The sequence below is a fragment of the Methylococcus capsulatus genome (assembly GCF_036864975.1).
GTDB lineage: Bacteria > Pseudomonadota > Gammaproteobacteria > Methylococcales > Methylococcaceae > Methylococcus.
This window is the reverse complement of record NZ_CP104311.1, coordinates 2,870,855-3,101,540: the sequence shown is the minus strand read 5'-3', so window position 1 is coordinate 3,101,540 and position 230,686 is coordinate 2,870,855. Positions and strand designations below refer to the sequence as shown.

At 62.5% G+C, this 230,686-nt stretch carries 199 protein-coding genes, 2 tRNA genes and 3 pseudogenes (2 of these 204 cut by a window edge); 112 read left to right on the top strand and 92 right to left on the bottom strand.

Annotated features, from left to right (window positions below; translation table 11 throughout):
* The 7 genes from alsS to N4J17_RS15015 all read right to left on the bottom strand — a co-directional run.
* Positions 1-1,574, bottom strand: the 5' portion of a protein-coding gene (gene alsS / locus N4J17_RS15045; RefSeq protein ID WP_198324002.1) for an acetolactate synthase AlsS. The gene continues 88 nt to the left of window position 1, outside the view; 1,574 of the gene's 1,662 nt are visible here — the first part of the coding sequence; it begins with the start codon at positions 1,572-1,574; its stop codon lies off the left edge, out of view.
* Between the two features lie 21 nt (positions 1,575-1,595).
* Positions 1,596-3,308 carry an NAD-dependent malic enzyme gene (locus N4J17_RS15040; RefSeq protein WP_277458508.1) on the bottom strand — a complete coding sequence of 571 codons (1,713 nt, stop codon included), beginning with the start codon at positions 3,306-3,308 and terminating at the stop codon, positions 1,596-1,598.
* A 10-nt stretch (positions 3,309-3,318) separates the two neighbouring features.
* On the bottom strand, positions 3,319-3,651 hold the full coding sequence (locus tag N4J17_RS15035; RefSeq protein WP_232470774.1) for a DUF2721 domain-containing protein: 333 nt from the start codon (positions 3,649-3,651) through the stop codon (positions 3,319-3,321).
* A 12-nt stretch (positions 3,652-3,663) separates the two neighbouring features.
* On the bottom strand, positions 3,664-4,608 hold the full coding sequence (locus N4J17_RS15030) for an IS110 family transposase (protein WP_198324346.1): 945 nt from the start codon (positions 4,606-4,608) through the stop codon (positions 3,664-3,666).
* Between the two features lie 130 nt (positions 4,609-4,738).
* Positions 4,739-4,906 (bottom strand): hypothetical protein, encoded by a 168-nt coding sequence (locus N4J17_RS15025; RefSeq protein WP_232470386.1) that lies wholly within the window; start codon positions 4,904-4,906, stop codon positions 4,739-4,741.
* Between the two features lie 10 nt (positions 4,907-4,916).
* Entirely contained in the window at positions 4,917-5,987 is a 1,071-nt protein-coding gene (locus N4J17_RS15020) for a dipeptide epimerase (protein ID WP_198322543.1), read from the bottom strand.
* On the bottom strand, positions 5,984-7,057 hold the full coding sequence (locus tag N4J17_RS15015; RefSeq protein WP_198322544.1) for a DUF1611 domain-containing protein: 1,074 nt from the start codon (positions 7,055-7,057) through the stop codon (positions 5,984-5,986). Before N4J17_RS15015 ends, N4J17_RS15020 begins: the two co-directional genes overlap by 4 nt.
* 444 nt (positions 7,058-7,501) lie before the next feature.
* On the opposite strand from N4J17_RS15015, the gene cysE reads away from it, so the two are divergent.
* The 7 genes from cysE (at position 7,502) to N4J17_RS14980 (ending at position 14,125) form a co-directional block, all read left to right on the top strand.
* Positions 7,502-8,248 (top strand): serine O-acetyltransferase, encoded by a 747-nt coding sequence (gene cysE / locus N4J17_RS15010; RefSeq protein WP_198322545.1) that lies wholly within the window; start codon positions 7,502-7,504, stop codon positions 8,246-8,248.
* A gap of 26 nt (positions 8,249-8,274) precedes the next feature.
* A complete protein-coding gene (clpX, locus tag N4J17_RS15005; RefSeq protein ID WP_198322546.1) occupies positions 8,275-9,582 on the top strand; it encodes an ATP-dependent Clp protease ATP-binding subunit ClpX in 1,308 nt (435 codons plus the stop codon).
* A gap of 59 nt (positions 9,583-9,641) precedes the next feature.
* The gene (locus N4J17_RS15000; protein ID WP_198322547.1) at positions 9,642-10,487 is read left to right on the top strand and encodes an NAD(+)--dinitrogen-reductase ADP-D-ribosyltransferase; all 846 of its coding nucleotides are present in this window, start codon (positions 9,642-9,644) and stop codon (positions 10,485-10,487) included.
* A 107-nt stretch (positions 10,488-10,594) separates the two neighbouring features.
* Complete coding sequence (locus N4J17_RS14995; RefSeq protein ID WP_232470387.1) at positions 10,595-11,074, top strand: hypothetical protein; 480 nt, start codon at positions 10,595-10,597, stop codon at positions 11,072-11,074.
* A gap of 342 nt (positions 11,075-11,416) precedes the next feature.
* Positions 11,417-12,562 carry a lytic transglycosylase domain-containing protein gene (locus tag N4J17_RS14990; protein ID WP_232470388.1) on the top strand — a complete coding sequence of 382 codons (1,146 nt, stop codon included), beginning with the start codon at positions 11,417-11,419 and terminating at the stop codon, positions 12,560-12,562.
* A 99-nt stretch (positions 12,563-12,661) separates the two neighbouring features.
* Entirely contained in the window at positions 12,662-13,321 is a 660-nt protein-coding gene (locus N4J17_RS14985) for a DUF2231 domain-containing protein (RefSeq protein ID WP_198322550.1), read from the top strand.
* A 294-nt stretch (positions 13,322-13,615) separates the two neighbouring features.
* On the top strand, positions 13,616-14,125 hold the full coding sequence (locus tag N4J17_RS14980) for a coiled-coil domain-containing protein (protein ID WP_198322551.1): 510 nt from the start codon (positions 13,616-13,618) through the stop codon (positions 14,123-14,125).
* A 144-nt stretch (positions 14,126-14,269) separates the two neighbouring features.
* Here the strand turns inward: N4J17_RS14980 and N4J17_RS14975 are convergent, their stop codons facing one another.
* The gene (locus N4J17_RS14975) at positions 14,270-15,238 is read right to left on the bottom strand and encodes a DMT family transporter (RefSeq protein WP_198322552.1); all 969 of its coding nucleotides are present in this window, start codon (positions 15,236-15,238) and stop codon (positions 14,270-14,272) included.
* A 135-nt stretch (positions 15,239-15,373) separates the two neighbouring features.
* On the opposite strand from N4J17_RS14975, the gene N4J17_RS14970 reads away from it, so the two are divergent.
* Complete coding sequence (locus N4J17_RS14970; RefSeq protein WP_198322553.1) at positions 15,374-15,787, top strand: hypothetical protein; 414 nt, start codon at positions 15,374-15,376, stop codon at positions 15,785-15,787.
* A 7-nt stretch (positions 15,788-15,794) separates the two neighbouring features.
* On the opposite strand, the gene N4J17_RS14965 is transcribed toward N4J17_RS14970, so the two are convergent.
* The 11 genes from N4J17_RS14965 to yegQ all read right to left on the bottom strand — a co-directional run bounded on the left by N4J17_RS14965 (position 15,795) and on the right by yegQ (position 24,071).
* Positions 15,795-16,664, bottom strand: a complete 870-nt coding sequence (locus tag N4J17_RS14965) for a carbon-nitrogen hydrolase family protein (RefSeq protein WP_198322554.1) — start codon at positions 16,662-16,664, stop codon at positions 15,795-15,797.
* The gene (locus tag N4J17_RS14960; protein WP_198322555.1) at positions 16,661-17,272 is read right to left on the bottom strand and encodes a GNAT family N-acetyltransferase; all 612 of its coding nucleotides are present in this window, start codon (positions 17,270-17,272) and stop codon (positions 16,661-16,663) included. Before N4J17_RS14960 ends, N4J17_RS14965 begins: the two co-directional genes overlap by 4 nt.
* A gap of 5 nt (positions 17,273-17,277) precedes the next feature.
* The gene (locus N4J17_RS14955; protein WP_198322556.1) at positions 17,278-17,688 is read right to left on the bottom strand and encodes a ketosteroid isomerase-related protein; all 411 of its coding nucleotides are present in this window, start codon (positions 17,686-17,688) and stop codon (positions 17,278-17,280) included.
* Between the two features lie 135 nt (positions 17,689-17,823).
* Positions 17,824-18,363, bottom strand: a complete 540-nt coding sequence (locus N4J17_RS14950; RefSeq protein ID WP_198322557.1) for an OmpA/MotB family protein — start codon at positions 18,361-18,363, stop codon at positions 17,824-17,826.
* A 40-nt stretch (positions 18,364-18,403) separates the two neighbouring features.
* On the bottom strand, positions 18,404-19,807 hold the full coding sequence (xseA, locus tag N4J17_RS14945) for an exodeoxyribonuclease VII large subunit (RefSeq protein WP_198322558.1): 1,404 nt from the start codon (positions 19,805-19,807) through the stop codon (positions 18,404-18,406).
* Between the two features lie 8 nt (positions 19,808-19,815).
* The gene (locus tag N4J17_RS14940) at positions 19,816-20,241 is read right to left on the bottom strand and encodes an RNA-binding S4 domain-containing protein (RefSeq protein ID WP_198322559.1); all 426 of its coding nucleotides are present in this window, start codon (positions 20,239-20,241) and stop codon (positions 19,816-19,818) included.
* 5 nt (positions 20,242-20,246) lie between these two features.
* Positions 20,247-20,609 (bottom strand): rhodanese-like domain-containing protein, encoded by a 363-nt coding sequence (locus N4J17_RS14935; protein WP_198322560.1) that lies wholly within the window; start codon positions 20,607-20,609, stop codon positions 20,247-20,249.
* Positions 20,610-20,648: 39 nt separating this feature from the next.
* Positions 20,649-21,590 carry a 4-hydroxy-3-methylbut-2-enyl diphosphate reductase gene (gene ispH / locus N4J17_RS14930; protein ID WP_198322561.1) on the bottom strand — a complete coding sequence of 314 codons (942 nt, stop codon included), beginning with the start codon at positions 21,588-21,590 and terminating at the stop codon, positions 20,649-20,651.
* A 23-nt stretch (positions 21,591-21,613) separates the two neighbouring features.
* Complete coding sequence (locus N4J17_RS14925) at positions 21,614-22,222, bottom strand: cob(I)yrinic acid a,c-diamide adenosyltransferase (RefSeq protein WP_198322562.1); 609 nt, start codon at positions 22,220-22,222, stop codon at positions 21,614-21,616.
* Positions 22,222-22,707 (bottom strand): ribonuclease E activity regulator RraA, encoded by a 486-nt coding sequence (gene rraA / locus N4J17_RS14920; protein WP_198322563.1) that lies wholly within the window; start codon positions 22,705-22,707, stop codon positions 22,222-22,224. The genes N4J17_RS14925 and rraA overlap by 1 nt, the downstream gene beginning before the upstream one ends.
* Positions 22,708-22,730: 23 nt before the next feature.
* Positions 22,731-24,071, bottom strand: coding sequence for a tRNA 5-hydroxyuridine modification protein YegQ (gene yegQ / locus N4J17_RS14915; protein ID WP_198322564.1), 1,341 nt, complete (start codon positions 24,069-24,071; stop codon positions 22,731-22,733).
* A 124-nt stretch (positions 24,072-24,195) separates the two neighbouring features.
* Between yegQ and N4J17_RS14910 the strand changes: the two genes are divergently transcribed.
* The 7 genes from N4J17_RS14910 (at position 24,196) to N4J17_RS14880 (ending at position 31,127) form a co-directional block, all read left to right on the top strand.
* Positions 24,196-24,858, top strand: coding sequence for a response regulator (locus tag N4J17_RS14910; RefSeq protein WP_198322565.1), 663 nt, complete (start codon positions 24,196-24,198; stop codon positions 24,856-24,858).
* Positions 24,855-26,177: an ATP-binding protein gene (locus N4J17_RS14905; protein ID WP_198322566.1), complete on the top strand. Its 1,323-nt coding sequence runs from the start codon at positions 24,855-24,857 to the stop codon at positions 26,175-26,177. Before N4J17_RS14910 ends, N4J17_RS14905 begins: the two co-directional genes overlap by 4 nt.
* 73 nt (positions 26,178-26,250) lie before the next feature.
* Positions 26,251-26,907, top strand: coding sequence for a CerR family C-terminal domain-containing protein (locus N4J17_RS14900; RefSeq protein ID WP_198322567.1), 657 nt, complete (start codon positions 26,251-26,253; stop codon positions 26,905-26,907).
* A complete protein-coding gene (locus N4J17_RS14895) occupies positions 26,904-28,064 on the top strand; it encodes an ABC transporter permease (RefSeq protein ID WP_198322568.1) in 1,161 nt (386 codons plus the stop codon). Before N4J17_RS14900 ends, N4J17_RS14895 begins: the two co-directional genes overlap by 4 nt.
* A gap of 7 nt (positions 28,065-28,071) precedes the next feature.
* The gene (locus N4J17_RS14890; RefSeq protein WP_198322569.1) at positions 28,072-28,779 is read left to right on the top strand and encodes an ABC transporter ATP-binding protein; all 708 of its coding nucleotides are present in this window, start codon (positions 28,072-28,074) and stop codon (positions 28,777-28,779) included.
* 22 nt (positions 28,780-28,801) lie between these two features.
* Positions 28,802-29,794: an efflux RND transporter periplasmic adaptor subunit gene (locus tag N4J17_RS14885; RefSeq protein WP_198322570.1), complete on the top strand. Its 993-nt coding sequence runs from the start codon at positions 28,802-28,804 to the stop codon at positions 29,792-29,794.
* 172 nt (positions 29,795-29,966) lie between these two features.
* Positions 29,967-31,127 (top strand): hypothetical protein, encoded by a 1,161-nt coding sequence (locus N4J17_RS14880; RefSeq protein WP_198322571.1) that lies wholly within the window; start codon positions 29,967-29,969, stop codon positions 31,125-31,127.
* 6 nt (positions 31,128-31,133) lie between these two features.
* Here the strand turns inward: N4J17_RS14880 and N4J17_RS14875 are convergent, their stop codons facing one another.
* Both N4J17_RS14875 and N4J17_RS14870 read right to left on the bottom strand, forming a co-directional pair.
* Complete coding sequence (locus N4J17_RS14875; protein WP_277458289.1) at positions 31,134-32,030, bottom strand: haloalkane dehalogenase; 897 nt, start codon at positions 32,028-32,030, stop codon at positions 31,134-31,136.
* Between the two features lie 61 nt (positions 32,031-32,091).
* Positions 32,092-32,547: a cupin domain-containing protein gene (locus tag N4J17_RS14870; RefSeq protein ID WP_198322573.1), complete on the bottom strand. Its 456-nt coding sequence runs from the start codon at positions 32,545-32,547 to the stop codon at positions 32,092-32,094.
* A 77-nt stretch (positions 32,548-32,624) separates the two neighbouring features.
* Between N4J17_RS14870 and N4J17_RS14865 the strand changes: the two genes are divergently transcribed.
* Positions 32,625-34,085 (top strand): PLP-dependent aminotransferase family protein, encoded by a 1,461-nt coding sequence (locus tag N4J17_RS14865; RefSeq protein WP_277458290.1) that lies wholly within the window; start codon positions 32,625-32,627, stop codon positions 34,083-34,085.
* Positions 34,086-34,188: 103 nt separating this feature from the next.
* On the opposite strand, the gene N4J17_RS14860 is transcribed toward N4J17_RS14865, so the two are convergent.
* The 3 genes from N4J17_RS14860 to N4J17_RS14850 all read right to left on the bottom strand — a co-directional run bounded on the left by N4J17_RS14860 (position 34,189) and on the right by N4J17_RS14850 (position 37,125).
* Positions 34,189-35,058: a universal stress protein gene (locus tag N4J17_RS14860; protein WP_198322574.1), complete on the bottom strand. Its 870-nt coding sequence runs from the start codon at positions 35,056-35,058 to the stop codon at positions 34,189-34,191.
* Positions 35,058-36,551 (bottom strand): SulP family inorganic anion transporter, encoded by a 1,494-nt coding sequence (locus tag N4J17_RS14855; protein ID WP_198322575.1) that lies wholly within the window; start codon positions 36,549-36,551, stop codon positions 35,058-35,060. The genes N4J17_RS14860 and N4J17_RS14855 overlap by 1 nt, the downstream gene beginning before the upstream one ends.
* A 127-nt stretch (positions 36,552-36,678) precedes the next feature.
* Positions 36,679-37,125, bottom strand: a complete 447-nt coding sequence (locus tag N4J17_RS14850; RefSeq protein WP_232470390.1) for a MarR family winged helix-turn-helix transcriptional regulator — start codon at positions 37,123-37,125, stop codon at positions 36,679-36,681.
* Positions 37,126-37,535: 410 nt separating this feature from the next.
* Here N4J17_RS14850 and N4J17_RS14845 point away from each other — a divergent pair.
* Both N4J17_RS14845 and N4J17_RS14840 read left to right on the top strand, forming a co-directional pair.
* Positions 37,536-38,600, top strand: a pseudogene (locus tag N4J17_RS14845) (cation:proton antiporter).
* Positions 38,601-39,144: 544 nt separating this feature from the next.
* Complete coding sequence (locus N4J17_RS14840; RefSeq protein WP_277458291.1) at positions 39,145-40,491, top strand: cytochrome-c peroxidase; 1,347 nt, start codon at positions 39,145-39,147, stop codon at positions 40,489-40,491.
* A 76-nt stretch (positions 40,492-40,567) separates the two neighbouring features.
* On the opposite strand, the gene N4J17_RS14835 is transcribed toward N4J17_RS14840, so the two are convergent.
* Genes N4J17_RS14835 through N4J17_RS14815 form a run of 5 tightly spaced genes read right to left on the bottom strand, consistent with a single transcriptional unit; the run spans position 40,568 to position 48,239 of the window.
* On the bottom strand, positions 40,568-41,872 hold the full coding sequence (locus N4J17_RS14835) for a TolC family protein (RefSeq protein ID WP_198322578.1): 1,305 nt from the start codon (positions 41,870-41,872) through the stop codon (positions 40,568-40,570).
* On the bottom strand, positions 41,869-44,970 hold the full coding sequence (locus tag N4J17_RS14830) for an efflux RND transporter permease subunit (RefSeq protein ID WP_198322579.1): 3,102 nt from the start codon (positions 44,968-44,970) through the stop codon (positions 41,869-41,871). The genes N4J17_RS14835 and N4J17_RS14830 overlap by 4 nt, the downstream gene beginning before the upstream one ends.
* A gap of 10 nt (positions 44,971-44,980) precedes the next feature.
* The gene (locus tag N4J17_RS14825) at positions 44,981-46,111 is read right to left on the bottom strand and encodes an efflux RND transporter periplasmic adaptor subunit (RefSeq protein WP_198322580.1); all 1,131 of its coding nucleotides are present in this window, start codon (positions 46,109-46,111) and stop codon (positions 44,981-44,983) included.
* A gap of 60 nt (positions 46,112-46,171) precedes the next feature.
* A complete protein-coding gene (locus tag N4J17_RS14820) occupies positions 46,172-47,572 on the bottom strand; it encodes a sensor histidine kinase (RefSeq protein WP_198322581.1) in 1,401 nt (466 codons plus the stop codon).
* On the bottom strand, positions 47,565-48,239 hold the full coding sequence (locus tag N4J17_RS14815) for a response regulator (RefSeq protein WP_198322582.1): 675 nt from the start codon (positions 48,237-48,239) through the stop codon (positions 47,565-47,567). Before N4J17_RS14815 ends, N4J17_RS14820 begins: the two co-directional genes overlap by 8 nt.
* A gap of 188 nt (positions 48,240-48,427) precedes the next feature.
* Between N4J17_RS14815 and N4J17_RS14810 the strand changes: the two genes are divergently transcribed.
* The 5 genes from N4J17_RS14810 (at position 48,428) to N4J17_RS14790 (ending at position 56,027) form a co-directional block, all read left to right on the top strand.
* Positions 48,428-49,774, top strand: coding sequence for an OpgC family protein (locus tag N4J17_RS14810; RefSeq protein ID WP_198322583.1), 1,347 nt, complete (start codon positions 48,428-48,430; stop codon positions 49,772-49,774).
* A 72-nt stretch (positions 49,775-49,846) separates the two neighbouring features.
* A complete protein-coding gene (locus N4J17_RS14805) occupies positions 49,847-50,287 on the top strand; it encodes a glucan biosynthesis protein (RefSeq protein ID WP_198322584.1) in 441 nt (146 codons plus the stop codon).
* A gap of 204 nt (positions 50,288-50,491) precedes the next feature.
* On the top strand, positions 50,492-51,706 hold the full coding sequence (locus tag N4J17_RS14800) for a cation:proton antiporter (RefSeq protein WP_198322585.1): 1,215 nt from the start codon (positions 50,492-50,494) through the stop codon (positions 51,704-51,706).
* Between the two features lie 48 nt (positions 51,707-51,754).
* Positions 51,755-53,200 carry a sodium:proton antiporter NhaD gene (gene nhaD / locus N4J17_RS14795; RefSeq protein WP_198322586.1) on the top strand — a complete coding sequence of 482 codons (1,446 nt, stop codon included), beginning with the start codon at positions 51,755-51,757 and terminating at the stop codon, positions 53,198-53,200.
* Positions 53,201-53,267: 67 nt separating this feature from the next.
* Positions 53,268-56,027 carry a cation-transporting P-type ATPase gene (locus N4J17_RS14790; protein ID WP_198322587.1) on the top strand — a complete coding sequence of 920 codons (2,760 nt, stop codon included), beginning with the start codon at positions 53,268-53,270 and terminating at the stop codon, positions 56,025-56,027.
* Between the two features lie 44 nt (positions 56,028-56,071).
* On the opposite strand, the gene N4J17_RS14785 is transcribed toward N4J17_RS14790, so the two are convergent.
* The 5 genes from N4J17_RS14785 to N4J17_RS14765 form a co-directional block, all read right to left on the bottom strand.
* On the bottom strand, positions 56,072-56,734 hold the full coding sequence (locus N4J17_RS14785) for a DUF2459 domain-containing protein (protein ID WP_198322588.1): 663 nt from the start codon (positions 56,732-56,734) through the stop codon (positions 56,072-56,074).
* Entirely contained in the window at positions 56,731-57,501 is a 771-nt protein-coding gene (locus N4J17_RS14780; RefSeq protein WP_198322589.1) for an alpha/beta hydrolase, read from the bottom strand. The genes N4J17_RS14785 and N4J17_RS14780 overlap by 4 nt, the downstream gene beginning before the upstream one ends.
* 241 nt (positions 57,502-57,742) lie before the next feature.
* Positions 57,743-58,768, bottom strand: coding sequence for a hypothetical protein (locus N4J17_RS14775; protein ID WP_198322590.1), 1,026 nt, complete (start codon positions 58,766-58,768; stop codon positions 57,743-57,745).
* A 565-nt stretch (positions 58,769-59,333) separates the two neighbouring features.
* Complete coding sequence (locus N4J17_RS14770; RefSeq protein ID WP_198322591.1) at positions 59,334-63,263, bottom strand: DUF3683 domain-containing protein; 3,930 nt, start codon at positions 63,261-63,263, stop codon at positions 59,334-59,336.
* A 102-nt stretch (positions 63,264-63,365) separates the two neighbouring features.
* Positions 63,366-64,841 carry an NAD-dependent succinate-semialdehyde dehydrogenase gene (locus N4J17_RS14765; protein ID WP_198322592.1) on the bottom strand — a complete coding sequence of 492 codons (1,476 nt, stop codon included), beginning with the start codon at positions 64,839-64,841 and terminating at the stop codon, positions 63,366-63,368.
* A gap of 145 nt (positions 64,842-64,986) precedes the next feature.
* On the opposite strand from N4J17_RS14765, the gene N4J17_RS14760 reads away from it, so the two are divergent.
* The 4 genes from N4J17_RS14760 to N4J17_RS14745 all read left to right on the top strand — a co-directional run bounded on the left by N4J17_RS14760 (position 64,987) and on the right by N4J17_RS14745 (position 68,334).
* Positions 64,987-65,685 carry a hypothetical protein gene (locus N4J17_RS14760; protein WP_232470392.1) on the top strand — a complete coding sequence of 233 codons (699 nt, stop codon included), beginning with the start codon at positions 64,987-64,989 and terminating at the stop codon, positions 65,683-65,685.
* Positions 65,686-65,718: 33 nt separating this feature from the next.
* A complete protein-coding gene (locus tag N4J17_RS14755) occupies positions 65,719-66,936 on the top strand; it encodes a UbiH/UbiF/VisC/COQ6 family ubiquinone biosynthesis hydroxylase (RefSeq protein ID WP_198322593.1) in 1,218 nt (405 codons plus the stop codon).
* 233 nt (positions 66,937-67,169) lie between these two features.
* Positions 67,170-67,733 carry a DUF2269 domain-containing protein gene (locus N4J17_RS14750; protein ID WP_198322594.1) on the top strand — a complete coding sequence of 188 codons (564 nt, stop codon included), beginning with the start codon at positions 67,170-67,172 and terminating at the stop codon, positions 67,731-67,733.
* A gap of 175 nt (positions 67,734-67,908) precedes the next feature.
* Positions 67,909-68,334, top strand: a complete 426-nt coding sequence (locus N4J17_RS14745; RefSeq protein ID WP_198322595.1) for a hypothetical protein — start codon at positions 67,909-67,911, stop codon at positions 68,332-68,334.
* Positions 68,335-68,488: 154 nt separating this feature from the next.
* Here N4J17_RS14745 and N4J17_RS14740 read toward each other — a convergent pair whose 3' ends face one another.
* The 3 genes from N4J17_RS14740 to N4J17_RS14730 all read right to left on the bottom strand — a co-directional run bounded on the left by N4J17_RS14740 (position 68,489) and on the right by N4J17_RS14730 (position 75,395).
* Positions 68,489-68,647, bottom strand: coding sequence for a hypothetical protein (locus N4J17_RS14740; RefSeq protein ID WP_277458295.1), 159 nt, complete (start codon positions 68,645-68,647; stop codon positions 68,489-68,491).
* 239 nt (positions 68,648-68,886) lie between these two features.
* Positions 68,887-74,655: an alpha-2-macroglobulin family protein gene (locus N4J17_RS14735; protein ID WP_198322597.1), complete on the bottom strand. Its 5,769-nt coding sequence runs from the start codon at positions 74,653-74,655 to the stop codon at positions 68,887-68,889.
* A gap of 77 nt (positions 74,656-74,732) precedes the next feature.
* The gene (locus N4J17_RS14730) at positions 74,733-75,395 is read right to left on the bottom strand and encodes a hypothetical protein (RefSeq protein WP_277458296.1); all 663 of its coding nucleotides are present in this window, start codon (positions 75,393-75,395) and stop codon (positions 74,733-74,735) included.
* Between the two features lie 106 nt (positions 75,396-75,501).
* On the opposite strand from N4J17_RS14730, the gene N4J17_RS14725 reads away from it, so the two are divergent.
* The 3 genes from N4J17_RS14725 to speD all read left to right on the top strand — a co-directional run bounded on the left by N4J17_RS14725 (position 75,502) and on the right by speD (position 77,234).
* Positions 75,502-75,861 carry a hypothetical protein gene (locus N4J17_RS14725; protein WP_198322599.1) on the top strand — a complete coding sequence of 120 codons (360 nt, stop codon included), beginning with the start codon at positions 75,502-75,504 and terminating at the stop codon, positions 75,859-75,861.
* Positions 75,862-75,923: 62 nt separating this feature from the next.
* Positions 75,924-76,340 (top strand): OsmC family protein, encoded by a 417-nt coding sequence (locus tag N4J17_RS14720; protein ID WP_198322600.1) that lies wholly within the window; start codon positions 75,924-75,926, stop codon positions 76,338-76,340.
* Positions 76,341-76,433: 93 nt separating this feature from the next.
* A complete protein-coding gene (gene speD / locus N4J17_RS14715) occupies positions 76,434-77,234 on the top strand; it encodes an adenosylmethionine decarboxylase (protein WP_198322601.1) in 801 nt (266 codons plus the stop codon).
* A 67-nt stretch (positions 77,235-77,301) separates the two neighbouring features.
* Here the strand turns inward: speD and N4J17_RS14710 are convergent, their stop codons facing one another.
* From N4J17_RS14710 to N4J17_RS14665, 10 genes are all read right to left on the bottom strand, one after another.
* Positions 77,302-78,501 (bottom strand): (Fe-S)-binding protein, encoded by a 1,200-nt coding sequence (locus N4J17_RS14710; protein WP_198322602.1) that lies wholly within the window; start codon positions 78,499-78,501, stop codon positions 77,302-77,304.
* Between the two features lie 5 nt (positions 78,502-78,506).
* Entirely contained in the window at positions 78,507-80,069 is a 1,563-nt protein-coding gene (gene purH, locus N4J17_RS14705; protein ID WP_198322603.1) for a bifunctional phosphoribosylaminoimidazolecarboxamide formyltransferase/IMP cyclohydrolase, read from the bottom strand.
* Positions 80,070-80,104: 35 nt separating this feature from the next.
* Positions 80,105-80,377: a helix-turn-helix domain-containing protein gene (locus N4J17_RS14700; RefSeq protein ID WP_232470393.1), complete on the bottom strand. Its 273-nt coding sequence runs from the start codon at positions 80,375-80,377 to the stop codon at positions 80,105-80,107.
* Positions 80,378-80,391: 14 nt separating this feature from the next.
* Positions 80,392-81,375: a tRNA dihydrouridine synthase DusB gene (gene dusB / locus N4J17_RS14695; protein ID WP_198322605.1), complete on the bottom strand. Its 984-nt coding sequence runs from the start codon at positions 81,373-81,375 to the stop codon at positions 80,392-80,394.
* A gap of 253 nt (positions 81,376-81,628) precedes the next feature.
* Complete coding sequence (locus N4J17_RS14690; protein WP_198322606.1) at positions 81,629-82,477, bottom strand: GNAT family N-acetyltransferase; 849 nt, start codon at positions 82,475-82,477, stop codon at positions 81,629-81,631.
* A gap of 70 nt (positions 82,478-82,547) precedes the next feature.
* Entirely contained in the window at positions 82,548-82,994 is a 447-nt protein-coding gene (dtd, locus tag N4J17_RS14685) for a D-aminoacyl-tRNA deacylase (protein ID WP_198322666.1), read from the bottom strand.
* A 1-nt stretch (position 82,995) separates the two neighbouring features.
* Complete coding sequence (locus tag N4J17_RS14680) at positions 82,996-83,316, bottom strand: rhodanese-like domain-containing protein (protein ID WP_198322607.1); 321 nt, start codon at positions 83,314-83,316, stop codon at positions 82,996-82,998.
* Between the two features lie 72 nt (positions 83,317-83,388).
* Positions 83,389-84,291, bottom strand: a complete 903-nt coding sequence (gene sucD, locus N4J17_RS14675) for a succinate--CoA ligase subunit alpha (protein ID WP_198322608.1) — start codon at positions 84,289-84,291, stop codon at positions 83,389-83,391.
* A gap of 5 nt (positions 84,292-84,296) precedes the next feature.
* Positions 84,297-85,466, bottom strand: coding sequence for an ADP-forming succinate--CoA ligase subunit beta (sucC, locus tag N4J17_RS14670; protein WP_198322609.1), 1,170 nt, complete (start codon positions 85,464-85,466; stop codon positions 84,297-84,299).
* Between the two features lie 52 nt (positions 85,467-85,518).
* A complete protein-coding gene (locus N4J17_RS14665; protein WP_198322610.1) occupies positions 85,519-86,481 on the bottom strand; it encodes an HpcH/HpaI aldolase/citrate lyase family protein in 963 nt (320 codons plus the stop codon).
* A 441-nt stretch (positions 86,482-86,922) separates the two neighbouring features.
* On the opposite strand from N4J17_RS14665, the gene N4J17_RS14660 reads away from it, so the two are divergent.
* The 5 genes from N4J17_RS14660 to alr all read left to right on the top strand — a co-directional run bounded on the left by N4J17_RS14660 (position 86,923) and on the right by alr (position 92,862).
* The gene (locus tag N4J17_RS14660; RefSeq protein WP_198322611.1) at positions 86,923-87,846 is read left to right on the top strand and encodes a hypothetical protein; all 924 of its coding nucleotides are present in this window, start codon (positions 86,923-86,925) and stop codon (positions 87,844-87,846) included.
* 90 nt (positions 87,847-87,936) lie between these two features.
* Complete coding sequence (gene pip / locus N4J17_RS14655) at positions 87,937-88,887, top strand: prolyl aminopeptidase (RefSeq protein ID WP_198322612.1); 951 nt, start codon at positions 87,937-87,939, stop codon at positions 88,885-88,887.
* Positions 88,888-88,960: 73 nt separating this feature from the next.
* Positions 88,961-90,382, top strand: coding sequence for a bifunctional D-glycero-beta-D-manno-heptose-7-phosphate kinase/D-glycero-beta-D-manno-heptose 1-phosphate adenylyltransferase HldE (gene hldE, locus N4J17_RS14650; RefSeq protein WP_198322613.1), 1,422 nt, complete (start codon positions 88,961-88,963; stop codon positions 90,380-90,382).
* 11 nt (positions 90,383-90,393) lie between these two features.
* Positions 90,394-91,779, top strand: a complete 1,386-nt coding sequence (dnaB, locus tag N4J17_RS14645; protein WP_198322614.1) for a replicative DNA helicase — start codon at positions 90,394-90,396, stop codon at positions 91,777-91,779.
* 3 nt (positions 91,780-91,782) lie between these two features.
* On the top strand, positions 91,783-92,862 hold the full coding sequence (gene alr / locus N4J17_RS14640; RefSeq protein ID WP_198322615.1) for an alanine racemase: 1,080 nt from the start codon (positions 91,783-91,785) through the stop codon (positions 92,860-92,862).
* A 13-nt stretch (positions 92,863-92,875) separates the two neighbouring features.
* Here the strand turns inward: alr and N4J17_RS14635 are convergent, their stop codons facing one another.
* The 4 genes from N4J17_RS14635 to N4J17_RS14620 all read right to left on the bottom strand — a co-directional run bounded on the left by N4J17_RS14635 (position 92,876) and on the right by N4J17_RS14620 (position 95,122).
* Entirely contained in the window at positions 92,876-93,400 is a 525-nt protein-coding gene (locus N4J17_RS14635) for a hypothetical protein (protein WP_198322616.1), read from the bottom strand.
* Between the two features lie 294 nt (positions 93,401-93,694).
* Positions 93,695-94,198: an Hsp20/alpha crystallin family protein gene (locus N4J17_RS14630; RefSeq protein ID WP_198322617.1), complete on the bottom strand. Its 504-nt coding sequence runs from the start codon at positions 94,196-94,198 to the stop codon at positions 93,695-93,697.
* Positions 94,199-94,278: 80 nt separating this feature from the next.
* A complete protein-coding gene (locus tag N4J17_RS14625) occupies positions 94,279-94,653 on the bottom strand; it encodes an Hsp20/alpha crystallin family protein (protein ID WP_198322618.1) in 375 nt (124 codons plus the stop codon).
* A 19-nt stretch (positions 94,654-94,672) separates the two neighbouring features.
* The gene (locus tag N4J17_RS14620) at positions 94,673-95,122 is read right to left on the bottom strand and encodes an Hsp20/alpha crystallin family protein (RefSeq protein WP_198322619.1); all 450 of its coding nucleotides are present in this window, start codon (positions 95,120-95,122) and stop codon (positions 94,673-94,675) included.
* 179 nt (positions 95,123-95,301) lie between these two features.
* Between N4J17_RS14620 and N4J17_RS16630 the strand changes: the two genes are divergently transcribed.
* From N4J17_RS16630 to N4J17_RS14580, 9 genes are all read left to right on the top strand, one after another.
* On the top strand, positions 95,302-95,685 hold the full coding sequence (locus tag N4J17_RS16630) for a YkvA family protein (protein ID WP_198322620.1): 384 nt from the start codon (positions 95,302-95,304) through the stop codon (positions 95,683-95,685).
* Entirely contained in the window at positions 95,682-96,515 is an 834-nt protein-coding gene (locus N4J17_RS14610) for a ZIP family metal transporter (protein WP_198322621.1), read from the top strand. The genes N4J17_RS16630 and N4J17_RS14610 overlap by 4 nt, the downstream gene beginning before the upstream one ends.
* 38 nt (positions 96,516-96,553) lie before the next feature.
* Positions 96,554-97,480, top strand: coding sequence for a DnaJ C-terminal domain-containing protein (locus N4J17_RS14605; protein ID WP_198322622.1), 927 nt, complete (start codon positions 96,554-96,556; stop codon positions 97,478-97,480).
* A 3-nt stretch (positions 97,481-97,483) separates the two neighbouring features.
* Positions 97,484-97,807, top strand: coding sequence for a chaperone modulator CbpM (locus N4J17_RS14600; RefSeq protein ID WP_198322623.1), 324 nt, complete (start codon positions 97,484-97,486; stop codon positions 97,805-97,807).
* Between the two features lie 10 nt (positions 97,808-97,817).
* The gene (locus N4J17_RS14595; protein WP_198322624.1) at positions 97,818-98,771 is read left to right on the top strand and encodes a zinc metalloprotease HtpX; all 954 of its coding nucleotides are present in this window, start codon (positions 97,818-97,820) and stop codon (positions 98,769-98,771) included.
* A 230-nt stretch (positions 98,772-99,001) separates the two neighbouring features.
* Positions 99,002-99,220 carry a hypothetical protein gene (locus N4J17_RS16625; protein ID WP_425326311.1) on the top strand — a complete coding sequence of 73 codons (219 nt, stop codon included), beginning with the start codon at positions 99,002-99,004 and terminating at the stop codon, positions 99,218-99,220.
* A 123-nt stretch (positions 99,221-99,343) separates the two neighbouring features.
* Positions 99,344-99,748: a phosphate-starvation-inducible PsiE family protein gene (locus N4J17_RS14590; RefSeq protein ID WP_425326310.1), complete on the top strand. Its 405-nt coding sequence runs from the start codon at positions 99,344-99,346 to the stop codon at positions 99,746-99,748.
* A gap of 32 nt (positions 99,749-99,780) precedes the next feature.
* Positions 99,781-100,908 carry a S1C family serine protease gene (locus N4J17_RS14585; protein ID WP_198322626.1) on the top strand — a complete coding sequence of 376 codons (1,128 nt, stop codon included), beginning with the start codon at positions 99,781-99,783 and terminating at the stop codon, positions 100,906-100,908.
* 49 nt (positions 100,909-100,957) lie between these two features.
* Positions 100,958-101,542 carry a MarC family protein gene (locus N4J17_RS14580; protein WP_198322627.1) on the top strand — a complete coding sequence of 195 codons (585 nt, stop codon included), beginning with the start codon at positions 100,958-100,960 and terminating at the stop codon, positions 101,540-101,542.
* A 21-nt stretch (positions 101,543-101,563) separates the two neighbouring features.
* Here the strand turns inward: N4J17_RS14580 and N4J17_RS14575 are convergent, their stop codons facing one another.
* From N4J17_RS14575 to N4J17_RS14560, 4 genes are all read right to left on the bottom strand, one after another.
* Positions 101,564-102,874 carry a TolC family protein gene (locus N4J17_RS14575; RefSeq protein WP_198322628.1) on the bottom strand — a complete coding sequence of 437 codons (1,311 nt, stop codon included), beginning with the start codon at positions 102,872-102,874 and terminating at the stop codon, positions 101,564-101,566.
* Positions 102,871-106,026, bottom strand: coding sequence for an efflux RND transporter permease subunit (locus N4J17_RS14570; RefSeq protein ID WP_198322629.1), 3,156 nt, complete (start codon positions 106,024-106,026; stop codon positions 102,871-102,873). Before N4J17_RS14570 ends, N4J17_RS14575 begins: the two co-directional genes overlap by 4 nt.
* A gap of 23 nt (positions 106,027-106,049) precedes the next feature.
* Positions 106,050-107,168 (bottom strand): efflux RND transporter periplasmic adaptor subunit, encoded by a 1,119-nt coding sequence (locus N4J17_RS14565; RefSeq protein ID WP_277458299.1) that lies wholly within the window; start codon positions 107,166-107,168, stop codon positions 106,050-106,052.
* A 498-nt stretch (positions 107,169-107,666) separates the two neighbouring features.
* A complete protein-coding gene (locus N4J17_RS14560; RefSeq protein ID WP_198322630.1) occupies positions 107,667-108,302 on the bottom strand; it encodes a DUF2076 domain-containing protein in 636 nt (211 codons plus the stop codon).
* A gap of 884 nt (positions 108,303-109,186) precedes the next feature.
* Here N4J17_RS14560 and N4J17_RS14555 point away from each other — a divergent pair.
* The 6 genes from N4J17_RS14555 to cysZ are packed head-to-tail and all read left to right on the top strand — an operon-like array spanning position 109,187 to position 115,963.
* Positions 109,187-110,737, top strand: a complete 1,551-nt coding sequence (locus N4J17_RS14555) for a thymidine phosphorylase family protein (protein ID WP_198322631.1) — start codon at positions 109,187-109,189, stop codon at positions 110,735-110,737.
* Between the two features lie 2 nt (positions 110,738-110,739).
* Positions 110,740-111,618 (top strand): ribose-phosphate pyrophosphokinase, encoded by an 879-nt coding sequence (locus N4J17_RS14550; RefSeq protein ID WP_277458300.1) that lies wholly within the window; start codon positions 110,740-110,742, stop codon positions 111,616-111,618.
* A gap of 28 nt (positions 111,619-111,646) precedes the next feature.
* A complete protein-coding gene (locus N4J17_RS14545) occupies positions 111,647-113,200 on the top strand; it encodes a sensor histidine kinase (RefSeq protein WP_198322632.1) in 1,554 nt (517 codons plus the stop codon).
* Complete coding sequence (locus N4J17_RS14540; RefSeq protein WP_277458301.1) at positions 113,130-113,762, top strand: surface-like protein; 633 nt, start codon at positions 113,130-113,132, stop codon at positions 113,760-113,762. The genes N4J17_RS14545 and N4J17_RS14540 overlap by 71 nt, the downstream gene beginning before the upstream one ends.
* Before the next feature lie 20 nt (positions 113,763-113,782).
* On the top strand, positions 113,783-115,153 hold the full coding sequence (locus N4J17_RS14535; protein ID WP_198322633.1) for a sigma 54-interacting transcriptional regulator: 1,371 nt from the start codon (positions 113,783-113,785) through the stop codon (positions 115,151-115,153).
* A gap of 48 nt (positions 115,154-115,201) precedes the next feature.
* Entirely contained in the window at positions 115,202-115,963 is a 762-nt protein-coding gene (cysZ, locus tag N4J17_RS14530; protein WP_198322634.1) for a sulfate transporter CysZ, read from the top strand.
* Here cysZ and mtaB read toward each other — a convergent pair.
* Positions 115,926-117,227, bottom strand: coding sequence for a tRNA (N(6)-L-threonylcarbamoyladenosine(37)-C(2))-methylthiotransferase MtaB (gene mtaB / locus N4J17_RS14525; RefSeq protein WP_198322635.1), 1,302 nt, complete (start codon positions 117,225-117,227; stop codon positions 115,926-115,928). The two genes, cysZ and mtaB, sit on opposite strands and share 38 nt — an antisense overlap.
* A 28-nt stretch (positions 117,228-117,255) precedes the next feature.
* Entirely contained in the window at positions 117,256-118,029 is a 774-nt protein-coding gene (locus N4J17_RS14520; protein ID WP_232470396.1) for a hypothetical protein, read from the bottom strand.
* A 565-nt stretch (positions 118,030-118,594) separates the two neighbouring features.
* Between N4J17_RS14520 and N4J17_RS14515 the strand changes: the two genes are divergently transcribed.
* The 5 genes from N4J17_RS14515 (at position 118,595) to N4J17_RS14495 (ending at position 120,429) form a co-directional block, all read left to right on the top strand.
* A complete protein-coding gene (locus N4J17_RS14515) occupies positions 118,595-118,756 on the top strand; it encodes a hypothetical protein (RefSeq protein ID WP_198322637.1) in 162 nt (53 codons plus the stop codon).
* A 112-nt stretch (positions 118,757-118,868) separates the two neighbouring features.
* Complete coding sequence (locus N4J17_RS14510) at positions 118,869-119,228, top strand: integrase core domain-containing protein (protein ID WP_198322638.1); 360 nt, start codon at positions 118,869-118,871, stop codon at positions 119,226-119,228.
* A 14-nt stretch (positions 119,229-119,242) separates the two neighbouring features.
* A tRNA-Lys gene (locus tag N4J17_RS14505) sits at positions 119,243-119,315 on the top strand.
* A 301-nt stretch (positions 119,316-119,616) separates the two neighbouring features.
* Positions 119,617-119,691, top strand: a tRNA-Val gene (locus tag N4J17_RS14500).
* A gap of 204 nt (positions 119,692-119,895) precedes the next feature.
* A complete protein-coding gene (locus N4J17_RS14495) occupies positions 119,896-120,429 on the top strand; it encodes a winged helix-turn-helix domain-containing protein (protein WP_232470397.1) in 534 nt (177 codons plus the stop codon).
* Positions 120,430-120,448: 19 nt separating this feature from the next.
* On the opposite strand, the gene N4J17_RS14490 is transcribed toward N4J17_RS14495, so the two are convergent.
* From N4J17_RS14490 to N4J17_RS14480, 3 genes are all read right to left on the bottom strand, one after another.
* Positions 120,449-121,942: a PKD domain-containing protein gene (locus tag N4J17_RS14490; RefSeq protein ID WP_198322639.1), complete on the bottom strand. Its 1,494-nt coding sequence runs from the start codon at positions 121,940-121,942 to the stop codon at positions 120,449-120,451.
* Between the two features lie 34 nt (positions 121,943-121,976).
* A complete protein-coding gene (locus N4J17_RS14485; RefSeq protein WP_198322640.1) occupies positions 121,977-123,515 on the bottom strand; it encodes a hypothetical protein in 1,539 nt (512 codons plus the stop codon).
* Between the two features lie 441 nt (positions 123,516-123,956).
* Positions 123,957-125,687 carry a porin gene (locus N4J17_RS14480; RefSeq protein ID WP_232470398.1) on the bottom strand — a complete coding sequence of 577 codons (1,731 nt, stop codon included), beginning with the start codon at positions 125,685-125,687 and terminating at the stop codon, positions 123,957-123,959.
* Between the two features lie 352 nt (positions 125,688-126,039).
* Here N4J17_RS14480 and modA (N4J17_RS14475) point away from each other — a divergent pair, with 352 nt between their 5' ends.
* From modA (N4J17_RS14475) to N4J17_RS14450, 6 genes are all read left to right on the top strand, one after another.
* Positions 126,040-126,789, top strand: a complete 750-nt coding sequence (gene modA, locus N4J17_RS14475; RefSeq protein ID WP_198322641.1) for a molybdate ABC transporter substrate-binding protein — start codon at positions 126,040-126,042, stop codon at positions 126,787-126,789.
* Positions 126,790-126,819: 30 nt separating this feature from the next.
* The gene (gene modA / locus N4J17_RS14470; protein WP_198322642.1) at positions 126,820-127,590 is read left to right on the top strand and encodes a molybdate ABC transporter substrate-binding protein; all 771 of its coding nucleotides are present in this window, start codon (positions 126,820-126,822) and stop codon (positions 127,588-127,590) included.
* 13 nt (positions 127,591-127,603) lie between these two features.
* Entirely contained in the window at positions 127,604-128,281 is a 678-nt protein-coding gene (gene modB, locus N4J17_RS14465) for a molybdate ABC transporter permease subunit (protein ID WP_198322643.1), read from the top strand.
* Between the two features lie 2 nt (positions 128,282-128,283).
* Positions 128,284-129,354 carry a molybdenum ABC transporter ATP-binding protein gene (gene modC, locus N4J17_RS14460; RefSeq protein ID WP_198322673.1) on the top strand — a complete coding sequence of 357 codons (1,071 nt, stop codon included), beginning with the start codon at positions 128,284-128,286 and terminating at the stop codon, positions 129,352-129,354.
* Positions 129,355-129,482: 128 nt separating this feature from the next.
* A complete protein-coding gene (locus N4J17_RS14455) occupies positions 129,483-129,911 on the top strand; it encodes a TOBE domain-containing protein (RefSeq protein ID WP_198322644.1) in 429 nt (142 codons plus the stop codon).
* Positions 129,912-130,008: 97 nt separating this feature from the next.
* Entirely contained in the window at positions 130,009-130,812 is an 804-nt protein-coding gene (locus tag N4J17_RS14450; RefSeq protein ID WP_198322645.1) for a sulfite exporter TauE/SafE family protein, read from the top strand.
* Between the two features lie 44 nt (positions 130,813-130,856).
* Here the strand turns inward: N4J17_RS14450 and htpX are convergent, their stop codons facing one another.
* The gene (gene htpX, locus N4J17_RS14445) at positions 130,857-131,741 is read right to left on the bottom strand and encodes a protease HtpX (RefSeq protein WP_198322646.1); all 885 of its coding nucleotides are present in this window, start codon (positions 131,739-131,741) and stop codon (positions 130,857-130,859) included.
* A gap of 107 nt (positions 131,742-131,848) precedes the next feature.
* Here htpX and N4J17_RS14440 point away from each other — a divergent pair, with 107 nt between their 5' ends.
* The 3 genes from N4J17_RS14440 to N4J17_RS14430 all read left to right on the top strand — a co-directional run bounded on the left by N4J17_RS14440 (position 131,849) and on the right by N4J17_RS14430 (position 135,165).
* Positions 131,849-132,592: a class I SAM-dependent methyltransferase gene (locus tag N4J17_RS14440; RefSeq protein WP_198322647.1), complete on the top strand. Its 744-nt coding sequence runs from the start codon at positions 131,849-131,851 to the stop codon at positions 132,590-132,592.
* A 29-nt stretch (positions 132,593-132,621) separates the two neighbouring features.
* The gene (radA, locus tag N4J17_RS14435) at positions 132,622-133,965 is read left to right on the top strand and encodes a DNA repair protein RadA (RefSeq protein WP_198322648.1); all 1,344 of its coding nucleotides are present in this window, start codon (positions 132,622-132,624) and stop codon (positions 133,963-133,965) included.
* Between the two features lie 147 nt (positions 133,966-134,112).
* A complete protein-coding gene (locus N4J17_RS14430) occupies positions 134,113-135,165 on the top strand; it encodes an integrase (RefSeq protein WP_232470399.1) in 1,053 nt (350 codons plus the stop codon).
* A gap of 47 nt (positions 135,166-135,212) precedes the next feature.
* Here N4J17_RS14430 and N4J17_RS14425 read toward each other — a convergent pair whose 3' ends face one another.
* From N4J17_RS14425 to N4J17_RS14415, 3 genes are all read right to left on the bottom strand, one after another.
* On the bottom strand, positions 135,213-136,085 hold the full coding sequence (locus tag N4J17_RS14425) for a c-type cytochrome (RefSeq protein WP_232470400.1): 873 nt from the start codon (positions 136,083-136,085) through the stop codon (positions 135,213-135,215).
* Positions 136,082-136,510: a universal stress protein gene (locus N4J17_RS14420; RefSeq protein WP_198322649.1), complete on the bottom strand. Its 429-nt coding sequence runs from the start codon at positions 136,508-136,510 to the stop codon at positions 136,082-136,084. Before N4J17_RS14420 ends, N4J17_RS14425 begins: the two co-directional genes overlap by 4 nt.
* 316 nt (positions 136,511-136,826) lie before the next feature.
* On the bottom strand, positions 136,827-138,317 hold the full coding sequence (locus N4J17_RS14415; RefSeq protein WP_198322650.1) for a polysaccharide biosynthesis C-terminal domain-containing protein: 1,491 nt from the start codon (positions 138,315-138,317) through the stop codon (positions 136,827-136,829).
* Positions 138,318-138,770: 453 nt separating this feature from the next.
* Between N4J17_RS14415 and N4J17_RS14410 the strand changes: the two genes are divergently transcribed.
* From N4J17_RS14410 to N4J17_RS14370, 9 genes and pseudogenes are all read left to right on the top strand, one after another.
* Positions 138,771-140,159, top strand: a complete 1,389-nt coding sequence (locus tag N4J17_RS14410) for a type I restriction-modification system subunit M (RefSeq protein ID WP_232470401.1) — start codon at positions 138,771-138,773, stop codon at positions 140,157-140,159.
* A 2-nt stretch (positions 140,160-140,161) separates the two neighbouring features.
* A pseudogene (locus N4J17_RS14405) lies at positions 140,162-140,455 on the top strand (endonuclease domain-containing protein); the annotation flags it as partial.
* A gap of 128 nt (positions 140,456-140,583) precedes the next feature.
* A pseudogene (locus tag N4J17_RS14400) lies at positions 140,584-140,634 on the top strand (hypothetical protein); the annotation flags it as partial.
* Between the two features lie 3 nt (positions 140,635-140,637).
* The gene (locus N4J17_RS14395) at positions 140,638-140,802 is read left to right on the top strand and encodes a hypothetical protein (RefSeq protein ID WP_232470402.1); all 165 of its coding nucleotides are present in this window, start codon (positions 140,638-140,640) and stop codon (positions 140,800-140,802) included.
* Between the two features lie 399 nt (positions 140,803-141,201).
* Complete coding sequence (locus N4J17_RS14390; protein ID WP_198322652.1) at positions 141,202-142,530, top strand: restriction endonuclease subunit S; 1,329 nt, start codon at positions 141,202-141,204, stop codon at positions 142,528-142,530.
* Entirely contained in the window at positions 142,527-143,003 is a 477-nt protein-coding gene (locus N4J17_RS14385; protein ID WP_198322653.1) for a virulence RhuM family protein, read from the top strand. Before N4J17_RS14390 ends, N4J17_RS14385 begins: the two co-directional genes overlap by 4 nt.
* Positions 143,000-143,563 (top strand): transposase, encoded by a 564-nt coding sequence (locus N4J17_RS14380; RefSeq protein ID WP_198322654.1) that lies wholly within the window; start codon positions 143,000-143,002, stop codon positions 143,561-143,563. The genes N4J17_RS14385 and N4J17_RS14380 overlap by 4 nt, the downstream gene beginning before the upstream one ends.
* Complete coding sequence (locus tag N4J17_RS14375; protein WP_198322655.1) at positions 143,563-144,930, top strand: type I restriction endonuclease subunit R; 1,368 nt, start codon at positions 143,563-143,565, stop codon at positions 144,928-144,930. Before N4J17_RS14380 ends, N4J17_RS14375 begins: the two co-directional genes overlap by 1 nt.
* The gene (locus N4J17_RS14370) at positions 144,849-146,822 is read left to right on the top strand and encodes a type I restriction endonuclease subunit R (RefSeq protein ID WP_277458303.1); all 1,974 of its coding nucleotides are present in this window, start codon (positions 144,849-144,851) and stop codon (positions 146,820-146,822) included. Before N4J17_RS14375 ends, N4J17_RS14370 begins: the two co-directional genes overlap by 82 nt.
* Positions 146,823-147,070: 248 nt before the next feature.
* On the opposite strand, the gene tilS is transcribed toward N4J17_RS14370, so the two are convergent.
* Genes tilS through N4J17_RS14355 form a run of 3 tightly spaced genes read right to left on the bottom strand, consistent with a single transcriptional unit; the run spans position 147,071 to position 150,190 of the window.
* The gene (tilS, locus tag N4J17_RS14365) at positions 147,071-148,438 is read right to left on the bottom strand and encodes a tRNA lysidine(34) synthetase TilS (protein WP_198322656.1); all 1,368 of its coding nucleotides are present in this window, start codon (positions 148,436-148,438) and stop codon (positions 147,071-147,073) included.
* Positions 148,439-148,467: 29 nt separating this feature from the next.
* Positions 148,468-149,433 (bottom strand): acetyl-CoA carboxylase carboxyltransferase subunit alpha, encoded by a 966-nt coding sequence (locus N4J17_RS14360; protein WP_198322657.1) that lies wholly within the window; start codon positions 149,431-149,433, stop codon positions 148,468-148,470.
* A gap of 37 nt (positions 149,434-149,470) precedes the next feature.
* Positions 149,471-150,190 carry a dienelactone hydrolase family protein gene (locus tag N4J17_RS14355; protein ID WP_198322658.1) on the bottom strand — a complete coding sequence of 240 codons (720 nt, stop codon included), beginning with the start codon at positions 150,188-150,190 and terminating at the stop codon, positions 149,471-149,473.
* Between the two features lie 122 nt (positions 150,191-150,312).
* Here N4J17_RS14355 and N4J17_RS14350 point away from each other — a divergent pair, with 122 nt between their 5' ends.
* Together N4J17_RS14350 and N4J17_RS14345 are read left to right on the top strand one after the other, a co-directional pair.
* A complete protein-coding gene (locus N4J17_RS14350; RefSeq protein WP_198322659.1) occupies positions 150,313-150,909 on the top strand; it encodes a DUF4202 domain-containing protein in 597 nt (198 codons plus the stop codon).
* 25 nt (positions 150,910-150,934) lie between these two features.
* Positions 150,935-152,089, top strand: coding sequence for a cation diffusion facilitator family transporter (locus tag N4J17_RS14345; RefSeq protein ID WP_198322660.1), 1,155 nt, complete (start codon positions 150,935-150,937; stop codon positions 152,087-152,089).
* Here the strand turns inward: N4J17_RS14345 and N4J17_RS14340 are convergent.
* Positions 152,064-153,344, bottom strand: coding sequence for an NAD(P)/FAD-dependent oxidoreductase (locus N4J17_RS14340; RefSeq protein WP_198322661.1), 1,281 nt, complete (start codon positions 153,342-153,344; stop codon positions 152,064-152,066). The two genes, N4J17_RS14345 and N4J17_RS14340, sit on opposite strands and share 26 nt — an antisense overlap.
* Entirely contained in the window at positions 153,341-153,673 is a 333-nt protein-coding gene (locus tag N4J17_RS14335) for a c-type cytochrome (protein WP_277458304.1), read from the bottom strand. The genes N4J17_RS14340 and N4J17_RS14335 overlap by 4 nt, the downstream gene beginning before the upstream one ends.
* A 325-nt stretch (positions 153,674-153,998) precedes the next feature.
* Here N4J17_RS14335 and amoC point away from each other — a divergent pair, with 325 nt between their 5' ends.
* The 3 genes from amoC to amoB all read left to right on the top strand — a co-directional run bounded on the left by amoC (position 153,999) and on the right by amoB (position 157,015).
* Positions 153,999-154,781: a bacterial ammonia monooxygenase, subunit AmoC gene (gene amoC, locus N4J17_RS14330; RefSeq protein ID WP_338457609.1), complete on the top strand. Its 783-nt coding sequence runs from the start codon at positions 153,999-154,001 to the stop codon at positions 154,779-154,781.
* Between the two features lie 148 nt (positions 154,782-154,929).
* On the top strand, positions 154,930-155,673 hold the full coding sequence (gene amoA / locus N4J17_RS14325; protein ID WP_198324339.1) for a bacterial ammonia monooxygenase, subunit AmoA: 744 nt from the start codon (positions 154,930-154,932) through the stop codon (positions 155,671-155,673).
* 97 nt (positions 155,674-155,770) lie between these two features.
* The gene (gene amoB, locus N4J17_RS14320; protein WP_338457608.1) at positions 155,771-157,015 is read left to right on the top strand and encodes a bacterial ammonia monooxygenase, subunit AmoB; all 1,245 of its coding nucleotides are present in this window, start codon (positions 155,771-155,773) and stop codon (positions 157,013-157,015) included.
* Positions 157,016-157,117: 102 nt separating this feature from the next.
* Here the strand turns inward: amoB and N4J17_RS14315 are convergent, their stop codons facing one another.
* Together N4J17_RS14315 and ettA are read right to left on the bottom strand one after the other, a co-directional pair.
* Entirely contained in the window at positions 157,118-158,017 is a 900-nt protein-coding gene (locus tag N4J17_RS14315; protein ID WP_232470664.1) for an ATP-binding protein, read from the bottom strand.
* A 10-nt stretch (positions 158,018-158,027) separates the two neighbouring features.
* Positions 158,028-159,695 carry an energy-dependent translational throttle protein EttA gene (gene ettA, locus N4J17_RS14310; protein ID WP_198323809.1) on the bottom strand — a complete coding sequence of 556 codons (1,668 nt, stop codon included), beginning with the start codon at positions 159,693-159,695 and terminating at the stop codon, positions 158,028-158,030.
* Positions 159,696-159,784: 89 nt separating this feature from the next.
* Here ettA and N4J17_RS14305 point away from each other — a divergent pair, with 89 nt between their 5' ends.
* The 4 genes from N4J17_RS14305 to infA are packed head-to-tail and all read left to right on the top strand — an operon-like array spanning position 159,785 to position 162,606.
* Positions 159,785-160,933: a GNAT family N-acetyltransferase gene (locus N4J17_RS14305; protein WP_198323810.1), complete on the top strand. Its 1,149-nt coding sequence runs from the start codon at positions 159,785-159,787 to the stop codon at positions 160,931-160,933.
* A complete protein-coding gene (gene aat, locus N4J17_RS14300) occupies positions 160,927-161,634 on the top strand; it encodes a leucyl/phenylalanyl-tRNA--protein transferase (RefSeq protein WP_198323811.1) in 708 nt (235 codons plus the stop codon). The genes N4J17_RS14305 and aat overlap by 7 nt, the downstream gene beginning before the upstream one ends.
* Positions 161,634-162,359: an arginyltransferase gene (locus N4J17_RS14295; protein WP_198323812.1), complete on the top strand. Its 726-nt coding sequence runs from the start codon at positions 161,634-161,636 to the stop codon at positions 162,357-162,359. The genes aat and N4J17_RS14295 overlap by 1 nt, the downstream gene beginning before the upstream one ends.
* Before the next feature lie 28 nt (positions 162,360-162,387).
* Positions 162,388-162,606, top strand: a complete 219-nt coding sequence (infA, locus tag N4J17_RS14290; protein WP_010961043.1) for a translation initiation factor IF-1 — start codon at positions 162,388-162,390, stop codon at positions 162,604-162,606.
* Positions 162,607-162,619: 13 nt separating this feature from the next.
* On the opposite strand, the gene clpA is transcribed toward infA, so the two are convergent.
* The 3 genes from clpA to N4J17_RS14275 form a co-directional block, all read right to left on the bottom strand.
* Positions 162,620-164,890 carry an ATP-dependent Clp protease ATP-binding subunit ClpA gene (gene clpA / locus N4J17_RS14285; protein ID WP_198323813.1) on the bottom strand — a complete coding sequence of 757 codons (2,271 nt, stop codon included), beginning with the start codon at positions 164,888-164,890 and terminating at the stop codon, positions 162,620-162,622.
* A 28-nt stretch (positions 164,891-164,918) separates the two neighbouring features.
* Positions 164,919-165,239 carry an ATP-dependent Clp protease adapter ClpS gene (gene clpS / locus N4J17_RS14280; protein ID WP_010961041.1) on the bottom strand — a complete coding sequence of 107 codons (321 nt, stop codon included), beginning with the start codon at positions 165,237-165,239 and terminating at the stop codon, positions 164,919-164,921.
* Between the two features lie 83 nt (positions 165,240-165,322).
* Positions 165,323-166,072: an elongation factor-1 alpha gene (locus N4J17_RS14275; RefSeq protein WP_198323814.1), complete on the bottom strand. Its 750-nt coding sequence runs from the start codon at positions 166,070-166,072 to the stop codon at positions 165,323-165,325.
* Between the two features lie 109 nt (positions 166,073-166,181).
* On the opposite strand from N4J17_RS14275, the gene N4J17_RS14270 reads away from it, so the two are divergent.
* The 8 genes from N4J17_RS14270 to N4J17_RS14235 are packed head-to-tail and all read left to right on the top strand — an operon-like array spanning position 166,182 to position 173,545.
* Positions 166,182-166,658, top strand: a complete 477-nt coding sequence (locus N4J17_RS14270) for an NUDIX hydrolase (protein ID WP_198323815.1) — start codon at positions 166,182-166,184, stop codon at positions 166,656-166,658.
* Positions 166,659-166,665: 7 nt separating this feature from the next.
* Positions 166,666-167,781, top strand: coding sequence for a tRNA 2-thiouridine(34) synthase MnmA (gene mnmA / locus N4J17_RS14265; protein WP_198323816.1), 1,116 nt, complete (start codon positions 166,666-166,668; stop codon positions 167,779-167,781).
* A 21-nt stretch (positions 167,782-167,802) separates the two neighbouring features.
* Entirely contained in the window at positions 167,803-169,164 is a 1,362-nt protein-coding gene (purB, locus tag N4J17_RS14260; RefSeq protein WP_198323817.1) for an adenylosuccinate lyase, read from the top strand.
* A gap of 4 nt (positions 169,165-169,168) precedes the next feature.
* Entirely contained in the window at positions 169,169-169,792 is a 624-nt protein-coding gene (gene lolA / locus N4J17_RS14255; RefSeq protein WP_198323818.1) for an outer membrane lipoprotein chaperone LolA, read from the top strand.
* Positions 169,793-169,798: 6 nt separating this feature from the next.
* Positions 169,799-171,106, top strand: coding sequence for a replication-associated recombination protein A (locus N4J17_RS14250; protein ID WP_198323819.1), 1,308 nt, complete (start codon positions 169,799-169,801; stop codon positions 171,104-171,106).
* A complete protein-coding gene (locus N4J17_RS14245; RefSeq protein WP_198323820.1) occupies positions 171,103-172,098 on the top strand; it encodes a biotin--[acetyl-CoA-carboxylase] ligase in 996 nt (331 codons plus the stop codon). Before N4J17_RS14250 ends, N4J17_RS14245 begins: the two co-directional genes overlap by 4 nt.
* Positions 172,095-172,835: a type III pantothenate kinase gene (locus tag N4J17_RS14240; RefSeq protein WP_198323821.1), complete on the top strand. Its 741-nt coding sequence runs from the start codon at positions 172,095-172,097 to the stop codon at positions 172,833-172,835. Before N4J17_RS14245 ends, N4J17_RS14240 begins: the two co-directional genes overlap by 4 nt.
* Positions 172,832-173,545 (top strand): hypothetical protein, encoded by a 714-nt coding sequence (locus N4J17_RS14235; RefSeq protein WP_198323822.1) that lies wholly within the window; start codon positions 172,832-172,834, stop codon positions 173,543-173,545. Before N4J17_RS14240 ends, N4J17_RS14235 begins: the two co-directional genes overlap by 4 nt.
* Here N4J17_RS14235 and N4J17_RS14230 read toward each other — a convergent pair.
* Positions 173,530-174,501 (bottom strand): COX15/CtaA family protein, encoded by a 972-nt coding sequence (locus tag N4J17_RS14230; RefSeq protein ID WP_198323823.1) that lies wholly within the window; start codon positions 174,499-174,501, stop codon positions 173,530-173,532. The genes N4J17_RS14235 and N4J17_RS14230 overlap by 16 nt on opposite strands.
* A gap of 208 nt (positions 174,502-174,709) precedes the next feature.
* Here N4J17_RS14230 and N4J17_RS14225 point away from each other — a divergent pair, with 208 nt between their 5' ends.
* Both N4J17_RS14225 and aspS read left to right on the top strand, forming a co-directional pair.
* Complete coding sequence (locus N4J17_RS14225; protein WP_198323824.1) at positions 174,710-174,988, top strand: FmdB family zinc ribbon protein; 279 nt, start codon at positions 174,710-174,712, stop codon at positions 174,986-174,988.
* A gap of 72 nt (positions 174,989-175,060) precedes the next feature.
* A complete protein-coding gene (gene aspS / locus N4J17_RS14220; protein WP_198323825.1) occupies positions 175,061-176,860 on the top strand; it encodes an aspartate--tRNA ligase in 1,800 nt (599 codons plus the stop codon).
* Between the two features lie 243 nt (positions 176,861-177,103).
* Here aspS and N4J17_RS14215 read toward each other — a convergent pair whose 3' ends face one another.
* Positions 177,104-178,297: an ammonium transporter gene (locus N4J17_RS14215; protein ID WP_198323826.1), complete on the bottom strand. Its 1,194-nt coding sequence runs from the start codon at positions 178,295-178,297 to the stop codon at positions 177,104-177,106.
* A gap of 177 nt (positions 178,298-178,474) precedes the next feature.
* Here N4J17_RS14215 and N4J17_RS14210 point away from each other — a divergent pair, with 177 nt between their 5' ends.
* From N4J17_RS14210 to N4J17_RS14200, 3 genes are read left to right on the top strand one after another with little or no spacing between them, the layout of a single operon-like run.
* Positions 178,475-182,713 carry a DEAD/DEAH box helicase gene (locus tag N4J17_RS14210; RefSeq protein WP_198323827.1) on the top strand — a complete coding sequence of 1,413 codons (4,239 nt, stop codon included), beginning with the start codon at positions 178,475-178,477 and terminating at the stop codon, positions 182,711-182,713.
* Positions 182,714-182,740: 27 nt separating this feature from the next.
* The gene (locus tag N4J17_RS14205; protein WP_198323828.1) at positions 182,741-184,093 is read left to right on the top strand and encodes a GH1 family beta-glucosidase; all 1,353 of its coding nucleotides are present in this window, start codon (positions 182,741-182,743) and stop codon (positions 184,091-184,093) included.
* A gap of 14 nt (positions 184,094-184,107) precedes the next feature.
* Positions 184,108-184,686: a DUF4136 domain-containing protein gene (locus N4J17_RS14200; protein WP_198323829.1), complete on the top strand. Its 579-nt coding sequence runs from the start codon at positions 184,108-184,110 to the stop codon at positions 184,684-184,686.
* A 6-nt stretch (positions 184,687-184,692) separates the two neighbouring features.
* On the opposite strand, the gene pbpC is transcribed toward N4J17_RS14200, so the two are convergent.
* On the bottom strand, positions 184,693-186,834 hold the full coding sequence (gene pbpC, locus N4J17_RS14195; protein ID WP_198323830.1) for a penicillin-binding protein 1C: 2,142 nt from the start codon (positions 186,832-186,834) through the stop codon (positions 184,693-184,695).
* A gap of 131 nt (positions 186,835-186,965) precedes the next feature.
* Between pbpC and N4J17_RS14190 the strand changes: the two genes are divergently transcribed.
* On the top strand, positions 186,966-188,033 hold the full coding sequence (locus N4J17_RS14190; protein ID WP_198323831.1) for an NAD(P)-dependent alcohol dehydrogenase: 1,068 nt from the start codon (positions 186,966-186,968) through the stop codon (positions 188,031-188,033).
* A gap of 14 nt (positions 188,034-188,047) precedes the next feature.
* Here N4J17_RS14190 and N4J17_RS14185 read toward each other — a convergent pair whose 3' ends face one another.
* A complete protein-coding gene (locus N4J17_RS14185; protein ID WP_198323832.1) occupies positions 188,048-189,775 on the bottom strand; it encodes a DEAD/DEAH box helicase in 1,728 nt (575 codons plus the stop codon).
* 271 nt (positions 189,776-190,046) lie between these two features.
* Between N4J17_RS14185 and N4J17_RS14180 the strand changes: the two genes are divergently transcribed.
* From N4J17_RS14180 to N4J17_RS14130, 11 genes are all read left to right on the top strand, one after another.
* The gene (locus tag N4J17_RS14180) at positions 190,047-190,436 is read left to right on the top strand and encodes a glycine zipper family protein (RefSeq protein ID WP_198323833.1); all 390 of its coding nucleotides are present in this window, start codon (positions 190,047-190,049) and stop codon (positions 190,434-190,436) included.
* Between the two features lie 94 nt (positions 190,437-190,530).
* Positions 190,531-192,063, top strand: a complete 1,533-nt coding sequence (locus tag N4J17_RS14175; RefSeq protein WP_198323834.1) for a long-chain-fatty-acid--CoA ligase — start codon at positions 190,531-190,533, stop codon at positions 192,061-192,063.
* A gap of 329 nt (positions 192,064-192,392) precedes the next feature.
* The gene (locus N4J17_RS14170; RefSeq protein WP_198323835.1) at positions 192,393-192,590 is read left to right on the top strand and encodes a hypothetical protein; all 198 of its coding nucleotides are present in this window, start codon (positions 192,393-192,395) and stop codon (positions 192,588-192,590) included.
* Positions 192,587-195,712 carry an anti-phage-associated DUF499 domain-containing protein gene (locus N4J17_RS14165; RefSeq protein ID WP_198323836.1) on the top strand — a complete coding sequence of 1,042 codons (3,126 nt, stop codon included), beginning with the start codon at positions 192,587-192,589 and terminating at the stop codon, positions 195,710-195,712. The genes N4J17_RS14170 and N4J17_RS14165 overlap by 4 nt, the downstream gene beginning before the upstream one ends.
* A gap of 2 nt (positions 195,713-195,714) precedes the next feature.
* Complete coding sequence (locus tag N4J17_RS14160; protein ID WP_198323837.1) at positions 195,715-196,341, top strand: anti-phage-associated DUF3780 domain-containing protein; 627 nt, start codon at positions 195,715-195,717, stop codon at positions 196,339-196,341.
* Complete coding sequence (locus tag N4J17_RS14155) at positions 196,338-196,565, top strand: hypothetical protein (RefSeq protein WP_198323838.1); 228 nt, start codon at positions 196,338-196,340, stop codon at positions 196,563-196,565. Before N4J17_RS14160 ends, N4J17_RS14155 begins: the two co-directional genes overlap by 4 nt.
* Positions 196,566-196,578: 13 nt before the next feature.
* Entirely contained in the window at positions 196,579-199,587 is a 3,009-nt protein-coding gene (locus N4J17_RS14150; protein WP_198323839.1) for an anti-phage-associated DUF1156 domain-containing protein, read from the top strand.
* 9 nt (positions 199,588-199,596) lie between these two features.
* Positions 199,597-200,013, top strand: a complete 417-nt coding sequence (locus tag N4J17_RS14145) for a hypothetical protein (RefSeq protein ID WP_198323840.1) — start codon at positions 199,597-199,599, stop codon at positions 200,011-200,013.
* Positions 200,010-201,329 carry a ParA family protein gene (locus tag N4J17_RS14140; RefSeq protein WP_198323841.1) on the top strand — a complete coding sequence of 440 codons (1,320 nt, stop codon included), beginning with the start codon at positions 200,010-200,012 and terminating at the stop codon, positions 201,327-201,329. The genes N4J17_RS14145 and N4J17_RS14140 overlap by 4 nt, the downstream gene beginning before the upstream one ends.
* Positions 201,326-202,738, top strand: coding sequence for a hypothetical protein (locus N4J17_RS14135; RefSeq protein ID WP_198323842.1), 1,413 nt, complete (start codon positions 201,326-201,328; stop codon positions 202,736-202,738). Before N4J17_RS14140 ends, N4J17_RS14135 begins: the two co-directional genes overlap by 4 nt.
* A gap of 11 nt (positions 202,739-202,749) precedes the next feature.
* Positions 202,750-205,497 carry a phospholipase D-like domain-containing anti-phage protein gene (locus tag N4J17_RS14130; RefSeq protein ID WP_198323843.1) on the top strand — a complete coding sequence of 916 codons (2,748 nt, stop codon included), beginning with the start codon at positions 202,750-202,752 and terminating at the stop codon, positions 205,495-205,497.
* A gap of 94 nt (positions 205,498-205,591) precedes the next feature.
* On the opposite strand, the gene N4J17_RS14125 is transcribed toward N4J17_RS14130, so the two are convergent.
* Together N4J17_RS14125 and N4J17_RS14120 are read right to left on the bottom strand one after the other, a co-directional pair.
* Positions 205,592-207,568: an iron-containing redox enzyme family protein gene (locus N4J17_RS14125; RefSeq protein ID WP_232470667.1), complete on the bottom strand. Its 1,977-nt coding sequence runs from the start codon at positions 207,566-207,568 to the stop codon at positions 205,592-205,594.
* Entirely contained in the window at positions 207,565-209,328 is a 1,764-nt protein-coding gene (locus tag N4J17_RS14120) for a carbamoyltransferase family protein (protein ID WP_232470669.1), read from the bottom strand. Before N4J17_RS14120 ends, N4J17_RS14125 begins: the two co-directional genes overlap by 4 nt.
* 20 nt (positions 209,329-209,348) lie before the next feature.
* On the opposite strand from N4J17_RS14120, the gene N4J17_RS14115 reads away from it, so the two are divergent.
* Entirely contained in the window at positions 209,349-210,500 is a 1,152-nt protein-coding gene (locus N4J17_RS14115) for a fatty acid desaturase (protein ID WP_232470670.1), read from the top strand.
* Here the strand turns inward: N4J17_RS14115 and N4J17_RS14110 are convergent.
* The 5 genes from N4J17_RS14110 to N4J17_RS14090 form a co-directional block, all read right to left on the bottom strand.
* On the bottom strand, positions 210,427-210,837 hold the full coding sequence (locus tag N4J17_RS14110) for a VanZ family protein (protein ID WP_198323845.1): 411 nt from the start codon (positions 210,835-210,837) through the stop codon (positions 210,427-210,429). The two genes, N4J17_RS14115 and N4J17_RS14110, sit on opposite strands and share 74 nt — an antisense overlap.
* A gap of 121 nt (positions 210,838-210,958) precedes the next feature.
* Positions 210,959-212,170, bottom strand: a complete 1,212-nt coding sequence (locus N4J17_RS14105) for a ribonucleotide-diphosphate reductase subunit beta (RefSeq protein ID WP_198323846.1) — start codon at positions 212,168-212,170, stop codon at positions 210,959-210,961.
* A gap of 54 nt (positions 212,171-212,224) precedes the next feature.
* On the bottom strand, positions 212,225-212,779 hold the full coding sequence (locus N4J17_RS14100; RefSeq protein WP_277458503.1) for a cytochrome b: 555 nt from the start codon (positions 212,777-212,779) through the stop codon (positions 212,225-212,227).
* A 35-nt stretch (positions 212,780-212,814) separates the two neighbouring features.
* Positions 212,815-213,234 (bottom strand): hypothetical protein, encoded by a 420-nt coding sequence (locus N4J17_RS14095; RefSeq protein WP_198323847.1) that lies wholly within the window; start codon positions 213,232-213,234, stop codon positions 212,815-212,817.
* A 113-nt stretch (positions 213,235-213,347) separates the two neighbouring features.
* Complete coding sequence (locus N4J17_RS14090) at positions 213,348-216,257, bottom strand: ribonucleoside-diphosphate reductase subunit alpha (RefSeq protein ID WP_198323848.1); 2,910 nt, start codon at positions 216,255-216,257, stop codon at positions 213,348-213,350.
* 206 nt (positions 216,258-216,463) lie between these two features.
* Here N4J17_RS14090 and N4J17_RS14085 point away from each other — a divergent pair, with 206 nt between their 5' ends.
* Positions 216,464-217,684 carry a toxic anion resistance protein gene (locus N4J17_RS14085; protein WP_198323849.1) on the top strand — a complete coding sequence of 407 codons (1,221 nt, stop codon included), beginning with the start codon at positions 216,464-216,466 and terminating at the stop codon, positions 217,682-217,684.
* Here the strand turns inward: N4J17_RS14085 and N4J17_RS14080 are convergent, their stop codons facing one another.
* The 6 genes from N4J17_RS14080 to N4J17_RS14055 form a co-directional block, all read right to left on the bottom strand.
* Positions 217,685-220,021, bottom strand: coding sequence for a mechanosensitive ion channel domain-containing protein (locus N4J17_RS14080; protein WP_232470673.1), 2,337 nt, complete (start codon positions 220,019-220,021; stop codon positions 217,685-217,687). It lies immediately after the preceding gene.
* Entirely contained in the window at positions 220,021-221,070 is a 1,050-nt protein-coding gene (locus N4J17_RS14075; RefSeq protein WP_198323851.1) for a PspC domain-containing protein, read from the bottom strand. Before N4J17_RS14075 ends, N4J17_RS14080 begins: the two co-directional genes overlap by 1 nt.
* 113 nt (positions 221,071-221,183) lie before the next feature.
* Positions 221,184-221,744 carry a helix-turn-helix domain-containing protein gene (locus tag N4J17_RS14070; RefSeq protein ID WP_198323852.1) on the bottom strand — a complete coding sequence of 187 codons (561 nt, stop codon included), beginning with the start codon at positions 221,742-221,744 and terminating at the stop codon, positions 221,184-221,186.
* A 28-nt stretch (positions 221,745-221,772) separates the two neighbouring features.
* The gene (locus tag N4J17_RS14065) at positions 221,773-222,717 is read right to left on the bottom strand and encodes an IS110 family transposase (RefSeq protein ID WP_198324346.1); all 945 of its coding nucleotides are present in this window, start codon (positions 222,715-222,717) and stop codon (positions 221,773-221,775) included.
* 255 nt (positions 222,718-222,972) lie between these two features.
* Positions 222,973-224,025 carry a helix-turn-helix transcriptional regulator gene (locus N4J17_RS14060; protein WP_198322039.1) on the bottom strand — a complete coding sequence of 351 codons (1,053 nt, stop codon included), beginning with the start codon at positions 224,023-224,025 and terminating at the stop codon, positions 222,973-222,975.
* A 121-nt stretch (positions 224,026-224,146) separates the two neighbouring features.
* A complete protein-coding gene (locus tag N4J17_RS14055) occupies positions 224,147-225,649 on the bottom strand; it encodes a DUF2779 domain-containing protein (protein WP_277458239.1) in 1,503 nt (500 codons plus the stop codon).
* Positions 225,650-225,858: 209 nt separating this feature from the next.
* Here N4J17_RS14055 and N4J17_RS14050 point away from each other — a divergent pair, with 209 nt between their 5' ends.
* Genes N4J17_RS14050 through N4J17_RS14040 form a run of 3 tightly spaced genes read left to right on the top strand, consistent with a single transcriptional unit; the run spans position 225,859 to position 228,454 of the window.
* The gene (locus N4J17_RS14050; RefSeq protein ID WP_198322037.1) at positions 225,859-226,284 is read left to right on the top strand and encodes a hypothetical protein; all 426 of its coding nucleotides are present in this window, start codon (positions 225,859-225,861) and stop codon (positions 226,282-226,284) included.
* Positions 226,281-227,486, top strand: a complete 1,206-nt coding sequence (locus N4J17_RS14045) for an ATP-binding protein (protein ID WP_198322036.1) — start codon at positions 226,281-226,283, stop codon at positions 227,484-227,486. Before N4J17_RS14050 ends, N4J17_RS14045 begins: the two co-directional genes overlap by 4 nt.
* Entirely contained in the window at positions 227,420-228,454 is a 1,035-nt protein-coding gene (locus N4J17_RS14040; RefSeq protein WP_232470280.1) for an AAA family ATPase, read from the top strand. Before N4J17_RS14045 ends, N4J17_RS14040 begins: the two co-directional genes overlap by 67 nt.
* A gap of 96 nt (positions 228,455-228,550) precedes the next feature.
* Here N4J17_RS14040 and hypF read toward each other — a convergent pair whose 3' ends face one another.
* Positions 228,551-230,686, bottom strand: partial view of a carbamoyltransferase HypF gene (hypF, locus tag N4J17_RS14035; protein WP_198322034.1) — the 3' portion only. 129 nt of this gene lie beyond the right edge of the window; the window shows 2,136 of its 2,265 coding nt (coding positions 130-2,265); its start codon lies off the right edge, out of view; the stop codon is at positions 228,551-228,553.

Here is a 230,686-nt window from a genome sequence, read left to right as displayed (position 1 = left end):
GCCGCGAGTGCCTGTTTCAGCACCGGGACGATATCGTCCGCGGACTCGATGCGGTAGCCGGTCGCGCCGAAGGCTTCCGCTAGCTTGACGAAATCGGTGGGGCCGAATTCTGCGCCGAAACTGCGGCCGTAGTCGCGCATCTGCAGGCTTTGGATCAGGCTGTAGCCGCCGTCTTTCCAGACGATGTGGACGATCGGCAGCTTCAGGCGCACGGCGGTTTCCAGTTCCATGCAGGTCATCAGGAAGGAGCCGTCGCCGGACATCGAAACGACCTTCTTCCCCGGCCGGGCCAACGCGGCGCCGATGGCCCAAGGCAGGGCGACGCCCATGGTCTGGTGGCCCATGCTGAACAGGAGATGGCGCGGGGCATAGCAGAAGAAATAGCGGGCCATCCAGATTTCATGGGCGCCGACATCGCAGGTCACCGTCGCCTCGTCGTCCAGCGTGGCTCTAAGGTCGTGGATGAAACGCAGGGGATGGATCGGCATGCCGGCCAGCGCGGCGCCCCGGCCTTGCTCTTCCAGCAGACGCCGCCGTGCTACGGCGACGGCGGCGCGATCGGCAGGAGGCCGGCTCCGGAGGCGGCTGCCGAGCGCGTCCAGATTGTCGGCGATGTCGCCGAGCAGTTCGGCTTCGGGGCAATAAGCCCGGTCGAGAGTGGCGGGCAGGGCGTCTACGTGGATCACCCGCGTTTGGGGGGAAATCCAGGCGGAAGGTTCATATTCGATCGGGTCGTAGCCGATGGCGAGCACCCGGTCTGCCTGGCGCAGCACTTCGTCGCCCGGCTGGTTGAGCACGTAGCCGACCCGGCCGATGAAGTGTTCCACCAAGTCGCGGGAGAGAGTCCCGGCGGCCTCGAAGGTCATGGCCACAGGCAGTGGATGCCGCTCTAGGAAACGCCGCACTGCTGCCGCCGCTACAGGCGTGCCTGCCCGCACGCCGAGCAGGATGGCCGGCGCGTCGGCTGTGTCGAGCAGGGCCGCGGCGCGTTCGATGAGGTTGTCTGGAGCTGCACCCCAGCAAGCCGATTCGGGCGGAACCAGGACTTGGCCGGAAACTGGCGCCGTGAGCACGTCGACAGGCACCGAGACGTGGACGGCACCGCTGCGCGGCATCTCGGCGACCCGGAAGGCATTGACCAAAATTTCCGATACCGTGTTCGAGTCCTCAACCTCGATGCTCCATCGGGTGATCGGTGCAAACAATCCGACTGAGTCCAGGTTCATGTGGCTCTGCTTGAATTGCGCGGACCGCGACACCTGGCCGGTGATGATGATCAGCGGATCGCGGTCCTCGGTGGCGGTCGCCACCCCGCAGACCGCGTTGATGAGTCCGGGGCCGGAGGTGGTGAGCACTATGCCGGCTTTCCCCGTGATCCGGCCCCATGCCTGGGCCATGAAGGCAGCACCGGTTTCGTCCCGGCAAAGGATGAAGCGAGGGCCGCGTTCGGCCAGCACATCCAGGATGGGCAGCACTGCGCCGCCGGGTACGCCGAAGACGTATTCGACGCCATGCGCTTGCAGCGAGTCGACCAGGAGGTCGGCGCCAGTGCGGGGAGATATGGTTTCACTCATGAGAAAGCCCTTTTTTGAAGTTCAGCAACCGGTCAGCCGCGCATAAGCCGGAGTCCACATCCGTTCGTGCACCAAACGTTCCACCTCGGTATCGCTGGCGGGCGCCGCGACGCCGGCGGCGATGGCCTCCTTTGCGACAGCCAGCGCAATGCAGTGTGATACGCTGCGGCTGGCGGTGAGGGGCGGGAGCAGGGGAGCATCCGGGAGGGTGGGCGCAGGGGAGGTGTCGGCCAGCGCCCGGGCGGCGGCCATGAACATGCCCTGGGTGACCCGGCGTGCGCCGACGGCCAGAATGCCGAGGCCCAGTCCTGGAAAAACATAGCTGTTGTTGCATTGCGAAACGGGGAAACGGCGTCCGCTCCAGACCACATCCGCGAATGGACTGCCGGTGGCGACCAGCGCCCTGCCTTCGGTCCAGGCCAGGATTTGCGCGGGCAGCGCTTCGCAGCGGGAGGTGGGGTTCGACAGCGGCAGGATGATGGGGCGGGGCGTCAGATCAGCCATCGTTTTGACGATGGTTTCGGTGAAGGCGCCGGCCACGCCGGACACGCCGATCAGGATCGTGGGTTTGGCATGGCTCACCACGTCGGCCAGGCCGATGTGGTCGGGCCGGTCCAGCCGCCAGCTGGCGAGGGCGGAAGACGGCTGGACGAACGCCCGCTGAAACGGCGGCAGCCCCGAAAAACCTTCACGCAGCAGGCCGGTCCGGTCGATCAGGAAGAAGCGCGAGCGTGCCTCGGTCTCGGACAAGCCTTCCCCGACCATGGCCGCGCAGAGCTGTTCGGCGATGCCACAGCCGGCGGAGCCGGCGCCGAATACGGCGACGACCTGGTCCCGCAGCCGCGTTCCCACAGCCTCGACCGCGGCCAGCACCGTGCCGGTGGCCACCGCCGCCGTGCCCTGGATGTCGTCGTTGAAGGTGCACAGCCGGTCGCGGTAGCGCTCCAGCAACGGTCCGGCATGAGCCTGGGCGAAATCCTCCCATTGCAGCAGTAAGTTCGGGTAGCGCCGCATCACCGCCTGCACGAAGCGTTCGACGAAAGCGTCATACTCGGCGCCCCTGACTCGTGGGTGGCGCCAGCCCATATACAGCGGGTCGTTCAGCAGGTCAGGGTTATCGGTGCCGACGTCCAGCAGCACCGGCAGCGTGCGGGCCGGGTGGATGCCACCGCAGAGGGTGTAGAGCGCCAGCTTGCCGATGGGGATACCCATGCCGCCTGCGCCCTGATCGCCCAGACCGAGGATGCGCTCGCCGTCGGTCACCACGATCACGTCCACGTGGCGCTGCGGGGTATTGGCCAGCAGCTCGTCGATGTGCTCGCGTTCCGGGTAGGCGACGAACAGTCCGCGCGGATGCCGGTAGATGTGGCTGAATAGCTGGCAGGCTTCGCCCACCGTCGGTGTATAGACGACAGGCATCGTTTCTTCGATGTAATCCTGAATCAACCGGTAGAACAATACTTCGTTTTCGTCCTGCAGGGCGCGCAGATAGATATGGCGCTCCAGGTCGGTGGGTTTGCTGCGGAACGCCTCATAGGCCCGTTCGACCTGGATCTCGAGGGTATCGACATGTGGCGGCAGTAGGCCGAGCAGGCCCAGTTCCCGGCGTTCCTGTTCAGGGAAGGCGGTGCCTTTGTTGAACAATGGATGATTCAACAGCAGAGGGCCTCTCAAGGGAACCGCCCAGATTTCTTCGCCGGTTTGCGGATCGCGGGTGATTTTGAAGTCGATCATCGAAGAGTCCTTAGCGTGGGCGAATCCGGAGGCTTGCGATCCCGAGATAGATTTCCACCAGGAAGACCAGCAAGGCCACCATCAGCACCCCCATGGCCGCGATGAACAGCAGTGCGATCGCCGTGCCCAGCTGTGCCTCGGATATGCCGCCGACGAACAGGATGCCGACGACAGTGCAAATCAGGAGTGCGCTGATCGTGCAAAGCGTGAGTGCGGCACCGATCAGCCGGGCGCGCCGCCATAGGATCCTGAGTTCCACTAGGGCGTGCGGGTGCATCTTCTGATCGAGATTTTCCAGGTTGTCCTCGAGCTGGCGTGCCCGGTCGATGCAACGGGAGAGCAACTGTGTTGGAGGTCAAGCGATTTGTGGGCATGACCAAGGTTTATTTTGTTTCAGCATGGCATTCAGGCTGGTGAGGAGCTTACGCATGGCCGCCGTTAAAGCGACCTTGGCCGGTTTGCCTTTTTCGACCAATCGACGATGGAAGGTGGCGATGGGATTATCGCCTCGGGTAGCGGCCAAGGTCGCCATGTACAGCACCGAGCGCACTTCCGCTCGTCCGCCCCAAATCCTCCGCCGTCCTCGCTGGAAGCCACTGTCCCGATTAAACGGCGCCAATCCCACCCGGGCAGCGATCTCGCGCCGGTTGAGTTTGCCGAGTTCTGGCAGATACGACAGCAACGTGAGCATCGTCACGGGGCCTACGCCCGGTGCACTTTGGAGCAGGTCGACTCGGGTTTTCCAAATGTCCGATTCGCGCAGCCGGTTTTTCAAATCCCCGTCGAGTCGAGCGATATGCTCGTCCAGCCAGGCAATGTGCTCCTTTAAGCCCTGTTTTTGCCGTGAGCCGGCCATCGCCAAGCGGGTTCTCTCTTGGGCGCGCATCTCCACTAATTGCCGTCGCCGGGCGACCAGTTCCACCAAGGCTTGCTCTGCCTCGGTCCGGCCGGCGCGAACTTCGGGGCGCACGGCCTTGGCGAAATGGGCCAATACCAGGGCATCCAGCTTATCGGTTTTCGCGAGCCGGCCGGTGGCCTTGGCGAAGTCACGCACTTGGCGAGCATTGACGACGGCCAACGGCAGTCCGGCCACTCGACCGGAAGCCGCGAGCAAGGTTTCGAGTCCCCCGGTCGCCTCCAAGACGACTAACGCCGGTTGGAGCGTGAGGAGTCGCTGGATCAGTGCCGTGACCCCTGCCTCATCATTGCTAAAACGCTCGACCCCGCCCTCGGGACTGACTCCCAAATCCAAATACGCCTTCGATACATCCACCCCGGCAAATCGCTCTTCGTTATTCATGTCGTACACACCCCACCTTGTAAAAATTCGGACTTCCGTCCCAGCCACTGTTCGGGCTCTGCCAACAAAAGAAGAAAGACGATCCACGCTCTCCCACAAGCTCAATTTCTCGGCTTCGAGGGTCAACGATCTATCTTCCTCCGAACCTCTTATTCATACCTCCGTGGCTCAGGGAAGAACATACAAGGCGGATCGTCATCACCGACAGCACCGCGCCAATGCTGGTCAGCAGAAACACCGGGGCCACTGCGAGCTGGATCACGTGGGCCACGTTCTCGATGTTGATCAGGAATTGCATCGGCTTTTCCCTAGTCCATGTAGGTGAGTCCAAGGCCGGGCCGTTCTGTGACCCGGAGCCGGCCATCCTCGAGAATGAAGCCGCCTTCGGCGACATCGCGGGCCAGGTCGAAGCTGCCGTCCAGGTCGAGGTAGCGGGTGGCCGGGCAGGCGAGGGCGGCGTGCAGGGCCGCAGCGATGCTGATGCGGCTTTCGTCCATGCAGCCCCACATCAGCTCGATCCCGGCGGCTTCGGCGATCGTGGCGATGCACTGTGCCGGGGCCAGCCCACCACACTTCATGAGCTTGATATTGAAGATGCCGCAGGCGGCGGGCGGTGCGGCCAAAGCGAAGGCGTCGGCGGGGCTCAGCAGCGACTCGTCGGCGGCGATCCGGCGCCGTATCGCTTTCGGGAGCGCCCGTAACCAGTTGGTCCGCTGTGCCGGAAACGGTTGTTCGATGAACTCGATGCCGAGCGCCTGCCCCCGCTGCTCCAGACGGAGGAGGCCATCGATATCGTAGCTCTGGTTGGGATCGACCCGCAGGATGGCCCGCTTGGCCAGTGTTTCGTGCAACCGGTGCAGGCGTTCGAGATCTTCCGTCTCTTCGCCGCAAAGCTTCACCTTGAGCACCCGGAAGCCGAGGGCCAGATACTCACATGCCTCGGCCAGCGTTTCCTCGACCGGCTTGATGCCGATGGTTACCGAGGTTGGCAGGCTGTCGTGGGCGCGTCCCAGGACTTCGACCAGAGGCAGATCCAGCGCTTGGGCGAACAGGTCGTGCAGCGCCATATCGAGGGCGGCGCGGGCGGCCGGCACGGCAGGCAGCCGTTCGGCCAGCTCCCGGCACAGCCGCGGCAGGGTCCGGATGTCCCGTCCGAGCAGCCAGCCAAGACGCTCCGGTTCCAGGGCGGTCCGGCAGGCTTCCAGGGTTTCTCCGGTGACGTGGTGTTCGGGGGAAGCCGCGCCTAATCCAAGGAGGCCATCCCCAGTCCTGATTTCGATGATGACATTATCGACTTCCTCGACCGACCGGAAGACGATACGGTAGGGGCGCGTCAGTGGGAAATGTTCGGTCCGCGTCCGGATTTCGGCAATCTTCATGCGACTTCCTTGCGGTCCAGCAAGGCCCGCAGCGGCGGCAGCAGCTCGGTTACACCATCTTCCAGCGGGCAGACGACCGGCATCTCCAGAGTCTTCGCCAGTCTGCACTGCGCTTCCCGCAAGGCGTCTGGGCCCGAATCCCGTCCGTTCAGGGCGACGCCCAGCACCGGCACGCCGTAGTGTTCTATCAGTCGGATTTCATCTTCCACCGAGGGAATCCGAAACCGGGGTCCTTCGAAGCCGTCGTAATGACGCCTTCCCGGCGCATGCTGCAGGATGACACCCGCCGCTGCTCCGGACAGCAGCAGTTCCGTTCCGCACGGTCCGCTGGGGTTGCGCAGGGCGGACTGTCCTTCAAGGAGAATGAGGTCCGGCCTGACTTCGCGGTAGCAGCTCAGGATGGCGTGTTCCAGCTCGCCGCTAACGAAATCGTTGGGGAGGGCATCCAATATGAGCCCATACCGTCCGCCCTGCATCCAGCCAGTCTGGCCGGTATAGATCATCTCGGCCCTGATGCCGCCCGCATTCAAAGCCTGGGTCAAGAGGCGTGCGGTGGTGCGTTTCCCCAGGGCGCAATCGGTGCCGAGCACGGCGATCCGTGGGGCGGCGACATCATGGATCTGGCCGGTCCAGAAATGCAGTTCGGCAACCGCTTTGGGCCGGCGCAAGTCGAGGATACTGGCGCCATGGCGGGCCGTTTCCGCGGCGATTTCCGGATCGTCGCCGACGAGGTCGTGCAGGCCATTGACCAACGACAGGCCGGCTGCCGCAGCTTCCAGCAGGGCTGCGCGCAGGGTTTCGGTGAAGCGGCCGCCGTGGGTTGCCACCCCGACGATGGCGACGGCAGGGCGTCTTCGCCCCTGAGCCAGGGCGGCTTCGATCGATGCAAACACCGGGATGTTCCGCGGCCGTCCGTCGAGCAGGGTACCGGCGTCGTGGCCGGCGCAGTCCGGGTCGATCACGGCGACGATGTCGAAGCGATCCGTGCCACGGACCAGGCCATGAGCCACTTTGCCGTGGACGTCTTCGAAACAGCCGTGTGCCAAGATGAGGGCAGGTGACCTGTCCAAACGTGAACTCCTCCGATAAGGACGATGACCTGTGTCCATCATATACCGGGACATAGCAGGAATCGGTGAAATGTCGACCGAGGACCGCGTCCGGAACGCATGTCATGAATCCTACAAATCCCCGACCGGTACCGCAGGGATGTGCGCTGCCGGCACCAAGGTGCGGGGCGCAATGCATTGAATTCAATGGGGATCTCTATGCTTCGTGATGATGGCACATCGGTTGCTTGAGGCCTCTACGAGAGTTTTTTATGTGTTCTCAGGAAAAAAAAAGAGGTGTTCCATGATCGGTTACGGATCCATCGACCAGGACGATTGCAAGTCGGTCATTCCCAGCGTTCCTACGAAGGAGCAGGAGACAGCACCGAAAGACCAGGAGGAATACCCTTTCTACATCATTCCGGCGCCGCCGGTTCCGGGGCGAACCTCGTGGAGTGTGGTTCCGTGGTAGGGAACGAAGCCGCTAAGCTGTCCCTCGCAGAGCTCCTGCGCGAGGACGTCGGCTGCGTCTTCGAGCGCGATCCGGCGGCGCGCAGCCGGCTGGAGGTCATGCTGACTTATCCCGGCGTCCACGCGGTGCTGCTGCACCGCATCGCCCACCGCCTGTGGCGCGCCGGTCATCGGCTGAGCGCGCGGCTGCTGGCGGCGTTTGCCCGCTGGCTGACCAACGTCGACATTCACCCCGGCGCGACCATCGGCCGGCGCTTCTTCATTGACCACGGCGCCGGCGTGGTGATCGGCGAGACCGCCGAGATCGGCGACGACGTGACGCTGTATCACGGTGTCACCCTCGGCGGTACCTCGTGGAACAAGGTCAAGCGTCATCCCACTCTGGGTAACGGGGTGCTGATCGGCGCAGGCGCCAAGATTCTGGGACCCATTGTCCTCGGCGACCAGGTTCGCGTTGGCGCGAATTCGGTCGTCATCAAGGACGTGCCGGCCTATTGCACGGTCGTCGGCATCCCTGGCAGGGTCGTCCAGCCCAAGAGTTCGCGCAATGCGGCCCCGCACGGCATCGATCTGGACCACCATCTGATTCCCGACCCAGTCGGCAAGGCGGTGCAATGCCTGCTGGACCGAATCGAGATCCTGGAAGACCAACTGGTGAAGTGGCGTGTCGAAGCAGCCCATCAATGCCGGCAGTGCGACGGCGAGGCGGTATGCAGGGAGCCTGCGGAAGCCGAATCTTGAATCACGAACTCTTTGAGGAGGACGGCATGAGCAGCGACGCGCCGGCGAAGATCCAGCACTGTTCCTTTTGCGGCATCGAGCAAGGCCGGGACACCCCGCTCATCGCGGGCATCGAGGGCCAGATCTGCGAAGCCTGTGTACGGCTGGCCGAACAGGTCGTGACCAACTGGGGACGCAAGCGCTCGATGGCAGAGCTGCACGGTAATGTCCCCAAGCCGGAGGACATCAAACGTCACCTCGACCAGTATGTGATCGGCCAGGAACTGTCCAAGGAAATCCTCTCCGTTGCGGTCTACAATCACTACAAGCGCCTCCGCCACGAGAGCCGGGAGATTCTCGGGCTGGCCGGGGACGAAGCCGAGGTCCAGGTCGGCAAATCCAACATTCTGATGATCGGGCCGACCGGCACCGGCAAGACCTTGCTTGCCAGCACCCTGGCGCGCATCGTCGGCGTGCCTTTCGTCGTGGCCGATGCGACCACACTCACCCAGGCCGGTTATGTCGGCGACGATGTCGAGAACATCCTGGTCCGTCTGCTGGAGGCCGCCGACAGTAGCGTCGAACGGGCCGAGTGGGGCATCGTCTACATCGACGAAGTCGACAAGCTGGCGAAGAGTCCGGAAATGGCGATCAACACCCGCGACATTTCCGGCGAAGGCGTACAACAGGCGCTGCTGCGCTTCGTCGAGGGCAGTCAGGTCAAGGTGGCGGCCCGCGGCCGGCGCCGGGAAGGGAGCGGAGGCGGGGAAGAGGTCACGATCGACACCCGCAACATCCTCTTCATCGCGGGCGGCGCCTTCCCAGGGCTGGAAAAACACGTGGAAAAGCGCATCGGTCCCCCGCGTGGCGAGATCGGTTTCCACGCGCCCATGCAGGAGGCCAAAAGGCCGCCTCTGGAGGAGTTGCTGGCAGAAATCCAGCCCGAAGACCTGCGGCGCTTCGGCCTGATCCCCGAGTTCATCGGCCGTTTCCCCGTCATCGCGCCCCTGGAGCCGCTGGACGAAGCGGCCTTCGTCCGCATTCTCACCGAGCCCCGCGACGCCCTGGTGCGGCAATACCAGAAACTGTTCGCCTACGAAGGCGTCGAGTTGGTGTTCACCGAGACTGCGATCCGCCGCATCGCCGCACGTACCATCGAGCGCGACACTGGCGCGCGCGGTCTGCGCAGCATCATCGAGCACATCCTCCGTCGTCCGATGTTCGAGATTCCTTCCCAGCCCGACGTGCGCCAATGCGTCGTCGATGCCGATACGGTGGATGGAAAGGCGCCCGTGACACTGGTCAGGGCCGAAGAGGAGCCGGGAGGAACGCGGTTGGCGCCCGGCGAAGTTTGATCCTATGGCGGACACCAGGGAACACTCGGACGCGCCTTCCGGTGATACCCTAAGGTGCCATGGCCAGCTCGCTTTCCACTTTTAAAAGTCATCGTTCCCCTAACGTTGCCCTCGCCGGGCATAGCACCAATCTCGTCGGCATTCCCACGGGTCTTCTCACAAGCCCTGATTTCAACCAGGATCCTTTGCCTTTGCGTATCCACGGTACTCGTGAGGCCAACAGCGGTTTGTTCGCCAGGCTGGGCCGCTGCGAGAACCTCCAGGAGGCGGGCGATGTTTTCCAGGATTACCTGAGCGTCGTGTTCGGTTTCGAGGAGGAGCAGCGTCTCGGCGAAGACCGGCAGGGGCGGTGGCGGGTCCGGGGCAGTTACCTACGCTTGCTGCAGGATTGGGGCTTCGATTCCAACAATCCACAAGGAGCGGTCTTGAAGGGCTGGGTCGAGAGCCGCTTCGGTCTGTTTCCCACTTTCCATAAGCAGCCGCTGACCGGTTTTGGCACCCCGGCCTGGATGGACTATGTCGAAGAGAAAATGGCGAGCCGCTTCCACAACAACTGCATCTATCTGCAACTCGACCTGCTCTTCGAGTTTTGCCAATGGGCGATCGCAAAGTTCAAGACGCCGGCGCGCCGTCATGTCAAGCTCTATCGCGGGGTCGACAGTCTCGGTGAGTTCTGTCCCCTGGGGGCCGGCAACGGACGGGAAATCCTCGTGCGCCTCAACAACATCGTTTCTTTCTCCGCTGACCGGACGCAGGCGGGGCAATTCGGTGCCTATATCCTCGAAACCGAAGTGCCGGTCGTGAAACTCCTGTTCTTCAACGATCTGCTGCCGCGCCATCCTTTGCGCGGGGAGGCCGAGTATCTGGTGATCGGCGGGAACTATCGGGTAATGCTCACCGTTTGACGCAGATAACCCGGTGCATTTGGACAGCGGCTGGCCTATGATATGGTGAAACCTCATGATGTCTGGAGCGGCCCCTTTCCATGACAAAGACCTTCCCTGCGGCCGCAATGGCGGTTTCCCTGCTGCTTGCCGGCATCGATGTCCATGCCGTGAAACAACCTCTGCCAGTGATGAAACCTGTCGAACAGGACGAGCTGGCGCTGTTTCGTGCCACCATCCGCATGGAAAAACGCGAATTCCTTGCCGATGCGATGGACTTGGACGAGGTCCATAGCAAGAAATTCTGGTCGATCTACCATCAATATGAAGCAGATCTGATGAAATTGAATGACGCCCGCTACGCCTTGATCAACGACTACGCGGCCAATTTCGACACCATCAGCGAAACCAAGGCCGACGAGCTGGTCAGGGCAGCCCTGGAATTCCGTAAATCGCGCACGGCTTTACTGGAAAAGTATTACGGTAAGCTGGCGAAAGCTCTTTCGAAAAAAATCGGTGCGCGCTTTCTCCAGGTGGAAAACGTTCTGCAGGGGGCAGAAGATGTGGAAATCGGCGCATCTTTACCATTGATGCCCAAATCGCAGTAGGAAATAAAGGCGGCCGGCGAGCCATTGCCGCTATGGTTGTCGTCTCCCGGCAACGGACTACAATACCATAGCGTCACCGACGCCCGACGACGATTCCGTCATGCCGGCTGAGGTATTGAGCTAAAAGGGAGGGCGCCGGCGCATGTCAAGGGGGATACGCTTATGTTCAAGCCATTTGCTCGAGGGTTGGTGTGCATCGCTCCGGTGTTGCTGCTCGTCGCGTGTTCTTCGCGCACCGTGGCGCCTAAAAAGGATTCACCGGTTCAGGCAGTCCCTTCCACCGGATCGGCCTCGCCCCGGGATTTTGATTTCATGCCGAGGAGCCGGCCACGGGCGGAGTACATGACCCGTTATCTGGGGGTGTTTCCCCGCTACCCCACGCTCGAACCTCAGGTCGCCTTCTGGCGCAAAGTCTATGCAGAATGGAGTCGATCCCAGGTCGCGCTGCACGATGACCGCTACCTCGGCCTGGTCTATGAGGTCGTCGACCTGCCTGGGGAGGCCGGCGGCGGTTTCACGCCCAGCCAGAAAGTCCGGCTGCAGGAGCGGTTCGATTACTGGAAATACCGCTTGCGAACCCTGGAGGACAAGCTGGCATCACGGGTGCCGCTGGACGCCGCCGACCAGCAGCTGGCCCGGCGGATCGCCGAGCAGGCCGACGTCCGGACGGCTATACGAGGTGCTGCCGAGCGTCTTCGCTATCAGCGTGGATTGCGGGAGCGGTTCAAGCGTGGGTTGGAAATCAGCGGGCGTTATGACGAGCATTTCCGCCGCATTTTCCGCAATGCCGGTTTGCCGGAGGAATTGGCGTTTCTGCCCCACGTGGAGTCTTCCTTCCAAGCCAATGCGAGGTCTTCCGCAGGTGCGGTCGGCATTTGGCAGTTCACTGCCGGAGCCGCCAAAATCTTCATGAACGGCCAGGACAGCGTTGCCGCGCGTCTGGACCCCATCGCCTCCGCCCACGGTGCAGCACGCTATCTCAGTCACGCCTACGGTAAGTTGGGAAGCTGGCCGCTGGCCGTGACTTCCTATAATCACGGCATCGGCGGCATGCAGAAAGCGAAGAGCACCTACGGACACAACTTCGAACGCATCGTCCAGGATTACGACCATCCGCTGTTTGGCTTTGCTTCCCGCAACTACTATGCGGAGTTTCTGGCCGCGGTGGAGATCGCCAGCGATCCGGACCGATTCTTTCCCGAAGGAGTGAATTACGAAAGTCCGCTGGATCACGCGCCCAGTCCCTTCAGAGTAGCGGGCGATCCGCCCGTACCGCTTCCTCGCCTGAGGTCGCACAAGGCACCGGCCAAACCACTGAAGGCGGGCCAGACTCCTTATGTCCGGTTCTCCAAACCCCTGCATGGCAAGGCAGGCCATACCCATTTGGCCGCAAGTCCCCGTCAGGCCGCCAAAGCCAGGACTACCCGTCCTGCCATCGCCGCTGCGGGCAGGAGCGGAGAAAAACTGCGTCTTGCCCGCTCACGCTGAGCGTTGCCGGCAGTCTTGGATGACTTGGCCGACACGGGGATGGCAAGTCCAGCTCTGATCCTTTAGGATGCTGCGTCTGGATAAGACGCGGAGTGCATCATGGCATTTTTGGGCGGCTGGCCGGTTTTGGACGGCAGCGGATCTCTCATCCCCGCGGTACACGGCGCGGGCGATGGGGGGAGCGCGGGTTGGGTCGGGTTGCTGGACAGCTTGCTCGATTCGACGACCCGGTTTTTCGATGGCGGCAGTCCGTTCGAATTCCTGCCGGGGCTTGTAGCCCTCGCTCCCAACATCCATCCCCTCCTGGTGCATTTCCCGATTGCTTTCTTGAACGCGTTTTTTCTGCTCGACCTGATTGCCGTGGCCATGGGCAAACGGGAACTGCGAATGGTCGCGAGCTGGATGCTGTACTTGGGAACATTGGGAGCCGCATCGGCGGCTGCGGCGGGACTGTACGCTGCGAGCTTCGTTCCACACGGCGAAGCGGTGCACGAGATCCTGGAATGGCACGAACGGCTGGGTCTCACGGTCACCAGTCTCGCCCTCGGTCTTTCCCTCTGGAGGTTGATCGCCCGATACCGCTTCTCCGGTATGGCCAACGTGTTTCACCTGTTTCTGGCGGGCATCATGGTGACGGCGATGTTCTTCGGTGCCGACCTGGGTGGATTGATGGTCTACCAGCACGGCGTGGGCGTGAAAAATCTCCAATCCGAGGATGCCGCACACCACCACGAACACGGCGGCGCCGAGTCCTGGTGATTTCATCCACTACGCTTCGGTCGCCGACGTCAGGATGTCGCGAAGTGCCGTAGGCCGCAGAGGCTTTCGCGACCGCCGGGCGGTTTTTCTTTGAATGACGTTGTCTTGCTGTCCTTACGCTCGGTTCGTAAGGGCGGCTCTCTGACGAAACGCCCGCCGGCCATCTCGGACGGGAATTTCGTTTTCCTCCCCTTCCCCCGTAACGGACCGGCGAGCCTCGTCCGGGCGCTGGGGCCGTTCGGCGGGTCAGCGGGCCCATGCTAAACTGCGACGCAAGGCGTTTCCGGGACGACCATGAGCGTAGCGTTACGACTGTACGAACAACTGACCGAGGCGGGCGAGGACAAGACGCGCGCCAAACTGATCGCGGAAGCCTTCGAGCATCTGGAGGACCGCTATCCCCAGTTGAAGGACGTGGCGACCGCCGGCCAGGTGCGCGAGACCGAATTGCGGCTGCAGAAGGAGATCAAGGAAGTCGAAGCGAGACTGCAGAAGGAAATCAAGGAAGTCGAAGCCGGATTGCGGACGGAGATCGAGTCGATCCGGCTGGACATGAAAGAGATCGACGCCAGGCTGCAAAAGCAGATCAAGGAAATTGAGGCGACGCTTCGTCTGGAGATCGAAAAAACCCGCCTGGAAATCCGCGAGGTGGAGGCCAGGCTGCAAAAGGAAATCAAGGAGGTGGAAGTGCGTCTGACGCAGGCCATCCATCGCCAGACCCTCTGGGTGGTCGGTTCCGTCGGTGCGGTGGTGGGAATGATCCGGCTGCTGGAATGGTTCCTCGCCCATCTGCCCAACCCGTAGACCAGGCTCCCCGACAAAACCCGTCGTGCCCGGCGGAGTCGCGGCAGCCGGGTGGCCTTTCTGCAGCAAGCCCTTCGGGTGGGCGACCCGAATGACACGACCCCCGGAGGTTTTTGGGGTACCTGCCTTCGGGGAGAACCTGATTCATATCCATCGTCGCGGTCGTGATTCTTTGTCCATGTGCTTGCGCCTTCCACCGCTCGGAAGGGATGGTTGGGAGCAGTGGTTGCTCAGAAACGGCAACAGTACGCCGCAAAACAAGATCATGGCACAGCCGGCGAGTGCCGTCCCGACCGGAACCTTGGCAAACAATAGCCAGCCGAAGGCCAGATTGAATACGGGGGTGGCGTAGCTCACTGCGCTTACCAGAGCCGCAGGGGATTCCTGGTACGCTCGTGTCATCAGGACCTGTGCACCGCTCGCGGCCAGACCGCAAAGGAGGAGCAATGCCCATGCGTCCCCTTCCTGCGGTAGCTTGAATCCCCTCACTCCGAACCAGGCCAGGTGCATTGGAATGGCCACAGCGCAGAAATAGAACACAACGGTGCCGGGTGGATTGCTGCGGCCGGCGCGGGCGACCATCAGATAGGCGAGCGCGCTGAGCAGTCCCGAGCTCAAGGCCATCAGTCTGCCCAGTTCGTCGGAAACATCCGCGCGTGGCATCAGCAGCAGGTACAGTCCGGCCAAGGAGCCGGCCAGCGCGGCCCAGATTCGGCCGCTGTTCCTCTGGGCCAGTACTTTCGGGCCGAGCAAAGCCACGAATACGCCGCTGCTGGCGCCGAGAAACGACGCTTCTCCCGGGCCGATTCGCTGGATCGAGATGAAGGACAGGATCAGCGCCAACGAGCCGAACAGGCCGCGCAGCCACAGGGACGGGCGCATGTCGCCGAGCAGGGAAGGCACCCGTGAGCGGATCAGTGCGGGAAGTAAGAGAATGGCGAGGTTAATGATGATCCGGAAAAAACTCACAGTCATCGTCGGCAGCTCGGGATGCCTGACGCCGAGCGCGTAAACCGAGACGCTCATCAAGGAAAACAGCAGCGAGGCGGACAGCATGGCCAACAGCCCCCGCAGGGTCCGGGGTTTCGAAGAAAGTATCCGCAGGTTCAACATGGGCGACACGAATCCTCGCTGGCCGCGGATTGAATCCCTTGCGAATTAACACTATATTTCCGCGGGTTTTGCAATCGGGCCGATCCGGCGGCTACAGCGCGTTTTCGACGACAGGACTCGACACGAACAACAAACATGACGATCGACAAGAGAAAATTGATCCGTTACGGACTTCCCGCCATTCTTCTGATATCGGTTGCTTTTGCCGGTGAACTGATGCTCGAGGGTCTCATCGAATTCGCCGATCTGCTGCTCGAGCTGTCCCAGCAGGTCCTAACCAGTTTCTATTCGAAGGCGTTCGAGCTCGATCATCTGGATGCCCAGCACAAAGCAGCCTGGACCAGCATGATCACTTTCGTCGTCGTACTGATCCTGAGCATCCGGAAACTGGCGCCGAAAGTTGCCCGGAAAATCGAGGCAGCAAAAGTCTGGTACAAGAGCAGCCGCGAAGCCGTTCGCGTGTGGTGGCGCGGCCTGGGCTGGCTCAGGAAGACCGCATACCTGGGTGGCGGCGTGGCGGTATTGGCCGGTCTCGCGATGATCCTTTGATGTTCGCCTATCCGACCAGCTTGAACTGGGCCGGCCAGTCGCGGTAATTGAAGACCTGGCCGGTTTCGCGCACGCGGGCGACGGAGCTGAGGTCGATTTCGGCGTAGACCCATTGCGGCCGGTTCAGTTCACCGATCGCCAGGATGCCGTCGTCGGGATAGCCGTAATCCACCGGCGTATAGATGGCCGCCGCGCCGACGTTGACGTCCACGGCCTCGGACCAGGGGGCCGATCCCACGGTTGGCGACTGTACGACGTAGCATTGGTTTTCCAGTGCCCGCGCCTGGCAGCCGATCCGCACCCGGTGATAACCGGCCGGGGTATCGGTGCAGCTCGGTACCAGGATGAGGTTTGCGCCCATCTCCACCTGCCTGCGGGCGATCAAGGGGAATTCGCTGTCATAGCAGATGTTGATGCCGATCCGGCCGAATTCGGTGTCGAAGGTGCGGATTTCCTTGCCCGGTGAGATCAGCCACTGTTCGTTCTCGAACCGGGTCATCTGCAGTTTGTCCTGGAATTCCGGCGTACCGTCCGGACGGAACAGGAAGGCGCGGTTGCGGTAGCTGCCGTCCGGCTGGCGTACCGGGAAGGTGCCAGCCAGGATGTAGATGCCATGCTGCTCCGCCAGATCGGCATAGAGCATCATGAAATCCGGCAGAACCGACTGCATTTCCGCCAACTGGCCCGACAGGCTGCGGTACACTGCTTCCGGGAACAGCGACGCCAGCTCCATGCTGAAGTATTCCGGGAATACCAGCATTCGGGCGCCGTTGCCGGCCGCCTCTGCCACCCAGCGTCCGGCCTTTTCCTGGTAGGTCGCCCAGTCGCCCAGGAACCCGATGTCGTATTGGGCGGCGGCGAGAAACAACGGCTTCATGGGGAGGATTCCTTCAGCGGCTTGAGCCAGAACACCATGGGCTTCTCTGTCTCCTCGATCTGGTCGACATCCTTCCAGGCATAGCTGGTGACGAGTTCGGGGTGCTTGACGTAGCCGAACCGTGTCCAGATGGCATCGAGCGGTACATAGTCGGCGGGACGCAAGGGATGAGCGTCCGGTCTTTGCACGCAGCAAAAGCTGCAATAATCGAACCGCCCCAGGCGGCGGGCATGGCCTTCGCGGCCTTCGAAGAACCGCTTATAGATGCCGCGGCCGCGGTATTCCTTCAAGAGCACCGATTCCGCGCAGTAAAAGATCCCTGCAGGATCGTAGCCGTGCTCGAGGAAGGGCTGTTTGAATTCCGGCGTTTCGTCCTCCATCGGCAGCCCCGTGGAGGCCCCGATGACGCGTTCGCCATCCAGGGCCAGCACCACCACGCTCTCCGGCGAGTTCACATAAGTCTGCAGATAGCGTTCCTCGTATTCGGTGGTGCCGTCGTACAGGTAGGGGAAATCGCGGAATACTTCGATGCGCAGCCGGGCCAGATCCGGGATGTATTTCCCGATTTCGGGTCCCGACATGATCTTGACGCTGATCGCCTCGCTCATAGCACCTAAGCCTTTTCGACATGGTCGATCCAGTCCTGAAGATTGTAATAATTGGTGATACGGGCAACCTTGCCGTCGCGGATCTCGAAGAATGCTCCGGCCGGCAGACGATATTTCTGGCCCTTGGCGGGGGGCAGACCTTCGTCGGTCACCCGGTATTCGCCGAGGACCACGAATTCGGCGGCCGCGCGGGTGCCGTCCTCGTTGGTCATGATGGTCATGTCGACGAGCTGTTCCTTGTAATTGCGGTTCATCCGGTCCATGAAGGCGCGGAAAGCGTCCTTGCCGATCTCGCGGGGGCCCTGATTGATGTCGTGGATCACGTCGTCGGTGAGGAGGTTCAAAAAGGTCTCCATATCACCTGCGTTGAAGGCGGCGTAATAATTTTCGATGAGAGCTTTGGCGTTCTGAGGCATGGCGCTGAAATCCAGGCTGTTGGGTAAGGAACTTCCGGAGCCGTCACGGTTTCCGGAATTCAAAAAGGGCGTAATTTTATGAGGCGAGCCCTGGCCTGTCGAGACGGGTCGACAGGCCAGGGGCGGAGCGCCGGCTTATTCCGTATAGATCGGCACGAGATCGATGTCGATGCGGCGGTTCTGGGCCTTGCCTTCGGCAGTCGCGTTCGACGCCACCGGCTGATATTCGCCGTGTCCTGCGGCGCTCATGCGGGTTGGGTCGATGCCCTTGGACTGCAGATATTTGACCACTTCGCAGGCGCGGCCGGCGGACAGCTCCCAATTGCTGGAGAAACGGTGGGCCAGATGTTTGCCGATCGGCACATTGTCGGTATGGCCTTCGACTTCGATGCGGTGATTGGTGGCGCTCTGCAGGGTTGGAACGATCTTGTCGATGGATGCCTTGCCTTCTTTACTTATCTGGTATCCGCCTTCGGGGAAGAGCAATTCATCCTCCATGGTGACCCGGAGGCGGTCCCGCAACTGCTGAATCTTGACCTCGTCGGCGTCCACCTCCGTGCGCAACTGTTCGTTGAGCTGCCTTTCGTAGCCTACATCACGGTCGTAAGTGCTTTGCATCACGCATCCGCTCAGTACCCCAGCGGCGAGCACGCTCGTCGCGAATTTTCTTACCATGGTTTTGCTCCTTCCGATTGGCGGTTGGTTGATGAGGGCCTCAGGGGCCTCGCGGCGATTGTGCGGGAAAAGCCCCCGGATCGCCAGGTTCGGCCTTTTCCACGCGACTAAGGAGCGAACCCTCGGCCAGGCGGGTATAGAGCATCTCCCCCGGCTGGATGTCCTGCCAGGCTCGGACGATGGCGCCGTCCGCGGCGCGCAGGGCGATCGAATAGCCGCGGGCCAGCGTGGCGAGCGGGCTGACGGTATTCAGCCGCTGGCCTAGGGCCGCGAGCCATTCGCTTCGGCGTTCCAAGCTGAGTAATGCCGAGTGCCGCAGGCGGGATTCGAGCGTATCGAGCTTCCCGGCAAGGTGCATCACCCGCTGGGCGGGATCGTGGCGGACCAGCCTCAGCTCCAGGCCTTGCAGCCGCTGACGCTGAAGATTCAAACGGATGGCGGTGTTTCGCCCCAGCCGGTGTCGCAGCTCCACCAGGCGCTGGGTCTGGCGTTCCAGCCTTTGCCTGGGATGGCACTGCTGCAGCCGTCGCTCGACGAAGTCCAGCCGCTGTTGGACTCGCTCCAGTCGTCCCAGGAAGTTCCGTCGGAGTTGAGATTCGAGACGCTGCAGGCGATTGCCGAGGTCGATCCGGTCGGGTGTCACCGTTTCGGCGGCGGCGGAGGGTGTCGGCGCCCGCAGGTCGGCGGCGAAGTCGGCAATGGTGAAATCCACCTCGTGGCCGATGCCGGTGACCACCGGCGTCCGGCAGGCGGCGATGGCGCGCGCCAGGCTTTCGTCGTTGAAGGCCCAGAGATCTTCCAGCGAACCGCCGCCGCGCGCCAAAAGCAAGACGTCGCACCAGCCGCTCGCATCGGCCTGCTGCAAGGCGCGGATGAGTTCCGCCGGCGCTTCGCTGCCCTGGACCTTGGCGGGAAAAACGATCACGGAAGCCGCCGGGTAGCGCCGTGCCAGCACGGTTAGGATGTCGCGGATCGCAGCACCGGTGGGCGATGTGACCACACCGATGCAGGTGGGGAAGCGGGGGATGGGTTTCTTGCGAGCAGGATCGAACAGCCCTTCGGCATCCAGGCGTTTTTTCAGCAACTCGAAGGCGCGCTGGAGCGCCCCGTCGCCAGCTTGTTCCAGCAGATCCACGATCAACTGGTAGTCGCCGCGGGGTTCGTACAGCCCCACCTGGACGCGGGCCAGGACATGATCGCCGTTGGCCGGCTTGAAGCCGAGCACGCGTCCCGAGCTGCGGAACATGGCGCAGCGGACCTGGGCCTCGGCGTCCTTCAGGGTGAAATAAAGATGGCCCGAGGCCGGCGTGGCCAGGTTGGAAATCTCGCCCTCCACCCAGATCGTGCCGAAATGGCTGGACAGCGTAATGCGGGCTTCGCGGTTGAGGCGCGATACCGTGTAGACGAATTCCGGCCGGGTATCCGGAAATGAACGCTGATTCACGCCGGCTTTCAATCCAGGGATTGCTTGAAACGGTGGATCAGGCGGCGGTCTTTCTTGGATGGGCGGTGTGCGGGTTCGTCGGCGAATTGCCGCTCATCTCGTCTGCGGGCGGCTTCTGCTTCGCGTCGTGCCTGACTCTCCGGGGTTTCGCGATAGAGCAAGACCGCTTCCTTGGCGGGCCGGCGTTGGGTGTTCAAAGTTTCGACGACGACCTCCCAGACTTCCCGCTCCCGGGTGATCTCCAGCCGGGCACCGATGCCTATTTCCTTGCCGGGCTTGGCGCGCTGGCCGTTCAGATGGACCTTGCCGCCATGGATGGCCTCGATGGCGAGCTGCCGGGTCTTGAAGAAACGGGCCGCCCAGAGCCATTTGTCCAGCCGGACCTTTTCTCCGGCCGCTTCAGCAGAGGAGGGAGGTGCACCCGGACCCGCCATGGCAGTCAGTTCGCAACCGGCAGGCCGCCCTCGCTCCAGGCCTTGAAGCCGCCCGCCATGCTGACGGTACCGCTCCAGCCGAGCTGCTGCAGGATATCGGTGGTCAGGGCCGAACGGAGGCCACTCTGGCAGTAGACCACTATGGCTGCGTCCTTTCTCCCCTGAAATGCGGGATGGGTTTCGATGCGGAACTCCACCACACCACGCGGGATGTTGATGGCGCCGGGCAGGTGGCCGGCCGCGTACTCTTCCGGCTCACGGACGTCGAGTATCAAGGTATCGCCGGGCATTGCCCGAACCTCGGCGGGGCCGATTTCACGAATCCGCTGCTTGGCGGCGGCCACCAGATCCATGGGGGTGAGGGCCATGGTCACTCCTTGCTTGGTTAAACGTCGAAATCTACCGGTTCAGGCGCTGAGCCGGCGTAGTTCCTTGGGCAGGGAAAACACGACTTTTTCCTCGATGCCCTGGGTTTCGGTGGCGGTATGCCCGCCCCATTCCTTGAGCTGGGCGATGACCTGCTGCACCAGGATCTCGGGGGCCGAGGCACCGGCGGTGACGCCGATGCGTTCGGCACCGGCGACCATGTCGCGGGTCAGCTGGGCGGCATTATCGATCAGGAAGGCTTTGCGACCAAGCTTGTCGGCAATTTCGCGCAGGCGGTTCGAGTTGGAACTGTTGGGCGATCCTACCACCAGGATGGTGTCGCATTGGGCTGCCAGTTTCTTGACGGCATCCTGGCGGTTTTGGGTCGCATAGCAGATGTCGTCTTTACGCGGCCCCAGTATCTTGGGAAAACGCGTTTTCAGTGCTTCCACCACGGCGGCGGTGTCGTCGATGGAAAGCGTGGTTTGGGTGACGTAGGCGAGATTGTCCGGATTCTTTACTTGAAGCTTTTCGACGTCTTCCGGCGATTCCACCAGATAGATGCCCCCAGCCGGGTTGTCGTACTGCCCCATCGTGCCTTCCACTTCCGGGTGCCCGGCATGGCCGATGAAGACGATTTCGCGGCCTTCGCTGGCATGCTGGTGTACTTCGATATGAACCTTGGTGACCAGCGGACAGGTGGCGTCGAAGACCTGTAGGCCGCGTTCCTTGGCTTCTTCCTGAATCTGTTTGGAGACCCCGTGGGCGCTGAAGATCACTGTCGAATTTTCCGGCACTTCCGACAGCTCCTCGACGAACACCGCGCCGCGATCCCGGAGGCCGTCGACCACGTAGCGGTTGTGAACGACTTCATGGCGCACATAGATCGGCGCGCCGAAAACTTCAATGGCGCGGTCGACGATCTCGATCGCGCGGTCGACACCAGCGCAGAAGCCGCGAGGATTGGCGAGAATGATTTCCATGGGTCTGTTACGAGGCTAATTTCTTACCTAAGAGGTGGGGCATTGTGGCATGGCGGTACGGCGGAATCAACGCGGGGCAAGGGCGGTTCGCGGTCGCGTTGCCAGATCGGTTCGTGATGGCCGCCCATGCGGGCCAGCATCCGGCCGATCACGAACAGGAAGTCCGACAGCCGGTTCAGATAGGCCAGCGATTCCGGGTTGACGGCTTCGGTGCGCGCCAGTGTCACCAGGCGCCGTTCCGCCCGCCGGCAGACCGTCCGGGCGACGTGGCAATAGGCCGCCGGCAGGCTGCCGCCGGGCAGCACGAAGTCCTTGAGCGGTGGCAACTGTCCATTGAAATGATTCAGCCAGAGTTCCAGCCATTCGGTCTGCGGACGCTGAATCAAGGTCTGGGCGGGCAGGCTCAGTTCACCGCCCAGATCGAAAAGGGTCTGCTGAACCTCGACCAGACAGGCGCGCAATTCCTCCGATGTGGCCTGGGTCAGTACCAGTCCGATCATGCTGTTGAGTTCGTCGACGGTACCACAGGCCTCGATGCGCAGGCTGTCCTTGTCGATGCGACTTCCGTCGCCGAGGGCAGTGGTGCCGTCGTCGCCGGTCCGGGTATAGATTCGGGTCAGGCGGTTTCCCATCAGATCAGTTTCTCCTCGGCTACGACGATGCCGTCTTCGTCCGCATAGAGATAATGGTCGCTACGGAAGTTTACGCTGGCGAAGGTGATCAAACAGTCCTTGTCGCCGCCGCCCCGTTGGTGGCTCTTGAGGGGGTGGGTATGAAGCGCGCGGATGCCGATAGGGACCGTCCCGAGTTCCACGGAGTCCCGCACACAGCCGTACACGATGATACCCTGCCAGCCGTTGTCGGCGGCGAGCCGCGCCAGGTTTCCGCCCAGCAGCGCGCAGCGATGGGAAGCGCCGCCATCGATGACCAGGACACGGCCATCTGCCTTCTGTGCCACAGTTTCCCGGATCAGGACGTTGTCTTCGAATACTTTGAGGGTCGTGATCCGGCCGTGAAACCGCGACACTGCCCCGAAGGTGCGGAACAGCGGCTCGGCGATCTGGAGCGGATGAGTGCCGTGAAACCGGTCGCAGAGGTCGGCGGTAGTGAACTCCATGGTCGGAAACTCCGGTGGTGACATCAGAGGTAGCGTGACAGCAAGGCGGTATCGCCGCAGGGTGCGGGCAGCGGGATCCTGACCTGCCATCCGCTACCGGGGGCTTCCTGCAAGGCGTTGCCCTGGGTATCCTCCATGCCGGCCAGGATGAAGTCGAGGTTGCCTTCGGGCCGGATCAGCTCCAGCCGGTCGCCCACGCCGAATTTGTTTTTGACGGCGACGGCGGCCATGCCGCCAGCGAAGGCGGTGACTTCGGCGACGAATTGCTGGCGGTGGCTTTCGGAGCACCCCCGCAGATAGTTTTGGTAATCCTGGGTATGGTGGCGCTGGTAGAATCCGTCCGTGTAGCCGCGCTGAGCCAGATTTTCCAGCACACCGAGCAGGTTCCAGTCGAATTCCCGCCCGGCGAGCGCATCGTCGATGGCCCGGCGATAGACTTGGGCGGTACGAGCCACATAGTAATGGGATTTGGTGCGGCCCTCGATCTTCAGGCTGTCGACGCCGATATCCACCAGCCGCTGCACGTGCTCGACTGCTCGTAGGTCCTTGGAATTCATGATGTAGGTGCCGTGCTCGTCCTCCATCACCGGCATCAGTTCGCCCGGGCGGTTTTCCTCTTCCAGAAAATACACCTCGTCGGCCAGCGGGTGGCGCTCCGCGGCGCCGCAGTCCGCCAGGCTGCCGTTCAACTCCGCGAGGTTCAGCCGTAACGCTCCTGGAACATAATCGCCTTCGGCGTTCTCGTGTGCCGGGGCGACGTCGTATTTCCAGCGGCAGGCGTTGGTGCAGGTGCCCTGGTTGGGATCGCGGTGATTGAAATAGCCGGACAGGAGGCAGCGGCCGGAGTAGGCGATGCACAGCGCGCCGTGGACGAAGACCTCGAGTTCCATGTCGGGGCACTGCTGGCGGATTTCGGCGATCTCATCGAGCGAAAGCTCGCGGGAGAGGATGATCCGGGCGATGCCGACGGATTGCCAGAATTTCACCGCCGCGAAATTCACGGTGTTGGCCTGCACCGACAAATGGATCGGCATTTCCGGCCAGGTTTCGCGTGCCAGCAGGATGAGGCCGGGATCGGCCATGATCAGCGCATCCGGCCCCATCGCGACCACAGGCGCCATGTCCTTGATGAAAGTTTTGATCTTCGCGTTGTGGGGCAGCACGTTGGCGGCGAGATAGAACCTTTTGCCGAGGCGATGGGCCTCGGCGATGCCCAATGCCAGGTTTTTCTGCTGGAAGTCGTTGTTGCGGACCCGCAGCGAGTACCGTGGCTGGCCGGCGTAGATGGCATCGGCGCCGTAGGCGAAGGCATAACGCAGGTTTTTCAGGGTACCGGCAGGGGAGAGCAGTTCGACAGGACGCATCCGGAGCAGTATCAGTATGTAGATGGTGCAGCTTGGCGGCACTATACCAGAACCCGGTGCCGCTTGACGCCGCCGCTGTCAGGGCCTATTCATGGCGCCAACATCCACCGTCACGATCCCCCGCATGCGTATACTGCTGGTTGAAGACGACGCCATGATCGGCAAGAGCGTCCAGCTCGGGTTGAAGCGGGACGGTTACGCAGTCGACTGGGTGAGGGATGGCGTGGCCGCGGACCTGGCACTCGGCAACAGCGTGCACGAACTGCTGATCCTGGATTTGGGTGTTCCCCGCCAATCGGGGCTGGAAATACTCAAGGCGCTCCGGGCGGCGGGGAATCCCATGCCGGTTTTGATCATCACGGCGCGCGATTCGATCGCGGACCGGGTCGCTGGGTTGGACGCGGGGGCCGATGATTACCTGGTCAAACCATTCGATCTGGCAGAGCTGTCCGCCCGCATACGCGCCTTAGCGCGGCGCCGGGCAGGGCGGTCGACGCCGTTGATCGAGCTGGAGGGACTCAAGGTGAATCCGATGAGCCGGGAGGTGTGGCTGAACGAGGTGCCGGTCCGGCTTTCGGCGCGCGAGTATGCCCTGCTCATCGCCCTGCTCGAACGCCCGGGCATGCCGTTGTCACGGACCCGGCTGGAAGAGCGCATCTACGGCTGGGGTGAAGAGGTGGAGAGCAACACGATCGAAGTCTATGTCCATGCGCTCCGCCGCAAGCTCGGCGCTGACCGGATCGTCACCGTACGCGGGGTCGGCTATCTCATGCCGAGGCAGTCATGAGGTCCATCCGGCGACGGCTGATCGCGGCGTTGCTGGCGACCATCGCCGGAGCTATCGGCGCCGGAGCCTACGCGACGTACTCGGCGGCAAGGTCCGAGGTGGACGCACTGCTGGATTACCAATTGCGCCAGTTGGCGCTGTCCCTGGGGGATCAAGCCTATCCACCCCCGGCACGCCAAGGCCACGACGATCTGGACTTCGTGATTCAGGTCTGGAGCCCTGAGGGCTTTCAGCTCTATTACTCCCATCCGCACCGTTCCTTGCCGGGCCTCGTCGGTAACGGCTATGCCACCGTCGAGACCCGGGAGGGCGCCTGGCGGGTGTACGCCTTGCCGATGGGCCGGCAAGTGATCCAGGTCGCACAGCCCATGTGGGTACGCAACAAGCTGGCACTGGAAGCCGCATCGAGAGTGCTGACACCGGTCGTCGTGCTACTGCCGGTCTTGAGTCTGGCGATCTGGTTCATCGTCGGCCGTGGGCTGGCACCGTTACGGCGGCTGGCGCAGGCGGTGGCGGCGCGCACGCCGCAATCCCTGACGCCGTTACCCGAAGCCCGCATCCCCGAGGAAGCTCTGCCGCTGGTCCGTTCCTTGAACGACCTGCTTTCTCGCCTGTCGGAAGCTTTGGCTGCGCAAAGGGCTTTCATCGCCGATGCAGCGCACGAATTGCGCACTCCGATTGCCGCCATGCAGCTTCAGGCGGACCTTGCTGAGCACGCGGCAACGGCGGATGAGCGTGCTGCGGCGATGGAAGACCTCAAGGCCGGTGTGCGGCGTGCGGCCCGGGCGGTGCAGCAGCTCCTGACGCTGGCTCGCCAGGAGCCCGACGCCGTTTCGGTCCCGTTGACACGCGTGGTCCTGGCGGACGTCGCTCAGCAGGTGGTGGCGGAACACGCGGGCTTGGCGGCACAGAAAGGGATCGATTTCGGCTTCGCCGAGATCGATCCCGAGCTGAGCATCACCGGCGACCCCGGCGCTTTGCATACTCTGCTGGCGAACCTGGTCGACAATGCGGTGCGTTACACCCCGCCAGGCGGGGTGGTAGACGTCTCGGTGCGGCGGAGCGAGGACGGGCAGCCTTGTCTCGAAGTCGTGGACACCGGCCCCGGCATTCCCGCCGCCGAGCGCGGCCGGGTCTTCGATCGTTTCTACCGTGGCGCGGAAACCACGGAAGCCGGGACCGGGCTGGGCCTTACGATCGTCCGCGCGATCGCCGACCGTCATGGCGCCATCGTTACGCTGGCCGACGGCGTCGATAAGGGCCTTTGCGTGCGGGTCCTTTTTCCGGAGCCGGACAGGGTGAAGTCCGGCCGGATTTGAACTCTGAGGACGCCCTTGACTTCGGCAGGACCGTCCGGTAATTTTGTCTCAAACAAACGTTTAAATCAGTTGAATGAATCGGTTCGATCCCCCTCTTTCCCAGGATGCCACCCGCGAGCGGCTGTTGCAGGCAGCCCTGGACGTGTTTGCCGAAAAGGGATTTCACGAGGCCACGGTAAGGGACATCTGCGCCAGGGCGGAAGTGAATGCGGCTTCCGTCAACTACTATTTCCGCAGCAAGGAGGCGCTGTACTCGGAAGTGCTCGCGGCGGCCTTCCGCGAAACGCACGAACGCTACCCCGATACCCTGGCGCGTGATCCGACTCTCCCGCCGGAAGTACGGCTGCGCCAGTTTATCTCCAATTTCCTGGCTCGCCTGCTGGACGAGACCCATCTCGGTCGTCATGGAAAGCTGATCGCCCGCGAGATCACCGATCCCACTGCCGCGCTCGACCAGGTCATTGAGTCCACCATGAAACCCCGCTGTGCGCTTCTGCAAAGCATCATCGCCGAACTGGTCGGCCCCGGTCTGAGCGAGGCGGACATGCATCGGCTGGGTTTGAGCATCGTCGGTCAGTGCCTGATGTACCGGCACTCGCGCTCGCTGATCGACCGGCTTTGTCCGGAAATCATCGCCACACCCGAAGAGATCGAGAAAACCGCCGAGCACATCGTCTGCTTTTCGCTGGCCGCGCTCAGGCATCTGTCCGCCGGCGAGGCCGGCCCGTGAGCTACATCGCTTTGAAGATGCTCATGGGGGACCGTGGCAAGTACCTCGGCATCGTCATGGGTCTGACCTTCGCTTCGCTGATCATGACGCAGCAGCCGGCCATCTTCGTGGGGCTGATGATGCGTTCGTACAGTTTCGTCACGGACGTCGGTCTGCCCGACGTCTGGGTGATGGATCCCAAGGTACAGTTCGTCGACGATATCAAGCCGCTGCAGGATACCAAGCTGTTCCGGGTGCGTGGCGTCAGTGGGGTGGACTGGGCGATGCCCATGTACAAAGGGATGATCAAGGCGCGCCTGGCGGACGGGACGTTCCAGACCTGCAACGTGATCGGTCTGGATGATGCGACCCTCATCGGCGGACCGCCGGTCATGCTGGAAGGGCGGCTGGAAGACCTTCGGCGGGCCGATTCGGTCATCGTCGACATCGATGGCGCCCGCGAGAAGCTGGCCAAGCCGCCGAAGGAGCCGGGCGGCAAGCCCGTACCGCTGAAGGTGGGCGACACGCTGGAACTCAACGACCGCCGTGCGGTGGTGGTTGGCATCGCCAAGACCACCCGGACCTTCCAGTCCCAGCCGGTGGTGTATACGACCTATTCGCGGGCCACGCTGTACGCACCGAGGGAGCGCAAGCTCCTGTCCTTTGTGCTGGTCAAGGCCAGGCCGGGTCAGGACGTCCACGCCCTGACCCGCCGCATTCGGGAAACCACCGGGCTGGCGGCGTATACCCAGGCCGAGTTCGAAGAGCTTACCGTCAACTATTTTCTCAAGAACACCGGCATTCCGATCAACTTCGGCATGTCGGTCACCCTCGGATTCATCGTCGGCGCCGCCATTGCCGGCCAGACCTTCTACAACTTCACCCTGGAAAACATCCGCCAGTTCGGGGTGCTCAAAGCCATGGGCGCTGGCAACGGGACGCTGCTGGGCATGATTCTGCTGCAGGCGACGCTGGTGGGTATGGTCGGCTACGGGCTGGGGGTCGGGCTGACCTCATTGTTCGGCTGGTCCATGCGCAACACCATTCTGGCTTTCAAGTTTCCCTGGCAGTTGCTGGTGTTCAGCGGACTGGGGGTGACACTGATTTGCATGTTCGCGGCCCTCTTGAGCATCCGCAAGGTGATCAGGCTGGAGCCGGCCATCGTGTTCAAGGGCTAAAGAAACCATGGGCGCATCGACGTTGGCGGTGCAATGCCGGGGAGTCCGGAAAACCTACGATGGCAGCGGGCAGCAGGTGGTTGCCTTGCGCGGCGTCGATCTCGACATCCGCGCCGGCGAGCTGATGATGCTGGTCGGTCCCTCCGGTTGCGGCAAGACTACCCTGATATCGGTGATTGCCGGCATCCTCGACCAGGACGAAGGGCTTTGCGAGGTATTCGGCCACGATCTGCTGCGCATGAAGGACAAGGATAAGCTCAGGTTCCGTGCCGCCAACATCGGCTTCGTATTCCAGACCTACAACCTCCTGCCCAGCCTGACGGCGGCGGAAAACGTGTCGATCCCGATGATCCTCAACGGCATCAGCCGTCAAAAGGCGCAGCGCCGTGCTGTGGATGTCCTGGAGCGGGTGGGGCTGGCCGATCGTTCCGAGTCTCTACCTTCACAGCTCTCCGGCGGCCAGCAGCAGCGTGTGGCGATCGCCCGGGCCCTGGTGCACGGACCGAAGCTGATCGTCTGTGACGAGCCTACGAGCGCGTTGGATCACGAAACCGGGCATCGGGTGATGGAGTTGTTGAAGCAGGTTGCGCTGGACCAGGACCGGGCGCTGGTGATCGTCACTCACGACGCCCGCATTTTCGAATTCGCGGACTGCATTGCGCAGATGGACGACGGGCTGGTGGTGAAAGTCACCCGCTCGTCCGGCCCGTCATGAGCTCACCCATCGCAGAGAGAGAATGTTACCCAAAGCCACCTTGCCGGTGCTGGCCGTAGCCGGCTTCCTGTTCGGGGTATATTCGGTGGTCACCGGCAACCAGCCGCTGCCGGTCGCGCCGGCGGTGGTCGAGCCGGCCCGTCCGCCGTTCGAGTCGTACATCGCGGGCGCCGGGATCGTCGAAGCCAGGAGCCGGAACATCGGAATCGGCACGCCTTTACCAGGGCTGGTCAAAAGTGTCGAGGTCAAGGTCGGCGACCGGGTCGAGGCCGGTGCCGTCCTGTTCCGGCTGGACGACCGCGAGCCGCTGGCGGAGCTGGAAGTGCGCTGGGCGGATCTGCTCAAGGCTCGGGCGGGGGTGGCAGAAGCCGAAGCTTCGCTGACCGATGCGAACACGCTGTTGGCACTGGCGGAGGCCGTGACCGATGAACGGGCCATCAGTGCCGAGGAAGTCAAGCGCCGGCGCAATGCCGTGCTGATTGCGAAAGCCCGGCTGGAAACGGCCCATGCCCAGGTCAGGCAGGCCGAGGCGCAAGTCGCTGCGGTCCAGACTACCCTCGACCGGATGGTGGTGCGGGCGCCGATCCAGGGTGAAATCCTCCAGGTGAACGTCCGCATCGGCGAATATGCCACTACCGGATTCCTGAGCATGCCGTTGGTGATCATGGGTGACCTGGAACGGCTCCACGTCCGCGTCGACATCGACGAAAACGATGCCTGGCGCTTTCACAAGGGCGGCAAGGCCTACGGTTATCTGCGCGGCAACAGCCAGCTCGGCACCGAACTGAAGCTGGCTTATGTCGAACCCTACATCGTGCCCAAACGCTCCCTGACCGGCGACAGCACCGAGCGGGTGGATACCCGCGTGCTGCAGGTGGTTTACAGCTTCGACCCGGCAGCCTTGCCGGTATTCGTCGGTCAGCAGCTGGACGTGTTCATCGAAGCGCCGGAATACACGGGCTCGACGCCAAGTCCGGAAGCGGGGGCGCCGGAGTATCCGGCGGCTTTCCACTGAGCCTGGCCGCGGCGGTTGCGGGCCGACGGAGCTGTAGCGGTTCCGCTGTCCTTCGGTTTTGTGTATAAGACGACATCGCTCCAGCGCCCCCATGACCACGCCTGAACGTTCTCTCACCCGGTCTCTCGTCATCTCCTCTGCGATCGCCATGTCCACGCTCACAGGATGTGCCATGGATTCCTCCCCGCCGGAGCCGCCCGCTCCCGAGGAGGCCAGGTCGAAGATCGAAGAGTTCGAAGCCCAGGGAGGTTACGCGCCGGAACACGGCTACGCTACTACCGAGGTCCGCGAATCCTGGAAGCGCGGGCATACCGAGCTGGACATCACTTTCATGGCGCCTGCCGCGGGCGGGCGTTTCCCGGTCGTCGTCTATCTGCCTGGTCTGGGGGAAGATGCCACCGCGGGGCCATTCTGGCGCCGCAGCTGGGCGGCAGCAGGCTACGCCGTGTTCGCCATGCAGCCGGCGGCGCTGGGCAAGGTGTTTTGGGCCTCGGACACGCTCGACGCCGGCGAACTGCGGGCTACGGGGCGGAGCTACTTCTCCGCGGCTTCTCTGGAAAGCCGGCTGAGCCACCTGGCCTGGGCCTTGGGCGAACTGCGCCAGCGCGCCGCGATACCGGGCAGTCCGTATTCCGTCGCGGATCCGGCCATAGCGGCGGTGGCGGGGTTCGACCTCGGTGCTCAGGCCGCTTCTGCCCTCGCGGGCGAGGCGGTCAAGGTGGCGTTCCGGGCCCATACCGAATTCAACTTCGCCGGCGCCATCGTCCTCAGTCCCCATGTCACGCTGGCCGAAGGCAGGCTGGACGAGCGTGCCGCGGGGATGGCGATGCCCCTCCTCGCCGTGACTGGCACCGACGACGAAGACCCCTATGGGCTCAGCGCAACCTCCCTGCGCTCGGCTCTGTGGCAGTCCATGCCGCCCGGCGGCAAGTACCTGCTGGTGTTGCAGGACGGTACCCACGACGTTCTCGCCGGCGTGGAGCCTGGGCAGAAATGGAAAGGACCGCCCTTGCGGCCCGCCGTGGGCGAAGGTTCGGAAGGGGGCGGATGGCTGCCCTGGTCCCGCGAAGATCTTACATTGCAGGTCGGTCAGCGTTCCGCTACCGGGAATTCTCGCAACGGTTCCGCCGGCGGTCCGTCGGGAGTGGCTATGGGGCTTGCCGGTCGGCCGATGCGAAAGCGTGCGTCCGACGTCCGCCATTGGGCCGAGGTAGCCGGCGTCAGCACGGCATTCCTCGATTTCGTCCTGAAAGGGCGCGAACGCGCCAGGGCGTGGTTGGACCGCGATGCGGGCCGGTGGATGGGGGCGTCGGCCGAGCTCCGGCGTAAATAGCGCGGTTCACCGGACCTCCGGCGCGCGGAGCCCGGCGACGAACCGTGCCAGCGCCTCTCCGATTTCGTGGGGCGAATCTTCCTGCAGGTAATGGATGCCCGGCACGGTGATTTCGGTCTGGTTCGGCCATTGCCGGCAGAATCGGCGTGCGCGTGGTCCCAGCAATGCGCCCGGCTCGGCGTTGACGAACAGCTTGGGAATCTCGCAGGCCGCAAGCCAGGCGCCGTAGGCTTCGACCGCTTCGGCGACGTCCCGCGGTTCACCATCGATGGGCAGCTCGCGGGCCCAGGCCAGCGTCGGCAGCCGGGATTCGGGTGTGCGGAACGGCCTTCGGTAGGCGTCCATTTCTTCTTCCGTCAAACTCCTCAGGATGCTTTTCGGGAGGACGGTCTCGACGAAGGAGTTGTCCTCCGCGATCATCCTGACGCCTTCTTCCGCGCGCAGGCGCCGGAAGATCTGCTCCCGCGGCGGCGGGAAATCGGTCCAAAGTCTCGGCTGCACGAGCGCCTCCATGTAGGCGATGCCCTGTACCCGTTCCGGGTGGCGGCGGGCCCAGTGGAAGCCCAGGGCAGAACCCCAGTCGTGGACTACCAGTACCAGGTCACCGCCGATGCCCACCGCCTCGAACCAGGCGTCGAGATAGCTGGCGTGATCGAAGAACCGATAAGCCGATGCAGACGCAGCGCAGGACTGGCCCATCCCCACCAGATCGGGGGCCAGGCAGCGGCCTAGGGTCTGGACGTAGGGGATGATGTTGCGCCACAGGTAGGACCAGGTGGGATTGCCATGCAGGAACACGATGGGCGGGCCTTCGCCGACATCGACAAAGCTCATCTCGGCATCCAGGATAGGCACGCGCTTCCTGGGGTGGCGATCGACAGCGGAGATTTTGGATCGAAACACGATGGGTACTCCTGGTCTCGTATGAGCCGGATCCCCGGCTTCCGGCGCCGGGATCACTTGATCAGCGACGCAGATCGAGCGGCGCGACACCCTGCTCCGCGCAGGCACGGCGGTATTCCTCGGCGTTGCTGTCGGCCGTTTCCCGCCGTAGGAGGGTACCATCCGCAGCCAAATACTCCACGCTACCGCCCACCAAGAACAGGCTCACCAAGGGCGCATCGTCCCCGGCAGTCCAGGTGTCGACATGGCCGGCCGGCTCGTACTGGTAAGCTCCGGGACCCAGCAGCCGTCCTTCCGGCTCGAGGCGCCGGAATCCGCTGAGAATATAGCCGTGAACTTCGCCCTGGTGCCGATGCAGGGGGACGCATGCGCCCGGCTCCAGCCGCAGCAGCGTGACCCATTCCCCGCGTTCGGGAAACAAGGCCAACAGCTTCTTGGAAAGGCCGGGGCCCATGGAAATCCATGGCAGCTGAGGGTCGCCCGCATCTGCGGGGATGAACGGTTCGGTAGCCAACATGAGATGCTCCTTTGCCGGATAGTGAGGGAAGGTGCTGGCACAATAGGGCGGCGATCGACCGCAAAAAAGGACCACACATGGCAAAAATCATGGGGCCACTTCTCGAACTGCCCATTACCCTGCCGCCCAAAGGTTCCCGGCAGTTGCTGCGGTCCGTGTACGGGCAGTTGCGGGATGGGATTCTCGAGGGACGGCTCCAGCCCGGTACGCGACTGCCTTCGACTCGGGCCTTCGCCGCTGCAGTCGGTGTGTCCCGCAACACCGTGGTGGCCGCATACGAGCTGTTGATGAGCGAGGGCTATCTGGCCATTCGGGCGGGTTCTGGAGCCTACGTGGCCGCCATTTCGCCGCGCCTGGCGCGTCGTCCGCCCTGCGAACCCGGCATGGACGACCGGTTGAATGCGGTTTGGCGCCGGCTGCCGATACTTCCGGAGGTGGAGGCCGAGTTTTTTCCCTTCGACTTCAGACTCGGACTACCCGACAAATCGGCGTTTCCTTTTCCGGTCTGGCGGCGCCTCGCCGCGAGGGTTCTGCGAGCCTGGTCGAAAACACCGGCGGTCTATGACCAGCCACAGGGGCGGCCAGCGCTGCGGGTGGCGATCGCCAAGCACGTCTCCTACGCCCGGGCGGTCTCCTGTTCGCCGGATCACATCGTGGTCACGGCGGGCGCCCAGCAGGCTTTCGACCTGCTGGCCCGCATCCTGGTCACCCCAGGCCGGACGGTGGTTGCGGTCGAAGACCCCGGCTATCCACCGCTATGGGATGCTTTCAATGCCGCCGGCGCGAGACTCGCCGCCATTCCGGTCGATGAGGAAGGGCTGAGGGTGGATTGCCTGCCCGCCGAGGCCCGGGTGATCTGCGTCACTCCTTCCCACCAGTTTCCCCTCGGCGTCACCCTGTCCGCGAAGCGCCGGGTCGCCCTGCTCGAATTCGCACAGGACCGGGGGGCTGTGGTGATTGAGGACGATTACGACGGCGAATTCCGCTTTGGCGGCCGTCCCTTGGATGCGCTGCAGACGTTGGATCGGACCGGCTCGGTCTGCTATGTCGGGACTTTCTCCAAGAGCCTGTGCCCGGAGTTGCGCCTGGGCTTCGTCGTCGCACCGCCGTGGGCGCTGGATGCGCTCGTTGCCGCCAAGGCGTGCGCCGACTGGCATTGCCAGACGCCGTCTCAAGACACCCTGGCCGCCTTCATCGGTGAAGGCCATCTCGCCCGCCACGTGCGCAAGATGGGCAGGGTGTATGCCGAGCGGCGTGCGGCCTTGCTGCGGGCCTTGTCACGGCATGGCGGCGCTTGGATGCACCCCGTGGGGGACGCGGTGGGCCTGCATCTGGCGGCGATACTGAGCCTGGAGATTCCGGCCGACGAGCTGGTGTCGGCGGCAGCGGCAGCTGGCATTCGGCTTCATGCCCTCGAGCGCTACTGTTCCAAAAAGCCGGCTCCCAACGGCGTGGTTCTGGGTTACGGAATGATCCGATCGGACCGGATCGATACCGCCATTGAGCGACTGGCAAAGACCGTGATTGGTCTCGGATGACGGCTTCCGGCCAATGCGCAAACCAGGATCATTTGCGCCAACCGCCGCGATCGGCCGATCGGATCTCCCTTGTGACGAGTCAGTCCAGGGTAGTGACGGCGGATCAGCGCAGCAGTAGCAGCGGTTTGTGCGCGTGGGCCAGCATCTTGGCGGTAAAGCTGCCCAGCAGCAGGTCGTGAATCCGGGTGTGGCTGAAGGCCCCCATCACCGTCAGGTCGATCGCCTGCCGTTCCTGGTAGTCGCAGAGAACCTGTTCGGGCTTGCCCGGCAATTGCCGTGCAGTCAGCTCTGCAAAGCCAGAGTTTGCCAGCTTGTGAGTCGCCGCCTCGAACCGTTGCTCCGCTACGGCATCGTCTTTGCCGGCACAGACCAGATGGCAACTGAGTCCTTTGAAGGCTGGACTGGTGGACACCATCTCGACGACCTTTTCCGCCGCATCGCTCCCGTCATAGGCGATCATGATGCGTTGTGGCGCCTTGAATTCGGCGTTGACCACCAGAATCGGTTTGTGCAGCGAGCGGATGATGGACTCCAGCTTGGCGCCGATCTGGTCGGGCCGGTTTTCGTGCATCTTCCCGCGCACGCCGACCACCAGCACACGAATGCCCTCTTCCAGTTCGATCAAGGCCTTGACCAGGCTGCCGTGGCGCTGGCAGGTTATCGGGGAGGCGATGCCTGCCTGGATGACGCGCTCCCGGGCGGACTGCAGCAGCGACTTGCCTTGCTGCAAGCGGAGCTTGCTGCGCTGCTGCTCGATCTGGCTCAGTTCTTCGAGCAGATGATCTCGGCTATCCAGCCCGATGTTGCCGGATAAGTCGGTCGTGACCGCGGTCTCGGGGTGGTGATCGATGGCGTGGAGCAGTTTCAGGGGGGCGGATACCCGTTGAGCGATCCAGGCGGCATAGTCGCATACCGCCGGGGTCAAGGCTGAGCCGTCGATGCAGGCGATTACGCAGTGGGTGTTTGCGTTCATCAGTGTCCCCCCATGATTTTTTCGATTTCTTCGGGTTTATCGTGGATGCCGAAGCGGTCGACGATGGTGGCCGTCGCTTCATTCATGCCGATCAGTTCGACCTCGGCGCCTTCGCGGCGGAACTTGATGACCACCTTGTCCAGCGCGGACACCGAGGTGATGTCCCAGAAATGGGCGCGGTGCAGGTCGATGACGACCTTCTCCACGGCTTCCTTGAAGTCGAAAGCGGCGACGAAACGGTCCGCCGAGTTGAAGAACACCTGGCCGACCACCTTGTAGGAGCGGGTGCCGCGTTCTTCGTCCTGGCTCGACTCCACATACATGAAATGGCTGATTTTGTTGGCGAAGAACAACGAGGCCAGCAGCACGCCGACGAACACGCCCAAGGCCAGGTTATGGGTCCAGACCACCACCGCCACCGTGGACAGCATGACGGCGTTGGTCGACAGCGGATGCTGCTTTAGATTGAGGATGGAGCGCCAGCTGAAAGTACCGATGGACACCATGATCATCACCGCCACCAGCGCCGCCATGGGGATCTTGGAGATCCATTCGTCCAGAAACACCACCATGATCAGCAACAGGGTGCCGGCGGTAAAGGTCGACAAGCGCCCGCGGCCGCCGGATTTGATGTTGATCACCGACTGCCCGATCATCGCGCAGCCGGCCATGCCGCCGAGCAAGCCGGCACCGATGTTGGCCAGCCCCTGGCCCTTGCATTCGCGGTTCTTGTCGCTGCCGGTATCGGTCAAATCGTCGATGATGGTCGCAGTCATCAGCGACTCCAGCAGTCCCACCACCGCCAGCGGCACCGAATACGGTAGGATGATTTTCAGGGTCTCCAGGTTCGAAGGCACATCCGGCCACAGAAATACCGGCAGGGTGTCCGGCAGTTCGCCCATGTCACCGACCCGATGGATGTCCAGGTCGAGATAAACCGCCACCACGGTCAAGACGAGGATGCAGACCAGGGGCGATGGAACGGACTTGCCGATCCAGGGCAGATGGGGAAACAAATAGATGATCGCCAAGCCCGCCGCGGTCATCGCATAGACTTGCCAGGACACGCCGGTCAACTCGGGCCATTGCGCCATGAAGATCAGGATGGCCAGGGCATTGACGAAGCCGGTCACCACCGATCGCGACACGAAACTCATCAAGCTGCCGAGTTTCAGATAGCCGGCGATGATCTGCAGGACACCCGTCAGCAGCGTGGCCGCCAGGAGGTATTGCAGGCCGTGGTCCTTGACCAGGGTCACCATCAGCAAGGCCATCGCGCCGGTGGCCGCCGAGATCATGCCGGGGCGGCCACCGGTGAAGGCGGTGACGACGGCGATGCAGAATGAGGCATACAGCCCGACCTTGGGATCGACGCCGGCGATGATGGAAAAGGCGATGGCCTCAGGGATCAGAGCCAAGGCGACGACAGCGCCGGCCAATACGTCGCCGCGGACATTGCCGAGCCAATCCTGTTTTTTCGATGAGAAGAGCATGAATGTCCTGATGGTTACGAAGGTGCGATTATCATGGCTGCTGCACTGGAGTGATGGGCAATGAACGGAGGAAAACCCCGGCCAAAACCGAGTTGCCAGCGCATCGGCCGAGGCTATGATGGACCAATCAGCTGTCCGGCCGCTTTTGCGAAGGCAAAGTCTTATGGAGGCCATCTCTGACGCGTTCCAGCAGCGTGGTAAGTTTTTCTTGTTCCTCGGCTGTCAGCGCGCTGAGCACCTGTGCTTCCACTGCGTCGGCGATTTCCCCTGCAGCTTGCATGAAGGCATGCGCCTTGGGTGTAAGTTCCAGCCGGTAAGCGCGCCGATCCTCGGTATCTTTGTTGCGCCGAACCAGTCCTGCCTGCTTCAGCAGGTCGATCTGTCTGACCAGGGTGATCGGCTTGATTTCGAGGATTTCCGCCAGCTCGATCTGCCGGCAGTTCTCGTGACCGGAGAGATGCACCAGGGCACGCCATTGGGCATGGGTCAAGCCAATGCTTTCGGCAGCCTTGTTGAAGCGCTGACGGATGCAATGGCTGATTTCGTAGCTCAAAAAGCCAATGTAATGCATCATCAATTATATCGTAAGTGACGGGTATAATAATTCGACCGTCGCAAACCCGATCGAAGTCGGGGGGCTGCGGTCTATGGGGCATCGGTGCTCCTCTGACTCGGCTGGGTCGAAAGGCACCGGCCCGATCAGAGGGGCATCCTCTTCTCCACCTCTGTCTCGCAGGCGGCGCTAGCATCCTTTTGGGGGGCTGCAAGCGTGAGGGCAGCGGATTTCCCATCAGACGTTCGGTAGAGCAGGCTGGCATACCATTTGCCCCTGGCGTGGTTTGATCGATCCGGGATAGTGACATGCCCATCAGGAAGAAATCCCCTTGAATCACGAAACCGAACTCTTTTTCGGATTGCTGACCGTGTTCGCGGCGGCTCAGATCGGCGCGGAAATTGCCCAGCAGTCTCAGACTGCCGGCCCTGGTGGGCGAGATCGTGGCGGGTTGTCTCATCGGTCCTTCGGTATTGGATTGGGTCCGCGTCGATGCACCTTTGGCCATGTTGTCAGACCTCGGGGCGGTATTGCTGCTGTTCTCGGTGGGACTGGAAACCCGCATCGGCGATTTGCGCAAAGTGGGCGTCGCCGCCACCTCGGTCGGCGTGGGAGGTGTGATCGTGCCGTTCCTGCTGGCGGCGGTTTGGGCCATCGGGAGCGGGTTCGGCACGTCCAAGGCCTTGTTCATTGCTGCCGCGTTTGTCGCCACGTCGACCGAGGTGACCGCTAGAGTATTGCAGGAACTGGGGGTGCTGGATCGAACCTTCAGCCGGGTGATCCTGGGGGCTGCCGTCATCGACGACATCCTGGCCATGTTGCTGCTCGGCGTGGTGTCCGCCATCCAGAGCGGCGGCGACGTCGATATCGCCCATCTGCTCGTCGTATTGGCACAGGCAATCGGCTTCGTTCTCCTCGTCGCCTGGGCTGGTACTCACATCATGCGGCACAGTTCGCCGATTCTGGATGTGCCCATCAATCCATTTTCCGCGCTGACTTTGTCCCTCGCCCTGTGCCTGGCCCTAGCCGATGCGGCGTCTTATCTCGGACTGGCGGCGATCATCGGGGCCTTTCTGGCCGGCAAGACCGCGGCAGAGACGCAGCAGCGAGAAACTCTGCAGCACTAGCTGCAGCCGATTTTGGCCTTTCTGGTGCCGTTCTTCTTCGTAGTCAACGGGGCGCAGGTCGATCTGGGCGAGTTGAGCAACGTCACGGCATTGGGCACGCTCGGCCTCATCACGTTTCTGGCTGTGGTGGGTAAGGTGCTGGGTTGCAGCCTGGGCGCACTCTCACTGGGCCGGAAGTCCGCCTTGATCGTTGGGATCGGCATGGTCCCACGAGGCGATGTCGGCATCATCGTGGCAAGCCTGGGCCGGCAGGCCGAGGTGATCAACCAGGAAACCTATACCCTGGTCATCCTCATGGTCCTATTGACCTCCCTTATCGCACCTCCGCTACTGGCGGCAATGCTTTCCCGGGAATACCGGAAATCCTGAACGGCCGATTCCGGCGCCTGCTGGACGGCCGATCTGCCAGCGCTATTTCCGAGGCCCAGCATGCGGCGGCGGTGGCCGGCATCCGCTTTCATGCCCTCTGGCGGTACTGTGCCGAAACACCTGTGTTTAACGTCGTGGCTCTGGACTACGGACTGATCCGCTCGGGCCGGATCGATACCGTTATCGAGCGACGGACAAAGACCGTGATTGGTCTCGGATGACGGCGACAGGTCGATCATATCGGGTCATTTCTTTCATCGGGCGCCGGAGTAAATGTTATCGATAATATGAGCAATTATATTAACATTATCGTTTCCATGTTTCGCACAATTTTTAAGTATCTTCTGTATCAATGAGTTTTGAGAATGATAATGTCGTCGGCTCACTCTTGAGCCGCGATATGGAATAACGGAATCAGCGTTCCGTATTGGGTTATTTGCGGTGTTATGACAACTGCTTGTTGCCAAAGGGAGACATACTGTACGATATTTAGGAACCCACAGGCTGATAAATTTTCGTGTCGTTCGGTTGAAATCGGTTCGATGTGGGCTATTCTTCAGACTGCCATTCAAAGAATCGATGGATATCTCTGATAGTGTGTTGTCATATTGGAGTCAGCGACATGAGATTAATGAAAATATCGAGTCACTTCGTGGTTTTCATACTGGTTGCGGTTGCCGGTACTCTGGAAGGACATGCGGATGCGGTACTCACGCCCAGAGAACTGCTCGGCAAGGCGCTCTTTTTCGATCCCGGCCTTTCGACGCCGCCGGGACAGTCCTGTGCCGACTGTCATGACCCAAAGGTCGGATGGACCGGTTCGGACCAGGACATCAATCTGCACGGCGGTGTTTACGAAGGTGCGGTTGCAACCCGCTTCGGTAACCGCAAACCACCGGCCGCCGCTTACGCTTCGTTCAGCCCGAAATTTCACCGCGATGGTAACGGTGAGTTCGTGGGAGGAAACTTCTGGGACGGCAGAGCGACGGGGGAAAAGCTCGGAAATCCCGCGGCGGATCAAGCCCAGGGACCACTCCTCAACCCTTTGGAGCAGAATAACGCCAGTCCGGCGGACGTTTGCCAGAAGGTTGCGGCTTCTGGCTTCGCCGCCCAGCTCACGGGTTCAAGCTATTCTGATCTGTTTACTCGCGCCTTCGGGCCGGGCACCTTGGCCTGCGATAATCCATCCGATACTTATGATCGCATCGCTCTGGCCATTGCTGCCTATGAGGCTTCCAGGGAGGTCAGTTCATTCAGTTCCAAGTACGATGCGTATCTGAGAGGGAAGGCGGCGTTGACGAAACAGGAAAAGAAGGGATTGGCATTGTTTGAGGGAAAAGCGAAGTGCGCGAATTGCCATTCCACGAAGGGCGTGAGCTACGCGAGCAAATTTCCCCTTTTCACCGATTTTACCTATGTCAACATCGGTGTTCCCAGAAACCCGGAAAACCCTTTCTACCAGATGCCCTCTGAGTTCAATCCGCAAGGCGCGGACTGGGTGGATCCGGGATTGGGCGGATTCTTGGCTGGCCGGGCGGATTACGCACAGTACGCGGCCGAAAACAAGGGTAAGCAGAAGGTTCCCACCTTGCGGAATGTCGATAAGCGCCCGTCGTTGGCGTACCTGAAGGCATACATGCACAACGGCGCATTCAAGAGCCTGAAGGAAGTGGTTCACTTCTATAACACGCGCGACGTGTTGGCCGATTGTGAGCACCTTTCCCATCCGGAGCCCGGTATCAACTGCTGGCCGGCCGCGGAGGAGGCGGCCAATGTCAATCGGACGGAAACGGGCGATCTGAAGCTGTCGGATGAGGAGGAGGACGCCATCGTCGCGTTTCTGAGGACGCTGTCCGACGGCTTCCAGCTTTCAGGACCAATGGGCGACTGAGCCGGACTGCGCACGGCGTGTTCCACTCAAGAGCACGCCGTCGCCTGACCCGAGTTCGGCGATCCCGGAGGGAGCATCAACCGGCTTCAGCCCGGCTGACCAGCAGTCCCGACGCTTTCAGCGCTTCGAGCTCCGCTTCCAGCTCGAGCTGGATGAGTTCCAGATGGGTGATGCGTATTTCCGTTCTGGAGCGCGTGGAATCCAGAAGTTCCAGCAAACTGCCTTTGCCGAGCCGGTAAGCCGCTTCGCCCATCTCCTTGAGGGCGGGCAGCTTGGCGACGACGTCCCGCTCGAATTTGACCCGTGTTTCGCGCCTGCGCGCGAGGAGGCCGGTGGCGCGATCGAGCGCGACGTGGATTTGGGAGGTCACCAGTTCGCGTTCGAGGATGGCGGCCTGTTTTTCCGCCGCCGCCCTGGCCATGCCGCCCTGATTGCGGTCGAACAGGGGAATCTCGACGGAGAGGCCGCCGAAGAAGGCGTGCCCGTACGGTTGTTCCGTGAACGCCGAACCGAACTGGATCGAGGGAACCGGCCAGCGCTCGGCCTTGGCTTTTTCCAGGCGGGCATCGGCCGCGATCTCTCCCCGGCGGACGGCCTCGATTTCGGGGTTGATCCGCTCGGCATCCGCCCACAACTTTTTCGGATCGGCCGGGACTCCCAGCGGCGCGAGGTTTCCCAATGCCTGGGGTTTCCAGTCCGGCAGGCCGAGTATCAACCCCAGTTCCTCCACGGTTCCCTGCAGGTCGTTGCGGGCCGTTTCCAGCTTCGCCCGGACGTCCTTGGCTTCGATTTCCATGCGCAGGGTGTCGTAGCGACTGGCGCTGCCGGACTCCTCCCGCCCGGCGACGAGCGCGGCCAGATGCTCCATGTTCGCGCTGGTTTCTTCCAATACGGCGACGCGCTGCTGGCCGGCCAGCAGTTTGATGAACGTGCGCCACAGGTCGTGCACCAGCCGGGCGAATTCGGCCTGGACGGCGGCTTCCGTGGTTTGCATCTGTTTTTCCGCGGCCTCGACCCTGGCGCCGTGCTGGCCGGTGATGAGCACGGGGACTTCCAGTACGACTTCGCGTTGCACCTTGCCGTCGTACATCGTGTTGTTGGCGCTTAGGAGGCTGTAGTTCCCGAAATTGACTCTTGGATTCGGCAGCACGTCCGCCGCCGCGATTTCGGCCTTGGAAAGCTCGACCGCTTGCCGCAAAGCCGCATAACGCGGGCTGTGTCGCCTTGCGATTTCCAGCAGTTGCTTGATGGTCACGGCCTGCGGCAGAGATTCGGTTTGGGCATTGGCGAGAGCGGTGCCATCGAGGTTGAGTGTCAAGAACAACGGGAGCACGTATTGGAGTGCCCGGAAAACGCGGGCGTGACGGTTTTCCTGAATCATCGTTCGAGCAATTCGTCGGCCGTTTCGGGCGACAGCAGCAGTTTGGGCGTGATGAAGGAGTAGATCGCCGGCAGGACGAACATCGCCACGAAAAACGTCGTGAACATGCCGCCGACGATGACCATGGCGAAGGGGCGCTGGGTTTCACTGCCGATGCCGGTGGACAGCGCCATGGGAAGCAGGCCGAGCAGCGCCAGCATCGAGGCCATCAGCACCGGACGAAGCCGCTCCACCGCTCCCTCCCGGATGGCGTCGAACAGACGCATGCCTTGGCGCCGGCGCTGTTCGGCGGCGCTCAGGACCAGGAGTCCCATCAGCGAAACTTGGCCCAGCAAGGCGATGAAGCCGATGGCGGCGCTCACCGACAGGGGTATTCCGCTCCACAGCAGGATGAATACGCCGCCGACCAAGGCGAAAGGCACGCATGCCAGGATGGCGAGGGCGCTACGGGCGGATTGCAATGCGCCGTAGAGAAGCGCGAAGACGACCAGAACCGCCACGGGGACGGCGACGGCCAAGCGCGTCATCGCCCGTTGCTGATTCTCGAATTCGCCGCCCCAGACCAGGAAGTGGCCTTCCGGCACTTCGACGGCGGTTTCGACCGCGAGCGACGCGTCGCGCACGACCGATCCGAGGTCGCGACCTTCGATATTGAATTTGAGCGCGAGGAACCGCCGGTTCGCCTCCCTTTCGATGGAGGTCCGGCCGCGCTCGATGCGCAGGTCGGCGACCTCCCGCAGCGGAATCCGAGCGCCTCCGGGGGTGGGCAGCATCAGGTTCGCAATGCGCTCCATGTCGCCGCGTTCGGTGCCGGGGAGGATCACCCGCACCGGCACGGGGCGTTCACCCTCCCAGAGTTCGGTGACGATCTTGCCCGCCAGGCCGGTTTCGATGGCGTTCTGGGCCGCATCGACGTCGATTCCATGCCGGGCCAGAGCCGGCCGGTCCAGCTTCAACTGGAGCTGCGGCACCACCGACTCCCGGTAAAGGTCCAGGTCGATGACCCCGGGGATGTCTTTCAGCACCGCCCTCGCATGTTCCAGGGTGACGCGCATCTTTTCCAGGTCGGCGCCGTAGATCTTGAGCACGACCTTCCCGCGGACGCCGCTGACGGCCTCCTCGACGTTGTCCTTGATGGGTTGGGAGAAATTGAAGCGGACGCTGGGGATCGCGGCGAGGGAGTCTCGCATCTCATCGATTAGCCGGGCTTTCTCCAGCCCTGGGCGCCATTGCGCCCGAGGCTTCAGGTGGACGAAGGTTTCGCTCATGTTCACGCCCTCGTTGTCGGTGCCATCCTCGGAACGGCCCTGCTGGCTGAGAATGCTCTTGACCTCGGGAAACCCGAGCAGGCGCTCGCGCATGTCGAGCAAGACCTCCTGTCCCTTGGCCAGCGCGATGCTCGCCGGCATCTCGACGAACAAGTGAACGTCGCCTTCGTCCAGCTCGGGCAGGAATTCGCTTCCGAGCCGGGTTCCCGCGACTCCGCCGGCGAACAGGAGCAGGAACGCCACGACCAGGGTTCCGCCACGCCGCTCCAATGCCAGCTTCAAGACGTGTCCGTAAACCCAGCGCAGGGATGCCAGGAACGCCGGTTCCTCGATCACGGCGTGCCGGGGCCGGATGAAGGCGGCGCACAGCGCCGGCACCAGGGTCAGCGCGAACACCAGGCCGCCGGCGAGAGCGAAGCTGTACGTGAAGGCCAGCGGGCGGAAGATGCGGCCTTCCACACGCTCCAGGGTATATACGGGGATGAGCGCGGCGATGATGATCAGCATCGCGAAGAATGTCGGTTTGGCCACTTCGAGCGCCGCGGCGATGATCAGGCGCAGCATCTCGCGCCGGCTTTCCGGACGGCGGCAGGTGGCAAGGTGAATCACGTTTTCCACCAGGACCACTGCGCCGTCGAGGATGATTCCGAAATCGATCGCCCCCATGGAAATGAGATTGGCCGGGAGGCCGAGCTGATAGAGCCCGGAAAACGCCGCGAGGAGGGACAGCGGGATGACCAGGGCGACGATCAGAGAGCCGCGGATGCTGCGCAGAAACAGCCAGACCACAGCCACCACCAGCAGAAACCCGTGCAGCAGGTTGTCGTAGACCGTGTGCAGGGTGTTGTCGACCAGTTCGGTCCGGTCGAGGAAGGGTTCTATCCTCATTCCGGCGGGGAGGATCCGGCTGTTCAGCTCCTCCACCTTGCTGTGGACGGCTTCCAGCACTTTCGAGGGGTTCTGTCCCCGCCGCAGCAGCACGATGCCCTCCACGGCCTCTTTCCGGTGGTCCAGGCCCACGGCGCCTTGGCGGGGCGTGTAGGCCTGGACCAGGCGTGCTACGTCGCCCACGGTTACCGGCGTACCGCCTGCGCTTTTCAGGACGACCTGCTTGACGTCCTCGGGCGATGCGAGGTAACCAACGCCCCGGATCACCATCTGCTGGTCTCCGTGGCGGAGGAACCCGGCGCCCACGTTACGGTTGGACCGGGCGATCGCCTGGTTGACGTCCTCCAGGGTCAGGCCGAAGGATTCGAGCCGCACCGGATCGATTTCGACGTGGATTTCCTTGTAGTAGCCGCCAAAGGTCAGCACGTCGGCGACGCCTTGGACCTGGCGCAGCACGCGGGAGACGTTCCACTCCATTTCGGACCGCAGGTCGTAAAGCGTATGGCGGTCGCTCACCATCACGAACTTGTAGATTTCCCCCAGAGGCGTGTAGTCCGGGGCGAGCACGGGGGTGACGCCTTCCGGCATCTCGGCGCCGGCCATCCGCTCGGAAATCAGCGTTCTCGACCGGAAACTGTCGATGCCATCCTGGAAGGTGATGGTGATCAGGGAGAGGCCGAACAGGGCCTGGCTGCGCATTTGCAGCATGTCCGGCGTGCCGTTGAGAACACGTTCCAGGGGGATGGTGACCTGCCGCTCCACTTCTTCCGGTGCATAACCGGGCATGAGGCTGATGACGGTCACCTGGGTATTGGTGACATCCGGATAGGCTTCGATGGGCGTTTCCAGATAGGCGTGAATACCGTAAAGGGCGATGACGGCGATAACTACGATGGTGGCTACGCGCCGGTGCACGCAATGCTCGATCAGCAGCTTCAGCATAATCGCATCCTTACAAGAGCATGGCGGCTTCGCCATCCAGGAGCAGGGCACCTTTCACCACCACGCGTTCACCCCCGGAGAGCCCCTCGAGGATGGGCGTCATGCCGGCCCGCGACTGCCCCGCCCGCACCGGGCGGGCTTCGAAGATCCCCGGTTCCTTCTCCACGTAGACAAAGGTTTCCCGCCCGTCTTTTATCAGCACGGCCGAGGTGGGCAGGACGATCCGGCCGGGCTCCGATACGGTGATCGATACTCTCGCGTACATGCCGGGCCGCAGCGGAACCGTGGGGTCGTCCGGTTCGACGAACACCGAGGCGCGCCGGAGTTCGTTCTGGATGGCCGCGCTCTCGCCCACCACATGGCCGGAAATGGCGTTCGGCAGCGAAGCGAGTTCGATCGAAGCCTTGGCGCCGACCTCCACCAGCAGCAGGTCGTTTTCGAACACGTCGGCCACGATCCAGGCGGCGGAAGGCTCGCCAAGGTCGAACAGGGGCGACCCCGGCCCCACCGCGGCGCCCACGGAGACATGGGCCTTCAGAACTACGCTGTCTATCGGCGCCCGGACGACGACCTCGCCCCCGCGGCCATCCCCGATGAGTTGGAGGAGGTCGCGGCTGCGCTCGTATTCGGTGCGGGCCTGGCGGTACTCCGTCTCGGCTTCCATCCGTTCGACCTCCAGGCCGACGCCGCGGCGAGCCATTTCCTCCTGGCGCCGGCGCCTGTCTTCGGCACGGCTCAACTCGGCCTCGGCGCGGGAGAAATCCGAGCGCATCTGGGCCGCGTCGGCGCTGACTAGCGTAGCCAGCGGCGCGCCGGCTCTGATACGCTCGCCAATCTGCGCATGCACCTGGGTGACACGTCCGGGGACGATCGTGCCCGCGGCCGAAACGGCTTTGGTGCGGAAGTCGACTTTGGCGGGCGCCGAAATCGAAGCGTCGAATGCTTCCGGATGGATTTCCTGGATGACGAGATAGGGCAGGGATTCCGGTCTCAGCGAAACCGTGGCCGGCCCGCGGATTTCCCGGATGTCCGCCGACGATGACGGACCCGGCCGAGGACGATCGATTCGCCCGATATCATTTTGTTCACAGGCGGAAAAGCACAGGAAACCGAACAATGCGAGCCGGGATGGAAAAGACATGGGACGACAGGGGAAGCGCTGGGGTTGCCCATGCTATGCGTGGAAGCTTTCAGATACCTTTCAGCGGCGGTCCAGACCTTCCACCGGTTGCCGCCCGAAAGCGACTTCGATGCGTGTGCCGCTGTCGAAACACGAGTGGGAAACGTGCAGTCGGGCACCGTGCAGGTCGGCGATTTCCTTGACGATCGCCAGACCCAGGCCACATCCGTCGCCGGGGCTGCCGGGGACGCGGTAAAACCGTTCGAAGACCTTGCCTGCTTCAGCCGGTTCGATACCGGGACCATCGTCGTCGACGATCAAAGCCGTCCGGGGCGGGCCGTCGAGTTTCACGGCGATCTGACCGCCGGCCCTGCCGTAGCGGAGGGCATTGTCCAGCAGGTTGTTGAGGAGTTCGCGTAGCAAATCCGCGTTGCCGCCGATGAAGATGGGCTCCTCCGGCGCTCGGAGTTCCAGTTCCATGTCCCGCTCCAGCGCCTTGGGTGCCCAGTCCATGCAGCAGTCCCGTACCAGCGTGCCCAGGTTCACCGCGGCGAAGTTTTGGCGATCCTGCGCCGTGGCCTCGGAACGGGCCAGTACCAGCAGTTGATCGCTCAGATGGGCGACCCGGTCGGCGGAGTTTTTGATGTGGCTCAGTGCTGGCCTCATCGTTTCCGGGTCTTGCGCGCGCAATGCCCGCTCTGCCTGGATCTTGAGGCCGGCCAAAGGGGTGCGAAGCTGGTGCGCGGCGTTTTCGATGAAACGCCGCTGGGTCGCCATCGACGCTGCCAGGCGTTGCAGGAGTTCGTTGATGGTGTGAGTGAGGGAGCGCACCTCGAGTGGAACATCGGTATCCGGGATGGGGTCGAGGTCCCGGGCGGACCGGCCGGCGATGATGCGTGCCAGGTTGCGCAGCGGCTGGAGCCCTCGGTTGACGCCAGTCCAGATGTGAAGGCCGGTGACCAGCACCAGCAGGATTTGGGGCAGCACCACCGCGAAGAGAATCTCGCTCATCATGCCGCGGCGTTTGTTCAGCGTCTCCGCCACGGAAACCAGCACTTCCCCGGATGCCGCCGTGGGAGCTGTCAGCACCGACACGATCCGGATCGGTTTGCCCCCGATTTCGCCGTTGGAAAAATAGGGACGGTCCCGCTCCTCCGGCGGTATCGAGGGGCTGGATAGGGCTTTGTCACCCGCCATGAATCCTCCGCCGAGCGACTCGACCTTGAAAAAGGTCTTGTCCATGTCGTCCCAGCGGAACATTTCGACTGCGATGGGAGGAAGCTCGAAAGTGATTTTGTCCTTCTGTCCCTTGACCTGCTGGGCGAGCGATCGGGCGGAATCCAGCAGCCAGCGGTCGTAGGCTCTGTCCGCGTAGTGCAGGGCGACGAAATAGGACACCGCCGCGTCGAGCATCACGACGAAAGCCAGTGGCAAGGTCAGCCGCAGCAGCAGCTGGGTCCGCAGGCTGCGCGGCTTATTCATCGGCAGGCCGCTCCAGCAGGTAGCCGAGGCCGCGCACCGTCCTGATGCGAATGCCGAGATCGTCGAGGCGGCGGCGCAGGCGGTGCACATAGACTTCGATGGCGTTGTCTGCCAGCTCGTCGCCGCCGCTCGCCAGACGCAGGGCGATCCGGTCCTTGCTGACCACCCGGCCCGCCTGCAGCAGCAGAGCCTCCAGCACGCCATATTCGCGGGAAGGCAGCAGCAGCGGTTCACCATTCACATGGACCTGGCGGTCGAGCGTTCTGAGAACGAGGGGGCCGCACACGACGTCGTGACCGAAGCCGCCATGGCTGCGCCGGATCAGGGCCCGCACCCGCGCTTCGAGCTCCCGCAGATCGAAAGGCTTGGTCATGTAATCGTCGGCGCCCAGCTCCAGACCGCCGATCCGGTCGTCCAGTCTGTCCCGGGCTGTCAGGATGAGGACCGGCACCGGCGACTTCCTGGCCCGCAGCAGTCTGAGGACTTCTGTTCCGTCGATGTCCGGGAGGCCGAGGTCCAGAATGATCAGATCGTAATCGTGGGTACGCAGGGCGCTGTCGGCATAGGTTCCCGTCGCGGCAACGGTGAGGTCGAAACCGTCCTCGGCCAGGCTGCGCGAGAGGCCGTCGGCCAGGGTTTCATCGTCCTCGACGAGCAGAATCCTCATCGGTCGTCCCCACGGCATGAAAGGTTCATGAAAGCTTTCTTCTCTAAACTTCAACAGTTAACGACGAGCTTGGCGCCGCGTAGGGCGATGCGTCAGAAGCGCCAAAGTCTGCACGATATCGGTTCGAGCCGGCAATCCGCGCCATCACAAGCCGCGGCCCGGCGGGGTGACGCCAGATGGGATCAATCATGGAAACGTCGAATTCCACCGCGCCTTCGCGCAACGTCCGGCTCGATTTTTTCCGGGGCGTGGCGCTGATGATCATTTTCGTCAACCACATTCCGTTCAACCCCCTGTATTTTTATACCCCGTCCCGGTTCGGATTCAGCGACGCCGCGGAAATCTTTGTCTTTCTCTCCGGATTCGCCGCCGCCCTGGCCTACGGGCGATGTTTCGAGCGGGCGGGAATGTGGCTCGGAACGCTGCGCATCCTTCACCGCTGCGGTCAGATTTACCTCTCACATCTCGCGCTGTTTTTCGCCCTGGCCGCGATCTGTGTATTCGGCAATCGGTGGTTGGGCGGGGAGGATTACATCCATCGCCTGTACCTGCGGTATTTTTTCGAGAGCACGCCCGACGCGATCGCCGCACTGTTCAGTCTCCGCTACGTTCCCAATTTCTTCGACATCCTGCCGATGTACTTCGTGATCCTGCTCTGGGTACCTCTGGTCTGGAGTCTGTCGAGGATCCATGCCGCCGTGGCGCTGGGTGTTTCCCTGCTCGTGTACCTGGGCGCCTGGCACTTCGGGTGGGAGCTGCCGGCAGAGCCTGCCGGCGACCGCCCCTGGTTCTTCAATCCTTTTACCTGGCAATTGCTGTTTTTCACTGGCTTCGGGCTCGGCGCCGGATGGCTTCCGGTGCCGCGCGCCGGCCGCCGACTGACCACGCTGTGCCTGGCCTTCGTGCTGGTTTCCATTCCGCTCGGCCATGAGCCGACCTATCAAAGCGTCGCCTTCCTGGGCGCCGTGCGCGCCCACCTGGAGCCCTGGGTGGACAAGAGCCATCTGGGATTGCTGCGTGTTATGCATTTCCTGGCGCTGGCCTATTTGATGAACCGCTTTGTGTCCTGGAGACCCCATTGGCTGGAATGGTCCCTGCCGCGCTGGATCGCGCGAATGGGCCGGCAGTCGCTGCCGGTGTTCCTATTTTCCATGGCGCTCTCCTACCTCGCGGGGATGGCGCTCGACTGGAGGGGGCGGGAAGCGTTCGATATCGCCTGGGTGAACCTCGCCGGCTTGGGATTGATGCTCGGCGTGGCCGGCGTACTGGAGTGGCTGGATTCCAAACCCTGGAAGGCCGTGGCCGCCGGGCCGGCCCCGGTCCGGTTCCAGCCGCGCCCGAGGGGGTCCGCCTGGCGGAACGTCTGGGCCGGTCAGGTGGCTTTGGTTTTCCTGGCGGCATCGCCTTTGCTGATTTCCTTTACCAATAGTGAGGATTCGACGAGGGTACCGCTGGTTGCCAGCGCAGGGCAGCCCGGCGAGCTCGTTTACCAGTCGAACGGAGAAGAACGGATCGTGTGGCAGGACGGAATCTGAGGGGGAGTTCGCATGGTTTGCCGGCCGCTTGCGGCCGGGACCTATCGGGAGGCACGCGATGACGAGAAGGGAATGGCTGGAACACTTGCTCGCCGCAGGGGGACGTTGGGCATCCTCGGTTCTGGCTGGCTGAGGCCGGCGAGCGGCGCGTCGATGACCCTGCCGTTCAGCAAGGCTTGGCTCAGGGAGGAGGCCAGGCGTCTGTCGCGAGGGCCCTATCAAGGTCGCGCAGACGACATGCCGGATTGGCTGGCCGGGCTGGATTGGGACGCGTATCAATCGATCCGATTCAGGAAAGAGCACTCGCTCTGGGGACCGAAGGGCCGGCCGTTTCAGGTGCAGATATTTCACCTTGGGCTGTTCTTCACGCATCCGGTGCAAATCCACGAAGTCGTCCACGGTGTCGCCGTACCCGTGGCGTACAGCCGCGATTTTTTCAAATACGGTGCGTCCGTCGATTCGCTCGGCATTCCTTCCTCTCCATGCGTTCGATTTGCGCTGTTTCCTGCGTGACGGTTTCGGCGCTTTGACGGAGACCTGGCTTTATCAGTGGACGCCCCTGCCCGAAGGCTTCCAACGCCGCCCCGGTTCCGCCATCCCGGCCAGATCCGGCCGTCGCGGTTTGCAGGTTGGCCGATTCCCTGTAATGTCGGGGCGGCACGCTTCGCCGGCGCCGCGAGAGCCGTGGGTGCCGGGAGCGAATATGAGGAGGCGTTCATGGCGAACGAAGCGGTACATCAGTTCTTTTTCCAATTGATGGTCATCCTCCTGACCGCTCGCCTGTTTGCCGAGCTGTTCGCGCGCCTGAACAGTCCGCCGGTGGTGGGTGAACTCCTGGCCGGGGTGCTGCTTGGCCCCAGTCTCCTCGGGTGGCTGGAACCCAGTGAGGTGATCAGGCTTCTGGCGGAGATCGGCATCATCCTGCTGCTGTTCGAAGTCGGGCTGGAAACCGACATCCGGCAGCTCGCCAGGACTGGAGGGCGTGCCTTGTTCGTCGCGGTCAGCGGCTTCGTCCTTCCTTTCGCCTTCGGCACCGCCGTGGGCTACCTCGCGTTCGGTTTCAGCCCGTTGGAGGCGCTTTTCGTCGGCGGTACGTTGACGGCGACCAGCATCGGCATCACCGTCCGGGTGCTGACCGACCTGCAGCGCCGGCATGGCAGGGAGGCCCAGGTGGTACTGGGCGCGGCCGTGATCGACGACATTCTGGGCGTGATCCTGCTGGCGCTGCTCTACGAGTTCTCGCTTACAGGCACTGTCGATCCGGCCAACGCGCTGCGGGTCATGGGATTCATCGGCGTGTTCTTTCTGCTGGCGCCCCTGTTCGCCAGGCTGATTTCGCTGGCGATCCGCCAGTTCGCCCGGGTCAGCCGGACCGACGGTCTGATCCCGACGCTGATCGTGTCACTGGTCCTGTTCTTCGCCAGGCTGGCGCATGCCATGGGAGCTCCGGAGCTCCTGGGCGGTTTCGCCGCGGGGCTGGCCCTGTCGCGGCGCTTCTTCCTTCCCTTCGGCCTGGTCTTGCATCGCGATCCGGATTTCGCCGGCCGGATCGAGAATCAGATGCGGCCTGTCATCCATCTGTTCGTGCCGATCTTCTTCGTCATGGTCGGCCTGTCGCTGAACCTTCGCGCGGTGGATTGGAGGTCGCCGTTCATCTGGTCGCTGTCCCTCAGCTTGTTCGCCGCGGCGATATCGGGGAAGCTTCTGGGCGCCCTGCTGCTCAAGGGACCATGGAGGGAGCGCTTCGCCATAGGCATCGCCATGATTCCTCGCGGCGAGGTCGGCCTGATCTTCGCGGAACTCGGGCGCACCTCGGGCATCCTGGACAACCAAACCTATGCCGCTTTGATCATCGTCATCACGTGCACGACACTGCTCGCACCGATCTTGCTCAAAGATATCTACCGCCGGTATTTTCTGCTTGAAAATTGACTAACATACGTGGTTTTTGCGCGGTATGTCGCCGCGAGTGGAGACTGCATGAATTCATCGAGGATGCTTCCGTTTCAAGCCCTGGCCGCGGCGGGGCTGGGCGTGATGCCGCTGGCGGCATCGGCTGCGCCCGGCCTGTCCCGCCAGCTGGACCTGAGCGGCCATTTCGTCGGCTATCTGGCGTTGGCGCTGTTCGGCGTCGCCTATGTCTTCGTAGTGCTCGAGGAGGTATTGGAATTACGCAAGTCCAAGCCCATGATGCTGGCCGCGGCGCTGATCTGGGTGGCCATCGCTGTCGTTTACAAAGACGAGGGCATGTCCGAGGTGGCCGAAGCGGCCATACGCCACGACGTGCTGGATTACGGCGAACTGCTGTTGTTCCTGATCGTTTCCATCGCCTATATCAATGCCATGGAAGAGCGGCGGGTGTTCGATAGCCTCAGGTCCTGGTTGGTCAACCGGGGCTTTAGCTACCGTCAGCTGTTTTGGGTGACGGGCATACTGGCCTTCTTGATTTCCTCCGTCTCCAACAACATGACCACGGCCATGCTGATGTGCGCAGTGGTCATGGCGGTGGGCAAAGAAAATCCGAGGTTCGTGGGTCTTTCCTGTGTCAACACGGTCGTGGCGGCGAATGCCGGTGGCGCTTTCTGTCCGTTCGGCGACATCACCACTCTGATGGTGTGGCAGAAAGGCATCGTCGAGTTTTGGACCTTCTTCAAGCTGTTCATCCCGTCGGTGGTGAATTTCGTCATTCCTGCCGGGTTGATGTGTCTCGCCGTGCCGAAAGGGCGTCCCGCCCCGATCCTGTCCAAGATCACCCTGCGCCGCGGCGCCAAGCGGATCGTCCTGCTGTTCCTGCTGACCGTGTTGACCGCCGTCGGATTTCAGAATGGACTGCAACTGCCGGCGGCGGTTGGCATGATGGCAGGGCTGACCTACCTGCAGTTGTTCGGTTATTTCCTCCACCTGACCCATCGCGACGAACCGGCAGTCGGGATCGATCCGATGGCGGGCGAGGCGGTGACGGAGGAGGAGCCGGAAAGCACGTTCCGCTTCGACGTCTTCCATCACCTCGCCCGCATGGAGTGGGATACCTTGCTGTTTTTCTACGGCGTGGTTCTGTGTGTGGGGGGGCTGAATTTCATCGGTTATCTCCATCACCTGTCCGATTTCCTGTACGGAGAGCTCGGCGCGACTTCGGCGAATACGCTCGTCGGCGTCATTTCCGCGCTGGTCGACAATATCCCGGTGATGTTCGCGATCCTCTCGATGCATCCGGAGATGTCCACGGGCCAGTGGCTATTGGTGACACTCACCGCGGGTGTCGGCGGCAGCCTGCTTTCCGTGGGCTCCGCGGCGGGCGTGGCCCTGATGGGGCAGGCGAAGGGTGTCTATACCTTCGTCACTCATCTGAAATGGGCGCCGGCCATCGTTCTGGGTTATCTGGCGGGCATCGGGGCGCACTTCCTGCTCAATGCCGCCATGTTCTGACAGCGGCCGGGGCTCGCCAGTTTCTGCATTCGGGCCCTGATCCGCGACCGTCCGGGAGGATCGCAGCATGAAGTCAGCCAAGGTTCCCACCTCTTCGGACCGGATTCTCTCCGCTAATTGGCACGCCATGGAGACGGCGCAAGCTCTGGAGCGGCTCGAGACCCATCTGGTGCACGGTCTGACCGAAGAAGAGGCCGCAAGGCGGCTCGAACGTTACGGCCCTAACCGTCTGGCCCCGAAGAAAGGCAAGCCGGCCTGGCTGCTTTTCCTGTCGCAGTTCCACCAGCCCTTGGTTTATATCCTCCTGGCGGCCGGGGCGGTGACGGCATCGTTGCAGGAATGGGTGGATTCCGGCGTCATCTTCGGTGTCGTCGCAGTCAACGCGGTGATGGGCTTCCTCCAGGAAGCCAATGCCCTGAAAGCCATCGACGCCCTCGCGCGCAATCTGAGCGTCGACGCCACCGTCATCCGCGGCGGGATGAAGCGCATCGTTCCGGCGACGGAACTGGTGCCGGGGGATATCGTCACCTTGCATTCAGGGGACAAGGTGCCCGCCGATGTCCGCCTGATGCGTGTGCGAGAGCTGCAAATCGACGAGTCCGCCCTGACCGGGGAATCCGTCCCGGTCGAGAAGCGGACTGCGGTCCTTCCGGCGGCCACCGTCCTGGCAGACCGCGCCAACATGGCCTATTCCACCACCCTGGTGACCTACGGCAGCGGTCTCGCCGTGGTGGTGGAAACCGGCGACCGCACGGAAATTGGCCGGATCAACCAGATGATCGCAACGGCTCAGACCCTCGAAACGCCGTTGATGCAAAAGATTTCCCATTTCAGCGAACGCTTGATGTGGGTCATTCTCGGCTTCGCGTCGGCCACATTCCTGGTCGGTTGGCTGCGGGGCAAATCGGCGCTCGATATGTTCATGGCCTCGGTGGCTCTGGCCGTGGGCGCGATTCCCGAGGGCTTGCCGGCCGCTCTGACCATCACCCTGGCTATCGGCGTGTCCCGAATGGCGAAGCGCAACGCCATCATTCGCAAACTGCCCGCCGTGGAAACCTTAGGCAGTACCACAGTGATCTGTTCGGACAAGACCGGAACTCTGACCCAGAACCAGATGACAGTCGTAGCGGTATACGCCGGTGGCGAGCGTTTCGAAGTCACCGGCAGCGGATATGTGCCGGAGGGCGGGTTCCGGCAGGCGGGGACGGCGATCGACCCATGCCGCCATGGGGCTTTGATGGAATGTCTTAGGGCCGGGCTGCTGTGCAACGATGCCCACCTGATCGAAAGTGCCGAAGGGTGGAATGTCGAGGGTGACCCCACCGAAGGGGCGCTGTTGGTTTCAGCGCGCAAGGCCGGATTGCATGAGCTTCATGCCAGCGAATCCCACCCGAGGCTGGATACCCTGCCTTTCGAGTCTGAGCGCCAGTTCATGGCGACCCTGCATCACAACCGGGCGGAAGACGCCCGTCACGTCTATCTGAAGGGTTCGGCGGAAAGCATCCTGAGACGTTGCGACGCCGCATTCGACCGCAACCTGGGGACCATCCCCCTGGACACGGCCGCCATTCATACCCAAGTGGAAGCAATGGCCGCGCAAGGGCTGCGCGTCCTGGCCTTCGCCCGGGGAGACCGGTTCGTGGACGAAGACAGGGTGGTGCACCATAAGCTGCAGGGCGGTCTGACCTTCCTCGGCCTGCAAGGCATGATCGACCCGCCCCGGCCGGAAGCGGTGGAGGCGATCGCTGCCTGTCAGCGGGCGGGGATTCGGGTCAAAATGATCACCGGCGACCACCCGGCTACGGCAAGCGCCATTGCGCGCCAGCTCGGTCTGGTGAGGGCGGAAAGATTGCACCGTCTGTTTGGCATCGTCCCGCGGGGGCGGGTGCTCACAGGGGCGGAACTGAGGGAGCTCGACGACGAGTCTTACCGGCGCATGGTAGAACACTGCGACATCTACGCCCGCGTCGCGCCGGAACAGAAACTCAAGCTGGTGCGGGCTCTGCAGGAAAGGGGAAATGTGGTGGCCATGACCGGCGATGGCGTCAACGACGCTCCGGCCTTGCGGCAGGCGGACATCGGTGTGGCCATGGGCAGGGCCGGCACTGAGGTCGCTAAGGAGGCCGCTGCGATGGTGCTGACCGATGACAACTTCGCCACCATCGAGGCAGCGGTGGAGGAGGGGCGCGGGGTTTTCGACAATCTGATGAAGTTCATCATTTGGACCTTGCCTACCAATGTCGGCGAGGGTCTGGTGATCACGGTGGCGGTGTTCGGCGGGGTCGAATTGCCCGTTCTGCCGGTGCAGATACTTTGGATCAACATGAGCACGGCGGTGCTGCTCGGCCTGATGCTGGCCTTCGAACCCAAGGAGCCCGGCATCATGCAGCGCCATCCGCGCGACCCGCGACAGCCGATTCTGACGCGTGCCTTGATTTTTAGAATATTCCTGGTGGGATTTTCGCTGCTGGCGGGGGCATTCGGCCTGTTCGAATGGGCGCTGGAACGGGGAGAAAGCCTGGAGAATGCGCGCACCACCGCCACCGCCGTATTCGTGTTCGGCGAGATGTTTTACCTGTTCAACTGCCGGTCGCTGGAATACTCGATGTTCCACGTGGGGGTGTTTTCCAATCCGCGGCTGCTTTTCGGCGTGCTCGCGATGACGGCTTTGCAGCTTCTCTTCACCTACTGGCCGCCGATGAACCTGGCGTTTGCCAGCGCGCCCATCGGAGCTGTCGCGTGGAGCCGGGTGCTGGCCGTGAGTTTTACGATCTATGCCGTGGTCGGAATGGAAAAATGGTCAGGCCGCCGCTGGCGCAAGCGGTGAATCCCTGTTGTGTCGTGCGCGGCGGCTAGCAGCGGAATGCCGTCTCAAGGTAGTGACGCTCCCGGAGGAGATGCCGCGAATGGCCTGATCGTAGCCATCAACTGGTCCGCCGTGATCGGTTCGAACCAGCTCATCGGATAACCCCCCGCGGCCAGCGCGCCGGCCAGCCAGCCATTGCAGGTGTGGAAAATGTGGAATTTGCCGTTCGCCGGGTAGAACCGGCTGCCACCGTAATGTCCCGGCCCGACGGGCGGCGCTCTCGCCGCTCCGTGCCTGGCGAAGCTGCGGTCGACATAGCCGGCCAATCCGGCAAACGGCTGCGGCGCCAGGTCCAGCCGTATCCATTCGTAACCGGCGTAACGCGCCGCGATGTCCCCCTCGATGCTGGCCACGTGCAGCACGCTGGCCGTAGGCCAGAAGGCCGCTTTCAGGGTCAGCCACAGGCCGGGATCGCCGGACTGGTAATAGTCCCAGTCGCCCCAGCCCAGCTCCAGGTAGTCGGCCTCGGGGAAATCAGAGCTTTCAGGGATGAATCCGGGTGGAATGTCGGCTCTGCGCAGGATGAGGCCGGCATGCTTGCCCTGGTTGACTACGTAGACCGAGGCGTAGGGCTCGCCTTGCGCGGGAACCGGGTTTGCCGGGCTGGGTCCCATGCAGGCGGAGCACAGCGACAACAGGCAAAGCAGCAGCCGGGCGAGCGGATTCATCGCGCCAGAAAATCGGCGACCGTTTGAAAGCGGCGCCGGCGAATCGCCGGATCGATATCCTGCAATGGATGGGAGAATTCGGGGGACTTTACGACGAGGCCGCCGCGCTCTTGCACCAGTCTGGCCAGTTCATCGATTTCCCAGGGCATCATGACGCGATCGCGCAGGCCGACGATGAGCATGAGCTTCGATCCGTCCTGCGGGAGCTTGCGCACCGGATCGTAATCCTCCGGGCAGCCCAGGCGGGAAATCCGGCTTGGAGAGGAGTCCACCACCAGCGCATCGTATTCCCCGCCCGCGCCGACGGCATTGGCCAGGACCACCCCGCCTATGGATATGCCGTACAGGTAGCGGTGGGCATAGCCCTTGGCATTCAGCGCCGCGACGATCTCGCGGTAATCGGACACGATGGCCTTGAGCCGACTCTTTCCTTCGGAAAGGCAGTACCCGCGGTAATCGTAAACGTAAACATGGAGTCTCAAGTCGCGGAAAAACGCAAGCGCGCCCATGATCTGATCGGCCCGCATGGCATTGCCCTGCGCCACCAGCAGATAGGCTCTGGGATGGCTGGCGCTCAGACGGTAGCCGCCCAGCACGCGGCCGTCGCCTGTGCTGAACGACAGCCGGTCGATGCCGCGGATCGACCGGACGCGGCTGGCGTCCGGCGCTCCGGCCGCCCGCCGGAACTGCCAGAACGCCAGGGGTTCCCGCACGAAGCCGCAAACGGCGGTTTCCAGATCGGAGATTGAATTCTTGCCAGGGGCCATGGGGAAAGCTCCGATTGCAAGCATACTCGCAGCGAGCCAAAACAGCGCAAACTTGTGAGGCAAAACCATGTCGTTTTGTCCTCAATGTAATATCATTCGATCGAACGGCAAACCGGTTGAGTTTACAGCGAGTTTATAAAATGGGTATGTACTATCATGCGACCAGAAAGTTGAGACCCGTTTATGAGGGGCCGAGCTACTTATATGTCAAGCGCCGAACTACGGCCAATGTATCACCAAGTTACCAATTTGGTGGTGGAGAATATTCCTTGACGGAGCCGCTCACGTTAAGGCCCGCCATCAGGAATCCGTCCTCCGTCACACCATAGAAACAATATAGTCCGTCGCCGCATCGAGTGTTTTCTTCATGCCTCCGTCTCACATCAATGCAATAGTCAGATTTTACATCATTGCATATGATAACTTTCTCAAAGCCGGCTTCGAATGCTACAGGTTTCCAACTTTTCGAACGATTAAGGCGCTCAAACCCCATGCCTTGCTGCACGCCATAACGGGTAGAAATCATATCTACAGAAGCTCCGACTTCCTCGTCATTACTAAAAAATACTAAGCCGTTATACTGGTGCGGAGGTAAAGGTGTTGATTCTAATAGCGCTGTCTTCCAATAATTTGTTATCGTCGCGTACCAAGCCAACGCGGACTCGTTCTGTTTGGCGAACGAAAATATCAGAAGTACGGCAAGTGGAGATAGCCATAGCCACTTTGTTCCTTCCGGGCTGGATGTCATGAAAGCCAAGCAAATTATTCCTGACCATGTCGCCATCGCAGTCCTTGTGGAGTATACTATCCCAGCTGGCAAAATTATGACGTAATGTGCTGCGATGATGGCGAGTGAAATGATAGCTATAATATTGTGGCGCTTGTTTTTGTTCCGCAAAAACTGAATGGCTATGGCGGCAAGTAGAATGTAGGTTCGTATATCGTCAGAGAATATAATTCTGATATGTGATAAGAAATAGGCGGCTGATCTGTCTATGTTTGCAGCGATATCTTTGGCGCTATGTACAAAATGCGGCTGTCGCCATTCTGCTAGTTCCAGCCCCAATTGGCCAGTCGCCAAATAAAGTATCGCCAGCATGGATAAATAGCCTAATGCAAAGCCGCAACCCCATGCCGATACTATTCTAAATAAGATGGTCTTTACGTCGTCCTTTGACTCTCCTCCGTTAGCAAGGTTCAAGTGAAGAAGTGGCAGAATATAGTAAATATTGCTGAGGGTGCCAAAGCATAACACGCCGAACAGCATATAGAACTTCCATATGCCGAGACGGCTGGCGATTAGCGCAGCGAGAACCAGAACCAAATATGCCGGTAGCGATGTCGCAGGCCATAAGATTTGCAAATAAAGCGGATATATTTGGAGACATAATAACGATAGCAGAAGTGAGTACGACGGAACACGACTCTGTTGGTATGCGGCAACAACCCAGAAAACACCAAATGAGCAACATATTGCCAGGGTCGCCATCCAGCCTGGAACTATTTTTAGCCAATCAAAAAATAGGTAATTAAGCCACCGCCCGTCCGACCTGAGCTGGTATGTGTAGTTGTCTAGATAGTAAAGGTCGTCGTGGCGGTAGGCGGTTATCGTAGACAGCTCGCTAAAGGTGCCGATCGAAAAATATGCAGATATTATTACCAACAGGCAGCCGTACAACCACTCGAGCCTTGTCTTCCGTTCTGTTGGGAGTGCAGATATAGGATTTAAATTCATCGGAATAAATAGTATTCCTGCAAACGATAGCCAATGTTGGCACGTTATGGTGATTAATTCTGGTCTGGTTGGCAGGATGATTGTTATCTTGGACGATTCATACTAGTACGCGCTCAACTCCCCCATTGACCGCCCGCTCGACATAATCCTTCATCCAATTCTGTCCCAATACATGCCTTGCGATCTCGACCACGATGTAATCGGCGTCGAGCTTGTCGACATCATCCCGGTAGCGTTGCAGACCTTGCAGGCAGGAAGGGCAAGAGGTCAGCACCTTCACCGGGCCGTCGAAGCCGTCTGCTCTTACCCTGGCCGCATCGGCCTTCAATTCGGCCTCCTTGCGGAAGCGGACCTGGGTGGAGATGTCGGGGCGGGCGATGGCGAGGGTGCCGGACTCGCCGCAGCAGCGCTCGGATTTGGCGATCCGGCTGCCGTCGGCAGTGGCGATCAGGGCGTTGACGGTCTTGAGCGGGTCCTGCTGCTTCATCGGGCTGTGGCAGGGGTCGTGGTACAGGTAGCGGGCGCCGTTCACGCCCTCGAGTTTCACGCCTTTCTCCAGCAGGTATTCATGGATGTCGAGCACCCGGCTGCCGGGGAAGATGCGGTCGAATTCGTAGGAGGCGAGCTGGTCCAGGCAGGTGCCGCAGCTCACGACCACGGTCTTGATGTCGAGGTAGTTGAGGGTGTTGGCGACCCGGTGGAACAGCACCCGGTTGTCGGTGGTGATCTTCTCGGCCTTGTCGAACTGGCCGGCGGCGCGCTGGGGGAAGCCGCAGCACAGGTAGCCGGGCGGCAGCACGGTCTGTACGCCGATCTCATACAGCATCGCCTGGGTGGCGAGCCCCACCTGCGAGAACAGCCGTTCCGAGCCGCAGCCGGGGAAATAGAACACGGCTTCGGAATCCACTGCGGTCTTGCGCGGGTCGCGGATCACCGGTACGACCTGGTTGTCCTCGATGTCGAGCAGGGCGCGCGCGGTCTTGCTGGGCAACTGGCCCGGCATTTTCTTGTTGATAAAGTGGATCACCTGTTCGGTGACCTTCGGTTTGCCTAGCGAGGCCGGCGGCCGGCGGGTCTGGGCCTGTCCCCAGGGTCTGAGCAGGAAATGACCCAAGCGCTGGCCGCGGTAGCCCCATTCGATCATGCTGGTGCGCAAGGCCTTGATCGCATTGGGGCGGGTGACGTTGAGGAAGGCCAGGGCCGCGGTCTTGGCCGGGTTGAAGCTCTGCTTGCCCATCTTGCGCAGCAGGTTGCGCATGTTCATCGACACCTGGCCGAAATCGATGTCGACCGGGCAGGGGTTGTAGCACTTGTGGCAGACGGTGCAGTGGTCGGCCACGTCCTCGAATTCCTTCCAATGGGTGATGGAAATGCCGCGGCGGGTCTGCTCCTCGTACAGAAAGGCCTCGATCAGGAGCGAAGTCGCGAGAATCTTGTTGCGCGGCGAATACGGCAGGTTCGCTTGCGGCACATGGGTGGAGCAGACTGGCTTGCATTTGCCGCAGCGTAGGCAATCCTTCACGGAATCGGCGATGGCGCCGATGTCGCTCTGCTGCATGATGAGCGATTCGAAGCCCATGAGGCTGAAAGACGGCGTGTACGCAGCGCGGAGATCGGCCCCGGGCATCAGCTTGCCCTGGTTGAAGCGGCCCTCGGGATCGATCCGGGCCTTGTAGGCATGGAACGGTGCCACTTCCTCGGGCGTCAGGAACTCGTACTTGGTGATGCCGATGCCGTGCTCGCCGGAGATCACCCCACCCAGCGAACGTGCCAGCGCCATGATGCGGACGACGGCGGCATTGGCCTCCTGCAGCATCTCGTAGTGGTCGGAGTTGACCGGCAGGTTGGTGTGGACGTTGCCATCGCCGGCGTGCATGTGCAGGGCGACGAAGACCCGGCCGCGCAGGACGGCCTTGTGTACCGCCTCGATCCGCTCGACGACCGGCCGGAAGCTGTCGCCTTCGAAGATGCTCTTGAGGCGAGGCAACAGTTCCTTTTTCCACGAGACGCGCACCGAATGGTCCTGGAGCCGGTGGAACAGGGTAGGCCGTTCGGCGCAGTTGGTCAGCGCGCTGGCCTCGATGCCGAGATCGGCAAACCGGCCTTCGGCCTGCTCCAATGGCAGGTCCAGGTGATCCAGCAGCCATTGCCAACGTTCGCGCACCGCTGCTATGGCATCCAGCGCCAGCGCCCTGCGGTCGCCGATCAGTTCTGTTTTGTTGATTCCGTCCTCGTAGGCACGCAGCGGCAGTTCGCCGCCGAGGCATTCTGCCAGCGCATCGCACAGCTTGAGCTTGTTGCGCAGCGACAGCTCGATGTTGATACGCTCGATGCCGTCGCAGTAGTCGCCCATGCGCGGCAGGGGGATCACCACGTCCTCGTTGATCTTGAAGGCGTTGGTGTGCTTGGAGATCGCCGCGGTACGGGCGCGGTCCAGCCAGAACTTGCGGCGGGCTTCCGGGCTGACGGCGACGAAGCCTTCCGCCCCCCGCGCATTGCATAACCGCACCACCTGCGAGGCGGCCTGGGCCACCGCGTCATCGTCATCGCCGACGATGTCTCCAAGCAGTACCATTTTCGGACGGCCGTGGCGGCGGGCCTTGGTGGCGTAGCCCACGGCCTTGACGTAGCGCTCGTCCAGATGCTCCAGTCCGGCTAGCATGACCCGGGCGCCGCTGGTCTTGGGCAGGCTTCCGAGATAGTCCTGGATTTCGACGATGGCCGGTACGGCTTCACGTACCTGGCCGAAGAATTCGAGGCAGAAGGTGCGGGTGTACGGCGGCATCTCGTGCAGGATCCAGCGCGCCGAGGTGATGATGCCATCGCATCCCTCTTTCTGGACGCCGGGCAGGCCGCCGAGGAACTTGTCAGTCACGTCCTTGCCTAGGCCGGTCTTGCGGAAGCGGTGGCCGGGAAGGGTGAGGATTTCCACCTCGAGGAGCATGTGGCCGTCGGCGTCATAGCGTCTGAGCCGGAATTTCACCTCGTCCTGGTCATGGATCCTGCCGAGGTTATGGTTCAGCCGCTCGACCTCCAGCCAATTGCCGTCCGGCGTGACCATGCGCCAGGAAGCCAGGTTGTCCAGCGCCGTGCCCCACAGCACCGCCTTCTTGCCGCCGGCGTTCATGGCGATGTTACCCCCGATGCAGGAGGCGTCCGCCGAAGTCGGGTCACAGGCGAACACCAGTCCGGCCTGTTCCGCCGCCTCCATCACCCGCCGCGTCACCACGCCGGCGCCGGTGAAAACCGTGGCACAGGGCCGATCCACGCCGGGCAGGTGGGTATCGCGCTCCACCGCTCCCAGCTCCACCAGCTTTTCGGTGTTGATGACGGCGGACCGCGGCGTCAGAGGGACCGCGCCGCCGGTGTAGCCGGTGCCGCCGCCGCGGGGGATGATGGTGAGGCCCAGTTCGATGCAGTCGCGCACCAGATGACCGACTTCCTGTTCGCTGCAAGGATAGAGCACGACGAACGGATATTCCACGCGCCAGTCGGTGGCGTCGGTGACATGGGTGACGCGGGCATAGCCGTCGAAGCAGATGTTGTCCTTGCGGGTGTGGCGAGACAGCAGGGTCAGCGCCCGGCGACGCAGTTCCCGGGTGTGCTCGAAGCGGGCCTCGAAGGCATCCACCGCTTGGCGCGCCGCCTGGATCAGCAGCGTGACCCTGGCGGCTCGTTCCGACCGGCCGGCTTCGATCTCGGCACAGCGTTGCTCCATCTGGCGCAGGCGATGGCGCAGCGCTTCCAGCAGCGCCCGGCGGCGGCCTTTGTTGTCGAGCAGGTCGTCTTCCAGGTAGGGATTACGCTGCACCGCCCAGATGTCGCCGAGCACTTCATACAGCATGCGCGCCGAGCGGCCGGTCACGCGTTCGGTGCGCAGGTCTTCCAGCACCTGCCACATGTCCTCGCCGAGCAGACGGATTACGATCTCGCGGTCGGAAAACGAGGTATAGTTGTAAGGAATCTCGCGCAGGCGGAGGGGGCCTGGGTCTGTGTTCGAAGGAAAGGAGTCCGGGGCCGCAGCCATGCCTTGGTTCTCGTGAAAGCGGTGAAACCCCGATTCTATCGCGCCGGCCAGGCCGGAAATACGGCGTGGCGTGCAACAATGAGGATCGGTTTGCGAACCTGGTCAGGCGGACGGTGCCATCCCGCCCAGACAGAGGTATTTGAGTTCCAGGTATTCGTCCATGCCATGGTGCGAACCTTCCCGGCCGATGCCGGACTGCTTGAGGCCGCCGAAGGGTGCGACCTCGTAGGAGAGCATGCCGGTGTTGACGCCGACCATGCCGTATTCCAGTGCTTCGCCGATGCGGAAGGCGCGGGCCAGGTCGCGGGTGTAGAAATAGGCGGCGAGTCCATACTCGGTGGCGTTGGCGATCGCGAGGGCCTCTTCCTCGGAACCGAAGCGCAGCAATGGCGCCACTGGCCCAAAGGTTTCCTCGCGAGTGCACAGCATCTCCGGCGTGACCTCTACGAGCACCGTGGGCTGGAAAAACCACCCGCCCAGGGGGTGCCGTTCGCCGCCGGCCAGCACACGGGCGCCTTTGTCCAAGGCATCGGCGATATGTCGCTCCACCTTGGCCAGGGCCAGCCCGTCGATGAGCGGTCCTTGCACGACGCCCTCGTCCAGGCCGTTGCCCACCTTGAGTGTACGCACCTTGGCCGCCAGCCTTTCTGCGAAGACGTCATAGATCGACTCCTGGATCAGGAAGCGGTTGGCACAGACGCAGGTCTGGCCGGTATTGCGGTATTTCGATAGCAAAGCGCCCTCGACTGCCGCTTCCAGATCGGCATCCTCGAACACGATGAAGGGGGCGTTGCCGCCCAGTTCCAGCGAGACCTTCTTCACTGTCGCCGCGCACCGTGCCATCAACAGGCGTCCGACTTCGGTCGAACCTGTAAAGGACAGCTTGCGGACCAGGGGATTGGCGGTCAATTCGTCGCCGATCGCTGCCGGCTCGCCGGTCACGACATTGACCACGCCGGGCGGAAAGTTTGCCTGAACCGCCAGCTCAGCCAGGGCGAGGGCGGTCAGCGGCGTCTGCTCGGCGGGTTTGACCACCACGGTGCAGCCAGCGGCCAGAGCCGGCGCGATCTTGCGGGTAACCATAGCCGCCGGGAAATTCCATGGCGTGATGGCCGCGCATACGCCGATGGGCTGACGGATGACCAGCAGCCGTTTGTCCGGCACCGGCGAGGGAATGGTTTCGCCGTAGGCCCGCCGGGCTTCCTCCGCGAACCATTCGACGAATCCGGCGGCGTAGACGATCTCGTTACGGGCTTCGGCCAGCGGCTTACCCTGCTCGGCGGTCAGGATACGGGCGAGGTCTTCGCTCTGGTTCAGGATCAGCTCGTACCAGCGGCGCAGGACCATTGCCCTTTTCCGGGCAGTGGCGCTGCGCCAACCGGTCCAGGCACGTCCTGCCGCGGCGATTGCCCGTGCGGTTTCGGCAGCGCCCAGCGCGGGGACCTCGGCCAGAATCTCGCCCGTGGCCGGGTTGGTCACGGGCAAAGTCCTTGAACTGTCGGCACCAACCCATTGGCCGTCGATCAGGCACTGGGTATGCAGCAGGTCGGGCTGGGCGAGGCAGAGTTTATGGCTCATCGGCGGACTCCAACGAATAGACCGGAATATGCTCGCGCCGTGCATGGCATTTCGTACATTTTCGGCGCGGTAGTACCATGATGCACCATGAAGCCGCAGGAATCTTGATCGCATCACAACGAAAGTCGAAAGAGGAGAATCGTGCATGAACGTACAAAAGAACGGACCGGAAGGGATCGCATCCCGACTTAAACTCGCCGCGGCGATGCTATTGATGTTCGGATGGGGCAGTGGCCAGGCGGAACCCGAACCGGCGCAGCCGCAGACCTTTTCACCGGACACGGCCTCGATTTCGCCGGCGGTGAAACAAAAGGTTCTCGAGCACATGAAACAGACCAACCTGGAGCGTTTGAAGGGCTGGCCGGGAATCATCTTCTACTGTCCGGTGGAAGAAGCGGAAAATCCGGCGGTCAAGGCCATCTGTACCGCCGTGAATGCAGATGTCGGCAACCTGATGGCCGAATACAAGGTGCCGTTTCAGATCGCCAAGAGTTCGTTCGATCGGCATTTTCTGCCGCACATGTCGGGCCGGCTGCTGCTCGTCGTCGATCTGGCGGCGACGCCGGTCGGCGCCCAGCCCGCGGCGATTTCGGGCGAAGTCCAGGGGTTGGCCCACTACGCCCACGCGGTGAACTGGTCGTCCGAGCTCTATCCCGATGCCGGCGGCAAGGACAAGAGTCCTCTGGAAGTGCCTCAGCACGTCGACGCGCTGTTGTGGGAGAGCAACTTCATTTTCGCCACCCCGGCTGATCAGTCTACCTTGGTGGAACAATCAAAGGCTGCGATCGAAGAAAGGATCAGGAATTTTCTCGCCGAGTTCGACCGGATCAACCATAAGCGCTGAATCGGGACTCCGCCAGCGGGAGAGCAAAATCAAATGTCAGAACGATACGATATCGCCATCGTGGGCGGTGGAATGGTGGGCGCGACGCTGGCCTGTGCGCTGGAAGGGACCGGGCTGCGCGTCGCCTTGATCGAAGTGGCGCCTCCGCCTCCTTTTTCGCCCGGGCAGTCGCATGACCTGCGGGTTTCCGCGGTCAGCATCGCCTCGGTCAGCATCCTGAACACGGTCGGCGCCTGGGCCGGTGTCGTTTCCCGCCGCTGCTGCCCGTTCCGGCGGATGCGGGTGTGGGAAGACCGTGGCGATGTGCTGTTCTCGAGCGAGGACATTCACGAGGAGGTGCTCGGTTACATCGTCGAAAACCGGGTACTCCAGCTCGCGCTGATCGACCGGCTCCCGGCGTTGTCCGGCGTCGATTTCCTCTGTCCGGCCAAAACCCGCAAGATCGACTATGGCTCGCAAGGCTCGCGCATCGAGCTGGAGGACGGCCGTGTTATCGAAGCGCGGCTGCTGGTCGCGGCGGACGGGGGCCAGTCCCAGGCGCGGCAGGCCGCCGGCATGGGCGTCAGCAGTTGGGACTACGAGCATCATGCCCTGGTGCTCACCGTCGAAACGGCCTATCCGCAGCAGGACATCACCTGGCAGCGCTTCACCCCGCACGGGCCCCAAGCCTTCCTGCCCCTCGACGGACGCAACGCCTCCCTGGTGTGGTACGAGGCGCCGGAGCGGGTGAAATGGCTGCTCTCCCTGCCCGACGAAGCCCTGCTGGGCGAGTTGGGCCGGGAATTTCCCGCGGAACTGGGAGAAATCAAGGGCATCGTCAGCCGCGGCTTTTTTCCGCTCCGCCGCCAGCACGCTCTTCGCTACTATAAGGAAGGTGCGGTGCTGGTGGGCGACGCCGCCCACATGATCCATCCCCTGGCCGGCCAGGGCGTCAACATCGGCCTGCTCGATGCCGCCGCCCTGGCCGAAGTGCTCGCCAAGGCCAAGCGCGCCGGCCGCGACATCGGCTCCAGCGCCGTGTTGCGCGAATACGAAGGCATGCGCCGCAACAGCAACCTGCTGATGATGACCGCCATGGACTTCTTCTACCGCGCCTTCGGCAATGCCAACGTCCCGCTGCGCTTCGTCCGCAATCTCGGCCTCGGCTTGGCCGAACGTATCACTCCCGCCAAGAAGCTGGTGATGCGGTATGCGATGGGATTGGATGGGAGGTTGCCGAAGCTGGCGAGAGGGGAGGGGTTGGGAGGCTGAAAAAGCGCTGAAGAAAAAATTGGCTGTTGCATTTATCGCGGTATTTAGGATGCGCTGAACGAAGGGAAGCGCATCGTTCGCGATTGATGCGCTTCGTACCCTCAGCGCATCCTACGGCCCCGCCTTGCGTGGAAGCGCGTGCAACCGAGGAACCGGATGCGGAAAAAACGCACGTCCGGGTCTGTGCGGGGGGGCCGGGTAACCGGCATTCCTACCGCGGAGGGCTCAAAACCATGACTTACGATTTACTCAAGCTTGCACACATCATTGGTGCTGTTTTGATCGGTGGAGGACTGATCGGCGTATGGTTGACTGATTTGCGGTCCCGTCAGTCGCATGAACTTGTGCGCTTCTCCGAATCAGTGCGCAATATTGCAGTGTTTTACGACGGCGTTGTGGTTCCGGGTGCAATTGTTCTCCTCATCTCCGGCACTTGGTTGATTGTTGAGTTCTTCGGTGGCTGGAATTTTGTTTCCACGCCATGGCTTGCGGGCATGGTCTTCCTGTTTGCTTTCGAATTCATCGAGGGCAATACCATTACCCGCCTCTACTTCATGCGCCTGCGCCGCTTGACCCAAGAGGCTTTGCGGGTTGGCGCATTTACGCCCGAGTTGGAGAAAACGCGCGCCGAAAACGTGCCAACTTTCACTCACTTCCTCGATTTGCCGATACTGTTACTGATTGTCACATTGGGCGCACTTAAGCCCAACGATTGGGGGTTGTTTATTGTTGGCTCCTTGGTCGCCATAGCTATTGCTACAGCTCTGACAATATTCATTCCTCGCCTTTATCCATAGGCGGCTAACCAATGAGCCAATATGCCGCCCTAATTGGGTAACCAGGGGTTCTAGCTCCCAGCTAGCGATCGGGTCGAGGTAACGGGATTGCGCATGTTACCTCGACCCGATCGTGCGCCATGGACTATAGGCTCGCTACGGGTTTGCAATCGCAGCAATCGACTGGAGGGTCCTAATGGACGGACGATGCGGTTTCGCGGGCAATGTCAAGAACGGGATGGCGGTCTTAGGGTTTTCGCTATTGCTCGGTTGTGCGGAACAGCCCCGGAAATCCGCACTGGACATACGGGCGGCCAACGCTTTGAGCGAGCGCGAAACCCAAGCCTTTCTAAACTCACACCCTTGCCCGGCTACGGGCAAAATATCGGTCAACGGAGTATGTGACGGCTTTACCATCGGCATGGTCGTGCCGGAGCGGTGTGGTGGGAAAATGAAGGCTTCCAACCTGTATTGGCAAAACAAGGAGCTTGCGAAAGAGGCGGAACTGGGAGAAAAAGCGAACTGCGGAAAACCCACCCAGGACGAAGAAGAGGACGCATTGATAAGGACTCAAATGCGCCGAACTCTCGATCAGAGCATCTATAACGCGATGCCCCGTTGAGGCTGGCGGTGTAAGCCAGCCTGCGTCCCATTCGGCTGAACGCTACGCAGGTCCGATTACGCTTCGCCATAGTCGGACCTGCGTGGTATATGGTCGAAGCAAGAACCCGCCTGGCGGGTAAGGCGGGTTCTGCTTATGCGGAATAGGGTGCCGATCAATTGCGGCAGGTCTTGACCTTGCCGTCAGGGCTATACGCCACCGAAGCGCCGCTGGCGAACTGCACATATTCGACGCCATCGATACATTGCGTGGTGTGTCCGGTGACCGCGGTGTTGATTCTTTCTCCGACGGCGCACGCCGATAAAACACTCATTGCCGCTATAAGTATCATCCGCATCATTAGGGTCCTCTTCTGAAGTAAATAAACAATGGAAAATAGTATCACGGTCTCTGCGTGCTGGTGTCAACTCCTCGATATCGTCTTACGCCAATAGTCACCGTGATGCGGGGATAAGCGTTCACCGGAAATATGCTGACTAAGCCGATACCCGTGCCAGGAGACCGGCAGATTTCGATCCATAAGTCCGTCTGACGTTTCCCTGCCTTAACGGCTCAAGGTGTTCCACCGATTTCCAGCGCCTTATTCGGCAGCTCCCCGAACATCTCCGGCGCATACATGGCCTCGACTCGCGTCGGCGGCAGTTCAAAGCTGCCGGGGTTGTTGTAGCGCACGGTATATTCGACGCTCCAGCGCCCTTTCGGCACATAGTCGTAATAGGTGCGGTAGGCGTCGAAACGGCGCTCCTCGTAGATGGGCCAGGCCCAGCCGGTCTGCTGTTCGCTCTGGGTCAGCAGGGCGGAGTCGCGTCCCAGGCCGCCGCCTAGGATACTGGCGCCGGCGGGGATGGGGTCGTCGACGACCACCCAGCTCATGTCGGACTGGGCGTCGAGCTCCAGGGTGATGCGCGCTACGTCGCCGCGGTTCCAGGCGCCAGCCTGCTTCTGTTCGATCGGGGTTACCGTACGCTTGATCGAGAAGCCGGTGAACAACGGCTCTTTCAGCGGGATCGCGGCGCGGCTCTGGACGATTGCCCAGGGTTTGCCTGTGCCCTGATGGCGCACTTCCAGTGTGCTTGGGCCTTCGGGCCAGGGCAGGTTCAAGGCGCTGCGCCGGGTTTCCTCGGTCCACTGCATTCCCTTTTTGACAGCGCCGAGACTCGCCTCGGCGTAGCCGGTGACTGGCGCCGATTCGTAGGTCTCGCTGAACTTTTCCATCGCCAGCCGGCCCCAGGCGTTCGCCGTGGTGGTGTTCCAGCGGCCCCTGGTCTGCCGGCCCAGGGCGCCGGTGACCAGCCGCGGAACGTCTTCGCGCCAGCCCGGCAGCTCCATGACATCCAGCAACGCTCGCACGGCGTTGAGGTCGGGCGAGATCATTAGCCACCAGAGGGCATCGTTCTTCTCGCTGGAGAAGTTCAGAGTGGTGCCCTGGAAGTTCAGCCGGGTACGGAGCGTCTGTTCGGCGTCCTTGAGCTTGGCGCTGCGATCGGGGATGGCTTCGACCCGCTGCAATACCGACAGCCAGTCCAATACCGCCGAGGTGGGCCAGAGCCTGGGCTCGATGCGGATGCTGTCCAGCAGCTCCGGCGCCGCTTCGTCATAGCGGGCCAGGGCCTCGACGGCCGCCAGCTTGCGAATCGACAGATCGGCGGTGGGCAGGGCGGAGTCGCGCAGCACGCGCCCGCCGACGAAGCCTTTCAACGCCTCCTTCGCCCGGCCCAGGGCATTCTCGGGCAGCTCCCAGCCGGCTTCCTGCGCGATCGCCAGGACATAGGCGGTCAGGACGTCGCTACCGTGAATGCTGTCGCTCGGGAAATAGCGGAACAGGCCGTCGCTGTCCTGGTAGGCGGGCAGGTCGGCGACGATCTTGTTCCATAGGCCCTCGTCGCGCAGCGCGATGGCCTTGGAAACCTTCTGTTCCAGGCAGGAATAGGGGTAGCGCGTCATGTATTCGATCACCCCGCCGAGTCCGTCGCCCAGTTTCGCTCGCAGCGAGACGCGCACGCCGCCGCGGCCCGGCACGGCGTCCTCGGGCCGTTGCACCGCGAGCGAGAGCGGTTTGTCGATGCGGGTCAGCGTCGCCTGGAACACCCGGACCGGCACCGCCGGCTGGACCTGCTGCGAGGTTTTCAGCCGGTCGGTGGCGGCTCCGCCGTTTTCCGCGGCGGCGATTTCCCAATCCAGCCCGGCGATGTCGACCGGGACGTCGACTTCCCAGGAGAAATCGCCCGCCGTGCCGGCTTCGAGTTCGAAGGGCTGGGGCGGAAGGTCCTGGCCTGCGGCTGCGCCTTTCGGCGTCAATCGGGCGCTGAGCTGGCCCGCGATCTTGCGGTCCGTGGCATTGCGCACGTTGAAGATGGCGCGGAAATGGTCGCCTTCGCGCACCATCGGCGGCAGCCCGGAATAGAGCATCAGGTCCTGGGTCGTGCGGATCGAGGTCTTCCCCGTGCCGAAGAGGCCGCTGCCCGCGTTGGCGACAGCCACCAGCCGGAAGGCAGTGAGCGAGTCGTTGAGCGGTACCCCGACCTCGGCTTCGCCCTTGGTGTCCAGTGGTACCCGGCCTTTCCACAGCAACAGGGTGTCGAATAGTTCGCGTGCCGCCTGGCGCCCGCCGCCGCCGCCGTGCGGCACGGCCTTGCGGCCATAGTGGCGCTTGCCGATGACCTGCATCTGCGCGGTGGAGGTGAGCACCTCGATGCCGCGCCGGCCCATCATGGCGTCCAGCAGGTTCCAGCTGTCGTTGGGTTTGAGTTCGAGCAGACCCTCGTCCACGGCCGCCAAGGCGATCTCGGCCTCGTCCGGGACGCCGCCGCTGGCACGCTGCACCGTCACCTTGACCTTGGCGGTTTCCCGCACCTTGTAGGTGTCACGGTCGGCCTTCACCTTCACATCGAGGCGGTTGGGCGCCCAGCCCACGTCGATCTCGGCCAGCCCCAGGCGGTAAGCCGGCTTGCTCAAGTCGACCATCGCCGTGGCCTTGCCGCCGTCAGCTTGCCAGGGCAGCTTGAAATTTCGGGCCATATCGGCGACCCAGGTTTGCACCACCCCCACCCGGCCGCGCACGGCCAGCACCGAGACGAATACATTGGGCGCGTACGCCTCCTTGATCGGCACTTCGATCACCGGCGCGCGGCCGGACAGGGGGGCGATGAAGCTGTCGACGATGCCCTCGCGTTCGACCGTGACCAGAGCCATGGATTCGCGGAAGGGCATGCGCACCTGAAAGCGGGCCTTGTCGCCCAGCTCGTAGGCGCGCTTTTCGGGGATCACGTCCATCCGGTCGCTGGGGCCGTTTTCGAACCACCATTCGTCTTCGCTGGCGATCCAGATCGAGCCCGTGCCCAGTGCCTGATTGCCGGCGCCGTCGTCGGCCGTGGCCTGGAGCAGGATTTCGCCGGATACGCCGGGGGCGAGGACGCAGAGAAGGATGCCCTGGCCGTTGGTCCTGCCGTTGCAGGCGATGCCGAGGTGTTTGACTTCGGTCTTGTCCTCGTAGGCATAGAAACCGCCGATGAGGCGCTTGCGGTGCGAGTAAGTGGTGCGCGCGTACAGGTCGACCCGGATGTCCCGGCCGGCCGCCGGCTTCCCGGCCAGATCCAGCGCCAGCACCTGGAACCGCACTCGGTCTCTGGTTGCTACCCAGCCATCGGTTTTGATTCCCAGGCTGAGCTTCGCGGGCCACAGTGGAATCCGGCGGGCCACGGTCAGAAGTTCGCCGTTGGGGTCCTGGTATTCGAGTTCGGCCACCAGGTCCTGTGGTGTGTTCCGCCGAGGTAGATTGGGAACCATGATCCGTGCCGCGCCGCCCTTGTCCAGGCGCAGCGGCAGCACCTGGGCCGGGCTACTCGCTCCGGGGGGTTCCTCGGCCTTCTCGCTATAACTGCTGTCGCGCAGCCCTTCTTCGATAGGCTGCGCCCGGAAGTCGAAATCCGGATAGCCGGGGAAGGACACCAGGCGGGGCTCGACCAGAGTGCGGACTTTGACCGGCGCATTGGCCGCACCACCGCCGGAGAGATAGCTGACATGGAGGTCGAGCATGGCTTCCTTGGCGTTGATCAGGGGGTCGGACTGCGGCTGGATGTCCGCACGCATGGTCGGCACCCGGAACTGTTCGATGCGGAATTTGGCCGAGGCGGCGGATTCCCTGCCGTCGGCATGGACGAATACGACTTCGTACCCGCCGAGCCTGGCGTCGGCCGGGATTGCCCAGCTGTTTTCGGCGATCCCGCGTGCGTCAAATCTGGCCGGCAGTTCGTATTCCTGGCCGCTGCCGGTGTGGCGGACCTTGATCTTCTCGGGGAGGTTTTCCGGCAGGCCGAAGCCATGGGCTGTGCGCTGGCGCAGGAAATGTTTCATCGAGACGGTCTCCCCGGCCCGGAACAGGCTGCGGTCCAGCACTGTATGGGCGACTTCCGGGTTGTCATAGAGGCCGACCGGCAGGCTGAAGTTCTGCGGCGAAATGCCGTTGGCCCAGCTGCTGAGGGTGAAACTCATGTCGCCCTCGCTGCGGGCGCTCACCATGAGGGGGCCATCTCCCCCGTCGCAGCTTTCGCCGGAGTCCGAAGGTGTGGGCAGGGCAGGGCCCTGGACCAGTGCCACGCCGTTGGCATCCGTCCGCCCTTGCCACAAGGTTTCGTTCTTGCAGTAGCGGCTGATGTGGATATCGGCGTTCGCTACCGGTTGGGCCGAATCCAGGTGCGTCACCCAGACCAGGGAGGATTCCCGGCCCCATTTGAAATGGACCGACAGATTGGTGACCAGCGCGGTAGTCGCGACGTAGCGCGGCCTGTCCTGGCCCAATAAGGCGGCACCGAGCCGCGGACTGGCCAGCTCGACGATGTAGAACCCGGCGCTTTCCAGGGGAATGCCGAGCACTTCGAACTCTTTCTGGACCTCGGCGCGCGGCAGTTCGAAAGCTTCCGCCCGCGGGGTATCGGCGAACACCGATTCGGTGCCGGTGAGTTCCTTCCATTCGGTCTTGCCATTGGGCAAGGGGACCGATTCGCCGCGGCGTTCAGCGGCTTTCTTCACCTTGCGTATCCAGGCGGCGATGTCCTGGTCTCCGAGCGCCACCCGTTTCATCTTGCCGGAAATGGCCGGATCGCCGGAGGCCAGCCGCTGGCCGGTCACGGGGTTCTCGATATGGCGCACGGTGACGGGCAGGATGCCGCCTTCCTTCAACTCCAGGAGACCGAACTCGCCGGGGAACTTCACCAGCGGCGGATATTCGTCGGTCTTGACTTCCAGCGGATAACGGCTGGCGTTCTCCAGCGGGCGCCCCGAGTCGTCGGCGAACTCCGGGGGCAGCTCGATGCGGAACGTGGTCTTCTCCGGGAACGGCCCTTTCCAGGTCAGTTCCTCGACGAAAGGCTTTAGGCCCGGGTCTGGCACCGCCGCCGGATAGATCTTGCCGGCGGTATCGACCAGGTGCACGGCGGCAGCCTTGTCGGTAGGCACGGGCGAGCCGAAGCGTAGGGACATCGGGAGGAGCGGAATGCAGTCCGCCTCGGCGTTGATGCGCTCGCAACCGAAGCGGGCGGTGAAGCTCGGGCGGGACTTGAAGCTCAGCTCCTGGTCATCGGTCGTCGCGAGACCGCTGGTCGTGGCGATGCCTTTGCCCCAGAGGATCCGGACCTCGGTTTCCGGCGGGATGGCGCGCCGGCATTGCACCAGGACCAGTCGCGCTTCGCCGGCTTTGATGTCCTCCGGCTTGAGCGACTCGAAATCGCCTTCCGGCCACAACAGGTCGGTATAACCCCACCCCAATTGCCGGCGCTGCGCCAATACCGCATCGCGCCGTTCGCCGGCCAGGACATCGACGCCGATCTCCTCCTCTATGCCTTTGATCCGGCAGCGGGCATGGGCGGCGATGCTTTCCGGCGTGGCCGGCGCGGCGGCGGCCAGCAGGAACACCTGATTTTCGTCGACGTTCCCGCTGCCTTCGCCGGGGTAGGAACCCGTCACCACCGGTCCGCCGGTATCGAAGCCGTATTCCTTGGCGAGCTCGACGACGGTTCCGCTCAATGCTCTCAACTTCGGCTTCGGCAGGAATCGGCAGGAAAGACCTGCGGGCAGCTCGGCGTCGAAGTCATAGATCCAGGTGCGGGATTCCGCCCAGCGGCCGCGTCCCTTGGCCGGGCAATCCACCGTGAACGGATCGGACAGACGGGGGTCGCCGAATGCGACCATGGGTTCGGAGAACCGCGCCGTCACCTGGCGCACCTCCCTGGTCGTCCCCTCCGGCGAAAACAACTCCAGATGGGCTGCGCCGGCTGCCTGAACCCAGAACAATGTCACTACCTGGAACACTGCGCGCATGCTCATCACGTTTCCTCGTCGCGGATCGGCCCGGCCGGACCCGGTCAGCGGATGTATCGTTCGTGCCAAAGGCTGCAATGGTCTCATCCCTGCAGGATGAGTTGAAGTTCCCCATTGTCCCGCAGATGCTTGACCAAATTATGGCCGCCCAGCGCACGTTCGGTGATGTGGACGTTGCCGAACGGCTCGATATTCCGGGCGTGGATGACATCCAGCCGGTCCAGTGACGAGACGAAGATGTCGATACGATGATCGGCGCCGGATGTTTCCAACAGCCGCCGGAGGTCGAAGAATTTGGGCTTGAACAGTGCCGCGCCGTAGGTCCGGAGTATTTTGGACCGCCACCGCCTGTCTCCCCATGCCCGCCTCTTGGACGGGGAGATGAATGTCTGCGGCGAAAAGCCGACGGCCCGGCCTTGGCCGATCAGCGTGGAAAACAGAATCGCGGCATATCCGCCCATGGAGTTGCCGATGAATACGACTTCCTCCGCCGCAGCTTTATCGATGATTCGCTCGATGTACCGGGCGGTTTCGGGAATATTCGAGCTGATGCCGGGCAGACCCGCATGGTACCAGGTCTGTGACAGATCGCGGAAAAACACCCGGCTTTCCTTGAGAATGCGGGAACTCTTGTAGAACTCGAAGGGGGGTATCCCGAGGGCGCCCTGCATCCCGCCAAAAATCAGGTACAGCTTGCGCGAGGCTGGAATCAGTTCTTCTAAAACGGGTAAGACTTCGGAATCCATGGATCGGTCGGAAGAGGAAGGCTGGAAGATTCTTTCCATTGCGTGTGATTGAATGCAACAATGCGGGCGGAAACTCCACCGGTGTGCCATTATCCTGGAGAGGGCCTTGAAAAATAAACGAGAACCGGCAAAGGCGGCCTACGTTCCGGCGCCTGGAAATGCCGGCAAAGAATCCCATGCGGACGCCACCCGCCTGGCGCCGTGCCGGAGCCACACTTTGAACCGTATCCGGAAGCTTCCGCGGGATGTCGGCTGGATGCTGCTCGCGGGCGGGCTCATGAGCGAAGTCGTCATGGGGCTGCCGCCGTTCTGGGTGCTCGGCATCCTGATTCTCTTTCCGCAAATCGGCGCGCCTCTCGCCGGTTTCCTCGAGCGCAAGGCGCCACATGCCCTCGCTGGCAGCCTGGACTTCGTAGACCGATATCTCGAGGATCTGGAACGTCGTTATCCGCGTCGGCCGCCGTGAGGTCTATTTCCTCTACGGTTTGTGATAATCTATGAAAATTTATATGATGCTTCACTTCGACGATGAAAGCGCGAATCAAGTGGGTCGAAAACATGGCGTTTCTGGGTGAGTCCGGCAGCGGCCATGCCGTGCTGATGGACGGACCGCCCGAGAGCGGAGGACGGAACCTAGGGGTGCGCCCGATGGAGATGCTGCTGCTGGGCCTGGGCGGATGCACGGCTTTCGACGTGGTCCATATCCTGAAGAAAGGGCGGCACGATGTGCGTGACTGCGAGGTTCATCTCGAAGCCGAGCGGGCAGAGACCGATCCAAAGGTCTTCACGCGGATTCATGTCCATTTCGTGGTCACGGGAAAGGGGTTGCGGGAAGAGGTGGTAAAGCGGGCGATCGAGCTTTCGGCGGAAAAATACTGCTCGGCATCGATCATGCTGGGCAAGACGGCGGAAATCACCCACGATTACGAAATCACAGAAGTATAGGCCGGCAAGGGCATAGCAGAATATTTTCGGCGGGCGCGAGCGCCCGTTAATTTTTTGTGGCAAATATTCCTGGCGGGGTCATATCGAACATTGATGGACAACAAGCTGCAATTACACGGGTTCAACAACCTGACCAAATCGCTGAGCTTCAACATCTACGACATTTGTTATGCTAAGTCGGAATCCGGCCAGCGCCGCTACATCGAATACATCGACGAAGCCTACAGCGCCAAGCGCCTGACTCAGATACTTACTGACGTCAATGCGATCATCGGTGCGGAGATCCTGAATATCGCGCGCCAGGATTACGAGCCACAGGGTGCGAGCGTAACGATGCTGATATCGGAAGGGCACGATGCCCCCGCCGCAATCACCAATTCCGAGTCGCCGGGGCCGATGCCTGAGGCCGTCGTGGCGCATCTGAACAAAAGCCATATCACGGTGCACACTTATCCGGAGAGCCATCCGCATGCCGGCATCAGCACGTTCCGCGCCGACATCGACGTTTCTACGTGCGGCCGCATTTCGCCACTGAAGGCTCTGAACTATCTGATCCACAGCTTCGAGTCGGACATCGTGATCATGGATTACCGGGTGCGCGGCTTCACCCGCGACATCAGCGGCCAGAAGCATTATATCGACCATGACATCACCTCGATCCAGAACTACATCTCCGACGCCACGGCCGACCGCTATCAGATGATCGATGTGAATGTTTATCAGGAAAAGATCTTCCACACCAAGATGATTCTGAAAGACTTCAATCTCGACAACTATCTGTTCGAGACCGACAAGGAGCAACTGGTACCGGAAGAGCGCGTACAGGTGCAAAAGCAGCTCCAGCGGGAGATGGCGGAAATCTTCTACGGCCGCAACTACAAGCTGCGGCGCTGAGATCGGGCTTGGAAGTTGTGTAACAAACGGGCGCCATTGTTCGGTGCCCGTTTCGTTTTCGCAGGGATCAAATGCGCTGGAGCCGCGCCAGCAACTGGAGGGGGTGGATCACGGGGATGTTGGCCCGGCCCTGCAAGCCGGCGCGCAGATGCAGGGCGCAGCCAATGTTGGAAGTCACCAAGTAATCCGGAGACTGCGCCAGGATGGCGTCCACGGTTTCCGTGCGGATGGCTTCGGCCATGCGGCGGTGTTCGATCATGTAGCTGCCGGCGGCGCCGCAGCAGTGACCTTTTGCGGGCAGGGTCTTCACTTCCGCACCGGGAATCCTGCGCATCAGGGCTTCCACGCTGCTTTCCGTCTTGCAGACGTTGCGCAGCGAGCAGGGCTGATGTACCAAAATTCGGGCCTCCAGCGGCGCAAGATCCCAGCGGTCCTCGGGAATGCGATCGGCCAGGAAGCGGCTGACGTCTTGAACCTTCGAAGAAAGGGTTTCCGCCGCCCGGGCTTCGGAATGGCAGCGGTATTCCAACAGGGTGGCGGTGCAGCCGCTGGCGAATCCGATCACCGCATCCAGCGGCCGTTCCCCGAAGACTTCAATGTTGCGGGACATCAGCGCATGCGCGGTCGCCGCATCGCCGGCATGAAGGTCCATGGCTCCGCAACAGACCTGGTGGCCCGGTACGCTGAGGCTGACACCCAGTCGCGGCAACAGTCCGAGTATCGCCGTCACCGTAGCCGCATCGACCACGGCTGCCGTGCAGCCCAGGAACAGTCCGGCATGGGCGAGAGGTTCAGCCGTGGCGGGGTGGTCGCCGTACCAGTTCTCCGCCTTCCCAAGGGGAGGGAGAGCCTTCCAGGCGGCGCCGGCCGGCAGGTGGCCCGCCACATCCAGCATCCGCCGTCCCAGCTTCGCCAACAAAGGATGGCGCAGCCCTTTCCTCACCGCAGACGACAAGGCGCGGGCGGCCAATGGTTTGCGCTCTTGCCCCGTCTCGGCGCGGAACTGGTCTACGAGCCGGCCATAGGGAACCTTGGCCGGGCAGACGGCTTCGCAATTCCGGCACAGCAGACAGTCGTCCAGAGGTCTGCGCAAGACAGGTGTCAAAGGCAGCCGGCCCGTGGCCCAGCCTTGGATCAGGGCGATACGGCCGCGGGGGGATTCGTTCTCGTCGGCCGTCTGCCGGTAGGTAGGACAGTGTGGCGAGCAAAGGCCGCATTTGACGCACAGATCGGCGTCAGCCAGCAGCGATTCCAGTGCCGGGTTCACGGCTGCTAGTGGCGGAAGTGGCGAATGCCGGTGAAGACCATGGCCATGCCGTGTTCGTCCGCAGCGGCGATCACTTCGGGGTCCCTGACCGAACCGCCCGGTTGGATTACCGCCGTGACGCCGGCTTCGGCGGCGGCGTCGATACCGTCCCGGAACGGAAAGTACGCGTCGGAGGCGACGACCGAGCCCGCCACGCTCAAGCCTTCGTCCTGCGCCTTGAGGGCAGCGATGCGGGCGGAGTACACCCGGCTCATCTGGCCGGCGCCGATACCGATCGTGCGGCGGTCTTTGCAGTAGACGATGGCATTGGATTTCACGAACTTGGCTACCCGCCAGGCGAACTGGAGGTCGATCAGCTCCTGTTCGGTCGGCGCGCGCCGGCTCACGACTCGCAAGCGCTCGCCAGTCACCCGTTCGATATCCTTATCCTGCACCAGCAGGCCGCCCCCGACACGGCGGAAATCCAGCTCGGCTACCGGCTCGGCAGGCCAGGTGCCGGTGCTCAGCACGCGGACGTTGGGTTTGGTGGCCAGGATGGGCAGGGCATCGTCGGCGATCGCGGGTGCGACGATGACCTCGACGAACTGGCGCTCGACGATGGTACGGGCGGTTTCGGCGTCCAGCATCCGGTTGAACGCAATGATGCCGCCGAAGGCAGAGGTGGGATCGGTGGCATAGGCCAGGTCGTAGGCTTGTGACAGGGTGATGCCTTCGGCTACGCCACATGGATTGGCGTGTTTGACGATCACGCAGGCAGGAAGCTCTGCGAAGCCTTTGACGCATTCGAGCGCGGCATCGGCATCCGCGATGTTGTTGTAAGACAGATCCTTACCCTGCAACTGGCGGGCCAATGCGATGCAGCCGGCGGGAGCGCCTGGTTCGACGTAGAATGCCGCGCGCTGGTGTGGATTTTCGCCGTAGCGCATCGATTGGACACGGCGGAAGCGCAGCAGGAACGGATCGGCGAAGCCGTCACCCCCTTTGCGGCGGTCAAGGTAGTCGGCGATTGCTGCATCATACCACGCCGTATGGCGGAAGGCTTTGGTCGCCAGGGCGAAGCGGGTGGCGTAGGACAGGCCGCCGCCGGAGGTTTCCAGCTCCGCCAGTACCGCGGAATAGTCTGCAGGATCGACCACGACCGCAACCGATGCGTGATTCTTCGATGCCGCACGAATCAGTGCCGGGCCGCCGATGTCGATGTTCTCGATGGCGGTTTCCAGATCGCAAGCGGATTCGGCGACGGTCTGTTCGAACGGATAGAGGTTGACCACGACCAGATCGATCGGGCGGATGCCGTGTTCGGCCATGACTGCTTCGTCGATGCCGCGCCGGCCGAGGATGCCGCCATGCACCTTAGGATGCAGGGTCTTGACCCGGCCATCCATCATTTCCGGAAAGCCGGTGTAGTCACTGACTTCGATGGCCGGGATAGCGTGCTCGGCAAGCAGCCGGGCGGTGCCACCGGAGGATATGATTTCCACACCTACGGCGGCGAGGCGCCGGCAAAACTCCACGCAGCCGGTCTTGTCGGAAACGCTGACCAAAGCGCGGGCGATAGGGTTCTTCATGGAAGACTCTCGGGTTGGAAAAGCTGACATATGGCTCATTCGATGCCGTGCTGCAGCATCTTCTTGCGCAGGGTGCTGCGGCTCAGGCCCAGCAACTGGGCCGCGCGGGTCTGGTTGTGACAGCAATGCTCGAGTACGGTACGGATGAGTGGCCGTTCGACTTCGCTCATTACGAGGGTATATATGTCGGTCACGCTGATGCCGTCCAGCTGTGACAGATAATTAACCAAGGCCGCACGTACCTGCTCGCTGAGCACCACCGGCGCGGGGGAGGGATCCTTGGGCGGAGATTCGAAAGATTCAAGCAATCGATTGTCCTGTCTCATGCAGCGGTCTTCTCGAACTGAAACTTCAACAGGGCGTCCACAGCGGAGAGCTGCTGGGGGGCGTTGGCGAGGGATAAAATCCCTGATACCGGCCGGTCGTCCAGACCCGGAATGCGGGCGGCGTACCAGCCAATATGTTTGCGTGCGATGCGTACCCCCTCCACCTCCCCATAGAAGGAATACAGCGCCTCGAGGTGGCCGAGCACGGTGCGGCGGATCTCATCGAGCGTAGGGGGCAAGGGCTGGCGGCCGTCCTTGAGTCGCGCTGCGATTTCTCGTAGCAGCCAGGGCTGTCCCCAGGCGCCACGGCCGATCATCACGGCGTCCGCGCCAGTCGATCGGAGCACCGCCTCGGCTTTTCCGGGGGAATCGATATCGCCGTTGGCTATGACCGGAATGCCGATAGCTTTCTTAACCTTGGCAATTGTAGAGTATTCGGCTGCCCCCGCAAACCCGCAGGCGCGCGTGCGGCCATGAACCGTGAGCGCCCGGATTCCGGCGCTTTCGGCGATTTTGCCGATGTTGACTGCATTGCGGGACGCCGAATCCCAGCCGGTTCTGATTTTCACAGTGACGGGGACCGGTACGGCTCGGACCACCGCTTCGAGGATGTTCGCCACCAGCCTTTCGTCGCGCAGCAGGGCCGAACCAGCAGCGACGTTGCAGACCTTTTTCGCGGGGCAGCCCATGTTGATGTCGATGATGTCGGCGCCGAGATCGACGCTGCGGCGCGCCGCCTCGGCCATCTCACTCGGATCGGCGCCGACGATCTGGACGCTGATCGGGTCGGGTTCACCGCGATGATCTTGCCGCAGCCTGGACCTGCGTGTGGTCTGCAACGCCGGGCTGGCGGATATCATCTCCGAGACTGCGAGCCCTGCGCCGAATTGCCGGCAGAGTTTGCGAAAAGGGAGATCGGTGACGCCTGCCATGGGCGCGAGGATGACCTGGCTGCTGAGGCGGTAGGGTCCGATTTGCATAGCGGCGGAAAAAAGCGGGCGAGTTTACCGGGAAGCGCCGTCGCTGCCAACACCTAGGCTCATCTTCGCCGTGCTTTCCGCATGGCCTCCAACATCGCCTGGCGAGGGGATTTGACGGCAGGTCACGACGGAATGTCGAATGGGTTCGGTCGTTTCGAACGGGGGCGACCGGCTTCGACCATGGTTGAAGTATACCCTGCTCATCGACCGAATCCGGGCCAGCGAGGTCGCGGCTGACCGTGAGCTCAGGCTGCTAGCCCAGCTCGTAAGTGGTGATGCCGAACGTGCGTTCCAACGGCAGGGAGGGTGGCCGGGGGGCGTACATGCGCGCGGTTTCGAATACTCGCCGCATGCTGTAGCGCGCGGCCAGCTGCAGGGCGGCAGTATTGGGTTCCGGCATGTCGATAAAGATGGGGGCCGTTCCCACGTGAAGACGGAAAGTCTGCAGCAGGCTCGCCGCGATACGGGGTGTATCGGCGAACAGCGGACCGAGCTTGTAGCCCATACGGCAAGGGCGAAGCAGCCCGTATCCTGCGATGCTGCCATCGGCGGCGCGGTAGAGCAGGCCGGTACACTCCGGCTGTCGGGTCCAGACGCGCAGGAATTCGTCCCGGTTTCCCGGGAACAATGCGGCATCATAGGCCAGAATCTCTTCGAAATCGGACGGTTCCAGCCGACCTACGGCCGTATCCGTTTCCATGGCGGCAGGACCGCTCCATTCGAAACGGATGTTGCGGTGGGCGGTCACGAACCCGGAGCGGGCATAGCTGGACTGCCGTTCAATCACGCCGTCCAGGCCGACCGTCCGCTCCCCCAGATGCTCCACCGCCGTATGCCAGAGCTTGAGGCCGAAACCTTTGCCGCGGTGTTCCGGCCGCACGATATAGAGCCCGATGAAGCCGAAATCGCCGGGATAGGATACTGCGCTGATGCTTCCCACCGGTTCATCGCCCAGAAAGCCCATGAAAAATCCGGAAGGGTCCGCGGCGAAAAAACTCGCCGCATCGTGCAGGCCAGGGTTCCACCCTTCTGCCGCCGCCCAGTCCAGGGCCAGCTCCAGCCGCTCCCGGTCCATGCGTTCGATATGAAATTTTTGCTGCATTGGAATACCTCCGCATACTCACGAGATGATGATAGCGGACGCAGACGAAGGGGCCTATCCCCAGGAGCTGTCAGCCGGGCGGACAGCGCAGCAGAAAGGTCACAGGGCCGTCATTGACGAGAAAGACCTGCATGTCGGCGCCGAAGTGCCCGGTTGCGACGGGGGAATGCCGGCGCCGGGCGGCATCCACCAGTGCGTCAAACAGCCGGCGGCCGGTTTCGGGATCGGCCGCGGGGGTAAAGCTCGGACGCATGCCCTTCGCGGTGTCGGCGGCCAGGGTGAACTGCGAGACCAGCAGCAGGCCGCCGCCCGTCTCGGACAGGCTCAGGTTCATGCGGTTTTCACTGTCTGGGAACATCCGGTAGCCGAGCAGGCGCTCGGCCATGCGTAACACCTGGGTCTCACCGTCGCCCCGCTCGATGGCGACCAGGGCCAGAGTGCCTCGGCCAATGGCGCCGACCGTAGCACCGTCGACACGGACACTGGCCTGGGTGACCCGCTGGATCAGGGCGATCATTTCAATAACGAGGTATGCCTGGATCCGCTTCCCGCGCCCAGGCATCGATGCCACCGGCAAGATTGATGACCTGCCCGAAGCCCTGAGTCTCCAGAAACCGGCCAACCTGAAAGCTGCGCATGCCGTGGTGACAGACCACGACGGTCGTGCGGTCGGGATCGAGTTCGCTCAGCCTCGACACGATCTCTCCCATGGGGATGTGCACACTGCCCTCGATGTGGCAAAAGGCGAACTCGTCGGGTTCACGCACGTCCAGCAGCAATGGGGCAGCCTCGGGCTCGTCGAGGAGTGCTTTGACTTGATAGGGGGCCAGGTGTCGCATGGTGGGAGCGAGTAGGGGGGGCCACGGCGCACCGCCGAGAGCCCCGGTTCGTTGATCTCGGGCACCCGGCAATCAGAATTTGATCCCGTGTTCCTGTGCGGCGCGTAGCACGGTTTGGCCGATCTGCGCCGGGTTGCGGGCGACATACAGCCCCAAGGCTTCCATGGCATCCATTTTGGCACCGGCTGTGTCGGCCTCGCTGGAAATGATGGCGCCGGCATGGCCCATGCGTCGCCCGGTCGGCGCGGCGAGGCCGGCGACGAAGCCGATGACGGGTTTCGTCATGTTTTCCTTGGCCCAGTGGGCGGCGGCGACTTCCTGAGGGCCACCGATTTCGCCGATCATGACGACGATCTCGGTTTCCGGGTCGGCCTCGAAGGCGCGCAGTACGGTGACGAAATCGGTGCCATTGATCGGGTCGCCGCCGATACCGACCGAAGTGGTGATGCCCAGCCCCAGCGCGGCCATCTGTTCGGTCGCCTCGTAATTGAGGGTGCCGGAGCGCGAGATGATGCCGACGTTGCCCCTCTTATAGATGTGCGAAGGCATGATACCCACCTTGCACTCGCCCGGCGTAATGATGCCAGGGGTGTTTGGTCCGATCACGATGGTGTCCTTGCCCACCCGGTAGCGCTGCAGTCGGATCATGTCGTGTACCGGGATGCCGTCGGCGATGGTCACGGCGACCCGGATACCGGCGTCTATGGCTTCCATCAGCGCATCGGCGTTGAACGGCGGTGGTACGAATATGGCGGAAACGTCGGCACCAGTGGCGGCTACGGCTTCGGCCACAGTATCGAATACCGGCAGATGAGCGAGTTCGGGGTCGGGATGGCGGGTGCCGCCTTTACCGGGGGTGACGCCACCGACTACCTGCGTGCCCATCCGCATGGCGTCCTTGGCGTGGAAGGTGGCATGCTCGCCGGTGAAGCCCTGGAAGATGACCTTGGAGTGCTTGTTAACGAATACGCTCATGGCTGTTATCCCTTGACGATGGCGACGGCCTTGGCAGCTGCGTCATCCAGATTTTCCGCGGTGATGAAGGAAAGGCCCGATTCGGCCAGGATCTTGCGGCCCTCATCGACGTTGGTGCCGGCCAGGCGCACGATCAGCGGCACCTTGATCTGCAGGCTGTCGCAGGCCTGGATCAGGCCCTTGGCGATCCAGTCGCAGCGGTTGATGCCAGCAAAGATATTGACCAGGATGCAGCGGACGTTGGGGTCTTCCAGTACGATGCGGCAGGCATTGGTGACCTTCTCGGGGGAGGCGCCGCCGCCCACGTCGAGGAAGTTGGCCGGACGGCCGCCGTGCAGGGTGATGGCGTCGAGCGAAGCCATGGCGAGGCCGGCGCCGTTGACGATGCAGCCGATGTTGCCGTCGAGGGCGATGTAGTTGAGGCCGTGGCCGGAAGCTTCGACTTCTTTCGGATCTTCCTCGGCCAGATCGCGCATTTCGGTGATGACGCGCTGCCGGTACAGGGCGTTGTCGTCGAAGTTGAACTTGGCATCCAGGACCATGAGCGATTCGTCGCTTTCACCCACGATGGCCAGAGGATTGATCTCGGCCTGCAGGGCATCCTTGTCGCGCATACAGCGGTAGATGGCCTTCATCAGTCTGACCGCCTGAGGCATCAGTTTGCCTTTCAGGCCGATCGCGGTGGCGACCTTGCGGCATTGAAAATCCAGCAGACCGATGGCCGGATCCACAACTTCCTTGACGATTTTTTCCGGCGTTTCCCTGGCAACCTCCTCGATCTCCATACCGCCCTCGCTGGAGGCGATCAGGGTAATGCGTTGACTGCCACGATCGATCACGAAGCCCAGGTAATATTCCTTCTTGATATGGCTGGCTTGTTCCACCCACAGGCGATGAACCAGCGAGCCTCCCGGCCCGGTCTGATGGGTGACGAGGTGGCTGCCGAGCATGGCGTCGGCGTACTGGCGGACTTCCTCGATGGAGTGGGCGACCTTGACGCCCCCGGCCTTGCCGCGGCCGCCGGCATGGATCTGTGCCTTGACCACCCAGCGGCTGCCGCCGATCTCTTCGGCGACGCTGGCGGCCTGGGCGTCGGAATAGGCTACGGCGCCGTTGGGCACGGGCACGCCATAGGTCTTGAGCAGCTCCTTGGCCTGGTACTCATGGATATTCACGGACGATCTCCTCGTTCAACTCAAAATATGCATCGCGCGGGACAGGGGAGTTTTAACGGCGCGACTCGATCTGCTTCATCTGGCGAACCACGTTCTCCGCCATCCGGATCGAGGCGGCATCGATCAATCGCCCATCCAGGGACACGGCGCCTTTGCCCTCCTTTGCCGCCTGCTCCATGGCTTCCAGGATACGGTAAGCCCGCGTGACCTCTTTTTCCGTGGGTGTGAAAATTTCATTGCACAGCGGAATCTGGGAAGGATGGATCGCCCACTTTCCTTCGCAGCCCAGAGCCGCGGCACGGCGGGCTGCGGCGCGGAATCCCGCGGGATCGCTGAAATCGCCGAAGGGGCCGTCAATAGGCCGAAGCCCATAGGCGCGGCAGGCCGCGACCATGCGGGAAATGCCGAAATGCCACTGGTCGCCCCAGTGATAGGCGCGGGTACCGGTTTCGTCGGGATCGGTGAGCATGCCGTAATCCGGATTGGCGCCGCCAATGTTGGTCGTGCGGGCGCGCACCGACGCCGCGTAGTCGGCTACACCGAACACCATGGCCTCCATCCGCTCGGGACAGGTGCGGGCGATCTCCTCCACGTTGGCCATGCCCATGGCCGTTTCGATCAGGACGTGGATATTGATCGGCTTGAAGCCTTTATATGCCTCGATCTGGGAAAGCAGGGTCGCGACGAACAAGACGTCCGAAGCGCTGCCCACTTTCGGGATCAGAATGGTATCGAGCTTGTCGCCGCAGGATTCGACGATTTCAACGAGGTCGCGGTAGGCGTAATGGGTGTCGAGGCCGTTGATGCGGATGGAGACCGCGCATTTGGACCAGTCGTAGGTGTTGAGCGCAAAGATGATGTTTCGGCGTGCTTGTTCCTTGTCATCCGGCGCAACCGCGTCTTCCAAATCCAGAAAGACGAGGTCGGCGCCGGCTTCCGGAGCTTTCTCGAGCATACGCGGATTGCTGCCCGGCACCGCGAGTTCGCTGCGGTGGAGACGGTTTTTGACAGCCATGTGACCTCTTGAGTTCTCGAATGTATTCCAGGGGGTTGTATCTTGTACGTAGTTCGTGGGCGTCGCCGTTGAAGGAGCCCCGTAACAGCTGCAGAAGTCACGGGCTGGGCCACCTCCCGGCGTTCGTTCGACTTGTTATAAATTCGTACACGGCGAACTTTGCATTATAAACCAGGCCATTGTGATTCACTAATGGCCTTGCGGTAGCGATGTTCTATACTGTCCGCTGCATCAGTCACGCCGATCGGGGACAGGGCTGTGATTTATTGGCTATGCCGGCGTCGGGATGGAAGAAGCAATGCTGACCTGTGTCAACAAAACTCCACAAGGAGAATTGTTACCGCTGTGGTTTTTTGCTAGCATCCTTCTGGCAAGCAACTAACTGTTGCTCCAAAGCAACGCTTTATCCAACTAACAATATTTTTTGTCGAGGGGATTTTCATGAATCAGATCAAGAAATCGGGCGGTCTCACCACGCTGCTCACCGCGTCGATCGCCGCTGCTCTCGCGCCTTCGGTTTCCATGGCTGCTTCGAAGGCTCATGCTTCCTCGGCCCAGGCTTCGCTGGAGCGGAGACTGCAGGTGATGGAACAGGAAATGCAGGCATTGCGTGCCGAACTCGAAGCGTCGCGCTCAAAGGCCGAAGCGGAAGCGGCGGAAGCCAAAGCGGAGGCAAAGGACACCGCTCAGCAGGTACAGGCCCAGCAGGCGAAGGTCGATCAGGGGCTTTCCAAATTGGCTGAACATGAAGAGAAGAAGGATGACATGGTCTTCTTCCGCGGCGGCTGGGCGGCTATGAGCCATGCCCGTACCAGCGAACTGTTGGTCAACAATAATGCCCTTTCGTCGAACAACTTCGGTTCCGACAAGGCCGGCTGGTATGTCGGTGCAGGCTTCGATCACCGTCTGAGCGACGACACCTTCGGCATTTCCGACGACCTGGCGCTCGATGCTGAACTGATGTTCGATTACAAGAACTACGGCAGCGTCAATAACTCGTTCGTCAGCAGCGTGACGGGCACCCGGATGCAGGCGCAGGTCACCATGTTCTCCCTGTATGCGTCTCCCAAGCTGAAATACACCGGCATTGATGGCTTCCGTCCCTGGATCGTTCCGTTCGGCCTCAGCGTCAACGTCATCAGCCCGCCCTCCAGCGGCGTGACCGTGTTGAATCCCGGTCTGATGCTCGGTACCGGTCTGGAGTACAACATTTTCAAGAACCTGTGGGTGGGTGCCGACTTCCGGTACAACTTCACTGGGGGCGACCTGAACTACAGCGTCAGGACCAACAGCGGCAAGACCATCCTGAACAGCACCAATACGGACAACTACACCGCTGGTGCTTACGTCGGTATCGGCTTCTGAGGGGTTTGACAGCCCGTCGGACCTTGAGTCCGGCGCGCGCAAGGGGGATCTTTAAGATCCCCCTTTTTTGCGACCTGTTTGCAAACAGTCATGAAACCGCTCTATCCACCGATCGAGCCCTATGCTTCCCATCGTTTCGACCTCGGCGACGGGCATCAGGTTTACGTCGAGGAATGCGGCAACCCCGACGGTATTCCCGCAGTGTTTCTGCATGGGGGACCGGGGTCCGGTTGCAGGCACCATCATCGGTCGTTTTTCGACCCGGAACGTTATCGCGCGATACTCTTCGATCAACGGGGCTGTGGGAGGTCGACCCCGCACGGCGCAGTCAAGAACAACACCACCCGGCATCTGCTCGGCGACCTCGAAGCGATCCGGGAGCGCTTGAGTGTTCCAAGATGGCTGCTTTTCGGTGGTTCCTGGGGGGCGGCTCTGGCCTTGCTTTATGCGCAGGCTTTCCCGGAGCAGGCCAGCGGGCTGGTGCTGCGGGGCTGTTTTCTGGCCCGCAAGCGCGATGTGGACTGGTTCGTGCGCGATGGCGCCAGCCGGTTCCATCCAGAGTCCTGGCAGCGGTTCATCGACAATTTTGATTCCAAGGAAAAGGCCCATCTGGTACGGGCCATCCACTGCCGCCTCAATGGCGCCGATGAGCTCGAACAGCGGCGAATGGCGAGAGAATGGTGGCTTTGGAGCAGCCGCGTCACGCTGGGTCAGGCATTCACTCCGACGGATGATGAGCCGCTTCCTGCTGGAGCACTGGCGCAGTGTCGTATCGAGCTCCATTACGCGGCGGCGCGTTATTTCATCAAGGAGGGTCAGATCCTTGAAGACTGCTCGAAGATTTCCCATCTTCCCGCGACCATCGTCCACGGTCGGAAGGACTTGGTCTGTCCGCCGGAGGCGGCCTGGCTGCTGCATCGGGCATTGCCGCGATCCGAGCTGATGATCCTGCCGAACTCGGGTCATCTGGCCCAGGGCGAGGAAATGACCGATGCGCTGGTGAGAGCGCTGGACAGCATGGCGGAAAAGCTGGGGAGCTGATCGTCCTCCAGGCGGGCGCCATCCCGGTGTACCGCTATGGTATTCTAGATAAATTTTTCCGTTCTCGCCTCTCATGATCCTCCCCGACTTCAGCCTCGCCCGCGTATTGGTTGTCGGAGACCTCATGCTCGACCGCTATTGGTTCGGCGGTGCTTCCCGCATTTCGCCGGAAGCACCGGTGCCGGTCGTGCGGGTGGAAAACTCGGAGGAGCGCATAGGCGGCGCCGGGAACGTGGCGCTCAATCTTGCGGCGTTGGGAGGGGCGGTCGACCTGTTGGGTTATGCCGGCGAGGATGAGGCGGCCGACGCCTTGGAGAGGCTCTTGGCCGCGGCAGGCATCCGCAGCCACATCGAGCGTTGTCCTACGGTCGCCACGGTTACCAAGCTGCGGGTTGTAAGCCGGCAGCAGCAGCTCATTCGGCTGGATTTCGAGGACGGCTTTCATCATCTCGACCCTGCCCCTCTGGTCACGCGGTTCCTTGCACTGCTGGCAGAGGCAGGTGTGGTGGTGCTTTCCGACTATGCCAAGGGGACTCTGGCTTGCGTCGGGGAATTCATCGCGGCCTCGCGAAGGGCCGGGAAGCCGGTTCTGGTCGACCCCAAGGGAATGGATTTCGAGCGCTATCGGGGCGCGACGCTGTTGACCCCCAACCTTTCCGAATTCGAAGCCGTGGTCGGTGCTTGCTGCGGCGATGCGGAAATCGAACGCAAAGGACTGGCTTTGATGGCGCGGCTGGATCTCGAAGCCTTGCTTGTGACCCGGGGCGAGCACGGCATGAGCCTCCTGAGACCGGCGCTGGGAGCACTCCACCTTCCAGCGCATGGCAAGGAGGTGTACGACGTGACCGGTGCGGGCGACACCGTCATCTCGGTGCTCGCCGCTGCCCTCGCCGTCGGGCGGCCGCTGGCCGAAGCGGTGGCATTGGCGAATCTGGCCGCGGGCATCGTGGTCGGCAAGCTCGGGACAGCGTCGGTTTCGCCCGAGGAACTGGCCATCGCGATTCACGGCCAGCGGGCTCCCCGGCGGGGAGCGATCACACTGGCGGAACTGCTGGAGGTGCTCGTTCCCTTGCGACGTGCCGGCGAGCGGATCGTGGTCACGAACGGCTGTTTTGATCTGCTGCATCCCGGCCACGTGCATTATCTGGAGCAGGCCCGCTCCCTGGGTGACCGTCTGATCGTGCTGGTCAACGGCGACGACTCGGTGCGCCGGTTGAAAGGGGCGGGCCGCCCGGTCAATCCGCTGCCGCATCGGATGGCCATGTTGGCGGCACTGGAGAGTGTCGACTGGGTTGTGGCATTCGAGGGGGATACGCCACGCGACGAAATCTGCGCCATCCGCCCCGACGTCCTAGTCAAAGGAGGCGATTACTCCGACATTACTGCGATCGCCGGCCATGATTGCGTCCTGGAGGCTGGTGGTGAGGTGAGGATACTCGGCTTCGTCGAGGGCCATTCGACCACCCGCCTCATTGAAACCATCCGCAACGGTTGACTGAATTTAGGATGCCCGATTACGCTCAATCGATCGACAAGCGCGTGGAGGCGCTCAAGATACCTCCCCATTCGATCCAGGCCGAGCAGGCGGTGCTGGGCGGCCTGCTGCTCGACAACCAGACCTGGGACGTCGTCGCTGACCGTATCGTCGAGGAAGATTTCTACCGGCGCGACCATCGCCTGATTTTCCGGGCGATCCGCCGGCTTTCCGAGCGGCAGACGCCGTTCGACGTCGTCACGTTGTCGGAAGTGCTCGAACAGACGGGGGAGCTGGAAGAGGCCGGCGGGCTTGCCTATCTCGCCGTGCTGGCGCGGGAAACGCCCAGTGCCGCCAACATCGCCGCCTATGCCGACATCGTGCGCGAGCGCGCCGTGTTGCGCCAGCTCATCCATGTAGGCACCGAAATCGCCGATTCGGCTTATCAGCCCGAAGGGCGCGGCATGAGCGATCTGCTCGAGCAGGCCGAGCAGCGTGTGTTCCAGATCGCCGACCAGCGCCAGCGCGGCAGCGCCGGTTTCAAGCCGATCAAGAGTCTGCTGGCCGCTGCTGTCGACCGCATCGAGATGCTGTTCCACAAGGAGGGGCACATCACCGGTGCGAGCACGGGATTCACCGATTTCGACGAGATGACTTCGGGGCTGCAGCCGTCCGACCTCATCATCATCGCCGGCCGGCCGTCCATGGGCAAAACCACCTTTGCGATGAACATCGCCGAGAATGTCGCGATCAAGGAAGGGCTGCCGGTTGCGGTGTTCAGCATGGAGATGCCCGGCGAGCAGCTGGCCATGCGGATGATGTCTTCACTGGGCCGCATCGACCAGCATCGGGTCCGCACCGGCAAGCTGGAGGATGATGAATGGCCGCGCATGACCTCCGCCATCAACATCCTGGCCGAAACCAAACTTTTCATCGACGATACGCCGGCTTTGTCTCCCACCGAAGTCCGCGCCCGCTGCCGCCGGTTGGCGCGGGAGAACGGCCAGCTCGGACTGGTGGTGCTGGACTACCTGCAGCTCATGCAATGTTCGGGCGGCGAGAACCGGGTCGCCGAAATTTCGGAGATTTCCCGTTCGCTCAAGGCGCTGGCCAAGGAGCTGAACGTACCGGTGATCGCCCTGTCCCAGCTCAACCGCAACCTTGAGCAACGGCCCAACAAGCGACCGGTACCGTCCGATTTGCGCGAATCGGGCTCAATCGAACAGGACGCCGACCTCATTGTGTTCATCTATCGCGATGAGGTCTACCATCCCGACAGCGCCGACAAGGGCACGGCGGAAATCATCATCGCCAAGCAGCGTAACGGTCCGATCGGCACGGTGAGGATGACCTTCCTGGGCCAGTACACGCGTTTCGAGAACTTCATCGCCGATCCCTATTCCAGCGAGGGGTACTAAGCCGTGGTGCCCGCAGCCCGTGCCGTGCTGGACATGGCAGCCTTCGCCCACAATTTCGCCTGGATTCGCGCCGCCGTGCCGGATTCGAAAATCATGGCCGTGATCAAGGCCAACGCCTACGGGCACGGGTTGATCCGAGCCGCGCGAGCGCTGCCGGCGGCAGATGCTTTTGCGGTGGCGCGGGTGGAGGAGGGCATCATTCTGCGTCAGGCCGGCATCGTTCAACGCATCGCCGTGTTGCAGGGTTATAGCGACGAAGAAGGGATGAGGCTGAGCGCCCGCCATGGTCTCGAACCGGTGATCCATTCCCTCTTTCAGCTTGATCTGCTGGAGCGGCTGGATATGGCTGCCGCGATGAGGGTGTGGCTCAAGGCGGACAGCGGGATGCATCGGCTGGGTCTGGCCGACGAGGAGTTCGCCCTGGCGCGGTTGCGGCTGGCGCGGATGCCTCAGGTGCGCCAGCCGGTGCCTGTCATGACTCATCTGGCCAATGCCGACGCCACCGATGATCCGACCACCGAAATCCAGCTTCGTTATTTTGGCCGGATGGCAGGCGGGCAGGGCGAATTCAGCATCGGCAACTCGGCGGGCCTGATGGCCTGGGCGGCGGCCCGCAGTGCCTGGGTCCGGCCCGGCATCCTGCTGTATGGCGTGTCGCCATTTCCTGGACGGAGCGGCCCGGAAGAAGGTTTGAGGCCGGTCATGACCTTGCAGAGCCGGCTGATCGCGGTCAAGCAACTGAAGACCGGCGATGCGGTCGGCTATGGCGGCGACTTCATCTGCCGCCGCCCGACCCGCATGGGCATCGCGGCCATAGGCTACGGCGATGGCTACCCCCGCCGCGCGACCGCCGGTACACCGGTGCTGGTCCGGGGCAGGCGCGTGCCGCTGATCGGCCGGGTCTCCATGGATATGATATCGGTCGATCTGACCGACTGCCCGTCGGCAGAAGTCGGCGATACCGTGACGCTATGGGGACAAGGATTGCCGGTGGAGGAAATCGCACTTCACGCCGACACCATTCCCTATGTATTGCTGTGCAATGTCACCCAGCGGGTGAACATGGTGGAGACCGCCGCCTGAAATATCGGCCCGCCTATTGTTTCTTGGCGATGGCGAAAACCAAGGTGGCGCCCCCCTGATCGGCGGAATTGGCGGTGCCTTCTCGTCGGGTGAACATGAATTCTTTACCGCCGTTCACCAGTACGAAGAACGTCTGGAACGATTTCCCGCCCAGCACGGCATCGACTTTACCAGTGCCGTCGAGATAGACCTCATAGCTGCACTCGGTGGTGTTCTGCGTCACCGCCGCCTTGAGGCCGGCCTTGTTGGCCATGCTGTGGATACTGCAATGGCCGTCGCCGTCGAATCTGAATACGCCGACGCGGATGGCGATCGCCCCGGTGGTGAGCTTAGTCGCAGCGTCGAACTCGGCGCCGAAATAGCCTTGCGCCGCGAAGCCGTAACTGCCTTTCAGTCGTTTGTTAACGAGGGTCTTACCTTCGTCGTTGTATTCGAAAGCGGTTGCCGGGCGGAAGCCGAGGGCGGCCAGAACGACGGCGGCAAGGAACAGCCTCGAGAGGATGTCCGAGCGGTAGGGTAGGGAGGTTTTCGTGATCATCAAATGCGCGAATGGAAGCGAAGGGGAGTTGTCGAATCCTCGAGGATGCAAATTCGCTGCCACGAAAAACCCTGTGGCCATCGTGGGATCGGGGAGGCGGTTGACCGCTGCCTGCGTGATACCGCTCCACCACTGGGTGAAACCACGCACTCCGCCCTTGTGGGGCGGGTGTCTCATCGTGGCTATTGCGCTTGGCTAACGACCCCGAAGGGGGCGTCCGATTCGGATGGCTCGGGCTTCATCGCCGATTGCGGAAGCCGAAGACTCTGCGCCGCCGCGTCGGCCGCCGAAGGCTCACCGGACTGGAATCTCGACGCTCTTGGGCAGCGCCGCCGCGGCCTTGGGCAGTTCGATCTTGAGCACGCCGTTGCGGTAAGTGGCCTGCACCCGGTCTGCGACCACCTCCGCCGGCAGCGGAATGACCCTGTGGAAGTGCCCGTAGGCGCACTGCAAGACCCGGTAGCGGCCCTCGCTGGTTTCCCGCTCGAGGCGCTTTTCGCCCTGCACGATCAGCACATCGCCGCGCAACTCGAGGTTGAAATCCTCCTTCTCCATCCCGGGCACTTCGAGCCGGATGACCACCTTGCGGTCATCTTCGTACACATCACCGGCCAGCAAGGCCCAGGTGGGGGAGGCTAAGTAGAAGTCCTCCTGGCGTTTGGGCACGGCGGGCACCGAGGCTCCGGGCTTGAATCGGGTCAGTGCGCCCGCCGCCCGTTCGCGGAGGCGGTGCCAGCCCTCCGCCAGTGACTCCCATGCCTCTTCCAAGCCGTGCTTGAGTTCGTTCAATGCGTTCATAATCCGTCCTCCCGTAGCCATTGGTTGCAAAAGGCCGGAAGCGGCCCGTTTGTCAGGCCACGCCGGCCATTCAAGAACGATCAGTCGACGCTGATCGCAATCTTGCGGGGCTGGGCATGTTCGGCCTTGGGGATCCGCAGCCGCAGCACGCCATCCTTGAACTGCGCGTCGATCTTGGCAGGGTCGAGGTCCCGGCTCAGGCTGAAGCTCCTGCGGTAGACAGGGGAGCGGACTTCGACATAGCTGGCTTCCATTCCCTCGGGCGTCTCCAGAGCGATTTCGCCTTCGATTGAAAGGCTCTGGCCATCCATGCGCACCGTCAGCTTCTCTTTGGGCACGCCCGGAAGATCGGCGGTGAGGCTGATGCCGGTTTCGTCCTCGACGATATCCACCGCAGGCAGCAAGGCCGGTCGAACGTCTTCACGCTTGGCGATGTCTTGTTTACCGTTGCTCATGATGATTCACCTCCGTTGCTTATTTGATTTCGATACGTTTGGGTTGAGCTTCCTCGCGTCGCGGCACCGAGACATGCAGTACGCCGTCCCGGTAACGGGCCTGGATGCCCGAGGGGTCCCCGTCTTCCGGCAGGCTCACCACCCGTTTGAAGCTGCCGGAGAAACGCTCATCGGCATAGACGCTGACCTTTTCGCTTTCTTCAGGCAGCTCGCTCGCGCGTTGTCCGGCGATGGTCAAAAGGCCGCGGTCCACGCTGACTTCCAGCTTGGATGGATCGACACCGGGGGCGAAGGCATAGACCTCGACGGACTTGGGGGTGGTGCCGATGTTGACGGCGGGAAAACCTCGGGTGACCGCCCGGATGCTGGTGGGCATGCCCAACGCGCCGAACATCCGTTCCACCTCCCGCTGCATCCGATCGAATTCCGAGAAAATATCAGTTGGAAACCGTAGCAAGGATTCGTACATGGTTGATCACTCCTGAAATGCATTGACAAAATCGCCCGTGTGACCGGCTTCTCGACCCGGGATCCTGAGATTGCGAAGCCGGCATCTCCAACTATAGCTCACGGCACTAGCGTCTATAATGACAGCACCGGTTGAACCTGCGATTTTCCTTTGGTCGTTGCTGGACTTTCGGAGCCGTCATGTCTGAGACGAGAGAAGCCATCGTTTTACGGAACGCCCAGGACCGAATGACCGATGCGAACTTCGAGCAAGTGGAAGCACAGCGTTCGGCGATCAGAGAAAGAATCGCCGGGATTCCGTTGTTGCGGGATATTTGGGAGGAGGTCGAGGTGCTCATGGACCTGGTGCGGGACTATTGGACCGGCCGCTATCGGGATATCCCCCGCTGGGTGGTCGGTGCTTTGAGCTTCGCGCTACTTTATTTCATCAATCCCATTGAACTGATCCCGGAATTCGTTCCGGTGATCGGCTATCTGGACGATGTGGCCTTGCTGCTTCTCGTGCTGCACCTGACCCGCGAACACGTGGAGAAATATAAGATCTGGCGGGAGCGGGGGGCATGACGGCGGGCGGGATGGCCGGTTTGCCGCCGTTCGCCGAGTGGGGCCCGATCGGGCAATCCTTCGGTGCCGGACTGGTGTCCTGGAGCGGTACGGCGCTCGGCGCTTCTTTGGTCTTCTTTACCGCCCGGGTCTATCAAGGATTCTTGGATGTGGTGCTGGGTTTCGCAGGCGGCGTCATGTTGGCGGCCAGTTTCTGGTCGCTTTTGCATCCGGCCATCGAGCTGTCGGCGGAGTTGGGCCCCTGGCGCTGGCTGCCCGCCGGAGCGGGCATCCTGTTGGGCATCGTCTTTCTCCACATCATCGATCAGTTGCTGCCGAGACTACAGCTTGCCGCGCCGGGCAAGGAGGCCAAGGGGCTGCCCAGCCATTGGCGGCGGACCACGCTGCTGATTCTGGCCATCACGCTCCACAACATCCCGGAAGGGCTCGCTTTGGGCGTCGTGTTCGGCGCCATCGGCGACGGCGCCAGCCCGGTCAGCCTGGCAGCCGCGGTCGGCCTGATGGCCGGCATCGCCTTCCACAATCTGCCGGAGGGCATGGCGGTGGCCTTGCCGCTGCGGCGCGAGGGTCTTTCGCCTTTGCGCAGTTTTCTTTACGGGCAACTCTCCGCCGCGGTGGAGCCCCTGGCGGCCGTGGTGGGCGCCGCTGCGGCGCTGACGGCCAAAGCGGTGTTACCCTATGCCATGGGATTCGCCGCCAGCGCCATGCTGTATGTCGTGGTGCGGGAAGTGATCCCGGAAACCCAGGGCAGCGGCCATCCGGTTGCCGCCACCATGGGCATCATGCTGGGCTTCACGCTGATGATGGCATTGAGCGTGAGCCTCGGCTGAACCGCCACCGTGATTCGATCATCAGGACGGCTGACACCATGGAATTCAAGGATTACTACAAGATACTCGGGGTTGAGCGCTCGGCCACCGAGGACGAAATCAAGAAAGCTTACCGTAAGCTGGCCCGCAGGTACCACCCCGATGTCAGCAAGGAGAAGGGCGCGGAAGCCCAGATGAAGGAAATCAACGAAGCCTACGAGGTGTTGCGCGATCCGGAAAAGCGGGCGGCTTACGATCGTCTGGGGGCCGGCTACCGCAGCGGCCAGGAATTCCGGCCGCCGCCGGATTGGGATGCCGGCTTCGAGTTCGCCCGCGGCCCCTTTGGTTATGGCGCGGATTTCAGCGATTTCTTCAACACCCTGTTCGGCGGTTTCGGCCGACGTACCGGGGGCTTTCGCGCGCGCGGGGAGGATCATCACGCCAAGATTTTCATTGATCTCGACGACGCCTTTCACGGCGCCAGCCGTACCCTCAGCCTGCGCGTGCCGCAGCTGGACGAGCAGGGCCGCCTGGTGATGCGCGAACGTACCCTCCAGGTGCAGATCCCCAAGGGCATCCGCGAGAGCCAACTCATCCGTCTGGCCGGCCAGGGCGCCCCCGGCCTGGGCGGGGGGCCGCAGGGCGACCTTTACCTGGAGGTGCATTTCAAGCCGCATCCCTTCTATCGGGTCGATGGCCGCGATGTCTACCTCACCTTGCCGGTGGCTCCGTGGGAAGCAGCTCTGGGGGCGACCGTCAAGGCGCCGACGCCGGCCGGCGCGGTGGAAGTACGCATTCCGGCCCAGTCGCAGAACGGGCGCAAGTTGCGCCTCAAGGGGCGGGGCATTCCCGGTGATCCGCCAGGCGACCTCTATCTGGTGCTGGACGTCGTGCTGCCCCCGGCGGACACCGAACAGGCGCGGGAGCTCTACCGGAACATGGCGCGGCAGATGGCCTTCGACCCGCGTCGCGCCTTGGGGGTTTGAGCCATGAGCAAAAGCATCATCGCATCGAGTGTCAGTGTCTGGATCGGGGATGAGGGGGTGTTGTCTCTGGAAGAGATGGCCTTGGCCTGCGGAGCGGAGGTCGATTGCATCGTCGAACTGGTGGAGCTGGACGTATTGGCGCCCCAGGGCGCCGACGCGACCGCCTGGCGCTTCGCCGCCGCCGATGTTCAGCGCGCCCGCCGGCTGCTGCGCCTGATGCGGGATTTCGAAACCAATCTCGAAGCGGCGGCGGTCATCCTCGACCTGCTGGAAGAAACCGAGCGGCTGCGCGCCCGCTTGCGGCGGGCCGGGCTGGCGCCGGATTGAGGCGGGCGGCATGTTGAATCTGGCGCAGTGGCATCGCAATGCCTGGCTCAACCGCCTGCAATCGGCGCTGTTGATGGCGTTCATGATGGCCCTTCTGGCCCTGCTCGGACTCCTGGTATGGGGCGAGGAGGGGTTGTCCATGCTGCTTCTGCTCGCGGTGGTGTTGCTGCTCCTCAGCCCGGTCGTTTCGCCCTGGCTGGTGCTGCGCCTGTATCGGGCCAGACCCCTGCATCCCGCGGAAGTGCCGGCCTTGTACGACATGTTGGCCGAGATCGCGCGCCGCGCCGAACTGCCGGCCGTTCCCACGCTTTGCTATGTCCCCAGCGACCTGGTGAATGCCTTCACGGTGGGCGGCAAACGGGATGCCGTCATCGGTGTGACCGACGGTCTGTTGCGCAACCTGCAATGGCGGGAAATCGCCGGCGTTCTGGCCCACGAAATCAGCCATATCAAGAACGGCGATCTTCGAGTCATGGGGCTGGCCGACCTCATGAGCCGGCTCACGCGCTTCCTGTCGCTGTTCGGCCAACTGCTCCTGCTGTTCAACCTGCCGCTGCTTTGGGCGGATCAGGTCCAGGTGAACTGGTGGGCGGTGGCGCTCCTGATCTTCGCTCCGCACATCATCCTGCTAGCGCAGCTGGGTTTGTCGCGTACCCGCGAGTTTCACGCCGACCTCAATGCAGCCCTGCTGACCGGCGATCCGGAGGGACTCGCCAGCGCCCTGGCGAAGATAGAAGTTGGATCGCGCGGGTTGATGGACATCCTGTTTCCCGGCATGAATCTGCCCGAGCCTTCGTGGCTGCGCACCCATCCGCCCACCGTAGAGCGCATCCGCCGCTTGCTGGAACTTAGGCAGCAGCCGGCTCGGCCTGTCTGGCAGCAGGTGTGGGAGCCGGGTCGGCCGGTGTGGGTACGACAGGCCACCCGCGGGCCCCGCTACCACTGGAGCGGGCTTTGGTATTGAACGATGACATCATGCTCGCAAGCCTTGCACACCGTCTGTACCCATTGCCAAACCAGCGATAGTCTGTCGACCGTACAGCCGGTGTATGAGTTCATCCGCAGGTATTGCGCAAATCTTTTTTCGAAGGCCGTCCCCTCGTACTCACGGCAGTTACTTTCAACCTCTTTGGCGTGCGCGGAGACTTCCCGCTAGCCGCGGATTTCCAGGCGCCCTGGTGTGGTCCCCGTCGGATGATGGCGCCCACTTTCGCGCCGGCTGCGGCTCACCTGGAACCCCGTTTCCGCCTCGCCAAATTCAGCACCTGGGCAGTCCTTGGTCCTTCGTTTCGCCAGCCGCGGCGTTCCCAGCTGGCCATTTTCCGGCATGGCCGGAGCAGCCGGCGGAAGGGATACCCGAACCATCGGTCGCTTGGGTGTGCCCCCCAAGGCCTGATTCTATGGGGCGCTTAGGGTATCGGAGTTCGTCTGTCGAACCACACAATCTTTATTGAAGAAGGAGAGGAGCCGATGGTGGATGAGTCAGAAATCTCCCAGATGGGAAGACGTCCGAGCTTTGCTGAAGAATGGCGTTTGATGAATTTGTATGAGCGTTTCGAGCAGGTGGTCGCCATCATTCTGGCGAACGTGATCGCGGTGGTCATCATTATCTCGCTCTATCAGCTGATTCGCACCGTCGCCGTACTGATCACCAGCCGGGTGCTCGATCCGCTCGATCACGGCGTATTTCAAGAACTGTTTGGCATGATCATGACCTTGCTGATCTCGATGGAGTTCAAGCATTCTATCCTTCGGGCGGCCTTGCGCCGCGGCAGCGTCATTCAGGTTAAGACCGTGGTACTGATCGCGTTGATCGCGCTGGCGCGGAAGTTCGTTATCCTCGATCCGCAGGTCGGCGCCGGTACTATCGGCGCCTTGTCCGCGGCTTTGCTGGCCTTGGGGGCGGTATATTGGCTGCTCAGCGCCTGCGAGAAACCGTAGTCCCATTTTCCTAAAATCATCGGAGAGTCCCCGTGAAACCCAATCACAAGTCCGTTTTTCGTCATCAGCTTCGGAATGCGGCCGCCGCGTTGCTCTTGGGGGGTGGTGTTGCCGCATGCGGTTTCCAGGCTGCTTCGGCGGCGCAGGACGTCGCGCCCCGTCCGGTCAGCGCGCGCGGAGAACTTTCACAGGAAGAAAAAGCCACCGTCGAGCTGTTCGAAAGATCGAAAAATTCGGTGGTCTATATCTCGACCCTGCAACGGGTGATGGATCCCTGGACGCGCAACGTGTTCAGCATTCCCCGCGGGACCGGCTCCGGCTTCATCTGGGACGATGCCGGCCATGTGGTGACCAATTATCACGTGGTGGAAGGGGCCAGTGGCGCCACGGTGAAGCTTGCTGACGGGCGCGACTACAAGGCCGCGCTGGTCGGCGTGAGCAAGGCCCATGATCTGGCCGTGCTGAAGATTTCGGTGGAGGGCGTCGCACCTCCTCCAGTGCCGCTAGGCGTGAGCCACGATCTCAAGGTAGGACAGAAGGTGTTCGCCATCGGCAACCCCTTCGGTCTGGACTGGTCGTTGACCACCGGCATCGTCTCGGCGCTGGATCGCTCCCTGACCGAAGAAACCGGCGTCACCATCGAACACTTGATCCAGACCGACGCTGCCATCAATCCCGGCAATTCCGGCGGACCGCTACTGGATTCGGCCGGCCGGCTGATCGGCATCAATACCGCCATCTACAGCCCATCGGGGGCGTTTTCCGGCGTGGGTTTCGCGGTGCCGGTGGACACTGTCAACCGGGTGGTGCCGCAGCTCATCGGCCGCGGCCAGTACATCCGGCCGGCTCTGGGCATCGCCGTCGACGAGGGGCTCAACCAGCGGGCTGTTCAGCGGCTGGGCATAACGGGAGTCTTGGTGTTGAAGGTGAATCCAGGTTCCGCCGCCGAAGCAGCCGGACTCAAAGGCGCCACGTTGCTGCCGGATGGCCGCCTTATCCCGGGCGACATCATCCTCGCCGTGGAAGGCAGACCGGTTGACAGTGTCGGCAAACTTTCCGCCTTGCTGGATGACTATCGGATTGGCCAGAAGGTGCGCCTCTCGGTGCGGCGCGGCGACACGGAGATGGATGTGGCGGTGGAGCTGCAGGCTGGAAGTTGAGTGACAGGGGGTTCCAAGGAAGCATTCCGCCGTACCGGGGATCAGCACCATGACTCTCGCCCAGGTCGCCGTATTGTTGTTTCTGATCACCGACCCCTTCGGCAATTTGCCCCTGCTGTTGACTGTGCTGCGACAGCTCGGGCACATGGCCTATCTGCGTGCAGTGCTGCGAGAAACAGCGATCGCCTTCGCGGTGTTGGCCATGTTCGCCTGGAAGGGCGATCTGTTGCTGGGTTACCTCAACGTGACCCAGCCGTCTTTGAGCATTGCGGGCGGGGTGATCCTGGCGATCATTTCCCTGAAAATGATTTTCGGCCAGACTCAGGAAGCCTTCGACGATCATTATGCAAACGATCCGCTCGTCGTGCCCATTGCCATACCGGGTATCGCAGGGCCGGCTGCGTTGACCACCGTGATGCTGCTGAGCAAGCAGCATGGGATTCCGTTTCCGACGCTGCTTGGCGCATTGACTCTAGTTTTCCTGGCGAATCTGACCACCTTTCTGCTCGGTCGACCGCTCGGAGAATGGCTGGGGCCGCGGGGTTTGACTGCCCTGGAGCGGCTGATGGGACTCCTGCTCAACCTGGTCGCCGTGGACATGACCATGGCAGGTATCAAGCGTTTCTTCGCCTGAACCCGCGCCATCCGCTGCTTGTTAGCGCAGTTTTCCTTTCTGATAATCCAGGTCAGCGCAGCGTATCTGGTATTCGATGCGGGCTTCGATTTCATCGATTGCGGCGCGGGTGACGTTGAGCTGGGCTTGAGTCAGCTCGACGATGGAGCTCAAACCCATCTGATAGCGCGACTGGGCCAGTTGGAACGATTTGTCGGCCTCCAGGAACTGCTGATGTGCCGGCTTCATGCGCTCGAATGCGGTTTTCGCCGCCATCCAGGCCACCCGCACGTCGCGCAGGATGTTGTTTTCCGCATCGGTGACGCCATGGGATGCAGCCTGGTATTCCTTTTTCGCCTTGTTTTCGCGAGCCTCCAGGGCGAAGCCTTCGAAAACGGGGACGTCGATGAGGAGGCCGCCGACGACGTTGAATTTCGGATATTTGCCGGGCTCGATGTTGACCCAGGGCATGTAGTTGATGTCGCCCACCAGCTCAATCCTGGGGCGGGCCGCGGCTTTTTCCGCTTCTGCGAACTTTTCCGCTGCCTGTAATTGCAGCCGCAGGGTACGCAGGTCGGGCCTCAAATAGAGCGCCTCGGTGATGGCGCTCTCCAGCTTGCCGATGGGCGGTGGCAGAGGTTCCTCCCGTACGTCGAAAACTTCTTCGTCACGGCGGCCCATGGCAGTGGAAAGCACGGCGCGGGCCGAAGCCAGATCGTTCTGCGCCTTGAGCAGCAGCAACTGGGCATCGCTCTGGTTGACTTCCGCGAAGCTGACGTCGAGAGCGGATTTGAGGCCGGAGGCGGTCAGTGCCTTGACTTGCCTCAGATTGAGCTCCCGTTTCGCAAGGGTGTCCTCGGCCACTTTCAGCACTGCCTGCGCCTGGACCATCTGAAAATAGGCAGCGGTCACCAACAGTATGATCTGCGCTTCATTGGCGGCCCGGTTCTCCTCGCTGGCTTTAGCGTTCAATTCGGCGCTGGCGACCAGGTTGGAAGTGCGGCCGAAATCATAGATCAACTGTTTCAGGTAGGCGCCGGTCGCCGTCCGCGATGCCACCGGTGGCGGTGCCAAGCCATAGCCTGCGGCCAGACGTGCCGGTGCGTTTTTCGAGCTGTTCGAAATCGCGCCCACGGTCTGTTGGGTGATGTGCGGCAGGTAGGCGGCCCGGGCCTGGATGACGGCTTCCTGGGAGGCCTGGGCCTGGAGCTCGGCGACCTGGATACGGGGATGATTGGTGCGGGCGGCTTCCTGTGCTTCCCGGAGTGACAGGGTGTGGGCGCCTGCAGGGCCGGTTGTGCATGCCAGCAACAGTGCCAAAGCGGCGGACAGGCCATATCGCCCGGCTTTCATGAGGTGGCCTCCAGCAGAGAATCGGCCGGTTTTTCGCCGTTCCGATCGCGGAAGAGGAGCACATAGGCCGCGGGTACAATGAATACCGTCAACACCACTGAAGCGCTGAGGCCGCCGATGATGACGCGCGCCAGCGGGGCATAGGCTTCGCTGCCGGTGCCCAACTTCAAGGCCATGGGAATCAGGCCGATGATGGTGGCGAGCGAGGTCATCAGCACGGGCCGCAAGCGGGTCCGGCAGGCTTGTGAAACGGCGTCGACAACCGTCATGCCGCGGGTGCGCAACTGCTGGGTGAATTCTACGATCAGGATGCTGTTGGAGACCACCATGCCGGACAGCATGAGCACACCCATCAAAGACATGACGTTGAGCGTAGTGCCACTCATGAGCAGCATCAGGATTACCCCCGTGAGGCCGGTGGGTACCGCCAGCAGGATGATGAACGGCGTCACAAACGAACGGAACTGAGCAACCAGGACCAGGTAGACCAGGATGACCGACAGGCTCAGACCGATGGCGAAACTGTGGAAGGAGGCCCGCATGCTTTGCACCGCGCCGCGCAAGGTCACCGTCACACCTTCCGGCAACTGCATTGCCGCGACGATGTCTTCGATGGCGCTGGCCAGCCGTCCCAGATCCTCTCCGCGCGGTGCGACGTAGATGTCCATCACGCGTCGGATCTGGTAGTGGTCTACTTCATTGGGGGTGTGCATCTCCTCGATCCTGGCGACACTGTCTAGGGTCGTCGGGCCTTTCACGTTGGGGCCGCGAAGTACCAGGTTTCTGAGGTCGGTGACCGAGCGGATCAGGTCCAGCGGATATTGAACCGAAAGGAAGTAATTGTTGCCGGACTTGGGGTCGATCCAGTAGTTCGGCGAGATCATGACGTTTGAAGTCAGGGCCGAGATCAGGCTGTCCACCACGTTCTTCTCAGTGAGACCGACCTGGCCGGCACGGATGCGGTCCACTTCGATGTTGAAGGCCGGCAGATGATTGTTCTGCGGGGTGAAGATGCCGCCGGTGCCGGGAAGTTTCCGAATCTCCGCGGTCAGGGCTTTGACCACGCGATCGGCCGTCTCGAGGTCATTGGTGCCCACCTGGATATCGATCGGCGCCGGCATCCCCTGGTTCATCACCGCGTCGACCAGGCCGCTGGTCTGGAGGTAGGTGCTCAGCTGCGGCATTTCCTCCTGCAGTGCTTCCCCGATCCGGTCCATGTATTCGAAACTGCCGGTCTTGTGGCCGGCCTTGAGAGCGACCTGGACGAAGGCGGTGTCCTCGGTCGAATTGGTGGTATAGAGCGCCGGGAGGTCGGCCACCGAGCCGATGTTCGACATGATGAGTTGGAGATCTTCCGGTGCGACGTTGCGACGGATCAGCGCCTCGACTTGGCGGATCTGCTCCTCGGTCTTCTCCAGCCGCATTCCGGAAGGGGCTTTGATCATAAGGGTGAATAGTCCCGGGTCGGTGCGGGGGAAGAACGAAAGGCCCAGTAGCGGAAACAAAAGCAGGCTGGCGGCGAACAGGCCGGTGATGCCGGCGAGTGTGGCACGGGGGCGCTGCAGGGCGCGGGCCAGCAGGGCCTGGTAGCGGTCGAGAAAGGCCTGGAAGCGGGCGTCGAACCCGGCGTTGAAGCGGCTCAATAATGAGGAGCGGGCGCCTGCGCCGTGGCTGTTTCCATGGACGTTCGTGATGAACCGGGAGCAGAACAGCGGCACCACCGTCATGGCCACGATGTAGGAAGCAAATTCCGACATGACGACAGCCAGCCCCAGCGCCGAGAACAGGAATTTGCTGACACCCTGCAGAAAGCTCACCGGGAAGAACACGATGGCCATGGTGAGGGTGGCGGCGAGCACCGGCAGCGAGACTTCCATGCCGCCCCGCTCCGCAGCCTCGGCAGCCGGTTTTCCCATCTCCATGTGTCGGAAGATGTTTTCCAGCACGATCACCGAGTTGTCGATCAGGCGCGAGAATGCCAGCGCTAGGCCGCCCAGGAGCATGGTGTTGACCGAACCGCCACCGAGGAACATGACAAAGAACATGGTCAGTGCGGACAGCGGTATCGACAGCATCACCGCCCCGGTGGCGCGCGGACTACCGAGGAACATAAGGATCATCAGGCCGGTCAGGCACAGGCCCGTCAGTCCTTCGTGCATCAGATTCTCGATGGCATTTTTGACGAACAGCGACTGGTCGAAAATGACCTCCGTCACCAGGGTCTTGGGCACGTCGAGCAGGCGGGAGACGATGTCCTTGATCCCGTCGACGATCGCGATCGTATTGGTGTTCCCGCCCTGCTTCAGCACCGGCACGTAGACGGACCGCTGGCCGTCAATGCGCACGATGTTGGTCTGGATCATGATGTCGTCCTTGGCTCGGCCGATGTCGCCCACCATCACCGAGTCCTGGCCTACAGTGCGCAGCGGTACCCGGTTCAGCTCCTCCATGGTGGCGACCTGGCTGTTGGTGTAGATGTTGTAGGTCAGATCGCCGATACGGGAGAAGCCGGCAGGCAGGATCAGGTTGGCGTCGTTGACCGCGTTCACCACGTCGGCGATGCTCAAATCGTAGGCCTGCATCTTCACGGGATCCACGTAAACCTGGATTTGCCGCATCTTGCCGCCGAAAGGCAACGGTACCGAGGCGCCGGGTACGCTCGCCATCTGGTTGCGCACATTGAAGCGGGCGATATCGAGCAGCTCCTTTTCGGCCAGACCCTGGCCTTTGAAGGTCACCAAGCACACCGGCATACTGGACGCGTCCGATTTCAGGATCACCGGCGGGAGGGTGCCTTGCGGCAGGCGGCGGAGCGTCGCCATCGCCAGATTGGAGATGCCGGTCAGCGCCGAGTCCGGATTCGAGCCGGGGTGGAAATAGACTTTGATCAGGCTGACGCCGGGCAGGGACCGCGACTCGATGTGATCGACGTCGCTGGCGAGGGTGAACATGCGCTCGAACGGCGCGGTGATGGCTGTTTCGATCTGCTTCGGCGGCATGCCGGAATAGAAGGTGGCGACCATCACTACTGGAATGTTGATGGCGGGGAACAGGTCGACCGGCATGCGCAGCAGGGCCGAAATGCCCAGTACGCCAGCCATCAGGCCGGCGACGATGATGAAATAGGGGAAGCGGAGGGCGAAGTGGGGCATCTCGACGGTGTGTTCGCGCTTGTCTATGGCCCGCCGTCGGCACCCGGGGCGTCGAACGACACCGTTCTGGTCTGGACGGTCTGGCCCGGTACGAAGCCGGAACGTCCGGCAACGATGACCTTCTCGTTTTCCGTCAGCCCCGAGATCACTTCGTAGCGGTCCGGGGATCTGATGCCGAGCTTCAGCTTACGCTCTGCCACCTTGCCATCCGGACCGACCACCAGTACCGTCGGTTCTTTTCCGTCTTCATCCACGGCTTCGACCGGTATCGCCAAAACCCGGTCGCGTCGCGCCAGCACGAACTCGACGGAGGCCAGCATACCCGGTTTCAGCTCGAAGCTTGGATTGGGGACCAGGAGCTGAGTTTCCATGGTGCGCGTGATGTCGGTGGTTTTCCCCGTGAAGCGCCAGATTTTCCCGTCGAAAGTGCGGTTCAAGGAAGGTACCTGAACGGTGACCAGCGCGTCTGTATGAACCATGGGAACCAACGATTCAGGAACAGGGAAGGAAAGGCGCAGCGGATCGACCTGCGTGATCCGGACCACCGGCATGGCCTGCTGGCTGGACTGGATGCCTTGAGGCACCATGGCACCGGTGTCGGCGTAACGCTTGGTGACGATGCCCCTGAATGGCGCCCGGATTGTCGCATAGTCGGCCAGTGCCTGGGCCTTGCGCTCCTCCGCCTGGGCTTCCTCGACTTCCTGTTCGGCTACCAGGGCGGCGGCTTTGCGGGACGAAAGTTCCGCCGCGGTGGCATCCGCTTGGGACTGGGCAATGTCGATCTCTTGCTGTGCCACCAGATTGGGCGTGATCTGGTTGACCGAATACATGCGCTCGTACGTCAGCGCCGCCTGATGGGCGATCGCCTCGGCGCGGCGGATGTTGCTGCGCACCAGCCGGAGGCGCTCACGGGCCCGTAAAACGGCGGCATGCGCACGCGCCAGATCCTCTTCGAGCTCCGGAACCTCGAGGATGGCGAGAACCTGGCCTTCCTCGACCGCATCGCCGATGTCCACATCGATTCTTTTCACGTAGCCGGCCACCTTGGCGTGTACATCGACCTGCTGATACGGTTCGAATTCCGAGGCGATACTGAGCGTGCTCACCAGGTTCGCCCGCACCACCGGCGCGACGGCCGCCACCCTGGGCCTGTTTGTGGCGTTGTGGCGGGAATCGCCCTGATCCGTGCAGCCGGCCGCGGGAAGGAGGAGGAAGAGAACGATCCAGCGGAAGGAAAGTTGAAGGTGTCCGGACCCAGGGGAAGCGCCGGTTACTCTCGATACCGATGCCTTGCTGTACTGTGAAGGGTCTGGGCCTGAGCGCAGCCTGTCGAGCCGTGGTAGCGTCCGGGTTCCCGTTTCCCTTGGGGACCAAGCTGCCGGAAGCCGGTTTGTATCGACCCGAAGGGTGCCGGGCCGGATAACCCGGCATGAAAGGGGCGGAGGGGAATAATCCTGGCGATCAGCCGCGCTCATGTGAGTTGTCCCCATACGCACCCTTCGGGCGCAATGCGTGCATAACTGCAGCGGGCAAATCGAACATGTGGAGCATGGCCCGGAAGGCGGGTCCCACGGATGGGACCCGTCAATCGGTCTTCCCGGCGATTTGTCACTACCCCGGGCGGCGGGCCGCTCTGTTCGTCAGATCCAGTTGTCGTCGCCGCTTCCGGTGCCGTCATCCGAAAAGTCGTAGCCGGTGTCGAGGAAGGAGTCGTCCACATCGGACCAGCTGTCCTGATCGGCTCCGGAGGGCGCCGGATCTGATCCGTAGTAGTTGTTGATGGTTGTATTTTCCGTAACGTGCCCGCCGGGCGAAGCTCCCCAGGGATCGTGCTGGCCTCCATGGATGAGGCTCTCGATGCCCTGGAACAGGAACGATCCTGCCACCACGCCGGCGGCGGTCGAAGCCATATTGCTCAGGAAGCCCGGGGTACCGGATGGCGGCGGCGGGGCGGGCTGGCGGTAGCCCGCCGGCGTGGCATCCCAGGCGCGGCCGGCCGGTGCCGAGGGCTGGATCCAGGGATCACCGCCTAGGAAGCTGCCACCGCTGCGATTGACTGGCGCGGGCTGGCGCTGGAGTTCTTCGATACGGGCCTTGGCATTTTCCAGGGCTTTTTCCAGCAGCAGGTTGCGCTGGATCAGCAGATAGGCGGCATCGGGCTGGCGTGCCACGGCGTCCTGGATCAGCCGGTCCGCTTCCGGGTTCTTCTCGATCCCCTTGATCGCGGTCAGCTGTGAGAGAAAGCGTTCGAGTGCCTGGCGTTCTTCAGTGTTCATGGGTGGATGTTCAATGGCGGGCGCGCGTCCCAACGCGGTACATTGTCGGGACGGACCACGAGGATTTCAACGGGGCGGCGGCGCCGGTTCGGCCTTTTGTCGTCATAACAGAGGGCAGATGGCCGGATGAGCCTCGGTGAGACGGCTGCGGATATTTTCCACCCAGGCGCCATCATGGGCGGCACGGGATGCGGTCGCTCCTGCCAGACCGTCAAGCAGTTCACGGATACGCCGGCCGGTTCCCCATCGAGCGACATGAACGGCTGTCCATCAGCAGGGCCGACCAGACAGACGAATTCGCCGGGCTCCGAGGTTCAGCGCCCGATTCTATCTCCACCGGGGCTCCCAGCGCGGCGGGCACGGCGCACAGTTTGCGCTCGATCCGCAGGCGTATCATCGCCGCTACCGGTATGCTCGTGCTGCCAGCGGCTTGAACACCCCCCATTCGATGCGTTGGACCATGCCGATGGAGGCAATCGTGTAGGCCGGGGTTCACCTCTAGGTCAAACAGGTGGGAAAAGTGGTGCAACGGAGGGCCCATGCCGTCGCTGCGGTCCAGGACTTCGACCACCAGGATGATGGTCCGGATCAGGGCCACGCCGTTGTGGGCAGCGGCCACGAAGAACCGGAAGAGTTGCGGCGCAATAGCCTTCCGAGGGGCCGGGCGGGGTGGCCGATGCCGTCGCATTCGCCGCAAGCTGCCAGATCCCCACCAGCGCCAGGAGAGCGAGGGCGGGATAGAGCCGGTAACGGCGGGAGGGCGGAGAGGGCACCCCGGCGAAAAGGACCGTGGGGCTTCGAAGGCATGCTATTGTACAGGGTGAAAAAGGGCTCGGTTCCAGCGGGCACCTGGGATTTTCGATGTGAGGAGGGATTGCCAACCGATGGCCGACGAAGAGTCAATCAAAACCCGGCTGAAGCTCCGGCCGGTGGCGATCGATACTTACCGGGAAAATGTGGCCTATCTGCACCGTGAATGTTCGGTGTACCGGGCGGAGGGCTTTCAGGCGCTCGCCAAGATCCGGGTCGGCTGCAACGGCAAGCAGATCGAGGCGGTGCTGAACGTGGTGGACGATACCTGTATCGTATCCCCGGACGAACTGGGCCTGTCGGAGCAGGCGTTCCAGCGTTTCGGCGAACCGGCGGGGCAACTCGTGAATGTAGCGCAGGCCGAGCCTCCGCTGTCCATGGACGGCGTTCGGCGCAAGATCGGCGGCGAGCGGCTGGATTACAGCGACTATCAGGCCATTGCCAGCGACATCGCCAAAGGGCGTTATTCCAAGATGGAAATGGCCGCATTCCTGGTGGCGACCGGGCAGAACGGGCTGGACCGTGACGAAGTGCTGTCGCTGACACGGGCGATGCTGGAAACCGGGGTGCGACTGAGCTGGAATGAACCGCTGGTGGCCGACAAACACTGCATCGGCGGTATTCCGGGCAACCGGACCTCCTTGTTGATCGTGCCCATCGTCGCGGCGCACGGCATGCTGATCCCCAAAACCTCCAGTCGCGCGATCACCTCGCCCGCGGGGACGGCGGACACGATGGAAGTGCTCGCGCGCACCGACCTGGCGCCGGAAGCGCTCGACCGGCTGGTGCGGATGGAACGGGGATGCCTGGCGTGGGGAGGCACCACCCGCTTAGCCCCGGTCGACGATATGCTCATCTCGGTCGAGCGCCCGCTCGGCATCGACTCTCAAGGCCAAATGGTCGCTTCGATCCTGTCGAAGAAGTTGGCGGCCGGTGCCACCCATCTGCTGTTGGACATCCCAGTCGGTCCCACCGCGAAGGTACGGCAGATGCGCGATGCCATGAGTCTGAGGAAACTGTTCGAATACGTCGGCGATCGCCTCGGCCTCCATTTGGAGGCCGTGATCACCGATGGTGCGCAGCCGATCGGGCGGGGCATCGGGCCGGTGCTCGAAGTCCGAGACGTCATGCAGGTGCTGGAAAACGATCCGGAAGCGCCGGTCGATCTGCGCGAAAAATCCCTGCGCCTGGCCGGTCGTATCATCGAGTTCGATCCCGATGTGCGGGGCGGTTTCGGCTATTCGATAGCCCGAGACATCCTGGAATCGGGTCGGGCGCTCGCCAAGATGCACCGGATCATTGATGCCCAGGGCCGGCAGGAACGGCGGTTCGAGCCCGGACGGCTGGTCTTCGAAGTGCTGGCCGAGCGGGCCGGCGTGGTGGTCCGAATCGACAATTTGTTCCTGGCGCAGACCGCCCGCCTCGCCGGCGCGCCCATGAGCCGAGGGGCGGGCGTGGATCTGTTGAACAAGCTGGGGGATGAGGTGGAGGAGGGGCAGCCGCTCTACCGGGTCTACGCGGAATTCCCCGCCAATTTCGAATTCGCCCGGGAGTTCACACGCGGAAGAAGCGGGTATCGCATCGGAGATGCGGCCTCCTTGAGCAAGACGCACATGGAATTTTGACCGTGGTCGTCTTGGGCTTCGATGAGACCCGGGCCCAGTCCCGGCAGCTTGCCGGGGCGCTGGGCTGTCCCTGGCGCGCGATCGAGGTCCATCGGTTCCCGGATGGCGAAAGCCGGGTGACCGTTCCACCCGACGTGCAGGGGACCGCGGTCGTGCATCGCAGCCTCGACCGTCCCAATGACAAACTGGTGGAACTGGTACTGGCCGCTGAAACCTTGCGCGGGCAAGGCTGCGACCGGCTGGTGCTGGTGGCGCCCTATCTCTGCTATATGCGCCAGGACATCGCGTTTCATCCCGGTGAAGCGGTGGCCCAGAAGATCATCGGGAATCTGTTGGCACGTTATTTCGATGCGCTCATCACGGTCGATCCCCATTTGCACCGGATCGATCGTCTGGATCAGGTGGTGCCGCTGAAACAGGTTCTGAGCCTGTCCTCGGCGACACTCGTCAGTCGCTATTTGGCGACAGATCGGAAGGGGTGGCTCTTGTTGGGCCCGGATCGGGAATCCAGGCAATGGGTGGAGGCGATTGCCGCGCAGGCGGATCTCCCATGCGCCGTCGCCTCGAAGCGACGCATGGGGGATAGAGAGGTCGGCATCACGCTCCCGCGGGAGGTGGAAGCATTCAAGGCCGTGGTGCTGGTGGACGATGTCGCGAGCACCGGAACCACCTTGGCGGAGACGGCGCGGCGCCTCGCCGGGGCCGGTATCGCTCGAATCGATGTGGTCGTGACGCATGCGCTGTTCGCCGGCGATGCCTGGAACCGGCTCAAACAGGCGGGCATCGGGGAGATCGCCTCGACCGATAGCATCAGCCATCCCACCAATCGGATGTGTCTCGCACCTGTGCTGGCCGATGCGGTGCGAAAATGTGCGTTTTGAGCGGGCCCTAACCTGCAGGAATCTTTCGTTGTACAAAATCCGTTTCCCTTCGCTGTCGGTGAGCAAACTGGTGCTCGGCGGCTTCGTCCTGGCGGCTTTGCCGCTGCTGATCGCCATCGGTTCGACCGTCGGCGCCGTGGATGATCTGGCCGCGCAGTCACGAAAAACCGTCTATTCCGTCGCTCAGCTCAGCCAGAAGAGCTTCATGCTCATGGAGAGGCTGAGTGACCTGGAGCGAAAAGGGAAGCAGCTACTGGTGTTCGACGATGCGGATATGCGCAGCGCCTTCACGGCCATGCACGAACAGGTGCAGGACATCGTGCTGGATCTGCGGCTGCGGACCGAAGACGAGTCGCTGACCGCCCAGCTCGATCAGTTCGGTTCGGACGAGGCGGCCACGTACCAAAGTGTGATAGAGGCTCATGAAAGCCGCAAGGCGAAAATTCACGGGGCGGTGCAGCGGCATGGGCCTCACGGTCCTTCGGCAACGCTGGAGCAGTTCGACGGCCTGTTCCAGACGCTGGGAATGAAGGCCAGGGCTTTGTCACAGGCTTATACGGTGCTGATCGACGAGGAGGTCGCGCGGCTCGACGGGCATTCCAAAACGGTTCAGGACCGCATCCTGGCGAGGTCGGCGGTGCTGGTTCCCGGTGCGGCCTGCCTCGTCGCTCTGTTCACCGTACTCATCACCCGACCGATTCGTCAACTGGAATCTGCGATCCGTCAGTTAGGAAGCGGCGATTACCGCCAGCCGGTCAGCGTCACCGGGCCGTCCGACCTGATCTTCCTGGGCGAACGCCTGGAATGGCTCAGGGGCCGGCTGAACGCGTTGGAAGAGGCCAAGCAGCAGTTCATGCGCCACGTCTCGCACGAGGTCAAGACGCCGCTCGCGACCATTCACGAAGGCACAGGGCTGCTGGCAGACGAAGTGGTGGGCGAGCTGAATCCTGAGCAAAAGGAAATCACCCAGATACTGGTCAGCAATACCCAACGGCTCGAGCGCCTGATCACGGCGTTGATCAATTTCAGCCAAGCCAATGCCGATCCCGGGGCGCTCCGGCGCGAACCGGTAGACATGCACGCACTGGTGGGCGAGGTGCTGGACGAGTACCAACTGCGTCTGCGGGCGAAAGAACTCCGCCTCGATGCACATCTGGCGAAGATTGAAATCGAAGGCAACCGCGAACAGCTCCGTACCGTGATCGACAATCTCCTGTCCAACGCCGTCAAGTATTCTCCGGCCGGCGGCTTGATTTCACTGCGGCTCGGTGCCCTGGATCACTACATGGAGCTTGAAGTGGGCGACGAGGGACCGGGGATAACGGAGGAAGAGCGGCAGCAAGTGTTCGAGCCTTTCTTCCAGGGCAGCAAGGGGCGCGAACTGGGCATTCCGGGCACGGGGCTTGGTTTGGCCATCGTCCGCGAGTGCGTCATGAGCCACCATGGGAGCGTCGAACTGCTGGATCCGCCGACCGGTAAGGGAACCCTGGTCCGGGTCAGGATCCCTTGGTGTGAAGAATCGGCGCCGCGGTTGCGCGTGCGAATTTCGCTTCCTCGACAAGGAGAACCAGCCAATGTCTAAGGTACATATATTGCTTGTATTGCTTGGTGGGCTGGTCGCGGGATGCCAGTTATGGCAGCCCGGCAAGCCTTTGGAACAGCCGGTCGCGACTCCCGCCCGCGATTATGCGGCGACGGATCTGGACGCGCTGGTCCGCTACAGCGAAGACCTTGCCGGGATGGTCCCAGCCGAGCGCCTGCCGGAATGCCAGCAGGTCGATCGTATGCTGGCAACCAATCCCCGGATGGGATACCGGCTTCATCTGCTGCTGGCGCAGATGGTGACGCCGGGGTGCGGCGACGCTTCGGTGACGCTCGGAAACATCAAGGTAGTGATCAACGAAATCGCGGATGTGCGGGTGCGCGGCTGGCTGGCCTACCTGGGTGAGCTGGTGGCCCGGTCGCAAAAGGAAGCAGCCGAAAAGGCCGAGCTGGAGCGGCAGCTCAAGGAGGCGCAGAGCGGAAAGCACAAGGTGCGCAAGGATATACGGGCCAAGGACAGCAAGATCCAAAGCCTGGAAAACGAAGTTGAAGAATTGCGCAGTAAATTGAATACGCTCAAATCGATTGAGCAGAAATTATAAGTGACCGGGTTTGTCAAACGATGACTGAAACGCGCAAGCGAGTGTTACTGGTGGACGACGATCCTGATCTGCTGCGTCTAATCGGGTTGCGCCTGACGGCGGCTGGGTTCGACGTGGCCAAGGCGGCGAACGGCCAGTCGGCGCTGTCGCAGGCGGTGGTATTCCGGCCCCATGTCGTCGTCACCGACCTGAGGATGAACGGTATGGACGGGATGGCATTGTTCGATGCCTTGCACGAACGCCATCCCACCTTGCCGGTGATCATCATGACGGCACACGGCACCATCAACGACGCCGTTGCGGCGACCCGGCGGGGGGTATTCGGATTCGTCACCAAGCCGGTGGACAAGAACGAGCTGATCGAGCACATTTCCGAGGCGATCCGCATCAACCGAAATACTGCCGTCGTTCCCGACAAGGAGGAGTGGCGAGCGCGGATCATAACTCAGAGCCCCTTGATGGAAGAAGTCCTGGGGCAGGCCCAGCGGGTGGCGCAGAACCGCGCCAGCGTGTTCATCGGCGGCGAAAGCGGCACCGGCAAGGAACTGTTGGCTCGGGCCATTCACGACCTCAGTCCTCGCGCCAAGGGGCCGTTCGTGGCGGTCAATTGCAGCGCCATCCCGGAAAATCTGCTCGAGTCCGAGCTGTTCGGTTACCGCAAAGGAGCGTTCACCGGTGCGACGCGGGACCACCAGGGCCTGTTCAAAGCTGCCGACGGTGGCACGCTATTCCTGGATGAGGTCGGTGATATGCCGCGGTCGTTCCAGGTGAAGCTGCTGCGCGCCCTTCAGGAGATGAAGGTACGCCCGGTCGGGGCGACCCTGGATGAGCCGGTCGATGTCCGCGTGATCTCCGCTACTCATGTCGACCTTGAGCAGGCTATGGCGGAAGGGAACTTCCGCGAGGATCTGTACTACCGCCTCAACGTGGTGACCCTGCTGTTGCCGCCGCTGGTCAAGCGTCCTGAGGACATTCCCTTGCTGGCGATGCATTTCCTGCGGGATCTGGTGAGCTCATACGGCGATCAGGTCAAAGGATTCTCTCCGGAAGCAATGGAGGCGCTCGTGAACTTCCAGTGGCCCGGCAACGTCCGGCAACTACGCAACGTGGTGGAGCAGTGTGTGGCGCTGTCGACCACGCCGCTGATTCCCGTGACGCTGGTGCAGCGCGCCTTGCGGGAAGCTCCATCAGCTTTCCCTTCGCTGCAGGAAGCCCGGGACCAGTTTGAGCTCAACTACCTCATCCGCCTGTTGCAGATGACCCGGGGCAACGTGACCCAGGCTGCCCGCCTGGCCAAGCGCAACCGTACCGAGTTTTACCGCCTCCTGAGCCGCCACGGCATGAATCCGGCGATGTTCAAAGGAGGGGGAGATGTCGCCGGCGATGGGTAGCCGCCTTCGTGATATGCTCAGCGTCCGGTTTTCTTCCCCGATGTCCCCATGAGCGATCCCATTTCACAGGTCGCAACAGCCGACCTCCGCCGTCTGAATTCACCGGCCACGGCATTCCGCTGCCTGGTTACCGGCTTGACTTGGCTGGCCAAGCCCGGCATCCGACGCTATGTCTGGATTCCTCTGCTGGTCAACCTGATCCTCTACAGTGTCGGGCTGTGGCTGGGGATCCGCTATTTTTCCGCTTTCCTGAACTGGATGTTGCCGGGTTGGCTGGATTTCCTGCGCTGGCTGCTGTGGCCCGTGTTCGCCGTCGGTTTCTTCACGGTGATGTATTTCACCTTCTCGGTGCTGGCCAACGTCATCGGCTCGCCCTTCTATGGCGCCCTGGCCGAGCGCACGGCGGAACTGGCGACGGGGCGCCGGATCCGGCCAGCAGGTGCGCCGGGCGAGGCTGGCATGTGGTCGGCCCTGAGGAGCGAGTTCCGGCGCCTGGCCTATTTGGGGCTGCGCACCGTGCCTCTGGCCATCCTCTTCCTGATTCCGGTCGTCAACCTCGCTGCCCCGGTGTTATGGATGGTCTTCAATGCCTGGTTCATGGCGCTGGAATACACGGCTTATCCGCTGGAAGCGCGCGGCTGCAACTTCGACCGCCAGCGGGAACTGCTGGGCCGGTTCCGGCTCGGTGCCGCGACGTTCGGCGGGACGGTCCTGCTGGCGCAGACGATCCCTCTCCTGAACGTTTTCGTTGCACCGGCGGCGGTCATCGGCGCTACCTTATATCTGCTGGAGCTGCCGGTGGAAGAGTAGCCGGCTCGCACCAGAGGAATTCGCCGGAAGCATCCACCTTCACGAGGCGGACGGGCGTGATGCGGTTGGTTAGCTCGGTTGCCGGTGTCTGTATGGCGACGCGGAGATAATTCGGCGTGTAGCCGCGATCGGCGCCGTCCCGCCGGTTTTCCCATAGCACCGGCAATTCCCTGCCGACGAACCGGCACAACAGCGCCCGCTTTTGCGCCAGGGCCAGTTCGTGCAGGACCCGGCTGCGTTCCTTCTTGACCTCGGCCGGGATTTGTCCGCTCATTGCCGCGGCTTTCGTGCCGTCGCGGACCGAATAGGTGAAGACGTGGATGTCGCCGAAGCCCAAGGTTTCGACGAACCGAAGGCTTTCCTCCCATTCCTGCTCGGTTTCTCCTGGAAAACCGACGATGATATCGGTGGTGATGTTGATGTCCGGTACCTGCTGCCGGGCATGAGCCACCAATCGGGCGAATTCATCCGACTTGCAGCGCCGCGCCATGCGCCTGAGCACGGCGTCGCTGCCGCTCTGCAGCGGCAAGTGTAGATGCGGCATGAAACGCGGGTTCTCGAACAGCTCGAAAAAGCCTGGAGGAAGGTCCCAAGGTTCCAGCGAACCCAGTCGCAGGCGCGGAATCTCCGTCTCCTGCAGGATCAAGCGGATCAATGCATCCAGCGGCAGCCCAAGGTCGCTGCCGTAGCCGCCGAGATGCACCCCCGTCAGCACCACCTCCTGCACGCCTTCTGCCTGCAACTGCCGGATTTCCCGGACGACTTCCGCGGGCGGGCGGCTGCGCTCTTCACCCCGCGCCACGGTGACGATGCAGAACGTGCAGCGGTAACGGCAGCCATCCTGCACCTTGACGAACGCGCGCTGTCGGCCCAGCGCGAACAGCGCTGCCTCGCCGGGCTCCGTGGAAAATTCCGGCATGGCTTCCAGTGCGAGTTCCCGCGCCGCGAGTTCAACCAGGCGCGACTTGTCAGCGTTACCGACCACGAGATCGACGCCGAGCGCCGCCGCTTCGTCACGATGCAGCGTGGCGTAGCAGCCGCTGAGCACAAGGCGTGCGCGGGGACTTAGCCGCTGGGTGCGCCGTATCGTCTGCCTGGACTTGCGTACCGCTTCTGCGGTCACGGCACAGGAATTGAGGACGATGAGGTCGGCATCGCTTGCTTCCCCGACGAGGCGGTGGCCGGCGGCTTGGAATTCCCGGGCCCAGCTTTCCAGTTCCGCCTCGTTCAGGCGGCAGCCCAGACTCTGAAGATTGATTCGCATAGTGAAAAGGATGTTGCAGAATCGCCGCTTACTCGTCGTCGTCGGCGGCGTCGGCGCGGGTGGCGTGTTTGGCAGGCAAAAAATTGCGGTAATCGATGGACAGCTTGAGGCCGATGAATTTTCCGGCAAATTTCCGCAAGGTCTGGGTGGCCGGATCGAACCAGAGTCTGGCCAGCGCAATGCGCCGGTTTCCTTCGTCATCTTCGATATGAGGGGTATTGACCCGGTAGCGGTACACCCAAAGCCGACCGTCTTCATGGTCCAGTTCCAGCGCCGGCTGTCCCAGTCCTTCTTTTACACGAGCCTGGTTGGGAAGTTCCGCGCCGATTTGCGGCAGGTCTTTCGGATCGACCTTGAGCTGGCGCTGATCCTGGAAGATTTCGCCTTTGCCCAGCGACCGTAACGAAGCTTCAAGAAACTGTGGAGGCGCGGCGGCCAGGAAGGGGGGTGGAAAGTCCCAGACCTCCAACCGAGACTTCGAATTGAAGCTGAGCACGAACTCCAGATCCCGGTGGTCCGGATCACGTTTGCCGTTCATGTCGATCTTCTCGAACAGCACATGCCAGCGGCTGCCTTTAGGCAGGGCTTCGATACGGGTCGGCTCCATCCGTGTCAGCTCGCGAAAATCGTCGGCGTAGAGGACCGGGTGCAGAAATTCGAGCAGAAAATGATCGGTCGAGACCACCTTGAAATGATCGTCGAAATCCTCGAGCTGATTCTTGACTTCTAGCAGCCGTAGCCAGACGCATCCGAACAGCGTGAGCATCGTGGCCAGCAGGAAATAACGCAGGGGGAGTCGCATGATGCGGAAAACGAAGTCGAGTGAAACCATTGTCCGTCGCTAAGCGCGGTGGGTCAATGTGAAGGCGGGGGCGCCGCCCGACTGCATAAGATCAGAAACCTTTGGCACCCCTTTGGAGAAGGATGGGTGTCATGCAAGTGCAGCACATTGGGCGCGGCGTCCGGGGGGTTACCGGGTAGCCGCTTTGGGGCATCTTTGGGGAATGATCCCCATAGATGTCCAACGAAGACTTGAAATCCTGCGCTTTTAGGACAAACACGGCCTGGCGGCGACGGTCGATGCCTTCGGCGTGTCGCGCCACACGCTCCGCTGCTGGAAGGCGGCCCTGAAGGCCGCCGGCGGCAACCCCGCCGCTTTGGCGGCCCAGTCCAGTGCGCCTCAGCGCCGTCGCGCCGCCCCCAGACCGATCCAGGCTCGTGGCTGAAATCCGTTCCTTACACACGCTTTATCTCACCCTGGGCAAGGACAAGCGGCATGTGCTGCTCAAGCCCTGGTGTGAGACGCACAGTATGCCGCTGCCTTCGGTTTCCACCATCGGTCGCATCATCTCACGCCCCCCCACAAGATGCGCCACGCCCCGCAGTGCATCGACGCCCAAGGCCGCAGCAAGCCTCTGCGCCGTCACACCAAGCCGCGAAAGTCCAAAGGAGCGATGACCGCGCCCCTGCAATACCTGGCGGTGGACACCGTCGAGCGCGATGGCCCGCGCCGCCATACCCTTACCTGAATCGACCCAGCTAGCGCCTGGGCCTTCGCCGTGGCCCTGCCCGGCAATGCCAGCCGCCACAGCAGCGCCGCACTCAACGCCACCCTCAGCCCTGCTGCCCATCCAGCCCCAAATGCTGCTCTCCGACAACGGCTCGGCGTTCCAGGCCGACTTCGCCCAGACCCTTGAAGCCTACGGCATCGAGCGTTGGTACACCTACCCCAAGATCCCTAATAAAATGAACGCCCACGCCGGACGCTTCAACCGCACCCTGCAAGAATCCTTCGTCGATGACCACGAAGACCTGCTCTTTACCGACCTGGCCCTCTTCAACCAAAAACTCGCCGCTTGGCTCGTCTTCTACAACACCCAGCGCCCCCGCCATCGCTTGGGCCAGCAATCCACCCTACAATTCCTCCTCCAACATCTTCCCGAGTGCCAAAGGTGGTGGACGCATACATCGACTTGCTTCATTCATACGCCCTATTTATAATAGCAATCCTCTCAGGGCCGTTAGCTCAGTCGGTAGAGCATTGCACTTTTAATGCAGTGGTCATTGGTTCGAATCCAATACGGCCCACTGATTTTTCAATTACCTACCCCGGTTTAAGCGGCCTTTCTTCCGGCTCTGTCGGCAAATTAGCACAGATTTTTTGCTTCATGTCGATGCGATCAGCTGAAGCCTTTGCCTTTTAGCTGCTACAACAGCGGACAGTTTTATTTGCTCTTACACTATCCAACAAGAGCATTTACAAGATTTGGATTTGAAGATAGGATATTTTGGACATAGAAGATGTGTCCAGGTTATATTGGGTTTGGCACATCTCATAGCGTCTTTTTCGGTATCCGCACGGCGCCGCCCCGTGTGATTCGCCGGACAAGGGCGGTTAGCTCAGCGGGAGAGCACTTCCTTCACACGGAAGGGGTCGCAGGTTCAATCCCTGCACCGCCCACCATTTACATCAAGCGGTTACGTCGCTTTGCTGTCGCGCCGATAATCTGACTGTGACGCAATCCATCCCGGGCTATCGGCTGAAGGGACGGTTGCCCTTTGACCGCATGCTCCTTGTCGTCCAAGGGGATATCCCGGCGTGTGCAGAACCGTTACGATTAACCCTCATCGGCGAATCGTTCGATCGCTGCCGTCCGACGAGTTGCGAATGCCATCCGATAAACCGCTCCTTCCTAACGCCGGCACAACTTCACCGCTGCCGCAAGCCGGCACCGGTCGAGTGGGTGAGAAGACACAGGAACCGCGCAAGCGGCGCACGAAGAAAACAGTGCATCCGCCGCGCTGTTTCGTAGAGCCGAAGTTCAAACTGACCCTGCGTCTGCTCTATGGCACTGAAATAGCCTTCGGTCCCGGCAAGGCGGAGTTGCTGGAGGCGATCGAACGGACTGGGTCGATATCGGCTGCGGGCCGCAGCATGGATATGAGCTACCGGCGCGCCTGGTTGCTGGTCGACACCATGAACCGTTCCTTCCGTGAGCCGCTGGTGGATGCCACCCGTGGTGGACGACACGGCGGAGGCGCCCACCTGACACCCTTCGGCAAAGAGGTGTTGGAGCGCTACCGCGAGGTTCAGGGTGCGCTCCAGCAGGTCGCGGATACTTACCTGCGGCTGTTTCGTCCTTGCATGGCCAAGACACCGCCGGTCGGGGAGTCTGCCGAAGTTCTCCCTCCGGATTCCTGACGGCGGTGGGAGTACTGCTTCAGGGTTCCACTGCCACCGATACGGCATCGCATACCAGAGGCGACTGTCCGGTCGGTCTGACGCAGATCCGGAGCACGCCGTGGTCGCTAATCTGCTTCCGGCCCGGTTTCCAGTTGAAGCTCCGTTTCTTGGCTTTAGCGGTTCCAATCGTCTTGAAATTCGCCCCGTCTTTGGCGAACTGGATCTTCACCTGACGGTTGCCTTTGATGGTGCCGGGGTCCCAGCCAATCTGTTGTTTGACCTTGACCTTCCACCGGGTGGGTGCGGTCAACGTAATGGGCTTCGTCGCGCTGACTTCCACCTGCGTCGCTGCCGTCGAGAAGGCGGCGCCATCGCTCACGGTGAGCTGGAACCCATAGCTGCCTTCCTGCGTCGGAGTGAAGCTGGCCCTTGCCATCGTAGCTCCGCCTAGGGTGACCGTGACCGGGCCGGACACCTGGGTCCATTGGTAAGCCAGGGGCGAGGGACCTTGATCCGGGTCGCTGCTGGCACTGCCGTCGAGCGTCACGAGGCTGCCTACAATCGCCGTCTGGGAGGGCCCTGCATTGGCGACCGGCGGTTGATTGACTGCGCCTACGGCAATGGTGACGGCAGCAGTGGCTGAGGCTTCACCGTCACCGACGGTGAGCCGGAAGCCATAGGTGCCGGCTTTGGCAGCGGTGAAACTCGGCTTGGCCGTGTTGTCTCCGGTCAATGCAGCGAACGGCCCGGAGGTCTGGCTCCAGGCGTAGGATAGCGGATCGGGGCCGTTGTCAGGGTCATGGCTAGCGCTGCCGTCCAGTGTTACCACCGTTCCCTGGTCGACGCTACGGGCGCTTCCGGCATCGGCGACAGGCGGCAGGTTGGGGCTGGTCTGGGCGGAAAAGCTCAGCTTCCCGTCGCCGTTCAAGGTCCAGGAGCCGAGTGCGCGGACGATGCCGCCGGCCGCGTCCCCCGTCGAGTTGCTGACGAAATAGAACGGCAAGGCTTGGCCGATCTGGCCGACGCTGCTTCCGCCCAATTCCCCGTTGAGACTTGGCCCCCAGTGGTCGCCGTCGAAATAGCCGGCGTCCCCCGCACTGAATACGCCGCTGGAGCCGCTGAGGTAGCTGGCGTATACCAGCATGCGCTGTCTCACCGCATCCACTGCGACGAAGCTGCGGCCGAAGATCCCCCGTCCCTCGGCGGAGGTCAGGAGGTAGCCCCATTGGGCCATGTTGCTCTGATCGGCCTTCAGCGCGGTGAATGCCGCAACATTGTATTCGAGGTTAGGTTTGCCGAGAAATGCGGCAAAGCTCCCATCTGCTGCCAGATCGGCGCTGACAGAAGGATTTTCTACGAATCGGTCCATCGTGATGCCAAGGTCCAGGTAATAGGACTTGCGACTGTCCGGATCGAACACGGCGATGAACAGAGAGGAGGGCGCGCCATTGCCGCCATTGCTGGTGAGCGCAAAGGTATGTCCGGCCCACAAGGCTAGCAGCCAGAGGCTTAGGGTGAAGAGTCTGGTCATGATGGATATCCCACGTGAGTTGCCCACTGGCCGTTCAGAGGTTTGGCGTTTGCCCTTCGGCGACCTGGGGATAAATACAATTGTCCAGGCTCCCTGCGGGGGCATGAGTGTAAGCGGTCACTGGACTGTTTGGATCGAAGGGATGCGTCACCGGATAGCCTTGCGCTGACACGGCGATGAACGAGCCTTTACCCCAGGGCTGGGTGATGGCGGTGTTCAGCTGACCGAACATGCTCGGTGTCGTGGCGTCGGTGGCGAGCTTCTGGATCAACGTCAGCGTGTCTCCGGTCGGAGCAGGAGCGTTCCGCCGCCAGACATAGGCCGCTTCCGAGAAATACTGGTAGTGGCCCGCGGCGACTTCCTCCACCGTCGGCGCCGCACCGTCGATCTTGATGTAGCGGTAGCCGAGGGCGAGATCGCCGTTGCGTTCGGTAGTCAGCATGCCGACAGCCCAGGCCTTGACGGAATTGGGATTGTAGGTTCCATTGTTGGTCCCGTCGTTGAAATCCGCCAGGCAATATTCCTCCATGGTGACTTGGGTGGGGGCAATCACCACGGGACCAGACACCGGATTGCTGACTTCCACCGGAACGGAACCGGTAGCGGCGCAGGGGTTGTTGAGGAAATAGGCGTTGATGGCCGCCTGGGTGCTGGCGCCTTTGTTACGGCGGCAGATGTGGACCAGCGGGGTACTGAAGGACCCGCTGTTGAAATCCGTCAGGGGTCTGGAGGTCGGCCCGGAAGAACCGGAGGCGGTGAATTCCACCTTCACGTCGCTCCATTTCCCGATATGGCCTGCAAACAGACTGGTCAGGAAACCTTTGCTCAGCGAAGGCATGCAGCTTTCCGTCTCCCTCAAAGTGGCGTCGGTCAGGCACTGCGCATCGAGCTTGCCTTGTGCTACCTGGGCCTCCTGCAGAGCATCACGGAGATTTTTGCTGACAGGGGTATTCTGCAGCACCGCCCCGGCGTTCTTGACCGTCAGTGTCGCGGCGACCGCTGCCGGCGTAGGGGGATTGAACGAAGTGTCGTCGATTTTCGCGTTGAAGTTGATGTCGCGGAAAATCTGGGGGTCGATATCGGAGACGCCCATGTCGGGCAGGGCCTTGAACACATCACCCGGACGGTCGGTGCGGCAGGTCCAGCTCTGCGAGCCGGACGGGGTGCACTGTGCTTCGCCGCGCGGCGAGTTATTGATGCCCATGAAATTGATGGTCTTTTCGGGCTCCAGCAACGGATAGATACCGGTGATCGCGCCGCTACGGTTGCGTTTGAGCAGCAGCACTTTGGGATCTTTGAAATTGAGGCCGGGTACTTGGCTGGAGTCGATCTGGCAGAAGAATGCCTTCCAATAGGTGCCCTTGCCGGTGGCGTCTGCGTCCTTGTAGACGTCCAGGGTTGCTGGTTTACACAGCTTATCCAACACCTTCTTGAAGTTGTTGTCCTGAATGGTGGAGCCCGCGATGCGGATGGTGATGTCAGGGCTTTCGGCAGGCTGCAGGGCCGGTACCGGGCCGCTGAATATACAGAGACTGCCGGATAGCAGGGCGGCATCGATAACGCGAAGCTTCATCTCTCGTCTCCAGTGGAGTTGTTTAAGGTAATGAATGGGGCGGCCAAGCCGAGACTCCTCCCGCTTCGCACGTTCGCGACAGCGCAACGGATGGGAGTCATGGGCAGTGGCGTGATTTCGTTATAGCGAAATATACATAACGATGTCAAACGTCTGGAAGGCGTTTAGAGACGATGGAATGCCTCACTCTCGGCAAGTCGGAGAATTCATGCCTGCGTTCCTTGGTGCTGGATAGTAGGCGGAATGCCGCGAGTCCGCCGGCCATGACTGGGCTCAGAAGCTGACGGCCGCCCCCAGTGATCGGTCGGCATCGCCCGGGTGGGCGGAGAGTGTTAACGTTCTTGAAATATAATGATCCTGTCAAAACTCTCTCCGCCCGCCAACCGGCGGCGGGTTGGCGCGCTACTGAATGTAGCGGATTCGCAATTCCTAAGGAGTCCTTCAATAGGCGATCTGAAAGCGGGTGAACCAGGCTTGTTCCTGCCGGCGGTTCTCGCCAAGGGTTCCGCCGCCGCCCCTGAACCATGTGTTGCTGTAGTCGGTCTGCACCTTCATGAACGGGTTGAGATACCAGTTGAGGGCCGCGGTGAAAGTATTGGCAGCGGAGACCGAGGTGAGCGGGTTGGACAGCGTGGCGTTCTTCCCGTCCGCGCCTTTGAAGGGTTGGAACGCATGCGCGTCGATATCCAGCCCGGTCCAGCGGCCGGCGAGCACGAAGGCACCCCAGTTGCCGGCCAGCGGATCGAAGTTGTTCTGGGGCTTGATCCCGAAGAAGCCGTTGCGTTCGCCGGTGAGGACATAGCTGGCTTCAAGGTTCCAGGCCCGGTTGTTCATACTGGTCTCGTAATTCGAGGATGTACCCGCGGCGGTAGTGATGGCCAGCACTTGGTGGCTGGTCCACAAGTATTCGCCCAGCAGGCCGAACGGACCGTAGTACCAGTAAGCCTGCGGGTAATAGCGGTAGGCGTTGCCGTTGGCAACGACCGAGGACGTGTTGGTGCCACTGCCGCCATAGTTGAAGATAGTCTGCTGACCGATACTGATCAGCTTGTTGAGCTTCTGGTTGGTCGGGTTGCCCCAGGTGCCGGCGACGCCGATCCCCAGTCCCTCCAGCGGTTCGATGCCGCTCTTGATAAAGGGATGGGAGAAGATGCGGCCGGCGATGTCTTTTTCCTGGTCGACTTCGACGTCGCTTTGGCTGACCGGCGTACTATCGGCGGTGCCGTTGAACCAGCCGAACTCGTAGGAAATCCAGTCCCGGAACACCGGCTGGATCGAATATTGCGGCTTGTAGCCTGGATAGCCTATTTGGCCGTGCAGCATGGCGCCGACGTCGCGGTTGGGCGCGATCTGGGCGGGATAGCCGCGTTCCACGAAATCCAGGTTGGTTGCGGTCTTGTAACGCTCCAGGCTCATGGGGACCCGCATCTTGCCCACCTGCAGGGCGGCTTCCGGGATGTAATGGGCGTCGATGAAGGCGTCGAACAATTGCAACTGGCTGTTGGCGAAATCGGGTGATACCCGCCAGTCGACCCATTTGAACAACTGACCTTCCAGCGTAAGGCGGGCGCGCCGGATCAGTGCCGAGTCGGTGAGGTTCGAGCCTGGATTCTTGGTTTTGTTGGAGCCGTCGAAGAAGGCCCGGAAATCGGTCTGCAAGTAGCCGCGCAGGGCGAGTTTGTAGTTGCCGTCGGCGGAAGACCAAGCGATGCCTCGATCACCGATCTCCATGAGCGTGCTTTTCTTGGCTTTCTCCTCCGCAGCGGCCTTCTGGGCTTCAGTGACTTTTTCCAGGGTCATGACCCGCTCGTGCAGTTCAGTGAGCTTGTTGGGGTCGAAGCCTTCGGTCGGCCATTGCTGGAAGCTGCTGACCCAGCTTTCCAGTTCCTTCTCGGCCTTGGCCTGCGCCGATTTTTTGATCTGGCCGGTTGCCGGTTTGGCGGGTTTGGGTCCAGCAGTGGTGGTCGCGGCGACAACCCGTTGCGTTGCCGCAAGTTTTTGTCTCAGGTCGGCGTTTTCCTGCTCGGATTTTTCCAGTTTCTTTTCGAGCTGCAGCAAACGCTGTTCCATGGCCTGCATGCGTTCTTCCATGGTCATCGCGGCAAGCGCCGGCGCTTGGAGGATGGCGGAGCCGGCGGCCATCAGCAAGGGGGGCATTCGTCTGACTCTCATGTGATGGATTCCTTACGAGGTGGAGATGTTGTCGATTAGTTATATTTATATAAATATAAAGAAAGCGCATGCTATTATGTGGGCGACGGAATCCGCCATCCATTGGTAAGCCTATTGTGCAAGATCGAAAATGAGCGATATGGCGGTTCATCAACGAGTCGTTTCCAAACTGTAACATGATGGAGTACCAAAGTGTCGTGTAAGATAACCGCATTCCTCAGTGACGGGCGCTTATCGATATATCATCAAAAAGATATCGATGTGAAATCGTCACCCTGCATCCGCTCAGCCATCATCGCCCGGTGAACGACTCCGCACGAGGGAGCGCCTGCGCGTATTTCGGAGAAGTGCCATGAAACCTTTGAGAATCCTGCTGTTACATTGGTGCATCCTGATCACTCCGGCGACCTGGAGTTCCGAGGTGAACGTGGCCGTCGCTGCTAATTTCACTGGCCCGATGGAAAAGATTGCCGCCGCATTTCAGAGGGAAAGTGGTCATAAGCCGGTGATCGCGTACGGCACGGTCGGAAAGTTCTACGCACAGATCAAGAACGACGCGCCTTTCGAGGTGCTGATCTCCTCCGATACCGAAACCCCGGTCCGCTTGGAGCAGGAGGGCCTGGCGATCCCTGCAAGCCGTTTCACCTACGCGGTCGGCAAGCTGGTGCTGTGGAGCGCTAAACCCGGTGTCGTCGACGACAAAGGAGAAGTCCTCAAACGGGGTAAGTTCCAACATTTAGCGCTGGCGAACCCAAAGATGGCCGTCTACGGTGCGGCGGCTCTGGAGGTCATGAACAGACTGGGCGTGGTTGCGGCGCTCGAACCGAAGTTCGTGCTGGGAGAGAGCATCACTCAAGCCTACCAGTTCACCGCCAGCGGCAACGCGGACCTTGGCTTCGTGGCCTTATCGCAGATCTATCAGGATGGACGGTTCGCGCCGGGTTCGCATTGGGTAGTGCCGACGGAGTTGTATCCACCCCTCAGGCAGGATGCCGTGCTGCTCGTCAAAGGCAGGAACAATCCGGCGGCGCTAGCGTTGCTCAGCTATCTTAAGAGCGAAGCGGCCCAAGAGATCATTCGCGCCTATGGTTATGAACTTTGATGCCGAATTCAAACAAGGAGTTAAAGTACAATGAATTTGATCAAATCGCTGCTGCTTGCATGCTTCCTGCTTTCGACCGGCGCAGCCCATGCCGGGAAGATCACCGTGGCGGCCGCGGCCGATCTCAAATTTGCGATGGATGAGATCGTCGCGACGTTCAAGAAAGCCAATGCTGGCGAGGACGTAGAGGTGATCTACGGCTCGTCCGGCAAATTCCACACCCAGATCCAGGAAGGGGCGCCTTACGATCTTTTTTTTTCCGCCGATATCGGTTTTCCCCGCGAACTGGCGAAGAAAGGCCTGGCCGCCTCGGGAGTCAAACCTTACGCTTTCGGCCGCATCGTGCTGTGGAGTGCGACGCTCGATGCGACCAGGATGAATCTGAACGATCTTGCCGATCCCAAGATCGCCCGAATCGCCATCGCCAACCCCAAGCATGCGCCCTACGGCAAGCGGGCCGAAGAGGCGTTGCGCGCCGCGGGGATGTGGGACAAGGTGGAACCGAAGTTGGTGTACGGCGAGAATATCGCGGCCACGGCGCAATATGTACAGACGGGCAACGCCCAGGTCGGTCTTATCGCTTTGTCTTTGGCCTTGAATCCGGAGCTCGTGAGCAAGGGAGGCTACTGGCTGATTCCGGATTCCCTGCATGAGCCTCTCGAACAGGGCTTCATCATCACCAAGCGGGCGGAGAACAATTCTTTGGCCAAGCGTTTCGCCGACTATATTAGCAGCAAGCCGGCCCGCGCCGTCATGACGCGGTATGGTTTCGTGCTGCCGGGCGAGAGCGTAAAAAAATAGCAGGATCTGCAGGATGTTCTTGTCTGACAGCGATCTGCAGGCGATCTGGCTCACCGTCAGGCTCGCCAGCACCGTCACCGGGATCCTGCTCTTCATCGGGACGCCCATCGGCTGGTGGCTGGCGCGCACCCGATCGAAATGGAAAGGTCCGATCGGTGCCGTGGTGGCTCTCCCCTTAGTGCTGCCACCGTCAGTGCTGGGATTCTACCTCCTGCTGGCGATGGGGCCTCACGGACCGGTCGGTTATCTGACAAGCGAGCTGGGCATCGGCCCGCTGCCGTTTACGTTCTGGGGACTGGTACTGGCCTCGGTGTTCTATTCACTGCCGTTCATGGTGCAACCGGTGCAGAACGCTTTCGAGGCCATCGGCGACCGGCCGCTGGAAGTGGCCGCGACGCTGCGCGCCACGCCTCTGGATGCGTTCTTCAGTGTCGCTCTGCCGCTGGCACTGCCGGGTTTTCTCACTGCCGGTATCCTGACGTTCGCGCATACCGTGGGCGAGTTCGGTGTCGTGTTGATGATAGGCGGCAACATTCCGGGTGTGACAAGGGTGGCTTCGGTCCAGATTTACGACCATGTCGAGGCGCTGGAGTATGCCCAGGCTCACCGGCTGGCCGCGGTGATGCTGGTGTTTTCGTTTCTGGTGCTGCTGGGGCTCTACGCTTGGCGTCCCAATCCGAAGAATGGGTGACCATGGGGGAGATTCGCGCCCGTTTCCGGCTCGATTGGCCGGGTTTTCGGCTCGACGTCGACCTCGCCTTGCCCGGAGGGGGAGTGACCGCCTTGTTCGGCCATTCCGGCTCTGGAAAGACGACGCTCCTGCGCTGCATCGCGGGGCTCGAACGTGCCTCCCCCGGACACCTGAGGTTCAATGGCGAAGTCTGGCAGGATGAAAAAATCTGGGTTCCTACCCACAAGCGGCCGTTGGGCTATGTTTTTCAGGAGGCCAGCCTGTTTCCCCACCTCACGGTGCTCGGCAATCTGCGCTTCGGGATGAAACGGACGTCGGCGCTGCAACGGGTGAGCCTGGATCAGGCCGTGGAGCTCCTGGGAATCGGCCATCTCCTCGACCGTAAACCGGACCGGTTGTCCGGCGGCGAGCGCCAGCGTGTCGCCATTGCCAGGGCGCTGGCCGTAGGCCCGCGCATTCTGCTCATGGACGAGCCGCTCGCCGCGCTCGATCTCAAGCGCAAGCAGGAAATCCTGCCTTACCTGGAGCGCCTGCATGACGAGCTCGACATTCCGGTCATCTACGTGAGTCATTCTCCCAATGAGGTGGCCCGACTGGCGGATCACCTCGTTGCGATGGATGAGGGGCGGGTGGTTGCCGCCGGTCCTCTGAAAGAAACCCTCGCTCGGCTCGATCTGCCCATCCGACTCGGCGAAGATGCCGGGGCCGTGCTGGATGCCGTGGTGGGAGAGAGAGATGAGTCCTGGCATCTGGCGCGGGTCGATTTTCCAGGCGGCAGTTTATGGACCAGGGACCGTGGGATTCCGGTGGGGAGCAAGATCAGGGTGCGTGTGCTGGCCCGCGATGTCAGCCTGGCCCGGCAACGGCAGGAGGAAACCAGCGTGCTCAATCTGTTGCAGGGGCGGGTGGATGCCATCGAGGACGAGGACCATCCGGCCTTGGCGCTGGTGCGGGTTCGGGTGGGAGATTCGGTTTTGCTTGCCCGCCTGACAAAGCGTTCCGTCGCGATGCTCGGCATTGTCCGAGGCCAGGAGGTTTGGGTCCAGGTGAAGTCCGTCGCTTTGATGGAGTAAGCCAGGGCGGTAGAGGCAATGCCCATTCGACAGACTGCGATATCATCCATGTCCGCTGTGACGGAGGGTTACCGCCACTTCCGGCAATTACATTTTTCTGGCGGTTAACGAAGCAAAGGAGTCAAGTCATGAAAACGAGTGCACGTAATCAGTATTTCGGCAAGATCACAGCCGTCAACGTCGGCGCGGTCAATGCCGAAGTGGCCGTGGGGGTCAAAGGAGGACAGAGCATCGTGGCGGCGATCACCAAGGAGTCGGTGGAGCAGCTCGGGGTCAAAGTGGGCGGCGACGCCGTGGCGCTGGTCAAGGCGCCCCAGGTCATCGTCGTCACGGACAACGCCGGGTATCGTCTGTCCGCCCGCAACCAGTTGAGCGGCACGGTGAGCCGTATCCACAAGGGCGCGGTCAATTCGGACGTCATCATCGACCTGGGTGGCGGCGAGACCGTGGCCGCGACGATCACTAACGACAGCCTCGAATCGCTGGGGTTGGCGGAAGGGCAGACCGCCACGGCGGTGTTCAAGGCCGGATCGGTCATTCTCGGCGTGGCCGGCTAAGTGCCATCGGCCGCTCCGGCCGCAGACCTGAGCCGGAGCGGACTCCCCAATCCCAATGTAACCTGGGCTCAAGCACAAAGCCCAGGCGCATCAGCACATGCTTGCCAAAACCTGGGAACTCCTTTCGCCATTCGCCGTGTTCGGGAGCGGCGCCGCAATCGGTATTCTGGGAGGGCTGATCGGCCTCGGCGGAGCCGAGTTCCGGCTCCCTTTGCTGATCGGCCTGTTCGGTTTCGGTGCGCTGGAGGCGGTCATTCTGAATAAGGCGATGAGCCTCATCGTGGTGGCCGCCGCCTTGCCATTCCGCGCCGGCGCCGTTCCCTTTTCCAGCGTACTGTCGCATGGGGACGTAGTCCTCACGCTGCTGTCCGGAAGTCTCGCCGGGGCCTGGTTCGGAGCGGATTGGGCGACTCGGCTCCAGTCGCGGATTCTCTACCGGGTAATAGCAGTACTGCTGGTGGGAATCGCCGCAGCCTTGCTTTGGGGGCATGATATGGAATCCGGATCGTCCGCCCGGCTGGGGGGCATGGCTCTGGCCCTGGCCGGCGCGCTGGCCGGTTTCGGCATCGGCATGGTCGCTGCGGTTCTAGGCGTTGCGGGAGGCGAACTGCTCATACCCACCCTCGTGCTGCTGTTCGGATTGGATCTCAAACTGGCCGGGAGTCTGTCCCTCGCCGTGAGCCTGCCCACCATGGCGACGAGCTTCACCCGTTACAGCCGCCACCGGAGTTTCGCGGTGATCGGCGCGCAACGCCGCTTCATCGCCCTCATGGCCCTGGGATCGCTTGCCGGGGCTTGGCTGGGCGGCTTGCTGCTCGGCGTGGTGCCTACGGCCTGGCTGCTGCCGGTGTTGGCGGCGATTCTGGTGCTGTCGGCCGTCAAGGTGTGGCGCCACGGCTGACCCCCTCGCGCGAGGAGAGGGCCAGGAGGCGCCGAAAGCGTGCCTCAGCGCAAGTTCTGCAGTGCGGCGATACGTTCTTCCAGCGGCGGATGGCTCATGAACAGCCGGCTCAGCCCGCCGCCACCGCTGATGCCGAAAGCGGCGAGCTGGCCGGGGAGGTCGTGCGGTTCCTGTGCCCGTTGGAGTGCGCGCAGAGCATCGATCATCTTGCCTCGACCAGCCAGGCGGGCACCGCCGGCATCAGCGCGGAACTCGCGCCAGCGCGAGAACCACATCACGATCATGGTGGCGAGGATCGACAGTACGATCTGCGCGATCATCTGGGTAATGTAATAAGCCGGGCCGTAACCGCCGCGCTCGTCCTCGGAGCGGAATAGCACACGATCGATCAGATGGCCGGCCACCGTGGCGAAGAAATATACGAAAGTGTTGACCACACCTTGGAGCAGGCCCATGGTCACCATGTCGCCGTTGGCGACGTGGCTCATTTCATGGCCGAGCACGGCTTCGACTTCGTCCGGGTTCATGTTCTGCAGCAGGCCGGTGCTGACCGCAACCAGCGAGCTGTTCTTGCTGGCTCCGGTGGCGAAGGCGTTTGGTTCGGGGGAGTCGAAGATGCCGACTTCTGGCATGCCGAGCCCGAGCTGCCGGGCCTGGCGGGCGACGGTATCGACCAGCCAGCTCTCGGTGCTGTTGGACGGCCGTTCGATGACGAAGACGCCCATGGACTGTTTCGCCATCCATTTGGACATCAGCAACGAAATGAAGGACCCGCTCATGCCCATGACGGCGGAGACCAACAGCAGGCTGTTGAGATCCAGGTTGACGCCTTGCTGCGCCAGCAACTGGCCCAGGCCGAGTACGTTGAAAACGATGCTGATCAGCACCAGCACGGCGGCGTTGGTCAGCAGGAACAAAAGGATGCGCATGGCGGGAATCCCCGTGGTTGGTTTGAGTGCTACCATAATTTGCGGCGCCCGCATGAAAAATCAAGCGGGCCCGATTTTCTTCCAACGGTGCTGTGACCTCAATTTCCATGAACGCGATTTCCAATTTGCACACTGCTGAACGGCTATTTTCCGGCCCGATAGCCGAAGAGTACGAAAAGCTCGCATTGATCTGTCCGGCTGCTGCGGACATGAGCCGGCGCGTAGGAGAGTTCGTGGGGGGCTGGCTGCGTGGGCGGGCAGTCCCGGACAATGTACTGGAACTTGGTTGCGGCACTGGCGTGACGACTGCGGCGTTGCTCGCGGCACTGGACAAGACCCCGCTGACGGCCGTCGATTCCGAGCCGTCCATGCTGGCGCAGGCGGGGGCGAATCTGGCGCCCTCGATCGAAGCGGGGCGCTTGCGGCTGGTCGAGAATGACGCCCTGTCTTTTCTCCGTGCCCAGGCCGAGGACAGTTTCGACGTCATCGCTTCCGCTTTTACCCTGCATAACTTCATGGACGGCTACCGAAGCGAAGTGCTGCGGGAAATCTTCCGCGTGCTCAAGCCCGGTGGGCTGTTCGTGAACGGCGACCGCTATGGGTTGGACGACACCCTGGAACACACCCGGCTCATCCAGGAAGAGGTCAAACAGTATTTCAAGGTATTCCGGGAACTGAACCGCATCGATCTGCTGGAGCATTGGATCGTCCATTTGTTCAGCGATGAATCGCCCGACCGCGTGATGCGGCTGGCTCCCGGCCTCGACGCAATGACGGCGATCGGCTTCCATCCGGTGACCGTGCACTATCGCCACGAGGTCAATGCCCTGGTGACGGGGGGCAAGCCCTGAGCGCTGCCAGAGGGTCCAAGCCCAGCAGGGTGGTCTACCGCTGCACTGGGTGTGGCCAGAGTCAGCCGAAATGGTCCGGTCAGTGCGGTGGCTGTGGACAGTGGAACACCCTGGTCGAGGAAATCGAAGCGCCGGCGGTCGGCCGGCGTCAGGTCGGCTACGCCGGCGTGGCGGAGGAAGGCACGCCAGTGTCATTGACCGAGGTGTCCCGCGAGGAGCTCTCGCGCGTCACCAGCGGCCTGGGCGAACTCGACCGGGTGCTCGGTGGCGGGGTGGTGCCGGGTTCGGCGATTCTGCTCGGCGGCGATCCGGGTATCGGCAAATCCACCTTGCTGCTGCAGACCCTGGCCTATCTGGGCAAGAGTGCCCGCACACTGTATGTGACCGGTGAGGAATCGCTCAGCCAGGTCAGTCTCCGGGCTCATCGCCTGGGACTGGACGGCCACGGCATTCAGGCATTGGCCGAGACCTCACTGGAACGCATCCTCGACACCGCGGGGCGGCACAAGCCAGAGGTGCTGGTGGTCGATTCGATCCAGACCGTATACAGCGAAGCCTTGCAGTCCGCCCCCGGTTCAGTGGGGCAGGTGCGGGAATGCGCGGCGCAACTGGTGCGTTATGCCAAGCAGAGTTCGACCACCGTGTTCCTGGTCGGCCACGTCACCAAGGAGGGGGCGCTGGCCGGTCCCCGGGTGCTGGAGCACATGGTCGATACCGTGCTGTATTTCGAGGGCGATGCGTCCAGCCGCTACCGGGTGGTGCGCTCGTTCAAGAACCGCTTCGGCGCGGTCAACGAACTGGGCGTCTTCGCCATGACGGAGACCGGTCTCAAGGAAGTACGCAACCCTTCGGCCATATTCCTGTCGCGGGGTGACGAAGACATGCCGGGCAGCATCGTGACCGTGACCCGCGAGGGCAGCCGGCCTTTGCTGGTCGAAGTCCAGGCACTGGTTGACGAATCCCATCTGCAGGCCCCGCGACGGCTGGTGGTGGGCATGGAAATGAACCGGCTGGCGATGCTGCTGGCCGTGTTGCACCGCCACGGAGGCGTGCCGGTCGCAGCGCAGGACGTGTTCGTCAACCTGGTCGGCGGCGTTCGCCTTACCGAGACCGCCGGCGACCTCGCCGTGGCCTGTGCCGTGGTCTCCAGTTTCCGCGACCGCCCCGTGCCCGGCGATTGGGTCATCTTCGGCGAACTCGGTCTCAATGGCGAAATTCGCCCCGTCCCCAACGGCGAAGAGCGACTGCGCGAAGCCGCCAAGCACGGCTTCAAGTACGCCCTGGTGCCGGCCAAAAACGCGCCGAAGCACGGTGTGTCGGGCATTTCCATCATCCCCGCGAAAAATCTGCGGGAAGCGATCGGCTCGCTTTGACGGTCGGTGCCCGCCGAAGGGCGCCTTTTACCGAGGATTTTCCCGAAAATGCGCAATCGTCCAGCTCGGATTGCGCTTTTGTCCAAGAAACCGACGGGGTGTTCGGTCAGAATCCACGCATTCCCTTGACTGCGTGAGTGTCATACATTGAAAACTGCAGCATCCACCGCCCCACTGCCGCCGTTCAATGCGCAGATCGCAAGGCCCGAGCGGTCGTCTCGGCGCAATTCCGATCCTCCGTTATCACGAGTCGTCCGCGATTACATTCATGCCCGCCGCAACAAGGTGCGCTACGAGCGGCTGCGCCAGGCAGAAAGCCAATTGCTGCGCTGCGCCGAGCTGTTGGGTGACCGGCCGGTCAGTGCTTACCGGACGGATGACATCCGCTCACTGGTGGACGAACTGCGCAGGGAATGTGCCCTGTCGGCCTCCACGGTCAACGGCTATCTCGCGACGCTCTCGGCGTCGTTCAACTGGGCCATCGCCGAGCGGCGCTATGGAATCGAACGGAATCCTTGCAACGGCTGCCGGCTTCCCGACGAGAGTGTTGCCGGCGAACTGCGCCAGCAGCGGAATGAGCGGGCCTTCACCCCGCAACAACTGAAAACTTTTTTCGAGTCAGAAGTCTCCCGGAAAGGGGTCGATACGGTTTACAAATACTGGATTCCACTGATCCAGCTCTATAGCGGCGCCCGGATCGGGGAAATCTGCCGCCTTAGGCCGGAAGACGTCGTGGAACTTCCAGGCGGTATCCCCGCGCTGCGGCTGGTCGCCGCGAATGCCAGGGTGCCGGCAATGCGTAAGCTGCGCTTCGTCCCGTTACATCCCCGGCTGATCGCTCTGGGTCTGCTCGCACACGCCAAGGACCAGTGCGGTTGCGATACGCTTTGGCCCGGTTTGAATGTCCCCCGCCTGGGTAGCAAGGGACAGAACCTTGGAATGTGGCTCAACCGTCACCTGAATAAACTGGGCCTGAAGCAGAAGGGGCGGCGTTCGGATGTCTTCCGGGCTACCTTCGAAGCCTGTTTGAAGCAAACGGGTGTTCCGGAGGTCTACCGCCAGGCCCTTTTGGGGCTGAGTGCCGGATGCGGTTACTTAAGGCCTCTTTGGGATACCCAGCCAGACGTACTTCTGTCCCAACTTGCCCGCCTCGACTACGGTATCGAACACGCGGCTCCTCCGCCACTCAAGGGAAATTGAACCGTAGGTCACTGCTCGTTTCCTGCTTTCGGCCCACCTGATGCGCGTTACGGTGCAGTCGTGTCCGCTGCCGGCCTAGCCCGCAGATAACGGATGATTACGTCGGCAATATGGTTGCGCTCGGCTTCGGGCAATGCCGCATTCAGTGGCGGCATCGTCGTGCCAGCGTGCATCTTCTGAGGTTCGATGATCCAGGTTTTCAGGGCCTGATCACTGAGCAAAGCTGAGACTTCGCGCAAGTCGCCGGCAAATTTCCCGCCGCCGATGCCGGCTACCCGGTGGCAGGTGAGGCAGTACTTCCGGGCCTGATCGAAACCCTCGGCGGCCAGGGGATCGGTGTCCTGCGGACGCGCCGCGGCATAGTCGGCGGGCGTAGCGAGGTCGATCCGCACCACTTGGTAGGGCCAGCCATAGGCGCCTTGGGCACGAGCGGCCGAATCGTGCAGGTTGTCCCAGACGAGGTAGTACGGCCCCAATGGCACGCCGGTTTCATGCTGGTCGGGATTGTCGACCTTAAACGGCTTGCCGTCGGCCCGGCCGACAACGAGCCAGGCGGAGCCGGAGAGAAAACGTCCCGACTCGGTGCCGGAGCGGTAGCCGTCGCGGCCGTAAAACACGACCTCGGTGCCCGGAACTTTCCAGCGTTCCCCAAACAGCCGGTCCAATAATTCCGCCATACCGAATCCGCGGTAGCTGACCCGGAGTTGGTGTCCCGGACTGGAAACGTGGGGCTCGATCACTTCCACGGTCCGGGCCGGAATCCCTGTCTCGGCTTCCAGTCGGTCCGGCGGCGGGAGTTCAACGGCCAATACGGGCTGCGCCATGACTGCCAAAGCCGCCCCGATCGTGGTATGGAGAACAGCCCTCGCCGCGGAGGGCCGGAGGGTCGCGCTCCCGCCGCTGGGTTGGGATATACTCATGCCGGTACCACCAGCACCGGAATGGGCGTTTTGCGCAAGACGCCCTCGCAACTGCTTCCGATGATGAGCCGGGCCAACAGTCCTTTTCCATGGGAGCCGAGCACGATTATGTCGGCCTGCAGCCGTTCGGCTTCATCGAGAATCGTAGCCACGGTCGGCCCTTGGACCATCAGGCCGGTGCAGCGGAACCCCTCCGTCCGCAAGGCTTTGGCCGTTTCCTGCACCCGCTGATGCCAAATTTTGTAGGTTTCGGCGGCCAGATCGCGCATGACCAGAGGGTCAGCATCGTAGCCGACGAAATCCGGCTCCGGTTCGGCAACGTGCAGCAGCCAGATCTCGGCGGAGAACGCCTTGGCCAGGAGTTTGGCCTGATCCAGTACCTTATCGGTGATTTCGGAGAAATCGATCGCAACCAGCAGCTTCATGAGTGGTCAGCCTGTTCGATGGGCGAGTGGTCGTAGATCCGGTGACGGGTCGCGGACATTATTGGGCGGGATTCGCTACCCTGTAAACCGGCGTCGTCGTTCCGACGCGAGTTTAGCGGAAGGCAGTGCCGCGCCAACCGGAAAAAAGCGCCATCCCTGGCCGAACATCCCTCGCTATGGAATGCCAGGAAACCATGTCCTGAAGATGGGAGATGATGGACGCGCTGAGGCCGGCAAAGGGTCGGCGCCGGCCTCGGCGTCGGCAGGAGGCAAGCAGGATCGATGCCACAGGTCAGGAAGGCGGAAAACCAAAGCGTCACGACCGGCAGGCGGGTAGCGGTCCACGGAGTCGGTGTCGCTCCAGCACGACCACTAGTGCGAAAATCAGGAGCAAGAGGGCATTGTCGAAGCTGAATTCGGCCCAGAACGGCAACGCGGGCATCCACTCGGTCAATTGCCAGATGGTCACGGCGAGCAGAGGATAGCCAACGATGCGCTTCAGGTCATAGCGGACCGGATAAAAGCGTCGACCCAGAACGTAGGACAGCAAAGCCATGCTGCCGTAACAGGCGAGCGTCGCCCAGGCCGCGCCCATGTAGCCGAGCCGTGGTATCCAATGGACGTTGAGCGCCAGCGTGACCGCCGCTCCCCAGACGGTCAGGTAGGTACCGAAGCGCGTCTGCTCGGTCAGTTTGTACCAGATGGAAAAATTGAAAAAAACGCCCAGCCAGAGGTTGGCCATCAGCAGGATGGGGACGACACCGATGCCGGTGCGGTACTTCGCTCCGACGAAATACTGGATCCAGCCGAGGTTCAGCATCACCCCCAGGAAGATGAAGGAACAGGCGATGACGAACCAGTTCGTGGTCTGCGCATAGAGTTCCCGGGCTTCCTGTTGCCGGTAATACGAGAAGAAAAACGGCTCGGCCGCATAACGGAACGCCTGGATGAAAAGGCTCATGAGGACGGCGATCTTGTAACAGGCGCCGTAGATGCCGAGCTGTTCCATGGCGATATCCGGCGGCAGCAGATACTTCAGCAGCACGCGGTCCAGGGTCTCGTTGACCATGCCTGCGAGGCCGGCGACCAGCAGCGGCAGGGCATAGGCCAGCATCCGTCGCCACAGCGCGACATCGAAGCGCAGCTTCGCCGTGGCCAACTCGGGGACCAGCAGCAGGAGGGTCAGGCCGCTGGCAATCAGATTGGCGATGAACACATAGCCGATGCCGATGGCCGGATCGTAGAGTTCTGCCGCCCACGCCAGCCAACCGGCCGTTCCACTGTCATACGCCCATTTGCACAAGCCGATGAAGAAGATATTGGCAACGATGGTGACCAGGATGTTCGTGGTCTTGAGCAATGCGAAGCGCTGGGCTTTCTGCTGTTCCCTCAGCTTGGCGAACGGGATGGCGGCAAGCGTGTCCAGAGCGATGATCCAAGCCACCCAACGCACGTAGTCGGCGCGGTCGGGGTACCGGAGCAGGCCGGCGAGGGTGTCGGCCTGCCACAACACTGCCGCCAGGTACAGCGCCGTCGAGAGCAGCAGGGACAGCAGCGCGGTGCCGTACACCGTGGCTTTGTCGTCTGATTTCGCGGAGAAGTTGAACAGGGCGGTCTCCATGCCGTAGGTCAGGACGATGTTCAGAAACGACGTATAGGCATAGAACTCGGTGATGACGCCGAATTCCGCCGGATCGGTGAACTGATAGGTGTACAGCGGAACCAGGAAGTAATTGAGCAGCCTGCCGATGATGGTGCTGAGGCCGTAGATCGCCGTCTGGCCTGCCAGCTTCTTGAGCGGATTCATGAGCGGAAATAGCGGCGCAAAGCGCCCATGCTACCACTGCGGCAGGGCACAACAGTACCCGATCGGTGTGCGCTGGCGGGCCGGCCGATTTGTGTCTTGGCTGACCGCCAGTGCCGCCGGATGGTATGATCCGAATTGCGCAAAAGGACCGGTCACACACCCAGCCATCGGTATCGGACCGGGCGCTTCGACGGCCCGGACAGATTCCGCCAATTGTTTCACTCTCACGATCGACTTCACGTCCTGATGACAGCGGGTGCCTGCACTGAACAGGCCGTTGCGCCAGGCGGCCCCGCCCGCTCCCATCACATGGGGCGCAAGGAGGGGCGCCCCCGGGTTCACCGCGGCGGTCCGGCCGCCTATGCGGTGAGCCCGGAAGCGCTGGCCAAAGCGTGACCGGCGGTAGGCGGTACTGGACGGGCCTCCGCGGCATGGCGAAACCGGAAGCGATACATGGCCAAAGGCAAACAGAACAACAACGGCGCCAACCTCGGCTTCGAGGCCGAGCTTTTCAAAGCCGCCGATAAGCTGCGCGGCAACATGGAACCCAGCGACTACAAGCACGTCGTGCTGGGCTTGATCTTCCTGAAGTACATCTCCGACGCCTTCGAGGCCAAGCACCAGGCGCTCTTGGCCGAAGACCCGCTTGCTGCCGAAGACAGGGACGAATACCTTGCCGACAATGTCTTCTGGGTGCCCAAGGAGGCGCGCTGGTCGCATCTGCAAGCCCATGCCAAGCGGCCCGAGATCGGCAGCCTGATCGATGAGGCGATGCGCGCCATCGAGAAGGACAACGAATCGTTGAAAGGCGTGCTGCCCAAGGACTACGCGCGGCCCGCGCTCAACAAAGTGATGCTGGGCGAGCTGATCGACTTGATCTCCGGCATGGGTTTACACCCCTCGCCCTCTGGGAGAGGGACAGGGGGTCAGGGAAAGTCCTACGACATCCTCGGGCGCGTGTACGAATACTTCCTCGGCCAGTTCGCCGGGGCCGAAGGCAAGCGCGGCGGCGAGTTCTACACACCGCGTTCCGTGGTGCGCGTCCTGGTGGAAATGCTCGAACCCTACTGCGGCCGCGTCTATGACCCCTGCTGCGGCTCCGGCGGCATGTTCGTGCAATCGGAAAAGTTCGTGCAGGAACACGGCGGGCGCATCGGCGACATCGCCATCTATGGGCAGGAGAGCAACTACACCACCTGGCGGCTCGCCAAGATGAACCTCGCCGTGCGCGGCATCGACGCCGACATTCGCTGGAACAACGAAGGCAGCTTCCACAAGGACGAACTGCGCGACCTCAAGGCCGACTACATCCTCGCCAATCCCCCGTTCAACATCTCCGACTGGGGCGGCGAGCGTCTGCGCGAGGATGTGCGCTGGAAGTTCGGCGCGCCGCCCGTGAGCAACGCCAACTACGCGTGGCTGCAACACATCTACTGGCATCTGGCCCCCTTTGGGGTGGCGGGCGTGGTGCTGGCCAATGGCTCGATGAGCTCCAACCAAAGCGGCGAAGGCGAGATTCGCAAAGCCATGCTGGAAGCCGACGTGGTGGACTGCATGGTGGCGCTGCCCGGGCAGCTGTTCTACTCCACCCAGATTCCCGCCTGCCTGTGGTTTTTGGCGCGCAACAAAAACCCCGGCAAGGGCTGGCGCGACCGCAGGGGCCAAGTGCTCTTTATCGACGCGCGCAACATGGGCGTGATGGTGGACCGCACCCGGCGCGAACTCACCGATGAAGAGATCAAAAAGATCGCCGACACCTACCACGCCTGGCGCGGCGAACCCCAACCGGGAGAGGGGGCAGGGCTGAGAAATACATCCCCTCTCCCTTTGGGAGAGGGTTAGGGGTGAGGGCAAAAAAGCCACTACCCGCAACGTTGCTGCAACACGCGCGTGAATTGCGTCAGCGGCAAACAGATGCCGAAACATGCCTGTGGGCGCTCCTACGCGACCGGCGTTTGGCGGACTGCAAGTTCCGTCGCCAACACCCCCTCGGCAACTACATTCTCGATTTCTACTGCCACGAGAAAAAGCTCGCGATTGAGCTGGACGGTGGTCAACATAATGCACCTGCCGCGCAGATTTATGACGAGCGCCGAAGCGCGTTCCTCAAAGACCAAGGCATTCATGTTCTGCGTTTCTGGAACGACCAGGTACTCCAACAAACCGAAGCGGTGCTGGAACAAATTTGGTTCGCACTGACGGCTGTTCATTCGCCTGACTCCCTCACCCCCAACCCTCTCCCGGTGGGAGAGGGGGGTATCAAGACATCCCGGGCTTTTGCAAATCCGTCACCCTGGAGGAGATCCGCAAGCACGGCTACGTGCTGACGCCGGGGCGCTATGTCGGTGCGGCGCAGCAGGAAGACGATGGCGAGCCCTTCGCCGAGAAAATGGCGCGGTTATCTGCCCAGTGGCGCGAGCTGCGCGAGGAAGCAGCGCGGCTGGATGTGGCGATCGAGGCCAACCTGAAGGAGCTGGGGTTTTGACTGTGCTATTTACATGAATGCAGAAAAACGTTAACAACGCCAGCGGCTATTCACGCTAACGAAAACAAGGAAAAAGCATGTTGCGCGGTTCCACGGGCAGCTACCAGATCACCGCCATCGCTGGCGAACGGGTCGCGGCCTTCGTGCCGCACCCCCTGCCACCGGAGCCGCCGCTGCAATTCGACGCCCCGCGCCATCGACGGCTTGCAGCGCCTTGGCATCGTGCGCGAGATCACCGGCAAAAAGCGCGAGCGCGTCTTTGCCTACCAGGCGTATCTCGACCTCATCAATGAAGGGACGCAGGCAGGATGATTTCGGCAATGGTGGCGCGGCACGGTGGAAGGCACGGGGTTGCACGATGGGATGGGGCGAATGAAGAGGACCTGAAGGGGTGCGGGTATGGCGGGTGAGTGGATTGAGACGACGATCGGCGATATCGCCGACGTGTACGGAGGTAGCACGCCTTCAACGAGGGATCCCGAGAACTTTGACGGAGACGTGCCTTGGCTCACGCCCAAGGACCTCTCTGTACCACACCCACGCTACGTGAGACGGGGCGAGCGGAATCTCTCGCAGAAAGGGCTGCGGAGTTGTTCCGCCCAGTTGCTGCCTACGAACACCGTCCTCTTGTCGAGTCGCGCTCCTATCGGATACGTCGCGATTGCAGCAAATCCAATCGCCACGAACCAAGGTTTTCGAAGCCTACTTGTCAAGCCCGAACATGACCACGAGTTCGTGTACTACTGGCTTGTGGCCAACGTCGAAGAGCTAGAGCGCCACGCCAGCGGATCGACGTTCAAGGAGATATCCGGTACCTCTCTGAAGAGGATCCGAGTGCGAATTCCAGCGCGCCGCGAGGACCAACGCGCCATCGCCCATATCCTCGGCACGCTGGACGACAAGATCGAAAACCTGCGCCGCCAGAACGAAACGCTGGAGGCGATGGCGCGCGCCTTGTTCAAGGCGTGGTTCGTGGACTTCGAGCCGGTGCGCGCCAAAATCGAAGGCCGCTGGCAGCGCGGCCAATCGCTCCCTGGCCTGCCCGCTCACCTCTACGACCTCTTCCCCGACCGCCTCGTCGATTCGGAATTGGGCGAGATTCCGGAGGGGTGGCGTCATTCGACGATCGGCGAAGAAGTGACGGTCTGCGGCGGATCCACGCCCAGCACCAAGGAACCGGAGTTTTGGGAAGGTGGGCAACACTGCTGGGCAACGCCCAAGGACCTGTCCGCCCTGAAGTTTCCCGTTTTGCTGGACACGGATCGAAAGATTACGGACGCCGGTCTTGCAAAGATCAGTTCTGGCCTCTTGCCTGTCGGCACGGTGTTGCTCTCTTCGCGGGCACCAATCGGCTATTTGGCGATTACCGAGGTTCCTACGGCAATCAACCAAGGCTTCATCGCGATGAAATGTGACGGCGTTTTGCCAAATGTCTTTGTGCTGCTGTGGTGCAGAGAAAGCATGGATGCCATCGTCGGCAACGCCAACGGCTCGACGTTCCAGGAAATCAGCAAGAGCAACTTCCGACCACTTCGCATCATAGTTCCTCCCGACCCGGTGCTGAAAACCTTCACAAGGTCGGCTGCTTTCCCTTATCGACAGCTAGCGGCAAACGAACGTGAATCCCGCACCCTCGCCCAACTGCGCGACACCCTGCTGCCCAAGCTGATCTCCGGCGAGCTGCGCGTGCGCGATGCCGAGGCGTTTTTGAAGGAGCACGGGCTATGAGACCGAAATCGGAAATCATCATCTATGAAGGCAGTGAGGCCCGCGTTGAAGTGCGCGTCGCGCAAGAGAATGTCTGGTTGAACTTGCAGCAGTTGGCCGACCTGTTCGGGCGGGACAAGTCGGTGATCTCGCGCCACCTGCGCAACGTCTTTGCCAGCGGCGAGCTGGAGCGTGAGGCAACCGTTGCAAAAAATGCAACAGTTCAACGTGAGGGCGAGCGCGAGGTGGTACGCGAGATCGAGTATTACAACCTCGACGCCATCATCTCGGTCGGCTACCGCGTCAACTCCACCCGCGCCACGCGCTTCCGCCAATGGGCCACGCGCGTATTGCGCGAGCACCTGACCCGCGGCTACTCGCTCGACCGCCAGCGCTTCGAGCAAAACGCCGCCGAGCTGGAAGCCGCGCTGGCGCTGGTGAAAAAGGCTGCGGCAGGCGAGGCGCTCACGGCCGAGCAGGGGCGCGGGCAATGAACCATGTGTCCGGTACGCGCCAGCGTCGCAGCATTCGGCTCAAGGATTACGACTACAGTCAGGCCGGGGCGTATTTCGTGACGATGTGTACGCAGAACCGGGCCTGTTTGTTCGGTGACGTCATCGATGGCGCAATGCGGGTGAATGATGCTGGGCGGATGGTGCAAACGGTTTGGGACGAGTTGCCCCTTCATTATGTCGGCGTGGAATTGGATACGTTTGTGGTCATGCCAAATCATGTTCACGGCATCATCGTTCTCGTAGGGGCAGGCCCCCGTGCCTGCCCAAAATCGGGGCGACCACAGGGGGCCGCCCCTACGTTGTCGCTACCGGATGTGGTGCATCGTTTCAAAACGCTGACCACAAAACGGTACACCGATGGGGTAAAAACAGGTGGATGGCCGCCGTTCCACGGGCGGGTCTGGCAGCGCAACTACTACGAACACATCATCCGCGACGAAGTCAGCTTACATCGCATCCGGGAATACATCGCCAACAATCCTCAGCAATGGGCATTGGATCGTGAGAATCCAGCGAATCAAATGCGGGGAGAACCGTAATGGCCTTTTTGTCCGAAGCCGAGATCGAACAAGCCCTCCTGACCCAGTTGGGCGGGCTGGGCTACACCGTTGCGTCTGACGAGGTCATCGGCCCGGACGGCAGCGCGCCCGAACGCGACAGCCACGATGTCGTGGTGCTGCGCAAGCGGCTGGAAGAGGCCGTGCTGCGGCTCAACCCGAACCTGCCGCCGAAAGCGCGGGCGGATGCCATCGCCAAGCTGACCCAATCCGTATTTCCCGCCCTGCTCGAAGAAAACCGCCGCATTCACCGCCTGCTGACCGAAGGCGTGGATGTGGAGTACGACGCGGACGACGGCACGCTGACGGCAGGCAAGGTGCGGCTGATCGACTTCGAGCGCCCGGAGAACAACGATTGGCTGGCGGTGAGGCAGTTTACGGTGATCAACGGCCAGAACAACCGGCGGCCCGATGTGGTGGTGTTCGTCAATGGCTTGCCGCTGGCGGTGATCGAGCTCAAAGCGCCGGGTAGCGCGGGCGCGCATCTGGCAGGTGCGTTTAACCAGTTGCAGACCTACAAGCAGCAGATTCCGGCGCTGTTTGCCACCAACGCGTTGCTGATCACCTCGGACGGTATTTCCGCCCGGGTGGGTTCACTTTCGGCCGACCTGGAGCGCTTCATGCCGTGGCGCACCACCGACGGAAAGGAGATTGCCCCGAAGGGCGCGCCGGAACTGCCAACGTTGATCGAGGGGGTGTTCGAACAGCGCCGACTGCTCGATCTGCTGCGCGACTTCACGGTGTTTGCCGAGACCGGCGCGGGGCTTGTCAAGATCATCGCCGGCTACCACCAGTTCCATGCGGTGAAGAAGGCCATGGAGCAAACGCTGCGCGCGCTGCCGCCGCAAAACGTGGTGCGTGAGGACCCGGCGCGTTACGGCCTGCCTTCGGTGCGCGACCAAAAGCCGGGCGACCGGCGGGTGGGCGTGATCTGGCATACGCAAGGTTCCGGCAAGAGCCTGTTGATGGCCTTCTACGCCGGCCTCTTGGTCAAGCATCCGGCGTTGGAGAACCCGACCCTGGTTGTACTCACCGATCGCAACGATCTGGACGACCAGCTCTTCGCCACCTTCTCCATGTGCCGCGACCTGATCCGGCAGACGCCGGTGCAGGCGGAAAGCCGCGAGCATTTGCAGGCGCTGCTCAACCGGGCCGCGGGTGGGGTGATTTTCACCACCTTGCAGAAATTTGCCCTCACCCCTAGCCCCTCTCCCATAGGGAGAGGGAGCAGGCGGCGGTTAGCTCCTCTCGCGGGAGAGGGGAACAGGTGGCGCTCACCACCCGGCGCAACGTCGTCGTCATCGCCGATGAGGCACACCGCAGCCAGTACGGTTTCAAGGCCAAGGTGAATGCTGCGAACGGTGAAATCTCCTACGGCTTTGCCAAGTATCTGCGCGATGCCCTGCCGAACGCCTCCTTCATCGGCTTTACCGGCACGCCCATCGAGGCTCTTGATGTCAACACCCCGGCGGTGTTCGGCCACTACATCGACATCTACGACATCAGCCGCGCGGTGGAAGATGGCGCGACGGTGCCCATCTACTACGAATCGCGCCTGGCGCGCATCGAGCTTTCCGAGGACGAAAAGCCGAAAATCGACGCCGAGATCGAGGAGATTCTGGAAGACGAGGAAGAACCCTCCCGCGAGCGCGCCAAGCAGAAGTGGGCCACCGTGGAGGCGCTGGTTGGTGCGGACAAGCGCTTGAAGTTGGTCGCCCAGGACATCGTGCAACACTTCGAGGCGCGCATGGCGGCCCTGGATGGCAAGGCGATGATCGTCTGCATGAGCCGTCGCATCTGCGTAGCCCTCTATAACGAAATCGTCAGACTGCGCCCCGGGTGGCACAGCGAGGATGACAACGCGGGCGCGGTCAAGATTGTCATGACGGGTGCCGCGAGCGACCCACCCGAGTGGCAGTCGCACATCGGCAACAAGGCGCGGCGCGAACTCTTGGCCCGCCGTGCCCGCGATCCGAGCGACCCCTTGAAGCTGGTGATCGTGCGCGACATGTGGCTCACCGGCTTTGACGCCCCTTGCATGCACACGATGTACGTCGACAAACCAATGCGCGGCCACGGCCTGATGCAGGCCATTGCGCGCGTCAACCGCGTGTTTCGCGACAAGCCCGCGGGGTTGATCGTCGATTACATCGGTATCGCGCAAAACCTCAAGAACGCGCTGGCGCAGTATTCACCCCGCGACCGCGAGCAAACCGGCATCGACGAGGCCGAGGCCATTGCGGTGATGCTGGAGAAGTACGAGGTCGTGCGCGATATGTTCCACGGCTTCGACTACCGCGCCGGTCTTGCTGGTTCGCCCCAGGAGCGGCTGGCGATGATGGCTGGCGCCATCGAGTGGATTCTGGACCAGCAGCAGCAATGGGCGGCGCGGGAGTCCACCGCGGAAGGCAAGAAGGCCGCGCACCGACGCTTTTCTGACGCGGTGCTCGCCTTGTCCAAGGCGTTTGCCCTGGCATCGGCTTCGGATGAGGCGCGCGCCATCCGGGAGGAAGTCGGTTTCTTCCAGGCGATCCGCGCCGCGCTCATCAAGAGCAGCACAAGTGCTGCGGTGACCCGGCAAGAGCGCGAGTGGGCGATCCAACAGATCGTCAGCCGTGCGGTGGTCTCCACCGAGATCGTGGACATTCTCAAGGCGGCTGGACTCAAGAGCCCCGACATTTCCATTCTCTCGGACGAGTTCCTCGCCGAAGTCGAGCAGATGGAGAAGAAGAACCTGGCGCTGGAAGCCTTGAAGAAGCTGATTCATGACAGCATTCGCTCGCGCGCCAAAGCCAACGTCGTGGAAACCCGCGCGTTCTCGGAACGATTGGAAGACGCCGTGGCGCGCTACCACGCCAATGCCATCACCACCGCCGAGGTGCTGCAGGAGCTGATCCAGCTCGCCCGCGACATCCGCGCGGCCCGCCAGCGTGGCGAGGAGCAAGGATTATCGGACGAGGAGATTGCCTTCTACGACGCCCTGGCCGAGAACGAGTCCGCCGTGCAGGTCATGGGCGACGACAAGCTGCGCGTGATCGCCCATGAGCTGCTGGTGTCCTTGCGCGAAAACGTCACCGTGGACTGGGCACACCGCGCATCGGCGCGCGCCCGCATGCGGGTGCTGGTCAAACGCATCCTGCGCAAATACGGCTACCCGCCCGATCTGCAGGACGCCGCGGTGCAAACGGTGCTCGCGCAGGCGGAGGCATTGTCTGCGCAATGGAGCGTTGCGGGCGGCTGAGATCGAGCCCTTTCGGGGGCGTCACGGGGTAACGGTTTTCGTTTTGCTGAAACGGTGCCGTCCCTCCTCTCACCCCGGCAGGCGACCTTTTGGGAGTTGCGATGACACTGGAAGTGCATTACGGATCACCTCGAGCGAAGCCGTGAAGCGCTCGCATACGCGATCGATGGCGGGCATCCGCCGTGGCAATCCTGGATTCTGGAAGCTATCGGACTGGTTCGGCCGGCGGCATCTCGACGCATGTCCCGTCACGGTTGGGTGGCCGCGTCTGAGCCGTTACGGCGATCCATGACCGGTTCCGGCGTCCAGCGGACGACTATATTCACCCCTTCCGGACAGCCGGCGAACTCAGAAGCCAGCCACCGGCTGCCGCCGATCGCGGCGATCCTGCCGTCGATGCAGACGATGGGCTGACGGTCACGCAGCCACGGCGGCAGCCCGGCTTCCTGGAACAGTTTCTTGAGTTCATGGTGTCCCTTGCGGCCCGCCGGTTCGAGCCTGTCGCCCGCCCGCCGGTAACGCACGGTGATGCACCCGCTCCGCCATTTGTCCGGATCGATGCCAGGGCCGGGTCGCAGCGCAGCATCGAGGCCGCCGTTACCGGCCAGCGTGAGGGGAGTCTCTCCGCTCCAAGCGGCCGTCCAGGAGGCGTCGAAGTCCGCTGCCAGAGGAAGCAGATAGAGGCGATGGCGATAGCGCCTCACCGTGCCTTCGGTCCAAGCGATCGCCGGTGCGTGCTCTGCGGCCGTTTCGATGAGTTCCCGCCGTATCCGATCCAGCAGTTTCGCCGGGGGGACTCGCAGACCCCGCTTACGTATCCAGCGGCGTAGCAGCAGCCGTTGTTCGTCCGGATGCAGCCTTTGCACGGCTCCGACGTCAAGGCTACCGGGTTCGTCCGCGGCCGTCGCGGTCGCCAGCAGGATGTCCGCTTGTTTGTCCAGGAGTCCGGCGGCTTCGGCACAGTGGCCGGCGCTGCGGGCGAGATTGGCCGCGACGGCCGGCCAGCGCACGGCGAGCTCCGGCATGATCCGGCGGCGGATGAAATTGCGGTCGTAGTGTTCGTCCCGGTTGCTGGGGTCTTCGATCCAGCGCAAGCTTTTGTTCCGGGCGTAAGCCAAAATGTCTCGGCGGCCGTAGCGGAGCAGGGGACGATGCAGGATGCCGGGACCGAAAGGGGCTGCCTTCGGCATGGCGGCGAGCCCGGCCAGCCCTGCGCCGCGCAGCAGTTGCAGCAGCAGCGTTTCGGCCTGGTCGTCGAGATGCTGTGCCGTCACGAGGATATCCCCGGGATTCAGCAAGGCCTCGAGTGACCGGTAGCGGGCATTGCGCGCCGCCGCTTCGGGGCTCTCGCCGGGGCCGGGGCGGCCGTCGACCCGGAGGATGTCCAGAGCGACGCCGTACTCCTTGGCGACCGCTGCGCAATGCCGGGACCAGGCGTCAGCGGCCGGCAGGATTCCGTGATGAACGTGGACGGCGCTGAGCCTGATGCCGGAGACGCGGCGCACTTCGCACATCAGATCGAGCAGGACGGCGGAATCCAGCCCACCGCTGAAAGCCACCCTATAGGTCGTGCCGGGGTGGAGACCGGCGCGGAAACCGTCGAGGCTCAATCTCACCCGATTCGCCCCGTCCCGGCGGATTTTCCTCAGGTGGCGGGCTCTTCGTAAACGCCGTAGCCCATGAGGCGCTCGTAGCGCATGGCCAGGAGTTCGTCCAGCGGCATGGCGGCGAGTTCGTCGAGATTACGCTTGAGTTCAGTTTTCAGGTTGTCGGCCATCCGCTCCCGGTCGCGATGGGCACCTCCCAGGGGCTCGGGCACGATTGAATCAATCAGCCCCAGTTCCATCAGGCGCTCGGAAGTGATGCCCATGGCTTCCGCGGCCAGCTCGGCCTTGTCCGCGCTCTTCCACAAGATGGAAGCGCAACCTTCGGGCGAGATGACGGAATAGGTGCTGTACTGGAGCATCAGCAGGCGGTCACCGACGCCGATGGCCAAAGCCCCCCCCGAGCCGCCTTCGCCGATCACCACACAGACGATCGGGGTCTGCAACTGTGCCATTTCGAACAGATTGCGGGCGATCGCCTCGCTCTGTCCGCGTTCTTCGGCGTTGATGCCAGGATAGGCGCCGGGGGTGTCGATGAGGCAGACGATGGGCAGTTGGAAGCGTTCGGCGAGCCGCATCAGCCGCAGCGCCTTGCGATACCCTTCCGGCCTCGGCATGCCGAAATTCCGGTAGATCTTTTCCTTGGTATCGCGTCCTTTCTGGTGTCCGATGACCAGCACGGCGGTGCCATCCAACCGGGCCAACCCGCCGATGATGGCGGGGTCATCGGCGAAGGCACGGTCTCCGTGCAGTTCGTGGAATTCCTGGAAGATCAGGTCGATGTAATCGCGGCTGTGCGGCCTTTGCGGATGCCGGGAAATCTGGGAAATCTGCCAGGCACTGAGTGAGGAAAAAACCGACTCGGTGAGCTTGCGGCTTTTTTCTTCGAGCTTGGAGATTTCCTCGGATATATTGATTTCGTTGTCGAAGCCAACGTGTCTGAGTTCTTCGATCTTGGCTTCCAGCTCGGCGATCGGCTGTTCGAAATCCAGGAATTTCAGATCCATTCGTGTGTTGTCAATGGGGCGGGAATGACGTGACTGGCTAGTTTAACACTTCGGTCAGGAAATTCTGCATCGCCTGCCAGGAGCGCCGGTCGGCCGTGGGGTCGTAAACGGTGCCGAAACCACGGTCGTTGGCCAAGGGGTTGGTGAAGGCGTGGAGGGTGTGGCCGTACATGTGGATTTGCCAGTCGGCACCGGCCTCGGTCAGCTCGCGGCCCAGGGCGATGGCCTGTTCCGGCGGCGCCATGGGATCCTCGTAACCGTGCAGCACCAGCACCTTGGCGCGGATTTTCCGACCCACCGTGTTACCCGGCGGAATGAACAGGCCGTGGAAGCTGATCGCCCCCCGGAGATCGGCCCCGGTCCGGGCGAGATCGAGGACGCACAAGCCGCCGAAGCAGAATCCCATCGCCGCGATGCGTCCGGGATCGACTTCGGAAAGCGATCGCACGGTGTCCAGTGCCGCGGTCATCCTGGACTGCAGGAGTCCCCGGTCCGCCATGAACGGCGCCATGAGCTGGGCGTTCTGCTCCGGCCCGCTGCCCAATACCCCTTTGCCGTACATGTCCAGAGCGAATGCGGCATAGCCCAATTCCGCCAGCCGCCTGGCCTTGTCGCACACGAAAGCGTCGCGCCCGCCCCAGGCGTGGGAGACGAGAACGCCGGGACGGGGCAGAGGAAACTTGTCGTCCCAGGCGAAATAGCCCGATAGCAGCGTATCGGCATGGTGATAATCGATTTCGCGTGTCTGCACAGCCATGGATGCGTTTCTCGTTCTGATCGGCCAGGGGCCGTGATTTTCTCCGGCTTTCCAGCGTCCCGCAAGCTGGCCCGACGGGGTGATACAATGCGCGGCCAGTGTGTTCCGTGGAGTTGCATCCTATGACTTCCGATCGTTTCAACCGGGCGCTGCAGGCGATCGATGCCGCCAATGCCGAGGATCCGAATCGCGAGGAGTGGGAAGGGGCATTGCATCCCAAGGAGCTGCTCTATGGCCGGCGGATGACCGGATGCCTCGAGCGGCTTTGTCCCGCTGCATCCGAAGCTCTGCGATTGGCCGCGCGGGGACAGCACATCAGGCGCTGGGAGATTCCGCGCAGCGACTATCCTGCCACCCGCGAAGGCTATCTGCGTTGGCGGACCCGCCTGTACGGATTTCATGGTGACCAGCTCGGACTCATCATGGCCATGGCCGGTTACGACGAAGATTCGATCCGGCGGACGAAACGGCTGCTGAGCAAGCGGGATCTGCGGACCGACCCGGAATCGCAAACACTCGAGGACACGGCTTGCCTGGTTTTCCTGGAGTACTATTTCGCCCCTTTCGCCGCCGGTCAGGACGAATCCAAGCTCGTCGACATCGTCCGCAAAACTTGGAGGAAGATGTCGGACGCGGCCCGGGTCCGCGCGCTGGAACTCGCTCTTCCGGGGCATCTCGGCGCCGTCGTGGCCAAGGCGCTGGAGACCGTGGCCCCTTGAGTCCGGGTCTTTCGGGGACGGGGCGATGATGCGGCAAGGGTCGCTCACCCGCTATGCGTGGCTGTCGATCTTCGTGGCGATCCTCACCATGGCGGTCAAGGCAGTCGCCTATCGGATCACGGGTTCGGTGGGGCTGCTGTCGGATGCCCTGGAGTCGATAGTCAATCTATCGGCCGCGATCGTGGCGCTGGCGATGCTGAGGTTGTCGGCGCAGCCGGCGGACGCGCAGCATCACTTCGGGCACGGCAAGGCGGAGTACTTCGCCAGCGGATTCGAAGGCGTACTGATCATGGTGGCGGCCGGCGCGATTCTATTCGCGGCCTGGGACCGCTATCTGCATCCCCGTGAACTGGCGGCGCTCGATCTCGGCCTGGGGCTGTCGGTCGCAGCAGCGGCGCTCAATGGTCTGGTCGGCTGGCTGTTGGTTTCGGTGGGACGGAAAGCCGGCTCCATCGTCCTGGAAGCGGACGGAAAGCATCTGCTAACCGACGTCTGGACTTCGATCGGGGTCGTTTGTGGCGTGGCCGCCGCCGGGCTCACCGGCTGGCACGATTTCGACCCAGGGGTCGCCGCGCTGGTGGGCTTGAACATCGTGTGGACCGGTGCGGGCCTCATCCGCCGCACCATTGCCGGCTTGCTCGATGCGTCGCTTCCGGCGGAAGAACACTTGAAGATACGAGGTGTTCTCGAGGCATTCCGCGAGCGTGGCGTCGGCTTCCACGACTTGAGAACCCGCCAGTCTGGAGCGCATCGCTTCATGAGCGTACATATCCTGGTGCCCGGAGCCTGGACGGTACAGGCGGCGCACGATCTGGCAGAGGAGATCGAGGCCAACCTTGGGCGCGCGCTGGCGAATTTGACCGTCGTGACCCACATCGAACCGATCGAAGATCCTGCGTCCTTTGGCCATCACGAGCCATTTCCCGAGACCGCTCCGGAAATTCTGGATCCGTGCTCCGCGCGGTTGGCTACCCGCTCGCGGAAGCCGCGTCGGCTTCTGTTCACCTTGGTGTCGGGAATCCTCTTGCTCGTCGGCGGCATCTCCAGTATGGCGGTATCTGGCCTCTGGCTCGACCTTTCGCTCGCCTCGGCTCTGTTCGGTTTAGTCCTGATTCTGGTGGCATGGCGGGGTGCCCGGCGCCGAAAGGGTGGCGTCAGTAGCCGAAGACATCCTTCCTGAAACTGCGCTGCCAGGCTCGGGCGTGGTTTGCCTCTTGCCTGCGGTCGCCGTGAGGTGGCGTCTCACCGGACGATCGGATCGTGAGCTGCCGTTCGTCTGGCGAGTAACCGTACACGCCAGTGATGGAAATGGCCTGGTCGGATGCGACGAAGCTGTAGCAGTGGTTGATCAGCAAGGGTTCCGCCGGCGGTTCGCCGGCAAGCGAGGCAACGATGGCAGCCGCACACACCTTCGCCTGGGAGTTGGCTGAGAAAGCCGATTTGGGCATGGGGCCCGGCTGGCAGGCATCGCCGATGACATGGACCGCCGGATCATAGACCGATGCGAAGCTCAACGGGTCGACCGGGCACCAGCCGGAAGAGTCCGTCAGCCCCGACTGGTCCGCCAAAAGCCCGGCCTTCTGGGGTGGGATGACGTTGAGCACGTCGGCCCGGAAGGTGTCGAATTCGGTCTCCACGGTCCGCGCGGCGGCATCGACCCGCTCCAGCCGCCCCTGTTTTTCCGAGGAAATCCATTCCACCATGTCGCCATACAGTTCGCGCCAAGCCTGTTCGAACGCTGGCTGCTTGGAAAAGCGGGTCTTGGCGTCCAGGATCAGGACCTTTGACCGAGGTTTGTGCTTTTTCAAATAACAGGCGATCAGCGAGGCGCGTTCATAAGGACCTGGCGGGCAGCGGTAGGGATTGGGCGGCGCGGTGATCAGCACCAGCCCACCGTCGGGCATGGAGCGAATCTGCCTGGCGAGCAGCGCGGTCTGAGGGCCCGCCTTCCAGGCATGGGGAGCGATACGGCTCGCCGCTTCGTCATAGCCTTCTATCGCATCCCAGCGAAAGTCGATGCCAGGGGAGAGGACCAGGCGGTCGTAGGGAACTTCGGCGCCGTCCTGCAGTACGACTTGCCGCCGCGACCGTTCCAGGCGGGCGACCTTGGCCGTCACCTTCCTTATATCCAGCTCCTGCTGCAACCAATCATAAGAACGCACGAGTGCTTCTCCGTCTCCGAGGCCGGCGATCGTTTCGTTCGATCCGGGACAGGAAAGATAGGCGTCCTGCGGCTCGATCAGCGTGACCGTCAGATCGGGATTCATCCGCTTCAGATAGCGGGCTGCCGTGGCGCCGCCATAGCCGCCGCCAACGATCACGACGCGCCCGCCGGAGCCGCTGGCGCGAAGATATCTGCCAGAAGCGCAGGCACCCAATCCCCAACCCAAGCTGCAGGTTGCCAACTGGCGCAGGAATCGGCGCCTGGGAATCATGGCTTCTTTCCCAGAAAGGCGGCGATCCTTTCGATTTCATCGTCCGTGAGCCCGGCAGCGATGCGGTTCATGACCGTGCCCGATCGTTTGCCCTCACGATACTCCCGTAATACGGACGCAATGTCCTTAGCGTCGAAGCGGCGTAATGATGCCGGTTCGGTAATCTGCTTCTCTTCCTCGGCATGGCAGCCGAGACAACCCAGTGCAGCCAAAACCGTATCCAGCTTTTCGGCGCGGGCGGGGAAACAGAGAGCGAGAACGATCATGCCAAGGTAGGCGGCTCTGGAAAACGATAGCACGTCACGAGGGATGTTCAGCGGCTGTGTCACGGGAGTGTCCTGCAAGGATCGGCTCCCCCGATTTTATCAAGCATGCCGATTCGACCAAGCCTGGATTTTATAGGGATGCGCCACGGCAAAATTTACATATGTAATTGATTTATATGAAACATGGCCTGCGTCAAAATGTCGCATATTTTTCTTGACAGTATGATGAAGGGTGATAGACTCCCCATACCCGAGGGACCGGAACCGCCTCTGTTGCTGGACCAATCGAATGCCAGTCAGAGGCAGAAATGATAAGGAATTAAGAGAAGTAGGGTGTCGGCGCCGAACGCCGGCTCCTTTCAACCATCACTATTAGGAGGATCAAACAATGGCAGCAACAACTTTGGGTGGTGCAGCCGCGGCCGAAGCGCCGCTGCTGGACAAAAAGTGGCTCACGTTTGCGCTGGCGATCTACACCGTGTTCTACATATGGGTGCGCTGGTACGAAGGTGTTTACGGCTGGTCCGCCGGTCTGGACTCGTTCGCACCGGAGTTTGAAACCTACTGGATGAACTTCCTGTACACCGAGATCGTCCTGGAGATCGTGACGGCTTCGATCCTGTGGGGTTATCTCTGGAAGACTCGCGACCGCAACCTGGCCGCGCTGACCCCGCGTGAAGAGCTGCGCCGCAACTTCACCCACCTGACCTGGCTGGTGGCCTACGCCTGGGCCCTCTACTGGGGCGCTTCCTACTTCACCGAGCAGGACGGCACCTGGCATCAGACGATCGTGCGCGACACCGACTTCACGCCGTCGCACATCATCGAGTTCTATCTGAGCTACCCGATCTACATCATCACCGGTTTTGCGGCGTTCATCTACGCCAAGACGCGTCTGCCGTTCTTTGCGAAGGGCATTTCGCTGCCGTACCTGGTGCTGGTGGTGGGTCCGTTCATGATTCTGCCGAACGTGGGTCTAAACGAGTGGGGCCACACCTTCTGGTTCATGGAAGAGCTGTTCGTGGCGCCGCTGCACTACGGCTTCGTGATCTTCGGCTGGCTGGCGCTGGCCGTCATGGGCACCCTGACCCAGACCTTCTACAGCTTTGCCCAGGGCGGACTGGGACAATCCCTGTGTGAAGCCGTGGACGAAGGCTTGATCGCGAAATAAGGAACTTCGCAGGCCGGCGGGCCGGTGGGGGTGCTGGCGCACAGACCCCGGGCCGGACCGGCGGCCGGAAAGGACTCGCGGCGACGGGGGGCGGGTGGTCCCGGCTCCCGTCGAAAATAAGAAAACGACAAATTTGGAGGTAACTTTAATGAGTGCTGCGCAATCTGCGGTTCGTTCGCACGCCGAAGCGGTCCAGGTATCCCGGACCATCGACTGGATGGCGTTGTTCGTGGTGTTCTTCGTGATCGTGGGCTCGTACCACATTCACGCCATGCTCACCATGGGCGACTGGGACTTCTGGTCGGACTGGAAAGACCGGCGTCTGTGGGTCACCGTGACTCCGATCGTGCTGGTCACCTTCCCGGCGGCCGTCCAATCCTACCTGTGGGAGCGGTTTCGTCTGCCCTGGGGAGCGACTGTCTGCGTACTCGGCCTGCTGCTGGGTGAGTGGATCAACCGCTACTTCAACTTCTGGGGCTGGACCTACTTCCCGATCAACTTCGTGTTCCCCGCCTCGCTGGTGCCGGGCGCCATCATCCTGGACACCGTACTGATGCTGTCGGGCAGCTACCTGTTCACCGCCATCGTCGGTGCGATGGGTTGGGGTCTGATCTTCTACCCGGGCAACTGGCCGATCATCGCGCCGCTGCACGTGCCGGTGGAATACAACGGCATGCTGATGTCGGTTGCCGACATCCAGGGTTACAACTATGTGCGTACCGGCACGCCCGAGTACATCCGCATGGTAGAGAAGGGCACCCTGCGTACCTTCGGTAAGGACGTCGCCCCGGTATCGGCATTCTTCTCCGCGTTCATGTCGATCCTGATCTACTTCATGTGGCACTTCATCGGTCGCTGGTTCTCCAACGAACGGTTCCTGCAGAGCACCTGATCGGGCTGCGGCAAGACCTGTGAGTGAAAGACCGTCGTCCGGCTTGGCGACAGGCCGGCGAGTGACCCAACAGCAAGAACTCGAAAGAGGAGAGATCATGAAAACAATAAAGGACCGGATTGCAAAATGGTCTGCAATCGGACTGCTGTCCGCCGTGGCAGCCACCAGCTTCTATGCGCCGAGCGCCAGCGCCCACGGTGAAAAATCGCAGGCGGCGTTCATGCGCATGCGTACCATCCACTGGTACGACCTGAGCTGGTCGAAAGAGAAAGTCAAAATCAACGAAACCGTGGAAATCAAAGGCAAGTTCCACGTGTTCGAAGGCTGGCCGGAAACGGTCGACGAACCGGATGTGGCGTTCCTCAACGTCGGCATGCCGGGTCCGGTGTTCATCCGTAAGGAATCGTACATCGGTGGCCAGCTGGTGCCGCGCTCGGTGCGTCTGGAAATCGGCAAGACCTACGACTTCCGGGTGGTTCTCAAAGCCCGTCGTCCGGGTGACTGGCACGTTCACACCATGATGAACGTCCAGGGTGGCGGACCGATCATCGGCCCCGGCAAATGGATCACCGTGGAAGGCTCCATGAGTGAATTCCGCAACCCCATCACCACCCTGACCGGTCAGACGATCGACCTGGAGACCTACAACGAAGGCAACACCTACTTCTGGCACGCGTTCTGGTATGCCATCGGTGTCGCCTGGATCGCCTACTGGTCGCGTCGTCCGATCTTCATCCCCCGTCTGCTGATGGTGGATGCCGGTCGTGGGGACGAACTGGTCTCGGGCACCGACCGCAAGGTTGCGATGGGCTTCTTGGCCGCCACCATTCTGATCGTGGTCATGGCCATGTCCAGCACCAACAGCAAGTACCCGATCACCATCCCGCTGCAGGCCGGAACCATGCGTGGCATGAAGCCGCTGGAACTGCCGGCGCCGACGGTGTCGGTGAAAGTGGAAGACGCCACCTACCGGGTGCCGGGCCGCGCCATGCGGATGAAGCTGACCATCACCAACCATGGCAACAGCCCGATCCGGCTGGGTGAGTTCTACACTGCCTCGGTGCGTTTCCTGGATTCCGACGTGTACAAAGACACCACCGGTTATCCGGAAGACCTGCTGGCCGAAGACGGCCTGAGCGTCAGCGACAACAGCCCGATCGCGCCGGGTGAGACCCGCACGGTCGACGTGACGGCGTCGGATGCGGCATGGGAAGTGTATCGCCTGTCCGACATCATCTACGATCCGGACAGCCGCTTCGCCGGTCTGCTGTTCTTCTTCGACGCCACGGGCAACCGTCAGATCGTACAGGTCGACGCCCCGCTGATCCCGTCGTTCATGTAATCGCCTGAGGGGGAGTCCTTCGGGACTCCCCTTGCGGTGATGAAAGCCAAAACCCCCGACCGTTGTCGGCCGGGGGTTTTGTTTTATGGAGTTTTGTTTTGATCAGGCAGCAGGGACTTCCGGTGAGGGTGCTAGAGCCGTCCTTCCACTCCACTCGCGTGCAAATTGCCATGCGACCCGTCCGCTACGCGATCCGCGAGCGAGTGCCCAGCGTAAGGCTTCCCCTCGAATATCATTCCAGTTGGATTTCAGATCGGAAGCTCCCAGCTTCGTCAGCCAGTATTCGACCATCGCCAGATAATCGTCCTGGGAGAACGGATGGAAGGACAGCCAGAGACCGAATCGCTCGGACAGCGATATTTTCTCCTCGACCGAATCGCCTGGGTGGATTTCATTTCCAGCGGGACGCGCTTCCAGGTTCTCCGCCATATATTCCGGCAACAGATGGCGGCGATTGGAGGTGACATAGATCAACAGGTTGGCACTCAGAACGCTTGTGGAACCGTCGAGCGCAGATTTAAGAGCTTTGTAGCCGGGTTCTTCACATTCGAATGACAGATCATCGAAAAATAGGATGAAGCGCTCCGGACGATCATGGATGTATTCGATGATGTCCGGCAATTCCGCGAGATGGGTTTTTTCCACTTCGATGAGGCGAAGTCCGGAGTCGGCGTAATCGTGAAGCAGCGCCTTGACGAGGGAGGACTTTCCCGTTCCTTTCGATCCCCAAAGCAGCGCATTGTTGGAAGGTAAGCCGTGGAGGAACTGGCGGGTGTTGCGTACCAGTGCCGACTTTTGGCGATCAATGCACAGAAGATCGCGAAGGCCGATGTCGTGAAGTCGCCGCACGGGCATCAAGGGAGATTTGCACTCCCTGCCGCGCCAACGGTAAGCCTTGTGCGTCCAGTCAACAGGGGGAAGATTCGGTGGCGCGAGCCGCTCCACGGCTTCGGCCAGCCTTTGCACAGCTGCCAGCAAGAGGTCGATCTTCTCCGGCGTCATTGACGATGATTCATGCATCGATTCGTTTGTACTTGATCCGGCGCGGCGTATTCACTTCCTCGCCCAGGCGGCGGCGACGGTCAGCCTCGTAATCGGCGTAATTGCCTTCGAACCACGCGACTTCGCTTTCTCCTTCAAATGCAAGGATGTGGGTGGCTATGCGGTCCAGAAACCAGCGGTCGTGGGAAATCACCACCGCGCAGCCGGGAAAATCCAGCAGGGCATCTTCCAAAGCGCGGAGTGTTTCGACGTCGAGGTCGTTGGTGGGTTCGTCGAGCAAGAGGACATTGCCGCCGCTGCGGAGCAGCTTGGCGAGGTGGACCCGGTTCCGCTCACCCCCCGACAGTTCACCGATGCGTTTCTGTTGATCCGAACCCTTGAAGTTGAAGCGTCCCACGTAGGCACGCGAAGGGGTTTGATAGTTTCCGACCGCAATCATATCCAGACCATCGGAAATTTCTTCCCAAACGGTCTTGCTGTCATCCATATGTTCCCGAAACTGTTCGACATAGGCCAGTTTGACCGTAGGTCCGATACGGATCGAGCCTTGATCCGGCGTTTCCAGTCCGGCGATCATGCGGAACAGCGTGGTTTTGCCGGCGCCATTGGGGCCGATCACGCCGACGATACCCCCGGGCGGCAGCCGGAAACTCAAGTTTTCGACTAGAATACGTCCGTTGAACCCCTTGCTGACCCCGTCGAATTCGACGACCAGATCGCCCAGGCGGGGGCCTGGCGGAATGTAGATTTCCTTGGTTTCGTTCCGTTTCTGTACGTCGTTTTGGCTCAATTCTTCGAACCTGGCCAGGCGCGCCTTGCTTTTGGCATGCCGGCCTTTCGGGTTGGATCTCACCCATTCAAGTTCCGCCTTCATGGCTTTCATGCGGGCGGTTTCCTGTTTTTCTTCCATCTCTAGGCGGGCTTCTTTTTGTTCCAGCCATGAGGAGTAATTACCTTCCCACGGAATCCCGCGGCCCCGGTCGAGTTCCAGAATCCAGCCGGCTACATTGTCCAGGAAATAGCGATCGTGAGTGACGGCGACGACCGTCCCGGGATAGTCTTGGAGGAACCTTTCCAGCCAGGCCACGGACTCGGCATCGAGATGGTTGGTCGGCTCGTCGAGCAGCAACATGTCCGGGTTGGACAGGAGGAGGCGGCAGAGGGCGACGCGACGCCGTTCGCCACCCGAGAGTCTGGCGACGTCGGCGTCCCAGTCTGGGAGCCTCAGGGCATCGGCGGCGATTTCCAGTTTTCGGTCCAGCTCCCAGGCGCCGGCCGCATCGATCTTTTCCTGGAGTTCGGCCTGTTCGGCAAGGAGCTGGTCGAAATCCGCGTCCGGCTCGCCGAAGGCATTGCTGATTTCGTTGAACCTGTCAAGGAGGGCTTTGGTCTCGGCGACACCATCCTCGACGTTCCCGCGCACCGTTTTTGTCGGATCCAGTTGAGGTTCTTGTGCGAGGTAGCCGATCCGGATACCAGGTTGCGGCCGCGCTTCCCCGTCGTATTCCTTGTCGACGCCTGCCATGATGCGAAGCAGGGTGGACTTGCCGGCACCGTTGAGACCGAGTACGCCGATCTTGGCACCGGGGAAGAAGGAGAGCGAAATGTTTTCCAGGATCGTCCGCTTGGGTGGGACAATCTTGGAAACCCGGTTCATGGTGTAAATATATTGTGCCATTTTGAGTGCGTTAAGGGACATTGGATCATAATATTATTTCACGATCCGAGCCGTGAGGGACAGGTTTGCTTGAGAAGCCGGGACAGCAGATGAACGCTGAACTCAGCATACGCGTACATTCGAGATTGGCCGATGTGCCGGCGATGTTGTGGGACACATTCGGCAGTCCCGATGCGCCGCTGAGTCATGAGTTTCTGTCGGCGCTGGAGGAGACGGGTTGCCTGGGTGAAGCCATTGGGTGGATTCCCATGCATCTCTCGTTCACTGAAGTGGGGAAGGATGCTCCATTCGCTGCCATGCCTGCCTACCTCAAGACCAATTCGTTCGGGGAATTCGTATTCGATTGGGCTTGGGCCGAAGCGCATGCGGGAGCCGGCCTGGCATATTACCCGAAGTGGGTGATCGCCTCGCCATTCACTCCCGTTACGGGCCGGCGTCTGCTGGCGCCGGCGGGGGTCCCGGATTCCGCACGGGAAATCATGCTGGATCGCGCCATCGAGGTCGGGAAGTCGGCTGGCATGTCATCCATGCACTGGCTGTTCTGTACCGATCCGGTGCTGCTCGAAGCACCGATGCTGGTTCGGCGTATGGGATGCCAGTTCCACTGGCATAACGCCGGTTACCGAGACTTCTCGGATTTCCTGGACCGATTCAATGCGAAAAGGCGAAAGGAGCTGAAACGGGAGCGGCGGCAGGTTTTCGAGGCCGGGATAGAAATCGAAAGGGTCTGCGGAAGCGAAGTCGATGCTGTGACCTGGAATCGCTTTCATGCTCTGTACCGGCGCACATTCGACAAGCACGGCAACTACCCCGCCTTGAACGCAGGGTTTTTCCGGCGAATCGGTGAAACCATGGGCGAAAAGATCATGCTCGTCGTCGCAAGGCGCGGGTCCGAACTGATCGCTGCCGGTTTTTTCCTCGTGGGCGGGGACACTTTGTACGGTCGCTATTGGGGAGCTTTAGAGGAGGTGCCTTCTCTCCACTTCGAGGTTTGCTACTATCAGGGCCTGGAGTTTTGTCTGGAACGTGGGCTTCGTTGCTTCCAGCCCGGTGCCCAGGGTGAGCATAAGGTCAGCCGGGGGTTCGTGCCCACTGCGACCTGGTCGGCCCATTGGATTGCCGATCCGCGTTTGCGCGCGGCGATTGCCCGTCATGTCGAAGCCGAGCGCTTGCATGTGGAAGCTTATATGCAGATGCTCGAAAGCCGGCTGCCGTTCAAGAAGGAATCCGGATGCTGACTCTCATTGATCCCAACGACGAACGGCAAGCATTTCCTCCTCCCGATGCCGCTCTGAAGGAGCCGAACGGTCTTCTAGCGGTGGGCGGTTCATTGAGCGTCGCTCGTCTGGAACTGGCCTACCGGCGCGGGATATTTCCCTGGTATGGCGAGGGGGATCCGATCCTGTGGTGGTCCCCGGATCCCAGGTTGGTGCTTTTTCCGGAAAAACTGCGGATTTCGCGGAGCCTGCGCAAAACATTGCGCCGGCGGACATTTCGATTCAGCTTCGATCGGGCTTTCGTGGAGGTGATCACGGCTTGTGCTGAGCCACGGGGAAAATCGGTGGGAATCTGGCTGACTGCCGACATGCGGTCGGCTTACCTCGCTTTCCACCGCGCCGGTTTTGCGCACTCTTTCGAGGCTTGGCAGGATGGCGTTCTGGTGGGCGGGCTATACGGTGTGGCGATGGGGCAGATCTTTTACGGGGAATCGATGTTCCACAGGGTGACGGATGCCTCGAAGGCAGCGCTGGCGTTTGCCGTGGCCTGTCTATCTGCCTGGGGTTACCGGATGATAGACTGTCAGGTTTACAGTTCCCATCTCGCCAGTTTGGGAGCATCTGCCATTCCACGCAGCGAATTTCAGGCCATGGTGTCCGAATATTCGGAAATGCCCGTCGATCCTCAGGCATGGCAGCGTACCCCGGGGGACTTTCCTTGATGCTGGAACGGGTGGCACTTTGGAGGGGGCCTGGGCATCCCTGTGGCTATATGCCGGGGCGGAACGCGCGCTTTGCCTATGTTTCACCGCATCATCCGCTTTCTCCGCAAAGCTATCGTGGGCTCTTGGAACAAGGGTTCCGGCGCAGCGGAAACTGGGTGTACCGGCCGTGCTGCAGTGGGTGTAATGCCTGTATCCCGGTGCGTCTTCCCGTGGAGGATTTTCGTTTCACTCGTGGTTATCGGCGTATTCTCAAGCGGAATGCAGACGTCGAGATTCACGCCTGTGCCGCCCGCTTCGACGAGCGACAGTTTCAGCTTTATGTCCGATATCTGGCGGTGCGGCATCCCACCGACGCACCCGTTTCTCGGGATGACTACTGGTCGTTTCTGGCGAGCTCCTGGGCGGAAACCCGCTTCGTGGAGTTCCGCTCACGCTCGGATTTGCTCGGCGTGGCGGTCGTCGATCATGTGCCCGGAGCCTTATCCGCCGTATACACCTTTTTTGATCCCAACGCCGCAGAGCGGAGTCTGGGGTCACTGGCCATTTTGTGGCAGATATCGGAGGCCTGCCGGCTTGGATGGGAGTGGCTTTATCTCGGGTATTGGATAGGTGGTTGCCGCAAGATGGAATACAAGGCGAGATACAGACCATTGGAAGCGCTTGTCGCAAACCGATGGTTCAGGTTCGAAGTGGATGAGCCGCTGCCTTCGAGCATGCTATAATTTTGTAAATTTTTTACCCTGTGAACAGATGTCGAAAGAAGATCATATCGAAATGGAAGGCAAGGTCATCGAAACCCTGCCTAACACGACTTTCCGCGTTCAACTGGATAATGGACATGTGGTCATCGCCCATATTTCCGGCAAGATGAGGAAAAATTATATCCGGATTCTGACCGGTGACCGCGTCAAAGTTGAACTCACCCCTTACGATCTAAGCAAGGCCCGCATCACCTTCCGCCACCGCTAGCGCCAGCCCGTGGTCACACGGGCTCGGCGGTTTTCTGGCGCGTTTCGTAGGTGAATGTCAGCCTGTCGGCGGAAGCGCTGACTCGCACCGTGCCTCCATGCGCAAGACGGCCGAACAGAATTTCTTCGGCCAATGGTTTCTTGATGTTTTCCTGGATCACACGTGCCATTGGGCGCGCGCCCATCTTCGGGTCGAAGCCGTGCTCGGCCAGCCATGCTCGAGCATCCGGCTCGATGACCAGAGACACCTGCTTTTCGGCCAACTGGGCTTCGAGTTCGAAGATGAATTTGTCCACCACATGCCCGATCGTTTCCGGGCTGAGCGGGTTAAACTGGATGATCGCATCAAGGCGGTTCCGGAACTCGGGCGAGAAGGTGCGTTCGATCGCTTTCAAGCTATCCGTGGAGTGGTCTTGCGGAGTGAAACCTATCGACGGGCGGGCACCCTCGAAAGCCCCGGCATTGGTGGTCATGACCAGGATGATGTTACGGAAATCGGCCTTGCGTCCGTTGTTGTCGGTGAGCGTACCGTGATCCATCACCTGCAACAGCAGGTTGAAGACGTCAGGGTGTGCTTTTTCGATCTCGTCGAGCAACAGCACGGCGTGCGGATGCTTGTTGATGGCTTCGGTCAGGAGTCCGCCTTGGTCGAATCCGACATAGCCCGGCGGTGCCCCGATCAACCGGGACACCGTATGCCGCTCCATGTACTCCGACATGTCGAAACGGATCAGTTCGACACCGAGCATATGGGCGAGCTGGCGGGTCACTTCCGTTTTGCCTACGCCAGTGGGGCCAGCAAAAAGGAACGAACCTATGGGTTTCTGACCGTCGCGCAGACCGGCGCGGGACAACTTGATCGCCGATGCCAGTGCGGATATGGCCTCATCCTGGCCGAAGACCAGCATCTTGAGGTTGGATTCCAGGTCACGCAATTTTTCCTTGTCGTTGGCCGACACGGTTTTGGCGGGAATCCGCGCGATCTTCGAAACGATGTCCTCGATGTCCACCGTGCCGATGGTTTTCTTACGACGCGACGGCGGCAGAAGGCGCTGATTGGCTCCCGCCTCGTCGATGACGTCGATGGCCTTGTCGGGGAGATGGCGGTCGTTGATGTACCGGTCTGACAATTCCACCGCGGTCCGCAGCGCAGCGAGGGAATATTTGACATCATGGTGCTGTTCGAACCGGGTTTTCAGCCCTTTGAGGATCTGGTAGGTCTCTTCGACCGATGGTTCGGGAATATCGATTTTCTGGAAGCGGCGTGCCAAGGCTCGGTCTTTCTCGAAAATGCCGCGGTACTCCTGATAGGTCGTCGAGCCGATGCAGCGCAATTCACCCGAGGCCAGAACCGGTTTGATCAGATTGGACGCATCCATCACCCCTCCTGAGGCAGAGCCAGCGCCGATGATGGTGTGAATCTCGTCGATGAACAGGATGGCATTCGGCTCTTTCTTCAGCTGCGCCAGGAGCGACTTCAGACGCTTCTCGAAATCGCCGCGGTACTTGGTTCCCGCCACCAGGCTGCCGAGATCCAGGGAATAGATCGTGCTGTCCTTGAGCACTTCGGGTACGTCGTTTTCGACGATTTTCTTCGCCAGTCCCTCGGCGATAGCGGTTTTGCCCACGCCGGCTTCGCCGACGAACAGCGGATTGTTCTTCCTTCTGCGGCACAGCACCTGGACGGTACGTTCGAGTTCGTCCTTGCGGCCGATCAGCGGGTCGATCTTCCCGCGCCGGGCGGACTCGTTGAGATTGGTCGCGAATTTTTCGAGCGGGTTGGCACTGCCCCCGCTTTCCGCTTCATCGGATTCGGGTGCGGCACCCCTCGATACGCCGTCGGCCTCGTCCCGCACCTTGGAGATGCCATGGGAAATGAAGTTCACCACGTCGAGGCGGGTGATGTCCTGTTTGTGCAGCAGATAAACGGCGTGCGAGTCCTGTTCACTGAAGATGGCGACCAGGACGTTTGCTCCGGTGACTTCCTTTTTCCCCGATGATTGCACGTGAAAGGCCGCGCGCTGGAGCACCCGCTGGAATCCCAGCGTGGGCTGGGTATCGCGCTTGACGCCGGCCGGTATCAGCGGCGTGGTTTCATCCAGGAATTCGTTCAGTTCTTTGCGGAGCAGATCGAGATTGCCGCCACAGGCACGCAGGACTTCGATGGCGGCGCCGTTGTCGAGCATGGCCAGCAGCAGGTGCTCCACGGTAATGAACTCATGGCGTTTCTCGTAGGCGGTACGGAAGGCCGAATTCAATGATTGTTCGAGTTCTTTGCTCAACATACTGGAACCTGCTCGAGACTGGTAAAAGTTAGGCTTCTTCCATGGTGCAGAGGAGGGGATGCTGGTTCTGACGGGCATGGGCATTGACCTGTTGCACCTTGGTTTCCGCCACGTCTTTGGAAAAGACCCCGCATACCCCTACGCCCCGCGTATGCACATGCAGCATCACTTGCGTCGCTTTCTCTTCGTTCATGCCGAAAAACAGCATCAGCACATGAACGACGAACTCCATCGGAGTGAAATCATCATTCAACAGCATGACTTTGTACAGCGGTGGACGCTTGACCTTGGGCTGGGCCTCCTGGAGGGCCAAACCGTCGCCGGAGCCGTGATCCGATTCCTGAGACATCTGTCCGTCGTTCCCATGAAAAGATGGTTGTCTTTGCTAGGAATATGGGCCTCGATTTTACGAGATCAAGCCGGCGGCTGGCATCAGCACCGCCGGAGTGCGTCACGCTGGTCTACATAAGGCAGCTGCCGCGGCAGTATCCACATTTCGTACATCGACACCACCCACATGAATACGAAAGCCATGGCGAGGCCGCCGCCGCCCATGACGACAAGAAGGGCGAAATGGCGGTCGAGTTTCGTGAGCCACCAGGAGGCGATGTCCAGCAGCAGGAAAATATACGGCATGAGGATGGCCGAGCACTTGAGCTTGCAGGGTACGCCAGAAGCCAACGAAAAAATCATGCCGACAAACATGAAGATGAAGGCGATGCCGAACATATGGATGTGCGAGACCCGTGTCAACGACGAAAACGTCGCGCCTTCGTCCGATTGCGCCCGCGCCTTGATGCTTTCATAGCGGGTGAAATCCGGCAATCCGCTGTCGGCATTGTGGCAGCCTGTGCAATGCGCTTCGAACAGGGGCTTGATCTGCCGGATATAGGTGCTTTCGTCGGCACCGTCCCGGACCCATTGGATGATCTGGAACCGTACCTCGTCCGGTGCATTGGCCTTCATCGATCCGTTGAGCTTGGCCTCCAGCATCGAACCCGAGCGGTTGCCGTAATAGCTGTACACGATATCATCGATCGACAGTCCGAACTTGCCATCGGCCATGCCATGCGTGAACAGGATCTGCACCATGGCCAAGCCGTAGCCGATTGCGACGACAATCAAATAACCGGAAAATAACAACTTGACCGATGTACCCAAGTTGCTCAAGTTCAGCGGCATTCCCGCGGCTCCCATGATCATCACGAACTTCGCAGGCGAATCCTGCGTCTTACAAGGCTTAATAACATACGCGAATTGACAACTCAATTCGCTCTCAATTGAAAACAGTATGCAAAATTTGGAAACCCCGTCGGACGGCCGTCCTCGGGTCACGGTTGCCGCCGTCATCGAACGGGATGGCCGTTTTCTCTGTGTGGAAGAGCGCGCCGGCGCATCCTCCGAACTCGTCATCAATCAGCCGGCGGGCCACGTCGAAGCGGCGGAATCCGTGGTCGATGCCGCGGTCCGAGAGACGCTGGAAGAGACAGGCTGGCGTCTGGTGCCGGAGGCGGTGACCGGCATCTATTTATGGCGTCACATGGAATCCGGTAGGAGTTTCCTGCGCATCGCCATTACCGGGCGGGCCGAAGCCCCCGAGGGTGAGGTCAAGCTGGACGACGGCATCGAGCGGGCGCTCTGGCTGAGCCGGGACGAGTTGCTGCGCGAGCGAAGCCGCCATCGTAGCCCATTGGTGCTGCGAACGGTGGAGGACTACCTGCGGGGTGAGCGCCATCCGCTCAGCCTTTTTAAGCCCGTGCTCGGCTGAGGTGGAAATGAAGCAGCATGTGGTCGTTGGGATGTCGGGAGGGGTGGATTCGTCGGTCACCGCCTTGCTGCTGCTCCGCCAGGGTTACCGTGTCAGCGGCCTGTTCATGAAGAACTGGGAGGAGGACGATGGTACCAAGTACTGCACGGCCGTGCAGGATTTCGCCGACGCCAGGCAGGTCTGTGAGCGTTTAGGGGTCGAGCTGCATGCGGTTAACTTCGCTGCGGAATACTGGGATGATGTGTTCGAGGTGTTCCTGAGCGAATACCGGGCCGGCCGGACGCCGAATCCCGACATCCTCTGTAACAAGCAGATCAAGTTCAAAGCCTTCCTCGACTATGCCGAAGACCTGGGCGCCGATCTCATCGCCATGGGGCATTATGCCCGGGTGGTGGAAGACGACGGTCGGTTGCAGCTCTTCAAGGGATGTGATGCCGGTAAGGATCAGAGCTATTTCCTTTACACTCTGCAGCAGGACCAGCTCGCCCGTACTCTGTTCCCCCTGGGTGGGCTGAACAAGACCGAGGTGCGCGCATTGGCCACCCGGGCCGGTTTTGCCAACGACGCCAAGAAGGACAGTACCGGCATCTGTTTCATCGGCGAACGGCGCTTCAAGGACTTCCTCGCCCGTTATCTGCCGGCCCAGCCGGGGGATATCCGCACACCGGATGGCGTGCTCCTCGGCCGGCACGACGGCCTGATGTACTACACGCTAGGCCAGCGTTCCGGACTCGGCATCGGCGGCACCAGGGCGGGCGGACGGGAGCCGTGGTATGTGTTGGACAAGGATCTGACCAACAACGTGCTGGTGGTCGGCCAGGGTCACGATCACCCCCTGCTCTACCGGGATGGGCTGCTGGCCAGCCGGCTCCATTGGGTCGATGGTGCCGGTCCTGCGCCCAGCGAGATACTGTATTGTGCAGCCAAGACCCGCTACCGCCAGAGCGACCAGGACTGTCGCATCCGTCTGCTCGGTGAAGACCGCCTGGAGGTCGTGTTCGCCCGGCCCCAGCGCGCCGTGACTCCGGGCCAGTCGGTCGTGTTTTACCAGGACGATCGCTGCCTCGGCGGTGGCGTCATCGACCAGACCTTCAATACGGGTTCGAAGGCCGAAGCCGCCTAAGATCTAGACATAAGGAAAACTATGAAGTCCATCAAGGCATTATCGCCGGTAGACGGCCGTTACGCCGACAAGGCCGACGCCCTCCGCAACACTTTCAGCGAATACGGTCTCATCCGGTTCCGGATCCTGGTCGAATTGCGCTGGCTGGAGGTGCTGGCGGCCGAGCCCGCGATCATCGAGGTTCCCTCTTTGAGTGACGGAGCGCGCGATCGCCTGCACCGGATCGTGAACGAATTCGGTGAAGAGGATGCCGAACGGGTCAAGACCATCGAGCGGACCACCAACCATGACGTCAAGGCGGTCGAATATTTCCTGAAAGAGAAGATCAAGGGCTGCCCCGAACTGGAGCGGATCGCCGAGTTCATCCATTTCGCCTGCACCTCCGAAGACATCAACAATCTCGCCTATGGGCTGATGGTGAAGGAAGCCCGTGACACTGTCCTGCTGCCGGCGATGGACGAACTGATTGCCGCGGTGCGGGAACGGGCGCATGCCTATGCCGGCCAGCCGATGCTTTCGCGCACTCACGGCCAGCCGGCAACGCCCACCACGGTGGGGAAGGAGTTCGCCAACGTTGCCGCGCGGCTGGCGCGTCAACGCGAGCAAGTAGCGGCGGTGACGCTGATGGGCAAGATCAATGGTGCGGTCGGCAATTTCAATGCCCATGCGGTCGCTTACCCCGAAGTCGATTGGCCCAAACTGGCGCAAGCCTTCGTCGAGTCGCTGGGGCTGGCCTGGAACCCTTACACCATACAGATCGAGCCGCACGATTATCTGGCCGAGCTATGCCATGCCTACAGCCGTTTCGGCACGGTGCTGATCGACTTCGACCGCGACGTCTGGGGTTATATCTCACTGGGTTTTTTCAGGCAGAAGACCGTGGCCGGCGAAGTCGGCTCGTCCACCATGCCGCACAAAGTCAACCCGATCGATTTCGAGAACTCGGAAGGCAACCTCGGTCTCGCCAACGCGCTGTTCTCGCATTTCGCCGAGAAGTTGCCGATCTCGCGCTGGCAGCGCGATCTGAGCGATTCCACGGTGCTGCGCAATCTCGGCGTCGGTTTCGCCCATCTGCTCATTGCGCTCGCTTCGACCTTGAAAGGACTGGGCAAGCTGGAGCTGAGCCCTCCGGTACTGGAGGCTGATCTCGATGGCAACTGGGAGGTGCTGGCCGAGGCGATCCAGACCGTGATGCGCCGCTATGGCGTGGAACAGCCCTATGAGAAGCTCAAGGTCTTGACCCGCGGCCAGCGGGTGGACGCGGAGGGACTGCGTGCCTTCGTCGAGACCCTGGAGATACCGGAGGAAGCGCGCCGCCGCCTGGCAGCACTGGCCCCACGCGACTACATCGGCTACGCTGAAGCCTTCGCCAAAGCCATCTGAGTCCATGCCTGCCTTCCGATACCTGATCGCGCTGCCGCTGCTGTTCCTGAGCCTCGCGCAGGCTGAGACCACGCCGCAGAGCCGGCTGAAAAATTTTCTGGATTCCGCCCGCACCCTGCAGGCCGACTTCACCCAGGTCCAGCTCGACGAAAGCGGTCGACCCCGGCAGGAGAGCAAGGGTTCCTTCTACTTGCAGCGGCCCGGTAAGTTTCGCTGGGATTACACCAAGCCCTACCGCCAGCAAATCGTCTCCAGCGGTGGCAAGGTCTGGTTCTACGATGTCGACCTGGAACAGGTGACGGCCAAGAAACTCGGTCAGGCCGTGGGTTCGACGCCGGCCTTGCTGCTGAGCGGCGAAATGGCGCTGGAGGACAATTTTACCATCGAGGACCAGGGGGCCGAGGAGGGCATGTACTGGATCAAGCTGGTGCCCAAGTCGGAGGAAGGCGGATTCCGTTATGTGCTGATCGGGCTCGAAGGCGACAAGCTGGCCGGCATGGAGCTGAGCGACAATTTCGGCCAGTTGACACGCATCTATTTCGCCAACCTCCGGACCGGCATTACGCTCGACCCCAAGCTGTTCCAGTTCAGCCCGCCGGCCGGCGTGGACGTGTTCGAGGACAAGTAGCCGCCGGTGTTTGTTGACTTCTCCCAGCCGCTGGCCGACCGGTTGCGTCCCCGGACGCTGGACGAGTACGTCGGCCAGACTCACCTCATCGAGCCGGGCCGGCCGCTGTACGAGTCGATCCGGCGAGGCCGCCTCCATTCGATGATTTTTTGGGGTCCGCCCGGCACCGGCAAGACGACTCTGGCGCGGCTGGTCGCCCGCCATGCCGACGCCGAGTTTCTGCCGGTTTCCGCGGTGTTGTCGGGGGTGAAGGAAATCCGCGAAGCCTTGGCTCAGGCGGTGAAATTCAAGGCGGCCGGCCGCCGCGCCGTCCTGTTCGTCGACGAGGTGCACCGTTTCAATAAATCGCAGCAGGACGCGTTTCTGGCCCACGTCGAGGACGGCACGGTCAGCTTCATCGGTGCCACCACCGAAAATCCCTCGTTCGAGGTCAACGCCGCCTTGCTGTCGCGGGCCAGGGTCTATGTGCTGAAGGCGCTGAGCGAGGCCGATCTGTTGGGCGTCATCGAGCGCGCATTGTCGGACGCTGAGCACGGCCTGGGCGGACGCGGTCTGGAGATGCCCGGCCCCGTGCGCATGGCTTACGTCCGTGCCGCCGACGGTGATGCCCGGCGCTTGCTGAACCTCCTGGAAATCACCGCAGACCTGCTGGATGCGGGCCAGACGGTGGTGAGCGAAGAGATCGCGCGGCAGGTCCTGGCGTCTGGCACCACGCGCCGTTTCGACAAGCAGGGCGAGGAGTTCTACAACCAAATTTCCGCACTGCACAAATCGGTGCGCGGCAGTTCGCCCGATGCCGCATTGTACTGGTTGTGCCGGATGCTGGATGGGGGCTGCGATCCGCTCTATTTGGCCCGGCGCCTGGTGCGGATCGCGTCCGAGGACATCGGCAATGCGGACCCCAAGGCGCTGGAGCTGTGCTTGAATGCCTGGAACGCCCAGGAGCGCCTCGGCAGCCCGGAGGGCGAGCTGGCCCTGGCGCAGGCCGTTGTGTATTTGGCCGTCGCCCCCAAGAGCAATGCAGTTTACGAGGCCTACAAGGCCGCGCGGGCAGACGCCGCCCAGGCGGGCAGTCTGCCGGTGCCCCTGCATCTGCGCAACGCACCGACAGGCTTGATGAAGAGCCTGGATTACGGCAAGGAATACCGCTATGCGCACGATTATCCGGACGCCTACGTGCCGGGCGAAAACTATTTCCCCGATGGGCTGGAGCGGCGGGAATACTACCGCCCGGTCAATCGCGGCATGGAGATCAAGATCGCCGAGAAGCTGGAGCGTCTCAAGGCGCTGGACAAGGAGGCGGACGAGCGTTGAGCACCACGGCCGGTCTTTCCGCGGCTGCCCGCAGCCTGCTCTCATTGCTGGCCGATGGCGGCTTCCATTCCGGCGAAGCCATTGCTGCGAGCTCGGGTTGCAGCCGCACCGGGGTCTGGAAGCGCATCGAGGAGCTGCGCGCCCTGGGGGTGGAAGTATACGCCGTACCCGGCATGGGCTACCGACTGGCGCATCCGCTGGAGCTGCTGGACGGGAAGGTGATAGCGGGCGCACTGACCGGTACGGCGGCGGAAGCCATCGGCCTTATCGAAGTTCATGCGCAGCTTGCCTCCACCAATGATCACCTCATGCGGCGGGCGGCCGAAGGCGCACCGGCCGGCACCGTCTGCCTGGCCGAGCGGCAGAGCGCCGGAAAGGGACGGATTGGCCGGGCGTGGGTGTCGCCCCTGTGCGGCAACGTCTATTTGTCCCTGCTCTGGCGGTTCGGCCGGGCGGGTTTTTCCGGTCTTAGCCTCGCCGTGGGCGTGGCTGCGGTACGGGCCTTACGGGCGCAGGGCATCAGCGATGCGGCACTCAAATGGCCGAACGACGTCCTGTGGTCGCGCCGCAAGCTGGGTGGCATTCTGATCGAGGTGACGGGGGAGGCCAATGGCCAATACGCTGTCGTGATCGGGATCGGCCTCAACATGAATCTTCCGGACCGCCACGCCGGGTCCATCGATCAGGACTGGGTCGACCTGGCGCGGATTCCGGGAGGCGCCGGCGTCTCGCGCAATCGGCTGATCGCCGGGATGCTCAACGAATTGGCCCCCATGCTGGCGGGTTACGAAACCACCGGGCTTGCGCCGTATCTCGAGGAATGGCGCGGCTACCACAGCTTCGAAGGCGCCCAGGCCAGCGTGCAACAGGGTGACCGGGTGTGGACGGGGCGGATCGTCGGTGTCTCGGCGGAAGGACTGCTGCTGCTGGCATGCGAGGACGGTCCGGTGCGTGAATTCGCATCCGGCGACGTACGGGTGAGAGCGCTGTGAAGCTGTTGATCGACATCGGCAATTCGCGGGTGAAATGGGCGCGATCCGAGCCGGGACGGTACACCTTCGGCGGTGCGTTCGCCACGGACGCGTCCAGCCTGGCAGGTGCGTGCGAAAGCCAGATGGCGGAGCTGCCGCGGCCGGAGGCCGTTCTGGTGTCCAACGTCGCCGGCGCGAGGATGGGCCGGCTGGTCGCGGACTGGGCGTCGGCCCGCTGGGCCGTGCCGGTCCGTTTCCTATGCAGTGAGGCTTCGGCCATGGGAGTCGTCAACGCCTATCCGGATCCGGCCCGCTTGGGTGTCGACCGCTGGCTCGGGCTGATCGGAGCTTGGCGGATGCACCGCGACGCCTGCTGCATCGTCAGCGCCGGTACTGCCTTGACCATCGACCTGCTGGACGGTGAGGGCCGGCATCGGGGCGGTGTGATTGGTCCCGGTCTTTCGCTGATGCGCACGGCGCTGACGTCCCTGGAGGCTTTGGCGGGAGAGGTGGAAAGCGGCAACGACTTCTTCTGCAACCGCACCGCACCCGCGTTGTCCAGCGGTATTCTCTATTCGGCGGTGGGTTTGATAAGGGAGTCACTGGGGCGGGCGGCGAGGCTCCTGGCGACCGAGCCCGTAGTGCTGCTCACCGGCGGCGATGCCGCGATGCTCCGTCCCTACATCGAGGGTCCGGTCCAGTTGGTGCCTCACCTCGTTCTCGAAGGCCTGCATGCCGTAGCGGAGCGTTCGCCATGAGATTCCTTTTCTACTTCCTCCTTACTGCCAATGTGGCTTTTTTCCTATGGAGCCTGGGGCATCGCGACACCAAGCGGCACATCGACGTCAAGGCTGTCGAGGCACCGGGAAGATTGTTGTTACGCTCGGAGGTCGCAGATACCCGCGGCGGCATCCCGAGTCCTCCGCTCGATACCCCGCCGCCGACGAGGGCCGAGAGCGAGCTGCCATCCGCCGAGGGGTCCTGCTACCGTATCGGACCGTTTGCCGAGGCGGCCGAAGCGCGACGGGTGCTGGCTCTGGTCAAGGAGTGGATCGACAGGGCGAATGTGACCAGTGAATCCTCGGAATCGCTGGATGGCTACTGGCTGCTCTATCCCAAGGCAGAGAACATGGATGAGGCCAAGGGCAATCGCAAGATGCTGATGGACAAGGGTATCAAGGATGTATGGCTGATCGACAAGGGCGAGATGGCGGGTGCGATTTCGCTCGGCATCTTCAAGACCCGGGAGGAGGCCGAAACCGAGGTGGTCCGCTTGTCTAAACTCAACGTGCGGACGCAGATCCGGCCCCGGATCACCCCGTCCGAAACGGTCTGGATACAGTTCGTCTGGGAGAAGTCGCCGCTGGAGCTGGATGAAGTCATGATCCAGCTGCGCGGCGAGAATCCGGATGTGTCGGTGCCCTCGCTCAATCACTGCCCGCCACCCAAGCCTCAACGGCCGGCGTAGCGGGCGGCGATGAAAAGGAAGAACTGGGTGCCGAATATGAGATTCGCCAAGACCAGGTGCAGCGGCTGGGCGATGGCCGGAAAACCGAACCGGTCCAGCGTGACGCCGGCGGCGATGGCGGCGACTACGAGCCCTGCCAGGGCCATTCCGAAGCGGGCATAGAGCGAGCCTGCCGGCACGGACTTGACCGTCTTCCAGGCCAACCAAAGGTTGACGCCGAGGATCAAGGCGGAGAAGGAGCGGTGGACGTAGAAGATGAGCGGGAAGTTTTCGCGCCACAGGCTGCGGTCTGCCGCGGAGGTTGCAGCCATGACGTCCACCGATTCTCGAATCTGGGTACCCATGGTGATCTGCAGGAGAGTCATACCCATGGCCGCCATCAGGACCGTGCGGAAGCGTGGGGGCAGGCCGGACAGGTCCAAGGCGGCGAAATAACGGCGCTGCGAACGCGTGACTGCGTAAATCAGCAGGCAGACGATGGCGAACGCCATCAGCATGTGGGCCGTGATCATGACCGGGCGCAGATTGCTGGCCACCACGGCGGAGCCCAGCCAGCCCTGGAAACCCACCGCAAGGAACACCGTCAGCGCGAGCCAGGTCACGGTCCGATCGGTCTTCCAAAAGGCGAGGGAGCGGTACAACGTGGCGATGATCAGCAGGCCGATGCTGACGCCTACCAGTCGGTTGACGTATTCGGTCCAGGTTTTGACCGGGTTGAAGCGGGTGTCGGCATAACCGCGCTCGGCGTAGATTTCGTGGTAGTCGGCCGGAAGCTGTGATTCGTCCGTAGGCGGCACCAGCCGGCCGAAGCAGGTCGGCCAGTCCGGGCAGCCCATGCCGGCACCCGAGGCTCTGACGATGCCGCCCACCATGATCAAAAAATAGACGGCGGCGATGGTGATGATGCCGATCCGGGCGAACCGGCTACCTGCATCGGGAGCAGTGTTGCATTGCATGATGCGATCTCGAAGTCATTCGCCCTCTCCTCTCTATGTTGGGAGAGGGCTGGGTGAGGGAAGAGGCCGGGCGAATCATAGCACCGCAGTGGTGCGGCGATAATCGGGGAGGTTCCGAATGCGGAAATTGCGCCGGCCCGGTCTTGATAAAGAATTCCGGCGTTCATATATGCGCCTTTGGTCCTTCAACAAACTGAGGAGTTTTTCGATGCCGATTTACGAATACCAGTGCAAATCCTGCGGTCACAGCCTGGAGGTCATGCAGAAGATCAGCGACGTGCCGTTGACGGACTGCCCCGCCTGCGGCCAGCCGGAGCTGGCCAAGCAGGTCTCCGCCGCCGGTTTCCGGCTCAAGGGCGGCGGCTGGTACGAGACCGATTTCAAGGGCAGCAAGGACAAGAAAAAGAATCTGGCCGGTGATGCCACGCCGAAAGCGGAGGGCAAGCCAGCGGACAGCGCCGCTTCGTCCAGCAAACCCGCGGCTTAGGATCGGCTTGCGCTGGCTGGAAGCCAGCGCGTAACATTCGATACTTTTTCAGTCGATCAACAGAGTTCGAATATGCGCAGTCACCGTTGCGGGGAAGTGAACGAGAGCCTTCTGGGCCAGGAAGTCGGCTTGTGCGGTTGGGTGCACCGGCGGCGCGACCACGGGGGAGTGATTTTCGTCGATCTCCGGGACCGGGAAGGGCTGGTGCAGGTCGTGTTCGATCCGGACTACCCGGAGCCCTTCAAACTCGCCGAAACCGTCCGCAGCGAGTACGTCATCCGTGTGGTGGGTAAGGTCCGCAGCCGTCCCGAGGGTACCGAGAATCCCAACCTCAGGAGCGGTAAGGTCGAAGTGCTGGCTACTTCGCTGGAAATCCTCAATCGTTCGGAGACCCCGCCGTTCCCTATCGAAAGCGACCTCGAGGTGAACGAAGAGATGCGGCTGCGCTACCGCTACATCGACCTGCGCCGGCCGGTCATGCAGCAGCGCATGCGGCTGCGCCGGGACATCACCCGCTTCCTACGCAACTTCCTGGATCACCACGGCTTCTACGAGATCGAGACGCCGTTCCTCACCAAGGCCACGCCGGAAGGCGCGCGCGACTACCTCGTGCCGAGCCGCACCCATCCGCATTCGTTCTTCGCACTCCCGCAGTCGCCGCAGCTGTACAAGCAGTTGCTGATGATTTCCGGCATGGACCGCTATTACCAGGTCGTGCGCTGTTTCCGTGACGAGGATTTGCGGGCCGACCGTCAGCCGGAATTCACCCAGCTCGACATCGAGACCTCGTTCATGAACGAGGATCAGATCATGACTCTGATGGAAACCATGATCCGCGACCTGTTCCGGGAGACCTTGAACGAGGAGCTGCCGGATCCGTTCCCACGCATGACCTATGCCGAAGCCATGCGCCGGTTCGCTTCCGATAAGCCGGATCTGCGCATCCCGCTGGAGCTGGTGGACATCGCCGATCTCTTGGCCGGCGTGGAGTTCAAGGTATTCGCCGGGCCAGCCGCCGATCCCGAAGGCCGGGTGGTGGCGCTCAAGCTGCCGGGAGGCGGTGACCTCTCGCGCAAGGATATCGACGACCTGACCCGCTTCGTCGGCATCTATGGCGCAAAAGGCCTGGCATATGTGAAGGTGAACGACTTGGGGGCCGGACTGGAGGGACTGCAGTCGCCGATCCTCAAATTCATGCCGGAATCCACGGTCCGTGCCATCCTGGAGCGCACCGAGGCTCAGACCGGCGACCTGATTTTCTTCGGCGCCGACAAGGCCCGCATCGTCAACGAATCCATGGGTGCATTGCGGGTCAAGCTGGGCCAGGACCGCGGCCTGGTCGAGAAGGGCTGGCGACCGCTCTGGGTCACCGACTTCCCCATGTTCGAATGGGACGAGAAATCTGGCCGCTGGGTCGCCCTGCACCATCCCTTCACCGCACCCAAATGCAGTGAGGAAGAACTCAGGCAGAACCCCGGGCAAGCACTGTCCCGGGCCTACGACATGGTCCTCAACGGCACCGAGATCGGCGGCGGCTCGGTGCGTATCCACCGGCCCGAGATGCAGCAGGCCGTGTTCGATTTGCTCGGCATAGGTGAGGAGGAGGCGCGGCAAAAATTCGGCTTTCTGCTCAACGCCTTGCGTTATGGCTGCCCGCCCCATGGCGGCCTGGCCTTCGGTCTGGACCGTTTGGTCATGCTCATGTCCGGTGCTTCTTCGATCCGCGAGGTAATGGCCTTCCCCAAGACCCAGTCGGCCTGGTGTCCGCTGATCGACGCGCCGGCGCAGGTCAACGACGCCCAGTTGCACGAACTCGGTATCCGTTTGCGGAAAAATCCGACGGCGGAAAGCGGCAGCGCACCGCCTTCTTGAAGTTACGTCGCGGCGGTGTCGCTCCCTTTGCCCGTACATCGGAACTGGAAAAGGCGGCTCCGCGGCATGCCGGTCGAAGCTCGGCGCGGGGGGAAATCTGCGGACCGTCCACCACCGAGACGGTGATCCGATACGGTCCGGTACCCCAGGCTGGTGGCGGACATCCGGCGCCGAACTTGTTTTTTTCCTGGGCAGCCGTGTCCGCCCGGCGCACCCAAGGTGCTCAGATTCACTCGAAGATCGTCACCAGCCCGCTTCTTTCTCTGGGCTGGACGAAATCCTGTGCACTGTCAAATCCGCGCCGTCGAATTCCTCTTCCGGCGTCAGGCGCAGGCCGGTCAGCATTTTCACGGTGCCATAAACCGCGAGACCTCCCGTCAGCGCGATAGCAATGCCCAGCCCCGTTCCCAGTACCTGGGCCGGAAAGCTGATGCCACCGATGCCGCCCAGCGCGCTCTGGCCGAAAATTCCGGCGGCGACACCACCCCAGGCACCGCAGAGCCCATGCAATGGCCAGACACCGAGCACGTCGTCGATTTTCCAGCGGTTCTGGGTCAGGGTGAACAAACAGACGAACAGAGTACCGGCCACTGCGCCGACGATCAGGGCGCCGGCCGGATGCATCAGATCGGAGCCGGCACAGACGGCGACCAGGCCGGCGAGCGGGCCGTTGTGCACGAAGCCTGGGTCGTTGCGGCCGGCGAGCAGCGCGGCGAGGGTGCCGCCAACCATGGCCATGAGCGAGTTGACGGCGACCAGACCGCTGACGCCGCTCAGGTTCTGAGCGGACATGACGTTGAAGCCAAACCAGCCGACGGTGAGTATCCAGGCGCCGAGTGCAAGGAAGGGGATGCTGGACGGCGGGTGGGCCGCGATCATGCCGTCACGGTGGTAGCGTCCGCGCCGCGGTCCCAGCAGCAGCACCGCCGCCAAGCCGATCCATCCGCCAACGGCGTGGACCACCACGGACCCGGCAAAGTCATGGAACTGTGCGCCAAAGTGCGCCTGCAGCCAGTTCTGGAAGCCGAGGTTGGAATTCCAGGCGATGCCTTCGAACAGCGGATAGACGAAGCCGACCAGCAGGAAGGTGGCGGCGAGCTGGGGATTGAACTTCGAGCGTTCGGCGATGCCGCCGGACACGATGGCAGGGATGGCGGCGGCGAAGGTCAGCAGGAAAAAGAACTTGACCAGGCCGTAACCATTGTCCACCGTGAGCGCCTGGGCGCCGTCGAAGAAATGGATACCATAGGCAAGATAATAGCCGATGAAGAAATAGGCGAGGGTCGACATGGCGAAGTCGCTGATGATCTTGACCAGCGCGTTGACCTGGTTCTTGCGCCGCACCGTGCCGACTTCGAGGAAAGCGAAACCGGCGTGCATGGCCAGCACCATGATGGCACCGAGCAGAACGAACAGTACGTCTGCACTTTTTGTCATTGTTTTACCTAACTGGCGGTATTTCTTTGGGTATCGCAACGTTAGCAATTTACAAGCCATCGTGGATCGTGACGCTATTGCCTTGTCTTGGCGCTGTCTGTCCAACCAGGGGGCGCTGCGTGTCTGACTTGTTTTGGTGCGATCCGTGACGGGATTGGTATCTGTTGGTGCAAAGCGATGTCGCTGAAGGGCTTCCATCCCGTCGTCGGTTCCTGGTTCGAAGCCGCCATCGGTACGCCGACACCTGCCCAGCTCCGGGCCTGGGCCGCGGTGCGGGGGGGGCGCGACGTGCTGGTGGCCGCGCCTACCGGTTCGGGCAAGACCCTGGCGGCGTTCCTGGCGGCGATCGACGAGCTGGTGCGGGAAGGGGAGGTGTTCGGTCTGCCGGACGAGACCCGTATTCTTTACGTTTCGCCGCTCAAGGCATTGAGCAACGACATCCACAAGAATCTGCAGTTGCCGCTGGAAGGCATCCAACGGATGCTGTTCGAGACCGGCCAGACTGCCCTGGCGCTTCGTTCCCAGGTCCGCACCGGCGACACACCGGCCACCGAGCGCGCCGCCATGACGCGGCAGCCGCCGCACATTCTGGTCACCACGCCCGAATCCATCTACGTCCTGTTGACCAGTGCTGGCGGACGGCGGATGTTGGGCACGGTGAGGACGGTAATCGTCGATGAAATCCATGCTGTGCTGGGCAACAAGCGCGGGTCGCATCTGGCGCTGTCGCTGGAGCGGCTGGAACGGCTCACTGGCCGAGGTATGCGGCGGATCGGGCTGTCCGCCACCCAGCGTCCGGTCGAAGAGGTTGCGCGTTTCCTCACCGGGGGGCGTGGCGATTGCGTGATCATCGACGAAGGCCATCGGCGGCGGCTGGACCTGGCCATCGAACTGCCGGATTTCCCGCTGGAAGCGGTGCTGTCGAACGAGGCCGCCGGCCAGGTCTATGACCGCATGGCCGAACTGGTCCGCCAGCATCGTACCACCCTAGTATTTGTGAACACCCGGCGCATGGCGGAGCGTCTGGCACGGGCGCTGGCAGAACGGCTCGGCGAAAACGACGTCACTTCCCACCACGGCAGCCTGTCCAAGGCACAGCGGCTGGATGCGGAGAGCCGGCTCAAGGCCGGCACGCTGAAGGCGCTGGTGGCGACGGCTTCGTTGGAGCTGGGCATCGACATCGGCGAGATCGACCTGGTATGCCAGTTCGGCGCGACCGGAACCATCGCCGCCTTCCTGCAGCGGGTGGGCCGCTCTGGCCACTACGCCGGCGGATTGCCGAAAGGCCGGTTGTTTCCAACCAGCCGCGACGATTTGGTGGATTGCATCGCGCTGGTGGATGCGCTGCAGCGGGGTGAACTGGACCGCATTCCGATCCCCGCTCGGCCGCTGGATGTGCTGGCACAACAGATCGTCGCCATGGTGGCCTGCGAGGAATGGAGCGAGGATGAGCTCTACCATGCCGTGCGCGGTGCCTATCCGTACCGGGATCTCGAGCGCGCAGATTTCGACGGCGTACTCGCCATGCTGGCGGAAGGCTACAGCACTCGCCGCGGCATCCGGGGCGCCTATGTGCACCGCGACCGCATCCACGGCCAGCTGCGTCCGCGCAAGGGCGCGTTGTTGACGGCCGTCACTTGCGGCGGCGCGATTCCCGACAACGCTGAATACCGGGTGATCGTCGAGCCTGGTGGCGAGGTGATCGGCAGCGTGGACGAGGATTTCGCCATCGAGAGCATGGCGGGGGACGTGTTCCAGCTCGGCAACACCAGTTGGCGTGTTCTGCGGCTGGAAGGCGGGGCGCTGCGGGTGGAAGATGCCGCCGGCATGCCGCCCAGCATTCCCTTCTGGTTCGGCGAAGCGCCGGGCCGCTCGTACGAGCTTTCGCTGGCAGTGTCGCGCCTGCGCGCGCGGATCGAGGACGCTCTGGAGCGGTCGGCGCCGGAAAAAGTCGCCGCGGAGCTGGCCGCCGAACTGGCGCTGGCGCCGCGGGCGGTGGAGCAGGCGGTCAACTACCTGGCCGCCGCCAAGGCGGCGCTGGGAGCACTGCCGACCTTCGATACGGTGTTGTTCGAGCGCTTCTTCGACGAATCAGGCGGCATGCAGTTCATCATCCACGCGCCCTTCGGTAGCCGGGTCAACCGCGCCTGGGGGCTGGCGCTGCGCAAACGTTTCTGCCGCACCTTCAATTTCGAGCTGCAGGCGGCGGCTACCGAAAACGCGCTGATCCTGTCGCTCGGGGTGGCGCAGAGTTTCGCGCTGGAAGAAGTCAAATGGTTTCTGAGCCCAGACACGGTGCAGCCCCTTTTGGTTCAGGCTCTGCTCGATGCGCCGATGTTCAAAGTGCGCTGGCGCTGGAATGCGGTATGCGCCCTTGCGCTCAAGCGTTTCCAGGGCGGCGGCAAGACTCCGCCCTATCTGCTGCGGATGCAGGCGGAAGACCTGGTCACCTGCGTGTTCCCCGATCAGCTCGCCTGCTTCGAGAACATCGTTGGCGACCGGGAGATTCCAGACCACCCCCTGGTCAACCAGACCATCCACGATTGCCTCACCGAGGCCATGGACCTGGATCGGCTGATCGAGGTGATCCGGGGCATCCGCGAAGGTTCGATCCGGGTCGAATGCCGCGACCTGACTGAACCTTCGCCGCTGGCCGCCGAAATCGTCAATTCCAGGGTCTACACCTTCCTCGACGCTGCGCCGCTGGAAGAGCGGCGTACCCGCGCGGTAGCCATGCGCCGCTGGCTGGAGCCCGCCGTCGCTTCCGATCTGGGCCGGCTTGACGCGGCGGCGATTGGCCGCGTCCTCGACGAGATCGAGCCACAGGGGGGGACGGCGGAAGAGGTGCACGACACGCTGAGCGTGTCGGGCTACGTCACGGTGCCGGAGGCCGCCCAAAAGGGCTGGATGCGCTTCCTGACGGACCTTGCGGGTACGGGACGGGCCGCCCGCCTGTCTTGCGGCGGCGCGGGGCTGTGGCTCGCTGCCGAACGCTGGCCACAGTTCCGGGCAGTCTATCCCGGGACCATGACTGAACCGGCATTGCGGCTGCCATCGGTGCTGGCCGCGGAGCACTGGGAGTTGGCGCCCGCCCTGGTCGAAGTCCTGCGCGCCCGTCTCGGCGTAACGGGACCGGTGACCTTGGCTCGGCTCGTTACCGAGACCGGGCTGGAGGCCGCGACGCTCGAGGCGGCACTGTATACCCTGGAAAGCGAAGGCTCAGTGCTGCGGGGCGCTTTCACGCCCGGAACGGGCGAGACCGAATGGTGCGAACGCGGCATCCTGGCGCGCATCCACCGCTATACCCTGGGCAGGTTGCGGCAGGCGGTCGAGCCGGTCACGGCCGCCGATTTCATGCGTTTTCTCCTGCACTGGCAGCATCTGCATCCGGCGGCGAAGGTCCGGGGCAAGGACGGCCTCGCCCTAGTGCTGGAGCAGCTCGAAGGCTTCCAAGCCACCGCCGCCGCCTGGGAGCGGGAGATCTTGCCGGCGCGGGTCGTGGATTACGACCCGGCCTGGCTGGATACACTCTGTGTTTCCGGCCGGATCACTTGGCGGCGGCTGGTGCGTGAAGGTTCCGGTGGCGGATCGCTGCGGGTCACGCCTCTGGCCCTATTGCCGCGCAGCCATCAGTGCCACTGGCCGGCTCCAGTGGCCAGCGAAATTTCGGGTACTGCCGCCCGCTTGGCCGAGAGCCTGGAACGGCACGGCGCGCAGTTCTTCGATCAACTGGTGGCATCGAGCGGCCTGCTCAAGACCCAGGCAGAAGAAGCCCTGAGCGAACTGGCGGCGAAAGGGTGGGTCACCTCGGATGGTTTCTTGGGGCTACGGGTGCTGCTGATGCCGGAACAGCGCAAACGACGCTACCGCGCTGTGACCGGAATCGAGGAGGCCGGACGCTGGAGTCTGGTGCCGGTAGCCGGGATGCATCCGGACCGTATCGAACATGCTGCGCGGGTCTTGCTCAAGCGTTACGGGGTGGTCTTCCGCAGTCTGCTGGAACGCGAACCGGCCATGCCGCACTGGCTGGATCTGGTGCGGGTGTTCCGCCGGCTGGAGGCGCGGGGGGAGATACGCGGCGGGCGTTTCGTCGCCGGCCGCTACGGTGAGCAGTTCGCCCTCCCGGAGGCCGTCGAGTCTTTGCGGAAGGTCCGGAAAGAGGTCTCCGATGGCGTCATCGTCTCCGTCGACGGGGCCGATCCGCTCAATCTGGCGGGTACTGTGCTGCCCGGCGAGCGTGTCGCCGCCAACAGCGGCAAGCGGCTGGTGCTGCGAGACGGCGCGCCGGTGGCGTTAGCAACGGCACGGGGCGTGGTGTACCTCACCGATGACAGCGGCCCCATCGACCCGCGTCAGGCGTTGGCGCGCCCGGTCGTGGCGCCCGGCTTGCGGGCCTACCTGGGCAAGCGGCGATAATCGCCCTATCCACAGACAGAGCGTTGCATGAGCAGATATGAGTTTCCCGAGCAATTCCTCTGGGGCGCGGCCACCTCGGCCTACCAGGTCGAAGGCTCGCCCCTGGCCGACGGTGCGGGACCGAGCAACTGGCATCGGTTCTGCCGCCAGCCGGGACGCATCCTCAATGGTGACACCGGTGACACTGCCTGCGACCACTACCGGCGTTTCCAGGAAGACGTTGCGCTTATGAAGGCCCTGGGGCTTTCGGCTTACCGCTTCTCGATCGCCTGGAGCCGGATTTTCCCGGAAGGGAAGGGCAGGATCAATCGGCGCGGAATCGCCCATTATCAGGCGTTGGTCGAGACCCTGCTGCAGCACGGTATCCGGCCGATGGCGACGCTCTACCACTGGGATCTGCCGGCGGCGCTGGAGGATCTCGGCGGCTGGGCGAACCGCGACAGCGCGGGCTGGTTCGCCGATTATGCGCACACCGTCATTAGATCGCTGGGCAGCGAGATCGATTTGTGGGCGACGCTGAACGAGCCCTGGGTCGTCATGGACGCGGGTTATGTCTCGGGCGTGCACCCTCCAGGCCACAGGTCGCTGAAGGAGGCGCCATGGGTCACGCATAACCTGCTCCGGGCCCATGCATTGGCCGTGCAGGCATTTCGCGCCGACGGCCGGGGGGAGATCGGCCTGGTGGTCAATCTCGAGCCCAAATACGCCCTGACCGACAGCCGGGACGACCGGGCCGCTGCCGAGCGCGCCCACGCCTACATGAATCGCCAGTACCTCGATCCGGTCTTGCGAGGCGCCTATCCCGAAGAGCTGGCGGAAATTTTCGCTTCCCACTGGCCCTGCTTCGAGAGCGAAGACCTGCGCATGATCCAGGAGCCCATCGATTATCTGGGCATCAACTACTACACTCGCGCCGTAGTCCGGCACGAGCCGTCGGACGGGCCGCTCAAGGTGACCGCCGTGCCCCAGCACGGCGTCGAGCACACCGAGATGGGCTGGGAGGTCTTCCCGCAGGGGCTGAAGGACATTCTGCTGTGGGTCAAGGCCCGCTACGGCGACATCCCGCTCTACATCACCGAAAACGGCGCGGCCTTCGCCGATCCTGAGGGAGGGGATGGCCGGATCAACGATACGCGCCGCATCGCCTATTACCGCAGCCATCTGCGCGCACTGCACGAGGCCATCGCCCAAGGGGTGGACGTCAGGGGCTATTTCGCATGGTCGCTGCTCGATAATTTCGAATGGACCTACGGCTACGCCCGGCATTTCGGTCTGGTGCAGGTCGACCCCCGGACCCAGCGGCGTCGACCCAAGGCCAGTGCCGAGTTTTACGCAGAAGTGGCCCAATCCAACGGTGCCGTCCTGGACCGGGACTATTGACGAGGGAGGCCGAGATGAAACCAACGTTCGCGACTGGCATCATGCTGCTGCTGGCCGCCTGCGCAGGACCGGGTTTGAAAATCGGGTTCGACGAAAATTACCACTTCGCCGGCGCCAAGACCTGGAGCTATGCCGAGATGCTCGGTTCCGACAAGGCGGCTGCCGACAGGCTGCGGCTAGATACCCTGATGAAGGATACGCTGGGACCATTACTGGCGGCCAAGGGCTACACCCGGCGCAGTACCGGCGCTGATTTCCTGGTCGGCTGGTCGTTCGGCGAATGGAAGATCGACCGTCGCTCCAGGTCGGGCAGCGAGTGGGGCGCGGTCGGCCTGTTCTATCCCGGCATGCACGCCGTGCCCGCGCCGAAAGCACCGGAAGGACGGGCTCTGCCACCCAGTGTCGATCCTTACGGTTCGTCCTATGAGAAGGCGAAGCTGGATCTGGTCGTCGTCGACGGCAAGAGCGGCCGCGTGGTCTGGCATGCCAGCGTGGAGGACGACGGCGACTTCGGCTACGATCCCGATACCCAACGGACGGAAATCAGGGAGGCCGTGGAACAGGCGTTTCAGGCGTTTCCGCCGGTGCGGTAGTTTGTGTCAGCGCATACCCCGGACCTGGAACTTCACGCTGTCCAGCGTTCTCCCTCGGTCGTCCGTGAGTTTCAGCACATGGTCGCCGGGCTCGGGCGGCCATTTCATGGGAGTTTCCGCATAGCCGACCGATTTGCCGTCGAGGAGGAAGGAAATGCCGGACCGGGCCGGGCGGGCACGGAGGATGATTTTCTGGTTGCGGGCGGGGATGTCGGGATCGAGCGCGATGATCATACCATCGGCGGGTGTTTCTATCCGCGGCGTCGGCGCCTCCGGAGCCATCACTTCCGCAATTTCGGTACCGGCGACGAACCATTCCTGGCGTTCGGGTTCCAGGGCGTCGGCATAACGGATGCGGCGTCCGACCACGCCTTCCGGGGGCGCGGGCGGCCGGCTCGGAAGGTCTGCATGCAGTCCGTTCATGATTTCCAGCCAGGCCGGGGCGGCGCCGGTGACGCCGGAGACCTCGTGCATGGCATCGCCTTCGAAATTGCCCACCCACACGCCCACGGTGTAACGCTCGCTGAAGCCAATGCACCAGTTGTCGCGCATATTCTTGCTGGTGCCGGTCTTGACTGCGCTCCAGTAGCGGGTGGTGAGCGGATTGTCCAAACCGAAACCGAGGGCACGGCTGGAGCGGTCGCTGAGGATGCTTCCCACGATATAGGCAGCACGTGGGTCGATGATGGGGCGAGATTCGGCGGGCGCATCGCCCGCCAGCCAGTGTAAAGGCGACAGGAGGCCGCCGTTGGCGAGCGTACGGAAGGCATTGACCTGCTCCCACAGGCTGACTTCGGCCGAGCCCAAAGCCAGCGAATAGCCGTAGTACTCGCCGTCCTGGGTCAAGCCTCGGTAGCCGAGGTTCCACAGCCGTTCGTGGAAGGGCTCCAGGCCGACCAGGATCAGCGTGCGGATGGCCGGGATATTGAGTGAAGCGGCCAGCGCGGTGCGGACGCTAACCCGCCCCTTGAAGTTGCGGTCGTAATTCTGCGGAACGTAAAGGCCGGTGCGGGTCTCCAGATTGAGCGGCGAATCGTCCAGGATGGACGCCGCGGTGAGATAGCGCCTTTCCAGGGCCAGCGCATAGAGAAAAGGCTTGAGAGTGGAACCCGCCTGGCGCCTGGCGCGGACGCCGTCCACCTGGGGCGCGCGGCTGGCCGGGCCGACCGAACCCACATAGGCTAGGACTTCGCCGCTTCGGTTGTCGACGGCCAAGGCCGCACCATCGCGCACGTTACGCGCTTTCAGACCCCGGAGCTGCTGCTCCAGCGCTTCGATGACACGCCGTTGCACCGGTGCACTGAGCGTCGTCCGGACTTTCTCCCCGTGCTTTTTCAGCAACCGGCGGGCCAGGTGGGGGACGAGGGTGACCGTCGGCGGCGGTCGATGGACACGGGCCAGCGCCATTTCCGCGCGCCGCTCCAGCTCGCCGCAGTCCACCGTGAAGGCGGCGGCCCTCGCGATACCGCAAGCGCGGCGGGCGATCCTTGTCGCGCCGGCGTTGGGGGAGGGCAGGACGGCGGCAAGTAGCACCGCCTCGGTCTCGTCCAGACCCGAGGCCTCCTTGCCGAACAGCCCCAGCGCCGTGGCTGGCACGCCTTCCAGTTCGCCCCGGAACCGCAGCTGGTTGAGATAGGCTTCCAGAATCTCGTCCTTGTTCCAGCGACGTTCCAGAGTCCATGCCGCCGTGATCTGGCCGAGCTTCTGTCGGATGGAGCGCCCGCCCCCGTACCTGGCAAGCCGCAGGTCCAACAGGGCGGTGAGCTGCATGGTGATCGTGCTGGCCCCGCGCTTGCGTCCGCCGAGCGTTTCCCATGCCGCCGCGGCCATGGCCCGCCAGTCGACGCCCCCATGCTCGTGGAATCGGCGGTCTTCCGCCGCGAGGATGGCTTTCACCAGGGCAGGCGAGAATGTGCTCAAGGGCATCCAAGGCTTGCGCCGGGCGGAAAAATCCACCCGCTGCTCATGGATGACTTCGCCGTTGCGGTCCAGCAGATAGGCATCCGATGGCATCCATTCGGCCTGGACGGAGTGGAATGCCGGGATGACGGATTGAGGCAGGCTCCAAAAAACGGTGCCGCCCGTCACGAACACCAGCAGGGCGATGCCCGCTCCCCAAAATTTGATGCTCGAGGACTGACCAGACATGGGCCAACAGTATCAGGCCGGCCTCGGCATCCACAAGGACACGACTGCATGTTTTCGCATCGATGGCGCTTGGTATACTCGTGGTCGCTTGACATTCCTTCCTGCACATTGCCCAACGAGGAGCCGGCCCCATGTCTACAGCGAAAGCTTATGCCGCGTTTTCCGCAGACTCGGCCCTGGCGCCGTTCGTCCTGCAGCGGCGCGATCCTCTGCCCCAGGACGTCCGTATCGGAATCCTGTACTGCGGTGTCTGCCATTCCGACCTGCATCAGGCACGCAATGAATGGAATGCGACCACATACCCTTGCGTGCCGGGCCATGAGATCGTCGGCAAGGTCCTCGAAGTCGGCCGCAGCGTGACGAAGTTCAAGCCCGGCGACACAGTCGCGGTAGGCTGCATGGTGGATTCCTGCCGGACCTGCCCGAACTGCGAGGATGCTCTGGAACAGCATTGCGCGCACGGGCCCGTCTTCACCTATAACAGCCCCGATCCGCACAGCGGCGGCATGACTTACGGCGGCTATGCCGAGAGTATCGTCGTCGACGAGGCTTTTGTGCTCCGAGTACCGGACGGACTGGACCTCGCGGCCGCTGCCCCGCTGTTGTGCGCCGGGATTACCACCTATTCGCCCTTGCGGCACTGGAAGGTGGGGCGGGGTCAGCGGGTCGGGATCGTCGGTCTGGGTGGACTGGGACACATGGCGCTCAAGTTCGCTCATACCTTCGGCGCCGAAACGGTGCTGTTCACGACGACGCCGGGCAAAGCGGAGGACGCCCGGCGGCTGGGAGCGGACGAGGTCGTCGTATCAAGGGATCCCGAGGCCCTGGCGCGGCAGGCCAGCCGGTTCGATTTCATCCTCGACACCGTTTCGGCCCCCCACGACATCGATGCCTATCTGAACCTGCTCAAGCGTGACGGCACGCTGACCCTGGTCGGCGTGCCCCCGCAAGGGGTACAGGTCATGCCCTTCAGCCTGATCGGCGGGCGCCGGCGGCTAGCGGGTTCGCTGATCGGCGGCATCCGGGAAACCCAGGAAATGCTGGACTTCTGCGGCGAACACGGCCTCGTCTGCGACATCGAGCTCATTCCGATCCAAGGAATCAACGACGCTTTCGAGCGTATGCTCAAAAGCGACGTGAAATACCGCTTCGTAATCGACATGGCGACGCTGAGCGGGGAATCATCCGGAGGACGATAAGGACGGCGTCAAGCTCAACCGTTCTTTTTCGGATAACCCTTCTTCTTCGGCTTTTCGACGGCCTGCGGGCCGGTGGTTTCGCCGGTCCACAGCCGGATGTTGATGGGTTTGCCGACAATCCAGATTTTTTCCAGGCGCTTGAGCGATTTCTTCGGCAGGTCCGCGGGGAGGCTCACCGTACTGAAGTCGTCGTAAAGCTTGATATGGCCGATGGCGCTGCCGGGGATGTCCGCCTCGTTGGCGATGGCGCCGACGATGTCCTTGGGGGCAGCGCCGTCATTGCGGCCGACATCGATGCGGTAGAGGACGCCGGTCTCTTCCCGGTCCTTGCGTTTGCGTTTCTTTTCGCCAGCTTCGGCGTCGCGAAATTTCTTGCGTGGTTCGCGGCTCTCTGCATTGAATTCCGTCGGTGCGCTTCGTTCATCCGGAACCAGCGGACGGTCCTTTTGCACCAGATAGGTGAGAGCGGCGGCGATGTCGGTGGGCGAGAGACTTTGTTCCCGACCGATCTGCTGCACCAGCCGACGGAAGAACTCCAGATCTTCCTCTTCCAGCGTCGCTATGATCTGGGCTTTGAACTGTTCGACCCGGCGCTCGGCGATGTCCTGGTGGGTGGGCAGGCGCATTTCGGTGATGCGCTGGCGGGTGGCCTTCTCGATGGCGCTCAGCATCCGTTTTTCCCGCGGCGTGACGAACAGGATGGCCTGCCCCTTGCGCCCGGCGCGACCAGTGCGGCCGATACGATGAACGTAAGCCTCGGTATCGTAGGGGATATCGTAGTTCACAACGTGACTGATACGCTCCACGTCCAGGCCGCGGGCAGCGACGTCGGTGGCGACCAGGATGTCCAGAGTATTCTTCTTCAACCGGTCGACTGCCTTTTCGCGCAGCGCCTGGCTCATGTCGCCGTTCAGCGCGGCTGCGGAATAGCCGCGGGCCTCCAGCTTCTCCGCCAGTTCTTCCGTCAGAACTTTGGTACGGACGAAAATGATCATGGCATCGAAGTCCTCGACTTCGAGGATGCGCGTCAGAGCGTCGAGCTTGTGCGCGCCCGACCCCAGCCAGTAGCGCTGGGTGATCGCTTCGACCGTGGCGGTCTTGGCCTCGATCTTGACTTCCTTGGGGTGGCGGAGGTGGCGCTTGGCGACCTTGCGGATCGCTTCCGGCATGGTGGCTGAGAACAGCGCGATCTGGCGCTCGGACGGGGTATGTTCGAGGATCCACTCGACGTCTTCGATGAAGCCCATTCGCAGCATCTCGTCGGCTTCGTCCAAAACAAGGGTGCGCAGGCCGTCCAGGTTGAGGCTCTTGCGGCGCAGATGGTCCATCACCCGGCCTGGCGTGCCCACGATGACATGGACGCCCCGGCGCAGATGGCGCAACTGCGCATCCATCGACTGGCCGCCATAGATCGGCAGGATATGGAAATCGGGCAGGTGGCGGGCATAGCTCTGAAAGGCTTCGGCCACTTGCAGGGCGAGTTCGCGGGTCGGAGCCAACACCAGCGCCTGCGGCTCGCGGCGCTCGAGGTCAATGCCGTTCAGGATCGGCAGGGCGAAAGCGGCGGTCTTGCCCGTACCGGTCTGGGCCTGGCCCAGAAGATCATGGCCGGCGAGGAGATGGGGAATGCTCGCTGCCTGGATAGGAGAGGGAATCTCGTAGCCGATTTCGCGGATGGCCTGGAGGAGGGGGGCCGAGATCGCCAGATCGGAAAAGGAAAAAGGAGTTTCGGTCGATTGCATCAGGATGGGAAGTCAAGGAGTAAAAATGTCAGATGAGAGGGGCCGCATGCCGGAACGCCGATCGGCGCAGGGATTCAGGATGTCGTCGGGGGAAGGCGGCGGGTCACCGCGCTCATCGGGTGGTGTGATCATAACAGAAGCGCCGCATATTCCCGAATCGGCCGAGTGTTCGGCATGAACCCTGTTTTGATATAGTGGCTACGTCTTCCAGCCTCCGTACCCGGGTTTTTGGCTGAGAGGTAAGGAATTTTTGAGCGAGGAGTTTACAAACATGCTGAAAAACATACCGATACTGCTGATTTCCGCCATGACCGTTTCGGGCTGTGCCACCTATACGGGCTGGAAACCGACCTACGACACGTACAAAGACCCCAATGCGGCCCGCATCTCCCTCGATGAGGAAGAGTGCCGGATGCTGGCCAAGGAGGCCGGCAGCACGGGTACGGAAGCCCTCAAAGGGGGCGCGGTGGGCGGTCTGGTCGGTGCGGCGGCTGGTGCGGCCATCGGCGCGGCGGTGGGAAGTCCCGGCACGGGCGCGGCCATCGGCGCGGCGACCGGCGGTATCGGCGGCGCCGCCCAGCAGGGCGTTTCCGGCGATGAACAGTATAAGCGGGCTTTCATCAATTGCATGCGCGGACGCGGCCACAACGTCATCAATTGACGTCTACAACCGCCCCTCTCCGGGCCGGAGAGGGGTACCCCCGCCCGCGTCCACTCGGGCGCGCGCCACGAAACGTTCCTCGGGTTCCCCAAGAATGCAAGCATCGCTCCCGGCTGCGCTCCGGCAGGCGGCCGACCGTTTTTCGTCCCTTCCCGCCATTTTGACCGATGAGCGGCGCATCGATTTCGCCGAATTCGACCACGCATCCGATGCCATCGCCGCCGGACTCGCCGTCCGCGGCATCACCAAGGGTGAGCGCATTGGCCTGTATTGCATCAATTCGGCGGAGTTCGCCCTGGCCTATGCCGGCATCCTCAAGGCTGGCGCCGTCGTCGTGCCCATCAATCTGTTGCTCAGCGTCGAAGAGGTGCATTACAACCTTGCCGACGCCGGGGTCAGCGGGCTGATCTATCACGGCCAGGTCTCGGCAAGCGCGGTCGCCGTGGCGGACCGGCTTTCCGGTGTCAAGGTCCGCGCCGGCATCGGCCTCGATGGTCCGGACGGAGAGGTCTGGCGGGCCCTGCTGGAAGAATCGGCAGCGCCCCCTTCCATCGAATTCGATGCCGGGGAAGACCTGGCGGCAATCCTCTACACCTCCGGCACGACCGGTCATCCCAAGGGCGCGATGCTGACCCACGGCAACCTGTTGGCGAACACCACGAGCGTGGGGGATGCGCTGGATTGGCAGCCCGGCGAGGACCGCGTCTTGGTGGTACTGCCGATGTTTCATGCCTTCGCGGCCACCGTCGGCATGCTCACACCGCTGCTCCATGGCTGTGCCCTGATTCCGTTGGCGAAATTCGAGCCGGATCGGGTGGCCGACACCATTGGTCGCCACCACGCGACTCTGTTCCTCGGCGTGCCGAGCATGTATGCCCTGCTGTGCCGGCTGGGGGAAGAGCGGATTGCCCGGTTCGGAACCATCCGGCTTTGCGTGTCCGGCGGCGCGGCCTTGCCGCCCACCGTGATGCAGCAGTTTCAGGCGCGTTTCGGCTTAGCCATACACGAGGGCGACGGTCCGACCGAATGTTCGCCGGTCACCTGCGTCAATCCGGTGGGCGGCCCCGTTAAATGTGGCACGGTCGGTCTGCCAGTCCCGGGAGTCGAAATGAAGATCCTCGGCGAAGACGGCACCGAACTCCCCGTGGGCGAACTGGGCGAAATCGCGGTGCGCGGTGCCAATGTGTTCAAAGGGTACTGGAACCAGCCGGAGGCGACGCGCGAAAACTTTCGTGACGGCTGGTTCCTCACCGGCGATCTCGGTCATGTGGATGAGGACGGCTACTTCAGCATCGTCGATCGCAAGAAGGATTTGATCATCGTCAACGGCATGAACGTCTACCCGAGGGTGATCGAAGAGGTCCTGGGCCGGCACCCGGCGGTCCGGGAGGTCGCCGTGGTCGGTGATCCGGACCCCTTGCACGGCGAACGGGTGGTGGCCTACGTCGTACTGGATGCGCCTGCCACCGAGGCCGAAATCCGCGCGTGGTGCAAGCCTTATCTGGGGCGGCACGAGATTCCGCGCCGGGTCGTGGCACTCGAGCAGTTGCCCCGGAATGCGGCCGGCAAGATATTGAAGCGGCAGTTGCGGCGGCAGGGGGAAGTGGAGCGCGGGGTCGATGGCTGACAGGGGCAGCCCTGGAAATTTTGGAATATCCCGGTTTCAGGCAGCCCGTGGTTCCCGTCGCGGGCCCTGTCCCTGTCGTCGAGGGGCGCTGTTCCGGTGCTACCTGTTGCCTGAAGGAATTTGGGAGGGGCGTGCTCCAAAACCGGTCGATGACTTTATCCCGCAGGTCTAAATCCTGCCGCTCGGGGTGACGTTGGTCAGGGATAAACTTCCCGACTGTCTTCTGAGTGCTGCGCGGGTGGTGCGTCACCGGCTCGTTCCGCATGAGGGGGGCGTCGGGCGGGGATTCTGTAAAATGCTGCACTTTTGCAGTGGCTTTTGGAGAGCCTATGGCCGCAAGCAAGACCGCTACGCTGACCTTTCGAATCCATCCCGCTCTTAAGAAGGCGCTGCGCCTCGCAGCGAATCTCGAACATCGGTCCATCGCCAACATGGTCGAGGTCCTGATTCGTGACTATTGCGAGCAGCGCGGGATCGATATTCCGTCCTCCAGTGATGCCGAGAACAGCATCGGAGTGCGCTCATGATCAAGACGGTCAAGCAAGCCTGCCGGTTCAATCCCATCATCCGCGACTACCGGATGAGCCAGGGGATCGAGAACCTCGCAGAGCTCATCAATGATGCGGGGGACGGCCGCGAGTTCTTCTCGCGCAACTATGTCACCCACGGCATGGAGCAGCTTTTCCGCGAAGGTCTGCTGCGCCTGTCCGGCAAGTCCGACCAAGCCGTCTTCGAACTGACCCAGGCGATGGGCGGCGGTAAGACGCACATGATGATCGCGCTTGGCCTGCTCGCGCGGCATCCACATCTGCGCAAGGACGTCCTGCCCGCAGACTTGGCTTCGCGCATCGAATTCGGCAATGCGCGCATTGCCGCGTTCAACGGCCGCAACAATCCTGACAATTACATCTGGGGCGAAATTGCCACCCAACTCGGTGCCGCCGAAGCCATCAAGCCGTACTGGGTCAATGGGCCGAAGGCAGTCGATCAGCGCGTCTGGAAGGAAATCATCGGCGACGAGCCGACGCTGATCCTGCTTGACGAACTGCCGCCCTATCTTGACAACGCTAGTACGCAGGTATTCGGCCAGGGCACGCTGGCCAACATGGTGGTCTACAGCCTCTCCAGCCTGATGAGCGCGGCGCTGGAGTTGCCTAATTGCGCCATCGTGATCGCCAACCTCTCGGGCAGTTACAAGGCCCAGACCAAAGCGCTTGCCGACGCGATTTCCAATCTGCAGCAGGAAACCCGCCGTCAGGCGATGACCATCACGCCGGTGCAACTGGCGGGCAACGAAATCTACGAAATCCTCAAGAAGCGCCTCATCGACGAATTGCCCGACGAGCGCGTCATTGCTGAGGTGGCCGAAGAATACGCCCAACAGATCAAGAAGGCCGAAGACGGCGGCTACATCGTTGCCAGCAGCATCGAGCAGATCGCCGAGCAGGTGCGGGAGACCTATCCATTTCATCCTTCGTTCAAGCACCTCGTCGCGCTGTTCAAGGAGAATGAGGGTTTTCGCCAAACCCGTGGCCTGATGCAATTTACCGCTCGACTCCTCAAGAGCGTCGAGGAGCGCGAGATGGATGACATCTTTCTGATCGGCACGCAGCATCTCAACCTCAACGACGATCAGGTCAAGGACGAAATCGAGCGCATCGCGCCAAAGCTGATGCCGGCCATGACGCACGACATCGCCGACCACGGCAACGCCATTGCCGAACACATCGACGACGAGCTGGGTGCTGATGCCGCGCGACAGGTGATGACCCTGCTGCTGGCCTCTAGCCTATCCCGTGCGGTCGGAGGACGGATCGGCCTTTCCGAGAGCGAACTCATCGAGTTCCTGGCCGCCCCGCAGCGCAAGCCTGACGAGTTCCTTCAGGCCATGCAGCGCCTGCGTGAGTCGGCGTGGTATCTCCACCGCGAAGATCAGCGCTTTTTCATCAAGGAAACCGAGAACCTCTCGCGCCAGATCGAGCGCAACGCCAGGGATGTACCTCAGCCCAAGGTCGATCAGGCATTCATCAACCGCCTCACTGGCATCCTCGCTCCAGTCCGCAAGATCGCCTATCAGGACGTGCAGGTGCTGCCCAAGCTGGACGAACTCAAGCTCGTAGGCCCAAGGACGCTGATCGTCATTAAACCGGATGGCAAGGTGCCGCCTAGCGAATTGCAGAACTTTTTCGACTATCAGCAGGAGAAAAACAACCTGCTGGTGCTCACGGGCCAGGACAGCCTGTTGGCGGATGCAGTCGAGGAGCGTCTGCGCGAGCTGTACGCCATCGAGCAGATTCACAAGCGGCTCAAGCCCGGTGACACGCTGTTCGAAGAGGCGCGAGACCGACTGGAAGAAGCAGAAGACCGTTTCGGCAAGGCGCTGTCGGCGGCTTATAACCGCCTCTACTTCCCGGCGAACGATCCGGTCGATGGTCGCGACGTCCTGGTCGGCATCACCATCGATCAAGGACTGAAGATCGGCCAGGGCGACAGTTCCGCCGAAGTACAGATCGAGAGTCTGCTCGCAAGTCCCAGGGCCGATTACAAGCTCGTGAGGGAGCTGACGAAAGACAACCTGGACGAATACTTCGCGCAGGCCGAGGAATACCTGTGGCCGTCCGGTAAGGACAACCGCCGCACACCGTGGAAGGACGTCGCCACCCGCGCCAAGTGCTCGCCCATCTGGCCCTGGATGCCGGGGGCGAGCGGGCTGGACACCCTCAAGACCGAAGCCCTGAAGCAAGGCCGCTGGCGCTTGGGCGAGGACGGCTACATCGAGAAGGGTCCATTCCCCAAGGACAAGGCCACCGTCAACGTTTCCGTCGTGAACGTCAAGCCGGACACGGGCGAAACGGTGCTCAGCCTCATGCCGCGCCACGCGGGCGAAAGCCCTGTCGTTTATTGGTCGACCAAGCCCGAGGTCACGGACAAAGATCAGAAGGTCGATGACCTCGACAACTTCACGACGACGCAAGGCACCCTCTACTTCTGGGTGAAGGACACCACCGGGCAGCATGAAAGCGCCCCGCCGGTGCGCTGGCTTGCCGATTTGAAGATCCGTCACCAAGTCGAACCGGCTGCTGACAAGCGCCGTGTGCGCCTCGAGGCCACCCCAAGGGCAGAGCTCTACTACACCCTGGACGGGTCCAACCCCAAGGACGGAACGCGATACGACGGCCCCTTCGAGATTGGCGCGGGCAGCTATCGCCTGCTGGTGTTTGCGCGGGCGGGCGAAGCCAACAAGACGGCGGACTTTCAGATTCCGGCCAATGGCGACAAGACGGTTCAGATCATCGACAGCAAACCCGCGCGCCTGCAAAGCAAGCGTGTTGCTCTCGACACGACCGACCGCGTCTTCGGCGTCATCAACCGTTTCCGCGATCAGCCGGGCACGCGCTTCAAGGGCGTGCGCGTCGAAATCGGCCAAGGCGAGAACACCGTGACTGTTCGCTTCCAAGAGCGCGAGGTCACGGCGGCCATGATCGAAGGTGTTGTCAACAGCCTGCGCGAGGTGCTCAAAGAGCCCGACGCCCCGCTCAACATTGCCATTACCGACGGCGTTCACTTCGATACTGGCTTCGCGCTGAAGGAGTTTGCCAAGCTCGTTGGGATCGAATTGAAACCAGGCGAAGTGAGCCAGGAGGATTGAGAATGGCCAAAGCCGCAGCAAACACCAAATCACCCAAGGCGCGTGCGCAAGTGCCGCACACGCTGGGCTTCGGTGTGCCCGCGACCTCCGACCCGCATCATTTCAAGGTCGTCATTCCCAAAGCCAGCACGGGCAAGGTGAGCATCAGTGAACACCTCGGCTTGCAGTCGGCAAGCAACGACAATGCGGTGATCGACCGCGTTCTGCTGGATCGCCCGCGCTGGACGGCCATCCGCGCCGAGGTGCAGCGGGCCTTCAACGCCCGCCTTGCCGCCCGTGGCTTGAAGCCCAGCGCATGGAAGGTCGGAGAGAACCCTGTGGATCGCCTGCTCGGCAAAGAACTCTGCGTACTGGCGTGGGCGGTGGAACAGATGGACATGGAGAAGATTCCGGTGGCCGTGCGCAACTGGCTGGCACTGCGGCCGGAAGAACGCTGGTGGCTCTTCGGCATGACCGCAATGAGCACGGGCGGCCTCATGGACGCGGGGCGGGGCTGGCGCGTAGCGCTCAAACATGCCTTGGGTGACGTGGTGCAAAGCGAGCTGCTCGCCCCGCGCGCACGTCGGAGTAATGGTGTCAAGGACGACATCCGCCTCTCGCTTGATCTGTTCGGGGAGGGCGAATCATGAACTGGCACACTGGATTGATGGCGGCCCCCTATGGCCTGGAGTTGCTGGCCACCGTGCATTGGGTGATGAGCCGCGAAGGCGCGACCCAACCCGACAGCGTGGCGCGTCAGGTCTATGCCTGGAACGCCCGCAAGCAGCAGTTCACGCCCCGCCAGCTCGCCATCGCGGAGGAGCGGTTGCGGTCGCAGGGCTGGCTGTCGCCCGAACCCGTGGCGACCCATTGAAGAAGAACATCTGATGCACGCAAAGACACAAACGACCACCCTCACCCCGCTGGCACTCAAAGACGCCCCCGCCCTGATCGAGACGGTTTTCCCGGCGCAGAAGGTTTCGTTCGAGGCACAAAAGGAGCGCAAGGCTAACCTGGGACAGACCTTGACGGGCTTGGGGTCGTACTGGAAAGGCAGGAAGCCGCTGATCCTGGTGCGGGCCATCGTGCTGGGGAGCCTCTTGCCTCCCACCGACGATGCCGAGGCCGACCTCGCCATCTTCGAGAAGCTGATGGCCTTCGACGACGAGGGACTGGCGCGGCGGGCGTTAGCGGCCAACGCTTTCTCGGCTGCCAGGTTGCAAGAGTTGATTCCAATCTCTGACCCAGAGCGCTATTTCAGTGGGCGCGGCTGGCGGCGCGACATCACCGACGACGACAAGCTCGTCTTGTACCGGCGCGCGCTGGCCACGCTGTCGAGTTACGAAGCCAAGGCCGGCCTGTGCAAACGGCCGGAAGAAGTGGATCAGGATTGGCTCTATGCCCCGGTGTGGCCCAAGGTCAACCGCCACTACGCGCACCTGGGGCTCGATGCGCATGCGTTCCCGGAACTCATCGAGCAGCTGGGCATCCTGCGCTATGGCCACCGCCCGCGCGTAGGCGACACCTTCTGCGGCGGCGGCTCCATCCCCTTTGAAGCAGCGCGGCTGGGCTGCGATGTCTATGCATCCGATCTCAACCCCATTGCCTGCATGCTCACCTGGGGCGCGCTCAACATCATCGGCGCTTCTCCCGAGCGCCGCGCGGAGATCGAAGCCGCCCAGCGCGAAGTGGCGGCGGCGGTCGATGCCGAAATCACCCGGCTAGGCATCGAACACGACGAACACGGCAACCGCGCCAAGGCGTACCTGTATTGTCTGGAGGCGCGCTGCCCGGAAACCGGCTGGAGGGTGCCGCTCGCGCCCAGTTGGGTCATCTCCAAGACGCGCAACGTGATCGCCCGGCTCAAGCCCGATCATGTCAACCAACGCTTCGACATCGAGATCGCAAGCGGCGTGTCGGACGCCGAACTCAAGGCTGCCGAAGCCGGCACGGTGCAGGACGGCGACATGGTCTATACGCTCGATGGCAAGACCTACCGCACGCCCATCAAGACGCTGCGCGGCGACTACCGCCTGCCCGACGGCACGACCGGCAACCGCCTGCGCCGCTGGGAGAGGAGCGACTTCAGGCCGCGGGAAGATGACATCTTCCAGGAGCGGCTGTATTGCATCCAGTGGATCAAGAAAGAGACCCTCGACGCTGCCCGCCAGGACCAATTCGCCGGGAGCGAATTGGGACGCCCGGAGGGCGCCCAAGGGGGGCGCGCCAGAAAAGGCGCGCATCAAACCTGGTTTGCCGCCCCCACGGAAGCCGACCTCGCGCGCGAGCGCAAGGTGGAGGCCCTCGTCGCCGAGAATCTCGAACGCTGGCAGGCCGAAGGCTTGGTGCCCGACATGGCGATCGAGCCGGGGGACAAGACCGACGAGCCGATCCGCACCCGCGGCTGGACGCACTGGCATCATTTGTTCAATGCGCGGCAGCTGCTTTTGATCTCGCGCTACTTCCAGCATCGCACGCCGGAAGACTACGTCTTCAACGCCAAGTCGCTGGATTGGAACTCCCGGATCGCCAACTGGATGAACCATTGGGAGAAGACCAACAACGTCTTCTACAACCAAGCGTTGAACACGTTCTACAACTACGGCATCCGTTGCTTTTTCAGCCACGAAGCAGGCCGCTCGTTCGGCTTTGCCAACAGTCCGCTTCCAGAGACTCGCCGGTCGATCAAGTGCCGTGATGCAGCCAAGCTTGAAGACGACGCCGATATCTGGATCACCGATCCACCCTATGCGGATGCGGTGAACTACCACGAAATCACCGAGTTCTTCATCGCCTGGCTGCGCAAGAACCCGCCCAAGCCCTTCGACGAATGGGTGTGGGACTCGCGCCGGGCGCTGGCCATCAAAGGCTCGGGCGAGGATTTCCGGCGCGGCATGGTCGCCGCCTACCAGGCGATGCGTGATCACATGCCCGACAACGGCATGCAATGCGTGATGTTCACGCATCAGGACACCGGCGTCTGGAGCGACCTGATCGGCATTTTCTGGGCGGCTGGCCTGCAAGTGGTGGCCGCGTGGTACATCGCCACCGAAACCACCTCCGAGCTCAAGAAAGGCGGCTATGTGCAGGGCACGGTGATCCTGATGCTCAAGAAGCGCGCCGCCGGCGAGCGGCCTGGCTTCAAGCAGCGCATCCTGCCCGCCGTGCGGCAGGAAGTGGCCCGCCAGATCGACACCATGATGCACCTCAACGACCGTGTGGCCGCGCATCACGGCGAGCCGGTGTGGAGCGACGCCGACTTGCAGATGGCCGGCTACGCGGCGGCGCTCAAGGTGCTGACCGCTTACACCCACATCGGCGGCGAGGATGTCACCCGCTTTGCGCTGCGCCCGCGCGTGCGGGGTGAAGTCACCGTGGTGGATGAGATCGTGCAGCAGGCGGCGGAAACCGCCTCCAGTCTGCTAGTGCCCGAAGGATTGACGGCGGAAGCGTGGGCCAAGCTCACCGGCATCGAGCGCTTCGTGCTGCGGATGCTGGACATGGAGACCACCGGCTCCACCAAACTGGACAACTACCAGAACTTCGCCAAAGCCTTCCACGTCGAGGACTACGCCCGCGTGATGGGCGACATGCGTCCCAACCACGCGCGGCTCAAGCGCGTGAGCGAGTACGCCTCGCGCGAGCTGACCGAGACCACCGAGATCGGCGGAACCCGGTTAGGAAGGCTGATCATCGCCTTGCAGCAGATGCTCAAGGACACCGCGCCGCAGGTCATCGTCGATCAGATGCGCGGCGAGATGACGGACTTCCTCGAGGCGCGCCCCTTGCTGGTGGATTTGCTAACCTTCATCGAGCGCAAATCACCGGAACCGGATGTGCGCAACGCCGCCGAGGTGTTGGGCGCGCGCCTCAAGAACCTGCGCTTCGGCGAGTGAGGAGACAACATGCAGGCGGATTTTCTGGATGCACATGAACGACACTGGGAGGACGCGGAGCGCTTGCTCCAGGCGCAGCGCTGGGCGAATGCCGATCACCTCTACGGCATGGCGGCGGAGTGCGGATTGAAGCGGCTGATGCTGGCCTTCGGTATGCCTTACGACACGTCGAATGACTGCCCCGCCAGTGGAGCAGATCGCAAACACGCCGATGGCATCTGGACGCGCTTCGAGAGCTATCGCTGCGGCCACCATCAGGGCGCCGCTTATGTCTTGCCCAGCGCAAACCCTTTCGACAACTGGAAAGTCTCGCAACGCTATGCCCATCAATCGCATTTCGATCAGGCGCGCGCGCAGGCGCACCAGTCGGGAGCGGATGCCGTCCGGGCATTGCTGAAGAAAGCACGCAAGGAAGGGCTGCTATGACGACCTTCGATCAAATTGTGCCCGCCGCTTCCGAAGTGCTGGAAGCGCATCGAGCGCAGGTGGAGCAACTCCCTTGGCTGGTGATCAATCGCGACCTTAACGGGCGCGTGCGCTTCATCGTCCCGGAACGGATCGAGGCCGATGATGATGCGCGCCGGCAGGTCGAGATGCTTTATCAGACGCTTGCTACGCGCATCTCACCCCATGCCCATCCGGCCGAATCCGGCATCCTGTACGAGGCCAGCCGCGATGAGGTTTGCTTAGGTGCGGCAAGCTACCCGCTGGAAGGCTTTGACAATGTCTGGGTGGTCGATCGGCTGGCGACGGAGGGCAACTGGGCGAACATCGCCCCAGAAACCGAAGGCGCGCCGCGTATCGTCTTCTTCTCCATCAAGGGCGGTGTCGGGCGTTCGACCGCGCTGGCGGCCTGCGCCTGGAAGCTGGCCCAGCTGGGCAAGCGCTTGCTGGTGCTCGATCTGGACCTGGAGTCGCCGGGGCTCTCCTCAAGTCTGCTGCCGCAGGAGCGCCAGCCCATGCATGGCATCACCGACTGGCTCGTGGAGGACCTGGTCGACAACGCCGATGGTGTGCTCGATGGCATGGTTGCCACGAGCGGACTTTCGCATGACGGCGAAATCCATGTGGTGCCCGCTCACGGGAAGAACGCGGGCGAGTACATCGCAAAACTCGGTCGGGTGTGGATGCCAAAGGTCCGCAGCGATGGCTCGCGTGAGTCTTGGTCTGCCCGCTTGCAAAGGCTGTTGCAGGCGCTGGAGGCGCGCATCCAACCCGATATCGTGCTCATCGATTCGCGCGCAGGGATCGACGAGGTGGCCTCGAGCTGCGTCACCGATCTGGGTGCGAATATGGTCTTGCTCTTCGCGCTGGATGGCAGCCAGACCTGGAGCGGTTACCGGATCTTGTTCGATCACTGGCAGCGCGCCCGTGTCGCCGAGTGTATTCGCGAGCGGCTGCAAATCGTCGCGGCGCTGGTGCCAGAACTCGATCCGTCGGCCTATCTGACGGATTTGCGCGAGCGGGCTTATGACCTTTTCCTTGAGACCCTGTATGACGAGATACCTCCTGCCGACGCCGAGGGATGGAGCTTTGACCTTGCGAACGAGTTGGCGCCGCACATGCCCTGGGGGGTGCGTTGGCATCGCGGTTTTGCAGCATTGCGCACCTTGCATGGAAGACTCGCGCAAATCGATGACGACGAGGTTCGGCATGTATTTGGCGACTTGATTGGGCGAATCGTGCGCTCCTTGGGTTGGGGCGACGGTTATCCCAAAGTGATCGATGGAGGTGTGTTTTGAGTGTGAATTCCGCGATGACCGAGGCGCAAGCCCTGCGTGAAGCCATCCTCTCCGCGCCGCTGGATACGAGCCATTTCGGAGGGGCGCCGGACGCGGCGACGCTTTACGTGCCGCCCTCGCATCTCAAGGCGCTGCGCCTGGATGCGCATGTCGTCGTGGGGGGGCGTGGCGTCGGTAAATCGTTCTGGACTGCGGCGCTGGAGTCGGAGCATTTGCGCAGGCTGTTGGGGAGCGCGGCATCCGAACTTGCCGGTATTCATGTACGGCTTGGTTTCGCCAACGTAGAGCGCATTGACCGCTACCCCAATGCCGATGTGTTCGCCGTCTTCCTCGACCAAGGCGGCGACCCGTATGACTTGTGGCGAGCCGTGATCCTGCGCTGGGTGGCGGAAAACTCCTCGCAAGCAATTCCTTGCCAGGACTGGATGGAGACCGTTGCTTGGCTGAAGTCAGAGCCGGAAGCAGCCGCACGGCTCATGCAGCAGCCGAGAGACTGGCGCGGGCTGATTGTGTTCGACGCACTGGATCGCACCAGCAACGTCTGGCAGCGCATGGATGACATCGTGCGTGGTCTGTTGCGCGCCGTACTCTGGCTCAAGAATTTTTCTGGCCTGTATGCCAAGGTTTTCTTGCGGGAAGATCAGGCCGAACGCACGGTATTCAACTTTCCGGACGCTTCCAAACTCACCGCGACCAAGGCGGAGTTGACCTGGAGTCGGCATGACCTCCACGGATTGCTCTGGCAGCGTTTGATCAACGCACCATCGCCATATGGCGAGCGTCTGCGCGCCATCTGTCCGCATGTCGTTCAGGACGGCATATGGCGCGTCGCCGACGAGATGAAGGTCGAATCGGAGGCGCAGCGCAAAGCATTTGAACGTCTGGCCGGCCCCTGGATGGGGCGCGACAGACGCCGTGGTGTGCCCTACACGTGGGCCATCAGCCATTTGGCTGACGGGCAAGGCCGCACCTCACCTCGGTCTTTTCTTGCAGCGATCCGGCAGGCTGCGGAGGATTCTACTGAGCGCTATGGTCAATACGAATTGGCGCTGCATTTCGAGAGCATCAAGCGTGGAATCCAGAAAGCGTCTGAGATTCGCGTGCAGGAAGTGGCTGAGGACTATCCATGGGTACCCTTGGTTCTGTCCGAACTGAAAGGCCTGAACGTCCCTTGCGAATTTGATGGGGTCGTGGCCCGTTGGTCAGCGAAGTTTCCCGATGGGCCACAGAGCATTCCATCGGATCGTCTTCCTCCTGAGCATGCGGCACGCGGTTGGGACGGCCTGATGGAAGACCTGCAACGCTTGGGGTTGATCGAAACTAAGAAAGACGCGCGCATTGACATGCCAGACTTGTACCGCGTGGGTTTCGGTTTGGGGCGCAAGGGTGGCGTAAAGCCCAAAAACTGAGAAAAAGTGCGATGAGCATTCGGCGCTTTTCCTCCCGCACCCATCGGCTGGATGCGAGCTTCCTGATGCAGCATCTGATTGGCGCGAAGAGCTACAAGCGCATTGCGGGCTACTTCACCAGTTCTCTGTTCGAGGTAGCAGGCGAAGCCTTGGAGCACATTCCGGAGGTCAAGATCGTCTGCAATGTGGACATTCACCCAGACGATTTGAAGGTGGCGCAACTGCGCGAGAGCAAGATGCTGGGCCGCTGGAACGAACGTGGTCTGGAAGCTGAGGCACTGCTGAACCGGGACCGTTACCGCCGGTTGGATGCCTTCCTGCAGCGGCACGGCCAGGCCGTGCGGGTTGCACCAGACGACATCTGCGGCTTTGTGCATGGCAAGGCGGGCGTGATCACGCTGGCCGATGGCCGCAAGTTGGGCTTCATCGGCTCGATGAACGAGACGAAGAGCGGCTGGCAGCACCATTACGAAATCCTGTGGGAAGACGAGTCGCCGGAAGGCGTGGCGTGGATCGAGGAGGAGTTCGACTTTCTCTGGAACGCCGCCAAGCCGCTGCCGCAGGCCGTGATCCGCGAGGTGCGTCGGCGAGGGTTTCGGCGTGAGATCGAGTTCACCGAGATCGAGGACGATGAGCACCTCGCGCCTGCGGCGTTGATCGAGTCGCCGCTGTACCGCGAGGGACAGCAGCTTCAGCCGTGGCAGCAGGGTTTCCTGACTGAGTGCCTACGACACCAGCGTCTGTACGGCACGGTGCGTCTGCTGCTGGCCGATGAGGTGGGCCTGGGCAAGACGCTCTCGCTGGCCACCGCCGCGCTGACGCTGTGCCTTCTGTCCGACAAGGAAAACGGCCCGCGCCGTCCGGTGGTGATCTTCGCCCCGGCCACGCTGACCGAGCAATGGCAGACCGAGATGCTGGACAAACTGGGTATCCCGACCGCACGTTGGGATACCGTGGGCAAAGTCTGGTTGGACGCGGAGGAGCGAGTCATTTCCCCTGCGGGGCGCGAACAGATCGCCCATTGTCCGCTGCGGATCGGCATCGTCTCCACCGGACTGATGATGCGCGATTCGCTGGAGAAGCAGCACCTGCTCGGTATGCGCTTCGGTGTCGTGATCTTGGACGAAGCGCACAAAGCCAGAACCCGCCAGGGCTTCGGCAAGGAGGCCGGAACGCCGAACGAGCTGCTGGCTTTCATGCGTGAGATCGCCGCGCGTGCCGTTCACGTGCTGCTGGGCACGGCCACGCCGATTCAGACCAACCCCGCCGATCTGTGGGATTTGCTGAGCATCCTGCACCAGGGCCCAGGGCGCTTCGTGCTGGGGCATGACCTCGCCCCTTGGCATCGTCCCGACGACGTGCTCGACATCCTCGCGGGCCGCGCGGAGGTGGAGACGCTCGCCCATGCTTGGGAGCTGCTGCGCTCGCCGCTGCCGCGCACGGAGTCGACCACTGAGTCTCGCGCCCGGCGCTTGTTCTCCGCCATCCGGCAAGACTTGGGGCTGCAGAACGGCGAGTGGCAAACCAACCGGTCGCTCGCCGACTTGACGGAAGAAACACGGGAGATTCTGGAGGAGGAACTGGAACGCCGCATCGCCGGAGCCAGCTTTTTTCAGCGTGAGAACCCGTTGGTGCGCCATGTCGTGCTGCGCAAGCGCCAGCAGCTTGAAGATGCGGGGCTGCTTGCTCGCGTCGGCGTGGATGTGCATCCTGATCGAGGACAAGTATCGGAACAGCGCGCTTTTGATGCCTTGTTCGAAGGCAAGGCGCTGCGCACCTCGGAAAACTTCCGCCAGGCCTATGACGAGGCCCGTGCTTTCGGCAAGGCGCTGGCCAAGCGCGGCAAGGGCAGCGGCTTCATGAAGAACCTGATGGAGCAGCGGATCTGCTCCAGCATTTATGCGGGCTTGGCAACCGCGCGGCGCTTGCTGCAAGGCGAGGCCGTGCACGAAGAAGATGAAGATAGAGAAGCCGACCTCAAGATCGAGACGGACGAGGAGCGCGAGGTACTGCAACGGCTGATCGCCCGGCTGGAACAGCTGGATGTCGACCCGAAGATGGAAGCCATCGTCTACTTCCTCGACAAGGAAAAGTGGCTCGGCTTGGGCGTCGTCATCTTCAGCCAATACTACGACACAGCGAAGTGGCTGGCCGATTCGCTGGCGGCCCGCTATCCCGAGGAGGCGGTCGGCCTATACGCGGGCGCTGGTCGCAGCCGGCTGTATCAGCGCGGCGACAGCGTGACCGTCGAGCGCGAGACGCTCAAGCGCATGGTGGCCGAACACCAAATTCGCCTGATGGTGGCGACCGATGCCGCGTGCGAGGGCCTGAACCTGCAAACCCTCGGCACCCTGATCAACGTCGATTTGCCGTGGAACCCGACGCGCCTGGAACAGCGCATCGGCCGCATTAAGCGCTTCGGCCAGCGGCGCGAGACAGTGGACATGCTCAACCTGGTTTTCGAGCAGACGGTAGACGAAAAGATTTACGAGCGCTTGTCCGAGCGCATGAAGAACCGCTACGACCTTTTCGGCTCGCTGCCGGACACCATCAAGGACGAGTGGATCGATGACATCGAAACCCTCGGCGAGAGGCTGGATGAGTACATCAACGCGCAGAAGACCGCGACAGGTTTCGACTTGCGCTACACCGGCACGATGATGCCGCTGGAGAAAGACTGGCGAGACTGTTTCGAAGTGCTGGCCAGGCGGGACCTCGTCTCTTTGATGAGTGTTGCCTGGGGGAGCAAACTGCTTTGAAACTACCTCGCCATCTCTTAACCAGGGCCCCAACGAGATTCTGAACGAGGGGGTGGATGGCGATCGATTCATTAGGCATGTCGAGACTCACGGTTTAGTGTTCTTTCCGGTTTGCGCTCCGGGCCGACCGGCAGTGAAGCCGCCAGGCCAGGCTCGATGCAGCGGTGTGGAGCGACAGATAACCGGTCCAGATCCGTTTCCAGAGCTGGCGCGAAATCTTCCGTCCGCCTTTCCGTTCCATTTCGTCCAGGTAAAGCATGATGGCCTCCCGCGCTCTGGCGGCATGGCCGGAGGCGAGATTGTCGATACTGAGGTGCAGCTGGACGATGGCGGGATCGATGCCGTGGCTGCGCAGTACATCGATCAGCCGCATGTAGCCGGCGCCCAGACCGCTGAGTTCGATGGCGAGGTTGAGGCCCAACAGTTCAGGAAAACAGCGCTGCGGGCATAAGCCCATGGCGAGGAGGTAAACCGGAAGGTCGAAGGCGGCGTCGAGAAAGCGCGGATCGTTGGCGAATGCCGGGCTGTCGAAGGGCGGCAGCTCGATGCCAAGCCGGTCGAGCAGGTGGCGGTAGACGTTGGGGTGGTTACGTTCGGGCAGGCCGTTGCCCAACTCGTCGGCGTATATCTTGAGGAGGTGGCGGCCGGCGGTATCCAAACATTCCGCGGCGGTGCCGATGCGGGCCAGCCAGCAGCCGTCGATCAGAATCGTCGGGGCCAATTGGAGGATGACCCAGTGGCAGAAGTCCTTGCCGATCTGGGGATGCGGGTCGGACGGGCGGTAGCGCTTTATCTCGTGGGCATGGATGGCCTCGGTCCGGGCGTGAAGGCCGGTTTCGCTGTAGGGAAAGAAGCGCCGATGCCCGCGCTGTAAAGGCAGCATGATGCGTGTCAGGCGCAGTATCCTGTGCATCACGGCGACAGCCCGTTCCGGCACATCCACGGTCGATTCGGCGCCCAACAAGACCGTGTAAAGTGCCCGTTTCGACCTGAAGCCGTCGCCCGGTGCCAGCCCGGCCTCGGCGGGCCGTGGCACGAATGCTGGAGCTTGCGGGGCAAGCGGGATCGGGCGATCTTCGGCTTCGATCCAGTCCAGCCAGACCTGCCGCTCGGCGCGGTCGAATACACCGAACATCGGTCCGCCGAAATCCATGGCGCGGATCAGCCGGCTGGCTACGGGTCGGTCCCAGTCCACCCAGGGCGAACCGCGCAGGGCCCGGAGCAGCGGCTCCGGATCGGGATCCGCCAGCCATTCATCGAGGCTGCGTCCGGCCAGCAGGATTCTTCCATGATGGCCGACGGCATGGCTGCGCCTGGCTTGGATGATCAGGGCCAGCGCCTCCTTCGCCGGAAGCTTCCGGTCAGCCGTGGCGGCAGTCTGATTCAACAGCTCGGCGAATAGTCGGCGATAAAGGTCCCAGCCGGCACGGATGCGCTCTTCGTCCAGGCCTTCACAAGCCTGCAGCGCCGCATGGGCCAGGGTGCGGTTGCGGGCCATGTCACTTGGGTCGGCGCCTTGCCACCCGTCCCACCAGGCCGGTTCGCGCAGGTTGTGGGCCAGAGTCCAGCCCAGCAGCTCGGGAAAATAGCGGCGCGGCCAGTGGAACAGGCAGAGCTGGGCGGTCGGCAGGTTCCAGGCGAAATCGGGGATGCCCGGAGTTTGGAAAAAGGCGGGATCGTTCAAGGAGGGCAAGGCCACCCCGGCCAGGGTGAGTCCGGCCCGAAATCGGAAGGGGGCCGAGACGGCGGGATTATCCAGGCCGATGCTGTGGCAATACAGATCGAACAAATGGCACTCGGCCGGACGGTGGGCGGTGGCGGGTTGTGCCGCACCGGCCAGGCAGATCTGATCCAGCAGCATGGCCGGTGCCAAGGCAAGAAGAATGTTACGGCGCTCGACCGGATCGTCCGGCAGAGGTAATGCCGGCGCCGACCAGGGGCGCCCGAAATCCGGAGCCGGACCGCTTTGCCCGGCCAGCGCAGATTGGAAAAACGCCTCGGCCATCCTCAGCGATTCGGCATCCGGGGGGCCGTGCAACAGCGCCCGACACAGTCTGCGCGAGCAGGTCAAGGCATCGTCTCCGGTTTGGTGAAGAGGTAATCGCCGACCGCTAGGGCATCCATGCCCGAACCCAGGAATACCCCGAACGCATCCTCCATGCAGTGTACGATGGGTTTACCCATGACGTTGAAGCTGGTGTTGAGCAGCACCGGCACGCCGCTTTGGCAGTGGAAGCGGGCGAGCAGGTCGTGGAAGCGCGGGTTCCATTCCGGATTCACGGTCTGCGGCCGTCCGGTTCCGTCCACATGGACCACCGCCGGCACCCGCTCGCGCGCCTCCGGTCGGAAACGCAGGGTCCGCTCCATGTAGGGCGATTCCTGATAGGCCAGAAACCAGTCCGGGCCGTGCTCGCCGAGGATGGCTGGGGCGTAGGGACGGAAGGGTTCGCGGAATTTCACTTCGCGGTTGATCCGGTCGCCCGTGTCCGCACGGCGGGGATCGGCCAGGATGGAGCGGTTGCCCAGAGCGCGGGGACCGAACTCGGCCCTTCCCTGCATCCAGCCGAGAATCTTGCCCTTTACCAACAGCTCTGCGGCGGCGCCGATGAGTCCCTCACCGGGGAGTCGCCGTACCGGCACACCGGCGTAACGGGCGAAACGCTCGATGTCCTTCGCAGGGATTGCACTGCCGAGATAAGGCGACAGATGGCTGGCTTCGAATACCTGCCCCTGATGATCTTCCCGGTAAGCCAGCCAGGCGGCGCCCAGGGCCGTGCCATCGTCGGCCGGGGCCGGGGGCACATAGAGGGTCCGAAACGGTGTAGACTCCAGAATGCGGCCATTGCAGACCGAATTAAGGGCGCAGCCGCCGGCCAGGGCGAGATTGGGCGAGCCCTGGCGGTCATGCAGATGGCTGAGTAAGCAATGCACGGTGTCGCTGAAAAAATGCTGACCGCTGTGAGCGAGGTCGGCCACGGACTCCGCAGTTTGGCCAGGACGACGTCGACGAGATTCCAGTTGCCGCAGGCGGTCGAAAAAAACCGGATACCGTGTCCTGAGCTCCAGTCCTTCCACTGTCATCATATCGCGCAGGCAAGTCAGGATTTCAGGATCGTCGCGGCCATAGGAAGCCAGCCCCATGACCTTCCATTCGTCGCCGCCCAGCCAGTCGAAGCCGCACAGCTCGGTGAGCTTCATATAGTAGAATCCGAGACTCTGCGGTCCCCGCTGCCGGGCGATCGGGCGCAGTCTGCCGTCGCGGTAGTCGAAGAAGGCCATCGAGCCGGTTTCGCCGTAGGAGTCGATCACAGCACAGGCGGCGGTGTCGAAGGGGCTGGCATAGCAGGCCAGGGCGGCATGGCAGAGGTGGTGGTCGTAGCCACGAATGCGGACCGGAATGTCGGGGAAATCACGGCGCAGAGTCCGCGCCAGATTGAGCAGACGGCTCTCGAGGACATGATGCTGTGCGGCCTGCATGTGGTAGATCTGGTAAGGTTCCAGCCAGGTATGCACCCGCCGGCCGGCATTGGTGAGGATGCCGCGGGGGGACAGCCAGCCCAGCCAGCGCGCAAAGTGCTCGTGTAGGGGACGGGTGGCCTGCCAGTTGCAAGCGACGACGAACTCGCGGGCATCGGCGCAATGCTCCTGCAACAGCAGGGGCAAGTGGAACGGGTCATCAGGCGGAGTATTCAGGGCCCGCTTGCTCTGGAGCCGCCGTTCGGCGGCTTCGGCGAACAGTACGCAGCCATCGGGGCCGACGATCGCCAGGGCCGGATCGTGGTAGGTCAGGCACAGGCCGAGATAGTAGGTTCGCGCTTTGGATGGCCGCATCGTGAGGTTCCGCAAAGCTCATGAGCATTCTATCGAAAACCCGGTGGAGGACCATTCGGTCGCTGCCATGGTGGACCGGGTACAGCCTCAGTCTGGTGTTTCCTCTGACGGTATTCGGATTCCTCGCCAGCGGCCCCCACCGTCCGCTGGTGGCATTGCTGTGGACCCTGCCCATGCTGCTCCTGCTGCTGGCCGAGTCTTTCGGGCCGGCGGAAACCCGAACCGTGCCGGAATCGGTCCCGGTTGTGCTTTTCGATGCCCTGCTGTATCTGCTGTCGATCCTGCAGCTGGTGAATCTGTTCGCCTTGGGACGGATGGTTTCCCAACTGGGCTGGAATGGCATGGCGGAAATCGGGGCGAGCCTGGCCGATCTGCTGGTGATCCGGGCGATGGTCTCGGCGGACTTCGTTTCTGCAGGCATTTGCCCCGCGCATGAGTTGATCCACCGCCACTCGGCCGGGCAGCGCTGTCTGGGACGGCTGCTGCTGGCTACCTTGGGCTACGATCATTTCTACCTGGCACACAAGCTGGGGCACCACGCCCGGCTGGGAACCGCTGACGATCCTTCGACGGCGTTCCGAGGAGAGAGCTTCGAAGCATTCTACCGGCGCGGGCTGCGTCAACAATGGCGCATCGCCTGGTCGGTCCGGCGCGGTGCGGCTTTGGCGGGGATGGCGTTCGAACTGGCATGGCTGGTGGTCTACACGGTATTGTTCGGTCCGCTGGCGATGCTGGTATTGCTGCATCAGGCGAGGGGGGCCATACGGACGCTGGAGTCGGTCAACTATTTCCAGCACTACGGTTTGACCGAAGATTCCGGTCCTGCGAGAGCCCTTGCCTGGCGCAACGATTCGGCCGTGAGCCTGTTCATGTTTCTGGCGCTGACCCGCCATGCCGACCACCATCTCCGTCCCGGTGTAGATTTCGCGGCACTGCGCACCGTGGTGGAAGGACCGCAAATGCCTTACGGCTACATGGGCATGGCGCTGTGGGTACAGCGGCGCAACGAGAGCTACCGGATCTGGGCGGAACGTCGGCTCGATCTGGAACAGGGAAGGGTGGAACCGCAGCCTCCGAAGGCAGATTCGGCAGGCGGCGCTATTCGGCCGGCGTTTCCAGGCAGCGGGAAACGAGATCGTCGAACCGGCGCAGGCCGGATGCCAGCGGCGTAAAGCTCAGACCAAGACCTATGGATACCCCGATGCTGTTGGCTAATATGTCGAAAGGGTCTGTGGTTCTGACACCGGTGAACCCCTGCAGCAGCTCCAGGACACCCCCCAGCGCGACAAAGAAGGCCGGCCAGCGCCAGTGGCGGGAATAACACTGGCAGAACCATACGGTCAGCACCGCATAAGCGAGAAAATGCTGGGCTTTGTCCCAGCCCAGGACGGACGGGGGCTGGGGTAATTGGGGAAGCAGGGAGAGAACGACGACCACGGCGACCATGGTCCAGCCGAGGCAGCGCCAAAGGGGAGTGTAGCGGTATGCGTTCTGGGTCAGATCATTCATGCCCGCTGCATTGATCAGGCTCAGGCGAAAAAAGTCGCCGGATTTCCCACACGGGCCAGACGGGGTAAGCCCGTGCGTAGAGCGGAAATCACGGCGGCCGCGTTGCGCTTTTGATGCCCGTTCAGTCCCAGCTCAGCGTGCCGCCGGTTTGGTATTCGGTGACACGGGTCTCGAAGAAGTTCTTTTCTTTCTTCAGGTCCAGCACTTCGCTCATCCAGGGAAAGGGGTTGGTCACGCCCGGATATTGCTCCGGCAGGCCGATCTGGGCGCAACGGCGGTTGGCGATGAACTGGAGATACTCCTTGAACATCGGCGCATTCAAGCCGAGGATGCCGCGCGGCATGGTATCGTAGGCGTATTGGGTTTCGATGTCCACCGCCTCGCGGATCATCTGCACCATTTCGGCCTTGAAGCTTTCCGTCCACAGGTGTGGATTTTCCAACTTGATTTGATTGATCACGTCGATGCCGAAATTCATGTGCATGGATTCGTCGCGCATGATGTACTGGAACTGCTCGGCGGTGCCGGTCATCTTGTTGCGCCGGCCCATGGAGAGGATCTGGGTGAATCCGACATAGAAAAAGATGCCCTCGAAGATCACATAGAAGGCGATCAACTCGCGCAGCAGCTTCTGGTCGTTTTCCGGCGTGCCGGTCTTGAAGTGCGGGTCGGCAAGATACTGGGTGAAGGGCAGGGCCCATTCGGCCTTGCGCGCCACCGCCGGGACCTCGCGGTACATGTTGAAGACCTCGCCCTCATCCAGCCCCAGAGACTCCACCACGTATTGATAGGCGTGGGTGTGCAGGGCCTCTTCGAACGCCTGGCGCAGCAGGTATTGGCGGCATTCCGGGTTGGTGATGTGGCGGTAGACGGCCAGCACCAGGTTGTTGGCCACCAGGGAGTCGGCCGTGGAAAAGAAACCCAGGTTGCGTTTGATGATGGTGCGCTCGTCCGGGGTCAAACCGTCGGCGCTCTTCCACAGGGCGATGTCGGCGTTCATGTTGATTTCCTGCGGCATCCAGTGGTTGGCGCAGGCGTCCAGATACTTCTGCCAGGCCCATTGATACTTGAACGGCACCAGTTGGTTGAGGTCGGCGCGGCAGTTGATGATGCGCTTGTCGTCCACCTGGATACGGCGGGCACCTCTCTCGATGTTTTCCAGGCCGGTCGCGCCGGTGGCAGGCGCCACGCTGTCGAGCCGGGTTCCGGCGGGCACCGTGCCCGGTTTCGGAGTGGGATCGACGCAGGTTTCCAGGTCCAGAGTGAGGGTGGTATTGGTCGGCGGATTCGGCCGTGGCGTCAGGCCGGCCAGAGGATCTTCCCAGTTCAGCATGGTTGTTACTCCCTTAGAGTCATATCGAGGTCACGGATAAGGAAAGAGGCCGGCTCACTCGGAGGCCGGGCGGCGGCCAGGCAGCATCCGGTGCAGAATGCCGTTGCGGTCCACATGATGATGTTTGATCGCCATGACGACATGACCCACCACCGCGAGGGCCAGACCCCAGCCCAGGAATTCGTGGATCTCCACGAAGGTTTGTGCCAGGACCTCGTTCTTTTCGACCAGGGCAGGCAGTGTAATCAGGCCGAACAGCTTCACTGGATAGCCGTTGGCCGAGCTGACGGCCCAGCCGCTCAGTGGCTGGGCGATCATCAGCCCGTACAGCGTCCAGTGTGCCGAATGCGCTGCCCGTTGCAGACCGGGCGACAGGGTGTCCGGCAGCCGGGGTGGCGGATGGAGCAGTCGCCAGGCCAGCCGGACGGTCATCAGGGCCAGCACTGCCATGCCCAACCCTTTGTGCCAGGCCATGATGGCGGCTTTCTCCGGTCCTTTCGGCAGGTCCGAGACGTAGAAACCGATCAGCCATGCCAACACGATCAGCGCGGCCATGATCCAATGCAGCCATTTGGCGGTGGTCGTGTATTCGCCCTGGGTCGTATTCATGGATGCACTTCCCGATCGCAGAACAGGGGACGGTCTCAGTGGCCGGCGTCGTGCTTGCCGTTGGCCGCACCTGCAGCGCGCGAAGGCGCATCTGCCCCCCGGTCCACGCTGACGTTGCCGACCGGAGCGCCGTCGAGCGTCATCTCGGTGATACCCTTGTCGCGTTCGTAGCGGCAAGTCAGCACGTGGTCGCCGTTGTCGGTGTAGTTCCAGGTCAGGCTCACATAGCTGTTGCCGTCGCTCTGCGACTCGCTCGGCATGTAAAGATGAGTGCCGGCCTTGGCTTCGCCAGCCTGGGTGCAGGATTCCCTCGCATAGGTGTTCAACATGTTGCCCGACATCAGCAGTGCCTGGCCGACTTTGTCCTGCTCAGTTTCCTTGGAGAAATAGACGATCCCGAAACCGACGATCATGATGCCTACGAATGCGTAGATGAGTTTGGTCAGTTCACTCATTTTGCCTCTCCTTTCCTCTCTTATGATTTCAGTTGTTTTCAGGGAGCCTTCCGCCAGGACCCGACGGCCTTACCGGATGCCAGGTCCATAATGCACAAGGATGGGCGTTCCGGCTACTGGCAGGCTTCGCAAGTCGGATCGTCGATCAGACAGGCCCTGGACTCGGCCGGCCGGGCATCGGCATGGGCGGCTTCCAGCGACCGTAGGCCGGGGATCGCATCGTCGATCGGGTCGGTTTTCACCGCATTGAGTTTGCCGTCGAAGGCCGTACTCTTTTCCACGTGGGTGGCGCCCAGCGAACGCAGGTAATACGTGGTTTTCAGACCGCGAACCCAGGCCAGTTTGTAGAGCGTGTCGAGCTTTTTCCCGGAGGGCTCGGCCAGGTAGAGGTTCAGCGATTGCGACTGATCCAGCCATTTCTGGCGGCGCGAACCCGCCTCGATCAACCACCGAGCGTCGATTTCGAATGCGGTGGCATAGAGCTGTTTCAGGGTTTCCGGGATGCGCTCGATTTTCTGCACGCTGCCGTCGTAGTACTTGAGGTCGTTGATCATGACGGCATCCCACAGCCCCAGGGCCTTGAGGTCCTGCACCAGATAGGGGTTGACCACAGTGAATTCGCCCGACAGGTTTGATTTGACGAACAGGTTCTGGTAGGTCGGCTCGATGGACTGCGATACGCCGCAGATGTTCGAGATCGTTGCCGTGGGGGCGATGGCCATGGTGTTGCTGTTGCGCATACCGACCGTGCGGACGCGTTCCCGCAGTGCGTTCCAGTCCAGGGTCAGGCTTTGGTCCATCTGCAGATAGCCGCCGCGGCCCTCTTCCAGCAGCGCGATCGAATCGATCGGCAGCACGCCGCGGCTCCACAACGAGCCGTCGAAGCTGCTGTAGCGGCCCCGCTCCGCGGCCAGGTCGCAGGAGGCCTGGATCGCGTAGTAGCTCACCGTCTCCATGCTCAGGTCGGCGAAGGCCACGGCTTCCTGCGAGGCATAGGGCAGCCGCAGCTTATAGAGAGCATCCTGGAATCCCATGATTCCTAAGCCTACCGGACGGTGGCGCAGATTGGAGCGGCGCGCCTCCGGCACGCTGTAGTAGTTGATGTCGATGACATTGTCCAGCATGCGCATGCCGATGGCGATGGTCCGCTGTAGCTTCGTCGTGTCAAGCGCGCCGTCCGGCGTGATGTGCGCCGCCAGGTTCACGGAGCCCAGGTTGCATACGGCGATTTCATGGTCGTTGGTGTGCAGGGTGATTTCCGTGCAGAGGTTGGACGAATGCACTACGCCGGCATGTTGGTTGGTATAACGCAGATTGCAGGGGTCCTTGAAAGCCAGCCAAGGATGGCCGGTCTCGAACAGCATCGACAGCATTTTGCGCCATAACTGGTTGGCGGGCAGGCGCTTGTACAGCTTGATTTCGCCACGGTCCGCCTTGGCTTCGTATTCGAGATAGCGCCGTTCGAAGGCCAGGCCCGTCAGGTCGTGGAGGTCGGGCGTGTCGTTCGGCGAGAACAGGGTCCAATCCTTGTCTTCCGCCACCCGTTTCATGAACAGGTCCGGCACCCAATTGGCTGTGTTCATGTCGTGGGTGCGGCGGCGGTCATCGCCAGTGTTCTTTCTGAGGTCTAAGAATTCCTCGATGTCGATGTGCCAGGTTTCCAGATAGGCGCAAACCGCGCCTTTGCGCTTCCCACCCTGATTGACTGCGACCGCCGTGTCGTTGGCGACTTTGAGGAAGGGCACTACCCCCTGGGATTTGCCGTTGGTGCCCTTGATGTGGGCGCCCATGCCGCGCACCCGGGTCCAGTCGTTGCCCAAACCCCCGGCAAACTTGGACAACAGGGCGTTGTCCTTGATGGCGCTGTAGATGCCGTCCAGGTCGTCAGGTACGGTGGTCAAATAGCAGGATGAGAGCTGTGGCCGCAGGGTGCCGGCGTTGAACAGCGTCGGCGTCGAAGACATGAAGTCGAAGGAGGACAAGAGGTCGTAGAACTCGATCGCCCGTTCCTCACGGTCGATTTCCTGGACGGCCAGACCCATGGCGACACGCATGAAGAATGCCTGAGGCAATTCGAAGCGGATATCCCCGCTGTGGATGAAATAGCGGTCGTACAGGGTCTGGAGACCCAAATAATTGAACTGCAGATCGCGTTCCGGTTTGAGCGCTTCCCCCAACCGCTGCAGGTCGAAGCGCATCAGTTCTGGCGACAGCAGCTCCAGCTCGACGCCTCGCTTCACGTAGTCCTTGAAATATTCGCCGTAGCGCTCGCCCATCTCGTCCTGGGTGGCCGAAATGGTGCCATGGCCGAGAAAACTCAGGGCTTCCCGCCGCAGCGCATCCAGCAGCAAGCGGGCCGCGACATAGGAATAGTTGGATTCCTGCTCGATGCGGGTGCGGGCGGTCATCACCAGGGTCGGCGCAACTTCTTTTTCGGGCACGCCGTCAAACAGGTTGCGACGGGTTTCCTCGATGATCCACTCCGGTTCGACGTCCGCGAGACCGCGGCAAGCTTCTTCCACCACCCGCCGGAGACGAGCGGTGTCCAAGGGCTTACGGCTACCGTCTTCCAGGGTGACTTGGCAGACGTCTTCCCTACCGCCCGGCGCATTTTCCTCTTTCTGTTTCTCGGCGCGCAGACGGGCACGCTCCTCCCGGTACAGCACATAGGCGCGGGCGACCTTTTGGTGGCCGGCACGCATCAGCGCCAGTTCGACCTGGTCCTGGATGTCCTCGATATGGATGGTGCCGCCGCCGGGGAGGCGCCGCAGCAGTGCCTTGACCACCAGATCCGTCAGCTCTTCCACGCTTTCATGGATGCGCCGGCTCGCCGCCGCGTTGCCGCCTTCCACGGCGAGGAAGGCTTTGGTGATGGCGACGCTGATTTTGGCGGCGTCGAAACCCGTCACTTTGCCGTTGCGGCGGATGACCCGTACTTCGCCGGGGGACAGGCTGCGGAGTTCGGCCGGAGCGGCATCGGGTGAGATGTCGGAGAAGGGGCGGGCGGCGTTTTCGGTAAGCATGAACAGGACCTCCTGGGGTTGTGGTCGCGCTTATGAACACTATAGACGGTATTTTTTAGTTCAGTCAAGCACATTATATTGTGTTCAAGCGGTGGATGAACTGTGGATGGCCTGTGGACAAACGGCGCCGGGCCGCGCCGGTTCGCATGTCCAGGCGGCGGGGTGATAAAGTTGCGCTTTTCGTTTCCTTCCATGACGGAGTCCCGATGAGCACAAATCCCGAGCTGACGCCCCCTGAATTGCTCGCTCCGCCACAACCGGTCCATTCGGTCGACGAGGCGCAGGCGGCCGGCATGGTCCGGCTGGAGCCGGAGACGCTGGCGAAGCTGGACATGAAGGTGGAGGACTTCATCGCCACGGTCATCGATCATCCGCTGCACAGTGAGGAGTTCAAGGCCAGACTGACCGGGGCACACACCCTGGGGAACGAGGAAATCAGGGCGGCGGCCGGCATTTCCAACCGCCTGCTGGAAAAGCCCATGCGGGCCATGAGCGCCGGGGTGTTCGACAGCGGCTCGGACATTTCCCGCGCCCTGCTGGATCTGCGGGCCAAGGTGGAAGAGCTGGACCCCGCGCGCCAGGGCAATCTGCTGGAGCCGCGCAAACTGCTGGGGCTGATCCCTATGGGCAGCCGTATCCACGATTATTTCCGCCAGTACGAATCGGCTCAGGCCCATATCAACGGCATCATCCAGGCTCTGTACGCCGGCCAGGACGAACTGCGCAAAGACAATGCCGCGATCGAGGAAGAAAAGATCCAGGCATGGAAAATCATGGAAAAGCTGGAGCAGTATGTCTATGTCGGCAAGAGGATCGACGCCGCATTGGAACAGAAGCTGGCCGAGATCGAGCTGCAGGACCCGGAGAAAGCCCGAGTGGTGCGCGAGGAGCTGCAGTTCTACGTGCGCCAGAAGGTGCAGGACATCCTCACGCAGCTCGCCGTGACCATTCAGGGCTACCTGGCCATGGACATGATCCGCAAGAACAACCTCGAACTCATCAAGGGCGTGGAGCGGGCGACCACGACCACCATTTCCGCGCTGCGTACCGCGGTCGTCGTCGCCCAGGCCCTGGCCAACCAGAAGCTGGTGCTGGACCAGGTCGGGGCCCTGCGCGCCACCACCGGCGGTCTGATCGAAGCCACCTCGGCCATGCTCAAGCAGCAGGCGGGCAGAGTCCAGGAGCAGGCCGGCAGTACAGCCGTCGATCTGAATCAGCTCCAGGCCGCATTCCAGAACATCTATGAGACCATGGACAGGGTCGCTGCGTACAAGCTGCAGGCGCTGGATCACATGCGGCAGACGGTGGACGCTCTAACCCAGGCGGTTGCCCGGTCGAAGACCTATCTCGACCGTACTCGGGAAGAGACGGTAGCCGAGGTGGCGGGCACCCTGCCTCCTGCGAAGCAAGACGAGATCGTTCTGTAGTCAGGTCCGGGGCGGCACCATCTCGATCTGGAGCGGCCGGACGCTGTCGAGATGTACGTCGCGCTGGGGGAAGGCCAGCGTGATTCCGTCCTCGGCGAAGCGTTTCTCGATCATGAAGCGCAAGTCGCTGGCGATCTGGTAGGCGCTCATGGACGGGTGCATCTCCAGCCAGTAATAGAGCCCGAAAACCAGCGAATTTTCGCCGAAATCCTCGAACCACACGAACGGTGCCGGGTCGTCGAGAATCAGGCCGTGGCGGCCGGCGCATTCGAGCAGGATGTCGGAAACCCGGTGCGAAGGCGAGCCGTAGGCGACGCCTATCTTGACCGAGCGCCGCAGCTTCGGCGTGGTGTAGGTCCAGTTGGTGACCTTGTTTTCGAGGAAGGTCGAATTCGGGATCATCGTTTCCACGCCGTCGAAGCCGCGCACCGTCGACGAGCGGACGTCGACGTCAGTCACCGTGCCGACGATGCCGTCCACTTCCACGATGTCACCGACCTTGATCTTGCGTTCGAACAGGATCAGGGCGCCGCTGATGAAATTTTTCAGCAGGGTCTGGGTACCGAAGCCCACGCCGATGGCCAGGGCGCCACCCAGGAAGGCGAAGGCGGTGAGGGGGATGCTCATGAAGTCGAGCACGACCAGGAGCACCACCAGGGTGAAAGCAGCGCGCAGCCAACGGCGGAACAGATTGGCCTGGGGTGGATCGATGCCGAAATGCGAGATCAGCGTGCGCCTGATCCGCCCGGTGAATACGCCGGACAGCCAGTAGCCGAGCAGGAACAGCAGCACCGCGCCTACGCTCTTGCCGAAAGTCACGCTGCGGCTGACGGCGACGGCTTTGCCTTCGATTTCGATGCTGTCATCCACGGCGAACAGTTCGAACTGCCAGAGCGCTTTGGCGATCGCGGTGACCGCGGCGACAAACTCGCCCAGCCGCTGTTCGAAACCGAGCGCGCTGAGTTGGACCTTGTGTTCGTCCCGCCAACGCTGAAGCGTGCGTTCGGTCCGATCCACGAAGAGTCGCAATTTCTGGACGGCCTCCAGGCGGGCGCGGTAGGCGTCGGCCGCCGATTGTTCGTAGCCCCTGATCTGGTCGGTACTGCGCTGCAGCTTGTCCAGCCGTGCCGCCTGGCCGCGTTCTTCTGCGTACGCCAGTTCCGACTCACCGTCGAGATAGGCCAAGACGGGCTGCAGCCGTTCGATGCTCTGGCCGATGAGATCGAGTGCCTGGCGCCTGGTTTCGGGGTCGGAGCTGGTTACCAGGAGGTAGCGTTGCTTCCAGAGGTCGGACAGATAGCGGCCGATCGCCCCGATCGTGTTCACGGCGTAGCTGCGGAACCGGAGAGTCTGCAACCAGGCGTCGGCGGCTCTCAGGCGCGCGCTGATCGCATCGGTCTCCGGCGCCGGTGTGGCGGCATCGGCTTTGGCCTGCTGCAGTGCTCGCGCGGCTGCATCGCGCTCCCGGCTCCAGCGCTCGTGATCGGACAGAATGCTTTGCTGTTCCTGCTCCAAGGGCTGCTGAGACTGCCGCAGGCCGTCCAGTATGCCCTCCAGGTCCTGGGGTGTGAACGAGCCATGGTCTCTGGCCTTGGCGATCTGCCTATGGAGCAGCGCGGCTTCCGACCTCGAAGTTTCAAGGCGGGTCTTGGCCAGGATGAGTTCGAGACCGCTCCAGGCCAGACGGTTGTCCGTCACGCGTTGGCGCAGTTGGGCCAGCGCCTGGTTCGACTTCGCTTTGGCTGCATCCTCCGGAGTTTTGGCCTTCTCCACGGCTTCGGCGGCCAGCCTCACGGCGGCCTTTTCCTGCCTGGCGTCCGTCTCGAAGCGGACGGCGTCGCGTTGGAGTTGGACCTGGGCCGATTCGAACGCCGCAATTTTGGTCCGGGCGGCATCGAGCGCATCCTGAAGATCGTCCAGCATCAGCACCGAATAGGGCGGCGGCTGGTCGAAACCCGACCAGGCCGCTTCCTTGGCCTTGGCCTCATCACGGGCCCGGCTCGCCGCTTCCTGTTCCGACAAGGTTTCCAATTCGACTTGATAGATATAGACCAGGAGATCGGCCTGGCGGCGGGCCAGCGCCTTGTCCTCGGGCGTAAATTCCGGCGCGTTGTCCTCGCTCGCCAGTCTGTCGCGCAGGGCGGTGGCATCTTCCAGTTTTCGCCGGATTTCCAGACGCAGTTCCGCGGGGGCGGGCATCGCGGCCGGGGCAGCGGAAGCTTCCGCCTTGCCATTGCCGCCCGGTACTGCGGGAATCTCGCCGGATGCGCCGGGTGCGACCAAAGCGACCAGCGTCAACAGCGTAGCCATACGGCCGCACAGGTTCAGTGTTGCCATCAATCCCATCCGGTCTGCGAGCGGTCAAATTTCTCTTTCAAGAATCGGGCATGCACCGCGATGGCCTGGGCGTCATCCCGGTACAGGCTGCTCAGCATCTGGCGCAGGGACTGGTCCAGCACGTCGAGCTGTTCATGGAGCACCGCCTGCGCCGTCTTGCCGTGCAGCAGCGGTTCGGTGCGGGCCAGGTCGGGGGGCAGCGCGAGATAGTGCTCCACCGCATCCGGCAGATATTCCAGGGCGATGCGGCGGACGTCGTAGAGCATGGGGTCGGCCTCATGGGCCGTGCGCAGGAGCCGGTCCAGAGCCGCGAGCAGCGACTCGCCGATGCTGGCGATCCGGGCTTCCGTCTCGGGGTCGAGACGTCCGGCGAGGCGGTGTTGCAGGGCTTCCAGCCGCGCCCGTACCGTCGCCGCCGGGTTTTCGTCGAACTGTTCACGAAGCTGGTCCAGATTGCCGGCGGTGCGGGCGAAACGCTCGCTGAATGTTTCGAACGCGACCTGCCGCAGGCTCTGTTCCAGCGTATCGAGCTCGGCGACGAGCTGCTGTTCGGGCATCCTGCCGTCGTCGAGGCTGTGAGTGGCAGCGTAGTGCTCGGGAAGTTCCAGATAATGGTTCAGCAGCGCGGGCAGCTCTTCCAGTACCGCCTTGCGCACCGCCAGCGTTGCCGGCGACTGCTGCGAGCGGGGAAGATCGAGCTGTGGAAGCAGTGACTGCACCAAAGCTTCGGTCTCCGACAGCTTGGCTTGCAGCGCCGGCAGCGTCGCCCGCGTACGGGCGCCGTCGAACCGCCGGGCCAGACCCCGCGCCTTTCTCCGCAGTCCCCAGGACAAACCCGCTCCCCGCGCCGGCAGCACCAGCCAGAGCACCAGGTAGAGCCAGAAGGTAAAGCTGAAGCTGAAGAAGATCGAGACCAGGAAGATCAGGCGGACCAGCGACACGTCCAGCCCGAAATAGCGTGCGATCCCCGCGCACACGCCGCCGATGCGGCGGCGGTCGGGATCGCGTTCGAGGCGGGATGAACGGGGGAGGGCAGAAGGGGGTTGCATGGATCGCATCGAAACCATCGGGCGGCCGTAAACCCGCCAAGCATAGCGCAACTCGGCCCGTGCCTGTTCCCTCCAGTCCGGGATGCGTTCCCCGAAATCCGGGGGGCGCCCGGTCAGAGGGCGAGTATTCCCAGCAAATGGGAAAAATCGTCCCGGAATCGCGCATCGGTTTCCCGCGCTGTCTGCGCCTCACGGCAGGCGAGCAGCACCGCCGCGGCGTCTCTGCCTCCGAACCTGCGGCCAACTTCCTCGAGGCCATGATCGGTAAGCTCCAGGCACAAAGCCATGGCAAGCTGGAGCGGAAGGGCATGCCGGTTCGACAGCAGATCGCCGGGAGCGATGCCGAAATGGTCCGCCACCGCTGCCTGGACGCGTTCGACGGTGATCATCCGTTCCGGCAAGGCGATGACGTGACGCAGTTCCCAGGCCGCGGTTTCGAGCGTGATGGGCTGCCGGGCGCATGCCGCCAGCCGAAACAGCGCCCTTTCCAGCTCCGCCAGATCCCTACGGATGCGCCTGCCGAGGAAAAACGCCACCTCAGGAGGCAAGTCGATCCCCCAGGTCCGCGCCTTTTGAATGAGGACCGCGGCGCGGGTCTCCAGGTCCGGCGGATCGATGGATACGGACAGTCCCAGGTTCAATCGCGTCTTGAGATCGCCGGCCACCCCCGTCATGTCGTAGGGAGAGCAACTGTGTTGGAGGTCAAGCGATTTGTGGGCATGACCAAGGTTTATTTTGTTTCAGCATGGCATTCAGGCTGGTGAGGAGCTTACGCATGGCCGCCGTTAAAGCGACCTTGGCCGGTTTGCCTTTTTCGACCAATCGACGATGGAAGGTGGCGATGGGATTATCGCCTCGGGTAGCGGCCAAGGTCGCCATGTACAGCACCGAGCGCACTTCCGCTCGTCCGCCCCAAATCCTCCGCCGTCCTCGCTGGAAGCCACTGTCCCGATTAAACGGCGCCAATCCCACCCGGGCAGCGATCTCGCGCCGGTTGAGTTTGCCGAGTTCTGGCAGATACGACAGCAACGTGAGCATCGTCACGGGGCCTACGCCCGGTGCACTTTGGAGCAGGTCGACTCGGGTTTTCCAAATGTCCGATTCGCGCAGCCGGTTTTTCAAATCCCCGTCGAGTCGAGCGATATGCTCGTCCAGCCAGGCAATGTGCTCCTTTAAGCCCTGTTTTTGCCGTGAGCCGGCCATCGCCAAGCGGGTTCTCTCTTGGGCGCGCATCTCCACTAATTGCCGTCGCCGGGCGACCAGTTCCACCAAGGCTTGCTCTGCCTCGGTCCGGCCGGCGCGAACTTCGGGGCGCACGGCCTTGGCGAAATGGGCCAATACCAGGGCATCCAGCTTATCGGTTTTCGCGAGCCGGCCGGTGGCCTTGGCGAAGTCACGCACTTGGCGAGCATTGACGACGGCCAACGGCAGTCCGGCCACTCGACCGGAAGCCGCGAGCAAGGTTTCGAGTCCCCCGGTCGCCTCCAAGACGACTAACGCCGGTTGGAGCGTGAGGAGTCGCTGGATCAGTGCCGTGACCCCTGCCTCATCATTGCTAAAACGCTCGACCCCGCCCTCGGGACTGACTCCCAAATCCAAATACGCCTTCGATACATCCACCCCGGCAAATCGCTCTTCGTTATTCATGTCGTACACACCCCACCTTGTAAAAATTCGGACTTCCGTCCCAGCAACTGTTCGGGCTCTGCCAACAAAAGAAGAAAGACGATCCACGCTCTCCCACAAGCTCAATTTCTCGGCTTCGAGGGTCAACGATCTATCTTCCTCCGAACCTCTTATTCATACCTCCGTGGCTCAGGGAAGAACATACAAGGGTATGTTGTGTGGCATTGTTTTCGTAACCGGTCATCGAGCCGGGAATCTTTTCGTCCCGTGGCCCCATCATTCCGGCTCGCCGGTTTCCGGTTCCGAGGGTTTCTCGGGGTATTTCCTCGCCAGCCAGCGCGTCCGTTTCGCCATCGCCTCGCGCAGCTCGGCGGGTTCGAGCACTTCCACGTCGGCGCCGAACGAGCAGAGCCACCATTCGAGCTGGCCGGTGTGCAGGACGGTGGCGGTGAGCACGAAGTGGTAGGGATCGCAGGGCTCCACCTTCTGGTCGTCGGAAAGAGGGGTGTCCAGCAGGTGCTGGCCGACGAGGTTGTAAAACCGGGCGACGAGGCGGATTGGTTCGAGGCTGCCGCCCATGCCGAACAGGCCGTCGGCGATGGCGCGGTCGAGGTCGAAACCCGCGGGACGTTCGGCGGGGGCGTCCAGCCGCTCGGCGGTTTTGAAGCGGTGGAGGGCGACGACCCGCGGGTCGTCGTAGCCGTCGTAGGTGCAGACCAGGTAGATCGAGACGCCGCGCTGGATGAGGGCGAGGGGGTGCAGGGTGTATTCCACCGGCTCGTCCTGCCTGGGCTTCTGGTAGTTCACCCGGAGCTGTTTGCCGCGATCCAGGGCCTCGAACACGGTGTCGCGCACTGCCGCGTCGACCTGCGGCGGCAGCAGCGGCTGCCAGGCGGGCAGGGTGCGTATCTTGTCCTGCCAGTGGCGTCGTCCGGGGTTCCTGGCCTGATCGGCCTCGAGTTTTTCTTCGGCGTGGCCGAACACGGTTTGCAGGGGTTCGAGGTGCGCGGGCGGCAGCAGGGGGGCGAGCTGTTGCTTGACCAGGGCGAGGGTCTGAGCTTCCCGCAGCGTCAGGCTGGGGATGTCGAGCGAGGCGTCTTTTCCCCAGCACCAGCCGTAAGGTGTGCCTTTGTCGTTGCAGTGGAGGGGGAATTGCTGGCCGAGCGTGTCGAGGGCGCGTTCGACCCAGCGTTTGCTGATGCGCTTTCCGAGCTGTTCGCTGAGCTTGGCTTGCAGTTCGCTGGCGGTGGCTTGGGCGGGATGCTTGGGAATCAGCTTCAGCAGCTCGAAATACTGGGTGAGGGATTCGCCGTATTGTTTTCTGGCCATGGGGGTTCTCGTTGCGGGTCGGTTTCGGAGAGTTCGGGGTTGAAAAGAATTCTCACCCTGGCCCAGTTCCAGAGGTCCCCAGCTGGTAGGGGGCGGAGTGATCCGGCGTTGAAAAGAATTCTCACCCTGGCCCAGTTCCAGAGGGCGAGGGTGCGCCGGCTCTGCCTTCCAGATACCAGGCCAGACGGACCATGGCCAGGGTGTCGAGCCGGCAATAGTCGAGTAGGCTCCGCCGCAGTTCGCCGCGGCGCTTCGGAACCGTGCCGGGGTCGATGAGTTCGGCGTAGGCCTCCTGGGCCATGGCGCCGTGTTGGACTTGCAAGGCCGTGTAATCGAGGTCCGGGGCGAGGGTGGGCAGCACGCTCTTGATCGACCAGGAGCCGTCCATGCCGGGATGATAGTAGTGATTGCGGACGAGAGGCAGCAGGTCGACCATGCGTTCGCCGATCGCCAGCAGCGGCGCGGACAGGTCGGGGAAATCGCTTGCCAGTTCGTTCGTGCGGGTACGTTCGAAGCCGATGTTGTAGACGAATACCGGGCGGTGTTCGCCCAGCGCTTCGATCAGGGCTTCGGCGAACGGGCGGCGCGGGTCGCCGCCGCTGCCGTCGAGGAATTCCAGGTGGCGCAGCTCGCCTGGCGCGTCCTCGACATGGCAGGACCATTGGAACACGAGCTGCTGGTAGGGGCGGGTGCCGGCCCAGCGGGGCACGGCGAACTGGATGCTCTCGAAGTCCAGGTAGTAGCGCGGGTATTCGTGTCGGGACAGGGCGTTCGCGGCGGCGGGATCGAGCTCGGCTTCGCCGCTGAGGGCGACCCGGTGGATGCGCCGGTGTTTCGGTTTGGCGAGGCGTTCGGCAGGCACGTCGCGCAGATCCCGGTAGCCTTCGGCTTCGAGTTCTTCGATCAGCTTGCCGGGGTACGGCAGCAGCCGCAGCGGGAATTCGGATTCTTCGGGTAGCCCCGCGGCGTCGGCGCAATGGCCGAGGAAAGGGCAGGCGTAAGGGACATGGCATTGCGCCCCCGGCGCGATGGCCGGTTCGCCGCCTTCGAGCGTGGCGCGGGCGGCTTCGATCCACCCGGGCACTTGGGATATCAGGGGTTCGATGGTCCCGGTCAGATCGACGTGCCGCAGCAATCCGCGGTAGTCGCCGCCGCCGGGATAGACGAAACCGCTGTCGACGTGGGCCAGCTCGACCCGGCTCAAGCTCAGGCCGGCCTGGCGGCAGACCCAGGCCTGGATGGCGCAGTCGCTGAGGTGATAGTCCTTCACCCGTGTGCTGGCTTTCACTTCGACCAGCCGGTGCTCTCCCTCTTCCGGTATCAGCACGTCGGCCCGGATCAGCACGCCCTCATGCTCGAATGTGGCTTCGAACAGCGTCCGGTTCAGTTGGGAGGCCAGCGCCAGCCGGGTGTCGGCCAGGGCATCCGCCAGGTTGGCGCCGTCGATGAGCCAGCCATCCGGATACAGCGTCCGCGCCACCTCGCCGATACCGTAGCCGTGTTGGATGGCGATGGCCGAGGCATCGGCCCATTCGGTCAGTTCCGGCCGATGAAGCAGCAGCCAGAGGCGCTTCGGGCACTGGCAGTGGGCCATCAGTTTCGATTTGGACAAGCCGTAGGCCACGTAATACGCCTCCCAGGAATGAGGAGTTCAGTTTAGCCCCACTCGCGTCAGCACACGTCGCGCCCGGCTTTCGACGGTGAGTGGGCAGGGCGCAGGCCTACCCGCGAAACCGTGCCGCAACGAGTGCGACTTCAACTGTCGTGGTGATCGCATTCAATGGTTCTCCGCCACCCGGCACACGATCCACCCTGCCCTTGGAGAGACACACCATGGCCCGGAAACCTCAACATCTGTCCTCCCGCGAACTGCTCGAGCGCATCGGCCTGAGCGAGGACAATCCCATCCCTTTGCTCGAGGATGAGCCGCCGGACGGCATGCGGGGCGACATCGCCGCGGCCCTGCGAACGCGCTACCGCCTGTTCTCCCAGACTCACCGCTTTGCGCCGGGCGATCTGGTGACGTGGAAGCCCGGCCTGAAGAACAGACGGATTCCCCGGTACGGCCAGCCGGCGGTCGTGGTCGCCTTGCTGGAGCCGCCGGTCCTCGACCATGAGGAGGAAAGCGGCAGCACCTACTTCCGCGAACCGCTGGACCTGGTGCTAGGCGTGGTCTGGGACCGCGATCCCGGCCGCGGCGAATTCGTCACCTTCCACTTCGACAGCCGCCGCTTTCAATCCTGGAGGGAGAACGCATGACACCACCGACGCATCGAAGCTTGTGGCGTGCCGATTTCGTCGCCGTGCCTCCGGTCGAACGCCGTTTGGCGCGGTACGCGCTGCAGTTGTTCCGGCACGATCCGCAGCGTGCCCTGAATCTGTCGGACCACGAGGTGCTCGACGCCTTGTGGCGGCTGACGGCGCCGCTGCTCGATCCGCGGGCGGCCCGTGAACTCATGGGTTGTTCCGAGGAAGAGGTCCCATGGGCTGCCGAGGCTTTGGAGTCGGAAATGCTCTCGAGGGAAGAGGTCGTCCGGGATCTGGAGGCGGCCTTTGCCCAGGACCGGAACGAACCGGTCCGGCCCGCGCCGATCGTCGAACGGCGGCAGCGCTGCCGGGCGGTGTTCGAGACGCTGCCGCAGCAGGTTGCGAGGCGTCTGGCCGAGGCCGACGGCGCGGCGCCGACGTCCTCCACCGTTGCGACCCTGGGCCAGGCCCTGGGGCTGAGCGCTACCGAGATCCTGATCCTCGACTATCTCGAACACCGGGAATCGAGCCGCCCGCTCCGTGTGTTGCTGCGTGCCGAGCGGGGCGCTCGATACGCCGGACGCGCCGCGGGCCGGTTCAACCTCGCACGCCTGGCTGCCATGCTGGGCGTGGAGCCGGAGGCGGTGCGGGGTGCCCTGGCCAAGCAGGCACCGTTGCAGTCGTTGGGGCTGGTCGAGTGCGATTCGGAGCTTCAGAGAGATCTGGAGGATTTCCTCAGCCCCACCGCTTTGCTGCGCCTGGTGCTCGAGGCCGCTCCGCCGGATGCCGACGCTCTGCTGGCTGAGCTGATTGAACCCGCTCCCGCCGGTGCCTGGCCGGTGGAGGCTTTTCCCCATTTGCGGGACACGACGGAGCGACTGCAGGGGGTATTGGGTCGCGCCGCGGCGGAGGGGGCGGTGGGAATCAATCTGCTGTTCTACGGCCCGCCCGGCACCGGCAAGACGGAGCTGGCGCGCGCGCTGGCCCAGGCTTCCGGACTGCGCGCCTACCAGGTCAGGACTAGCGATGACGACGGCGACGGGTTGAATCGCGAAGGCCGGCTGTCGGCTTACCAGCTCGCACAGCGCCTGCTCGCCCGGCGGCGGGACGCCATGCTGATCTTCGATGAGGTGAGGACGTGTTCGAAATGTCCGACCCGCTGTTTTCCTGGATGCGCGGACGCGGTGCCACCGGCCGCCACAAGGGCTGGATGAACCGCATCCTGGAAGAGAACCCGGTGCCGGCGATCTGGGTCACCAACGCCACGGATTGCTTCGATCCGGCTTTCCTGCGGCGCTTCCTGCTGCCGGTCGCCTTCGTTCAGCCACCGCGCTCGGTGCGCCGGCAGATGGTGGAGTCTCACTTCGGCGAGTGCGCGGTCCCGCCGTCGTTGCTGGACGAGCTGGCCGATGACGCGGTGCTTGCCCCGGCCCAGTTGGGCTCGGCGCGCCGATTGTGGGAGCTGCTGCCGGAAGCGCCGCCCGAGGAGACGATCCGGGCCGGCGTGACCGCGCTGCGCACGCTGTTGCACGGGTCGCCCTCGCCCCGCCGGCGCCGGGCGGACACCGGGTTCGATGCGGTCTTCCTGAATCTGGCCGGCGGAGTGAGCCCCGGCGCCATCGTCCGGGCCCTTTCGCAGCACGGCCACGGCAGCCTGTGCTTCTACGGCCCGCCGGGTACCGGCAAGACCGCATTCGCCGAAATCCTGGCCGAGGCGCTCGACCGGGAACGGGTGGGGCGCCAGGCTTCGGACCTGCTTTCCCCCTTCGTGGGCGAAACCGAGCAGAATCTGGCCCGTCTGTTTCTGGAGTGCGATCCCTCGCAGTCGGTCCTGCTGCTCGATGAGGTCGACAGCTTCCTGACCGACCGGCGCCAAGCGCAACGGTCCTGGGAGCGCACCCAGGTCAACGAGCTGCTGCAGCAGATGGAGCGCTACCCCGGCATCTTCATCGCCGCCACCAATCTGATGAGCGGCATCGATGCGGCGGCGTTGCGTCGGTTCGATTTCAAGTTGCATTTCCGCGCCTTGACCCCCGCGCAGCGGCTCGCTCTGTTTGCGCGGGAGGCTTTGGGGGCTGCCACGGCGCCGGTGCCGGCGGACCTGATCTATGCGCTGGAGGGCCTACAGGGCCTCACGCCCGGCCGGTCACGCGCCAGTGCACGCTGCTCGGTGAGCGGTTGACCCCGGAGCAGTTCCTGCGCCGACTGGCGGCGGAATGCCGGTTGAAGCGGACGGAGCCCCTGGAGGAGGCTTGATAAACCGACAGTCGGCCCGGCATCAAGCGGGGCTGGGCGCGCGGCCGGCGCCGGCGGTCTCGACGAGCTGGCCGTAAGCGATCGCGGCATCGTTGACAGGAAGGCTGGCGGGCAGGACGACTTCGAATCCGTCGGCCCGCAGCAGATCCGCGGTCAGTTCGGCGAGAATACGGTTCTGGAACACGCCGCCGGTGAGGCCGGCCAGGTTTACGCCCGATTCGCCGCGGATCGCTCGGGCCTGGGCCAGGACCGCGTGGGCCAGGCTGGTATGGAGCAGGGCGCTGCGGTAGCCGGCCGGTTGGCTCCCCTCCATCAAAGCGGGCAGCAGAGGGCTCCAGTCGGCGCGATACAGGCCGTTCTCACGCCGCGCCGGCAGTTCGATGAAATCCGCCGTGTCGCCGGCCAGCGCTTCCAGCCGCATGCCGGCCTGGCCTTCGTGGCTTTGATTAAGCGTGGTGCCGAGCAGGGCGGCGGCGGCGTCGAACAAACGTCCGGCGGAGCTCGTGTAGGGACTGTTGATCCCGCGTTCCCAGACGTGCCGATACGGCGCGGGGTCCACCGGGCAGCCGGACCAGTCCAGCCCCGCTTCCCAGCAGGCCGCGAGCCCGCAGCGCCAGGGCTCGGCACTGGCCTTTTCGCCGCCGATGAGCCGGAACGGTCGCAGGCTTCCGACCCGGCGCCAGCCGCCGGGCCGACCAAGCAGGGTTTCGCCGCCCCACAGGGTGCCGTCGCCGCCGAAGCCGGTGCCGTCCCAGGCGAACACCAGGATGTCGCCGTCCGGCCCGAACTCGCCGTAAAGCGCCGAGGCGTGGGCGTGGTGGTGGAGGACGCGGTGGATTTCGAGCCCGCAGGCCCGGGCCCAGCGACTGGAGAAATAGTCGGGGTGAGCGTCGCAGACCACCCGCTTCGGCTCGATCCCGTACAAGGCGGACAGCTCCCGAATCAGTTGCTCGAATACGTCGAGGCTGCGCGGCGCGCCGAGATTGCCGAGGTGCGGGGAGACGACCGCGCGGTCTTCGAAGGCCAGGGCGATGGTGTTCTTGAGATCGGCCCCGAGCGCAAGAGTGGGTTCGGCCACCGGGTAGCGGAGACGCATTTCGAGCGGCGCCGTACCGCGACCCAGCCGCAAGGGCCGCATACTCCCGGCGCTGCGGCGGTAAACCGAGTCGTCGGCGGGCCGGCGGATCGGCCGGTCGTGGTGCAGGAAGGCGTCGGCGACGTGAGCCAGCCGGCGCTCGACTTCCGCGCCGTCGGTCAGCACCGGCTCGTCGCTCAGGTTCGCCGAGGTGGCGACCAGCGGCGCGCCATAGTCGCCCGCCAGCAGGTGATGCAGCGGGCTGTAGGGATACATCAGGCCGATCTCGTCCAGGCCCGGCGCGATGAGGCCGGACAGATCGCTTTCGGCGGCGCGCTTGACGATGACGATGGGCCGGAGCGGGGATGCCAGCAGATCGCGTTCCTCGGGACGCGGCTCGGCCAGGCGTACCAGCCAATCGATCCCTTCGCCTTCGAACCAGGGGATCAGCACCGCGAGGGGCTTGTCCGGGCGGCGTTTGCGTTCGCGCAGGCGCCCGACGGCGGCATCCGAGCGGGCGTCGCAGAGGAGGTGGTAGCCGCCGACGCCTTTGACGGCGACGACCTGGCCTTGCCGTAGGGCTTCGATGCAGCCCGAGAGCGCCGGTTCGTTACCCGGTATAGCGACGCATGCGGACGGCTCGCGAAATTCCAGCACCGGCCCGCACCGAGGACAGGCCAGCGGCTGGGCGTGATAGCGCCGGTCGTGAATGTCTTCGTACTCGCGCCGGCAGTCCTCGCACAGCGGGAAGTCCGCCATCGCGGTGTTCGGGCGGTCGTAGGGCAGCCGGTCGATGAGGGTGTAGCGCGGCCCGCATTGGGTGCAGTTGATGAAGGGATATCGGCAGCGGCGGGCGGCGGGATCGCGCATTTCGTCCAGGCAATCGGGGCAGACGAAGTGGTCCGGCGGTACATGGACGGGCGTTTCGTCCCCGGAATCGCTGAGCAGGATTTCGAATCCGGCGCAGCCCCCGAATTCGGCGGGCCGGCGAACCGGCGGCTGCGGATCGGCCAGCGGCGGGGCACGGGAGACCAGCGCGTCGATGAGCCGCTCGATCGCGGCGGGCTCGCCCTCGGCGTGGAT

Excerpts from the sequence above, each read along its gene's own strand:
- N4J17_RS14485 (WP_198322640.1), bottom strand. The coding sequence starts at position 123,515 with ATGAAGCTTCGCGTTATCGATGCCGCCCTGCTATCCGGCAGTCTCTGT.
- N4J17_RS14910 (WP_198322565.1), top strand. The coding sequence starts at position 24,196 with ATGCGTATACTGCTGGTTGAAGACGACGCCATGATCGGCAAGAGCGTC.
- N4J17_RS14275 (WP_198323814.1), bottom strand. The coding sequence starts at position 166,072 with ATGCCGCTGAACTTGAGCAACTTGGGTACATCGGTCAAGTTGTTATTT.
- aat (WP_198323811.1), top strand. The coding sequence starts at position 160,927 with ATGCTGACTCTCATTGATCCCAACGACGAACGGCAAGCATTTCCTCCT.
- N4J17_RS14340 (WP_198322661.1), bottom strand. The coding sequence starts at position 153,344 with ATGATTCCCAGGCGCCGATTCCTGCGCCAGTTGGCAACCTGCAGCTTG.
- N4J17_RS14420 (WP_198322649.1), bottom strand. The coding sequence starts at position 136,510 with ATGAAGCTGCTGGTTGCGATCGATTTCTCCGAAATCACCGATAAGGTA.
- N4J17_RS14690 (WP_198322606.1), bottom strand. The coding sequence starts at position 82,477 with ATGCAGCAAAAATTTCATATCGAACGCATGGACCGGGAGCGGCTGGAG.
- N4J17_RS14215 (WP_198323826.1), bottom strand. The coding sequence starts at position 178,297 with ATGACAAAAAGTGCAGACGTACTGTTCGTTCTGCTCGGTGCCATCATG.
- N4J17_RS14455 (WP_198322644.1), top strand. The coding sequence starts at position 129,483 with ATGAAAACGAGTGCACGTAATCAGTATTTCGGCAAGATCACAGCCGTC.
- N4J17_RS14570 (WP_198322629.1), bottom strand. The coding sequence starts at position 106,026 with ATGCCCCACTTCGCCCTCCGCTTCCCCTATTTCATCATCGTCGCCGGC.
- N4J17_RS14295 (WP_198323812.1), top strand. The coding sequence starts at position 161,634 with ATGCTGGAACGGGTGGCACTTTGGAGGGGGCCTGGGCATCCCTGTGGC.
- N4J17_RS14060 (WP_198322039.1), bottom strand. The coding sequence starts at position 224,025 with ATGGCCAGAAAACAATACGGCGAATCCCTCACCCAGTATTTCGAGCTG.
- N4J17_RS14065 (WP_198324346.1), bottom strand. The coding sequence starts at position 222,717 with ATGAATAACGAAGAGCGATTTGCCGGGGTGGATGTATCGAAGGCGTAT.
- ispH (WP_198322561.1), bottom strand. The coding sequence starts at position 21,590 with ATGGAAATCATTCTCGCCAATCCTCGCGGCTTCTGCGCTGGTGTCGAC.
- pip (WP_198322612.1), top strand. The coding sequence starts at position 87,937 with ATGAAACCGCTCTATCCACCGATCGAGCCCTATGCTTCCCATCGTTTC.
- N4J17_RS14950 (WP_198322557.1), bottom strand. The coding sequence starts at position 18,363 with ATGGTAAGAAAATTCGCGACGAGCGTGCTCGCCGCTGGGGTACTGAGC.
- N4J17_RS14385 (WP_198322653.1), top strand. The coding sequence starts at position 142,527 with ATGAGACCGAAATCGGAAATCATCATCTATGAAGGCAGTGAGGCCCGC.
- N4J17_RS14880 (WP_198322571.1), top strand. The coding sequence starts at position 29,967 with ATGGATTCCTCCCCGCCGGAGCCGCCCGCTCCCGAGGAGGCCAGGTCG.
- N4J17_RS15000 (WP_198322547.1), top strand. The coding sequence starts at position 9,642 with ATGGCCAGCTCGCTTTCCACTTTTAAAAGTCATCGTTCCCCTAACGTT.
- N4J17_RS14620 (WP_198322619.1), bottom strand. The coding sequence starts at position 95,122 with ATGTACGAATCCTTGCTACGGTTTCCAACTGATATTTTCTCGGAATTC.
- N4J17_RS14940 (WP_198322559.1), bottom strand. The coding sequence starts at position 20,241 with ATGGCGGGTCCGGGTGCACCTCCCTCCTCTGCTGAAGCGGCCGGAGAA.
- N4J17_RS14115 (WP_232470670.1), top strand. The coding sequence starts at position 209,349 with ATGAGCATTCTATCGAAAACCCGGTGGAGGACCATTCGGTCGCTGCCA.
- N4J17_RS14905 (WP_198322566.1), top strand. The coding sequence starts at position 24,855 with ATGAGGTCCATCCGGCGACGGCTGATCGCGGCGTTGCTGGCGACCATC.
- N4J17_RS14160 (WP_198323837.1), top strand. The coding sequence starts at position 195,715 with ATGGCCAAAGCCGCAGCAAACACCAAATCACCCAAGGCGCGTGCGCAA.
- N4J17_RS14665 (WP_198322610.1), bottom strand. The coding sequence starts at position 86,481 with ATGGCTGTCAAAAACCGTCTCCACCGCAGCGAACTCGCGGTGCCGGGC.
- N4J17_RS15030 (WP_198324346.1), bottom strand. The coding sequence starts at position 4,608 with ATGAATAACGAAGAGCGATTTGCCGGGGTGGATGTATCGAAGGCGTAT.
- N4J17_RS14185 (WP_198323832.1), bottom strand. The coding sequence starts at position 189,775 with ATGCAATCGACCGAAACTCCTTTTTCCTTTTCCGATCTGGCGATCTCG.
- rraA (WP_198322563.1), bottom strand. The coding sequence starts at position 22,707 with ATGGAGTTCACTACCGCCGACCTCTGCGACCGGTTTCACGGCACTCAT.
- N4J17_RS14390 (WP_198322652.1), top strand. The coding sequence starts at position 141,202 with ATGGCGGGTGAGTGGATTGAGACGACGATCGGCGATATCGCCGACGTG.
- modB (WP_198322643.1), top strand. The coding sequence starts at position 127,604 with ATGTTCTTGTCTGACAGCGATCTGCAGGCGATCTGGCTCACCGTCAGG.
- nhaD (WP_198322586.1), top strand. The coding sequence starts at position 51,755 with ATGAATTCATCGAGGATGCTTCCGTTTCAAGCCCTGGCCGCGGCGGGG.
- N4J17_RS14830 (WP_198322579.1), bottom strand. The coding sequence starts at position 44,970 with ATGCTGAAGCTGCTGATCGAGCATTGCGTGCACCGGCGCGTAGCCACC.
- N4J17_RS14785 (WP_198322588.1), bottom strand. The coding sequence starts at position 56,734 with ATGAATCCGCTCGCCCGGCTGCTGCTTTGCCTGTTGTCGCTGTGCTCC.
- N4J17_RS14865 (WP_277458290.1), top strand. The coding sequence starts at position 32,625 with ATGGCAAAAATCATGGGGCCACTTCTCGAACTGCCCATTACCCTGCCG.
- N4J17_RS14735 (WP_198322597.1), bottom strand. The coding sequence starts at position 74,655 with ATGAGCATGCGCGCAGTGTTCCAGGTAGTGACATTGTTCTGGGTTCAG.
- N4J17_RS14970 (WP_198322553.1), top strand. The coding sequence starts at position 15,374 with ATGACGATCGACAAGAGAAAATTGATCCGTTACGGACTTCCCGCCATT.
- N4J17_RS14610 (WP_198322621.1), top strand. The coding sequence starts at position 95,682 with ATGACGGCGGGCGGGATGGCCGGTTTGCCGCCGTTCGCCGAGTGGGGC.
- N4J17_RS14660 (WP_198322611.1), top strand. The coding sequence starts at position 86,923 with ATGAATCAGATCAAGAAATCGGGCGGTCTCACCACGCTGCTCACCGCG.
- N4J17_RS16630 (WP_198322620.1), top strand. The coding sequence starts at position 95,302 with ATGTCTGAGACGAGAGAAGCCATCGTTTTACGGAACGCCCAGGACCGA.
- N4J17_RS14745 (WP_198322595.1), top strand. The coding sequence starts at position 67,909 with ATGGACGGACGATGCGGTTTCGCGGGCAATGTCAAGAACGGGATGGCG.
- N4J17_RS14535 (WP_198322633.1), top strand. The coding sequence starts at position 113,783 with ATGACTGAAACGCGCAAGCGAGTGTTACTGGTGGACGACGATCCTGAT.
- N4J17_RS14040 (WP_232470280.1), top strand. The coding sequence starts at position 227,420 with ATGTCCGACCCGCTGTTTTCCTGGATGCGCGGACGCGGTGCCACCGGC.
- N4J17_RS14870 (WP_198322573.1), bottom strand. The coding sequence starts at position 32,547 with ATGTTGGCTACCGAACCGTTCATCCCCGCAGATGCGGGCGACCCTCAG.
- N4J17_RS14380 (WP_198322654.1), top strand. The coding sequence starts at position 143,000 with ATGAACCATGTGTCCGGTACGCGCCAGCGTCGCAGCATTCGGCTCAAG.
- dnaB (WP_198322614.1), top strand. The coding sequence starts at position 90,394 with ATGCCCGATTACGCTCAATCGATCGACAAGCGCGTGGAGGCGCTCAAG.
- N4J17_RS14080 (WP_232470673.1), bottom strand. The coding sequence starts at position 220,021 with ATGGCAACACTGAACCTGTGCGGCCGTATGGCTACGCTGTTGACGCTG.
- N4J17_RS14775 (WP_198322590.1), bottom strand. The coding sequence starts at position 58,768 with ATGCTGTTCGGCGTGTTATGCTTTGGCACCCTCAGCAATATTTACTAT.
- lolA (WP_198323818.1), top strand. The coding sequence starts at position 169,169 with ATGCCTGCCTTCCGATACCTGATCGCGCTGCCGCTGCTGTTCCTGAGC.
- N4J17_RS14750 (WP_198322594.1), top strand. The coding sequence starts at position 67,170 with ATGACTTACGATTTACTCAAGCTTGCACACATCATTGGTGCTGTTTTG.
- N4J17_RS14790 (WP_198322587.1), top strand. The coding sequence starts at position 53,268 with ATGAAGTCAGCCAAGGTTCCCACCTCTTCGGACCGGATTCTCTCCGCT.
- N4J17_RS14145 (WP_198323840.1), top strand. The coding sequence starts at position 199,597 with ATGCAGGCGGATTTTCTGGATGCACATGAACGACACTGGGAGGACGCG.
- modC (WP_198322673.1), top strand. The coding sequence starts at position 128,284 with ATGGGGGAGATTCGCGCCCGTTTCCGGCTCGATTGGCCGGGTTTTCGG.
- N4J17_RS14835 (WP_198322578.1), bottom strand. The coding sequence starts at position 41,872 with ATGATTCAGGAAAACCGTCACGCCCGCGTTTTCCGGGCACTCCAATAC.
- N4J17_RS14955 (WP_198322556.1), bottom strand. The coding sequence starts at position 17,688 with ATGCCTCAGAACGCCAAAGCTCTCATCGAAAATTATTACGCCGCCTTC.
- N4J17_RS14960 (WP_198322555.1), bottom strand. The coding sequence starts at position 17,272 with ATGAGCGAGGCGATCAGCGTCAAGATCATGTCGGGACCCGAAATCGGG.
- N4J17_RS14765 (WP_198322592.1), bottom strand. The coding sequence starts at position 64,841 with ATGAGCCATAAACTCTGCCTCGCCCAGCCCGACCTGCTGCATACCCAG.
- N4J17_RS14140 (WP_198323841.1), top strand. The coding sequence starts at position 200,010 with ATGACGACCTTCGATCAAATTGTGCCCGCCGCTTCCGAAGTGCTGGAA.
- N4J17_RS14855 (WP_198322575.1), bottom strand. The coding sequence starts at position 36,551 with ATGCTCTTCTCATCGAAAAAACAGGATTGGCTCGGCAATGTCCGCGGC.
- N4J17_RS14450 (WP_198322645.1), top strand. The coding sequence starts at position 130,009 with ATGCTTGCCAAAACCTGGGAACTCCTTTCGCCATTCGCCGTGTTCGGG.
- N4J17_RS14985 (WP_198322550.1), top strand. The coding sequence starts at position 12,662 with ATGGCATTTTTGGGCGGCTGGCCGGTTTTGGACGGCAGCGGATCTCTC.
- N4J17_RS14925 (WP_198322562.1), bottom strand. The coding sequence starts at position 22,222 with ATGGGAAACCGCCTGACCCGAATCTATACCCGGACCGGCGACGACGGC.
- N4J17_RS14095 (WP_198323847.1), bottom strand. The coding sequence starts at position 213,234 with ATGAGTGAACTGACCAAACTCATCTACGCATTCGTAGGCATCATGATC.
- N4J17_RS14820 (WP_198322581.1), bottom strand. The coding sequence starts at position 47,572 with ATGAATAAGCCGCGCAGCCTGCGGACCCAGCTGCTGCTGCGGCTGACC.
- clpS (WP_010961041.1), bottom strand. The coding sequence starts at position 165,239 with ATGTCTCAGGAATCGGATCACGGCTCCGGCGACGGTTTGGCCCTCCAG.
- N4J17_RS14085 (WP_198323849.1), top strand. The coding sequence starts at position 216,464 with ATGAGCACAAATCCCGAGCTGACGCCCCCTGAATTGCTCGCTCCGCCA.
- N4J17_RS14995 (WP_232470387.1), top strand. The coding sequence starts at position 10,595 with ATGGCGGTTTCCCTGCTGCTTGCCGGCATCGATGTCCATGCCGTGAAA.
- pbpC (WP_198323830.1), bottom strand. The coding sequence starts at position 186,834 with ATGTCTGGTCAGTCCTCGAGCATCAAATTTTGGGGAGCGGGCATCGCC.
- N4J17_RS14440 (WP_198322647.1), top strand. The coding sequence starts at position 131,849 with ATGAACGCGATTTCCAATTTGCACACTGCTGAACGGCTATTTTCCGGC.
- N4J17_RS14100 (WP_277458503.1), bottom strand. The coding sequence starts at position 212,779 with ATGAATACGACCCAGGGCGAATACACGACCACCGCCAAATGGCTGCAT.
- N4J17_RS14200 (WP_198323829.1), top strand. The coding sequence starts at position 184,108 with ATGAAACCAACGTTCGCGACTGGCATCATGCTGCTGCTGGCCGCCTGC.
- N4J17_RS14755 (WP_198322593.1), top strand. The coding sequence starts at position 65,719 with ATGTCAGAACGATACGATATCGCCATCGTGGGCGGTGGAATGGTGGGC.
- N4J17_RS14315 (WP_232470664.1), bottom strand. The coding sequence starts at position 158,017 with ATGACGCCGGAGAAGATCGACCTCTTGCTGGCAGCTGTGCAAAGGCTG.
- N4J17_RS14045 (WP_198322036.1), top strand. The coding sequence starts at position 226,281 with ATGACACCACCGACGCATCGAAGCTTGTGGCGTGCCGATTTCGTCGCC.
- htpX (WP_198322646.1), bottom strand. The coding sequence starts at position 131,741 with ATGCGCATCCTTTTGTTCCTGCTGACCAACGCCGCCGTGCTGGTGCTG.
- N4J17_RS14990 (WP_232470388.1), top strand. The coding sequence starts at position 11,417 with ATGACCCGTTATCTGGGGGTGTTTCCCCGCTACCCCACGCTCGAACCT.
- N4J17_RS14425 (WP_232470400.1), bottom strand. The coding sequence starts at position 136,085 with ATGAGTATATCCCAACCCAGCGGCGGGAGCGCGACCCTCCGGCCCTCC.
- N4J17_RS14935 (WP_198322560.1), bottom strand. The coding sequence starts at position 20,609 with ATGGCCCTCACCCCCATGGATCTGGTGGCCGCCGCCAAGCAGCGGATT.
- N4J17_RS14635 (WP_198322616.1), bottom strand. The coding sequence starts at position 93,400 with ATGATCACGAAAACCTCCCTACCCTACCGCTCGGACATCCTCTCGAGG.
- N4J17_RS14490 (WP_198322639.1), bottom strand. The coding sequence starts at position 121,942 with ATGACCAGACTCTTCACCCTAAGCCTCTGGCTGCTAGCCTTGTGGGCC.
- N4J17_RS14965 (WP_198322554.1), bottom strand. The coding sequence starts at position 16,664 with ATGAAGCCGTTGTTTCTCGCCGCCGCCCAATACGACATCGGGTTCCTG.
- purB (WP_198323817.1), top strand. The coding sequence starts at position 167,803 with ATGAAGTCCATCAAGGCATTATCGCCGGTAGACGGCCGTTACGCCGAC.
- N4J17_RS14270 (WP_198323815.1), top strand. The coding sequence starts at position 166,182 with ATGCAAAATTTGGAAACCCCGTCGGACGGCCGTCCTCGGGTCACGGTT.
- dusB (WP_198322605.1), bottom strand. The coding sequence starts at position 81,375 with ATGCAAATCGGACCCTACCGCCTCAGCAGCCAGGTCATCCTCGCGCCC.
- N4J17_RS14130 (WP_198323843.1), top strand. The coding sequence starts at position 202,750 with ATGAGCATTCGGCGCTTTTCCTCCCGCACCCATCGGCTGGATGCGAGC.
- N4J17_RS14560 (WP_198322630.1), bottom strand. The coding sequence starts at position 108,302 with ATGAACACTGAAGAACGCCAGGCACTCGAACGCTTTCTCTCACAGCTG.
- N4J17_RS14555 (WP_198322631.1), top strand. The coding sequence starts at position 109,187 with ATGGCCGACGAAGAGTCAATCAAAACCCGGCTGAAGCTCCGGCCGGTG.
- N4J17_RS14050 (WP_198322037.1), top strand. The coding sequence starts at position 225,859 with ATGGCCCGGAAACCTCAACATCTGTCCTCCCGCGAACTGCTCGAGCGC.
- N4J17_RS14230 (WP_198323823.1), bottom strand. The coding sequence starts at position 174,501 with ATGCAATGCAACACTGCTCCCGATGCAGGTAGCCGGTTCGCCCGGATC.
- N4J17_RS14410 (WP_232470401.1), top strand. The coding sequence starts at position 138,771 with ATGGCCAAAGGCAAACAGAACAACAACGGCGCCAACCTCGGCTTCGAG.
- N4J17_RS14075 (WP_198323851.1), bottom strand. The coding sequence starts at position 221,070 with ATGCAACCCCCTTCTGCCCTCCCCCGTTCATCCCGCCTCGAACGCGAT.
- N4J17_RS14090 (WP_198323848.1), bottom strand. The coding sequence starts at position 216,257 with ATGCTTACCGAAAACGCCGCCCGCCCCTTCTCCGACATCTCACCCGAT.
- amoB (WP_338457608.1), top strand. The coding sequence starts at position 155,771 with ATGAAAACAATAAAGGACCGGATTGCAAAATGGTCTGCAATCGGACTG.
- N4J17_RS14520 (WP_232470396.1), bottom strand. The coding sequence starts at position 118,029 with ATGCGACTCCCCCTGCGTTATTTCCTGCTGGCCACGATGCTCACGCTG.
- N4J17_RS14805 (WP_198322584.1), top strand. The coding sequence starts at position 49,847 with ATGGCTGGAACACTTGCTCGCCGCAGGGGGACGTTGGGCATCCTCGGT.
- N4J17_RS14975 (WP_198322552.1), bottom strand. The coding sequence starts at position 15,238 with ATGTTGAACCTGCGGATACTTTCTTCGAAACCCCGGACCCTGCGGGGG.
- N4J17_RS14625 (WP_198322618.1), bottom strand. The coding sequence starts at position 94,653 with ATGAGCAACGGTAAACAAGACATCGCCAAGCGTGAAGACGTTCGACCG.
- yegQ (WP_198322564.1), bottom strand. The coding sequence starts at position 24,071 with ATGCGTCCTGTCGAACTGCTCTCCCCTGCCGGTACCCTGAAAAACCTG.
- N4J17_RS14375 (WP_198322655.1), top strand. The coding sequence starts at position 143,563 with ATGGCCTTTTTGTCCGAAGCCGAGATCGAACAAGCCCTCCTGACCCAG.
- N4J17_RS14800 (WP_198322585.1), top strand. The coding sequence starts at position 50,492 with ATGGCGAACGAAGCGGTACATCAGTTCTTTTTCCAATTGATGGTCATC.
- sucD (WP_198322608.1), bottom strand. The coding sequence starts at position 84,291 with ATGAGCGTATTCGTTAACAAGCACTCCAAGGTCATCTTCCAGGGCTTC.
- purH (WP_198322603.1), bottom strand. The coding sequence starts at position 80,069 with ATGAAGAACCCTATCGCCCGCGCTTTGGTCAGCGTTTCCGACAAGACC.
- N4J17_RS14605 (WP_198322622.1), top strand. The coding sequence starts at position 96,554 with ATGGAATTCAAGGATTACTACAAGATACTCGGGGTTGAGCGCTCGGCC.
- N4J17_RS14180 (WP_198323833.1), top strand. The coding sequence starts at position 190,047 with ATGCTGAAAAACATACCGATACTGCTGATTTCCGCCATGACCGTTTCG.
- N4J17_RS14070 (WP_198323852.1), bottom strand. The coding sequence starts at position 221,744 with ATGACGGGGGTGGCCGGCGATCTCAAGACGCGATTGAACCTGGGACTG.
- N4J17_RS14630 (WP_198322617.1), bottom strand. The coding sequence starts at position 94,198 with ATGAACGCATTGAACGAACTCAAGCACGGCTTGGAAGAGGCATGGGAG.
- N4J17_RS14415 (WP_198322650.1), bottom strand. The coding sequence starts at position 138,317 with ATGAATCCGCTCAAGAAGCTGGCAGGCCAGACGGCGATCTACGGCCTC.
- aspS (WP_198323825.1), top strand. The coding sequence starts at position 175,061 with ATGCGCAGTCACCGTTGCGGGGAAGTGAACGAGAGCCTTCTGGGCCAG.
- N4J17_RS14120 (WP_232470669.1), bottom strand. The coding sequence starts at position 209,328 with ATGCGGCCATCCAAAGCGCGAACCTACTATCTCGGCCTGTGCCTGACC.
- N4J17_RS14355 (WP_198322658.1), bottom strand. The coding sequence starts at position 150,190 with ATGGCTGTGCAGACACGCGAAATCGATTATCACCATGCCGATACGCTG.
- N4J17_RS14150 (WP_198323839.1), top strand. The coding sequence starts at position 196,579 with ATGCACGCAAAGACACAAACGACCACCCTCACCCCGCTGGCACTCAAA.
- N4J17_RS14360 (WP_198322657.1), bottom strand. The coding sequence starts at position 149,433 with ATGGATCTGAAATTCCTGGATTTCGAACAGCCGATCGCCGAGCTGGAA.
- N4J17_RS14730 (WP_277458296.1), bottom strand. The coding sequence starts at position 75,395 with ATGGATTCCGAAGTCTTACCCGTTTTAGAAGAACTGATTCCAGCCTCG.
- N4J17_RS14175 (WP_198323834.1), top strand. The coding sequence starts at position 190,531 with ATGCAAGCATCGCTCCCGGCTGCGCTCCGGCAGGCGGCCGACCGTTTT.
- hldE (WP_198322613.1), top strand. The coding sequence starts at position 88,961 with ATGATCCTCCCCGACTTCAGCCTCGCCCGCGTATTGGTTGTCGGAGAC.
- N4J17_RS14190 (WP_198323831.1), top strand. The coding sequence starts at position 186,966 with ATGTCTACAGCGAAAGCTTATGCCGCGTTTTCCGCAGACTCGGCCCTG.
- ettA (WP_198323809.1), bottom strand. The coding sequence starts at position 159,695 with ATGGCACAATATATTTACACCATGAACCGGGTTTCCAAGATTGTCCCA.
- N4J17_RS14595 (WP_198322624.1), top strand. The coding sequence starts at position 97,818 with ATGTTGAATCTGGCGCAGTGGCATCGCAATGCCTGGCTCAACCGCCTG.
- N4J17_RS14900 (WP_198322567.1), top strand. The coding sequence starts at position 26,251 with ATGAATCGGTTCGATCCCCCTCTTTCCCAGGATGCCACCCGCGAGCGG.
- N4J17_RS16625 (WP_425326311.1), top strand. The coding sequence starts at position 99,002 with ATGATGGCGCCCACTTTCGCGCCGGCTGCGGCTCACCTGGAACCCCGT.
- N4J17_RS14580 (WP_198322627.1), top strand. The coding sequence starts at position 100,958 with ATGACTCTCGCCCAGGTCGCCGTATTGTTGTTTCTGATCACCGACCCC.
- N4J17_RS14600 (WP_198322623.1), top strand. The coding sequence starts at position 97,484 with ATGAGCAAAAGCATCATCGCATCGAGTGTCAGTGTCTGGATCGGGGAT.
- N4J17_RS14760 (WP_232470392.1), top strand. The coding sequence starts at position 64,987 with ATGAACGTACAAAAGAACGGACCGGAAGGGATCGCATCCCGACTTAAA.
- N4J17_RS14810 (WP_198322583.1), top strand. The coding sequence starts at position 48,428 with ATGGAAACGTCGAATTCCACCGCGCCTTCGCGCAACGTCCGGCTCGAT.
- N4J17_RS14480 (WP_232470398.1), bottom strand. The coding sequence starts at position 125,687 with ATGAGAGTCAGACGAATGCCCCCCTTGCTGATGGCCGCCGGCTCCGCC.
- N4J17_RS14110 (WP_198323845.1), bottom strand. The coding sequence starts at position 210,837 with ATGAATGATCTGACCCAGAACGCATACCGCTACACTCCCCTTTGGCGC.
- N4J17_RS14510 (WP_198322638.1), top strand. The coding sequence starts at position 118,869 with ATGCTGCTCTCCGACAACGGCTCGGCGTTCCAGGCCGACTTCGCCCAG.
- amoC (WP_338457609.1), top strand. The coding sequence starts at position 153,999 with ATGGCAGCAACAACTTTGGGTGGTGCAGCCGCGGCCGAAGCGCCGCTG.
- modA (WP_198322641.1), top strand. The coding sequence starts at position 126,040 with ATGAAACCTTTGAGAATCCTGCTGTTACATTGGTGCATCCTGATCACT.
- N4J17_RS14680 (WP_198322607.1), bottom strand. The coding sequence starts at position 83,316 with ATGCGACACCTGGCCCCCTATCAAGTCAAAGCACTCCTCGACGAGCCC.
- N4J17_RS14850 (WP_232470390.1), bottom strand. The coding sequence starts at position 37,125 with ATGATGCATTACATTGGCTTTTTGAGCTACGAAATCAGCCATTGCATC.
- N4J17_RS15020 (WP_198322543.1), bottom strand. The coding sequence starts at position 5,987 with ATGAAGATTGCCGAAATCCGGACGCGGACCGAACATTTCCCACTGACG.
- clpX (WP_198322546.1), top strand. The coding sequence starts at position 8,275 with ATGAGCAGCGACGCGCCGGCGAAGATCCAGCACTGTTCCTTTTGCGGC.
- N4J17_RS14590 (WP_425326310.1), top strand. The coding sequence starts at position 99,344 with ATGAATTTGTATGAGCGTTTCGAGCAGGTGGTCGCCATCATTCTGGCG.
- N4J17_RS14860 (WP_198322574.1), bottom strand. The coding sequence starts at position 35,058 with ATGAACGCAAACACCCACTGCGTAATCGCCTGCATCGACGGCTCAGCC.
- N4J17_RS14770 (WP_198322591.1), bottom strand. The coding sequence starts at position 63,263 with ATGGCTGCGGCCCCGGACTCCTTTCCTTCGAACACAGACCCAGGCCCC.
- N4J17_RS14495 (WP_232470397.1), top strand. The coding sequence starts at position 119,896 with ATGCCATCCGATAAACCGCTCCTTCCTAACGCCGGCACAACTTCACCG.
- mtaB (WP_198322635.1), bottom strand. The coding sequence starts at position 117,227 with ATGCGAATCAATCTTCAGAGTCTGGGCTGCCGCCTGAACGAGGCGGAA.
- N4J17_RS14780 (WP_198322589.1), bottom strand. The coding sequence starts at position 57,501 with ATGGCCCCTGGCAAGAATTCAATCTCCGATCTGGAAACCGCCGTTTGC.
- N4J17_RS14515 (WP_198322637.1), top strand. The coding sequence starts at position 118,595 with ATGCGCCACGCCCCGCAGTGCATCGACGCCCAAGGCCGCAGCAAGCCT.
- cysZ (WP_198322634.1), top strand. The coding sequence starts at position 115,202 with ATGAGCGATCCCATTTCACAGGTCGCAACAGCCGACCTCCGCCGTCTG.
- N4J17_RS14235 (WP_198323822.1), top strand. The coding sequence starts at position 172,832 with ATGAGATTCCTTTTCTACTTCCTCCTTACTGCCAATGTGGCTTTTTTC.
- N4J17_RS14155 (WP_198323838.1), top strand. The coding sequence starts at position 196,338 with ATGAACTGGCACACTGGATTGATGGCGGCCCCCTATGGCCTGGAGTTG.
- modA (WP_198322642.1), top strand. The coding sequence starts at position 126,820 with ATGAATTTGATCAAATCGCTGCTGCTTGCATGCTTCCTGCTTTCGACC.
- N4J17_RS14210 (WP_198323827.1), top strand. The coding sequence starts at position 178,475 with ATGTCGCTGAAGGGCTTCCATCCCGTCGTCGGTTCCTGGTTCGAAGCC.
- N4J17_RS14350 (WP_198322659.1), top strand. The coding sequence starts at position 150,313 with ATGACTTCCGATCGTTTCAACCGGGCGCTGCAGGCGATCGATGCCGCC.
- amoA (WP_198324339.1), top strand. The coding sequence starts at position 154,930 with ATGAGTGCTGCGCAATCTGCGGTTCGTTCGCACGCCGAAGCGGTCCAG.
- mnmA (WP_198323816.1), top strand. The coding sequence starts at position 166,666 with ATGAAGCAGCATGTGGTCGTTGGGATGTCGGGAGGGGTGGATTCGTCG.
- N4J17_RS14225 (WP_198323824.1), top strand. The coding sequence starts at position 174,710 with ATGCCGATTTACGAATACCAGTGCAAATCCTGCGGTCACAGCCTGGAG.
- N4J17_RS14815 (WP_198322582.1), bottom strand. The coding sequence starts at position 48,239 with ATGAGGATTCTGCTCGTCGAGGACGATGAAACCCTGGCCGACGGCCTC.
- N4J17_RS14205 (WP_198323828.1), top strand. The coding sequence starts at position 182,741 with ATGAGCAGATATGAGTTTCCCGAGCAATTCCTCTGGGGCGCGGCCACC.
- N4J17_RS14105 (WP_198323846.1), bottom strand. The coding sequence starts at position 212,170 with ATGCTGAACTGGGAAGATCCTCTGGCCGGCCTGACGCCACGGCCGAAT.
- N4J17_RS14575 (WP_198322628.1), bottom strand. The coding sequence starts at position 102,874 with ATGAAAGCCGGGCGATATGGCCTGTCCGCCGCTTTGGCACTGTTGCTG.
- clpA (WP_198323813.1), bottom strand. The coding sequence starts at position 164,890 with ATGTTGAGCAAAGAACTCGAACAATCATTGAATTCGGCCTTCCGTACC.
- N4J17_RS14305 (WP_198323810.1), top strand. The coding sequence starts at position 159,785 with ATGAACGCTGAACTCAGCATACGCGTACATTCGAGATTGGCCGATGTG.
- N4J17_RS14890 (WP_198322569.1), top strand. The coding sequence starts at position 28,072 with ATGGGCGCATCGACGTTGGCGGTGCAATGCCGGGGAGTCCGGAAAACC.
- N4J17_RS15025 (WP_232470386.1), bottom strand. The coding sequence starts at position 4,906 with ATGCAATTCCTGATCAACATCGAGAACGTGGCCCACGTGATCCAGCTC.
- N4J17_RS14720 (WP_198322600.1), top strand. The coding sequence starts at position 75,924 with ATGAAAGCGCGAATCAAGTGGGTCGAAAACATGGCGTTTCTGGGTGAG.
- N4J17_RS14345 (WP_198322660.1), top strand. The coding sequence starts at position 150,935 with ATGATGCGGCAAGGGTCGCTCACCCGCTATGCGTGGCTGTCGATCTTC.
- speD (WP_198322601.1), top strand. The coding sequence starts at position 76,434 with ATGGACAACAAGCTGCAATTACACGGGTTCAACAACCTGACCAAATCG.
- N4J17_RS14165 (WP_198323836.1), top strand. The coding sequence starts at position 192,587 with ATGATCAAGACGGTCAAGCAAGCCTGCCGGTTCAATCCCATCATCCGC.
- N4J17_RS15040 (WP_277458508.1), bottom strand. The coding sequence starts at position 3,308 with ATGATCGACTTCAAAATCACCCGCGATCCGCAAACCGGCGAAGAAATC.
- N4J17_RS14885 (WP_198322570.1), top strand. The coding sequence starts at position 28,802 with ATGTTACCCAAAGCCACCTTGCCGGTGCTGGCCGTAGCCGGCTTCCTG.
- infA (WP_010961043.1), top strand. The coding sequence starts at position 162,388 with ATGTCGAAAGAAGATCATATCGAAATGGAAGGCAAGGTCATCGAAACC.
- N4J17_RS14825 (WP_198322580.1), bottom strand. The coding sequence starts at position 46,111 with ATGTCTTTTCCATCCCGGCTCGCATTGTTCGGTTTCCTGTGCTTTTCC.
- dtd (WP_198322666.1), bottom strand. The coding sequence starts at position 82,994 with ATGATCGCCCTGATCCAGCGGGTCACCCAGGCCAGTGTCCGTGTCGAC.
- N4J17_RS14980 (WP_198322551.1), top strand. The coding sequence starts at position 13,616 with ATGAGCGTAGCGTTACGACTGTACGAACAACTGACCGAGGCGGGCGAG.
- N4J17_RS14170 (WP_198323835.1), top strand. The coding sequence starts at position 192,393 with ATGGCCGCAAGCAAGACCGCTACGCTGACCTTTCGAATCCATCCCGCT.
- N4J17_RS14740 (WP_277458295.1), bottom strand. The coding sequence starts at position 68,647 with ATGAGTGTTTTATCGGCGTGCGCCGTCGGAGAAAGAATCAACACCGCG.